The 224945-nt window shown below is 67.5% G+C and carries 214 protein-coding genes, 2 tRNA genes and 2 pseudogenes (1 of these 218 running past the window's edge); 59 read left to right on the top strand and 159 right to left on the bottom strand.

Annotated elements, in window-relative coordinates; translation table 11 throughout:
• The first annotated feature begins 107 nt into the window (after nucleotides 1–107).
• Nucleotides 108–1778, top strand: coding sequence for an NAD+ synthase (locus ACNKFW_RS04585; RefSeq protein WP_024844132.1), 1671 nt, complete (start codon nucleotides 108–110; stop codon nucleotides 1776–1778).
• Nucleotides 1779–1973: 195 nt separating this feature from the next.
• Here the strand turns inward: ACNKFW_RS04585 and pncB are convergent, their stop codons facing one another.
• Together pncB and pncA are read right to left on the bottom strand one after the other, a co-directional pair.
• Nucleotides 1974–3284: a nicotinate phosphoribosyltransferase gene (gene pncB / locus ACNKFW_RS04580; protein ID WP_024844131.1), complete on the bottom strand. Its 1311-nt coding sequence runs from the start codon at nucleotides 3282–3284 to the stop codon at nucleotides 1974–1976.
• Entirely contained in the window at nucleotides 3281–3877 is a 597-nt protein-coding gene (gene pncA, locus ACNKFW_RS04575) for a bifunctional nicotinamidase/pyrazinamidase (RefSeq protein ID WP_147427714.1), read from the bottom strand. Before pncA ends, pncB begins: the two co-directional genes overlap by 4 nt.
• Nucleotides 3878–3976: 99 nt before the next feature.
• Here pncA and ACNKFW_RS04570 point away from each other — a divergent pair, with 99 nt between their 5' ends.
• Nucleotides 3977–4882: a rhodanese-related sulfurtransferase gene (locus tag ACNKFW_RS04570; RefSeq protein WP_147428281.1), complete on the top strand. Its 906-nt coding sequence runs from the start codon at nucleotides 3977–3979 to the stop codon at nucleotides 4880–4882.
• 218 nt (nucleotides 4883–5100) lie between these two features.
• Nucleotides 5101–5700: an outer membrane protein gene (locus ACNKFW_RS04565; protein ID WP_147427713.1), complete on the top strand. Its 600-nt coding sequence runs from the start codon at nucleotides 5101–5103 to the stop codon at nucleotides 5698–5700.
• Nucleotides 5701–5757: 57 nt separating this feature from the next.
• On the opposite strand, the gene ACNKFW_RS04560 is transcribed toward ACNKFW_RS04565, so the two are convergent.
• From ACNKFW_RS04560 to ACNKFW_RS04545, 4 genes are all read right to left on the bottom strand, one after another.
• On the bottom strand, nucleotides 5758–8040 hold the full coding sequence (locus ACNKFW_RS04560) for an NADP-dependent malic enzyme (protein ID WP_024844127.1): 2283 nt from the start codon (nucleotides 8038–8040) through the stop codon (nucleotides 5758–5760).
• An 85-nt stretch (nucleotides 8041–8125) separates the two neighbouring features.
• Entirely contained in the window at nucleotides 8126–9496 is a 1371-nt protein-coding gene (locus tag ACNKFW_RS04555; RefSeq protein ID WP_024844126.1) for an oligosaccharide flippase family protein, read from the bottom strand.
• Entirely contained in the window at nucleotides 9496–10938 is a 1443-nt protein-coding gene (locus ACNKFW_RS04550; protein ID WP_418024822.1) for a GumC family protein, read from the bottom strand. Before ACNKFW_RS04550 ends, ACNKFW_RS04555 begins: the two co-directional genes overlap by 1 nt.
• An 85-nt stretch (nucleotides 10939–11023) precedes the next feature.
• On the bottom strand, nucleotides 11024–11728 hold the full coding sequence (locus ACNKFW_RS04545) for a chromosome partitioning protein (protein ID WP_024844124.1): 705 nt from the start codon (nucleotides 11726–11728) through the stop codon (nucleotides 11024–11026).
• 304 nt (nucleotides 11729–12032) lie between these two features.
• Here ACNKFW_RS04545 and ACNKFW_RS04540 point away from each other — a divergent pair, with 304 nt between their 5' ends.
• Nucleotides 12033–12860 carry a glycosyltransferase gene (locus ACNKFW_RS04540; RefSeq protein ID WP_024844123.1) on the top strand — a complete coding sequence of 276 codons (828 nt, stop codon included), beginning with the start codon at nucleotides 12033–12035 and terminating at the stop codon, nucleotides 12858–12860.
• On the opposite strand, the gene ACNKFW_RS04535 is transcribed toward ACNKFW_RS04540, so the two are convergent.
• Nucleotides 12857–13615, bottom strand: coding sequence for a hypothetical protein (locus ACNKFW_RS04535; RefSeq protein ID WP_244314545.1), 759 nt, complete (start codon nucleotides 13613–13615; stop codon nucleotides 12857–12859). The two genes, ACNKFW_RS04540 and ACNKFW_RS04535, sit on opposite strands and share 4 nt — an antisense overlap.
• Nucleotides 13616–13933: 318 nt before the next feature.
• Between ACNKFW_RS04535 and ACNKFW_RS04530 the strand changes: the two genes are divergently transcribed.
• Entirely contained in the window at nucleotides 13934–14632 is a 699-nt protein-coding gene (locus ACNKFW_RS04530) for a sugar transferase (RefSeq protein WP_024844121.1), read from the top strand.
• Here ACNKFW_RS04530 and ACNKFW_RS04525 read toward each other — a convergent pair.
• The gene (locus ACNKFW_RS04525; protein ID WP_231486675.1) at nucleotides 14626–14793 is read right to left on the bottom strand and encodes a hypothetical protein; all 168 of its coding nucleotides are present in this window, start codon (nucleotides 14791–14793) and stop codon (nucleotides 14626–14628) included. The genes ACNKFW_RS04530 and ACNKFW_RS04525 overlap by 7 nt on opposite strands.
• 68 nt (nucleotides 14794–14861) lie before the next feature.
• Nucleotides 14862–15125 (bottom strand): hypothetical protein, encoded by a 264-nt coding sequence (locus ACNKFW_RS04520; RefSeq protein WP_167521756.1) that lies wholly within the window; start codon nucleotides 15123–15125, stop codon nucleotides 14862–14864.
• Between ACNKFW_RS04520 and ACNKFW_RS04515 the strand changes: the two genes are divergently transcribed.
• Nucleotides 15027–16232 carry a glycosyltransferase gene (locus tag ACNKFW_RS04515; protein ID WP_147427710.1) on the top strand — a complete coding sequence of 402 codons (1206 nt, stop codon included), beginning with the start codon at nucleotides 15027–15029 and terminating at the stop codon, nucleotides 16230–16232. The genes ACNKFW_RS04520 and ACNKFW_RS04515 overlap by 99 nt on opposite strands.
• On the opposite strand, the gene ACNKFW_RS04510 is transcribed toward ACNKFW_RS04515, so the two are convergent.
• The 5 genes from ACNKFW_RS04510 to ACNKFW_RS04490 form a co-directional block, all read right to left on the bottom strand.
• Nucleotides 16213–16836, bottom strand: a complete 624-nt coding sequence (locus tag ACNKFW_RS04510; RefSeq protein ID WP_024844118.1) for a 4'-phosphopantetheinyl transferase family protein — start codon at nucleotides 16834–16836, stop codon at nucleotides 16213–16215. The two genes, ACNKFW_RS04515 and ACNKFW_RS04510, sit on opposite strands and share 20 nt — an antisense overlap.
• On the bottom strand, nucleotides 16833–21467 hold the full coding sequence (locus tag ACNKFW_RS04505) for a MupA/Atu3671 family FMN-dependent luciferase-like monooxygenase (protein WP_147427709.1): 4635 nt from the start codon (nucleotides 21465–21467) through the stop codon (nucleotides 16833–16835). The genes ACNKFW_RS04510 and ACNKFW_RS04505 overlap by 4 nt, the downstream gene beginning before the upstream one ends.
• Nucleotides 21464–22456 (bottom strand): glycosyltransferase family 2 protein, encoded by a 993-nt coding sequence (locus tag ACNKFW_RS04500; protein ID WP_147428279.1) that lies wholly within the window; start codon nucleotides 22454–22456, stop codon nucleotides 21464–21466. The genes ACNKFW_RS04505 and ACNKFW_RS04500 overlap by 4 nt, the downstream gene beginning before the upstream one ends.
• Nucleotides 22457–22458: 2 nt before the next feature.
• Nucleotides 22459–28746: a type I polyketide synthase gene (locus tag ACNKFW_RS04495; RefSeq protein ID WP_418024749.1), complete on the bottom strand. Its 6288-nt coding sequence runs from the start codon at nucleotides 28744–28746 to the stop codon at nucleotides 22459–22461.
• Nucleotides 28747–28845: 99 nt separating this feature from the next.
• Nucleotides 28846–30270 carry a hypothetical protein gene (locus ACNKFW_RS04490; protein ID WP_147427707.1) on the bottom strand — a complete coding sequence of 475 codons (1425 nt, stop codon included), beginning with the start codon at nucleotides 30268–30270 and terminating at the stop codon, nucleotides 28846–28848.
• 109 nt (nucleotides 30271–30379) lie between these two features.
• Between ACNKFW_RS04490 and ACNKFW_RS04485 the strand changes: the two genes are divergently transcribed.
• Nucleotides 30380–31144, top strand: coding sequence for a WecB/TagA/CpsF family glycosyltransferase (locus ACNKFW_RS04485; RefSeq protein WP_147427706.1), 765 nt, complete (start codon nucleotides 30380–30382; stop codon nucleotides 31142–31144).
• Between the two features lie 10 nt (nucleotides 31145–31154).
• On the opposite strand, the gene ACNKFW_RS04480 is transcribed toward ACNKFW_RS04485, so the two are convergent.
• From ACNKFW_RS04480 to ACNKFW_RS04460, 5 genes are all read right to left on the bottom strand, one after another.
• Nucleotides 31155–32189: an ABC transporter ATP-binding protein gene (locus tag ACNKFW_RS04480; protein ID WP_024844112.1), complete on the bottom strand. Its 1035-nt coding sequence runs from the start codon at nucleotides 32187–32189 to the stop codon at nucleotides 31155–31157.
• Nucleotides 32186–32968 carry an ABC transporter permease gene (locus ACNKFW_RS04475; protein ID WP_147427705.1) on the bottom strand — a complete coding sequence of 261 codons (783 nt, stop codon included), beginning with the start codon at nucleotides 32966–32968 and terminating at the stop codon, nucleotides 32186–32188. The genes ACNKFW_RS04480 and ACNKFW_RS04475 overlap by 4 nt, the downstream gene beginning before the upstream one ends.
• Entirely contained in the window at nucleotides 32965–33813 is an 849-nt protein-coding gene (locus ACNKFW_RS04470; RefSeq protein WP_147427704.1) for an ABC transporter permease, read from the bottom strand. The genes ACNKFW_RS04475 and ACNKFW_RS04470 overlap by 4 nt, the downstream gene beginning before the upstream one ends.
• A 53-nt stretch (nucleotides 33814–33866) precedes the next feature.
• A complete protein-coding gene (locus tag ACNKFW_RS04465; protein ID WP_024844109.1) occupies nucleotides 33867–34973 on the bottom strand; it encodes an ABC transporter substrate-binding protein in 1107 nt (368 codons plus the stop codon).
• Nucleotides 34974–35117: 144 nt separating this feature from the next.
• A complete protein-coding gene (locus ACNKFW_RS04460; RefSeq protein WP_024844108.1) occupies nucleotides 35118–35957 on the bottom strand; it encodes a 2-keto-4-pentenoate hydratase in 840 nt (279 codons plus the stop codon).
• A 156-nt stretch (nucleotides 35958–36113) separates the two neighbouring features.
• Here ACNKFW_RS04460 and mutS point away from each other — a divergent pair, with 156 nt between their 5' ends.
• The 3 genes from mutS (at nucleotide 36114) to ACNKFW_RS04445 (ending at nucleotide 39856) form a co-directional block, all read left to right on the top strand.
• The gene (mutS, locus tag ACNKFW_RS04455; protein ID WP_147427703.1) at nucleotides 36114–38750 is read left to right on the top strand and encodes a DNA mismatch repair protein MutS; all 2637 of its coding nucleotides are present in this window, start codon (nucleotides 36114–36116) and stop codon (nucleotides 38748–38750) included.
• 204 nt (nucleotides 38751–38954) lie between these two features.
• The gene (locus ACNKFW_RS04450; protein ID WP_024844106.1) at nucleotides 38955–39302 is read left to right on the top strand and encodes an STAS domain-containing protein; all 348 of its coding nucleotides are present in this window, start codon (nucleotides 38955–38957) and stop codon (nucleotides 39300–39302) included.
• Nucleotides 39299–39856 (top strand): ATP-binding protein, encoded by a 558-nt coding sequence (locus ACNKFW_RS04445; protein WP_114669115.1) that lies wholly within the window; start codon nucleotides 39299–39301, stop codon nucleotides 39854–39856. Before ACNKFW_RS04450 ends, ACNKFW_RS04445 begins: the two co-directional genes overlap by 4 nt.
• 1 nt (nucleotide 39857) lies before the next feature.
• Here the strand turns inward: ACNKFW_RS04445 and hspQ are convergent, their stop codons facing one another.
• The 6 genes from hspQ to ACNKFW_RS04415 form a co-directional block, all read right to left on the bottom strand.
• Nucleotides 39858–40190, bottom strand: coding sequence for a heat shock protein HspQ (gene hspQ, locus ACNKFW_RS04440; protein WP_028710168.1), 333 nt, complete (start codon nucleotides 40188–40190; stop codon nucleotides 39858–39860).
• Between the two features lie 512 nt (nucleotides 40191–40702).
• A complete protein-coding gene (locus tag ACNKFW_RS04435; protein WP_024844103.1) occupies nucleotides 40703–41164 on the bottom strand; it encodes a CreA family protein in 462 nt (153 codons plus the stop codon).
• Between the two features lie 566 nt (nucleotides 41165–41730).
• The gene (locus tag ACNKFW_RS04430; RefSeq protein WP_024844102.1) at nucleotides 41731–43359 is read right to left on the bottom strand and encodes a Na/Pi cotransporter family protein; all 1629 of its coding nucleotides are present in this window, start codon (nucleotides 43357–43359) and stop codon (nucleotides 41731–41733) included.
• 147 nt (nucleotides 43360–43506) lie between these two features.
• Nucleotides 43507–44235 carry a metallophosphoesterase gene (locus tag ACNKFW_RS04425; RefSeq protein ID WP_024844101.1) on the bottom strand — a complete coding sequence of 243 codons (729 nt, stop codon included), beginning with the start codon at nucleotides 44233–44235 and terminating at the stop codon, nucleotides 43507–43509.
• A 52-nt stretch (nucleotides 44236–44287) separates the two neighbouring features.
• Nucleotides 44288–45877 (bottom strand): phosphoglycerate dehydrogenase, encoded by a 1590-nt coding sequence (gene serA / locus ACNKFW_RS04420; protein WP_024844100.1) that lies wholly within the window; start codon nucleotides 45875–45877, stop codon nucleotides 44288–44290.
• 111 nt (nucleotides 45878–45988) lie between these two features.
• Nucleotides 45989–47143, bottom strand: a complete 1155-nt coding sequence (locus tag ACNKFW_RS04415; RefSeq protein WP_024844099.1) for a phosphoserine transaminase — start codon at nucleotides 47141–47143, stop codon at nucleotides 45989–45991.
• A gap of 192 nt (nucleotides 47144–47335) precedes the next feature.
• Between ACNKFW_RS04415 and serB the strand changes: the two genes are divergently transcribed.
• From serB to ACNKFW_RS04400, 3 genes are all read left to right on the top strand, one after another.
• Nucleotides 47336–48211 carry a phosphoserine phosphatase SerB gene (serB, locus tag ACNKFW_RS04410; protein WP_147427702.1) on the top strand — a complete coding sequence of 292 codons (876 nt, stop codon included), beginning with the start codon at nucleotides 47336–47338 and terminating at the stop codon, nucleotides 48209–48211.
• 94 nt (nucleotides 48212–48305) lie between these two features.
• The gene (locus ACNKFW_RS04405; protein WP_028710167.1) at nucleotides 48306–48998 is read left to right on the top strand and encodes a CDP-alcohol phosphatidyltransferase family protein; all 693 of its coding nucleotides are present in this window, start codon (nucleotides 48306–48308) and stop codon (nucleotides 48996–48998) included.
• A gap of 57 nt (nucleotides 48999–49055) precedes the next feature.
• Nucleotides 49056–50525: an ABC transporter substrate-binding protein gene (locus tag ACNKFW_RS04400; RefSeq protein ID WP_147427701.1), complete on the top strand. Its 1470-nt coding sequence runs from the start codon at nucleotides 49056–49058 to the stop codon at nucleotides 50523–50525.
• Between the two features lie 72 nt (nucleotides 50526–50597).
• Here the strand turns inward: ACNKFW_RS04400 and ACNKFW_RS04395 are convergent, their stop codons facing one another.
• From ACNKFW_RS04395 to ACNKFW_RS04385, 3 genes are all read right to left on the bottom strand, one after another.
• The gene (locus tag ACNKFW_RS04395; protein ID WP_244314546.1) at nucleotides 50598–51398 is read right to left on the bottom strand and encodes a lytic transglycosylase domain-containing protein; all 801 of its coding nucleotides are present in this window, start codon (nucleotides 51396–51398) and stop codon (nucleotides 50598–50600) included.
• A 188-nt stretch (nucleotides 51399–51586) separates the two neighbouring features.
• The gene (locus tag ACNKFW_RS04390; protein WP_147427699.1) at nucleotides 51587–52138 is read right to left on the bottom strand and encodes a hypothetical protein; all 552 of its coding nucleotides are present in this window, start codon (nucleotides 52136–52138) and stop codon (nucleotides 51587–51589) included.
• A gap of 132 nt (nucleotides 52139–52270) precedes the next feature.
• Nucleotides 52271–53014: a L,D-transpeptidase gene (locus ACNKFW_RS04385; RefSeq protein ID WP_024844093.1), complete on the bottom strand. Its 744-nt coding sequence runs from the start codon at nucleotides 53012–53014 to the stop codon at nucleotides 52271–52273.
• Nucleotides 53015–53323: 309 nt separating this feature from the next.
• Between ACNKFW_RS04385 and ACNKFW_RS04380 the strand changes: the two genes are divergently transcribed.
• Entirely contained in the window at nucleotides 53324–53584 is a 261-nt protein-coding gene (locus ACNKFW_RS04380; protein WP_024844092.1) for a GlsB/YeaQ/YmgE family stress response membrane protein, read from the top strand.
• A 63-nt stretch (nucleotides 53585–53647) separates the two neighbouring features.
• Here the strand turns inward: ACNKFW_RS04380 and ACNKFW_RS04375 are convergent, their stop codons facing one another.
• Nucleotides 53648–54949 carry a D-amino acid dehydrogenase gene (locus tag ACNKFW_RS04375; RefSeq protein WP_147427698.1) on the bottom strand — a complete coding sequence of 434 codons (1302 nt, stop codon included), beginning with the start codon at nucleotides 54947–54949 and terminating at the stop codon, nucleotides 53648–53650.
• A 250-nt stretch (nucleotides 54950–55199) separates the two neighbouring features.
• On the opposite strand from ACNKFW_RS04375, the gene ACNKFW_RS04370 reads away from it, so the two are divergent.
• Genes ACNKFW_RS04370 through ACNKFW_RS04355 form a run of 4 tightly spaced genes read left to right on the top strand, consistent with a single transcriptional unit; the run spans nucleotide 55200 to nucleotide 60249 of the window.
• Nucleotides 55200–56834 (top strand): MFS transporter, encoded by a 1635-nt coding sequence (locus tag ACNKFW_RS04370; RefSeq protein WP_147427697.1) that lies wholly within the window; start codon nucleotides 55200–55202, stop codon nucleotides 56832–56834.
• A 48-nt stretch (nucleotides 56835–56882) separates the two neighbouring features.
• Nucleotides 56883–57821, top strand: coding sequence for an ABC transporter permease (locus tag ACNKFW_RS04365; RefSeq protein ID WP_024844089.1), 939 nt, complete (start codon nucleotides 56883–56885; stop codon nucleotides 57819–57821).
• The gene (locus ACNKFW_RS04360; RefSeq protein ID WP_024844088.1) at nucleotides 57818–58630 is read left to right on the top strand and encodes an ABC transporter permease; all 813 of its coding nucleotides are present in this window, start codon (nucleotides 57818–57820) and stop codon (nucleotides 58628–58630) included. The genes ACNKFW_RS04365 and ACNKFW_RS04360 overlap by 4 nt, the downstream gene beginning before the upstream one ends.
• Entirely contained in the window at nucleotides 58627–60249 is a 1623-nt protein-coding gene (locus ACNKFW_RS04355; RefSeq protein ID WP_147427695.1) for an ABC transporter ATP-binding protein, read from the top strand. The genes ACNKFW_RS04360 and ACNKFW_RS04355 overlap by 4 nt, the downstream gene beginning before the upstream one ends.
• A gap of 391 nt (nucleotides 60250–60640) precedes the next feature.
• On the opposite strand, the gene ACNKFW_RS04350 is transcribed toward ACNKFW_RS04355, so the two are convergent.
• Nucleotides 60641–61597: an L-malyl-CoA/beta-methylmalyl-CoA lyase gene (locus ACNKFW_RS04350; protein WP_024844086.1), complete on the bottom strand. Its 957-nt coding sequence runs from the start codon at nucleotides 61595–61597 to the stop codon at nucleotides 60641–60643.
• Between the two features lie 166 nt (nucleotides 61598–61763).
• On the opposite strand from ACNKFW_RS04350, the gene ACNKFW_RS04345 reads away from it, so the two are divergent.
• Nucleotides 61764–62624 carry a D-amino-acid transaminase gene (locus ACNKFW_RS04345; RefSeq protein ID WP_024844085.1) on the top strand — a complete coding sequence of 287 codons (861 nt, stop codon included), beginning with the start codon at nucleotides 61764–61766 and terminating at the stop codon, nucleotides 62622–62624.
• Nucleotides 62625–62734: 110 nt separating this feature from the next.
• On the opposite strand, the gene ACNKFW_RS04340 is transcribed toward ACNKFW_RS04345, so the two are convergent.
• The 62 genes and pseudogenes from ACNKFW_RS04340 to tuf (ACNKFW_RS04035) form a co-directional block, all read right to left on the bottom strand.
• A complete protein-coding gene (locus ACNKFW_RS04340) occupies nucleotides 62735–63508 on the bottom strand; it encodes an amino acid ABC transporter ATP-binding protein (protein ID WP_024844084.1) in 774 nt (257 codons plus the stop codon).
• A gap of 10 nt (nucleotides 63509–63518) precedes the next feature.
• Nucleotides 63519–64973, bottom strand: coding sequence for an amino acid ABC transporter permease (locus ACNKFW_RS04335; protein WP_147427694.1), 1455 nt, complete (start codon nucleotides 64971–64973; stop codon nucleotides 63519–63521).
• Between the two features lies 1 nt (nucleotide 64974).
• Nucleotides 64975–66228 carry an amino acid ABC transporter permease gene (locus tag ACNKFW_RS04330; protein WP_024844082.1) on the bottom strand — a complete coding sequence of 418 codons (1254 nt, stop codon included), beginning with the start codon at nucleotides 66226–66228 and terminating at the stop codon, nucleotides 64975–64977.
• A gap of 113 nt (nucleotides 66229–66341) precedes the next feature.
• The gene (locus ACNKFW_RS04325) at nucleotides 66342–67367 is read right to left on the bottom strand and encodes an amino acid ABC transporter substrate-binding protein (protein WP_418024740.1); all 1026 of its coding nucleotides are present in this window, start codon (nucleotides 67365–67367) and stop codon (nucleotides 66342–66344) included.
• Nucleotides 67368–67520: 153 nt separating this feature from the next.
• Nucleotides 67521–68231 carry an ATP12 family chaperone protein gene (locus ACNKFW_RS04320; RefSeq protein ID WP_024844080.1) on the bottom strand — a complete coding sequence of 237 codons (711 nt, stop codon included), beginning with the start codon at nucleotides 68229–68231 and terminating at the stop codon, nucleotides 67521–67523.
• Nucleotides 68224–68886 carry an HAD-IA family hydrolase gene (locus tag ACNKFW_RS04315; protein WP_024844079.1) on the bottom strand — a complete coding sequence of 221 codons (663 nt, stop codon included), beginning with the start codon at nucleotides 68884–68886 and terminating at the stop codon, nucleotides 68224–68226. The genes ACNKFW_RS04320 and ACNKFW_RS04315 overlap by 8 nt, the downstream gene beginning before the upstream one ends.
• 6 nt (nucleotides 68887–68892) lie before the next feature.
• Nucleotides 68893–69939 (bottom strand): RluA family pseudouridine synthase, encoded by a 1047-nt coding sequence (locus tag ACNKFW_RS04310; RefSeq protein WP_147427693.1) that lies wholly within the window; start codon nucleotides 69937–69939, stop codon nucleotides 68893–68895.
• Nucleotides 69936–70310 (bottom strand): fluoride efflux transporter CrcB, encoded by a 375-nt coding sequence (gene crcB, locus ACNKFW_RS04305; protein ID WP_147427692.1) that lies wholly within the window; start codon nucleotides 70308–70310, stop codon nucleotides 69936–69938. Before crcB ends, ACNKFW_RS04310 begins: the two co-directional genes overlap by 4 nt.
• Nucleotides 70307–71635: a replication-associated recombination protein A gene (locus ACNKFW_RS04300; protein ID WP_147427691.1), complete on the bottom strand. Its 1329-nt coding sequence runs from the start codon at nucleotides 71633–71635 to the stop codon at nucleotides 70307–70309. Before ACNKFW_RS04300 ends, crcB begins: the two co-directional genes overlap by 4 nt.
• A 61-nt stretch (nucleotides 71636–71696) precedes the next feature.
• On the bottom strand, nucleotides 71697–72287 hold the full coding sequence (locus ACNKFW_RS04295; RefSeq protein ID WP_024844075.1) for an acyl-homoserine-lactone synthase: 591 nt from the start codon (nucleotides 72285–72287) through the stop codon (nucleotides 71697–71699).
• Between the two features lie 67 nt (nucleotides 72288–72354).
• Nucleotides 72355–72966 carry an autoinducer binding domain-containing protein gene (locus tag ACNKFW_RS04290; protein ID WP_011747126.1) on the bottom strand — a complete coding sequence of 204 codons (612 nt, stop codon included), beginning with the start codon at nucleotides 72964–72966 and terminating at the stop codon, nucleotides 72355–72357.
• A 348-nt stretch (nucleotides 72967–73314) separates the two neighbouring features.
• A complete protein-coding gene (rplQ, locus tag ACNKFW_RS04285; protein WP_024844074.1) occupies nucleotides 73315–73737 on the bottom strand; it encodes a 50S ribosomal protein L17 in 423 nt (140 codons plus the stop codon).
• A 107-nt stretch (nucleotides 73738–73844) separates the two neighbouring features.
• Complete coding sequence (locus ACNKFW_RS04280; RefSeq protein ID WP_024844073.1) at nucleotides 73845–74861, bottom strand: DNA-directed RNA polymerase subunit alpha; 1017 nt, start codon at nucleotides 74859–74861, stop codon at nucleotides 73845–73847.
• Between the two features lie 121 nt (nucleotides 74862–74982).
• Nucleotides 74983–75372 (bottom strand): 30S ribosomal protein S11, encoded by a 390-nt coding sequence (rpsK, locus tag ACNKFW_RS04275; protein ID WP_011747123.1) that lies wholly within the window; start codon nucleotides 75370–75372, stop codon nucleotides 74983–74985.
• Between the two features lie 12 nt (nucleotides 75373–75384).
• Entirely contained in the window at nucleotides 75385–75753 is a 369-nt protein-coding gene (rpsM, locus tag ACNKFW_RS04270; protein WP_024844072.1) for a 30S ribosomal protein S13, read from the bottom strand.
• A 163-nt stretch (nucleotides 75754–75916) separates the two neighbouring features.
• Nucleotides 75917–76573: an adenylate kinase gene (locus tag ACNKFW_RS04265; protein WP_024844071.1), complete on the bottom strand. Its 657-nt coding sequence runs from the start codon at nucleotides 76571–76573 to the stop codon at nucleotides 75917–75919.
• A 40-nt stretch (nucleotides 76574–76613) separates the two neighbouring features.
• Nucleotides 76614–77987 carry a preprotein translocase subunit SecY gene (secY, locus tag ACNKFW_RS04260; RefSeq protein ID WP_024844070.1) on the bottom strand — a complete coding sequence of 458 codons (1374 nt, stop codon included), beginning with the start codon at nucleotides 77985–77987 and terminating at the stop codon, nucleotides 76614–76616.
• 104 nt (nucleotides 77988–78091) lie between these two features.
• Nucleotides 78092–78589, bottom strand: a complete 498-nt coding sequence (gene rplO, locus ACNKFW_RS04255; RefSeq protein ID WP_024844069.1) for a 50S ribosomal protein L15 — start codon at nucleotides 78587–78589, stop codon at nucleotides 78092–78094.
• Nucleotides 78590–78888: 299 nt separating this feature from the next.
• On the bottom strand, nucleotides 78889–79626 hold the full coding sequence (locus ACNKFW_RS04250; RefSeq protein ID WP_244314547.1) for a hypothetical protein: 738 nt from the start codon (nucleotides 79624–79626) through the stop codon (nucleotides 78889–78891).
• Between the two features lie 131 nt (nucleotides 79627–79757).
• A complete protein-coding gene (rpmD, locus tag ACNKFW_RS04245; RefSeq protein WP_024844067.1) occupies nucleotides 79758–79946 on the bottom strand; it encodes a 50S ribosomal protein L30 in 189 nt (62 codons plus the stop codon).
• A 12-nt stretch (nucleotides 79947–79958) separates the two neighbouring features.
• Nucleotides 79959–80525 (bottom strand): 30S ribosomal protein S5, encoded by a 567-nt coding sequence (gene rpsE, locus ACNKFW_RS04240; protein ID WP_024844066.1) that lies wholly within the window; start codon nucleotides 80523–80525, stop codon nucleotides 79959–79961.
• Between the two features lie 117 nt (nucleotides 80526–80642).
• Nucleotides 80643–81002 (bottom strand): 50S ribosomal protein L18, encoded by a 360-nt coding sequence (gene rplR, locus ACNKFW_RS04235; protein WP_036747354.1) that lies wholly within the window; start codon nucleotides 81000–81002, stop codon nucleotides 80643–80645.
• An 11-nt stretch (nucleotides 81003–81013) separates the two neighbouring features.
• On the bottom strand, nucleotides 81014–81547 hold the full coding sequence (gene rplF / locus ACNKFW_RS04230; protein ID WP_024844064.1) for a 50S ribosomal protein L6: 534 nt from the start codon (nucleotides 81545–81547) through the stop codon (nucleotides 81014–81016).
• Nucleotides 81548–81558: 11 nt separating this feature from the next.
• A complete protein-coding gene (gene rpsH / locus ACNKFW_RS04225; protein ID WP_024844063.1) occupies nucleotides 81559–81957 on the bottom strand; it encodes a 30S ribosomal protein S8 in 399 nt (132 codons plus the stop codon).
• Between the two features lie 9 nt (nucleotides 81958–81966).
• Nucleotides 81967–82272 (bottom strand): 30S ribosomal protein S14, encoded by a 306-nt coding sequence (gene rpsN, locus ACNKFW_RS04220; protein ID WP_024844062.1) that lies wholly within the window; start codon nucleotides 82270–82272, stop codon nucleotides 81967–81969.
• Between the two features lie 18 nt (nucleotides 82273–82290).
• Nucleotides 82291–82851, bottom strand: a complete 561-nt coding sequence (gene rplE / locus ACNKFW_RS04215; protein WP_036747353.1) for a 50S ribosomal protein L5 — start codon at nucleotides 82849–82851, stop codon at nucleotides 82291–82293.
• Entirely contained in the window at nucleotides 82851–83156 is a 306-nt protein-coding gene (rplX, locus tag ACNKFW_RS04210) for a 50S ribosomal protein L24 (RefSeq protein WP_024844060.1), read from the bottom strand. The genes rplE and rplX overlap by 1 nt, the downstream gene beginning before the upstream one ends.
• Nucleotides 83156–83524, bottom strand: coding sequence for a 50S ribosomal protein L14 (gene rplN / locus ACNKFW_RS04205; protein WP_010400243.1), 369 nt, complete (start codon nucleotides 83522–83524; stop codon nucleotides 83156–83158). The genes rplX and rplN overlap by 1 nt, the downstream gene beginning before the upstream one ends.
• Before the next feature lie 63 nt (nucleotides 83525–83587).
• On the bottom strand, nucleotides 83588–83836 hold the full coding sequence (gene rpsQ / locus ACNKFW_RS04200; protein ID WP_024844059.1) for a 30S ribosomal protein S17: 249 nt from the start codon (nucleotides 83834–83836) through the stop codon (nucleotides 83588–83590).
• Between the two features lie 12 nt (nucleotides 83837–83848).
• Nucleotides 83849–84055 (bottom strand): 50S ribosomal protein L29, encoded by a 207-nt coding sequence (gene rpmC, locus ACNKFW_RS04195; protein WP_024844058.1) that lies wholly within the window; start codon nucleotides 84053–84055, stop codon nucleotides 83849–83851.
• Between the two features lie 192 nt (nucleotides 84056–84247).
• Complete coding sequence (gene rplP, locus ACNKFW_RS04190) at nucleotides 84248–84661, bottom strand: 50S ribosomal protein L16 (protein WP_024844057.1); 414 nt, start codon at nucleotides 84659–84661, stop codon at nucleotides 84248–84250.
• 12 nt (nucleotides 84662–84673) lie between these two features.
• Nucleotides 84674–85396: a 30S ribosomal protein S3 gene (rpsC, locus tag ACNKFW_RS04185; RefSeq protein WP_024844056.1), complete on the bottom strand. Its 723-nt coding sequence runs from the start codon at nucleotides 85394–85396 to the stop codon at nucleotides 84674–84676.
• Complete coding sequence (gene rplV, locus ACNKFW_RS04180; RefSeq protein ID WP_024844055.1) at nucleotides 85396–85791, bottom strand: 50S ribosomal protein L22; 396 nt, start codon at nucleotides 85789–85791, stop codon at nucleotides 85396–85398. The genes rpsC and rplV overlap by 1 nt, the downstream gene beginning before the upstream one ends.
• A gap of 5 nt (nucleotides 85792–85796) precedes the next feature.
• Nucleotides 85797–86075 (bottom strand): 30S ribosomal protein S19, encoded by a 279-nt coding sequence (rpsS, locus tag ACNKFW_RS04175; protein ID WP_010400236.1) that lies wholly within the window; start codon nucleotides 86073–86075, stop codon nucleotides 85797–85799.
• Nucleotides 86076–86078: 3 nt separating this feature from the next.
• On the bottom strand, nucleotides 86079–86915 hold the full coding sequence (gene rplB / locus ACNKFW_RS04170; RefSeq protein ID WP_024844054.1) for a 50S ribosomal protein L2: 837 nt from the start codon (nucleotides 86913–86915) through the stop codon (nucleotides 86079–86081).
• A 95-nt stretch (nucleotides 86916–87010) separates the two neighbouring features.
• A complete protein-coding gene (locus ACNKFW_RS04165) occupies nucleotides 87011–87307 on the bottom strand; it encodes a 50S ribosomal protein L23 (RefSeq protein WP_024844053.1) in 297 nt (98 codons plus the stop codon).
• Entirely contained in the window at nucleotides 87304–87924 is a 621-nt protein-coding gene (gene rplD, locus ACNKFW_RS04160) for a 50S ribosomal protein L4 (protein WP_024844052.1), read from the bottom strand. The genes ACNKFW_RS04165 and rplD overlap by 4 nt, the downstream gene beginning before the upstream one ends.
• Entirely contained in the window at nucleotides 87924–88661 is a 738-nt protein-coding gene (gene rplC / locus ACNKFW_RS04155; RefSeq protein WP_036747352.1) for a 50S ribosomal protein L3, read from the bottom strand. The genes rplD and rplC overlap by 1 nt, the downstream gene beginning before the upstream one ends.
• Nucleotides 88662–88671: 10 nt before the next feature.
• The gene (rpsJ, locus tag ACNKFW_RS04150; RefSeq protein ID WP_010400227.1) at nucleotides 88672–88980 is read right to left on the bottom strand and encodes a 30S ribosomal protein S10; all 309 of its coding nucleotides are present in this window, start codon (nucleotides 88978–88980) and stop codon (nucleotides 88672–88674) included.
• An 843-nt stretch (nucleotides 88981–89823) separates the two neighbouring features.
• A complete protein-coding gene (tuf, locus tag ACNKFW_RS04145) occupies nucleotides 89824–90999 on the bottom strand; it encodes an elongation factor Tu (protein WP_024843763.1) in 1176 nt (391 codons plus the stop codon).
• An 86-nt stretch (nucleotides 91000–91085) separates the two neighbouring features.
• A complete protein-coding gene (gene fusA, locus ACNKFW_RS04140) occupies nucleotides 91086–93209 on the bottom strand; it encodes an elongation factor G (RefSeq protein ID WP_024845732.1) in 2124 nt (707 codons plus the stop codon).
• Nucleotides 93210–93227: 18 nt separating this feature from the next.
• A complete protein-coding gene (gene rpsG, locus ACNKFW_RS04135) occupies nucleotides 93228–93698 on the bottom strand; it encodes a 30S ribosomal protein S7 (RefSeq protein WP_011747098.1) in 471 nt (156 codons plus the stop codon).
• 12 nt (nucleotides 93699–93710) lie between these two features.
• Nucleotides 93711–94082 carry a 30S ribosomal protein S12 gene (gene rpsL / locus ACNKFW_RS04130; RefSeq protein ID WP_010399029.1) on the bottom strand — a complete coding sequence of 124 codons (372 nt, stop codon included), beginning with the start codon at nucleotides 94080–94082 and terminating at the stop codon, nucleotides 93711–93713.
• A 256-nt stretch (nucleotides 94083–94338) separates the two neighbouring features.
• Complete coding sequence (locus ACNKFW_RS04125) at nucleotides 94339–95160, bottom strand: putative rhamnosyl transferase (RefSeq protein WP_024845733.1); 822 nt, start codon at nucleotides 95158–95160, stop codon at nucleotides 94339–94341.
• Complete coding sequence (locus tag ACNKFW_RS04120) at nucleotides 95160–96101, bottom strand: DMT family transporter (protein ID WP_147427690.1); 942 nt, start codon at nucleotides 96099–96101, stop codon at nucleotides 95160–95162. Before ACNKFW_RS04120 ends, ACNKFW_RS04125 begins: the two co-directional genes overlap by 1 nt.
• Before the next feature lie 160 nt (nucleotides 96102–96261).
• Nucleotides 96262–96537, bottom strand: coding sequence for a zinc ribbon domain-containing protein (locus ACNKFW_RS04115; protein WP_024845735.1), 276 nt, complete (start codon nucleotides 96535–96537; stop codon nucleotides 96262–96264).
• 236 nt (nucleotides 96538–96773) lie between these two features.
• Nucleotides 96774–100982: a DNA-directed RNA polymerase subunit beta' gene (rpoC, locus tag ACNKFW_RS04110; RefSeq protein ID WP_024845736.1), complete on the bottom strand. Its 4209-nt coding sequence runs from the start codon at nucleotides 100980–100982 to the stop codon at nucleotides 96774–96776.
• A gap of 49 nt (nucleotides 100983–101031) precedes the next feature.
• Nucleotides 101032–105180, bottom strand: a complete 4149-nt coding sequence (gene rpoB, locus ACNKFW_RS04105) for a DNA-directed RNA polymerase subunit beta (RefSeq protein ID WP_147427689.1) — start codon at nucleotides 105178–105180, stop codon at nucleotides 101032–101034.
• Nucleotides 105181–105420: 240 nt separating this feature from the next.
• Nucleotides 105421–105795, bottom strand: a complete 375-nt coding sequence (gene rplL / locus ACNKFW_RS04100) for a 50S ribosomal protein L7/L12 (RefSeq protein WP_011747091.1) — start codon at nucleotides 105793–105795, stop codon at nucleotides 105421–105423.
• Between the two features lie 67 nt (nucleotides 105796–105862).
• Complete coding sequence (gene rplJ / locus ACNKFW_RS04095; RefSeq protein WP_024845738.1) at nucleotides 105863–106378, bottom strand: 50S ribosomal protein L10; 516 nt, start codon at nucleotides 106376–106378, stop codon at nucleotides 105863–105865.
• Nucleotides 106379–106635: 257 nt separating this feature from the next.
• Nucleotides 106636–107334: a 50S ribosomal protein L1 gene (rplA, locus tag ACNKFW_RS04090; protein ID WP_024845739.1), complete on the bottom strand. Its 699-nt coding sequence runs from the start codon at nucleotides 107332–107334 to the stop codon at nucleotides 106636–106638.
• A gap of 3 nt (nucleotides 107335–107337) precedes the next feature.
• Nucleotides 107338–107790 (bottom strand): 50S ribosomal protein L11, encoded by a 453-nt coding sequence (gene rplK / locus ACNKFW_RS04085; protein WP_024845740.1) that lies wholly within the window; start codon nucleotides 107788–107790, stop codon nucleotides 107338–107340.
• Between the two features lie 101 nt (nucleotides 107791–107891).
• A complete protein-coding gene (nusG, locus tag ACNKFW_RS04080; RefSeq protein WP_024845741.1) occupies nucleotides 107892–108431 on the bottom strand; it encodes a transcription termination/antitermination protein NusG in 540 nt (179 codons plus the stop codon).
• A gap of 195 nt (nucleotides 108432–108626) precedes the next feature.
• Entirely contained in the window at nucleotides 108627–108821 is a 195-nt protein-coding gene (gene secE, locus ACNKFW_RS04075; protein ID WP_024845742.1) for a preprotein translocase subunit SecE, read from the bottom strand.
• Between the two features lie 79 nt (nucleotides 108822–108900).
• A complete protein-coding gene (locus ACNKFW_RS04070; RefSeq protein WP_024845743.1) occupies nucleotides 108901–109776 on the bottom strand; it encodes a hypothetical protein in 876 nt (291 codons plus the stop codon).
• 49 nt (nucleotides 109777–109825) lie between these two features.
• Nucleotides 109826–109901 (bottom strand) — tRNA-Trp (locus ACNKFW_RS04065).
• 50 nt (nucleotides 109902–109951) lie between these two features.
• Nucleotides 109952–111792, bottom strand: a pseudogene (locus ACNKFW_RS04060) (ABC transporter ATP-binding protein).
• A 57-nt stretch (nucleotides 111793–111849) separates the two neighbouring features.
• Entirely contained in the window at nucleotides 111850–112503 is a 654-nt protein-coding gene (locus ACNKFW_RS04055; RefSeq protein ID WP_147427687.1) for a CatB-related O-acetyltransferase, read from the bottom strand.
• Nucleotides 112504–112727: 224 nt separating this feature from the next.
• Complete coding sequence (locus ACNKFW_RS04050; RefSeq protein WP_024845746.1) at nucleotides 112728–113141, bottom strand: GFA family protein; 414 nt, start codon at nucleotides 113139–113141, stop codon at nucleotides 112728–112730.
• Nucleotides 113138–113530: a VOC family protein gene (locus tag ACNKFW_RS04045; protein WP_024845747.1), complete on the bottom strand. Its 393-nt coding sequence runs from the start codon at nucleotides 113528–113530 to the stop codon at nucleotides 113138–113140. Before ACNKFW_RS04045 ends, ACNKFW_RS04050 begins: the two co-directional genes overlap by 4 nt.
• Before the next feature lie 51 nt (nucleotides 113531–113581).
• Entirely contained in the window at nucleotides 113582–114472 is an 891-nt protein-coding gene (gene yghX, locus ACNKFW_RS04040; protein ID WP_028710833.1) for a YghX family hydrolase, read from the bottom strand.
• Nucleotides 114473–114723: 251 nt separating this feature from the next.
• Nucleotides 114724–115899 (bottom strand): elongation factor Tu, encoded by a 1176-nt coding sequence (gene tuf, locus ACNKFW_RS04035; RefSeq protein ID WP_024843763.1) that lies wholly within the window; start codon nucleotides 115897–115899, stop codon nucleotides 114724–114726.
• 210 nt (nucleotides 115900–116109) lie between these two features.
• Between tuf (ACNKFW_RS04035) and ACNKFW_RS04030 the strand changes: the two genes are divergently transcribed.
• Entirely contained in the window at nucleotides 116110–117033 is a 924-nt protein-coding gene (locus tag ACNKFW_RS04030) for a tellurite resistance TerB family protein (RefSeq protein ID WP_147427686.1), read from the top strand.
• Here the strand turns inward: ACNKFW_RS04030 and dinB are convergent.
• The 3 genes from dinB to ACNKFW_RS04015 are packed head-to-tail and all read right to left on the bottom strand — an operon-like array spanning nucleotide 117024 to nucleotide 120570.
• The gene (gene dinB / locus ACNKFW_RS04025; RefSeq protein ID WP_147427685.1) at nucleotides 117024–118118 is read right to left on the bottom strand and encodes a DNA polymerase IV; all 1095 of its coding nucleotides are present in this window, start codon (nucleotides 118116–118118) and stop codon (nucleotides 117024–117026) included. The genes ACNKFW_RS04030 and dinB overlap by 10 nt on opposite strands.
• On the bottom strand, nucleotides 118115–118831 hold the full coding sequence (locus ACNKFW_RS04020) for a YgfZ/GcvT domain-containing protein (RefSeq protein WP_024843766.1): 717 nt from the start codon (nucleotides 118829–118831) through the stop codon (nucleotides 118115–118117). Before ACNKFW_RS04020 ends, dinB begins: the two co-directional genes overlap by 4 nt.
• On the bottom strand, nucleotides 118831–120570 hold the full coding sequence (locus ACNKFW_RS04015; protein WP_147427684.1) for an ABC transporter ATP-binding protein: 1740 nt from the start codon (nucleotides 120568–120570) through the stop codon (nucleotides 118831–118833). The genes ACNKFW_RS04020 and ACNKFW_RS04015 overlap by 1 nt, the downstream gene beginning before the upstream one ends.
• 242 nt (nucleotides 120571–120812) lie before the next feature.
• On the opposite strand from ACNKFW_RS04015, the gene ACNKFW_RS04010 reads away from it, so the two are divergent.
• The 5 genes from ACNKFW_RS04010 (at nucleotide 120813) to ACNKFW_RS03990 (ending at nucleotide 125799) form a co-directional block, all read left to right on the top strand.
• On the top strand, nucleotides 120813–121985 hold the full coding sequence (locus tag ACNKFW_RS04010) for a pyridoxal-phosphate-dependent aminotransferase family protein (RefSeq protein ID WP_147427683.1): 1173 nt from the start codon (nucleotides 120813–120815) through the stop codon (nucleotides 121983–121985).
• 60 nt (nucleotides 121986–122045) lie between these two features.
• The gene (locus ACNKFW_RS04005; protein ID WP_024843769.1) at nucleotides 122046–123083 is read left to right on the top strand and encodes a siderophore-interacting protein; all 1038 of its coding nucleotides are present in this window, start codon (nucleotides 122046–122048) and stop codon (nucleotides 123081–123083) included.
• A gap of 155 nt (nucleotides 123084–123238) precedes the next feature.
• Complete coding sequence (gene exbB / locus ACNKFW_RS04000; protein ID WP_147427682.1) at nucleotides 123239–124432, top strand: tonB-system energizer ExbB; 1194 nt, start codon at nucleotides 123239–123241, stop codon at nucleotides 124430–124432.
• Between the two features lie 3 nt (nucleotides 124433–124435).
• Nucleotides 124436–124972 carry a TonB system transport protein ExbD gene (exbD, locus tag ACNKFW_RS03995; protein WP_024843771.1) on the top strand — a complete coding sequence of 179 codons (537 nt, stop codon included), beginning with the start codon at nucleotides 124436–124438 and terminating at the stop codon, nucleotides 124970–124972.
• On the top strand, nucleotides 124969–125799 hold the full coding sequence (locus ACNKFW_RS03990; protein WP_418024736.1) for an energy transducer TonB family protein: 831 nt from the start codon (nucleotides 124969–124971) through the stop codon (nucleotides 125797–125799). Before exbD ends, ACNKFW_RS03990 begins: the two co-directional genes overlap by 4 nt.
• Here the strand turns inward: ACNKFW_RS03990 and ACNKFW_RS03985 are convergent.
• On the bottom strand, nucleotides 125780–126763 hold the full coding sequence (locus ACNKFW_RS03985) for a hydrogen peroxide-inducible genes activator (RefSeq protein WP_147427681.1): 984 nt from the start codon (nucleotides 126761–126763) through the stop codon (nucleotides 125780–125782). The two genes, ACNKFW_RS03990 and ACNKFW_RS03985, sit on opposite strands and share 20 nt — an antisense overlap.
• Before the next feature lie 98 nt (nucleotides 126764–126861).
• Nucleotides 126862–128139, bottom strand: a complete 1278-nt coding sequence (locus ACNKFW_RS03980; protein WP_024843774.1) for a hemolysin family protein — start codon at nucleotides 128137–128139, stop codon at nucleotides 126862–126864.
• 293 nt (nucleotides 128140–128432) lie between these two features.
• Here ACNKFW_RS03980 and ACNKFW_RS03975 point away from each other — a divergent pair, with 293 nt between their 5' ends.
• Nucleotides 128433–129584, top strand: a complete 1152-nt coding sequence (locus tag ACNKFW_RS03975) for a DUF3734 domain-containing protein (RefSeq protein ID WP_024843775.1) — start codon at nucleotides 128433–128435, stop codon at nucleotides 129582–129584.
• Between the two features lie 46 nt (nucleotides 129585–129630).
• Here ACNKFW_RS03975 and ACNKFW_RS03970 read toward each other — a convergent pair whose 3' ends face one another.
• From ACNKFW_RS03970 to hutI, 11 genes are all read right to left on the bottom strand, one after another.
• Nucleotides 129631–130734, bottom strand: coding sequence for an NADH:flavin oxidoreductase/NADH oxidase (locus ACNKFW_RS03970; RefSeq protein ID WP_147427680.1), 1104 nt, complete (start codon nucleotides 130732–130734; stop codon nucleotides 129631–129633).
• Between the two features lie 156 nt (nucleotides 130735–130890).
• The gene (locus tag ACNKFW_RS03965) at nucleotides 130891–131661 is read right to left on the bottom strand and encodes an amino acid ABC transporter ATP-binding protein (RefSeq protein ID WP_024843851.1); all 771 of its coding nucleotides are present in this window, start codon (nucleotides 131659–131661) and stop codon (nucleotides 130891–130893) included.
• Nucleotides 131662–131665: 4 nt separating this feature from the next.
• Nucleotides 131666–132328 carry an amino acid ABC transporter permease gene (locus ACNKFW_RS03960; RefSeq protein WP_024843852.1) on the bottom strand — a complete coding sequence of 221 codons (663 nt, stop codon included), beginning with the start codon at nucleotides 132326–132328 and terminating at the stop codon, nucleotides 131666–131668.
• Complete coding sequence (locus ACNKFW_RS03955) at nucleotides 132328–132975, bottom strand: amino acid ABC transporter permease (RefSeq protein WP_024843853.1); 648 nt, start codon at nucleotides 132973–132975, stop codon at nucleotides 132328–132330. Before ACNKFW_RS03955 ends, ACNKFW_RS03960 begins: the two co-directional genes overlap by 1 nt.
• A 69-nt stretch (nucleotides 132976–133044) precedes the next feature.
• Complete coding sequence (locus ACNKFW_RS03950; protein ID WP_147427679.1) at nucleotides 133045–133863, bottom strand: transporter substrate-binding domain-containing protein; 819 nt, start codon at nucleotides 133861–133863, stop codon at nucleotides 133045–133047.
• Between the two features lie 64 nt (nucleotides 133864–133927).
• Entirely contained in the window at nucleotides 133928–135592 is a 1665-nt protein-coding gene (gene hutU, locus ACNKFW_RS03945; RefSeq protein WP_147427678.1) for a urocanate hydratase, read from the bottom strand.
• 12 nt (nucleotides 135593–135604) lie between these two features.
• Nucleotides 135605–136759, bottom strand: a complete 1155-nt coding sequence (locus ACNKFW_RS03940) for an acyl-CoA dehydrogenase family protein (RefSeq protein ID WP_024843856.1) — start codon at nucleotides 136757–136759, stop codon at nucleotides 135605–135607.
• The gene (locus ACNKFW_RS03935) at nucleotides 136756–137904 is read right to left on the bottom strand and encodes a CaiB/BaiF CoA transferase family protein (protein ID WP_147427677.1); all 1149 of its coding nucleotides are present in this window, start codon (nucleotides 137902–137904) and stop codon (nucleotides 136756–136758) included. Before ACNKFW_RS03935 ends, ACNKFW_RS03940 begins: the two co-directional genes overlap by 4 nt.
• Nucleotides 137901–138692 (bottom strand): N-formylglutamate deformylase, encoded by a 792-nt coding sequence (hutG, locus tag ACNKFW_RS03930; RefSeq protein WP_147427676.1) that lies wholly within the window; start codon nucleotides 138690–138692, stop codon nucleotides 137901–137903. The genes ACNKFW_RS03935 and hutG overlap by 4 nt, the downstream gene beginning before the upstream one ends.
• Nucleotides 138689–140254, bottom strand: a complete 1566-nt coding sequence (hutH, locus tag ACNKFW_RS03925) for a histidine ammonia-lyase (RefSeq protein WP_208852067.1) — start codon at nucleotides 140252–140254, stop codon at nucleotides 138689–138691. Before hutH ends, hutG begins: the two co-directional genes overlap by 4 nt.
• Nucleotides 140223–141425: an imidazolonepropionase gene (hutI, locus tag ACNKFW_RS03920; protein WP_024843860.1), complete on the bottom strand. Its 1203-nt coding sequence runs from the start codon at nucleotides 141423–141425 to the stop codon at nucleotides 140223–140225. Before hutI ends, hutH begins: the two co-directional genes overlap by 32 nt.
• A gap of 96 nt (nucleotides 141426–141521) precedes the next feature.
• Between hutI and ACNKFW_RS03915 the strand changes: the two genes are divergently transcribed.
• From ACNKFW_RS03915 to ACNKFW_RS03900, 4 genes are all read left to right on the top strand, one after another.
• Nucleotides 141522–142883: a formimidoylglutamate deiminase gene (locus ACNKFW_RS03915; protein ID WP_024843861.1), complete on the top strand. Its 1362-nt coding sequence runs from the start codon at nucleotides 141522–141524 to the stop codon at nucleotides 142881–142883.
• Nucleotides 142880–143581, top strand: coding sequence for a GntR family transcriptional regulator (locus tag ACNKFW_RS03910; protein WP_024843862.1), 702 nt, complete (start codon nucleotides 142880–142882; stop codon nucleotides 143579–143581). The genes ACNKFW_RS03915 and ACNKFW_RS03910 overlap by 4 nt, the downstream gene beginning before the upstream one ends.
• Before the next feature lie 69 nt (nucleotides 143582–143650).
• Nucleotides 143651–144439 (top strand): inositol monophosphatase family protein, encoded by a 789-nt coding sequence (locus tag ACNKFW_RS03905; RefSeq protein WP_024843863.1) that lies wholly within the window; start codon nucleotides 143651–143653, stop codon nucleotides 144437–144439.
• 62 nt (nucleotides 144440–144501) lie between these two features.
• Nucleotides 144502–145464, top strand: coding sequence for a DMT family transporter (locus ACNKFW_RS03900; RefSeq protein ID WP_024843864.1), 963 nt, complete (start codon nucleotides 144502–144504; stop codon nucleotides 145462–145464).
• Here the strand turns inward: ACNKFW_RS03900 and ACNKFW_RS03895 are convergent.
• Nucleotides 145418–147571 (bottom strand): lytic transglycosylase domain-containing protein, encoded by a 2154-nt coding sequence (locus tag ACNKFW_RS03895; protein ID WP_244314548.1) that lies wholly within the window; start codon nucleotides 147569–147571, stop codon nucleotides 145418–145420. The genes ACNKFW_RS03900 and ACNKFW_RS03895 overlap by 47 nt on opposite strands.
• A 103-nt stretch (nucleotides 147572–147674) precedes the next feature.
• Between ACNKFW_RS03895 and dapA the strand changes: the two genes are divergently transcribed.
• Complete coding sequence (gene dapA / locus ACNKFW_RS03890) at nucleotides 147675–148550, top strand: 4-hydroxy-tetrahydrodipicolinate synthase (RefSeq protein ID WP_147427673.1); 876 nt, start codon at nucleotides 147675–147677, stop codon at nucleotides 148548–148550.
• Nucleotides 148551–148781: 231 nt separating this feature from the next.
• On the opposite strand, the gene ACNKFW_RS03885 is transcribed toward dapA, so the two are convergent.
• The 6 genes from ACNKFW_RS03885 to ACNKFW_RS03860 are packed head-to-tail and all read right to left on the bottom strand — an operon-like array spanning nucleotide 148782 to nucleotide 154693.
• Entirely contained in the window at nucleotides 148782–149165 is a 384-nt protein-coding gene (locus ACNKFW_RS03885; RefSeq protein ID WP_147427672.1) for a Na+/H+ antiporter subunit G, read from the bottom strand.
• A gap of 9 nt (nucleotides 149166–149174) precedes the next feature.
• Complete coding sequence (locus tag ACNKFW_RS03880) at nucleotides 149175–149444, bottom strand: K+/H+ antiporter subunit F (protein WP_147427671.1); 270 nt, start codon at nucleotides 149442–149444, stop codon at nucleotides 149175–149177.
• Nucleotides 149441–149932 carry a Na+/H+ antiporter subunit E gene (locus tag ACNKFW_RS03875; protein ID WP_147427670.1) on the bottom strand — a complete coding sequence of 164 codons (492 nt, stop codon included), beginning with the start codon at nucleotides 149930–149932 and terminating at the stop codon, nucleotides 149441–149443. The genes ACNKFW_RS03880 and ACNKFW_RS03875 overlap by 4 nt, the downstream gene beginning before the upstream one ends.
• Nucleotides 149929–151503, bottom strand: a complete 1575-nt coding sequence (locus ACNKFW_RS03870) for a monovalent cation/H+ antiporter subunit D (protein WP_418024735.1) — start codon at nucleotides 151501–151503, stop codon at nucleotides 149929–149931. The genes ACNKFW_RS03875 and ACNKFW_RS03870 overlap by 4 nt, the downstream gene beginning before the upstream one ends.
• On the bottom strand, nucleotides 151500–151853 hold the full coding sequence (locus ACNKFW_RS03865) for a Na+/H+ antiporter subunit C (RefSeq protein WP_024846089.1): 354 nt from the start codon (nucleotides 151851–151853) through the stop codon (nucleotides 151500–151502). The genes ACNKFW_RS03870 and ACNKFW_RS03865 overlap by 4 nt, the downstream gene beginning before the upstream one ends.
• Nucleotides 151853–154693, bottom strand: coding sequence for a monovalent cation/H+ antiporter subunit A (locus tag ACNKFW_RS03860; protein ID WP_147427668.1), 2841 nt, complete (start codon nucleotides 154691–154693; stop codon nucleotides 151853–151855). The genes ACNKFW_RS03865 and ACNKFW_RS03860 overlap by 1 nt, the downstream gene beginning before the upstream one ends.
• A 125-nt stretch (nucleotides 154694–154818) precedes the next feature.
• Between ACNKFW_RS03860 and ruvC the strand changes: the two genes are divergently transcribed.
• The 5 genes from ruvC to ACNKFW_RS03835 are packed head-to-tail and all read left to right on the top strand — an operon-like array spanning nucleotide 154819 to nucleotide 158300.
• A complete protein-coding gene (gene ruvC / locus ACNKFW_RS03855; RefSeq protein ID WP_024846091.1) occupies nucleotides 154819–155313 on the top strand; it encodes a crossover junction endodeoxyribonuclease RuvC in 495 nt (164 codons plus the stop codon).
• 10 nt (nucleotides 155314–155323) lie between these two features.
• Nucleotides 155324–155995: a Holliday junction branch migration protein RuvA gene (ruvA, locus tag ACNKFW_RS03850; RefSeq protein WP_147427667.1), complete on the top strand. Its 672-nt coding sequence runs from the start codon at nucleotides 155324–155326 to the stop codon at nucleotides 155993–155995.
• Between the two features lie 4 nt (nucleotides 155996–155999).
• Nucleotides 156000–156875 carry a zinc metalloprotease HtpX gene (gene htpX, locus ACNKFW_RS03845; RefSeq protein WP_024846093.1) on the top strand — a complete coding sequence of 292 codons (876 nt, stop codon included), beginning with the start codon at nucleotides 156000–156002 and terminating at the stop codon, nucleotides 156873–156875.
• Nucleotides 156872–157897: a Holliday junction branch migration DNA helicase RuvB gene (ruvB, locus tag ACNKFW_RS03840; RefSeq protein WP_024846094.1), complete on the top strand. Its 1026-nt coding sequence runs from the start codon at nucleotides 156872–156874 to the stop codon at nucleotides 157895–157897. Before htpX ends, ruvB begins: the two co-directional genes overlap by 4 nt.
• Nucleotides 157890–158300: a PaaI family thioesterase gene (locus ACNKFW_RS03835; protein ID WP_024846095.1), complete on the top strand. Its 411-nt coding sequence runs from the start codon at nucleotides 157890–157892 to the stop codon at nucleotides 158298–158300. Before ruvB ends, ACNKFW_RS03835 begins: the two co-directional genes overlap by 8 nt.
• 525 nt (nucleotides 158301–158825) lie before the next feature.
• Here the strand turns inward: ACNKFW_RS03835 and ACNKFW_RS03830 are convergent.
• From ACNKFW_RS03830 to tolQ, 10 genes are all read right to left on the bottom strand, one after another.
• Nucleotides 158826–159816 (bottom strand): IS630 family transposase gene (locus tag ACNKFW_RS03830; protein ID WP_418024134.1). Its coding sequence is split into 2 segments (ribosomal slippage): nucleotides 158826–159449 and nucleotides 159451–159816, totalling 990 coding nucleotides; the frame shifts between segments, so codons are not numbered across the junction.
• A gap of 74 nt (nucleotides 159817–159890) precedes the next feature.
• Nucleotides 159891–160208 carry a chorismate mutase gene (locus ACNKFW_RS03825; protein WP_147427666.1) on the bottom strand — a complete coding sequence of 106 codons (318 nt, stop codon included), beginning with the start codon at nucleotides 160206–160208 and terminating at the stop codon, nucleotides 159891–159893.
• A 349-nt stretch (nucleotides 160209–160557) separates the two neighbouring features.
• A complete protein-coding gene (gene ftsH / locus ACNKFW_RS03820; protein ID WP_024843631.1) occupies nucleotides 160558–162456 on the bottom strand; it encodes an ATP-dependent zinc metalloprotease FtsH in 1899 nt (632 codons plus the stop codon).
• A gap of 60 nt (nucleotides 162457–162516) precedes the next feature.
• On the bottom strand, nucleotides 162517–163746 hold the full coding sequence (tilS, locus tag ACNKFW_RS03815) for a tRNA lysidine(34) synthetase TilS (protein ID WP_024843630.1): 1230 nt from the start codon (nucleotides 163744–163746) through the stop codon (nucleotides 162517–162519).
• Complete coding sequence (locus ACNKFW_RS03810; protein ID WP_024843629.1) at nucleotides 163736–164656, bottom strand: tetratricopeptide repeat protein; 921 nt, start codon at nucleotides 164654–164656, stop codon at nucleotides 163736–163738. Before ACNKFW_RS03810 ends, tilS begins: the two co-directional genes overlap by 11 nt.
• Nucleotides 164656–165165, bottom strand: coding sequence for a peptidoglycan-associated lipoprotein Pal (pal, locus tag ACNKFW_RS03805; RefSeq protein WP_024843628.1), 510 nt, complete (start codon nucleotides 165163–165165; stop codon nucleotides 164656–164658). Before pal ends, ACNKFW_RS03810 begins: the two co-directional genes overlap by 1 nt.
• A 22-nt stretch (nucleotides 165166–165187) precedes the next feature.
• Entirely contained in the window at nucleotides 165188–166498 is a 1311-nt protein-coding gene (tolB, locus tag ACNKFW_RS03800; protein WP_028710097.1) for a Tol-Pal system beta propeller repeat protein TolB, read from the bottom strand.
• A gap of 76 nt (nucleotides 166499–166574) precedes the next feature.
• Nucleotides 166575–168119, bottom strand: coding sequence for a cell envelope integrity protein TolA (tolA, locus tag ACNKFW_RS03795; protein WP_147427665.1), 1545 nt, complete (start codon nucleotides 168117–168119; stop codon nucleotides 166575–166577).
• Between the two features lie 3 nt (nucleotides 168120–168122).
• Entirely contained in the window at nucleotides 168123–168587 is a 465-nt protein-coding gene (locus tag ACNKFW_RS03790; RefSeq protein WP_024843625.1) for an ExbD/TolR family protein, read from the bottom strand.
• A gap of 1 nt (nucleotide 168588) precedes the next feature.
• On the bottom strand, nucleotides 168589–169284 hold the full coding sequence (gene tolQ, locus ACNKFW_RS03785) for a protein TolQ (protein ID WP_024843624.1): 696 nt from the start codon (nucleotides 169282–169284) through the stop codon (nucleotides 168589–168591).
• A 608-nt stretch (nucleotides 169285–169892) separates the two neighbouring features.
• On the opposite strand from tolQ, the gene ACNKFW_RS03780 reads away from it, so the two are divergent.
• On the top strand, nucleotides 169893–170330 hold the full coding sequence (locus ACNKFW_RS03780) for a YbgC/FadM family acyl-CoA thioesterase (protein WP_147427664.1): 438 nt from the start codon (nucleotides 169893–169895) through the stop codon (nucleotides 170328–170330).
• A gap of 160 nt (nucleotides 170331–170490) precedes the next feature.
• Here the strand turns inward: ACNKFW_RS03780 and ACNKFW_RS03775 are convergent, their stop codons facing one another.
• From ACNKFW_RS03775 to uvrA, 3 genes are all read right to left on the bottom strand, one after another.
• Nucleotides 170491–171060 carry a hypothetical protein gene (locus ACNKFW_RS03775; protein WP_024843622.1) on the bottom strand — a complete coding sequence of 190 codons (570 nt, stop codon included), beginning with the start codon at nucleotides 171058–171060 and terminating at the stop codon, nucleotides 170491–170493.
• A 107-nt stretch (nucleotides 171061–171167) separates the two neighbouring features.
• A complete protein-coding gene (locus ACNKFW_RS03770) occupies nucleotides 171168–172328 on the bottom strand; it encodes a Hint domain-containing protein (protein WP_024843621.1) in 1161 nt (386 codons plus the stop codon).
• A gap of 539 nt (nucleotides 172329–172867) precedes the next feature.
• Nucleotides 172868–175726, bottom strand: coding sequence for an excinuclease ABC subunit UvrA (gene uvrA / locus ACNKFW_RS03765; protein WP_147427663.1), 2859 nt, complete (start codon nucleotides 175724–175726; stop codon nucleotides 172868–172870).
• Between the two features lie 157 nt (nucleotides 175727–175883).
• Between uvrA and ACNKFW_RS03760 the strand changes: the two genes are divergently transcribed.
• Nucleotides 175884–176237, top strand: a complete 354-nt coding sequence (locus tag ACNKFW_RS03760; RefSeq protein ID WP_024843619.1) for a GFA family protein — start codon at nucleotides 175884–175886, stop codon at nucleotides 176235–176237.
• Here the strand turns inward: ACNKFW_RS03760 and moaA are convergent.
• A complete protein-coding gene (moaA, locus tag ACNKFW_RS03755) occupies nucleotides 176234–177268 on the bottom strand; it encodes a GTP 3',8-cyclase MoaA (protein ID WP_024843618.1) in 1035 nt (344 codons plus the stop codon). The two genes, ACNKFW_RS03760 and moaA, sit on opposite strands and share 4 nt — an antisense overlap.
• 121 nt (nucleotides 177269–177389) lie before the next feature.
• On the opposite strand from moaA, the gene ACNKFW_RS03750 reads away from it, so the two are divergent.
• On the top strand, nucleotides 177390–177908 hold the full coding sequence (locus tag ACNKFW_RS03750) for a hypothetical protein (protein WP_374327946.1): 519 nt from the start codon (nucleotides 177390–177392) through the stop codon (nucleotides 177906–177908).
• Here the strand turns inward: ACNKFW_RS03750 and ACNKFW_RS03745 are convergent.
• Together ACNKFW_RS03745 and ACNKFW_RS03740 are read right to left on the bottom strand one after the other, a co-directional pair.
• Nucleotides 177896–178615 carry a DNA alkylation repair protein gene (locus tag ACNKFW_RS03745; protein ID WP_024843616.1) on the bottom strand — a complete coding sequence of 240 codons (720 nt, stop codon included), beginning with the start codon at nucleotides 178613–178615 and terminating at the stop codon, nucleotides 177896–177898. The genes ACNKFW_RS03750 and ACNKFW_RS03745 overlap by 13 nt on opposite strands.
• Nucleotides 178599–178796 (bottom strand): hypothetical protein, encoded by a 198-nt coding sequence (locus tag ACNKFW_RS03740; protein WP_147427662.1) that lies wholly within the window; start codon nucleotides 178794–178796, stop codon nucleotides 178599–178601. The genes ACNKFW_RS03745 and ACNKFW_RS03740 overlap by 17 nt, the downstream gene beginning before the upstream one ends.
• Nucleotides 178797–178892: 96 nt before the next feature.
• Between ACNKFW_RS03740 and ACNKFW_RS03735 the strand changes: the two genes are divergently transcribed.
• Nucleotides 178893–180365, top strand: a complete 1473-nt coding sequence (locus tag ACNKFW_RS03735; RefSeq protein WP_147427661.1) for an NAD-dependent succinate-semialdehyde dehydrogenase — start codon at nucleotides 178893–178895, stop codon at nucleotides 180363–180365.
• Nucleotides 180366–180410: 45 nt separating this feature from the next.
• Here ACNKFW_RS03735 and ACNKFW_RS03730 read toward each other — a convergent pair whose 3' ends face one another.
• Nucleotides 180411–181157, bottom strand: coding sequence for a DUF1013 domain-containing protein (locus ACNKFW_RS03730; RefSeq protein WP_024843614.1), 747 nt, complete (start codon nucleotides 181155–181157; stop codon nucleotides 180411–180413).
• A 160-nt stretch (nucleotides 181158–181317) separates the two neighbouring features.
• Here ACNKFW_RS03730 and ACNKFW_RS03725 point away from each other — a divergent pair, with 160 nt between their 5' ends.
• Complete coding sequence (locus ACNKFW_RS03725) at nucleotides 181318–181938, top strand: ribonuclease T2 family protein (RefSeq protein WP_024843613.1); 621 nt, start codon at nucleotides 181318–181320, stop codon at nucleotides 181936–181938.
• Between the two features lie 231 nt (nucleotides 181939–182169).
• On the opposite strand, the gene ACNKFW_RS03720 is transcribed toward ACNKFW_RS03725, so the two are convergent.
• Together ACNKFW_RS03720 and ACNKFW_RS03715 are read right to left on the bottom strand one after the other, a co-directional pair.
• Entirely contained in the window at nucleotides 182170–183147 is a 978-nt protein-coding gene (locus ACNKFW_RS03720; protein WP_036747255.1) for an NAD(P)H-quinone oxidoreductase, read from the bottom strand.
• Between the two features lie 11 nt (nucleotides 183148–183158).
• Nucleotides 183159–183845, bottom strand: coding sequence for a COQ9 family protein (locus ACNKFW_RS03715; RefSeq protein WP_024843611.1), 687 nt, complete (start codon nucleotides 183843–183845; stop codon nucleotides 183159–183161).
• A 124-nt stretch (nucleotides 183846–183969) separates the two neighbouring features.
• Here ACNKFW_RS03715 and rpsU point away from each other — a divergent pair, with 124 nt between their 5' ends.
• Nucleotides 183970–184176 (top strand): 30S ribosomal protein S21, encoded by a 207-nt coding sequence (gene rpsU, locus ACNKFW_RS03710; protein ID WP_011748553.1) that lies wholly within the window; start codon nucleotides 183970–183972, stop codon nucleotides 184174–184176.
• Between the two features lie 86 nt (nucleotides 184177–184262).
• Here rpsU and ACNKFW_RS03705 read toward each other — a convergent pair whose 3' ends face one another.
• Entirely contained in the window at nucleotides 184263–184721 is a 459-nt protein-coding gene (locus ACNKFW_RS03705; RefSeq protein ID WP_024843610.1) for an Lrp/AsnC family transcriptional regulator, read from the bottom strand.
• Between the two features lie 154 nt (nucleotides 184722–184875).
• Nucleotides 184876–185313: a large conductance mechanosensitive channel protein MscL gene (mscL, locus tag ACNKFW_RS03700; RefSeq protein ID WP_024843609.1), complete on the bottom strand. Its 438-nt coding sequence runs from the start codon at nucleotides 185311–185313 to the stop codon at nucleotides 184876–184878.
• Between the two features lie 97 nt (nucleotides 185314–185410).
• On the opposite strand from mscL, the gene ACNKFW_RS03695 reads away from it, so the two are divergent.
• Entirely contained in the window at nucleotides 185411–186112 is a 702-nt protein-coding gene (locus ACNKFW_RS03695) for a glutathione S-transferase C-terminal domain-containing protein (RefSeq protein WP_028710093.1), read from the top strand.
• A 71-nt stretch (nucleotides 186113–186183) separates the two neighbouring features.
• A complete protein-coding gene (locus ACNKFW_RS03690; protein ID WP_024843607.1) occupies nucleotides 186184–186786 on the top strand; it encodes a sulfotransferase family 2 domain-containing protein in 603 nt (200 codons plus the stop codon).
• Between the two features lie 46 nt (nucleotides 186787–186832).
• On the opposite strand, the gene pheT is transcribed toward ACNKFW_RS03690, so the two are convergent.
• The 9 genes from pheT to pyk all read right to left on the bottom strand — a co-directional run bounded on the left by pheT (nucleotide 186833) and on the right by pyk (nucleotide 195779).
• Complete coding sequence (gene pheT / locus ACNKFW_RS03685) at nucleotides 186833–189220, bottom strand: phenylalanine--tRNA ligase subunit beta (RefSeq protein ID WP_147427660.1); 2388 nt, start codon at nucleotides 189218–189220, stop codon at nucleotides 186833–186835.
• A gap of 218 nt (nucleotides 189221–189438) precedes the next feature.
• A complete protein-coding gene (locus ACNKFW_RS03680) occupies nucleotides 189439–190050 on the bottom strand; it encodes a hypothetical protein (RefSeq protein WP_143091250.1) in 612 nt (203 codons plus the stop codon).
• Nucleotides 190047–191129: a phenylalanine--tRNA ligase subunit alpha gene (gene pheS, locus ACNKFW_RS03675; RefSeq protein WP_418024734.1), complete on the bottom strand. Its 1083-nt coding sequence runs from the start codon at nucleotides 191127–191129 to the stop codon at nucleotides 190047–190049. The genes ACNKFW_RS03680 and pheS overlap by 4 nt, the downstream gene beginning before the upstream one ends.
• A gap of 60 nt (nucleotides 191130–191189) precedes the next feature.
• Nucleotides 191190–191534, bottom strand: a complete 345-nt coding sequence (locus ACNKFW_RS03670; RefSeq protein ID WP_024843603.1) for an arsenate reductase family protein — start codon at nucleotides 191532–191534, stop codon at nucleotides 191190–191192.
• Between the two features lie 31 nt (nucleotides 191535–191565).
• Nucleotides 191566–192927 (bottom strand): cytochrome P450, encoded by a 1362-nt coding sequence (locus ACNKFW_RS03665; RefSeq protein WP_147427658.1) that lies wholly within the window; start codon nucleotides 192925–192927, stop codon nucleotides 191566–191568.
• A 199-nt stretch (nucleotides 192928–193126) separates the two neighbouring features.
• A complete protein-coding gene (gene rplT, locus ACNKFW_RS03660; protein ID WP_011748559.1) occupies nucleotides 193127–193486 on the bottom strand; it encodes a 50S ribosomal protein L20 in 360 nt (119 codons plus the stop codon).
• Nucleotides 193487–193498: 12 nt separating this feature from the next.
• Nucleotides 193499–193699: a 50S ribosomal protein L35 gene (rpmI, locus tag ACNKFW_RS03655; RefSeq protein WP_024843601.1), complete on the bottom strand. Its 201-nt coding sequence runs from the start codon at nucleotides 193697–193699 to the stop codon at nucleotides 193499–193501.
• Between the two features lie 108 nt (nucleotides 193700–193807).
• On the bottom strand, nucleotides 193808–194293 hold the full coding sequence (locus ACNKFW_RS03650; protein ID WP_114669538.1) for a hypothetical protein: 486 nt from the start codon (nucleotides 194291–194293) through the stop codon (nucleotides 193808–193810).
• 40 nt (nucleotides 194294–194333) lie between these two features.
• Nucleotides 194334–195779 carry a pyruvate kinase gene (gene pyk, locus ACNKFW_RS03645; protein ID WP_024843599.1) on the bottom strand — a complete coding sequence of 482 codons (1446 nt, stop codon included), beginning with the start codon at nucleotides 195777–195779 and terminating at the stop codon, nucleotides 194334–194336.
• Nucleotides 195780–195899: 120 nt separating this feature from the next.
• Here pyk and ACNKFW_RS03640 point away from each other — a divergent pair, with 120 nt between their 5' ends.
• The 3 genes from ACNKFW_RS03640 (at nucleotide 195900) to ACNKFW_RS03630 (ending at nucleotide 198197) form a co-directional block, all read left to right on the top strand.
• Nucleotides 195900–196640 (top strand): N-formylglutamate amidohydrolase, encoded by a 741-nt coding sequence (locus ACNKFW_RS03640; RefSeq protein WP_147427657.1) that lies wholly within the window; start codon nucleotides 195900–195902, stop codon nucleotides 196638–196640.
• Between the two features lie 518 nt (nucleotides 196641–197158).
• A protein-coding gene (locus ACNKFW_RS03635) for an IS5-like element ISPme2 family transposase (protein WP_088238952.1) occupies nucleotides 197159–197946 on the top strand; the annotation gives its coding sequence in 2 pieces (ribosomal slippage) (nucleotides 197159–197495 and nucleotides 197495–197946; 789 coding nt in all).
• A gap of 95 nt (nucleotides 197947–198041) precedes the next feature.
• Nucleotides 198042–198197, top strand: a complete 156-nt coding sequence (locus ACNKFW_RS03630; protein ID WP_155984340.1) for a hypothetical protein — start codon at nucleotides 198042–198044, stop codon at nucleotides 198195–198197.
• A 350-nt stretch (nucleotides 198198–198547) separates the two neighbouring features.
• Here the strand turns inward: ACNKFW_RS03630 and ACNKFW_RS03625 are convergent, their stop codons facing one another.
• From ACNKFW_RS03625 to ACNKFW_RS03615, 3 genes are read right to left on the bottom strand one after another with little or no spacing between them, the layout of a single operon-like run.
• Nucleotides 198548–198676: a hypothetical protein gene (locus tag ACNKFW_RS03625; protein WP_418024733.1), complete on the bottom strand. Its 129-nt coding sequence runs from the start codon at nucleotides 198674–198676 to the stop codon at nucleotides 198548–198550.
• Nucleotides 198676–198876 (bottom strand): hypothetical protein, encoded by a 201-nt coding sequence (locus ACNKFW_RS03620; RefSeq protein ID WP_147427656.1) that lies wholly within the window; start codon nucleotides 198874–198876, stop codon nucleotides 198676–198678. Before ACNKFW_RS03620 ends, ACNKFW_RS03625 begins: the two co-directional genes overlap by 1 nt.
• A gap of 3 nt (nucleotides 198877–198879) precedes the next feature.
• On the bottom strand, nucleotides 198880–199704 hold the full coding sequence (locus ACNKFW_RS03615; RefSeq protein ID WP_147427655.1) for an N-acetylmuramidase domain-containing protein: 825 nt from the start codon (nucleotides 199702–199704) through the stop codon (nucleotides 198880–198882).
• Between the two features lie 223 nt (nucleotides 199705–199927).
• Between ACNKFW_RS03615 and ACNKFW_RS03610 the strand changes: the two genes are divergently transcribed.
• Nucleotides 199928–200347, top strand: coding sequence for a hypothetical protein (locus tag ACNKFW_RS03610; protein WP_116220829.1), 420 nt, complete (start codon nucleotides 199928–199930; stop codon nucleotides 200345–200347).
• Nucleotides 200348–200446: 99 nt separating this feature from the next.
• On the opposite strand, the gene ACNKFW_RS03605 is transcribed toward ACNKFW_RS03610, so the two are convergent.
• The 7 genes from ACNKFW_RS03605 to ACNKFW_RS03575 form a co-directional block, all read right to left on the bottom strand.
• Nucleotides 200447–200773 (bottom strand): phage holin family protein, encoded by a 327-nt coding sequence (locus ACNKFW_RS03605; RefSeq protein WP_147427654.1) that lies wholly within the window; start codon nucleotides 200771–200773, stop codon nucleotides 200447–200449.
• A 64-nt stretch (nucleotides 200774–200837) separates the two neighbouring features.
• A complete protein-coding gene (locus ACNKFW_RS03600; RefSeq protein WP_418024732.1) occupies nucleotides 200838–204932 on the bottom strand; it encodes a hypothetical protein in 4095 nt (1364 codons plus the stop codon).
• A 62-nt stretch (nucleotides 204933–204994) separates the two neighbouring features.
• On the bottom strand, nucleotides 204995–207100 hold the full coding sequence (locus tag ACNKFW_RS03595) for a hypothetical protein (protein ID WP_147427652.1): 2106 nt from the start codon (nucleotides 207098–207100) through the stop codon (nucleotides 204995–204997).
• Entirely contained in the window at nucleotides 207101–207472 is a 372-nt protein-coding gene (locus ACNKFW_RS03590) for a DUF6950 family protein (protein ID WP_147427651.1), read from the bottom strand.
• Complete coding sequence (locus ACNKFW_RS03585; protein ID WP_147427650.1) at nucleotides 207457–208023, bottom strand: hypothetical protein; 567 nt, start codon at nucleotides 208021–208023, stop codon at nucleotides 207457–207459. Before ACNKFW_RS03585 ends, ACNKFW_RS03590 begins: the two co-directional genes overlap by 16 nt.
• Entirely contained in the window at nucleotides 208020–208700 is a 681-nt protein-coding gene (locus ACNKFW_RS03580) for a hypothetical protein (protein ID WP_147427649.1), read from the bottom strand. Before ACNKFW_RS03580 ends, ACNKFW_RS03585 begins: the two co-directional genes overlap by 4 nt.
• Nucleotides 208700–210940: a hypothetical protein gene (locus ACNKFW_RS03575; protein ID WP_418024731.1), complete on the bottom strand. Its 2241-nt coding sequence runs from the start codon at nucleotides 210938–210940 to the stop codon at nucleotides 208700–208702. Before ACNKFW_RS03575 ends, ACNKFW_RS03580 begins: the two co-directional genes overlap by 1 nt.
• Between ACNKFW_RS03575 and ACNKFW_RS03570 the strand changes: the two genes are divergently transcribed.
• From ACNKFW_RS03570 to ACNKFW_RS03555, 4 genes and pseudogenes are all read left to right on the top strand, one after another.
• The gene (locus ACNKFW_RS03570; RefSeq protein WP_244314550.1) at nucleotides 210939–212291 is read left to right on the top strand and encodes a DNA cytosine methyltransferase; all 1353 of its coding nucleotides are present in this window, start codon (nucleotides 210939–210941) and stop codon (nucleotides 212289–212291) included. The genes ACNKFW_RS03575 and ACNKFW_RS03570 overlap by 2 nt on opposite strands.
• A gap of 134 nt (nucleotides 212292–212425) precedes the next feature.
• Nucleotides 212426–212560: pseudogene (locus tag ACNKFW_RS03565) on the top strand (ClpX C4-type zinc finger protein); the annotation flags it as partial.
• Nucleotides 212561–212582: 22 nt separating this feature from the next.
• Nucleotides 212583–212816, top strand: a complete 234-nt coding sequence (locus ACNKFW_RS03560; RefSeq protein ID WP_147427645.1) for a helix-turn-helix domain-containing protein — start codon at nucleotides 212583–212585, stop codon at nucleotides 212814–212816.
• On the top strand, nucleotides 212816–213877 hold the full coding sequence (locus ACNKFW_RS03555; RefSeq protein WP_244314551.1) for a site-specific integrase: 1062 nt from the start codon (nucleotides 212816–212818) through the stop codon (nucleotides 213875–213877). Before ACNKFW_RS03560 ends, ACNKFW_RS03555 begins: the two co-directional genes overlap by 1 nt.
• Before the next feature lie 32 nt (nucleotides 213878–213909).
• Here ACNKFW_RS03555 and ACNKFW_RS03550 read toward each other — a convergent pair.
• Nucleotides 213910–213985: transfer RNA gene (locus ACNKFW_RS03550), tRNA-Ile, on the bottom strand.
• Nucleotides 213986–214157: 172 nt separating this feature from the next.
• Here ACNKFW_RS03550 and choX point away from each other — a divergent pair.
• The 7 genes from choX to ACNKFW_RS03515 all read left to right on the top strand — a co-directional run bounded on the left by choX (nucleotide 214158) and on the right by ACNKFW_RS03515 (nucleotide 220913).
• The gene (gene choX, locus ACNKFW_RS03545) at nucleotides 214158–215096 is read left to right on the top strand and encodes a choline ABC transporter substrate-binding protein (protein ID WP_147427643.1); all 939 of its coding nucleotides are present in this window, start codon (nucleotides 214158–214160) and stop codon (nucleotides 215094–215096) included.
• Entirely contained in the window at nucleotides 215097–216593 is a 1497-nt protein-coding gene (betC, locus tag ACNKFW_RS03540; RefSeq protein ID WP_147427642.1) for a choline-sulfatase, read from the top strand.
• 180 nt (nucleotides 216594–216773) lie between these two features.
• Entirely contained in the window at nucleotides 216774–217355 is a 582-nt protein-coding gene (locus tag ACNKFW_RS03535; protein ID WP_024843594.1) for a DUF1269 domain-containing protein, read from the top strand.
• Nucleotides 217356–217394: 39 nt separating this feature from the next.
• Nucleotides 217395–218153, top strand: a complete 759-nt coding sequence (gene mtgA, locus ACNKFW_RS03530; RefSeq protein ID WP_024843593.1) for a monofunctional biosynthetic peptidoglycan transglycosylase — start codon at nucleotides 217395–217397, stop codon at nucleotides 218151–218153.
• An 87-nt stretch (nucleotides 218154–218240) separates the two neighbouring features.
• Nucleotides 218241–218930 carry a glutathione S-transferase family protein gene (locus tag ACNKFW_RS03525; RefSeq protein WP_028710091.1) on the top strand — a complete coding sequence of 230 codons (690 nt, stop codon included), beginning with the start codon at nucleotides 218241–218243 and terminating at the stop codon, nucleotides 218928–218930.
• Nucleotides 218911–219975: a tRNA epoxyqueuosine(34) reductase QueG gene (queG, locus tag ACNKFW_RS03520; RefSeq protein WP_147427641.1), complete on the top strand. Its 1065-nt coding sequence runs from the start codon at nucleotides 218911–218913 to the stop codon at nucleotides 219973–219975. The genes ACNKFW_RS03525 and queG overlap by 20 nt, the downstream gene beginning before the upstream one ends.
• Nucleotides 219972–220913 (top strand): DMT family transporter, encoded by a 942-nt coding sequence (locus ACNKFW_RS03515; RefSeq protein WP_028710089.1) that lies wholly within the window; start codon nucleotides 219972–219974, stop codon nucleotides 220911–220913. Before queG ends, ACNKFW_RS03515 begins: the two co-directional genes overlap by 4 nt.
• 6 nt (nucleotides 220914–220919) lie before the next feature.
• Here the strand turns inward: ACNKFW_RS03515 and ACNKFW_RS03510 are convergent, their stop codons facing one another.
• The 3 genes in view from ACNKFW_RS03510 to ACNKFW_RS03500 are tightly spaced (each overlapping or abutting the next) and all read right to left on the bottom strand, a layout consistent with a single transcriptional unit that may run on beyond the window.
• Complete coding sequence (locus ACNKFW_RS03510) at nucleotides 220920–222314, bottom strand: hypothetical protein (protein WP_147427640.1); 1395 nt, start codon at nucleotides 222312–222314, stop codon at nucleotides 220920–220922.
• Nucleotides 222311–224005, bottom strand: a complete 1695-nt coding sequence (locus ACNKFW_RS03505; protein ID WP_028710088.1) for a beta-1,6-N-acetylglucosaminyltransferase — start codon at nucleotides 224003–224005, stop codon at nucleotides 222311–222313. The genes ACNKFW_RS03510 and ACNKFW_RS03505 overlap by 4 nt, the downstream gene beginning before the upstream one ends.
• On the bottom strand, nucleotides 224002–224945 hold the 3' portion of the coding sequence (locus ACNKFW_RS03500) for a glycosyltransferase family 2 protein (protein WP_418024730.1). It continues 46 nt past the right edge of the window; only the last 944 of its 990 coding nucleotides appear in the window; its start codon lies beyond the right edge, outside the window — the gene reads right to left on this strand; the stop codon is at nucleotides 224002–224004. The genes ACNKFW_RS03505 and ACNKFW_RS03500 overlap by 4 nt, the downstream gene beginning before the upstream one ends.

The following is a 224945-nucleotide window of genomic DNA, read 5'->3' as shown; positions in this document are numbered from 1 at the left end:
CTGCTTTTGCCATCGGTTTATCGCAAGGGGCGCGCCGGCGCAAAGCCCGACTTTTCCTTTGCCGCGCCGTCGCCTATCAACGGGCCGAGATCCGGTAAGGAAGCGCCATGACCGACACGTTCCGCATCACCCTTGGACAGCTGAACCCGACCGTGGGCGATTTGCCCGGCAATGCCGCCCAGGCGCGCGAGGCATGGGCCAGGGCGCGCGAGGCCGGCGCCAACCTGCTGGCCCTGCCCGAGATGTTCATCACCGGCTACCAGACCCAGGACCTGGTTCTGAAGCCCGGCTTCACGCAGGAAGCGATGGCGCATATCGTCGATCTGGCGCGCGACTGCGCCGACGGCCCCGCCATCGGCATCGGCGGCCCCTATGCCGAGGAGGACCGGCTCTACAACGCCTATTGGATCCTCAAGGGCGGCCGGGTGGCGGCGCGGGTGCTCAAGCATGAATTGCCGCACAAGCAGCTGTTCGACGAATGGCGGCTGTTCAATGTCGGGCCGATCTCGGGGCCCTACAGCCTGGACGGGCTGCGCATCGGCAGCCCGATCTGCGAGGACGCCTGGTGGCCCGAGGTCTGCGAAACCCTGGCCGAGACCGGGGCCGAGATCCTGCTGGTCCCGAACGGCAGCCCCTATCATCGGGGCAAGCTGGACCTGCGCATGGGCCATATGGTCGCCCGCGTGGTCGAGACCGGCCTGCCGCTGATCTACCTGAACTCGGTCGGCGGGCAGGACGACCAGATCTATGACGGCGGCAGCTTCGTGCTGAACCCCGGCGAGGATGGCGGTGCGGTCAAGGTCATGCAGCTGGCCCCCTTCGACGAGATGCTGGCGCATGTCGATTTCACCCGCACGCCGCAGGGCTGGCGCGCGGTGCCGGGCCGGATGGACCACCAGCCCGACGAATGGGAACAGGACTACCGCGCCATGACGCTGGGCCTGCGCGACTACATGCGCAAGTCGGGGTTCCGCAAGGCGGTGCTGGGGCTGTCGGGCGGCATCGACTCGGCGCTGGTCGCGACCATCGCCGCCGACGCCATCGGCCCCGAGAACGTCCGCTGCGTCATGCTGCCCAGCGAATACACCTCGCAAGCCAGCCTCGACGATGCCGCCGATTGCGCGGCCCGGCTGGGCACGCGGCTGGACACCGTGCATATCGAGGGCGCCCGCGACGCGGTCGGCGAGGCGCTGGCGCATCTGATGGCGGGCACCCAGCCCGACGCGACCGAGGAAAACATCCAGTCCCGGCTGCGCGGCGTGATGCTGATGGCGCTGTCGAACAAGTTCGGCGAGCTGCTCTTGACCACCGGCAACAAGTCCGAGGTCGCGGTCGGCTATGCCACGATCTATGGCGACATGGCCGGCGGCTACAATCCGATCAAGGATCTCTACAAGACCCGCGTCTTTCAGACCTGCCGCTGGCGCAATGAAAACCACCGCGACTGGATGCTGGGCCGCGCGGGCGAGGTGATCCCGCCGCAGATCATCTCGAAGCCCCCCTCGGCCGAGCTGCGCCCGAACCAGAAGGACCAGGACAGCCTGCCGCCCTATGAGGTGCTGGACGCGATCCTGGAGGGGCTGGTCGAGAAGGATCTGGCGCTGAAGGACCTGGTCGCGCAGGGCTTCGAGCCCGAGACGGTCAAGAAGGTCGAGACCCTGCTTTATGGCAGCGAATGGAAGCGTTACCAGGCTGCACCGGGGCCGCGCATCTCGACCAAGGCCTTCTGGCTCGACCGCCGCTATCCGCTGGTGAACCGCTGGCGCGACCGGCTCTAGCGCGGCGCGGCCGTCGCGCGGCGGGACACCCTGTCCCAGCCGCCAAAGCCGGCGGCAGGCGTTGCCGGACGCGCGATTAGCCGGGTCTTGCTGCAAGACGACGGTAACGACGGCGCGATCTCGTTCGACGGCCATCCGGCGCCTCCGGCAAGGAATATGCCACGGCAGCGGCAAGGCACCGACCGAGCCGGCGGATCAGACCACGACCGCCATGCGCTGCTGCTGGCCGACGCCGAAGACGCGCTTGTAGCGCGCGATCTCCTCCTCGGGACCGGTGGCCTTTTCGGGGTTGTCGGAAAGCTTGACGGTCGGCCGCCCCTCGGCCGCCACCGCCTTGCAGACCAGCGAGAACGGCGCCAGCCCGTCGCCCGGCACCAGCCCGCGGAAGTCGTTGGTCAAGAGCGTGCCCCAGCCGAAGCTGATCTTGGCCCGGCCGTGGAAGCGCCGGAACAGATCCTTGATCTTGTCCACGTCCAGCCCGTCGGAAAAGATGATCAGCTTGTCGCGCGGATCCTCGCCGCGCTCCTGCCACCAGCGGATCGCGGTCTCGGCGCCCACGGCCGGGTCGCCGCTGTCGACGCGGATGCCGGTCCAGCCGGCCAGCCAGTCGGGCGCGTGCTCCAGGAACCCCTGGGTGCCATAGGTATCGGGCAGGATGATGCGCAGCATCCCGTCATGCTCCTCGTGCCAGTCGGCGAGGACGCGATAGGGGGCCTGGCGCAGTTCCGCGTCGCTGTCGGCCAGCGCGGCATAGACCATGGGCAGTTCATGGGCATTGGTGCCGATGGCCTCGATGTCGCGGCGCATGGCGATCAGGCAGTTCGAGGTGCCGATAAACCGCTCGTCGCCCAGCCCCTCGACCATGGCCTGCACGCACCAGTCCTGCCACAGGAAGCTGTGCCGCCGCCGCGTGCCGAAATCGGCGATGCGCAGGTCCGGGCCGAGCTTGCGCAATTCCTCGATCTTTTCCCAAAGCCGGGCCATGGCGCGGGCATAGAGCACCTGCAATTCAAACCGGCCCATGTCCTTGAGGACGGCGCGCGAGCGCAGCTCCATGATGATCGCCAGCGCCGGGATCTCCCACAGCATGACCTCGGGCCAGCGGCCCTCGAAGACCAGCTCATACTGGCCGTCGCGCTTTTCCAGGTGATAGGCGGGCAGGCGCAGCTTCTCCAGGAACTCCATGAAATCCGGGCGGAACATCTGCCGCTTGCCGTAGAAGGTATTGCCGCGCAGCCAGGTGCTTTCGCCCCGCGTCAGCGACAGGCCGCGGACATGGTCCAACTGCTCGCGCAGCTCGCCCTCGTCGATCAGCTCGGCCAGGCGGATGCGGCTGGTGCGGTTGATCAGGCTGAAGGTGACCTGCGTGTCGGGCCGGTTGCGGAACACCGACTGGCACATCAGCAGCTTGTAGAAATCGTCGTCGATCAGCGAGCGGACGATGGGGTCGATCTTCCACTTGTGGTTATAGACGCGGGTGGCGATATCGACCGTCGGGATCATCATGCCAGCACCACCCCCGCCTTGCGCATCGCCTCGCGCGCCGCCTCGCGCGAGCCGTTCAGGTCGATGGCGCGGGTGGCCTCCTCGATCACGGTGGCGCGAAAGCCCAGCTTGGCGGCGTCGATGGCCGACCAGGCGACACAGAAGTCATGCGCGAGGCCCACGAAGGCCAGGTCGTCCATGCCGCGGTCGCGCAAATATCCGGCCAGGCCGGTGGGGGTGCGATGGTCGTTCTCGAAGAACGCGGAATAGCTGTCGATCTGCAGCCGGAACCCCTTGCGGATCACCAGATCGGCGCAATCGACGGCCAGCGTCGGATGAAACCCCGCCCCCGCCGAGCCGATCACGCAATGCGCCGGCCACAGCACCTGCGGGCCGTAGGGCATCTCGACTTGCGAAAATGCCGCTGCGCCGGGATGGTTGTCGGCAAAGCTGGCATGGTCCTGCGGATGCCAGTCCTGGGTCAGCACCACGGTGTCGAAATCGGCCATCAGGTCGTTGACCCCTGCCACGATCTCGTCCCCGCCGGCGACCGCCAGCCGGCCGCCGGGACAGAAATCCAGCTGCATGTCGATGACGATCAGGGCCCGTGCCATGGCGCCTCTCCTGTTTCCCAGGAAAATTGGTAGGCGCAGGCGGCGGGGGCGTCAATGCGGCAACTTGATTGCACATCCTTGCGGCGCTATGGCCAGCCCATGCTGATCGTCGCCGCGCTTTACCATTTCACCCGCTTTCCCGACCCTCAGGCGCTGAAGCCGCCGCTGGCCAAATGCGCCTGCACGAACGGGGTCAGGGGCACCTTGCTGCTGGCGCCCGAGGGGATCAACGGCACCATCGCCGGCACCCGCGAAGGCATCGACGCGGTGCTGGCGCATATCCGCGCCCTGCCCGGCTGCGCGGGGCTGGAATGGAAGGAAAGCACCGCCGAGGCCATGCCCTTCGGCCGCATGAAGGTCCGCCTGAAGCGCGAGATCGTCACCATGGGCCAGCCCGAGGTGGACCCCACCGCCGCGGTCGGGCGCTATGTCGCGCCGCAGGACTGGAATGCGCTGATCAGCGCCCCCGACGTGGCGGTGATCGACACCCGCAACGATTACGAGGTCGAGATCGGCTCCTTCGCCGGCGCCGTCGATCCCGGCACCCGCAGCTTCCGCGACTTTCCCGCCTGGTGGCGCGAGAATGCGCATCGCTTCCACAACAAGCGCATCGCCATGTTCTGCACCGGCGGCATCCGCTGCGAGAAATCCACCAATTTCCTGCTGGGCGAGGGCGTGGCAGAGGTCTTTCACCTCAAGGGCGGCATCCTGAAATACCTGGAGGAGGTGCCCGAGGAGGAAAGCCTGTGGCGCGGCGAATGCTTCGTCTTCGACAAGCGGGTGAGCCTGGGCCACGGGCTGCGGCAGGGCCGCTACGACCTGTGCCACGCCTGCCGCCGCCCGCTGGCGCCCGAGGACCGCACCCGCCCGGAATATGAGCCCGGCGTCTGCTGCCATCGCTGCGCGGGCGAATATAGCGAGGCCGACCGCGCCCGTTTCCGGGAACGCCAGCGCCAGGCCGAGCGCGGCGAATGCTTTGGGCAGATCGACGAAACCGGAAGCTGAAACTCGTTCATTATCAATTTGTTAGACAAAATCTCTGACCGCGCATCACGCCCAATCACGCCGGCTTGAGCGCGAAGCCCCTGTATCGGCAGGCTTTTTTCATCGCCTTTCATCCCTGCGGCTAACGGGCCGTCACTTGTCCGTGCCACGACCCCGCCAAGCCTTCCAATCCCGGCCCCGGGTGGTAGGCAGACGGTCCGAGTTAAATGGAGAACACCATGAAGAAAGTCGGATACGCAGCTTTGGTTTCGCTGATCGCCGGTGGCGCCTATGCGGGTGGCTATGTCGCCCCCGTGGTCGAGCAGCCGGTCGTGGCACCGGCGCCCGTGACGACCGTTTCGGACAGCGACTGGACGGGCTTCTATGCCGGTCTGCAATACGGCAAGGGCAGCGGCGACCTGAGCAATCGCGGCGCGCTGGCCGATTTCGGCGATTACGACGGCTATGGCCTGCATGCGGGCTATCAGCACGACCTGGGCCGCTTCGTGCTGGGCGGCGAACTGGACTACAACAAGATCTCGCCCGACGAGAACTATGACGACGGCGACCTGACCCGGCTGCGGCTGCGTGCCGGTGCCGACATGGGCCGCTTCCTGCCCTATGTCACGCTGGGCGCGGCCAAGATCTCGGTCGATGATTTCTCGGAAACCGGGCTGACCTATGGTCTCGGCGCCGATTTCAAAGTCACCGAGCGCTTCACCGTCGGCGCGGAATACAGCCGCAGCGACTTCAAGGACGTGCTGGAGGACGAAACCGGCATCAGCGGCCGCGACCTGGACACCGATCTGGTGCAGCTGCGCGCCTCGTATCGGTTCTGATCCCGACGCAACAGGCAAGGCGCCCCCGATCCGGGGGCGCCTTTGGTTTGGGGCGGGTTACTTCACCTGTCCCAGCCGTCCCGCGGCGATGGCGGCCATGTTCAGGATGTCGTTCACCGTCGAACCGGTCGAGCAGATCTGGATCGGCTGCGGCACCCCGGTCAGGATCGGCCCGATCACCGTCGCCCCGGCCATTTCCTGCAAGAGCTTCACCGAGATCGAGGCCGAGTGCCGCGCCGGCACCACCAGCACATTGGCCGGCCCCTTGAGCCGCGAGAACGGGTATTTCGCCGCCTGCGACGGGTTCAACGCCACGTCCACGGTCATCTCGCCCTCATATTCGAAATCGACGCGGCGGGCGTCCAGCACCTCGGTCGCATGGGCCATCTTCACCGCGCGCTCGCTGATCGGGTAGCCGAAGTTCGAAAACGACAGAAAGGCCACGCGCGGCTCCAGCCCCAGGCCGCGCGCGACATGGGCGCCGCGGGTGGCGATGTCGGCCAGATCCTCGGCCTCGGGCCATTCATGGACCAGCGTGTCGCCCATCAGGATCACCCGGCCATTGTGCAGGACCGCGGTGATGCCCACCGCGCCGTCGGCCGGGGTCACGTCGAAGACCGTGCCGATTTGGGCCAGCACATGCGCGTTCTTGCGCGTGGCCCCCGTCACCAGCCCGTCGCCATGGCCATGCGCCAGCATCAGCGAGGCAAAGACATGGCGGTCGCGATTGGCCAGCTTGACCGCGTCCTCGCGGTCATGGCCCTTGCGCTGCAGGCGGGCATAAAGCGTCTCGTGATATTGCTCGAGATGGCGGGAATTGCCGGCATTGACCACGGTGATCTCGCGCGCGGCGTCGCCCAGGCCGGCGGCCTCCAGCTTTTCACGCACGTCGCTTTCCCGGCCGACGACGATGGACTGGCCCATGCCGCCGCGCTGCCAGGCCACGGCGGCGCGCAGCACCCGCAGGTCGTCCCCCTCGGCAAAGATCATCCGGGCCTGGGCCTGGCGGGCGCGGGCATGGATGCCCTGCAGGATCGCCGCGGTCGGGTCCATGCGCGCCTTGAGCGACTGGACATAGCCCTCCATGTCGATGATCGGGCGGCGGGCGACGCCGGTATCCATCCCCGCGCGCGCCACCGCCGGCGGCACGACATGGATCAGCCGCGGGTCGAAGGGCGTCGGGATGATGTAGTCGCGGCCGAATTGCAGCTTGCGGCCGTAGGCGACGGCGACCTCGTCCGGCACGTCCTCGCGCGCCAGTTCCGCCAGCGCGCGGGCGCAGGCGATCTTCATCTCGTCATTGATGGCGCGGGCATGGATGTCCAGCGCGCCGCGGAACAGATAGGGAAAGCCCAGGACGTTGTTGACCTGGTTCGGATAGTCCGAGCGGCCGGTGGCGACGATGGCGTCGGGGCGGACGGCATGCGCCTCCTCGGGGGTGATCTCGGGATCGGGGTTGGCCATGGCGAAGATGACCGGGTTCTCGGCCATGGACAGCACCATGTCCTGCGTCACCGCTCCCTTGGCCGAGACGCCCAGGAACACGTCGGCGCCCTGCATCGCCTCGTCCAGCGTGCGCGCCTCGGTCACGACGGCATGGGCGGATTTCCACTGGTTCATGCCCTCGGTGCGGCCCTGCCAGATCACGCCCTTGGTGTCGCACATGATACAGTTCTCATGCCGCGCGCCCATGGATTTCAGCAGCTCCAGGCAGGCGATGCCGGCGGCGCCGGCGCCGTTCAGCACGATCTTCACGTCCTCGATCTTCTTGCCCGACAGTTCCAGCGCGTTGATCAGCCCCGCCGCGCAGATCACCGCCGTGCCGTGCTGGTCGTCATGGAAGACCGGGATGTCCATGACCTCTTTCAGCCGCTGCTCGATGATGAAGCATTCCGGCGCCTTGATGTCCTCGAGGTTGATGCCGCCGAAGGTCGGGCCCATCAGCCGCACCGCATTGATGATCTCGTCCGGATCCTCGGTATCCAGCTCGATGTCGATCGCGTTCACATCGGCGAAACGCTTGAACAGGACCGCCTTGCCCTCCATCACCGGCTTCGAGGCCAGCGCGCCCAGGTTCCCCAGCCCCAGGATGGCGGTGCCGTTCGAGATCACCGCGACCATGTTGCCCTTGACGGTATAGTCATAGGCGGTCTCGGGCCGCTCGGCGATGGCCTCGACCGGGACCGCCACGCCGGGGGAATAGGCCAGCGACAGGTCGCGCTGCGTCGCCATCGGGGTCGAGGCCACGATGTCGTATTTGCCCGGACGGGGTTCCAGGTGATAGGCCAGAGCCTCTTCCCGCGTGATGCGGGACTTGCGCGGGGTGTTGTCGTCGCTCATCCGGTGCCTCCTCCTCGTGACGTTCCGGCAGCAATAGCGCCAGGCCACGCGGAACCGGAAGGGGTAAAATGCCGGCCGGCACGCCTCAGGGGGACATCGCGGCCAGCACTGCATCGCGATGGCCGCTCAGCGCCGTCGCCGCCGCGACAAGGGCGAGTGCGGCGGCGATCAGGTCGTGGCGCGGATCCCAGCAACCATGCCGCCGCGCCAGCCAGACCGTCGCCGGATAGCACAACAGCTGCGCCAGCGCCTGCCCGATCAACAGCCCCGGCAGGCCGTAAAGCACCGCCCCCCCCGCGACCAGCGCGAAATAGATCGCCGCGCGGGTGGATTGCACGACGAAGAAGCCGCGTGAATCCCCGGCCGCCAGCGCCGCCGATTCATAGCTCAGCGGGATGACCTGCAGCATCTGGATGCAGGCGATGGCGACCAGGATGCCCCCCGCCGCGGCATAGCGCGGGTCATAGAGCAGCTCGACCAGGGGCGGGCCGGCCCAGGCCAGCGCCACCGCCACCGCCAGCAGCAGCGCCGTCAGCCCGGCGCGGGTACGGGCCAGGATGCGGGCGTTCTCGGCGCTTTCGGCCGGCGGATGCTGGCGATACATCGGGATGAACAGCCGCCCGGCGATCGACGACCCCAGCATGGCCGGCACCGTGGCCAGGAACAGGCCGATATTGTAGATGCCCAGCTGGTTCAGCGTCAGCACCCGCCCCAGGATGATCCGGTCGCCCTGAAACAGCAGGAAGCCGCAGATAGTGCTGAAAAAGATCCACTTGCCGAATTTCATCACCTCGGCGCGGGCCTCGGGCTCCATCCGCAGCCGGTTGCGGTGTCCGGGCAGGAACAGCCGGAACATCAGCAGCTGGACCAGCGCGCCCAGCACATTGCCCCAGACCAGCGCCCAGACCGATTGCAGGATCAGCGCCGCGGCGACGGTCAGCAGGATGCCGATCAGCTGGTTGCACAGCTCGATCACCGTCAGCCGGCCCAGCTGCAAATGGCGCGCGGCCGTGTCGATGCGGGTCGGAAGGAGGCCGCCGACGATCATCGAGCAGGCCGCAGCCGGAAACACCCAGCCGAACAGCGGCGCGTCGTAAAAGACCGCCAACGGCCAGGCCATGACCATGGCCGCGCCGAAGATCAGGAAGCCCCGGATGATCTTCAGCGTCCAGATCGTGTCGAGGAAATCCGGCTCGTCGCCGCGCTTGCTCTGCATGATCGAGGGGCCGAAGCCCATGTCGCTGAACATGGTCAGGCCGATCAGGAAACTGGTGACCAGCGCCATCAGGCCGAAATCGTCGGGGCTGAGGATGCGGGTCAGGATCAGGTTCGAGCCCAGGCGCATGATCTGGCCCAGGCCGAAATTGGCCATGGACCAGGCCCCGCTGCCCAGGGCCCGCGAGGCGAAGCTGCGGCCCGGCGCGGCGGCGGTTTCGCTTCCGCCCTGCCCGCTCATCAGCCCATCCCGTCGGTCGGCATCGGCACGACGCCGGGCGAAGGCAGGCCGGGCACCTTGCCGATCATCCACAGCGCGACCAGGACGCCCAGCACCAGAAGCAGGACCATATAGATGTTGCGCAGCCGGCGCCGGCGCAGGTCGGCCGCCGTCTGCCGATAGGGCAAGGAAATCACCGGCCGGGTTCCGGTGGCACGGGCGAATTGCTCGCTGCGCCGCAAGACCGGGTTCAGCAACTCCAGGACAAAGGCCGCGGCCAGCGCCAGCCCGACGCTGACCCCTGCCCCCATCACCGCGCTTTTCTTGCGGTTCGACATGGCGGGATATTCCGGCGGCAAGGCACGCTCCAGCAGCACGAAACGCTCGGCCTGGTCGTTTTGCATCAGCATCTGCTGGGTTTCGACCTGGGCCAGCTGGCGCGAGATCTCGTTATAGCGGTCCTGCAACCGGCGCTGCTGGCGGGTCATCGCCTCAAGCTCGCGGCTGACCTCGGGGGCGCGGGCGCGGGCCCGGTCGATCTCGGTGCGGCGCAACGCGATCCCGGCCTTCTGTTCGTTCAGCCTGGCCAGCTGGGCCTCGATCAGCTCGGCCTGGCGGCGAACCACGTCCGGTCCGCCGCTGCCGGTGCCACTGTTGAGCAGCTTCAGGTTTTCCTCCAGCCGCCGGATCTCGGGATGGTCGGGCGCCAGCGTCCGGCGCGCCTGCGCCAGTTCGATCTCGGCGGTACGGATCTGCTGCACCAGCGAGGCCGAGGGCCGGGCCTCGGCCGCAAGCCCCCCCGCCTCCAGCGACAACCGCTCGCGCTGCAAGGTCATGATGTCGCGGTCCAGCGCCGTCTCGGTCTCGGTCAGCTGGGCCAGCTGGGTCTGCAGGAATTCCTGCGAACTGGGCAGCGCATCCTCGTTGCGGGCGCTGAACTCGACCAGCTTGCGCTCCTGTTCGGACAACTGCTCGTTCAGACGGCGTTCCTCGCTGCGCAGGTATTCCTGCGCCTCCAGGATGCGGGCCTGGCGGTTCTCGCGGTCGCGGTTGACCACGCTGTTGGCGAAGTCATTGGCGATGGCGGCCGCGGTCGTCGGCGTCTCGGCCTGGGCGGTGATGACGATGGCGGCCAGCGACATGCGGGAATCGACCGAAACGCCGGGGGCGGCGATGCTTTCGATCCGGGTCGAGTTGCGCAGCGCCACCAGCTTTTCCGACTCGCTCAGCGGGGTGCCGGCGAACAGCCCCAGCCGCTCGATCACCTCGCGCAGGTTGGCGCGCGCCATCAGGCGCTGTTCGATCAGCTGCACCCGGCGCGAGGCAGGCAGCGAACTGTCGCTGCCCTGGTCGATGGCGGCCGGCATGTCCAGCTGGATCACCGCCGAGGCCTCGTAGACGCGGGGCGAGGAAACGATCAGGTAGAACGAGGTCAGCACGCCCAGGACCACGATCGTCAGCACCAGCGGCAAGCGCCGCCAGATTATCGAGATCAGATCCTGCAAGGATTGAATCGGTCCCAAATCTTGAACCCTGTCTATTCGTTGTTCAGTCTTCCGACTTGTTCAGGACCACGCCCATCACCGGCGGCATGCCGACCAGCAGCCTTTCGCATTCCGCCATGTCCGAGGCGGTGCCGCGGCGCCCGTCGGCGACCAGCAGCAGCGCATCGGCCAGCGGCAGGGCGGCCAGCGCCGCATCCTCGCCCAAAAGGGCGGCGGTGTCGATGACCGCGATCCGGGCGGGGTGGCGGTCGTGCAGCCGCCGCATGGCCTGGGCCAGCGCCTCGTCCTGCAAAAGCTCGGCCGCGTCCGGCTCGGCCCGGTCCGGGGCCAGGACCGACAGGTTCGGCGCCTCGTCCACGCGCGAGACCAGCGCGTCCAGATCGCCGCCCCCGGCCAGCGCGGCCGAAACCGCGCTGCAGCCCGGAATGCCCAGCTGGCCGGCCACGCTGGGGCTGCCCAGATCCAGGTCGATCAGCGTCACCTGCGTATGCGGCTGGCGGGCCAGCGCCAGGGCCAGGTTCACCGCGACGAAGGTGCCGCCAGCACCCTGCGTCACCGGCACCACGGCAAGCTTGCTCCAGCCGCGGCTGCGCATCTCGCGCAGGATGCGGGTGCGCAACAGCGAAAACCGCTGCGCGCTGATCTTGGCATGTTTCGCGTCCATGGCGGTCAGGGCCGCCTCGCGCCGGATGAACTTGCTGGAGACATGGCCCTGCGCCGCATCGCGCGCAGCCTGTCCAACCGGCATCCTGTCCGGGTCGTTCCCTTTCGCGGGCGTCAAACCTGTTGCCCCTCTGCCTCTGGTGAAACGGCGCCGTCCCAAGGCCGGCGGCCTGCCGGTGACTTTCCCGGCAGCGGCATGGTAGCGTCGGGGCCATGAATGCGACAACCCAAAACCGGCCCGATCCCGACAATGCCCGGCATTTCCCGGCGTCGCGCGGCCATTTGCCCCTGTTGCCGCCGGCCGTCGGCCCCGGCGCGCAATTCGCGGCCCCCGATTGCCGGGCCGCTCGATTCGGCCGCGGCCCGTCCGAAAGCCCGGCGCCGACCCGATGACCCCCTGCACCATCATCCTGCCCGCCCATGACGAGGCCGCCTATATCGACGCCTGCCTCGATCATGTCCTGGGCCAGGACCATGGCGGCCCGGTCGAGCTGATCCTGGTCGCCAACGGCTGCCGCGACGACACCGCCGCGCGCGCCCGCGCCCATGTGTCGGCCTTTGCCGCGCGCGGCTGGCGGCTGCGGGTCGAGGAACTGGCGCAGGGCGGCAAGATCGGCGCGCTGAACCACGGCGACGGCTGCGCCGGGCCGGGCGTGCGGCTGTATCTGGACGCCGACATCCGCATGGGACCGCGCCTTCTGTCGGGAATCATGCGCGTGCTGGACGCGGACGTGCCGCGCTATGCCGGCGGGCGGCTGGTGGTCGCACCGGCGCGCAGCGCCGTGTCGCGCGCCTATGCCCGGTTCTGGCAGAAGCTGCCCTTCGTGGCCCAAGGCGTCACCGGCGCGGGGCTTTTCGCGGTGAACGAAGCAGGACGCGCGCGCTGGGGGGCATTCCCGCAGGTCATCTCGGACGACACCTTCGCCCGGCTGCAATTCGCGGAAACCGAGCGTTTCCTGGTGGACGAGCCCTATGAATGGCCGCTGGCCGAGGGGTTCGGGCCGCTGGTCCGGGTCCGGCGCCGCCAGGACGCCGGCGTGGCCGAGATCGCCCGGCTGTTTCCCGACCTGCCCCCGCGCCAGGGCCATGTCCGCCCCGGCAGGGCGGAACTCGCCCGGCTGGCCGCCGCCGATCCGCCGGGTTTCGCCGCCTATGCCGCCGTGGCGCTGGCGGTGCGGCTGGGCCGCAACCGCCAGGAATGGGCGCGCGGCCGCTAGTCGGCGGCGAACTCCTGCACCACCTGCCAGGCAAGTTCCTGAAGCACGGCGGCCTGCTCCTTGGGCACGAGGGGATAGGGACCGCTGCCGCCGGGAATACGGTTGGTCAGCCCGACCGGGCTTTTGCCGGTCAGGGTCGCGTAATGGATCATGGCGATGTAGTAAGACCCGCCCTGCTCGGTCGGATGGATGTCGTCGCCGAAAAAGTCGCGGATCGAGGTCGCGCCAGGAACCTTGCCCGCTTCGGCGGCATCGTGCAGCCGCACCATGCCCAGCCCCACCGGAACCAGCCGCATCGGCTCGGCCCCCTCGGGCAGGTCGAGGTTCACGTGATCGGCGATCGACTGCCATTGCGGCAGGTCCGCCAGGATGCGGTCGCGCCACGGCCGTGTCGAATCCGGGTCGATATAATCCCAGGTCTGGTAGAGATAGGGCTTGACCCCGGGATTGGACTGCCGCGCCAGTTCGACCCATTTCGCGGCATAGCCAAGGCTGTCGTGATATTCTATCGCCGGGGCCAGCGGCACGCGCTCGGTAATGACCAGGGCGTCCACGGCATGGTCGGGCAGCCATTCGCGCCCGTTCACCCCCTGCGCGTGATGCGCCTCCTTCCACTGCCATTCGAGCGGGGCGCCGTTGAGGATCTGCATTTCCACCGGCTCTTCCAGCAGGCCCTGCATCATGCCCGGCAGCGTCGTGCCGACCAGGCTGTGGCCGATGTAGAAAGCCGAGACGCTTTCAATTAAAAATTGCATCACACCCGCCATATCAACAACCTTCGATTGCGAATTGCCTTTGCCCAGCATCGCATTCCGGCATGGCGAAATCCACTCAATTCAACCGATAGTTGCCAATATAAAGCCGCAACAACCGGAATGCCGCCCGTTCAGTAAAATCCTCGGGTTTTGCTCAATATGATTACCCAGGGCAGAGGCGGCCCCTCCCGATCAAAAATCATTTGCAACCAATTGTTTTTAAACGAACCTATACTTTTCGGCAGTGTCCAAATTCGTTCTAGTTTTATTCAAACGCACAGCTATACTGCGAGTGTAGTGATGAGGGCGGGTTTTGAAATGCGGCACACCACGGATTTCGATATCGAGACAATCGACCCGGTGCTGCAAACGGCCGCAAACGGAAACACCAATCAACCCCTGGGGGCCCGCTCCCTTTACTCGCGCTTTATCAAGCGGCCGCTGGACATTACCGCCGTGCTTCTGGCGGTGCCGATTGTAGTGCCGGTGGTTCTGATCCTGGCGCTGGTGATCCTGTGGCATGGCGAGAAGCCTTTCTACACCCAGTTGCGGGTCGGCCGGTCCGGCCGCAGCTTCCGGTTGTGGAAGCTGCGCACCATGGTCGAGGATGCAGATCGGCGGCTGGCGGAATACCTGGCCGCCAATCCCGAGGCCAGGGCGGAATGGGATCTGACGCAGAAGCTGAAGAACGATCCGCGCATCACCTCGACTGGCCGCTTCTTGCGCAAGACTTCTCTGGACGAGTTGCCGCAGCTGTGGAACGTGCTGCGCGGCGACATGAGCATCGTCGGCCCGCGGCCGATGATGATCGAACAGGCACCGCTTTATCCGGGGGCGGATTACTATCATCTGCGGCCGGGTGTCACCGGGCTGTGGCAGATCTCGGACCGCAATGACAGCACCTTCGCCGCCCGCGCGACTTTCGACGCGCGCTATGCAGCCGAGTTGAGCTTCAGCAGCGATGTCGCCATCATCGCCAGGACCGTGGGCGTGGTGCTGCGCTGCACCGGCTATTGAACGGTGCGGCCGCGTTCGGCCTGCATCTCGTGCCGCTCGACGCACCTGAAACGCCGCCAGGCGATGAAAAGGATAGCGGCCGTTCCGCTGACGATATAGATCAGCAGCGCGGCCCAGAACGGCAGATCGAAGGCGGCAAACCCGATCAGCGCGCTGGCCAAGGCAATTGCGACACCAAGGGTCAGGATGCCAGTCAGAGGTTTTCTCCTCAAATGTACAAATCCTCGGATCAATAGTGCCAAAGAAACCGGAAATCGCTAGACAAACTTTGGTGCGTCTTGCGGTAATACGGCATATCCGCCCATTGTTCAGCAAAAATAAGCGCCAACCAGCCGAAAACCTCGGCCAATAACGCGGCCCGAGGGCTTTTTTTCTTGGGAAAGGGATCGCCGCCTTGCGAATCGGTTATTTGATCAATACCTACCCCCGCCCCTCGCACAGCTTCATCCGGCGGGAAATCGCGGCGCTTGAGGCCCAGGGGCTTGAAATCCACCGATTCGCCATGCGGGGCGACAGCGGCGCTCTGAGCGACCCCGCCGACCTGGCCGAACATGCCCGCACCGAGCGGGTGCTGGAGGCCGGGGCCGGCCGGCTTCTGGCCGATCTCGCCGGCCGGGGCGCGGCAAATCCGGCGCAGTTCGCCGCCGCCATGCGGCTGGCGCGGCGCCGGGCACGGGCCGGGGAAAGCAGCCTTGCCCGGCAGCTGATCTATATGGCCGAAGGGGCGCGGGTGGCCGGCCGGGCACGGGAACTGGGGCTTGCGCATATCCATGCGCATTTTGGCACCAATTCGGCCAGGGTCGCCGCCTATGCGCGCCTGCTGGACGGTCCGCGCTTCAGCTTCACCGTCCACGGCCCCGAGGAGTTCGACAACATCCAGGCGCTGGACCTGGGCGGAAAGCTGGCCCTGGCCGCGTTCTGCGTCGCCGTCAGCAGCTATGGCCGCTCGCAGCTTTGCCGCTGGGCAGGGCCCGGCGACTGGGACAAGGTCCATGTCGTGCATTGCGGCCTGGACCTGGACCGCTGGACCCAGCCGCGGCCCCTGCCGCCCGGCCCGTTCCACATGGTCGCCGTCGGCCGCTTTGCCGAGCAGAAGGGCTTCGGCCTGCTGATCCGCGCCTTCGCCCTGGCCTGGCGCCGCGCCCCCGGCTTGCGCCTGTCGCTGGTCGGCGATGGCGAATTGCGCCCGCAGATCGAGGCGCTGGTCGCCGCCGAGGGCATGGGCCAGGCCGTCCGCCTGCTTGGCTGGCAGGACGAGGCGGGCGTGCGCGCCGCCATGGAGGCCGCGCATGCGCTGGTCGCGCCCAGCTTCGCCGAGGGCCTGCCGGTGGTCATCATGGAGGCCATGGCCTGCGCCCGCCCGGTGATCGCCACCTATATCGCCGGCATCCCCGAACTGGTCCGCCCCGGACAAGAGGGCTGGCTGGTCCCCGCCAGCGATGCCGAGGCCCTGGCCGAAACCATGCTGCAAGCCGCCGAAACCGACCACGCCACGCTGGAACGCATGGGCGCCGCGGCCCGCGCCCGCGTCACGGAACGCCACGATATCCGCGAATCCGCCCGGCGTCTGGCGGCGCTGTTCAGCCGCGCCACAGGCTGAGCGCCAGCCAATAGCCCGCCGCCTGCCCCCAGCGCCCGCCGATCAGCCGGTCGCCCATGCAGGCGCGGAACCGCAGCGCATCGATCACCACCGGGACCGCGCGGAAGTCCAGCATTCGACCTGTCAGCGGATATTGCGCCTTGAACATCGCCTCCTTGGCGCAAAAGGCCAGCAAGGCATCCCCGGCCCCCTTCAGGCGAAAGGGCATGATGGTCTCGGCCAGACCTTCCGGAAGGGCGCGGCCGCAAGGCTCAAGATCGACCCCGACGCTGGCCCCGCCGGGTGGGGCAGCGATGGCGATGCAGTAATCGCCGCCATGCGACAGACTGGCGCGGATGCCCGGCGGCAGGTCCGGCCGGCGGTCGGAACGCGCCGGGATGGGTCGATCCGCCGGCAGGTCATGCCCGGCCTGCCGGATCGCCGCGCGCAGCGCCATGCGCCCCAAGGCGAACTCGCGCCGCCGCTTCGGGACAGCGCGGGCGATGGCCCCCGCCTCCTCGGGCAAAAGCGGCGCCGGCTCGGCCGTCAGCGGCAGCACCGCGCAGCCATGACCCGCGGGCAGCAGGCGCCGTGCCAGCGCGTCGAGCGCCGCCGCCCCGCTCACCGCCCACCGCGCAACTGCGCCCGCAGGGCCCGGCGCCGGGCCATGGCATCCTCGGCCGCCAGAACCGGCTCGGGCACCGCTGGCGGCGTAGGCTTGGGCGTGGGCGCAGGTGCAGGCGCGGGCACCGCCGGGGCGGCCGCCGTGCTAGCCGGCGCCAGCGAGGCGACATGCTTCAGGAAATCCGCCATGACCGGGAAGCGGAAGATATCCGTCACGCCCAGCCGCGGCAGCGCCAGCCGGTCGCGCATGGTCCGGTGCAGCTGGATCGCCAGCAACGAATGCCCGCCGAGCGCGAAGAAGTTGTCGCGCGGGCCGATCTGCTCGACGCCCAGCACCTCGGACCACAGCGCCTGCACCGCCTGCGCCAGATCCTCGGTCGGGGCGTTGGCGGCGACAGCGGTGGTGGCCTCGACGGTCGGCGCCGCCACCGGAGCGGAGGCGACGGCCCCCGGCACCGGCAGATGCTTGCGGTCGATCTTGCGGTTCGGGGTCAGCGGCATCTTTTCCAGCCGCACGATCCGCCCCGGCACCATATGCGCCGGCAGATGCGCCAGCAGCGCCTCGCGCAGCCCCTTCTCGCACAACTCGCCCGCGCCGGTGACATAGGCCACCAGCCGCTTGTCGCCGGGCGCATCCTCGCGCACCAGCGCCACCGCCTCGCGCACGCCGGGCTGGGCGGCCAGCCGCGCCTCGATCTCGCCCAGCTCGATGCGGAAGCCGCGCAGCTTCACCTGGTGGTCGGCCCGGCCGATATAGTCGAGGCCGCCATCCTCGCGCCAGCGCACCAGATCGCCTGTGCGATACATGCGCGCGCCCCAGGGCGCGCCGCGATCCGCGGGCACGAAGGGATCGGGACGGAAAGCCGCCGCAGTCAGGTCCTCGCGCCGCCAATAGCCGCGGGTCACACCATGGCCGCCGATCCAAAGCTCGCCCGGCGCGCCGGGGGGGGCCGGCACACCGTCGGCGTCCAGCACGTAAAGCTGGGTATTGGCGATGGGCCGGCCCAGCGTCACCTCGGCCGCATCGGTCAGATCGGCCACCGTGGACCAGATCGTCGTCTCGGTCGGGCCATACATGTTCAGCACCCGCGCCCGCGTGGCCGCCCTGATTTCGGCCAGCAGCGAGGGCGGCAGCGCCTCGCCGCCGACCATCATGCATTTCAGCCCGGCCATGGCCGCCGCCACCTGCGGGTCCGAGACCAGGATGCGCGCCATGCTGGGCGTGCATTGCAGATGCGTCACCTTCCAGCGCCGGATCTGCGCCGCGATCGAGAAATCGCCGTCCTCGGGTTCCGCGCCATGCGGGTTCACCTCGGCCCGCAGCCGCGCCAGCAGCGGGAAGCCGGCCATGACCTGCTCGGGCGCGATGCCATAGTCGATCAGGCAGGCGATCTCGCCCACGCCGATGGCCTTCAGCTGCTCGACCCGCGCGATGCCGTCCTCGATGGAGCCGAAAAGGCCGGAATCCTCGAAATAGCGCAGGAAAGCGAATTCCAGGATGCCGTCCAGCTCTTCCTCGGAGAGCGAGCCGAGGTCGATGGCCATCGGGTTGGTCATGCCCGCCGGGCGGCGGAAGGCCGGGAAATCCCAGGCATATTGCTTGACCAGCGCCGCGGCGCTTTTCAGGTAGTTCTTCATCGGCTCGCGGGCGATCTCGCGCGCCGTCTCGCGATCCTCGGCCAGGCAGGTATGCAGCATCAGCGTGACGGTAAAGCGCGCCGGGTCATGGCCGGCCTCGCGCAGCGCCGCGTGGTAATCCTTGATCCGCGCCGCGACCGTGTCGATACTTTGCCCCAGCAGATGGGTCAGCACGTTCATGCCCAGCCGCCCGGCCTCGACCCAGGTTTCCGGGTTGCCGGCGACGGTCATCCACAGCGGCAGTTCCTTTTGCACCGGACGCGGCTGCGTCACCACGCCGAACAGGCTGCCGTCCTTGCGCGGGAACTCGACCGCCTCGCCGCGCCACAGCCGGCGCAGCTGGTCGATCCCCTGGGCCAGTGCGGTCTTGTTGTTCGGCGGCGCGTTTTCCGGGCGCAGCACGAAATCGTCCGGCTGCCAGCCCGAGGCGATGGCCAGCCCCGCCCGGCCCGAGGTCAGGTTGTCGATCACCGCCCATTCCTCGGCCACGCGGGCCGGATGATGCAGCGGCAGCACGCAGCTGCCGGCGCGCACGGCGACGTTTTTCGTCACCGCCGCCACCGCCGCGCCGGAAACCGCCGGGTTCGGATAGGGGCCGCCGAAGGCGTGGAAATGCCGCTCGGGGGTGTAGACCGCGACGAAGCCGTTCTGGTCGGCAAAGCGCGCGCCCTCCAGCAAAAGCTGGTATTTCTTCGGGCCGGGGCCGTCGTCATTGCCCCAGTAGAACAGGCTGAAATCCATGCCGCCGGATGGCTCGCGGCGCGGCTGCGCCGGCGTCGAGGAGACGGCGAGCCGCGATTCCTCGCCCGCGATCACCAGTTTCAGCCCCCGCGCCAGCGACCAGAAGATCTCCAGCACCGAGATGTCGAAGGACAGGCTCGTGACCGCCAGCCAGGCATCGCCCGGCTGGTGCGGGATCACCACATCCATGCCGGCGAAGAAGTTCGCCACGTTGCGATGCTCGACCATCACCCCCTTGGGCCGGCCGGTCGAGCCCGAGGTGTAGATCAGATAGGCCAGGTTTTCCGGCCCGGCCTGGTTGACCGGCGCCGCCACCAGACCATGCGGCAGGTCGGTCGGAATGGCCACCACCTGCGCGCCATGCGCGGGCAGCCTCTCGGCCAGACCGTCCTGGACCAACACCACCCGCGCGCCGGAATCCTCGATGTACAGCTCGATGCGGTCGGCGGGGTAGTCCGGGTCGAGCGGCACATAGGCGCCGCCCGCCTTCCAGATCGCCAGCGCGCCGATCACCAGCTCGGGCGAGCGTTTCGCGAACAGGCCCACCGGCTGGTCCGGGCCGACGCCCATCGCCACCAGCTTTTCGGCCAGCGCGTTGGCGGCGCGATCCAGCTGGCTGCGGGTCAGGCTGTGATCCTCGAAAGCCAGCGCCACCGCATCGGGGTTCTCGGCGGCCTTTTCCGCGATCAGCTCGTGAATGCAGGCCAGCCGCACATCCAGCTGCGTGGCATTGCGGCCGACCAGCAGCTCCTCGCGCTCGGCCGCGTCCATCAGGGGGATGTCGCGCAGCGCCGTGGAGCCGGGCAGCGCCAGCCCGCCGTCCAGCGCCCGGGCCAGCCGCTGCGCCTGCGCCGGCGTGACGCGGGCCGGGTCGTGGTCCAGCCATGCGCCGTCCCCGGCCAGGGTCACGGTCAGCGCCGCGCCATTGACCGGGCCGCCGGCATGCAGGCTGATCGCCAGATCCGGCGTGGCCATGTCGCGCAGCTCGGGCGCGCGGTGCAGCAGGTCGGCCATGAAGAAGCCGCGCTTCGCCTGATCGGCGATCTCTGCCGCCAGCGCCTGTCCCAGATCGGCCAGCGTGCGCTCGCCCGGCGCCTCGACCGCCAGCGGCTGCCAGTCGGCAACGATGCCCGCCGCCTCGGGCTGGCCCTGCGGCCGCAGCGCCAGGTCGAACTGGGCCTGTCCGGCCAGCCGCGCCAGCAGCGCCGCGGCCAGCGCGATGCGCTCGGGCGCATCGCCGGGCAGCAGGGGCAGGCGCTGCGTCGCGCCCGAGCCCTCGCCCGGCAGCACCGCCGGGTTCATCCGCGTCAGCCGCGCGCGCCAGAAGCCGTCATGCTTGGCGGCCTGCGCGGCCAGATCGGTCAGCCGCGCGCGCTCCTCGGCGGCCAGCGCCGGGATCACCGTGCCGACCGGAGGCAGCTCGCCGCGAAAGACCAGCCGGATCGCCGCATCCGCGGCGGCGATGGTGGCGATATCGCCGTGAAGGGCCAGCACGGTGCCCGGCGCGGCGCTGGCCGGCTCGGTCCCGGCCGAGGCGGTGACTGCCAGCACCCGGCCATCGGCCAGCCGGACCTTGGCCTCGGCCAGCGGGTTCCAGTAGCCGCCATGATCGAGCCCGCGCACCAGCGCGCAGATGCGCCCCGCCGGCTGGGCAAAATCGATCACGCCCGCGGCCTCGGGGCGCTTGTCGCGGCCGACATAGCTGCGCTGCGACAGGTCCTGCTTCACCCGCTGCGAGCCGGCCCCTTCCAGCTGCGCCACCACCTCGGCAAAGCTTTCGGCCCCGCGGGCGAAGCAGCGGGCGTTCAGGGTCAGCGCGGTATCGTCGGGGCGGATCTCGAACAGGGTCTGGGTGAGGATGTCGCCCTCGTCCACGCCGCCTTCGATCATGTGCCAGGTGACGCCGTGCTGCGCCTCGCCGCCGATGATCGCCCAGACCGGGGCGTTCAGCCCCGCCAGCCGCGGCAGCGGCCCGTCGTGGAAGTTGATCGCGCCCAGCCGGCCGCGCGCCAGCATCTCGGGGCGCAGGATCGACAGGTTGGCGACGCTGAACAGCCAGTCGGCAGGCGGCGCATCGGGGGCCATCGGCGCGTCCTGATCCTCGACCGCAAGACCGGCGCCCTGCGCCCAGTCGCGCAGGTCGGGATTGCGCGTCACCACCGCATGGATGCGATGCCCGCGCGCCAGCAGCGTCTCGGCCGCGTGGCGCAAGAGGGATTCGTTACCCACCAGAATCGCGGAAAATTGCGTCATGGCTTACCCTTTTCAACATGAACGGGCTTTGGTTGCGGACGAAAGGCGTGACGCATCAGCTGCGCCAGATGGCCCGGCGGCCCGTCCGGCTTGCGCCCCGACAACAGGCAGCGCAGGCGGAACACCCCCGCGCCCCCCAGATGGGCGGCCGTGGCCCAAAGCGCACCCAGCCGCCCATGATGTTTCTCGAAATAGCGCCGGCGCGAGTCGTACCAGTAATCCGGCGCGCGCCGCCATTCCTTCATGCCGGTGCTGACCGAACCGATATGCAGCACCAGGCTTTCGACGACGTAATGGGTCTGCCAGCCCGCCAGCGCGGCGCGACGGCACAAGTCGGTTTCCTCGTAGTAAAGAAAGAACCCCTCGTCGAAGAGCCCGATGCGGTCCAGCACCTCCATGCGGATCATCATCGACGCCCCCGCCGACCAGTCCACCCGCCCCGAGACCAAGGGCTGGGGCAGCGAGACGACCTTGCGGCTGAGCAGGCGCGAGATCGGCCCGGTGCGGCTCATCGCCTCGAACTCGCTCAGGGCGCTGGGAAAGCGGAAGGCGGTGGTATGCGGCACGTCATCGGTGCCGCGCAAGCGCGAGCAGGCGATCCCGGCCCGCGGATGCGCAGCCAGATAGTCGACCAGCGCCCGGATCGCGCCGGGCTGCGGAATGGCGTCCGAGTTCAGCAGATAGACCAGGTCGGCGCGGCGCCCGTCCGGCAGACCCTGCCGGATGCCGTGATTGTTGCCGGCGCCGAAGCCGCCGTTCCAGCCCGACTGCACCACCGCGACGCGATCCGAAGGCCAGCCGCGCACCTGCGCCCCGGCCAGCATCGCCTCGTAGCTGCCATCGCCGGAATCGTTGTCCACGATGGTCAGCCCGCCATCGATGCCCTGCATTTCGCGCAACGCGGCCTCGGCGGCCTGCAAGGACATCTCTGGCGTGCGCCAGTTCAGCACGATGACATGGACGCTGGGCGGGGTGGCGGCCTGGTCCATGGTCACTCCGCCGCCTTGACCCTAGCCGGGGCGTCCGCATCGGCATCGCGCAGGATCTCGCGCAGAACCGAGGCAAGGCGGCGCACGTTCGGCTCCAGCACCATGGAATCGTGGTCGCCCGGCACCTCGATCACCCGCAGGTCGGGCATCCAGGGCGTCCAGCCATTGTCCTCGACCACATAGTCGCGGCCGGAATTGATCCAGCGCCCGCCCGTCACCTTCCAACGCCGGTCGAGCGGCGGGCGGAACATCGCCACCGGTCCGGCCCAGACCGAAAGCCGCATCTTGGGCAGCGCCGCCAGGAAAGCCGCCTCGATGGCGAGGTCGTGGAAGGTGCCGGTCGCCTCCGAGCCGACCTCGGCCTCGACCGCTCTGGCCTTGCCGCGGCGCTGGAACTCGTAGGCGACGCGGTCGCGCAGCCATTTCCAGAGAAAGCCCGCGCCCCCCTCGCGCAATTCGCCCAGGCGGATCGCCAGCCGGTCCTTGCGGCTGACCGGCTCGCGCAGCGGCAAGGGCGTGTCGAGCATGACCAGCATCGCCACCTCCTCGCCCGCCGCGCGCAACTGCCGCGCCATCTCATAGGCGGTCAGCCCGCCGCCCGAGAAGCCGCCGATCAGATAGGGGCCGGTCGGCTGCACCTGGCGCAGTTCCTCGATATAGTCGCGGGCGGCCTCGGTGAAATCCTCATGCGGCTTGTCGTCGCCCAGAAGGCCGCGCGCCTGGATACCCCAGAAGCGGCGGTCCGGCCCCAGCCGCTGCGCCAGCTGCCGCAGGTTCATGATGTTGCCGAACATGCCGGCGACCATGAAGAAGGGCGTGCCCTCGCCCCGCCCGCCCATATCGACGAGGAAGCGGAAGCGCGGCCGGGCCGAGACCGGCAGCTCGCGCACGTTGTCGGGCGAGACCAGCTCGCGCGGGCCGGTGCGCTCCTCGACCAATGCGGCCAATTCGGCGATGGTCGGCGCCTCGAACAGGGTCGAGATCGGCAGGTCGACGCCGAAAGCCTTGCGCAGCTGGCCGAACATGCGCACCGCGATCAGCGAATGGCCGCCCAGGTCGAAGAAGCTGTCGGCGGCGCCGACCTGGGCGATGCCCAGGAGTTCGGACCAGATCGCCGCCAGCTCGGCCTGGATGCCCGGCGACGGTTCGACGAAATCGCTGTCGAGGTCGGGGCGCTCGAAGCCGCCCTCGGCGGGCGCGGCATCCTCGACCACCCCCGCCTCGGCGATCAGCGCCGGCAGGTCCAGCGACGAGACATAGACTTGAGAAAGCCCGGTCGAGATGGCGCGGCTGAGCATGGCCGGGCCGATGGCGGCCGGGATGCCCTGGCTGATATTGTGATGCAAGCGCCGCTCGGCCGGGGACAGGCTGCGCGGCGGCTGCACCCGCGCCTGCGGCGTGGCGGCAATCGCCGCCGCCAGCTTGCGCAGGGCAAAGCCCTTGATCTCGGCGCAGACCGTGCCGTCCGCCGCCGCCAGGGTGATGTCGAATTGCGCCATGCCCTGCGCGTCGATGTTCTCGCCGGCATTGCGGATGCGGCTGATGACCTGCGCCGGCAAGGGCGCATAAAGCCGAATCGAACCATAGCCCATCGGCACCCAGAGATGCTCGGGCGTCCAGCCCTTGATAAGCGGCATGGCCCAGCCGGTGGCGATGTCCAGAAGCGCCGGATGCGCCAGCCATTCCCCGGCCTCGGCAGCGTATTCGGGCGCAAGCGACAGCTCCGCCACGCCCTCGTCGCCGACAATGCGATAGCGGCGCAGCACCTGCCAGCGCGGGCCGAAATCCATCCGGCCTTCCTGCGCCGAAGGCAGCGCCGCGCCCTGCCCGTCCCGATCCCACGGCCCGCCGACGGCCAGCGGCTCGGGCGCCGCCTCGTGCAATCCGAAAACCAGCGCCGAGACATTCGGCTCGCCCTGCGGATCGTCCAGGATCTCGACGCGCATGGCATCGCCCTCGGGCAGGACGCGGGTGCTGACCAGCGCGGTATCGAAAACCAGCACCGGGCGGCGGAATTCCAACTCGCGGATCGCCAGCGGCAGGGCCAGCCCGCATTCCAGCGCGGCTTCCGAGATCAGCTCGATCCAGCCGGTGCCGGGCATCAGCGCCTGGCCCTGGGCGGTCTTGTGGCCGCCGATGATCCAGTCCTGCATCTTCAGCGCGGTGCGGAACTCGCGCCCGCCCGGCATGGGCAGGCTTTCGTCCAAGAGCGGCCGGCCCTGCGGCACAGCGACGGCCGAGGCGGTGTCGAGCCCCATCGCCCGCGCCGCCATGCCGGCATCGGCCCAGACGCCCCAGTTGACCGCCACCACCCGGCCCAGCGCCGCGGGCGCCAAGCGTGCCACCGCGTTCAGATATTCGTTGGCGGCGACGTAATCCGCCTGCCCCGCCGGCGCGATCACCGAGGAGGTCGAGGAGAACAGCACCGTCAGCTTGGCGGGATTGTCCGCCAGCGCCTCGATCAGCGCGCGGGTGCCCAGCAGCTTCGGCGCCAGCACGTCCCAGGCCTCGTCGTCGGTCTTGGCGGCGATCAGGCTGTCGCGGATCACGCCCGCGGCGTGCAGCACCACGTCGAGGCTGCCGAAGCGCGCCTTGGTCTCGGCCACGGCGCGGGCCATGTCCTCGGGGCTGGTCACGTCGGCGCGGATCGCCAGCACCTCGGCGCCCAGCGATTCCAACTGCCGGACCGAGGCCATGACGGCCGGCGAATCCACCCGGCCGCGCGTGGTCAACGCCAGTTTCGCGCCGCCGCGCTGCGCCAGCTCACGGGCGATGGCCTGGCCGATGCCGCCGAAGCCGCCGGTGATCAGGCAGGCCGCGCCCTGCGGGATGGCGGCCATGCCGTCATCCTCCAGCGCGACCTTTTCAAGGCTTTGCTCAAAGCGGCGCCCGTCGCGCCATGCGGCGACGGCGGCGCCCGAGGGGGCCAGCGCCTCCTCCAGCAGGTTGGCGGCCAGCGCCTCCAGGCCCCCCTTCGCCGGCAGACGCACATCCACCAGACGGCCCGAGACGTTCGGCATCTCATGCGGCATGACGCGGATCGGCCCGGCGGCGGTGGCCTTTTCCGGCACCGGCGCCGGTTCGTCGGCGACGCGCAGCGCGTCGTTGCAGATGGCGATCACCTCCAGCTTCGCATCCGGCAGTTCGGCGCCGATGGCCTGGGCCAGATGCAAAAGGCCGAAGAAGCCGCGCTCCAACTGGCTGTTGAGCAGGCTGGAGCCGGGACGGAACTTCGCCCCCTGCGTCACCGACCACAGATGCAGGATGCGGTCGGGCACCATGTCCTGCCCGGCCAGCGCGGCCAGCAGCATCTCATAGCCCTCGCGGTCGGATTCGACCGGAAGGGTGAAGCGGTCTTGGCCCTTATCGGCGAAGGTATCGCCCACCTCGACCGCCGCGACGCGCTGGCCGCGGGACCGCAGCGCATCGATCACGCGCTCGGCAAGGCCCAGATCGTCGGCAAAGACCAGCCAGTTCCGCTGCCCCTGCGCGACCGGCCCCTGCGGCCCGATCTCGATATTCGGCGATGCCAGCTTCCAGGCCGGGCGCCAGCCCCAGTCCGCCGGCTCCTCGATCCGGGCCAGTTCCTCGGCGGTCTCCGCCGCGGCATTGGCCGAACGCTCGATGAAATAGCGCCTGCGCTGGAAGGCATAGCCCGGCAGCGACAGGCGCCGGCGCCGGGCACCGCCCCAGACCTGATCCCAGTCGATCTGCCCGCCGCAGGCCCAGAAGCGCGCCAGCGCAGCCATGAAATAGCTGTCGTCGCCGGTGGCGTGATCGCGGTGGCGCAGGGTCGAGATCACCTGGTTGGCGGCGACCGCCGGATGCGCCTTGGTCATGGCCTGCATGGCCCGGCCCGGCCCGACCTCGACGAACACCCGCCCCGGCACCTGCGCCAGATGCGCGATGCCGTCGGCAAAGCGCACGGTGCCGCGCAGATGCGCGACCCAATAGTCGGGGCTGGTCGCCTCGGCCGCCGTCAGCGGCAGGCCCGAGCGGTTCGAGATGATCGGGATCTGCGGCGCATTCAGCGGGATCGAGGCGAGATAGGCGCGGAATTCGCCCAGCACCGGCTCCAGCAGCCGCGAATGCGCGGCGATGGAGATGGCAATGCGCTGGCATTCCACCTCGCGCGCCGCCATGCGCTCGGCAAAGCGGTCCAGCGCCGCGTCAGGGCCGGAGACCACCGACAGGCCCGGCCCGTTCACCGCCGCGAGGTCCAGTTCCAGTTCGGCCAGCTCGGCGGCGAAATCCTCGGGCGCAAGCGGCACCGACAGCATGCCGCCCGCCGGCACCCGGTCCATCAGCAGCCCGCGCAGGCGCACCAGGCCGATGCAATCCTGAAAGCTCATCACGCCGGCGATGCAGGCAGCGGTGTTCTCGCCCATGGAATGGCCGATCAGCGCCGCCGGCGTCACGCCCCAGCTGATCCACAGCTGCGCCAGCGCGTATTCGGTGATCATCAGCAGCGGCAGTTGCAGCGAGGGCTGCAGAAGCCGGCGGTCCGCCTCGGCCTCGGCGCCCGGCTCGGGCAGCCAGAGCGCGCGCAGGTCGGTGCCATGCGTGGCCGCCATATGGTCGAGGCCGCGGTCCATCCATTCGCGGAACACCGGCTCGGTCTGGTAGAGTCCGCGCGCCATGCCGGCATATTGCGCGCCGCCGCCGGGCAGCATGAACACCGCCTCGGCCGGATCGCCCGCCTGCTGGTGATCGAAGACCAGCAGCGGATCGGGATCGGCCAGAAGCCGCGCCGCCTCGGCCGCATCATGCGCGACCAGCACGCGCCGGCGGTCGAACTGCCGCCGGCCCTGCGTCAGGGTAAAGCACAGGTCGGCCATGTCCACGCCCGGATTGGCCTGCAGCCAGCCCGCCAGCGCGGCCGAATTGGCATCCAGCGCCGCCTTGCTGCGGCCCGAGACGGCGATGATGTGGAAGGGCCAGTCGGATTCGTCCGAAGCCTCGGCCAGCGGCGGTTCCTGCACGATCACATGCGCATTGGTGCCGCCGACGCCCAGCGAGTTCACCCCGGCCCGGCGCGGTCCCGGCACCGGCCAGTCGCTGAGCCGGTCGTTGACCTGGAACGGTCCGCCCTCAAAGTCGATGGCGGGGTTGGGCGCCTCGTAGTTCAGGCTGGCCGGGATCTTGCCGTGATGCACCGCCAGCGCCGACTTGATGAGGCCCGCGCTGCCCGCCGCCGTATCCAGATGGCCGATATTGGTCTTGACCGAGCCGATGCGGCACGGCCCCTGCCGCGTGCCGTCCGAGACCCGCGCATAGGCCTGGTTCAGCGCCGCCACCTCGATCGGGTCGCCCAGCGCCGTGCCGGTGCCGTGGCATTCGACATAGCCGATGCTGTCCGAGGAAACCCCGGCCATGACCAGCGCCTCGGCCACCGCCTGCGCCTGGCCCTCGACGCTGGGGGCCAGATAGCCCGCCTTGGCGGCGCCGTCGTTGTTGATGGCCGAGCCCTTGATGACCGCCCAGATGTGATCGCCGTCGGCCAGCGCATCACGCAGCCGGCGCAGCGCCACCACCGCCGCGCCGCTGCCGAAGACGGTGCCCTGCGCGCGATGGTCGAAGGCATGGCAATGGCCGTCGGGCGACAGGATCTCGTTCTCCTTGTAGAGATAGCCGAGGCCATGCGGCAGCTCGATGGTCACGCCGCCGGCCAGCGCCATGTCGCATTCGCCCGAGTTGAGCGACTGGCAGGCCATGTGGATCGCCACCAGCGAGCTGGAACAGGCGGTCTGCACGCTGATGCTGGGCCCCTTGAGGTCGAAGACATGGCTGACGCGGGTGGACAGGAAATCCTTGTCGTTGCCGGTATGGCGCAGCAGGAAATGGCCCACGCCATCGACCAGGTCGCGGTTCGAGCAGACGTTCCAATAGTAATAGCTGCCCATGCCGCAACCGGCCCAGACGCCGATATTGCCGGCGAAACGCTCGGGCGGGTGGGCGGCATCCTCCAGCGCGTGCCAGCAGGTTTCCAGGAACTTGCGGTGCTGCGGGTCCATGATCGCCGCTTCCTTGGGCGAAAGCCCGAAGAACTCGGCATCGAATTCGTCGAACTGCCCGAGGATGCCGGCCGAAGGCACATAGTTCGGATCCGACAGCCGCGCCCGCGACTCGCCCCGCGCGATCAGCTCGGCCTCGGGGATGCGCCGGATCGACTCGACCCCGCGGCACAGGTTGTCCCAGTATTCGGCGACCCCCGCGGCGCCCGGCAACTGGGCGGCCATGCCGATGATAGCGATATCACCGTCTTCGACGGCGGGTTTGTCAAAGACCATGCGGTGCCTCATTGAACTCGTGGAATGCCCCGGCGGGCAGCAATGACTTAACAACTGGCGCGCGTATCCGGCATAGCGAATCCGGCGCTTCGGACCAACCTATAAAACCGTCCGCAGGCCTGCCTTTTTAGGCAGAATCCGCTGGGCCGCCGGCAGATCGGCCGGATCGGAGACCCCCTGCCGCAGCCGGCGTGCATTGCCCAGCAGCGCCCCTGCGGTCAGCCAGGTCAGCGGCGTCATGGTCGCATTGGGAATCAGGTCCAGCATGTTCATCGCCAGCATCAGCGAGATCGCGCCCAGCACCACCATCTCGGCCTTGCGGGGCGGATGCCGGCCGCCCGGCATCGCCCGCAGCAACGCCAGGATCGGCGTCAGCAGCAGCAGAAGCTGCGCCAGGTAGCCGAAGATGCCCCGCGCGCCGATCAGGATCACCCATTGCCCGTCCGGCACCGAGGTCAGCCGGCCGTTATAGGGGTCATAGAACAGCGACCGCCCCCAGCCGCCCCAGCCGAAAGCCGGCCGCTCCATCGCGCGCTCCAGCAGTTCCTCCTCGTTCATCAGCCGGAACTCGAGCGAGCGCCCCCGCTCGGGCGAGATGGACATGGCCAGGTTGACGATACCCTGCAGCGGCATCCAGGGGGTGGTGCGCAGCGTCGGATAGGAGACGGCGGCGGTGGCCACCAGCGCCGCCGCCAGCACCATCATGCGCGGCCGCGCCAGAGCCACCAGCGGCGCCGCCATCAGCGACTGCACCAGCGCGCCTGCCGATTTGCACAGGAAGACGATGCAGGCCAGGTAGACCGCGATCAGGATGTTGCGCCGCGTCGGTTCGTTGCGGGCAAAGGCGATGGCGGCCAGGAAGGCGGTCATCGTCATCAGCGCCACCCATAGCGGATGTTCCAGGAAGACGATGGGGCGGTAGCCGCCATAGCGGATGGTCTGGACGAAATCGTGCTGGAAAAAGCCATAGACCCAGACGTTGATCTGCGGGCTCATCCGCAGTTCGATCAGCATGGGCACAGTATAGCACAGGACGCCCAGCAGCAGGCTGCGCGCCCAGAGCTGGGCGCCCCTGGCATTCCAGAGCAGCTTGTAGCCCAGAAAGAAGGGCAGCAGCAGCAGCGTCTGCACGATCAGGTCGGCCACGCCCTGGCTGATCGACATGGCCGGCCGATAGGTCACGCCGTCGATCAGCGGGTCGGGATTGGTCAACGCCGTCAGGATCGGCGAGGCGAAGTTCATCGCCAGGAGCAGCACGACCCAAGCCCCCATGGGCGGCGGCAGGGGCTCGCTCCGGGCGCGCTCCTTGGTGACGAAATAGACCATGACGGCGGCGGCCAGCGCCGGGACCATGTGCTTGTTCAGGCCGGGAAAGGCGGGCAGGTCGATCTCGATCAGCTGCGGCAGCAGCAGGTAGCCGGCAAAGATCGACCAGATCACCGCCTGCGCCCGTTCCATGCGCTGAAACAGCACCGCCACCACCACCGGCCAGGTCACCAGCACCATGAAGGCGAATATGGGCATGGCCCGACTCCCGTCCCGCGCCTTGTCGACCGGCTCTGCGAAGGACGTTGCAATCCCCTCGCCGCCAACACATCCTGCCGTCGATTCCGGCCGGACCCGAGGGCTTATCATGCATTTCAGCTTTCCCGACGGCAATGCCGTCCGCGTCAATTGCCGGGATTCTTCCGCACTGCTGGCCGAGGTGCGGCGGCGGCTGGCCGAGGGGCGCGGCTTCGCCATCGCCACGATCAACGTCGATCACCTGCAAAGGCTGGGCGAGGACATCCGCTTTCGCCGCGCCTATGGCGCGCATGATCTGGTCTGCGCCGACGGCAACCCCATCGTCTGGCTGTCGCGCATCGCCGGGCGGCCGGTGGCGCTGGCGCCCGGCTCGGACCTGGTGCTGCCCTTGGCCGCCGAGGCGGCGCGGGCCGGCCTGCCGGTGGCGCTGATCGGCAGCAGCGACGAATCGCTGGCGCTGGCCGCGCGCAGCATGCAGGCGGCGGTGCCGGGGCTGCGCGTGGCGCTGACCCATGCGCCGGGCTTTCCCTTCGACCCGATGGGCGAGGAAGCGGCCGGGATCATCGCCCGCATCCGCGCCTCGGGCGCGCGGCTGTGCTTCCTGGCGCTCGGCGCCCCGCGGCAAGAGATATTCGCCATCCGCGCCCGCGACGCGCTTGGCGATGTGGGCTTCGCCTCGATCGGGGCCGGGCTCGACTTCCTGTCGGGCCACCAGCGCCGAGCGCCGCGATGGGTGCGCCGGATCAAGCTGGAATGGCTGTGGCGGATGCTGTCCAATCCGCGCCGGCTGTTCCTGCGCTATGCCAGGGGCTTCGCCATCCTGCCCGGCCACCTGCGCCGGGCGCTGGCCATGCGCGGCAAAAACCGGAAATAGGCCCCGCCCCTCAGCCCGGCAGAACCAGCCATCCGGCCTGCGATGCCGCCAGGCACACCCGCGCGCCCGGCCGGGGCAGTTCGGACCCCGGTTCGTTGAATCGGTCCAGCACCACCTCGCGTCCCGCCACCCGTGCCCGCAGCCGCTGGACCGAGCCCAGGAATTCGACGCCGGCGATCTCGGCCGGGATGCCCTCGGGGGCGATGCGCAGGCTTTCGGGCCGCGCCGCCAGGGTGATGGGGCCGGCGGGCAAGGAACGGTCCAGCGCGATCTCGGCCCCCTCGACGCGGACGAGGCCGCGGGCGGGGTCCAGCACCTCGGCCGGAAAGCGGTTCAGCGTGCCGACGAAGCCGGCGACGAAATCGGTGGCGGGCTGGTTGTAGATCTGCGCCGGCGTGCCGGTCTGGTCGGCCACGCCCTTGTGCATGACCACGATGCGGTCGGAAATCGACAGCGCCTCCTCCTGGTCATGGGTGACGAAGATGGTGGTGATGGCCAATTGCTGCTGGATCTCGCGGATCTGGTTGCGCAAGGATACGCGGATCTTGGCGTCCAGCGCCGACAAGGGCTCGTCCAGCAGCAGGACGCGCGGGCGCGGCGCCAGCGCGCGGGCCAGCGCCACCCGCTGCTGCTGGCCGCCCGAAAGCTGCCAGGGATAGCGACCGCCCAGGTCGGGCAGGCCGATCAGCGCCAGCATCTCGGCCACGCGCCCGGCGCGTTCGGCGCGCGCCACGCCGGCGGTGCGCAGGCCGAAGCCCACGTTCTCGGCCACGGTCAGGTTCGGAAACAGCGCATAGGACTGGAACACCATGCCGATCTGGCGCTGGTTCGGGCGCAGGCGCGTCACGTCCCGCCCGTCGATCACCACCCGGCCCGCCGTTGGCGTCTCGAACCCCGCGACCATGCGCAGCACCGTGGTCTTGCCGCAGCCCGAGGGGCCGAGGAAGGACACGAACTCGCCCTTTTCGACGCCGAGGTCGAAGTCATGCACGACGCGGGTCGGTCCGAAGGATTTCTGCAGATGGTCGAGGGTCAGGAAGCTCATGTCGGTTGAATCCGTGTGCCGAACAGGCGGGAGATCAGCTGCATCACCCCCATGCAACCCCAGGTCACGGCAAAGGCGATCACCGCCAGCGCCGCCGGCTCATAGGCGCGGTTGGCGCCCAAAAGCTGCATGTAGGGGCCGAAGGCCGGGCGGTTCAGCAGCGCCGCCATGGTGAATTCGCCGATGACGATGGCGAAGGACAAAAAGGCGCCCGACATCACCGCGCCCAGCACGTTGGGCAGGATCAGCCGGCCGATGATCCGCACCCAGCCGGCGCCCAGCGATTGCGCGGCCTCGGTCAGCGAGCGCACGTCCAGCGTGGACAGCCCGGTATCGACGGCGCGATACATATAGGGCAGCGCCAGCGTGGCATAGCCGCAGAGCAGCAGCAGGTTGGTGCCCGACGCCGTGCCGGTCAGCGGCAGGATCGAGCTGGTGTTGTAAAGCCGGATATAGCCGAAGACCACGACGATGGCCGGGATGACCAGCGGCAGCAGGGTGATGAACTCGATCACCGGGCGCAGGCGCGGCAGGCGCAGCCGCACCCAATAGGCGGTCGGCACCACGATCAGCACCCCCAGCAGGATGGTCAGCAGCGCCATGGCCACCGAATAGCTGAAGGTGGCGCGGAAATTCGGGTCCGACAGCACCGAGCGATAGGCGTCCAGCGAATATTCCCCGCGCCGCATCCGCAGCGAGAACTCGATGGTGCCGATCAGCGGCAGCAGGAAATACAGCCCGCCGACCACCAGCGCCGCCCAGGACCAGACCCGTTTCATCGCATCCACCTTTCGGCGCGGGTGCGCATCACGACATAGGCCAGGTTCGCAAGCCCGGTGACGACGATCATGCCGAAGGCCATGGCATAGCCCAGATGCGGGTCTTGCAGCACGTCGCCGCGGATCTGCGCGAACAGCATGATCGGCACGATGGACAGCGACGAGCCGGTCAGCGCATAGGCCGTCGCCACCGCCCCGAAACTGTTGGCGAACAGCAGCGCGAAAGTGCCCAGAAGCGAGGGGAACAGGATCGGCAGCGCCACCATGCGCCAATATTGCCCGGTCGAGGCGCCCAGCACCTCGGCCGCCTCGCGCCATTCGCGCCTCAAGCCCTCCAGCGCCGGGGTGATGATCAGGATCATCAACGGGATCTGGAAGAAAAGGTAGGTCAGCGTCAGGCCCCAGAAGCTGAGCAGGTTGAAGCCCATGGCATAGATGTTGATGCCGAACCATTGCCGCAGCAGCATCGTGACCAGCCCCACCCGCCCCAGCGTGGCGATGAAGGCAAAGGCCAGCGGCACGCCGGCGAAGTTCGAGGCGACGCCGGAAAAGGTCATCAGCGGCCCCTTGATCCAGCGCGGCACGCCGCCCATGACCACCGCCGCTGCCATGGCAAAGCCGATCAGGCAGCCCAAAAGCGCCGAGGCCAGCGAGATCTTGATCGAGATGGCAAAGCTCGACACGATCCGCGGCGAGGCGAGCCCAGCCAGGTTGGCCAGCGTGAACTCGCCCTGCGGGTTCTGAAAGGCGCCGATGACGATGTTCATCGTCGGCAGCACCAGAAACAGCAGCGCAAAGGCGAAAAAGGGCAGGACGCCCAGCCAGTTCCAGCCGATCTGTCTCATTCCGCCTCGCCCGTTCTGGACGGCCCCGCCGGTGCGGGCGGGGCCGCCGCGCCTTATTCCTGAACCGCCGCGCCGACGACGCTGTCCCAGCCCTCGGTCACGACCTTCTTGTTGGCCTCCTGTTGCTCCAGCGTCGGGAAGATCGCTTTCTCATAGGCTTCGGCCGGGGGCAGCGCGTCCAGCAGCTCCTGCGGCACCTTGCCGTTCTGGACCAGGTCGTTGAAGCGGATCGGGTGGCAATAACCTTTCAGCCAGCCCAGCTGGCCCTCGTCCGAATACAGGTATTCCATCCACAGCTTGGCCGCGTTCGGATGCGGCGCATAGGCCGAGATCGCCTGGACATAGACGCCGGCGACCACGCCGTCCTCGGGGATGATGACCTCGACCGGCGGGTTGCCGTTCAGGCTGTCGCGCCAGGACAGCAGGTTGTAGTCCCAGGCGGTGACGATGGGCGTCGCGCCCTGCGCGATGGTCGCCGACTTGCCGATGACGGGCACGAAATTGCCGGCCTTGTGCACCTCGGCCATCAGTTCCATGCCCTTCTGGCCGGATGCCTCGCCCGGCTCGCCGCCATTGGCGATGCCCGCCGCCATGACCGAGATGATCGCCTGGGCCGAGGCGCGCGGATCGCCCGCCAGCGCGAAGGCATTCGCGTATTCCGGCTTGGCCAGATCCTTCCAGCTTTTCGGCACCTCGTCGATCAGGTCGCTGTTCACGCCAAAGGCCATCACGCCGTAATAATCGCCATACCAATAGCCCTCGGCATCCTTGGCATCGTCCGGGATCGTGTCCCAGGTGGCGACCTTGTAGGGCTGGATCAGCCCCTCGGCCTTGGCCTGCGGGCCGAAGGACAGGCCCACGTCGATCACGTCGGGCGCCTGCGGCCCCTTGTTGTCCTTGTTGGCGCGGATCGCCTCCAGCTCGTCGGCCGAGCCCGCGTCGGGGTTCAGCTCGTTGACCCGGATCTCGGGGTATTTCGCCTTGAAGCCCTCGATCACGCCGCCATAGTTGCACCAGTCATGCGGCAGCGCGATGGTGGTCAGCATGCCCTCGGCCTTGGCGGCCTCTTCCAGCGCCGCCAGATCCTGCGCCATGGCCGCCCCCGAACCTGCCAACAGGCTCAGCGCGGCCAGTCCCGCCGCGGTCGATTGAATGGTCATCGGTCAACTCCGTTCCAGAACACGCCCCATCGGCGGCTGGATGCCACCTAGCGGCCCCCCGTGACAGTCTTGCGACGGAACACCCCTGTTGGCAAAGGTTTTTATCGCGGTTGACCCAAGGGAACCGCGACCGGCCCCGACCGCTCAGGGCACCAGCACCAGGCCCACCTTCATGGCCCTGCCGCCGATGCGGTATTCGGCCTCGACCCGGTGGCCCGGCTGCGCCGGATGCAGCGCGCCCAGCGAGCCCAGCGAGATCACCGAGCCCGGCTTCAGCTCGTAACGGCCCTGCTGGACCAGCCACAGCACCACGTCGAGCGGATGGCCCAGCAGCATCTCGCCCGAGCCGGTGCCGATGCTCTTGCCGTCAAGCTTCAGGTTCACCGTCAGCGCCGCCAGATCGGCGACCGGATCGCGCAATTCGGAAATCGGGATGCCGCGGCCCAGCACGCCGCGCCAGGGCGTCACGCCATAGGCCACCATCAGGGGTCCGGTCGGCACCACGTCCTTTTGCAGCGCCAGGTCGGGCAGTTCGATGAAAGGCCGCACGTCCTTCAGCGCCGCCGCCACCTCTTCGCGGGTGCGGGCCTGCATGATCGCGGAACTGCCCACGGTCACGACCAGATCGGCCTCGAAGAACGGCTCGCGGCTGCCCGCAAGGCTGAGCCGCGCCCCGTCCGGCAGCAGCATCGGCGCGAACAGCGCGCCGGCCACCGGCTCGGTCACGCCGAAGCGTTCCTGCACCTGGCGCGAGGTGAAGCCGACCTTCACCCCCACCGGCGCGCCCAGTTCCGCCTCCAGCACGCTGCGGAAGGTGGCATAGGCGCAGGCCCCGTCCTCGAGCGTGCGCACCAGCGGGTCGGGCAGGCGCTGGCCGGCGATCCAGCCGCGCGCGGCGTTCTGCATCAACGAGACATCCGGGCAGGCTGCGACGGCCACGCCCGCGAACGGCAGCATGATTGCGCCCAGAATCAACGATTTCATCGCCCGGCCTCACGAATGCATTCCCGGCAGACGATGCCGCAACACGGGACCGCTGTCACCGGGATTCTTGCGCTCCCTCGGCAACCTGCCTGCATCCTGTTTGCATCGGCCCGCGCATCCCCTAGAAGAACGGGACCGCAGGCGACAAGGCTGGACATGAGCGATCAACCCACCCCGATGATGGCGCAGTATCTTGCGATCCGCGAGGCCAATCCCGGCGCGCTGCTGTTCTATCGCATGGGCGATTTCTACGAGATGTTCTTCGAGGACGCGGTGGCCGCCGCCGCGGCGCTGGACATCGCGCTGACCAAGCGCGGCACGCATCTGGGCGAACCGATCCCGATGTGCGGCGTGCCGGTCCATGCGGCTGAGTCCTACCTGCTGACGCTGATCCGCAAGGGTTTCCGCGTCGCCATCGCCGAGCAGATGGAAGATCCGGCCGAGGCCAGGAAGCGCGGCTCGAAATCGGTCGTGGCCCGCGACGTGGTGCGGCTGGTGACGCCCGGCACGCTGACCGAGGAATCGCTCTTGGAGGCGCGGCGGCACAATTTCCTGGCGAGCTTCGCCACCGTGCGCGAGGATTCGGCGCTGGCCTGGGTGGACATCTCGACCGGCGCCTTCCGCGTCGTGCCATGTCCGCCGGCACGGCTGGCCCCCGAACTCGCCCGCCACGCCCCGCGCGAATTGCTGGCCGCCGAGGGCTCGAACCTCGACGAGATCGCCGCCGAGGCCGGTGCGGCGCTGACCGAACTGCCCGCCGGCAGCTTCGACAGCAGCGCCGCCACGCGCCGGCTTTGCGCGCTGTTCCAAGTCGAGACGCTGGACGGGTTCGGCAGCTTCTCCCGCGCGGAACTGGCCGCCATGGGCGCCATCGCCGATTACCTGGAGCTGACGCAAAAGGGCCGGATGCCGCTGATCCGCCCGCCGGTGCGCGAGGCGCCTGGCGGCGCCATGCAGATCGACGCCGCCACCCGGCGCAACCTGGAACTGACGCAGGCGCTGTCGGGCGGGCGCGAGGGCTCGCTGCTGGCCGCCATCGACCGCACGGTAACGGCGGGCGGCGCGCGCCTGCTGGAGCGCCGCATCAGCGCGCCGTCGCGCGACCTGGACGAAATCCACGCCCGCCAGGCCGCCGTCGCATATCTGGTGGACGACCCGCGCCTGACCGCCGACCTGCGCGAGGCGCTGTCGCGCGCGCCCGACATGGACCGCGCCCTGTCGCGGCTGGCGCTGGAGCGCGGCGGGCCGCGCGACCTAGCCGCGATCCGCGCCGGGCTGACACAGGGCGCGGCCATCGCCGCCATGCTGGGCTGCGACGAAATCACCGTGCTGGCCGAGGCGGCGCGCGACCTGACCGGCCATGACGCCCTGATCGACCTGCTCGACGACGCACTGGTGGCCGAGCCCCCCTTGCTGGCCCGCGACGGCGGCTTCGTCGCGCCGGGCCATGACGAGGATCTGGACGAGACCCGCCGGTTGCGCGACGAAGGCCGCGGCGTCATCGCCCGGATGCAGGCCGATTACATCGCCGAGACCGGCGTCCAGAGCCTCAAGATCAAGCATAACAACGTGCTGGGCTACTTTATCGAGACCACTTCGACCCATGCCGAGCGGATGCTGGCCCCGCCGCTGAACGAGCGTTTCATCCACCGCCAGACCACGGCGAACCAGATCCGCTTCACCACGGTCGAACTGTCCGAGCTGGAAACCCGCATCCTCAACGCCCGCGACCGGGCGCTGGAGATCGAGCGCGAGATCTTCGCCCGCCTGGCCCGCGCCGTCCTGGACCGGGCCGGCCCCATCGGGCAGGCAGCCCGCGCGCTGGCCGAGATCGACCTGACCGCCGCTTTGGCCGATCTCGCCTCGGGCGAGGGCTGGGTGCGCCCCGAGGTCGATGCCAGCCGCGCCTTCGTGATCGAGGGCGGCCGGCATCCGGTGGTGGAACGCGCGCTCAAGCGCAAGGGCGAGGCTTTCGTCGCCAACGACTGCGCCCTGACCGAGGGTGAGACCCCGGCGATCTGGCTGTTGACCGGCCCGAACATGGCCGGCAAGTCAACCTTCCTGCGCCAGAACGCGCTGATCGCCATCCTGGCGCAGGCGGGTGGCTTCGTGCCCGCCCGCCGTGCCCATATCGGCCTGGTCAGCCAGCTCTTCAGCCGGGTCGGCGCGGCGGACGACCTGGCGCGCGGCCGCTCGACCTTCATGGTCGAGATGGTCGAAACGGCGGCGATCCTGAACCAGGCCGACGATCATGCGCTGGTGATCCTGGACGAGATCGGGCGCGGCACCGCGACCTGGGACGGGCTTTCGATCGCCTGGGCGGTGATGGAGCACCTGCATGCCACGAACCGCTGCCGGGCGCTGTTTGCCACCCATTACCACGAGATGACCAGCCTCTCGGCCCGCCTGCCCGGCTTGGAGAACGCCACCGTCGCGGTGCGCGAATGGGAAGGCGAGGTGATCTTCCTGCACGAGGTCAGGAAGGGCGCCGCCGACCGCTCCTATGGCGTGCAGGTGGCGCGGCTGGCGGGGCTGCCGCCCGCGGTGGTGGAACGCGCCCGCGACATCCTGCACCAGTTGGAAAGCGGCGAGCGGCAGGGAACGGGCAAGCCCGCCGCGCTGCTCGACGACCTGCCACTGTTCCGCGCCGCCCCGGCGCCCGCGCCGGCGGCCAAGGCCAGGCCCTCGGCGGTGGAGGAGCGCCTGCGCAGCCTCAATCCCGACACGATCAGCGCCCGCGAGGCGCTGGACCTGATCTATGAACTGCACGGGATGCTGGAAGGCGAGGCCTAGGCTTCGCGCAGCGGTAGAGGCTGGACCGGCGAGACCAGCCCGCTTCCTCGGGTTTTCGGGCTGGTCCGGCGTCCGCTGCAAGGTTTATGAAATTTCGCGCTATTTTCGCATCTTCCTGCACGGAAATCCGTGAGACGCTTACCTGCCGGTAACGATTGCCGGTCTAGAACAGGGGCAAGCACACGGAAAACAGCGGAACCGAGAATGCAACTGACATTGCTGCCCCAGCCGGACGGGCTAACGATTCGCGTCGATGAAAAACGCCTCGACGCCACCATTGCCACCGCCTTCAAGGACCGGGTGCGCGGCATGATCGCCGGCGGCGGCGCGCAGGTGACGCTGGACCTGGGCGGGGTCGAATTCATGGACAGTTCCGGACTTGGCGCGGTGATCGCCATCTACAAGGCCATGCCCGCGGGGCGAAAGCTGACGCTGACCAGGCTGACGCCGAATGTCGAGCGGGTGTTTCACCTGACGCGGATGGACACGGTGCTGACCATCCGCAGGACCGCAGACATTCCCGCCGCGCGCCCCGAAGGCCCCGAAAGATGAACCTGTCTCCCGAACCGGCCGGAAAGCGGCTTCGCCAGCCCCCGCCACCCCGCCGGCCGATGCTCCACCGCATCTTTCGCGCCGATCCGGCAACCGTGCGCGCCGCGCTGCTGTTTCTGCGCGAAAGATTCGACGGCAGCGCCGGGGACGAGGTGATCGCCAAGCTGGAGCTGGCGCTGGCCGAGGTGCTGAACAATATCTGCGAACACGGCACCCGATACGAGGCGGTGCGGCTGGGCGGCCGGCCGCATGCGCCGCTGATCCATCTTTGCGTCGCGCGCCATGTCGGCGGCATCGCCTGCGCGGTGACGGATGACGGCCGGCCGCTGCCGGCCTCGTGCCTCGACATGCACGACCTGCCCTGGACCGGCCCGGCACCCCAGGATGCCGAGGCGATCCTGCTGCTGCCCGAGGGCGGCTTCGGCTGGTTCCTGATCCAGGAACTGACCGCCTCGCTGTGCTATTTCCGCGAGGGGCGGCGGAATTTCCTGGCCTTCGTCGTCCCGGTGGCCGAGCCGCCGGCGCAAGTCGCTCCTGCCGCCGGGGGGGCCTGAATCAGTTCAGCCCGAATTGCAGCGGATAGCGGCCGTCCTGAAACTCGCCGAACATCTCCGTCACCTCGGGATGTTCCAGAGGCTCGCCCGAATGATCCGGGACCAGGTTCTGCTCGGAGACATAGGCAACGTAATAGGTCGCCTCGGTTTCGGCATAGAGGTGATAAAAGGGCTGGTTGCGCGACGGCCGCGAATCCTCGGGGATGGATTCGTACCATTCCTCGGTATTGGAAAATTCCGGGTCCACGTCGAACACCACGCCGCGGAACGGATGTTCGCGATGGCGCACCACCTGGCCCAGATTGTATTTCGCGCTCTTGGACGGAATCCGCATCTCACCGTTCCTGTTTGGCGCGGCTCTTACAACCACCGCACGGCGCTGTCCACCTGTGGGGCCGCAAACCGCAAGGCGGCCGGAAGCTTGCGCGGAAACCGGGACATGGTCCGCAGCGGCTCCGGGGTCGCGACGCCCCAGGGCCGGGGCATGCGCGGCAGCGCCCATCCGCGCCCGCAGCCAGCCGGCCCGATCCAGGCATCCGAACGGCCAAGCCGGCAGGCGTTCCGCAAAAGCGACCCTGATCTTTGGCGCGGACGAACGGGGCGGCCGATCCGGGAGCGCACGCCCCCCGCGCGCCTGGCCGCCTGCCGCGGAGGCTGTGTGAAAACTCGGTTGGGCGGTAAGCGCCTCGGGACAATATTCTACTACGGTATGGTTGACGTGAAAACGTTCCCCTCGGGGATGCGCCGGGCGCCCCCCGAGGGAAAGCATTCTTGACACATTCATGGATTCCGAGTTTCCGCACAGCCTCCGCGGATACCGCGCCGGCCCCGCGGCAGGCGGCAGCTTCAATGGGCCGGCAATGCCTCGCCCGGCTCCAGCGCCACGGTCGAGATCGACATCTTGGCCGAGCCTTCCTTCACCTGGTCGGCATGGGCAAGATAGACCAGCACCTGGTTTTCCTCGTCATAGATCCGCTTGATCCGCAGCGACTTGAAGATCAGCGAGCGCGAGGCGCTGAACACGTCCTCGCCCTTCGGCCCGCGGCGGATGTCGCCGATCGTGACCGGGCCGGTCCGGCTGCATTCGATGGCCGAGTTCGACGGATCCTCGAACCAGTTGCCCTGGCTCAGCCGGTCGATCACCGAGCGGTCGAAATAGGCCAGGTGGCAGGTCACGCCCTGCACCTGAGGATCGGGGATGGCCTCGATGATGATGTCGTTGCCGACCCAGTCCACGCCGACCTTGCCCACCACCTCGGCCGAAACGGGCGCAGCCATCAGCGCCAGGGCGGCAATCCATGTCCTCATCTCGTCCTCCGGGCAGCGCAACCGGACAGAACATGGCAAGCCCGCCGAGCCGCTGCAAGAGCTTGCGGCTGCATCGCGCGCCAAAGCCCCGCAGGGTGCGGAAAGCCGAGGCTGCGGCGGGCGGCGACCAGGCGTGGAAGCGGCCGAGGCGCCGCTGGCGGCAAGATCGCCCTGCCGCTTGCCGCCGCGGCCGGACCATGCCGGGGGCAGGCCAACGGCATCCGCCCCCGGAAACGGCGGCGCGAGGGTCGGCCAGGCCTTGCGCCGCTGCCCCGGACCCGGCGAGGCGGGGCGGGGCGGGGCGAAGAATGCTGCACGTCACCGGTGCCGGCCGGCCGTATGGATCGCTGGAGACCCGCCACGCCGGGGCCAGGGCTATGCCTTGCGCCGCTGCGCCCGCCCGGCCGGAGAAATGGTTTCCGCGCCGGAGCGATGCATGATCGCCGCCCGGCCCGGCGGGCCATGCACCCGATCCGGGCCCCCGGATTGCTTGGCGGATTCCGCCAGGACCGCGGCCCGCGATTGGTCCGGCGGCGTCACCGCGATGGCGCCGCCCGATCCGGCCTTCAGCCCCGCTTGAGCCGGCTTTCGATCAGCAGGTCGGCCTCGTCCAGGATCGGATGCGCGACCGAGACGATATGCGCGTTCACCCGCTTCAGGTCGCGCAGGATGTCCAGGTGCAGCGATGAGGTCTGCTGGCTGTCCGCCCGCCCCTCGCGCAGCCGCATCAGGTGGCGCTGCGCGGACATGCGCTCCAGCCGCCGGATCTCGACCTTCTCCTCCATCAGCTGCCGCGCCAGGTCGCGGTCGCGGGTCATGAAGACGGTCTGGGCCAGCCGCAGGTTCTCTATGGTCATCAGGAACAGCCCGTCCAGTTCGCGATAGCCCTCGTCGGAAAAGCGCAGGGCCAGCGCCGCCTTCTTGCGGATCTCGGGGCCGAGCCCCTTGTCGATGATGTCGCCGACATGTTCCAGGTTGATGACATAATCCAGGATGGTGATGGCCTGGCGCCGTTCATCCTCGCCCGCCTCGCGGCCCAGGCGGGAGAGAAAGCTTTTCACCTCCTGCTGCATGCGGTCCACCCGCTCCTCCAGCACCGAAACCTCGGCCAGGGGCGCATCGTCGCCACGGGCAAAGGCGGTGCGGGCCTGTTGCAGCATCCGTTCGACCACGTCGCCGATGGCCAGCGCCGCCCGGCTGGCGCGAGCCAGAGCCACGGCCGGGGTGTCCAGCGCCTGCCCGTCCAGCAGCTGCGCCTCGATCGGCGGCGGGGTCTCGTCTTCACGCAGGATCAGCCCGGTCAGCCGCGTGACCAGCGCCGAAAAAGGCCAGATCGCCGCGGCGAGCGCCAGGTTGAAGGCCAGATGCGCCTCGACCGCCAGCCCGGTTTCCGGCAGAGGTACGGCGGTCAGCACCTGCGCCGCTTGGCCCGCCAGGGGCAGCGCGACAAGGCAGCCGACGGCGCGCACGACCAGGTTGCCCAGGGCGACGCGGCGGGCCGCGATGCCCTGTCCGGCCGTGGCCAGCACCGGCGGGATCGCCCCGCCCAGATTGGCGCCCAGCACCAGTACCACGGTCAGGGCCGGATCCATGGCCAGCGACAGGACCAGCATCACCACCGCCAGCGAAGACGAGCAGATCACCGCCAGCCCCGCCGCGATGGCCAGCGCCACCGGCCAGGCATTGCCCAGCATGGCCAGAAAGGCTGCCATGGCCGCGGATTCGCGCAGGGGCTCGGTCGCATGGCCCAGCAGGCCCAACGACAGCAGCATCAGCGCGATGCCGATCAGCGCCAGCCCGCCGCCCGACCAGCCGCGCCGGGACTGGCCGCGCATGGCATAGCCGGCCAGCAGCAGCACCGGCACCAGCGCCTCGATCCCCGAGGCGACGATCCAGGCGGTCAGCGCCGTGCCCAGGTTGGCGCCCAGCAGCACGATCTGGGCCATGCGCGGCCGGATCATGCCGCGATCCACGAATGAGGCCGTCATCAGCGCCGTCGCGGTCGAGCTTTGCAAGCCCAGTGTCGCCACCAGCCCGGAGACAAAGGCCCGCAACCCGGTGCGCGTGCCCCGCCCCAGCGCCATCTTGAGCCGGACGCCAAAGGCGCGCACCATCCCGTCGCGGACCAGGCCAAGCCCGAAAAGCAGCAGCGCCACGGCGCCGGCCAGCTGGAACATGACGGAAAGGGACTGCACGGCGCCGCACCTCCTGACGCGCCACGCATGGCGCATAGGCTGATATTTGGCCCCTCCCGCCAGGCGGTCAATGGATGCCGGGGATTTGAGACATTTCCCGCCGGCGCAATGGCAGGCCTGCCACAGGGCCGGGCTCAGGGGCCAGGCTCAGGGGGCGGGAATCGGCTCGCGCCCGGAATCGGTCAGCAGATGCAGCCCGGTTTCGTCGAAGACCACCACGCTCAGCGGCCCGCCATAGGCCGCGCCGGTGTCGATGGCCAGGCGGTTGCCGAAATGCGTCACCCGCTTGACCGGGCTGTGGCCATGTACCACCAGCAGGCCGTGATTGCTGGCATCGTCCAGAAAGCCCTTGCGGATCCAGACCAGGTCATGCTCGGTCTGCCGGGCCAGGTCGACGCCGGGGCGGATGCCGGCATGGACGAAAAGCGCCCGCGGGGTCAGGTGCCACAGCGGCAGCGCCGCCAGCCAGCGCAGATGCGCCTCGGGCACGGCGCGCAGCACATCGGCATGGGTGCGGGCATGGTCGCGGATCTCGACGCCATAGGAGGCCAGCGTCTCGGCTGCGCCCAGCGAGGGATGCTCCAGCCAGTGCCGCCCCGAGGCCAGGCCGGGGTCGATCCATTCCGGCTGCCAGGCAAAGCGCGGCAGGAAGCGGTCGTGATTGCCCTTGAGCACGATCCAGGGCAACCCTTCGGCCTGGCCGCGCATCAGGTAATCGACCACGCCGCGCGAATCCGGGCCGCGGTCCTGCAGGTCGCCGACATGGACCAGCCTGCCGCCGCCGCCATGTGCCGCGTCGTCGCGCGCGATCAGCTCATGCGCGGCGCGCAGCAGTTCCAGGTGGCCGTGAATGTCACCGATGGCATAGGTCCGCATGCCGCCCCCGCAAATGGAAACCCCCGGAACCTAATCCGGGGGCTTGCCAGGTTCAAACCTCGAATTGCAGCGGTCGCACCTGCAGGAACTTGCCGGTGGCGCGCAGGGCCTCCAGCGCCTCGGGCTTCAGCGGCTCATCGAGATAGAGGATGGCGATGGCATCGTCCCCGGTCTTGGTGCGGCCAAGGGTGAAGTTCGCGATGTTCACGCCCAGATCGCCCAGCGTCATGCCCAGCGCGCCGATGACGCCCGGCACGTCGCGGTTGCGGGTATAAAGCATGTGCTCGCCGATCTCGGCATCGACATTGATGCCGCGGATCTGGATGAAGCGCGGCTTGCCGTCGCTGAACACGGTGCCGGCGATGGACCGCTCGCGGGTGTCGGTGACCACGGTGGCCTTGATATAGCCGTCGAAGACGCCCGACTTGCCCTGCGTCGTGGTCGCCACCTGCACGCCGCGCTCGGCCGCCATGACCGGGGCCGAGACCATGTTCACGTCCGGGTTCGTCGCCTGCATCACCCCGGCGATCACCGCGGCGTTCAGCGCCTTGAGGTTCATCTCGGAGGCGACGCCGTCGTAAAGCACGTTGATCGCCTGGATCGGCTCGTCGGTCATCTGGCCGATGAAGGCGCCCAGATGCCCGGCCAGCTTCAGCCAGGGCCCCATCACCGCCGCCTCCTCGGCGGTGACCGAGGGCATGTTCAGCGCATTCTGCACCGCGCCGGTCAGCAGGTAATCCGACATCTGCTCGGCCACCTGCAGGGCGACATTCTCCTGCGCCTCGGTGGTCGAGGCGCCCAGATGCGGCGTCACCACCACATTGGGCAGGCCGAACAGCGGGCTCTCGGTCGCGGGCTCGGTGGCGAAGACGTCCAGCGCCGCGCCGGCGACATGGCCCGATTTCAGCAGCTCGGCCAGCGCCGCCTCGTCGATCAACCCGCCGCGGGCGGCATTGACGATGCGCACACCCTGCTTGGTCTTTTCCAGGTTCTCGCGCGACAGGATGTTCCTGGTCTTCTCGGTCAGCGGCACATGCAGGGTGATGAAATCGGCCTTTGCCAGCAACTCGTCCAGCTCGACCTTCTTCACGCCCAGTTCCTTGGCCCGCTCCTCGGACAGGAAGGGGTCATAGGCCAGCACCTTCATCTTCAGCCCCAGCGCCCGGTCGATGACGATCGAGCCGATATTGCCCGCCCCGATGACGCCCAGCACCTTGTTGAAGACCTCGACCCCCATGAAGCGGTTCTTCTCCCACTTGCCCTCATGGGTCGAGACGCTGGCCTCGGGCAATTGCCGCGCCACGGCGAACATCAGCGCGATGGCATGCTCGGCCGTCGTGACCGAGTTCCCGAAGGGCGTGTTCATCACGATCACGCCCTTCTTCGAGGCCGCCGGAATATCGACATTGTCGACCCCGATCCCGGCGCGGCCGATCACCTTCAGCTTGGTGGCGCTCTCCAAGAGCTTCGCCGTCACCTTGGTGGCCGAGCGGATCGCGAGCCCGTCATACTGACCGATGATCTCCGCGAGCTTTTCCTTGTCCTTGCCGACATCCGGCAGGTAATCCACCTCGACGCCGCGGTCGCGAAAGATCTGGACGGCGGTTTCCGACAGCTTGTCCGAAACAAGAACCTTGGGCATTTCTCTATCCTCTGGATATGCAGGGGCCGGTAGCGCACCGCACGCGCTGCAACTCGGCTTCTTTCTTGTCAAAATATCCCGGGGTCCGGGGCAAAGCCCCGGTCCGGCAGATCAAGCCTCGACGGCCTGCGCCTCGATCTCGGCCTCGAAGGCATATTCGATCCAGGGCATCAGCGCCGCGACATCACCGGTCTCGACGGTCGAACCGCACCAGATCCGCAGGCCGGGGGGCGCGTCGCGATAGGCGCCGGCATCCAGCGCCACGCCTTCCTTCTCCAGCCGCTTGGCGACGGCCTTGGCGAAGGCGGCGCCGTCCTTGATGCGCGGATCGGTGAATTTCAGGCAGACCGAGGTGGTCGAGGCCGTGGCCGGATCCTCGGCCAGGTCGGCGATCCAATCCTTGCCGGCAATGAAGTCGCGCACGGCCTTGGCATTGGCCTCGGCGCGGGCGACCAGCGCCTTGCGGCCGCCGATGGATTGCGCCCATTTCAGCGCCACCAGGTAATCCTCGACGCAAAGCATCGAGGGCGTGTTGATGGTCTCGCCCTTGAAGATGCCCTCGATCAGCTTGCCGCCCTTGGTCATGCGGAAGATCTTCGGCAGCGGCCAGGCGGGGGTATGGCTTTCCAGCCGCTCGACGGCGCGCGGGCTCAGGATCAGCACGCCATGCGCGCCCTCGCCGCCCAGCACCTTCTGCCAGCTGAAGGTCACCACATCCAGCTTGTCGAAAGGCAGGTCCATCGCGAAGGCGGCCGAGGTGGCGTCGCAGATGGTCAGCCCGGCGCGGTCCGCGGGGATCGCATCGCCGTTCGGCACCCGCACGCCCGAGGTGGTGCCGTTCCAGGTAAAGACCACGTCATTGTCGAAATCGACCTCGGCGAAGTCCACGATCTTGCCGTAATCGGCCTTGCGGACCACCGCATCCAGCTTGAGTTGCTTGACGACATCGGTGACCCAGCCCTCGCCGAAGCTTTCCCAGGCCAGCATCTCGACCTTGCGCGCGCCCAGCAGCGACCACAGCGCCATCTCGACGGCGCCGGTGTCCGAGGCAGGAACGATGCCGATGCGGTAATCCGCCGGCACGCCCAGCACCTCGCGGGTCAGGTCGATGGCCTCGGCCAGCTTGGCCTTGCCCACGGCGGCACGATGCGAACGGCCCAGCGGCGCGTCGGCAAGCATGTCCAGCGAGAAATGGGGGATCTTGGCGCAGGGGCCCGAGGAAAAGCGCGGATTGGCCGGCCGCGCGGCCGGAGCAGTCTTGCCCATGATGTTAGCCTTCCAGCTATAAGCGCCGCGTTGGGGCGGCGTGTCCCGCGGATGGGCTTAGCGCCGCCGAAGGATTCCCGCAAGAAAAAACTGCAAGCCCCGCATGCGACAGTTTTTCGGCATGAAACCGACTGATTGATCCCCCGCACCGCTTTGGCTAGTGCTGCGGAAACAACCGCCAAGGGGGCCAGCATGTTCACCGTCACCATCCTTGCCGCGCCCAGCCGCGCGGACCTGCCCGCCGCGCTGGTCGACGAGCTCCGCGGCGCCTGGGATGGCGGGCATGTCATCTGGCTGGCCCCGGGCATCGCCGCCGAATTTCCCCTCGCCGCCGAGCCGGCGGATTTCTGGCAAATCTGGGAGCGGCTCCAGGCCGAGGGCTTCGACCTGGCGATCCAGCCCACCCGCGGCCGCCGCAAGGCGGTGCTGCTTGCCGACATGGATTCGACCATGATCCAGCAGGAATGCATCGACGAGCTGGCGGATGTCGCCGGCGTGGGCGAGCGCGTGGCCGAGATCACCGCCCGCGCCATGAACGGAGAGCTGAACTTCCACGAGGCCCTGCTGGCCCGCGTCGGCCTGCTGGCCGGCCTGCGCGAATCGGCCATCGCCGAGGTTCTGGACAATCGCATCACGCTGGCCCCCGGCGGCCGGCAGCTGGTGGCGACCATGCATGCGCAGGGCGCCTATGCCGCGCTGGTCTCGGGCGGGTTCACCGATTTCACCGGCCCGGTCGCCCGCGCCCTCGGCTTCGACGAACATCGCGCCAACACGCTGCTGGCCGAGGAAGGCGTGCTGACCGGCCATGTCGCCCTGCCGATCCTGGGCCGCGAGGCCAAGGTCGAGGCGCTGCGCGACATCACCGCCGCCCGCGGCCTGACCCCCGCCGAGGTGCTGGCGGTGGGCGACGGCGCCAATGACCTCGACATGCTCAAGCTGGCCGGCATGGGCGTGGCGCTGCATGCCAAGCCGGTGGTCGCGGCCCAGGTCGGCTTGCGAATCAACCACGGCGACCTGACCGCGCTGCTTTACCTGCAAGGCTACGCGGCCGAGGAGTTTGCCGGATAGGTCGGCCGAGATCGCCGCATCACCCCACGGCAAAGCGCGGGGCGCAACCCGGCGCGAACTTGCGGTCATGACCGTTCGGTGACAGAAGCAGGGGATGAATCCACGCCTCAAAGCCCTTGCCGTCCACCTGCTGACCGCGACCGGAGCGGTCCTGTCCATGCTTGCCCTGCTGGCCGCCGTCCGGGGCGAGTGGTCGCAGATGTTCTTCTGGCTGGTCGTCGCGCTGATCGTGGACGGCGTCGACGGCCCCCTGGCGCGGCGCTATCACGTCAAGACCAACTGGCCGACCTATGACGGCGTGTTGATGGACCTGATCATCGACTACCTGACCTATGTCTTCATCCCCGCCTATGCGCTGTTCATGTCGGGGCTCTTGCCCGGCTGGACCGGCTGGATCGCGATCATCGCCATCACCTATGGCAGCGTGATCTATTTCGCCGACACCCGGATGAAGACCCGCGACAATTCCTTTGCCGGCTTCCCGGCCTGCTGGAACATGGTGGTGCTGGTGCTGTTCGCCATCAAGCCGGATTTCTGGCTGACGCTGGCCGTGGTGGTGGCGCTGGCCATCGCCATGTTCACCAATCTCAAGTTCATCCACCCGGTCAGGACCGAACGCTGGCGGCTGGTCTCGCTGCCCGTGACCGCGGCCTGGGTGGGATTCTCGGTCTGGGCGGTGCTGGTGGATTTCCACCCCGAAAGCTTTGCCCGCTGGGGGCTGCTGCTCAGTTCGCTCTGGCTGATGTTCGCGGGGCTCGCCCAGCAATTGACCGAGCGGCGGGCTTGATCGCCGGGCGTTTTGCCGGGAAGCTGCGCCCAGGGATCAGCCCAAAGGGGGACAGGGATGTTCGCGAAACTCATGCAGGCCGCCGCCGCGGCGGCTGTTCTGGCCACGCCGGCGCTGGCGGCCCAGGATCGGATCACGCTGGCCATGGTGCTGGAGCCGCCGAACCTGGACCCGACCGGGGGCGCCGCCGCCGCCATCGACGAGGTGGTCTATGCCAATGTCTTCGAGGGCCTGACCCGCGTCGCGCCCGACGGCAGCGTCAAGCCCGGCCTGGCCGAAAGCTGGGACAGCGCCGACGGCCAGACCTATACCTTCCACCTGCGCCCCGGCGTGACCTTCCACGACGGCAGCGTTTTCGATGCGCAGGACGTGGTCTTCTCGCTCGACCGCGCCCGCGCGCCCGACAGCACCAATGCCCAGAAGGCCTTGTTCGCGGGCATCGAGACCGTCGAGGCGCTGGACCCGCTGACCGTCCGCGTCACGCTCAAGGCCCCGGACGGCGGCTTTCCCTTCAAGATGGCCTGGGGCGACGCGGTGATGGTGGACCCTACCAGCATCGGCGACATCGCCACGAAACCCGTCGGCACCGGCCCGTTCAGGTTCGGGGAATGGCGACAGGGCGACCATATCCGGCTCGACGCCTTCGACGGCTACTGGGGCGAGAAGCCGGCGCTGAAGACCGCCACCTTCCGCTTCATCGCCGATCCCAGCGCCGCCTTCGCGGCGATGATGGCGGGCGATATCGACGCCTTCCCGATCTATCCCGCCCCGGAAACCCTGGCGCAGCTGCAGGCCGATCCGCGCTTCAAGGTGCTGGTCGGCACCACCGAGGGCGAAACGATCCTGGCCATGAACCACAAGCACCCGGCGCTGGCCGACATCAAGGTGCGCAAGGCCATCGCCCATGCCATCGACCGCCAGGAAATCATCGACGGCGCCATGTTCGGCTATGGCACGCCGATCGGCACGCATTTCGCCCCCCACCATCCCGATTACGTCGACCTGACCGGGAAATCGCAACACGATCCCGAACTGGCAAAGAACCTGCTGGCCGAGGCGGGGGGCGAGGGCCTGACCCTGCGCCTCGCCCTGCCGCCGACGCCCTATGCCCGCCGCGGCGGCGAGATCATCGCGGCCAAGCTGCGCGCCATAGGCATCCAGACGCAGATCACCAACATGGAATGGGCGCAATGGCTGGAACAGGTGTTCAAGAACGCCGATTACGACCTGACCGCCATCAGCCATGTCGAGCCCATGGACATCGGCATCTACGCCCGCAAGGACTATTACTTCAACTACCATAACCCCGCCTTCGACGAGACGATGGCGAAACTCGACGCCGCCACCGACCCGGCCGAACGCTCGGCGCTGCTGAAACGGGCGCAGGAGATCCTGGCCGACGACTATGCCAACGCCTTCCTGTTCCAGATGGCCAAGACCGGCGTCGCCAAGGCGGAAATCGAGGGGCTCTGGGAAAATACCCCCATGCCGGCGAACGACCTGACCCGGGTGCATTGGAAGGAATAGCCGCCCCTTCCCTGCGCGCCCGCCTTCTTCGTTCCCCAAATACCCATGAAACGCCGCCGCCCGTGCGGCGTTTCAGTTCTTCAGCACCAGGCAGCGCCCGCCCAGGCCGCGCAAGCGGTTGCAAAAGGCATACGCCTCGGACTTCGAGGAATAGCCGATCTGCGCGGTGAAAAGCTTTCTCGGCCCGCCCGAGATCTTGCGGTGCACATAGCTCACGCGCTTGCCGCCCAGGATCGGCCGCAGCTGCCGGTTCAGCCGCGCGACCTGCGCGCTGGCCCCCGCCTGGCTGGGATGGGTGGCGACGATGACGCCCCAGGGCCAGGGATGGTCGGGGGTCTGGAACTCGCGCAGCTTGCGCGCGCTGGCCAGATCGATGCAGGCCTCGCGAAAGGGCCGCTCCTTGTCCAGTCGCACGTCCAGCCGCTGGGGCGGATCGTCGCGCCAGATCCAGGCGGTCTGGCCGGTGATCGCCTGGACATAATCCTGCGTCTCCCAGGGCAGGCCGCCGCCCTGGGAGACGAAGCGCGCGGCGCGGTTCTCGCCGCCGTTATAGGCCACCGCGGCCAGGCCGACATTGCCGAAGCTCGCAGTCAGCGCCGCCAGGTAGCGCGCCGAGGCCTCGATGGCCTTGGCCGGGTTGAAGGGATCGTCCAGCCCGACCATCTCGGCGGTGCCGGGCATGAATTGCGCGATGCCCATAGCGCCGACCGGGCTGATCGCGCCCGGCTCGAACAGGCTTTCCTTCCACAGGAGCCGGGCGAAGAAATGCGGGTCGAGCCCGTTCTTCCCCGCCGTCCGCTCGATGGCAGAGCAGACATCGGGCACATAGCTGGCAACGGAAATGCAAAATGCCCCGTCATCCGTGCAGCGCATCCGGTCCGCGGGCGGCGGCGGACCGTGGAACGCGTCCTCTGCCGCCCGGACGGAAGCCGGCACGGCAAGGCAAGCGGCGGATACGGCGGCGACAAGGGCCAGAACCGGAGGGCGCATGGTGAACCCGGATGGAATGGTCGGATCTCCAATAGCAGGCAAGGCGCGGCTTGGAAACCGCGCCTGCAATCTCACCGGGCTTTTCCGGCCTTGCCGCCCTTGCCCTTGCCGCCCTGACCGGCGGCCTTTCCCGCCCGGTCGGCTTCGGCGGCCTTGGCCGATTTGCGCGCGGCGCGGGCGGCCTCTTTCTCGGCCGCCTTGGCCGCCTGTTTCGCGGCCTTGCGCTCGGCCTTCTCGGCCTCCTTCACCCGCTTTCGTTCGGCCCTCTCGGCCTCCTTGATGCGCTTCCTCTCAGCCTTGTCGGGCAGCGGCCGCACCGGGCGCGGGGGCTTGGACGGCGCCGTAGAGGCAGGCTCCGGGGCGGCAGGCTCGGCAGTCACATCCGCGGCCGGCCCGGCCTGTTCGGCGCGGCGGCGCTTTTCGGCGGCGGCACGGCGCATGGCCTGGGCCAGCGCCTTTCGCACCGCCTCGTCCTGTTCGCTTGCCTTCATGGCGCGCAAGTCGCGCTGCAAGGCGGCCAGCGCGGACAGGTCCAGCAGGCGCAGCGCCGCGGTCTGGGTCTGCTCGGCAATCGCATCCAGGTCGCGCGAGGCGGAGGCGGTCGGATCGGCGGGCCTGGCCATGGGCTCTCTCCTTTCAGGCGGGGCGGATCAGGGCGGAATCTGCCACGTCGGGCTGGTCCTGGCCAGAAAAAGAATGCCCCGGCCTTGGACGGGCCGGGGCGGGACAGGGATCGGGACCGGCAAACGCGGCTGTTATTGCGCGGCCCGGACCTCGGCGGTCTGCACCTCGCCTGCCGGGGCCAGGTAGCCGTTGGGCAGCTCGACCAGCGGCCCTTCCAGCGCCAGACTTTCGGCGCGGGTGCGGACCTTGACCGCGGTGCCGCGGGGGATCTCGTTGAACAGGTCCATGATGTCCTGGTTGAACAGGCGGATGCAGCCGGCCGAAGTGGCCTTGCCGATCGAGGACGGGTCCATCGTGCCATGGATGCGATACATGGTGTCGCGGCCGCCCTTGTAGAGATAGAGCGCGCGCGAGCCCAGCGGGTTGTCCACCCCGCCGGCCAGCCCGTGCCGGAGCGGGCCGTAAAGCTCGGGCTGGGTGCGGACCATGTTGGCGGTGGGGGTCCAGCTGGGCCAGGCATGCTTGCGGCCGATGGTCGCGCTGCCCTGGAAATTCTTGCCCGCCTGGCCGACCGCGACGCCATAGCGCATGGCCTCGCCATTGCCCAGCACATGATAAAGGAAGCGCGCATAGGGATCGACGACGATGGTGCCGGCGGCCTCGGGGCCGTTATAGGGCACGCGCTGGCGGCGGTTGCGCTCGGTCAGATAGGCGGGGCGGACGGCGTTGATCTCGATCGGTTCGCCGTTGGGGCCGGTATCGGTCCGTGCGCCATAGACGCCGTGATCGGGCGGCGGTTCGGCCGGGGTTTCGGCGGCAGGCGCACAGGCGGCAAGGCCAAGGCCCACCACCAGCAAAAGCGGAGCAAGGCGCATCGTTTTTCCCTTCGTAGCGCACCGCGCCCGGGGACGCGGCCGTGGCAGCTGTGAGATTGCGTCGGATGACGCGCCCGACCCGAGCAGAGGGCGGGCAAGAGTTGCAACCCCCTATCAGCCCTTCCGGTTCTGCGCCGTCAAGCCTTGGACCCGGCGGATATGCGCAATCGTTACCGAACTGTTGCCCAAACGCGCGGTTTTCCGCGCTTGCAGGGCCGAATCCGCAGGTTTCGGAACCGCAGCGGGGCCGGGGGCGTTGGCTTGACGGATCGGCCAAGCGCCGCAAACCCGCAAGGAAAGGAAGCTTTCATGACCCTGACCGCCTTGCTTATCACCCTCATCATCGGCGCGATCGCCGGCTGGCTGGCCGGGCTGATCGTCAAGGGCCACGGCGAGGGGCTGCTGATGAACATCGTCATCGGCATCCTGGGCGCCGTGATCGCCGGCTGGCTGTTCCCGATGCTCGGCCTGGGCATGAGCGCCTCGGCCCCGATCCTCGGCACGATCATCTTCGCCACCCTGGGCGCGGTGATCCTGCTGGTGGTGCTGCGGCTCGTCAAGCGGGCCTGACGCTGCACCGGAGGGCAAGAAAGGGGGCCCTGGCAAGGCCCCCTTTTTCCATGCCTGCGGCGGTCAGGCGCGGGCGGGTTGCAGCGCCGGGCGGCCGGCGGTTTTGGCCCCGCGCAGATAGCGGGCATAGCCCAGATCCTCGGCCGCGATGTCGGGCTTGCGCCCCGAGATCAGGTCGGCCAGCAGCCGCCCCGAGCCCGCCGACATGGTCCAGCCCAGCGTGCCATGTCCGGTGTTCAGGTAAAGGTTCGGGATCGGCGTCGCGCCGACGATGGGCGTGCCGTCAGGCGTCATCGGGCGCAGCCCGGTCCAGAACAGCGCCTTGTCCGCATCGCCCGCACCGCCGAACAGCTCGCCCACCGATTTCGCCAGCGTTTCCTTGCGCCGCGGGTTCAGGCTCAGGTCGTAGCCGGCGATCTCGGCCAGGCCGCCGACGCGGATGCGCTCGCCCAGGCGGGTGATCGCGACCTTGTAGGTCTCGTCCATCACCGTCGAGACCGGGGCGCGGCTTTCGTCCTGGATGTCGATGGTCAGCGAATAGCCCTTGAGCGGATAGACCGGCAGCTTCAGCCCCAGATGCCGCACCATGCGCGGCGAATAGGAGCCCAGCGCCAGCACATAGCGATCCGCGGTCAGCCGGCCCTGGTCGGTGCGCACGGCGCTGATGCGGCCGCCCTCGGCCTCCAGCGCCTCGATGCCGACGCCCCAGCGGAAGGTGACGCCCGCCGCCGCCGCCATCTCGGCTAGGCGGTTGGTGAAAAGGAAGCAATCGCCGGTCTCGTCGCCCGGCAGGCGCAGCCCGCCGACGATCCGCTCGGCCGAACCGGCCAGCCCCGGCTCGGCGGCGACGCAGCCGTCGCGGTCCAGAACCTCGAAGGGCACGCCATCGGCGCGCAGCACCTCGATGTCCTTGCCGGCGGCGTCCAGCTGCTGCTGCTTGCGGAACACCTGCAGGGTGCCCTGCGTGCGCTCGTCATAGCGGATGCCGGTTTCGGCGCGCAGCTCGCCCAGGCAGTCGCGGCTGTATTCGGCCAGCCGGACCATGCGGCTCTTGTTGACGGCATAGGCGGAGGAGGTGCAGTTCGCCAGCATCCGCGCCATCCAGGAGACACGCTGCCAGTCCAGCCGGGGCTGGACCACCAGCGGCGCATGGCGCTGGAACATCCATTTCAGCGCCTTCAGCGGCACGCCCGGCGCCGCCCAGGGCGAGGAATAGCCGGGCGAGATCTCGCCGGCATTGGCAAAGCTGGTTTCCAGCGCCGGGCCGTCCTGCCGGTCGATCACCGTGACCTCGTGCCCGGCCTTCGCCAGATACCAGGCCGAGGTGACGCCCAGGACACCGGCTCCAAGAATAATGATCTTCATCGTCGCGCACCCCCCAAATCCGAGTTGAGGGCAAGGATAGCAGCCGGTGCAGAAATGAAATCCCGATTCCGGCGAAAAATCGGCCAATCACGCCATATATTCTTCATGTTTATGTAATTTTGTCGAAGATTATTCGAATATATAGCGGTTTGGCGAAATAACAGAGCGGTGCGGCAAGAATCGGCCGGCCGGATTGCGGCCCGGCGGGGCTCTGCCTAAGCTTGCCGCATTGCCCCAGGTTTTCCGGATCATGCCAGCAACAGCCCGCAAAAGCCCCTTTGCCCCGTTCCGTCACCGCGATTTCCGGCTGCTGTGGTCGGCGACGCTGATCTCGAACTTCGGCGGGCTGGTGCAGGCGGTGGGCGCGGCCTGGATGATGACGCAGCTGACCGATTCGGCGACGCTGATCGCGCTGGTGCAAGCATCGAATACGCTGCCGATCATGCTGTTTGCGCTGCTTTCGGGGGCGCTGGCCGACATTTTCGACCGCCGCACGCTGCTTCTGGGGGCGCAGGTCTTCATGGCCTCGGTCTCGGTGCTGCTGGCGGTGCTGACCTGGCAGGGCTGGATGACGCCGCTGCTGCTCTTGTCGCTGACCTTCCTGATCGGGGTCGGGCAGGCGATCTACAACCCGCCCTGGCAGGCCAGCATGCAGGATCTGGTGCCGCGCGACGACCTGCCGGCGGCGGTGTCGCTGAACTCGGTCGGCTTCAACCTGATGCGCTCGGTCGGGCCGGCGGTGGGCGGGATCATCACCGCCGCCTTCGGCGCGGCGGCGGCCTTCGCGGTTAATGCGGCAAGCTATATCCCGCTGCTCGGCGCGCTGATGCGCTGGCATCCGGTGACGCCGCCGCGCATCACCACGCCCGAGCCCTTCGTCGCCGCCGTGGGCGCGGGGCTGCGCTATGTGGCGCTGTCGCCGAACCTGATGCGGGTGCTGTCGCGCGGGGCGCTGTTCGGCTTTTCGGCCATCGTGGTCATGGCGCTGTTGCCGCTGGTGGCCAAGCAGAACCCCGCGGGCGGCTCGCTGCTGTTCGGCCTGCTCTTGGGTTGCTTCGGCCTGGGCGCCATCGCCGGGGCGCTGATCAACCCGCATGTGCGCGAGCGGCTGGATAACGAGAACGTGGTCCGCGTCGCCTTTGCCGCCTTCGGCGCCTCGGCGCTGCTGCTGGCGCTGACCGAAAGCACCTGGCTGCACGCGCTGGCCATGCTGCCCGCCGGGGCCAGCTGGGTGCTGGCGCTGTCGCTGTTCAACGTCACCGTACAGCTTTCGACGCCGCGCTGGGTGGTGGCCCGCGCGCTGGCGCTTTACCAGACCGCGGTCTTCGGCGGCATGGCGGCGGGGGCGTGGACCTGGGGCTCGGTTGCCAACAATTACGACGTGGAGACGGCGCTGACCGCCGCCTCGGCGCCGCTGTTCCTGGGTGCGGTGCTGGGCCATTGGCTGCGCATCCCGGAATTCGGCACGCTGGACCTGGACCCGGTGAACCGCTTTCGCGAACCGGAACTGGCGCTGGACCTGCGCGGCCGCTCGGGCCCGATCATGGTGATGATCGACTACGAGATCGACCAGCTCGACGTGCCCGAGTTCCTGCGGCTGATGGCCTTGCGCCGCAACATCCGCCGCCGCGACGGCGCGCGCAACTGGGCGCTCCTGCGCGACCTGGAACACCCCGAGCGCTGGACCGAAAGCTATCACATCGCCACCTGGGACGAATACGTGCGCCACAACCTGCGCCGCACCAAGGCCGATTTCCAGACCTACGAGGATCTGCACAAGCTGCATCGCGGCAAGGAGCCGCCCGTCGTCCACCGCATGATCGAGCGCCACACCGTCAGCCTGGACGACGACGTGCCGCTGATCGGCAAGCTGGAGGTGCCCTGAGCGCAAAGGCCGCTTTACCGCGCCCCGGCGCCGCACTAGCGTTTCCCCATGTTGCGCTATGTGACCCGCCGCCTGATCTCGCTTGGCCTGAGCCTGCTCGTGGCCTCGGCGCTGATCTTTTCGGTGGTCGAGCTGGTGCCGGGCGATCCGGCCAGCTTCATGCTGGGCACCGGCGCCCAGCCCGAGACGGTGGCGGCGCTGCGCCAGCAGATGGGCCTGGATCTGCCCTTGCCGCTGCGCTACCTGCACTGGCTGGGCGGGGTGCTGACGGGCGATCTGGGCCACAGCTTCACCTACAAGACGCCGGTGGCGGGGATGATCCTCGACCGGATGCAGGTCTCGCTGCCGCTGGCGCTGCTGGCGCTGGCGCTGGCGGCGCTGATCGCCCTGCCCATCGGCATGTTCGCCGCAGCAAGGCGCGGCCGGGCGGGCGACACGGCGGTCATGGCGGCGACGCAGGTCGGCATCGCGCTGCCGAATTTCTGGTTCGCCATGCTGCTGGTGCTGCTGTTCGCGGTCAGGCTGCGATGGCTGCCCGCCGGCGGCTTTCCCGGCTGGGACCATCCCGCCGCGGCGCTGAAATCGCTGCTGCTGCCCGCCATCGCGCTGGCCCTGCCGCAAGCGGCGATCCTGGCGCGCGTGCTGCGCTCGGCCCTGGTGGAAACCCTGGGCCAGGACTACATCCGCACCGCCCGCGCCAAGGGGCTGAGCGCCGGGCAGGCATTGTCGCGCCATGCGCTGCGCAATGCGCTGATCCCGGTGCTGACCATCCTGGGCATGCAGTTTTCCTTTCTGCTGGCAGGCGCGATCATCATCGAGAACGTGTTCTACCTGCCGGGCCTTGGCCGGCTGATCTTCCAGGCCATCACCCAGCGCGACCTGATCGTGGTGCAGGGCGCGGTGCTGGTGCTGGTCGCGGCGGTGATCCTGGTCACCTTCCTGGTGGACCTGTCCTATGCGCTGGTCGACCCGAGGCTGCGGCGATGAGGTGGTCGCTGATCCTGGGCGCGCTGCTTTCCGGGCTGGCGCTGGTCGCGGCGCTGGTCTCGTTCCTCTGGACGCCGGCGGACGTGACGCAGCTTGCCATCGCGCAGAAGCTGCTGCCGCCCTCGGGCCAGCATTGGCTGGGCACCGACCATTTCGGCCGCGACATGCTGTCGATGATCATGGTCGGCGCGCGCACCTCGATCGCGGTGGCGCTGGTGGCGGTAGGGATCGGCATGGGCCTGGGCGTGCCGCTGGGTCTGCTGGCCGCGGCACGCAGCGGCGGCTGGATCGACGAGGCGGTCATGCGCGGCAACGACCTGGTCTTTGCCTTCCCGAGCCTGGTCATCGCCATCCTGATCACCGCGGCGCTGGGGCCTTCGGCGCTGAACGCGATCATCGCCATCGGCATCTTCAACATCCCGGTCTTTGCCCGCGTCACCCGCGGCGCGGCGCTGCCGATCTGGACGCTGGACTATATCCGCGCCGCGCAGGTCGCGGGCAAGGGCGCAAGCCGGATCAGCGTCCAGCACATCCTGCCCAATATCGCCAACCTGCTGATCGTGCAGGGCACCATCCAGTTCAGCCTGGGCATCCTGGCCGAGGCGGGCCTTTCCTATGTCGGCCTTGGCGCGCAGCCACCCACGCCCAGCTGGGGCCGGATGCTGGCCGAGGCGCAGACCATGGTGGCGCTGGCCCCGCATGTCGCCATCATCCCCGGCCTTGCCATCGTCGTCACCGTGCTGGGGCTGAACCTCTTGGGCGACGGCTTGCGCGACGCGCTGGACCCCAGATTGCGCAGGTCGCCATGATCCAGACCAGCCGCCTTTCGGTCGAGATCGGTGCGCATGAGATCCTGCGCGGCCTCGACCTGCAACTGCCGCCCGGCCGGATCACCGGGCTGGTCGGCGAAAGCGGCTCGGGCAAGTCCATGGCGGCGCTGGCGATCATGGGCCTGCTGCCCGAGGGCATGCGGGCCGAGGGCCGGGTGGATCTGGACGGCCGCAACCTGCTGGACCTGCCCGAGCGCGAGCTGTGCCGCATCCGCGGCAAGCGCATCGGCATGATCTTCCAGGAGCCGATGACGGCGCTGAACCCGCTGATGACCATCGGCGACCAGGTGGCCGAGGTGCTGCGCATCCACCAGGGCCTGGACCGCAAGACGGCGCAGGAGCGTGCCCGCGACCGGCTGGACCGCGTCGGCCTGGCCGCGCCGCGCTTTCCGCTGACGCTTTACCCGCACGAGCTGTCGGGCGGCCAGCGCCAGCGCGTCGCCATCGCGCTGGCCATCGCGCTGCGCCCCGACCTGCTGATCGCCGACGAGCCGACGACGGCGCTGGACGTGACCACGCAGGCCCGCATCCTCGACCTGCTCAAGGGGCTGGTCCGGGACGAGGGGATGGCGCTGCTGCTGATCACCCACGACCTTGCGGTGGTCGCGGGCATCGCCGACCGCGTGACGGTCATGCAGCAGGGCCGGATCGTCGAGGAAGGCCCGACCGAGACGGTGTTTCGCGAGCAGGCCCACCCCTATACCCGCGCGCTGTTCGCCGCCTCGACCCATCAGCCGCGTCTGGTGCTGCCCACGGCGCAGCCGCGGCCGCTCTTGCAGGTCGAGGGGGCGGCGCGCGCATATCCCCTGCCCCGCCGCGGCCTGGCCGCGCCGCGCGAAACCCTGCGGGCGGTGGACGGGGTCAGTTTCCGCATCGACGCCGGGGAATCGGTCGGGCTGGTCGGCGAATCCGGCTGCGGGAAATCCACGCTGACGCGGGCCATCCTGGGGCTCGACCCGCTGCAGGGCGGCCGCATCCTGCTGGACGGGCAGGAAATCCGCACCGGCCGCGCCATGGCCCCGGAGCTGCGCGCCCGGATGCAGGCGGTGTTCCAGGATCCCTTCGGCAGCTTCGATCCGCGCTGGCGGGTCGAGCAGCTGGTGGCCGAGCCCTTTCACCTGACCGGCCTGCCCCGCGACTGGCGCGAACAGGTGGCCGAGGCGCTTTACGAGGTCGGCATCGCCGGAGACGCCATGCGCCGGCATATCCACGAATTTTCCGGCGGCCAGCGCCAGCGCATCGCCATCGCCCGCGCATTGATCATCAGGCCGCGGCTGATCGTGCTGGACGAGGCGGTCAGCGCGCTGGACGTGCGGGTGCGGGCGCAGGTGCTGGACCTGCTGGCGCGGCTGCGGGTCAGCCACGGCCTGTCCTACCTGTTCATCAGCCACGACCTGTCGGTGGTGCGCCGGATCACCGACCGGGTGCTGGTGATGGAAAAGGGCCGCATCGTCGAGGCCGGCCCGACCCACCAGGTGCTCGGGCAGCCGCAGCATCCCTATACGCAAAGCCTGCTGGCCGCGACGCCGCGCATTCCGGCCGCGTGGCAGGCTCACGTTCCGGTCGACGGCCTTGCGCTTGCGCCGCCGGCTCCGTAGCTGCTGCGGGCTTGCTCCCGGCAAAGGCCCCGCCGCCGGCCGCGGGAATCGCCCGGCTTCCACAGGTAAGCCCGCCTTCTGTCCCTGGTGGGCGGCAGCCTTCCGACCAGGCCCGAATCACCGCTTCCCGACCTGCCCCCGACCCGGCCCGGCACAACCGCACGCCCGATCCCGTGGCAACCGCGCCCGGCCAGGGATGGCGCCCAAGCCTGAACCCCGGCCAACCCGCGCGGAACGCAGTGACGACGACATTGGATTTCCATGACAATCCGCGAAGGATCAGGCGAGCGGCCCGAATGACAACAGGCCCCGCGCAGCCGCAGGGCCTGTTGCTCCTCCCCTGTCATGGCGGCCAGCCTCCCCGCGTAGCCGCCCAGGTATCCCTTGCCGATCAGGCGTCGATCAATTCTGCCTGACGCACGATCACTTGTGCCTGACGGATGGACGCGATGTCAACCAGTCTACCCTTGTATACCGTCGCGCCGGCGCCGGTCCGCTTGGCCTCCTCCATCGCGGCCAGGATCTCGCGCGCCTCGGTCACCGCCTTTTCGCTGGGCGAGAACACCTCGTTGGCCAGCGCCACCTGCTTGGGATGGATCGCCCATTTCCCGACCATGCCCAGCGTGGCCGAGCGGCGGGCCTGCGCCCGGAAGCCCTCGTCATCGCTGAAATCGCCGAAGGGGCCGTCCACCGGCAGCACGCCATGGGTGCGGCAGGCGGCGACGATGGCGGTCTGCGCCCAATGCCAGGGGTCGGACCAGTATTTCGCCCCCTCGTGCAGCATGTAGTAGTTTTCCTGGGTGCCGCCGATGCCGGTGGTGGCCATGCCCATGCTGGCGGCGAAATCCGCCGCGCCCAGGCTCATCGCCTGCAGGCGGGGCGAGGATGCCGCGATCTCCTCGACATGGGCGATGCCGGCAGCGGATTCGATGATGACCTCCAGCCCGATGCGCTTTTGCCGGCCCTTGGCCGCCTCGATGGCGGTGACCAGCGCGTCCACGGCATAAATGTCGGCGGCATTGCCGACCTTGGGGATCATGATCAGGTCCAGCCGCTCGCCGGCCTGTTCCAGCAGGTCCACCACGTCGCGGTACCACCAGGGCGTGTCCAGCCCGTTGATGCGGACCGACAGGGTCTTGCTTCCCCAGTCGATGTCGCCGATGGCCTGGATCACGTTCCTGCGTGCCTGCGCCTTGTCGTCGGGCGCGACCGAATCCTCCAGGTCCAGGTTGATGACATCGGCGGCCGAACCGGCCATCTTTTCGAACAGCGCCTCGCGCGAACCGGGGCCGAAAAGCTGGCAGCGGTTCAGGCGGGCGGGCGCAGCGGGTTGCGTGCGGAAGGACATGGCTTGCCTTTCAAGTAAGGATGTTTCAAGCGGCGCTGCAAAACTGATAGATAATTGCTGCGACTGCATCAAGCTGATTTTGCATCTGCGAAAACCCGCGCATCTTGACGCCCTGCCGCTTTCGGCGCAGGACCGCGCTAGCAGGCCCTGGGACAGGAGAAACGACATGACCCGCACCGTCTATCTGAATGGCGACTATCTGCCGGAAGCCGAAGCCAAGGTGTCGATCTTCGACCGCGGCTTCGTGATGGGCGACGGCGTCTACGAGGTGACCAGCGTGCTGGATGGCAGGCTGCTGGACTTTGCCGGCCACATGCGGCGGCTGACCCGTTCGCTGGCCGAACTCGGCATGGGCAATCCGCTGACCGACGACGAATGGCTTCACGCGCATCGCCAGCTGGTGACGCTGAACGACGTGACCGAGGGCATGGTCTATCTGCAAGTGACCCGCGGCAATCCCGGCGACCGCGACTTCGCCTATCCGCCCGAGGATACGCCGCAGACCGTGGTCATGTTCACCCAGTCCAAGCCCGGCCTGGCCGACAATCCGCAGGCAAAGACCGGCATCCGGGTGATCTCGATCCCCGACCTGCGCTGGCACCGGCGCGACATCAAGACGGTGCAGCTGCTTTACCCCTCGATGGCCAAGATGGAGGCCAAGCATCGCGGCGTCGACGATGCCTGGTTCACCGAGGACGGCTTCGTGACCGAAGGCACCTCGAACAACACCTATATCGTCAAGGACGGCAGGATCGTGACCCGCCCGCTGTCCAACGACATCCTGCACGGCATCACCCGCGCCTCGCTCTTGCGCTATGCCGCCGAGGCGCAGATGCAGATCGAGGAACGCCCCTTCACCATCGCCGAGGCGCAGGCCGCGGACGAGGCCTTCCTCACCTCGGCCTCGGCCTTCGTGATGCCGGTGGTCGAGGTCGACGGCGTGGCGCTGGGCAGCGGCCGCCCCGGCCCGGTGGCGACCCGCCTGCGCGAAATCTATCTCGAGGAGTCGCGCAAGTCGGCTGTCTGACCGGCCCCCGCCTGCGCATTCTTCCTTGGAGAAATATCCCGCAGGGGGAGTCCGCCGCGCCCGCGGCGGACGGGGGACGCGAAGTCCCCCTGCGGCGGCGGTGCCGCCGCTCAGTGCCCCAGGATCTGGGACAGGAACAGCTTGGTGCGCTCCGAGCGGGGATTGTTGAAGAACTCCCTGGGCGTGTTCTGCTCGACGATCTGGCCCTGGTCCATGAAGATCACCCGATGCGCCACCGCCTGGGCAAAGCCCATCTCGTGGGTGACGCAGAGCATGGTCATGCCGTCCTCGGCCAGCTCGATCATCGTGTCCAAGACCTCCTTGATCATCTCGGGATCCAGCGCCGAGGTCGGCTCGTCGAACAGCATGATCCGCGGCCGCATGCACAGCGCCCGCGCGATCGCCACCCGCTGTTGCTGGCCGCCCGACAGCTGGCCGGGATATTTATGCGCCTGTTCGGGGATTTTGACCTTGGTCAGGAAATGCATGGCCGTCTCCTCGGCCTCGCGCTTGGGGATCTTGCGCACCCAGATCGGCGCCAGGGTGCAGTTCTCCAGGATGGTCAGATGCGGGAACAGGTTGAAATGCTGAAACACCATCCCGACCTCGGAACGCACCTTGTCGATGTTCTTCAGGTCGTGGGTCAGCTCGGTCCCGTCGACGATGATCTTGCCGGCCTGGTGTTCCTCCAGCCGGTTGATGCAGCGGATCAGCGTGGATTTGCCCGAACCCGAAGGCCCGGCGATCACGATACGCTCGCCGCGACTGACGACCAGGTCGATGTCGCGCAGCACGTGGAAGGTGCCGTACCATTTGTTCAGCTTGACGATCTCGATGGCGGCCTCGTCGCCTGCGGCGGGGATCGCGGTGGTTTGCCTGGTCATGAACGCCTCCTCAGCGGTGGTCGCGCTTCAGCCGGCGTTCCAGATACATGGAATAGCGCGACATGCCGAAGCAGAGGATGAAGAAGATCGCGCCGACGAAGATATAGGGCTCCCAATAGGCGCCTTTCCATTCAAAGCTTGCGCGGATGGTGTCGGCCATGGCCTTCAAGGGGTCGAACAGCCCGACGAAGACGACCAGCGTGGTGTCCTTGAACATGCCGATGAAGGTCGAGACGATGCCGGGGATCGAGATCTTCAGCGCCTGCGGCAGCACGATCAGCCGCTGCGCCTTCCAGTAGTCCAGCCCCAGCGCATCGGCTGCCTCGTACTGGCCCTTGGGCAGCGCGGCCAGCCCGCCGCGGATCACCTCGGCCATATAGGCGGCGGCGAACAGCGTCACCATGATGATGACCCGCAGGATGATGTCGAAATTCGTGCCCGGCGGCAGGAAATAGTTCAGCAGCAGCGAGGCCACGAACAAGAGCGTGATCAGCGGCACGCCGCGGATGAACTCGATGAACATCACCGCCAACAGCTTGATCACCGGCAGGTCCGAGCGCCGCGCCAAGGCCAGGATCACCCCCAGCGGCAAGGACAGCGCGATGCCGGCGACGCCGATGGTGATCGACAGCACGAAGCCGCCGAACTGGTCCGAGGAGACCGGCCGCAGCCGCAACGGCAGAACCCCCGCCAGCATCGAGGCCAGCGGCCCGGCCAAGAGCAGCCACCAGGCCACCGCCGCCACCACCGCCAGCGCAAAGGCCAGCAACCCGAACCGCGCCGCCAGCAGCCGCCAGACCACGAAGCCCAGGCCGAAGCCGGCCAGCACCATCGCCTCGCTCCACAGCGATCCGCCCCAGAGCAGCCAGACGGCGATGAAGGGATAGACCAGGCTGGCCAGCAGCGACCATTGCGGGCGCGTCTCGATCAGCGCGGCCCAGGCCAGCATCAGCACGGCCATTCCCATCAGCGCCGCCATGGGGGCGCCCAGCACCATGGCGATGACGAAGGTCAGCACCATCGACAGGCCCAGCACGATGCGCCGCGCCCTGGCGCTTTCGGAAAACAGCACCGGCGCCAGCGCCAGGAACAGCAGACCGAAAGCCAGCACCGGACGCCAGTACAGCGCCTGCGGATAGAAGCCGAACATGAACTGGTTCCAGCGATGCTTGATCAGGGCGAAACAGGCGCCGGTGGCGCCCTGCCCCCAGGTCTCGGCGATGACCTGGCGGCATTCGGCCATGCTGCCGGCGTTCCAGACCGAATGCGACAACCAGGGACCGACGGTGCTGACCACCAGCCAGACGATGCCCAGCCCGACAAAGGTCAGCGCGATGTTCAGCGGCCCCGAGAACAGGTTCTCGCGCAGCCATTTGATCGCGCCGGATTCGGCCAGAGGCGGCGGCTCGGGCGGCAGCATTGTCTCGCGGACATAGGCGACGGTTTCGGAATGCGTGTCGCTCATCTCACCGCTCCTTCAGCTTGACGCGGGCGTTGAAGACATTCATCCCGGCCGAGATGATCAGGCTGAGCGCCAGATAGATGCCCATCATCAGCACCATGCATTCCATCTCGCGCCCGGTCTGGTTCAGCGTGGTGCCGCCCAGCGTGCCGCGCAGGTCCATGTAGCCGACCGCGATGGCCAGCGAGCTGTTCTTGGTCAGGTTCAGGTATTGCGAGATCAGCGGCGGCACGATCACCCGCAGCGCCTGCGGCAGCACCACCAGCGACATGGTGCGGCGCGGCCGCAGGCCCAGGGCAAAGGCCGCCTCGGTCTGGCCGCGGCTGACGGCCAGGATGCCGGCGCGCACGATCTCGGCGATGAAGGCGCCGGTATAAAGCGTCAGCGCCAGCCACAGCACCACGAAGGCGTTGTCGAGGTTGATGCCATCGGCGAAGTTGAAGCCGCGCAGCACCGGCGGGATCAGGTGCAGGCCGAAATACCAGGTCAGAAACAGCACCGGCACGGCGAACATCGCCAGGCTGATCCACCAGGTCCGCGGCCGCTTGCCGGTCTGGTCCTGCACCCGTTGCGCCCAGCGCCGCAGCAGCCGCCAGCTGGTCCAGGCCGCGGCGATGACCACGACATAGGCGATCAGCGCCCAGCTGATCCCCTCGCGCCCCAGCGAGATGGTGCCGGGCGGGTTGGTCATGCCGATCGAGGGGATGGCGGTATAGCGGTTGGTCGGCGCGATCATGTCGAACAGGATCATCTCCGCGGCCGGGTTCTCGCCCCGATAGGCATTGGGCGGCGGCATGACCTCGGTGAAGATCGCAAGGCAGACCAGGATCCACAGCAACAGGGGAATGTTGCGGAAGATCTCGACATAGACCGTCATCAGCCGCGCGATCAGCCAGTTCGAGGACAGCCGCAGCACGCCCACGATCACCCCCAGGATCGTCGCCGCGATACAGCCCATGATCGAGACCAGCAGCGTGTTCAGCAGCCCGATCACCGTGGCGCGCAGATGGGTGTCGTCGGAATTGTACGGGATCAGCTGCTGCGGAATGTCGTATCCGGCGCGCCGGAACAGGAAATCGAAGCTGAGCGTCTTGCCCATGGCGGACAGGTTGCGCAGCGTGTTGTCGATCAGCCAACTCGCCGCCAGCATCACCAGGATGAAGACGATGGCTTGCAGGGTCAGCGAGCGATAGCGCCGATCATAGATCAGCATCGACAACCGGAACGGCGGATTGTCCGCCCCCGTATAGGTGACCATGTATTAACCCCCTGTATCCGGCTTGAATGACGGGCCTTCGGCCTCTGGCTTGCCGGCTTTCGTTCGGGGGCGCGCGGGGGCATGCACCCCCGCGCGCCCTTGTTCAGATGCGATTACCGGAAGGGCATCGCATACATCAGGCCGCCCTGGGTCCATTGCGCGTTCAGCCCGCGCGCCAGCCCGATGGGGGTCTGCTCGCCGATGGTGGCGGCAAAGATCTCGCCATAGTTGCCGCCGGCCTTGATGGCGCGCTTGGCCCATTCGGCGTCCAGCCCGATCATCTTGCCCAGCTCGTCGGTGGTTCCCAGCAGGCGCTGGACCTCGGGGTTGTTCGAGCTTTTCGCCAGTTCGTCGATATTGGCCGAGGTGACGCCGTATTCCTCGGCCGCGATCAGCGCGTAGAGCGTCCAGCGCGTGATGTCGCCCCAGTTGTTATCGCCATGGCGCACCGCCGGGCCCAGCGGCTCCTTCGAGATGATCTCGGGCAGGATGATGTGGTGTTCCGGGTCGGCGAAGCTGGCGCGGGTCGCGGCCAGGCCCGAGGCGTCGGTCGTATAGGCATCGCAGGCGCCGGCCATGTATTGCTGTTCGCCCTCGGCATTGCTGTCGATGTTGACCGGCTGGTAATCCATGTTGTTGGCCTTGAAGTAATCGGCCAGGTTCAGTTCGGTCGTGGTGCCGGTCTGGATGCAGATCGTGGCGCCGTTCAGCTCCTTGGCCGAGCTGACGCCCAGATCCTTGCGGACCATGAAGCCTTGGCCATCGTAATAGTTCACGCCGATGAAATCCAGCTTGAGGTCGGTATCGCGCTGGAAGGTCCAGGTGGAGTTGCGGGCCAGCAGGTCCACCTCGCCCGAGGAAAGCGCCGTGAAGCGGGTCTGGCCGGTGGTCGGCACGTATTTCACCTTGGTCGCGTCGCCCAGCACCGCCGCAGCCACGGCCTTGCAGAAGGCAACGTCGAAGCCCGACCAGTTGCCGCTCGCGTCAGGGGCGGCAAAGCCGATCAGGCCGGTGTTCACCCCACAGTTCAGCACGCCGCGGGCCTTGACCTCCTTCAGCGTGTCACCCTCTGCGGCCAAAGCACCCGAGGCCGCCAGCGCGACCGCCGTCACAGAGCCGAAGAATACAGATTTCTTCATTGATTTCCCCACTGTTGTTCCGGGTCTCGCCCAAGGATGCACCATCTGAAGGGCCGTTGGCGAGCCCGTTTGAGCAAGGGGCATTCGTCACCCCCATAAGCGGCATTGTGCCGATGGCGGCGGGTGCGTCAAGAAAGAACCAAAACGCGCCCCTCAGCCGCGGCTGAGCAGCCAGAACCGCTCAGAATCGCGCATGGCGGCCAGTCGGCCTGCCGCCGCCTCGTCGGCTTCGGCATCGCGACCCCAGCGTTGTGCCTGAAATTCCTCGTCAATCCTGGACAGGGCATGGGCGGTCTCGGCGTCAATCCGGCCGCGGATCACCGCCAGCCCCAGGATCAGCGAGCCGGGCAGAGTCACCAGATCGTGCAGGGCCGTCAGGCCAAAGGGATCCAGGGCCGCGACCTCTGCGCGCAATTTCAGCAGCGCGACCGGATCCTGCGGCACCGGGATCACGCCATGGGTGATGCGCAGCGGCGCCCGCAATTCGGTCGCCGCCCAGTCGATCAGCGGATCCCACCCCTCGGCCTGGGCGCGCACCAGCGCCTCGGGCGCATCGGCGCGATAGGACAGCAGGTCGGTGCCGCCATAATCGCCCAGCATCGCCGCCACCGCGTCGAATTGCGGCACGACCTTTTCGATGGCGGAATTGGCCGCGCGGGTCAGCGGCATGGCATTGGGGTCGATCACCTCCTGCACCGCCTGCCATTCCTGGGCCACGGCCAGGGCCAGCGCCTCGGTCGGCAGGCGCAGCGGCTGCTTGCCGGGCGTGCGCAGCGGGCGCTCGTCCAGAAGGACGCTCCAGCCGTCCGCTTCGTCGTGGATCGCGACGGATGCCCAGAAACGGCGCGCCTTCCATTCACTCATCGGCCCACTCCAGCAGCGCGCGGGTCAGCGCGGGATAGTCGGGCGCGACCAGATGCGCGCCGGCCGCATGCAATTCCTCAACCGGGCAGAAGCCCCAGCCGACGCCAAAGCCGGCGACGCCGGCCGCCCGCGCCATTTCCATGTCGAAGGTGGAATCGCCCACCATCACCGCCCGCCCGGCGCCCACGCCGGTTTCCGACAGCGCGCTTTCCAGCATGGCCGGATGCGGCTTGGAGGGATGCCCATCCGCCGATTGCCGGGTGATGAAGCGCCGGGTCAGCCCATGCGCATCCAGGATCGCCGCCAGCCCCCGCGCCGGCTTGCCGGTGGCGATGCCCAACAGCAGCTCGTCCCGCGCGGCCAGCGCGTCCAGGCAGTCCAGCGCGCCCGGATAAAGCGGCGGCAGCGCCCCCGCCGCGCGCGAGGCGATGAAGGATTCGCGATAGCCGGCGACGACCCGCCCGTGCAACTCGGGGCCGGCACCGGGCAAGAGCCGCGCCACCGCGACCGGCAGCGACAGGCCGACGATGGAAAGAATGCGGGCCGGCTCCATCTCGGGCAGGCCGGCACCCTGCATGGCGCGGTTCATCGCCTGGGTGATCTCGAGCTGGCTGTCGACCAGCGTGCCGTCGATGTCGAAGATGACCAGTCTCATGGCGTCCTATGCTGTCTCGGCAAAGGGGTCTTCGGGCACGTCGTTTTCCGACCAGCCCAGCGTCTTCCAGGTGCGGCTCATGTGATCGGGCAAGGGCGCGGTCACGGTGATCAGCTTCTTGGTGATCGGATGCTCGAAGCGGATCATGCGCGCATGCAGGTGCAGCTTGCGGCTGATCTCTCCGCCCAGCTGGGCGCCCCAGCCGTCGCCCAGGTTCTCTTGCCCCGAGCCGCCGTATTTGCCGTCGCCGACGATGGGATGGCCGATCTCGGCCATATGGGCGCGCAGCTGGTGGGTACGGCCGGTGACGGGCACCATGGCCACCCAGCTGACCCGGCCGCCCAGGGCATCCAGCACGGCATAATCGGTATGGGCGCGCTTGGCGCCCTCGGTCGTGGCAATGGCCGAGGGATGCAGGGCCATCATCTTTTCGCCCTCGCCGCCCCGGCCGCGGCCCGGCGCCTTGACGAGGCCGTATTTGATCGAGCCCATGCGCGGATGCGGCACGCCCGCCACGGCGGCCCAGTAGATCTTGCGGGTCAGCCGGTGCCGGAACGCCTCGGAAAGCGCGCGGGCGATGCGGTCGGTGCGCGCCAGCAGCAGCACCCCCGAGGTGTCCTTGTCCAGCCGATGCACCAGCTTCGGCCGGTCCTTGTAGCCGAACATCAGCGCCGCGGTCAGCCCGTCCACATGCCGGTCGCCCTGCCCCGAGCCGCCCTGCGAGGGCAGGCCCGGCGGCTTGTTCAGGGCGATGATATGCTCGTCGCGCCACAGGACGCAGGACTGGATCATCTCGGCATCGGACTGCTTGACGCGGGGCTTCGCCGCCGGCGCCGGGGCGTCGCCCTCGGGCAGCGGCGGCACGCGAATCTCCTGCCCGGCCTCGATACGGGTATTGGCCCTGACCCGGCCGCCGTCGACGCGCAGCTGGCCGGTGCGGCACCATTTCTCGACCGCGCTCTGGGTCAGCTGCGGAAACCGCTTCTTGAGCCAGCGGTCGATGCGCTGCTCGGCCTCGTCCGCGCCGACGCGGATGGTCTGCACGCCGCTCATGCGAAGATCCCCCGGCCGATGGCCAGACCCGCGACCACCGCCGCCAGCGACAGCAGGACCGAGCCCAGCACATAGCCGAGCGCGGCGGCGGCAGCGCCGCGTTCCCACAGCGTCAGACTGTCCAGCGCGAAGGCGGAAAAAGTGGTGAAGCCGCCCAGCACCCCGGTCAGCAGAAAGGGCGCCAGGTGCTGGCCGCCCCGATGCGCCAGCGCCGCCGCCAAGAGCCCCATCGCCAGGCAGCCGGCGACGTTCACGGCCAGCGTGCCCAAGGGAAAGCCGGGGCTCAGCCGCCCGGCCAGGATATTGATCCCGTAGCGCGTCGCGGAACCCATCGCCCCACCCAGCGCGACCTGAAGGAAAGTGTGTTTCATGCTTTGTCCTCTGCCCGCCGCTTCTGACGCAGCCCGGCGAACCATTCAACGCGCTTTTTCAACTCGCGCTCGAATCCGCGCTCGACGGGCAGGTAGAAGACCGGGCGCTTCATGCCGTCGGGGAAATAGTTCTGGCCCGAAAAGGCGTCCTCGGCATCGTGGTCATAGCGATAGCCGGCGCCATAGCCCTGATCCGACATCAGCCCGGTCGGCGCATTCAGGATATGCTTGGGCGGCATCTGGCTGCCCGAACGCCGCGCCAGGTCGCGCGACGCCTTGTAGGCGGCATAGCCGGCATTCGACTTGGGCGCCAGCGCCAGGTAGATCGTGGCCTGCGCCAAGGCCAGCTCGCCCTCGGGGCTGCCCAGGCGTTCGTAAAGCGCCCAGGCGTCCAGGCAATGGCGCTGCGCCGCCGGATCGGCCAGGCCGATATCCTCGATCGCCATGCGGGTCAGGCGGCGGGCCAGGTAGCGGGGGTCTTCGCCCCCCTCCAGCATCCGCGACAGCCAGTAAAGCGCCGCGTCCGGGTCGCTGCCGCGCACCGATTTGTGCAGGGCCGAAATCAGGTTGTAATGCTCGTCGCCGGACTTGTCGTATTTCGCCGCCCGCCGCATCAGCCGCTGCGCCAACTGGTCGGGGTCGAGCTTGCCCCTGACCTTCCAGGCCATCACCTGCTCGATCAGGTTCAGGCAAGCGCGGCCGTCGCCATCGGCCATTTCCAGCAGCCGGTCGCGGGCCTCGGCGGTCAGCGGCAGGGCGCGGTCCAGTTCCTGCTCGGCGCGCTGCGCCAGGCGTTCCAGATCCGCCAGGCCCAGCCGCTCCAGCACGATGACCTGGGCACGGGACAGAAGCGCGGCGTTCAGCTCGAAACTGGGGTTCTCGGTGGTGGCACCGACCAGGGTGATGGTGCCGTCCTCCATATGCGGCAGGAAACTGTCCTGCTGCGCCTTGTTGAAGCGGTGGATTTCGTCGACGAACAGCAGCGTGCCGCGGCCCTGGCTCCGGCGCAGGCGCGCGGCGTCGAACACCTTGCGCAGTTCCGGCACGCCGGAAAAGATCGCCGATATCTGTACGAAGGCCAGGTCCGTTTCCTGCGCCAGAAGCCGGGCGATGGTGGTCTTGCCAACCCCCGGCGGACCCCAGAGGATCAGCGAGGACAGGCTGCCGGCGCCCAGCATGGCGCCCAGCGGACCGTCGGGGCCAAGCACCTTGTCCTGGCCGATGACATCGGACAGCCGGGCCGGACGGATCCGGTCGGCCAGGGGACGCGCCACCGGGCGCGCAGCTTCGCCCGAGGTGGGCGCGGTATCGAATAGGTCTGCCATGCGGGCAACATGTTACGCCGCCCGCATCACGCGCGAAAGGCCCTCCACCCAACGCACCGCATCAGTGCATCTTGGCCGCCAGGTTGATCGAGACGCATTGGAAATAGCCGTCGTCGATCCAGACCACCGGGCCCATGGCCTGCGCGTCCAGCCCGCAGGGCACCAGCCAGCGCGGCCAAGTCGAGGCGACCAGGCACACCAGTCGCGAGGCGCCCAGTTCGCGGGCCGAATTGGTCATCTCGGCGACCAGGTTGAAATGCACCCGGCGGCGTTCGCGCTGCGGGATGGTGTGGTCGACGAACAGGCGGCTGGCTTCCCAGGTTCCGGCCTCGACCGGTGCCGGCTCGTCCAGCAGGTTCTGCGGGATCGAGCCGCCCAGCAGGTTCAGCTGGGCATCACGGATCATGTAGGAATACATGCCGCAGCGCGCCGTGGTGGGCGTCAGCCGCACGCCGGCCAGAACCCGGCCGTTTTCATGGATCGCCACCCAGCGGCTCATGGGCGTGTCGTATTGGTCGAACTCCATGTCGTCGGTCTGGGGCAGGTTCCAGCGCTTCTGGACGATGAAGCTTTGCTTGCGGGCGCGGAAGATGTTCGCGAACAGCTCGCCGTGGTTGTGGAGGTTGGCGAAGGAAAGTGTGGTGGTCTGCATGGTCTTCTCCTGGGGTTCGTGGTGGTGGTGGCCCCCAGGTGTAAACCGCAACGGCGGACGAACCGTATTACAGCAAGCGGTAATCCTTGGCCCGTTGCAGCGCCTCGGCCGTCGTGCGCGCCATGAGTCGTTCGCGTGCCGAGATGAGACGTGCCTTGAATGCGCTTTCCGTTATACCAAGCTTGGCAGCCGCCGCTGCATGACGATCCCCCTCTGCGATACACCGAAGGGCCTCTTGCTGAGCCTTCGTCAGGCTCTCCGGCGGCTCCGTGATCTCGTGAAGCCGTCGTAGCGTTGCCGAGATCACGTCGATCTCGTCATCCGTGAATTCCCGCTTGTCATGGGCGAATGCCGCGATGGTGCGCGACTTGATCGGCCCATGCGCCACGACCAGACCGTAATGCAGCCCGTGATCGGCCGCGTCCTGGAGGATCGAAAACGGGTCAGGAATGGGCAGCACGCTCCAGCGGCAGGCGCCGGTGGTCGAGAAGCCCCAGGCAATCGTGGGGTCGCGCAGGGCATAGGCGCGTTCGGAATAGCGCTGGGCCCATTCCTTGTTATAGGTCTGGAACTGCATCAGTGGTGCAGCGAAACGAATGTGCAGCCCGATGAAATAGCCCGCCGGAGCAAGCTTTTTCAGCTTGGCGAGTGCTGCATTGATTTCCGCGCGAGACGACATGACTTTTTGGACAGATTGCGTTTTCTTCGGGTTACAACGAAAAATGGCACGGTTCTCAGTGTATTCAAGCAATACCGTGCTTGCGGGCGACGTTTTTCGGAATGCCGTAGGGTCAGCCCGTCGGCACGACAAGGCATAACCGGCTTTTGCCTCCGGGCGCAAGCCGTCCCGCCTCTTGCAATTCCCGTGCGTTTCCTGACGACCGGCACAACTATCGGACGAAAATAAGCGGATACGTTCCCGTTCTTCCCCCATGCCAAGGGCTGCGCACTGTTGCAAAAAGCCCGCAGCCATGACGATGGCTGCGGGCGTCAATGATCGCTTAACCCTAAGAAAGGGTTAAGTTTCTTACGATTCGTCGGCTGCCGATTCGGCTTCCAGGCGGGCACGGTCGGCGGCGCCCTTGGCGCTGGTGTCGCGCTCGACGAATTCGATGATCGCCATCGGGGCCATGTCGCCATAGCGGAAGCCGGCCTTCATGATGCGGACATAGCCGCCCTGCCGGTCCTTGTAGCGGGCACCGAGCACCTCGAACAGTTTCGCGACATGGCTGTCCTGCTTCAGCTGGGCAGCGGCCTGCCGGCGAGCGTGCAGATCGCCGCGCTTGGCCAGGGTGATCAGCTTCTCGACGATGGGACGCAGTTCCTTGGCCTTGGGCAGGGTGGTCTTGATCTGCTCATGCTCGATCAGCGAGCCGGCCATGTTGGCGAAAAGCGCCTTGCGGTGCTCGTGGGTGCGGTTCAGACGGCGATAGCCGCGGGCGTGACGCATGATGTTTCTCCTTCACGTCTTTTGCTTTGTCCGGCAGCCCATGCGTGCGGGCCGCTCTCCTTGGGGCGGAATGCCCGGTCTTGCGGGGGCGTCGCCGCCCCCGAAACTCAGAACTGGTCGTCGAAACGCTTGGCCAGATCCTCGATGTTTTCCGGCGGCCAGTCCACGACGTCCATGCCGAGATGCAGGCCCATGCCCGAGAGCACTTCCTTGATCTCGTTCAGCGACTTGCGGCCGAAGTTCGGCGTGCGCAGCATCTCGGCCTCGGTCTTCTGGATCAGGTCGCCGATATAGACGATGTTGTCGTTCTTGAGGCAGTTCGCCGAACGCACCGACAGTTCCAGCTCGTCCACCTTCTTCAGCAGGCGCGGGTCGAATTCCAGCCCGTCCTCGGCATCCGAGCGGGTGGCGGTTTCCGGCTCGTCGAAGTTGACGAAGACCGAAAGCTGGTCCTGGATGATGCGCGCGGCATAGGCCACGGCGTCTTCCGGGGTCAGCGAACCGTCGGTCTCGACCTTCATGGTCAGCTTGTCATAGTCCAGCACCTGCCCCTCGCGGGTGGGGGTGACCTCGTAGCTGACGCGCTTGACAGGCGAGAAGATGGCGTCGATCGGGATCAGGCCGATGGGCGCATCCTCGGGACGGTTCTTGTCGGCGGCGACATAGCCCTTGCCGTTGGCGACGGTCAGCTCCATGTGCAGTTCCGCCCCCTCGTCGAGATGGCAGATGACATGGTCGCGGTTCAGGATGGTGATGCCGGCGGATTCCTGGATGTCGCCGGCCTTGACCTCGCCCGGACCCTTGGCCGAAAGCGTCAGGCGCTTGGGCGCGTCGACGTCCATCTTCAGCGTGACGCCCTTGAGGTTCAGGACGATGTCGGTGACGTCCTCGCGCACGCCGGGGACGGATGAGAACTCATGCAGCACGTTGTCGATCTGCACCGAGGTGATGGCCGCGCCCTGCAGCGAGGACAGCAGAACCCGGCGCAGCGCATTGCCCAGCGTCAGGCCGAAGCCGCGCTCCAGCGGTTCCGCGACCACGGTGGCCACGCGGGACGAATCGGCGCCCGGCTTGATTTCAAGCTGCGTCGGCTTGATCAGTTCAGCCCAATTCTTGTGGATCATGCGTTTGCCTCCATACCAGTTTCCGACCCATGACCGGTGGCCGGAAACGCCCGAGGTGAAATGCGAAAAGCGCGCCCCGCACGGGACAATCCCGCGCGGAACGCGTCAAAATCTTGCCTGATCAGACCCGGCGGCGTTTCGGCGGGCGGCAGCCGTTATGCGCGATCGGGGTCACGTCACGGATGGCCGTGATGTTGAAGCCGACCGCAGCCAGCGCGCGCAGCGCCGATTCGCGACCCGAGCCGGGGCCCTGAACCTCGACCTCCAGCGTGCGGACGCCGTGTTCCTGCGCCTTCTTGCCAGCGTCTTCGGCGGCCATCTGCGCGGCATAGGGGGTCGATTTGCGCGAACCCTTGAAGCCCATGGTGCCGGCCGACGACCAGGAGATCGCATTGCCCTGCACGTCCGAGATCAGGATCTTGGTGTTGTTGAAGGACGAGTTCACATGCGCCACGCCGGTGGCGATGTTCTTGCGTTCCTTGCGCTTGATGCGGGTTTTATCGCGTGCCATGTCCGTTCCCCCTTACTTCTTCTTGCCGGCGATGGGCTTCGCCGGGCCCTTGCGGGTGCGGGCATTGGTGTGGGTGCGCTGACCGCGGACCGGCAGGCCGCGACGGTGGCGCAGGCCGCGATAGGAGCCCAGGTCCATCAGGCGCTTGATGTTCATCTGCGTCTCGCGGCGCAGGTCGCCCTCGACAGTATAGTTGGCGTCGATGTATTCGCGGATCTTCAGAACTTCGGCATCCGACAGTTCGTTGACGCGGCGCGTGGGCTCGATGCCGACGGCGGTGACGATCTCTTCGGCGAATTTCGAGCCGATCCCGTGGATATAGGTCAGTGCGATCGGGACGCGTTTCCCGGTCGGAATGTTGACGCCAGCAATACGAGCCACGCGTGTTTCCTTTTCCATGTTGCGGTTCCGTAGCACCGGAACCTTTTTTCACAACCAAAGACCCGAAAGCCATGCCTCCGGGCCTTGAAGCGACACCCAGGACATCCGGGTGATTCTCTTGCGAGATGCTGCGAATTAAGGGATTCGTCGCCCAAGGTCAAGCCTAGGACGGGATCCTGTCCAGCACCTTCGCGACCTGGGCGGCCACCTCGTCGATCTCGGCCAGGCCGTCGACCGGGTTCAGGTTACCCTTGACATAGTAATAGCCGATCAGGGGCGAGGTCTTCTTGTAATATTCCATCAGCCGGGTCTTGAGGCTTTCCTCGTTGTCGTCGGCGCGGCGGCGCAGGTCGGTCGAGCCGCAGACATCGCATTTGCCCGGCTCTTTCGTCGGCTTGGTCACGTCGTGATAGACCTCGCCGCAATTGCCGCAGGTGAAACGGCCCGAGATGCGCGCGACCAGCGCCGCATCGTCCACCCGCATCTCGATCACGGCGTCGATGCGCTGGTCCATCTCGGCCATCAACGCCTGCAGCGCGTCGGCCTGGGCCAGGGTGCGCGGGAAGCCGTCGAAGATGAAGCCCTTGCCGCCCCGCCCCAGCTTTTCGCGGATCAGGCCGATGACGATCTCGTCCGTCACCAGCTCGCCGCGGTCCATCACCTCGGCCACGCGCTTGCCCATCTCGGTGCCCGAGCTGCGGGCCTCGCGCAGCATGTCGCCGGTGGAGAGCTGGACGAGGCCGCGCTCCTCGATTAGCCGCCGGGCCTGGGTGCCTTTGCCTGCGCCGGGCGGGCCCAGCAGAATGATGTTGATCGCCATGTCGTCGTCCCTCTCCTACCCTTTTTGGTGGGTTTACCCCTTAACGGCGCGCCGGCGCCTTGCGCGGCTTGGCCGCCCCGGCCTTGCCCCGCTTGCCGCGCAGTTGCGATTTCTCGATCAAACCTTCGTATTGATGGGCGAGCAAGTGGCTTTGCACCTGGTTGATCGTGTCCATGACGACGCTGACCACGATCAGCACCGAAGTCCCGCCGAAATAGAACGGGATCGCCAGCTGGTCGCGGATGATCTCGGGCAAAAGGCAGACAAAGGCCAGATAGGCCGAGCCGATCACCAGCACCCGCGTCACCACATAGGTCAGGTAATCCTCGGTGCGCTTGCCGGGACGGATGCCGGGGATGAAGCCGCCCTGGTTCTTCAGATTCTCGGCCACGTCCTCGGTCTTGAAGCTGACGTTGAAGGTGTAGAAATAGGTGAAGAACACGATCATCGCCGCAAAGAACAGCAGGTAAAGCGGCTGGCCGGGACCGAAATAGGCCAGGATCGTGGACATGATCGGGCCGGTCTGGTTGCCCGAGAAGGTCGAGATCGTCACCGGCAGCAGCAGGAGCGAACTGGCGAAGATCGCCGGGATCACGCCGGCCGGGTTCACCTTGATCGGCAGGTGCGAGGATTGGCCGTCATAGACCTTCATCCCGACCTGGCGGCGCGGATACTGGATGTGGATCTTGCGCAGCGCGCGCTCCATGAACACCACGAAGGCGATGACCGCGGCGACCATGACGATCACTCCCAGGATCACCGGGGTCGAGATGGCGCCCGAGCGGCCCTGGGCCAGGAACTGCGCCAGGCTGCCGGGGATCTCGGCCACGATGCCGACGAAGATGATCAGCGAGATGCCGTTGCCAATGCCGCGGGCGGTGATCTGCTCGCCCAGCCACATCAGGAACATGGTGCCGCCGACCAGGGTGATGACCACCGAGGCGCGGAAGAACATCCCCGGCTCATGCGCCAGGTTGCCATGCTCCAGGCTGACGGCCAGGCCCCAGGCCTGGAACAGCGCCAGCGCCACCGTACCGTAGCGGGTGTATTGGTTGATCTTCTTGCGGCCCTGCTCGCCCTCTTTCTTGAGCTGCTCGAGGGCGGGGACCATCGAGGCCAGCAGCTGCACGATGATCGAGGCCGAGATATAGGGCATGATGCCGAGCGCAAAGACGCCCATGCGCCCCAGCGCGCCGCCGGTGAACATGGACAGGATGCCGCCGATGCCGGCCTGGGCCTGTTCCATGAAGTTGCGCAGCGCGGCGCCGTCGATGCCGGGCACCGGGATATAGGTGCCGAGACGATAGATGATGAGAAGTCCGAGCGTGAACCAGATCCTCTGGCGCAGCTCGGTCGCCTTGCCGAGCGCGCCCCAGGAAAGGTTCGCGGCCATCTGTTCTGCGGCTGACGCCATGCTTCGTGCCCCTTCGTGGCAGCGCCGCCGGATCGTTTCCCGATCCCGCGGCGCCTGGAAAACTTGACAGCTATCTATGGGGCGCGGGCGCGCCCTTCAACAGCTTATTCGGCCGCAGAAGTCTCGGTGGCTGCTTCTTTCGCCGGACGGGTGACGGTGATCTTGCCACCGGCCTTCTCGATGGCCTCGACGGCGGCTTTCGACGCGCCGGCGACGGTCAGGTCCAGCGCGGCCTTGATTTCGCCCTTGGCCAGCACGCGCACACCGTCCAGCTTGCGGCGGATGACACCGGCAGCGACCAGCGCATCCTCGGTCACGGCGGCTTTCGCGTCCAGCTTGCCCGCATCGACGAAGGCTTGCAGCTGGCCCAGGTTCACCACCGCGAATTCCAGGCGATTCGGCTTGCTGAAGCCGCGCTTGGGCAGGCGGCGATACAGCGGCATCTGGCCGCCTTCATAGCCGTTCAGCGCCACGCCCGAACGCGAGGTCTGGCCCTTGATGCCGCGGCCGGCAGTCTTGCCCTTGCCCGAGCCGGGGCCGCGCGCCACGCGCTTTTTCTTGCGGTTGGCGCCGGGATTGTCGTGCAGTTCATGCAGTTTCATGTCGCTTCTCCTGGCCGGAAACGCCCCATGAAGCGAAAGGGGGCGAACGCGGCTTTTCTTGCTTGTTGAGTCGGATGCCCTAGGGCACCGGCGGCTTCTAGCCCCTCGTCGGCGAAGGGTCAAGTTTTCCGCGCATCCGCGCTGGCGCCGGCCCCGCAGCACAAGCACCTGGACCGCTATCGCGGGCGCCGTGCGAAAGCCGTATCCAACCGGGAGCCATGCGGATCCGACGCCCCCGCCCGCATTGTCCGCAACGGCAGTCATGCGTCGGCGAGCCGCGCATCCCGGCCATCGCGGGATCAGAAGCCGACCCAGAATCCCAGCTTTACCGCCGCCTCTCCCTGCCCCGACAACGGCCCGATCGCGCCAAGCTCCAGCTTGACCGGCCCGAACAGCTCGCGCACCGCCGAAGCCGCCAGCCTGCTGGAAAAGCCGCTGTCCTGGCGATCCTCGAGGCGAAGCTGGCCGATCAGCATCAGCCGCTCGGTCGCATGCCAGCCCAGCGTCACCTCGGCCTTGACCGAGGTTTCGGGCGTAAGATAGGCCAGCCGCCCGGCACCGCTGGCGGCCAGCTGGGCGATCTCGGCCTCGTCCCTCAGCTTGCCGGCGACCTTGACCCGCGCCTCGACCGCCAGCCAGCCGCCGCCGGGAATCCGGTCGAGCAGCGGCACCGCGTCAAATCCCCTGCCCCAGCCCGCGCCGACCTGCCCGACCGGCATGTAGATCCCGTTGCGCTCGATCACGCCGCTGCCCAGCGAAAGCGCCCAGCGATCCGCCCCGCTGCCCCGGCCAAGCGGGCGTTGCAGCCAGATCATCGCGCTGGTCTCTCCCGCGCGGGAACGGCCCAGTTCGAATCCCAGCGTCCGCCGCCGCAATCCGTATTCGCCATAAAGCCCGGCATAGCCGTTGCCCCGGGCATCACGCTCGGCCGAGAGCGCCAGGAAGATCTCTTTCACCTGGCGCGGCCAGGGGCTTGCGAGCGCAGGATCGGCCAAGACCATGCAGGCCAAGATCAGGCAGCGAAACAGCGGCGGCACGGCGGGCTCATTCCTGCGAGGATTGCTTCGCCGGAGGCTAAGGGAAATCGGTTAGCAAAAGGTTAATGCGCCAAACAAAACGCCCCGGAGAAGCTCCGGGGCGTTTGCGATGCAATGTGGCGCGGGCGGGATCAGCCGCGCTCTTCCACGATGGTGACCAGATGCGGGATCTTGGCGACCATGCCGCGCACGGCCGGGGTATCCTCCAGCTCGCGGGTGCGGTTCATCTTGTTCAGGCCCAGGCCCTTCAGCGTTTCGCGCTGGATGGCCGGACGGCGGATCGGCGAGCCGATCTGCTTGACGACGATGGTTTTAGCCATATGCCTGTCTCCTTACGCTTCGACGGCGGCTTCGGCCGGCTTGTCGCTGGACGGCAGGATCTCGGCCACCTTCTTGCCGCGGCGCTGCGCGACATTGCGGGGCGAGGCTTCCTTCTTGAGACCGTCGATGGTGGCGCGAATCATGTTGTAGGGGTTCTGCGACCCCAGCGATTTCGCCACGACGTCCTGGACGCCCAGCATCTCGAACACGGCGCGCATCGGACCGCCGGCGATGATGCCGGTGCCCGGAACCGCGGTCCGCATCACCACCCGGCCGGCGCCGTGACGCCCTTCGATGTCATGATGCAGGGTGCGACCGTCGCGCAGCGGCACGCGAACCAGCGAACGCTTCGCCTGTTCGGTCGCCTTGCGGATCGCCTCGGGGACTTCCTTGGCCTTGCCCTTGCCGAAGCCGACGCGGCCACGCTGGTCGCCGACGACCACCAGGGCGGCGAAGCCGAAGCGCTTACCGCCCTTGACGGTTTTCGACACGCGGTTGATCGCGACCAGACGGTCGGCAAATTCTGGGGTTTCCTCGCGCTCTTCGCGGCGACCCCGACGGTTTTCACGTTCTGCCATAAGGCATTCCTTCTACGCTGGCGCGCGTCCCGCGCCGTTGAGGCCAATCCTGGTGGGCCGCCGACGGATCGGACGGCCCCCGGATCATCGGGGTGGCGCAGCCGCCACCCGCATTCGTCAGAACTTCAGGCCGCCTTCGCGGGCCGCATCGGCAAGCGCCTTGATCTTGCCGTGGAACAGGAAGCCGCCGCGGTCGAAGATCACCTCTTCGACACCGGCCTTCTTCGCGCGTTCCGCAATCGCGGCGCCGATCTTGGCCGCCGCTTCGACATTGTTCTTGCCGACCACGCCCAGATCCTTCTCGAGCGACGAGGCGGCGGCCAGGGTGACCCCCTTCACGTCGTCGATCACCTGGACGCTGATGTTCTTGGAAGAACGGTGAACGGACAGCCGCGGACGGCCGTCCGAGATCTTCCGCAACTTGTTCCGCACGCGCAGGCGGCGCTTCTGGAACAGCTCTCTTTTCGTCAGTGCCATTTTTGCGCCCCTTACTTCTTCTTGCCTTCCTTGCGGAAGACGACCTCACCCTTGTAGCGGATGCCCTTGCCCTTGTAGGGCTCGGGGCGACGCCACTCGCGGATGTTCGCGGCGACCTGGCCGACCAGCTGCTGGTCGATGCCTTCCACCACGATCTCGGTCTGTTTCGGAGCCGAGATGGTCACGCCTTCCGGCGTTTCGAAGTTCACGTCATGCGAATAGCCCAGCGAGAGCTTCAGCGTCTTGCCCTGCATCTGGGCGCGGTAGCCGACGCCCTGGATTTCCAGCTCTTTCTTGAAGCCTTCGCTGACGCCGACGGTCAGGTTCTCGACCATCGAGCGGGTCATGCCCCACTGCTGGCGGGCGCGCTTCGACTGGCCGCGGGGGGTCACCTTGACGGCGCCCTCCTCGACGGCCAGCGTCACGTCGTCGGTCGCGGTGAAGCTGCGGCTGCCTTTCGGGCCCTTGACCTCGATGGTCTGGCCCTTGATCTCTGCGGTCACGCCCTTGGGGAGGGCGACCGGCTTCTTACCAATCCGAGACATCTCTGCCCTCCTTAGAACACGGTGCAGAGGACTTCGCCGCCGACATTGGCGCTGCGAGCCGCTGCATCAGACATGACGCCCTTGGGCGTCGAGACGATGGAGACGCCCAGGCCGTTGCGGACCTGCGGCAATTCCTTGACCGAGGCGTAGACCCGGCGGCCGGGCTTGGACACCCGCGCCAGTTCCCGGATCACCGGGGTGCCTTCGTAGTATTTCAGGCTGATTTCCAGCTCGGTATGGCCCGAGGGGGTTTCAACCTTTTCATAGCCGCGGATGTAGCCTTCGGCTTTCAGCACATCCAGCACCCAGGCGCGCAGCTTGGAGGCGGGCGTGCGGACGGTCGATTTGCCGCGCATCTGCGCGTTGCGGATGCGGGTCAGCATATCGCCGAGAGGATCGTTCATCGACATATTGCCCCCTTACCAGCTGGATTTGACCATGCCGGGGATCTGGCCGAACGAGCCGAGCTCGCGCAGCATGATCCGCGACAGTTTCAGTTTACGGTAATACGCATGCGGACGGCCGGTCAGTTGGCACCGGTTGTGCAGACGCGTGGCCGAGGAGTTGCGCGGCAGTTCAGCCAGTTTCAGGCTGGCCTTGAAGCGCTCTTCCATCGGGCGGGACTGATCGTGGACGATCTCGTTCAGCGCGGCGCGCTTGGCGGCGTATTTCTGAACCAGACGCTCGCGCTTCTTCTCGCGCTCGACCATGGATTTCTTTGCCATATCTTCTTCCCTCCGCGATCAGCTGTTGAAAGGCATGTTGAATGCCTTGAGCAGCGACTTCGCTTCCGCGTCGGTCCGCGCGGTGGTGCAGATGATGATGTCCATCCCCAGAACTTCGTCGACCTTGTCGAAGTTGATTTCCGGGAACACGATATGCTCCTTCAGGCCCATGGCATAGTTGCCGCGGCCGTCGAAAGCCGTGCCCTTGACGCCGCGGAAGTCGCGGACGCGGGGCAGCGCGATGTTGATCAGGCGATCCAGGAATTCATACATCCGGTCGCCGCGCAGCGTGACCTTGCAGCCCAGCGGCATCTCTTCCCGGACGCGGAAGCCGGCGATCGACTTCTTGGCCTTGGTGATGACGGCCTTCTGACCAGCGATCAGCGACAGCTCTTCAGCGCCCTGCTTGACCTTCTTGGTGTCCTTGACGGCCTCGCCGATGCCCATGTTCAGGACGATCTTGTCCAGGCGCGGGATCTGCATGTCGTTCTTGTAGCCGAACTCTTCCTTGAGCGTGGCACGGATCTGGTCCTTGTAGAGCGACTTGAGGCGCGGGGTGTAATTGGCTTGGTCCAGCATCAGATCACGTCTCCCGTGGTCTTGGCGAAACGGACCTTCTTGCCGTCTTCCACGCGGAAGCCGACGCGGGTCGCTTTGCCGTTCTTGTCCAGCAGCGCCAGGTTCGACAGGTCGATCGGCATGGCCTTGGCCACGCGGCCGCCCTGGCTCGTCTGGGTCTGGCGCTGGTGACGGATCGCGATGTTGACGCCGTCAACGACCGCCTTGTTCTCTTTCGGGAACACCGCGGAGATCTCGCCCTGCTTGCCCTTGTCCTTGCCGGTCAGCACGACGACCTTGTCGCCCTTCTTGAGCTTCGCAGCCATCACAGCACCTCCGGCGCAAGCGAGATGATCTTCATGAAGTTCTTGGCCCGCAGCTCGCGCACGACCGGCCCGAAGATACGGGTGCCGACCGGTTCGCCCTGGTTGTTCAGGATGACGGCAGCATTGCGGTCGAAGCGGATCGAGGTGCCGTCCTCGCGCTTCACTTCTTTCGCGGTGCGTACGACGACGGCCTTGCGGACATCGCCCTTCTTCACGCGGCCGCGCGGAATGGCTTCCTTGACGGAGACGACGATGATGTCGCCCACCGACGCATAGCGACGGTGCGAACCACCCAGAACCTTGATGCACTGCACCCGGCGTGCGCCGGAGTTGTCAGCGACATCCAGATTGGTCTGCATCTGGATCATTTGGTTACTCCCGACCTTTGGGGACCGGCGGCACCGGCCCCAGGGTATCGATTAAACTGGCGCTCAGGCCGAAGCTTCGGTGGCTTCGGTCAGGACGGTCCAGCGCTTGGTCTTCGAGATCGGCGCGCATTCGACGATGCGAACGATGTCACCGACCTTGAACTGGTTCTGCGCGTCATGCGCGCGGTATTTCTTGGACGACCGCACGGTCTTGTGCAGCAGCGGATGCTTGAAGCGACGCTCGACCAGGACGGTCACGGTCTGTTCGTTCTTGTCGCTGACGACCTTGCCTTGCAGGATGCGTTTGGGCATGGACCGGGCTCCTTAGTTCGACGCCGCGGCTTGCGCCGCTTTCTGGTTCAGAATGGTTTTCACACGGGCGACGTCGCGGCGGACGGCGCGCATGCGGGCGGTCGATTCGAGCTGGCCGGTGGCCTGCTGGAAGCGCAGGTTGAACGCTTCCTTCTTCAGCGCGAGCAGCTGTTCCTTCAGCTGGTCAGGCGTCTTGTCTTTCAATTCCTGCGCTTTCATGCGCCTTTTCCTTTCAACATCACCGGCGAGCCCCTGCCATGCAGGGCCACCCTGATTCCGGTGGAGTTTCATGATGAAGGCCTGCCCATACAGGCTTGGCCGGATTTTGGCAACCCCGATTGTCCCGAGGAAGCCAGAAATGCAGCGCCCCGCCACTGTCGCGGCGGGGCGCAATCTGGAAGCGGCGGCGAATTACCAGTCTTCGCGCGCGACGATGCGGGTCAGCACCGGCAGCTTCTGCGCGCCCAGGCGCAGGGCTTCGCGGGCGATGGCGTCGTTCACGCCGTCGATCTCGAACATGATCCGGCCGGGATGGACGCGGGCAGCCCAGTAATCCACCGAGCCCTTGCCCTTACCCATCCGCACTTCGGTCGGTTTCGAGGAAACCGGCACGTCCGGGAAGATCCGGATCCAGACCCGGCCCTGACGCTTCATGTGGCGGGTGATCGCGCGGCGGGCCGCCTCGATCTGGCGCGCGGTGACGCGCTCGGGCTCGATGGCCTTCAGCGCATAGGAGCCGAAGTTCAGGTTGAACCCGCCCTTGGCCTCGCCGTGGATGCGGCCCTTGTGCTGTTTGCGGAACTTGGTCCGTTTCGGTTGCAGCATTGCTTCTTCTCCTTAGCGCGCGTCGCGGTCGCGATCACGGCGCGGGCCGCGGGGCGAGGGGCCGTCCTGCGCTTCGGTGGCGCGACGGTCGCGGGCCTGCGGATCATGCTCCATGATCTCGCCCTTGAAGATCCAGACCTTCACGCCGATGATCCCGTAGGGGGTCGAGGCTTCCGACAGCGCATAGTCGATATCGGCGCGCAGCGTGTGCAACGGCACCCGGCCTTCGCGGTACCATTCGGTCCGGGCGATCTCGGCGCCGCCCAGGCGGCCCGACACGTTCACCCGGATGCCCAGGGCGCCCATGCGCATGGCGTTCTGCACCGCGCGCTTCATGGCGCGGCGGAACGACACCCGGCGCTCGAGCTGCTGGGCGATCGATTCGGCCACCAGCTGGGCATCCAGCTCGGGCTTGCGGACCTCGACGATGTTGAGGTGCAGTTCCGAGGCGGTGTAGTTCGCCAGCTTCTTGCGCAGGGTCTCGATATCGGCGCCTTTCTTGCCGATGATGACACCCGGACGCGCGGCATAGATCGTCACGCGGCATTTCTTGTGCGGGCGCTCGATGATGACGCGGCTGACGCCGGCCTGCTTGGCTTCCTTGTGGATGAAGTCGCGGATCTTCAGGTCTTCCAGCAGCAGATTGCCGTAATCCTTGTCATCCGCATACCAGCGGCTGTCCCAGGTGCGGTTGACCTGGAGACGCATCCCGATGGGGTTTACCTTCTGACCCATTACGCGCGCTCCCCGGCTTCGATGGCCTCGACCTGACGGACCTTGATGGTGATTTCCGAAAACGGCTTCATGATCTTGCCGTAACGACCACGGGCGCGCGGACGGCCACGCTTCATGACCAGGTTCTTGCCGACCCAGGCCTCGGCGACGATCAGGTTATCGACGTCCAGGTTATGGTTGTTCTCGGCGTTGGCGATGGCCGATTGCAGGCATTTCTTGACATCGCCGGCGATACGCTTGGACGAGAAGGTCAGGTCGGCCAGGGCCTTGTCCACCTTCTTGCCGCGGATCATCGCCGCAACCAGGTTCAGCTTCTGCGGCGAGGTGCGAAGCATCTTGGTCTTCGCAAACGCCTCGTTCTCCGCCACGCGGCGCGGATTTTGTTCCTTACCCATGACGCTTACTTCCTTTTCGCTTTCTTGTCGGCGGCGTGACCGTAATAGGTCCGCGTCGGCGAGTATTCACCGAACTTCTGGCCGATCATCTCTTCGGTCACCGAGACCGGGATGTGCTTCTGGCCGTTGTAGACGCCAAAGGTCAGACCGACGAATTGCGGCAGAATGGTCGAACGACGCGACCAGATCTTGATGACGTCCGACTTGCCGGACTCGCGGGCTTTCTCGGCCTTGCGAAGCACATAAGCATCGACAAAGGGGCCCTTCCAAACAGAACGTGCCATGGATTAACGCCCCTTCTTCGCGTGACGCGACCGCAGGATATACTTGTCGGTCGATTTGTTCGTGCGGGTGCGGTTGCCCTTGGTGCCCTTGCCCCAGGGAGTAACCGGGTGACGACCGCCCGAAGTCCGGCCTTCACCGCCACCATGCGGGTGGTCGATCGGGTTCATGGCCACGCCGCGCACGCTCGGGCGGATGCCCAGGTGCCGGTTGCGGCCGGCCTTGCCGAGGTTCTGGTTCGAATGGTCGGCATTCGACACGGCGCCGATCGTCGCCATGCATTCCTGGCGCACCATGCGCAGCTCGCCCGAGGACAGGCGGATCTGGGCATAGCCGCCGTCGCGGCCGACGAACTGGGCATAGGTGCCCGCCGAACGGGCGATCTGGCCGCCCTTGCCGGGCTTCAGCTCGACGTTGTGGACGATGGTGCCGATCGGCATGCCGCTGAAGGGCATGGCGTTGCCGGGCTTCACGTCCACCTTGGCGCCGGCCACCACCTTGTCGCCGACAGCCAGACGCTGGGGCGCGATGATATAGGCCTGCTCGCCGTCTTCATATTTGATCAGCGCGATGAAGGCGGTGCGGTTCGGGTCGTATTCGATCCGCTCGACGGTCGCCGGGACATCGAACTTGGTGCGCTTGAAATCGACGATGCGATAGAGACGCTTCGCCCCGCCGCCCTTGCGGCGCATCGTGATCCGTCCGGTGTTGTTCCGGCCGCCGTTCTTGGTCAACCCCTCGGTGAGGGATTTGACCGGGCGCCCTTTCCAAAGCTCCGAACGGTCGATCAGAACCAGCCCACGCTGGCCAGGCGTCGTCGGCTTATACGACTTGAGTGCCATGCTTTCTGTCTTCCGTTGCTTTGGACCGTTGCTGGTCCGTTTCAGTCAAATGCCGACGGCCCCGCTGCCGGGGCCGTCGATTCGCAGGCTTCTTATCAGAGGCCGGTCGAGACGTCGATGCTGTTGCCAGCTTCCAGCGTCACATAGGCCTTCTTCACGTCCGAGCGCACGCCGGGGCGGCCACGGAAACGCTTGGTCTTGCCCTTGGTGATGGTCGTGTTCACGGCCTTCACCTTGACGTTGAACAGAGCCTCGACGGCCTGCTTGATCGCCGGCTTGGTCGATTCCTTGGCCACCTGGAAGACATAGGCGTTGGCATCGCCCACCAGGGTGGCCTTTTCGGTGATGACCGGCTTGACGATCACGTCGTAATGTTCGGGTTTCACGCTCATTTCAGGCGAGCCTCCAGAGCTTCGACACCGGCGCGCGTCAGCACGAGCGTATCGCGGCGCAGGATGTCATAGACATTGGCACCCATCGAGGGCAGCACATCGACGCCTTCCAGGTTGCGGGCGGCGCGGGCGAAATTCTCGTTCACCTCGGCACCGTCGATCACCAGGACGCGCTTCCAGCCGTTTTCCTTGACCGCCTTGGCGACGGCCGCGGTCTTGGCTTCCCCGATGTTCAGGCTGTCCACGACCACCAGCTCGCCCGCGGCGGCCTTGGCCGACAGGGCGTGCTTCAGGCCAAGCGCGCGGACCTTCTTGGGCAGGTCGAACGCGTGGCTGCGCGGGGTCGGGCCCTTGTAGACGCCGCCGTGACGGAAGATCGGCGCCTTGCGGGAACCGTGACGGGCGCCGCCGGTACCCTTCTGGCGGTAGATCTTCTTGGTCGAGTAGCTGACATCCGACTTGCCCAGCACCGAATGGGTGCCCGCCTGCGCCTTCGCACGCTGCCAGCGCACGACGCGGTGCAGGATGTCCGCACGCGGTTCAAGCCCGAAGATGTCATCGCTCAGGTCGATGTCCCCGGCCTTGCCGGCATCGAGCGTGATAACGTCGAGTTTCATCAGTTGTCTCCTTCGGGCGCGGCGGCCTCGGCAGGGGCGGCAGCCTCGGCCTGGGCAGCTTTCGAACGGGTCGCGGCCGGGAAAACGGTGTTTTCGGCCAGCGGCTTCTTCACGGCGTCCTTGATCGTGACCCAGCCACCCTTGGAACCCGGCACCGAGCCCTTGACCATGATCAGGCCACGCTCGGCATCGGTCTTGACGACCTGCAGGTTCTGGGTGGTGACGCGCACGGCACCCAGATGACCGGCCATCTTCTTGCCCTTGAACACCTTGCCCGGATCCTGGCACTGGCCGGTCGAGCCATGCGAGCGGTGGCTGATCGACACGCCGTGCGAGGCGCGCAGACCGCCGAAATTGTGCCGCTTCATCGCGCCGGCAAAGCCCTTGCCGATCGAGGTGCCGGCGATGTCGACATACTGGCCTTCGAAGTAATGGTCGGCGACGATCTCCTCGCCCACCTCGACCAGGTTCTCGGGCGAGACGCGGAATTCCGCGATCTTGCGCTTGGGCGCGACATTCGCCTTGGCGAAATGGCCGCGCAGCGCGGCGGTCGTGCGCTTGGCCTTGGCCTCGCCCGCGCCGAGCTGCAGCGCCACGTAGCCGTCTTTCTCGGCGGTGCGCTGAGCGATGACCTGCACGTTGTCCACGTGCAGTACGGTGACGGGCACCTGACGCCCGTCTTCCAGGAACAGCCGGGTCATGCCCAGCTTCTTGGCGATAACACCAGTCCGCAGCATGATGGCCTCCTTACACCTTGATCTCGACATCCACGCCGGCGGCGAGGTCGAGCTTCATCAGGGCGTCCACGGTCTGGGGGGTCGGGTCGACGATGTCCAGCAGGCGCTTATGCGTGCGGATTTCCCACTGGTCGCGGGATTTCTTGTCGATATGCGGGCCGCGCAGAACGGTGAATTTCTCGATCTTGTTGGGCAGCGGAATCGGGCCGCGGACCTGCGCGCCGGTGCGCTTGGCGGTGTTCACGATTTCCTGCGTGCTGGCATCCAGGACGCGGTAATCGAACGCCTTCAACCGGATGCGGATATTCTGGCTTTGCATTCTCATCCCTCTTGCGGGGAGTTCAAGTTGAGAGGCTGACGACACACCACGCACCGCCAGCGTCGAACCGTATAAACAAGAGCAGGCCGCCCCCATAGCGGACGGCCCGGCGCAAGGCAACCGATTCTTTTCGCAAGAACAGGAACCGGCAGCGATGCGCCCGTCTAGCGGTTTCCGCGGCGGCGGTCAAGCACCCGGCCCGGCCCGCGCCATCATGAAAGCTGCTGCCGGCGGCGCGGTTTAAGCCGAACGTGCCCGCTCAAGCTCCGTCTTACTGGCGAATGTCGTGAAGGCTCTGCTGCCGCAATTCTCGCGACACTATCCGCCCCTGAAAGGCGCCGTCCCGTCCACCGAGGTTTCCCACGCCAATCCCCCGGGCCGAATGACGCGCCCGGGGCCTGCGCAAGGCACGGCCCGGCATCCCCGTGCCGGCAGGGCTGGTCTTTCGCGGCATCCAGGTCGTGCCTTCGGCACGCCGCTATCATCGGAGGCAGTCGAAAGCATCCTTACCCCATTCGCCCAATCGGGCTTTCCCGGCCTGACGGAATGAAGACGCGAAAACCCGCCCTCGGGCGGGTTTCACGTCACGGCAGCCTCCAGGAGCGGCTTCGACGAAAGTCACGGCGAGCCTGCCCCCCTCTCCGGCCCCTCTCCCGCGCGTCCGCTTTGCCTTGCTTCTTTCTTGCCGAAATATCCCGGGGTCCGGGGCAGCGCCCCGGCTGCCGCGCCGCGGCAAGCAGAAAGGCCGCCCCCTGCGGAGCGGCCCCTCATCGCGATATCCCTCGCGGGATCACCCGATGATCCCGGGCGGGGCAGCGGCGCAGGGCCGCCGCCCCCGCCAGATCACTTCAGGATCTTCGACACCACGCCGGCGCCGACCGTGCGGCCGCCCTCGCGGATGGCGAAGCGCAGCTTCTCCTCCATCGCGATCGGCGCGATCAGCTCCACCGTGAACTTCAGGTTGTCGCCCGGCATCACCATCTCGGTGCCCTCGGGAAGCTTCACCGTCCCGGTCACGTCCGTCGTGCGGAAGTAGAACTGCGGACGGTAGTTCGCGAAGAACGGCGTGTGCCGGCCACCCTCTTCCTTGGTCAGGATATAGGCCTCGGCCTCGAACTCGGTATGCGGCGTCACCGAGCCGGGCTTGGCCAGAACCTGGCCGCGCTCGACGCCGTCGCGCTCGATGCCGCGCAGCAGCGCGCCGATGTTGTCGCCGGCTTCCCCGCGGTCCAGCAGCTTGCGGAACATCTCGACACCGGTGCAGGTCGTCTTCTTCGTCGGGCGGATGCCGACGATCTCGAGCTCGTCGCCCACGTTCACCGCGCCGCGCTCGACACGGCCGGTCACAACCGTGCCGCGGCCCGAGATCGAGAACACGTCCTCGATCGGCATCAGGAACGGCAGGTCAACCGCACGCTCGGGCGTCGGGATGTATTCGTCCACCGCCGCGATCAGCGCGCGGATCGAATCCTCGCCGATCTCCTTGTCGCGGCCTTCCAGCGCCGCCAGCGCCGAACCCTTGATGATCGGGATGTCGTCGCCGGGATAGTCGTAGGAGGACAGCAGCTCGCGCACTTCCATCTCGACCAGTTCCAGCAGTTCCGGATCGTCCACCTGGTCGACCTTGTTCAGGTAGACGACCATGTAGGGGATGCCGACCTGACGGCCCAGCAGGATGTGCTCGCGCGTCTGCGGCATCGGGCCGTCCGCCGCGTTCACCACCAGGATCGCGCCGTCCATCTGCGCGGCGCCCGTGATCATGTTCTTCACGTAGTCCGCGTGGCCGGGGCAGTCCACGTGGGCGTAGTGCCGGTTCTCCGATTCGTATTCCACATGCGCGGTCGAGATCGTGATGCCACGCGCACGCTCCTCGGGAGCGCCGTCGATCTGGTCATAGGCCTTGAATTCACCGAAATACTTGGTGATCGCAGCCGTCAGCGTCGTCTTGCCGTGGTCAACGTGACCGATCGTCCCGATGTTGACGTGCGGTTTCGTCCGTTCAAACTTTGCCTTTGCCATGGGCATGGCTCCTTATGTTGACGGTGCGTGCAACCACGCACCCTACGGGGTTGGTAGGGTGCGCGGTTGCCCACGCACCGCCGGGATTACGCGTATTTCTTCTGGATCTCGTCCGAGATGTTCTGCGGCACAGCCTCGTAATGGTCGAACTGCATCGTGAACACCGCGCGGCCCGAGGACATCGAGCGCAGATTGTTGATGTAGCCGAACATGTTGGCCAGCGGCACGAAGGCGTCGATGACGTTCGCATTGCCGCGCGAGTCCTGGCCGCGGACCATGCCGCGACGGCTGGTCAGGTCGCCGATGATCGAACCGGTATATTCCTCCGGCGTAACCACCTCGACGCGCATGATCGGCTCGAGCAGCTTGGCCCCCGCCTTCTTCAGCCCCTCGCGCATGGCGGCACGCGCCGCGATCTCGAAGGCCAGGACCGAGGAGTCGACGTCATGGAAGGCACCGTCGATCAGCGCCACCTTGAAGTCGATCACCGGGAAGCCGGCCAGCGGGCCCGAATCCATCACCGACTTGATGCCCTTCTCGACGCCCGGAATGTATTCCTTGGGCACGGCACCGCCGACGATGCGGCTTTCGAAGGAATAGCCCTCGCCCGGTTCGGTCGGCTGGATTTCCAGCTTGACGCGCGCGAACTGGCCGGTGCCGCCGGTCTGCTTCTTATGCGTATAGTCGATCTCGGCCGGCTGGCTGATCGTCTCGCGGTAAGCCACCTGCGGCGCGCCGATATTCGCCTCGACCTTGAACTCGCGCTTCATGCGGTCCACCAGGATGTCGAGGTGAAGTTCGCCCATGCCCTTCATGATGGTCTGACCCGATTCCAGATCGGTTTCGACGCGGAAGGACGGGTCTTCGGCGGCCAGGCGCTGCAGGGCCAGGCCCATCTTCTCCTGGTCGGCCTTGGACTTCGGCTCGACGGCGATCTCGATCACCGGCTCGGGGAAGGTCATGGTTTCCAGGACCACCGGCTTCGCGGGATCGCAAAGCGTGTCGCCCGTGGTGGTTTCCTTCAGCCCGGCCAGGGCGATGATGTCGCCGGCGAAAGCCTCGTCGATTTCCTCGCGGTTGATGGCATGCATGACCATCATCCGGCCGACGCGCTCGCGCTTGCCCTTGGTCGAGTTCAGCATCTGGTCGCCCTTCTTGAGCTGGCCAGAATAGATCCGCGTGAAGGTCAGCGAGCCGACGAAGGGGTCGTTCATGATCTTGAACGCCAGGGCCGAGAACGGGTCCGAATCCGAGGCGTGACGGGCGATGTTGCGCTCTTCCGTCTCGTCGCCCGGGGCAAAGCCCATATAGGCAGGCACGTCGGTCGGCGCCGGCAGGAAGTCCACCACGGCGTTCAGCAGCGGCTGCACACCCTTGTTCTTGAAGGCGGAACCGGCCATGACCGGGAAGAAGGACAGCGACAGCGTGCCCTTGCGGATCAGCTTGCGCAGCGTCGCCTCGTCGGGCTCGTTGCCTTCCAGATAGGCTTCCATCGCCTCGTCGTCCTGTTCGACGGCGAGTTCGATCATCTTGCCGCGCCATTCCTCGGCGACGTCCTGAAGCTCGTCGCGGATCGGCTGGCGAATCCAGGAGGCGCCCAGATCCTCGCCCCTCCAGACCCATTCTTCCATCTTGATCAGGTCGACGATGCCTTCCAGCTTGTCCTCGGCGCCGATCGGCAGGGCGATCGGGCAGGGGGTGCCGCCGGTGCGGTCCTTGATCATGGCGACGCATTTGAAGAAATCGGCGCCGATCTTGTCCATCTTGTTGACGAAGACGATCCGCGGAACCTTGTAGCGGTCGGCCTGGCGCCAGACGGTCTCGGTCTGCGGCTCGACGCCGGCATTGCCGTCCAGCAGGCAGATCGCGCCGTCCAGCACCGCCAGCGAACGCTCGACCTCGATGGTGAAGTCGACGTGGCCGGGGGTGTCGATGATGTTGAAGCGGCAACGCTCCTTGTCATCGGGGGTGAAGTCGGGATCCTCGTGGCGCTGCCAGAAGGTCGTGGTCGCCGCCGAGGTGATGGTGATGCCGCGCTCGGCTTCCTGCTCCATCCAGTCCATGGTGGACGCACCTTCGTGCGTCTCGCCCATCTTGTGGTTCTTGCCGGTATAGAACAGGATGCGCTCGGTCGTCGTGGTCTTGCCCGCGTCGATATGGGCCATGATCCCGAAGTTCCGGTAGCGCTCCAGCGGATATTCGCGTGCCATAAAGGGCCTTCCTTCCGGTTACCAGCGGTAGTGGCTGAACGCCTTGTTGGCGTCGGCCATCTTGTGCGTGTCCTCACGCTTCTTGACGGCGGTGCCGCGGCCGTTCACCGCGTCGGCCAGCTCGCCCGCGAGGCGCTCTTCCATGGTGTGCTCGTTGCGCTTTTTCGACGCGTCGATCAGCCAGCGGATCGCCAGGGCCTCGCGGCGCGAGGGACGGACCTCGACCGGGACCTGATAGGTGGCGCCGCCGACCCGGCGCGAGCGCACCTCGACCGAGGGCTTCACGTTGTCGAGGGCTTCGTGGAAGACTTCGATCGGCTCGCGCTTCAGCTTGCCCTGGACGCGGTCGAGGGCGTTGTAGACGATGCGTTCGGCAACCGATTTCTTGCCGTCGATCATCAGGTTGTTCATGAATTTGGTCAGCACGCGATCGCCATATTTGGCGTCGGGCAGGACTTCGCGCTTCTCAGCGGCGTGACGACGGGACATGTGCCTATCTCCTTACTTCGGACGCTTGGCGCCGTATTTCGAACGACGCTGACGACGATCCTTGACGCCCTGGGTATCCAGAACACCGCGCAGGATGTGGTAGCGGACACCCGGAAGGTCTTTCACCCGGCCGCCGCGGATCAGCACGACGCTGTGTTCCTGCAGGTTGTGCTTTTCGCCCGGGATGTAGGAGATCACCTCGAAGCCATTGGTCAGGCGGACCTTGGCCACCTTACGCATGGCCGAGTTCGGCTTTTTCGGCGTCGTGGTATAGACGCGCGTGCATACGCCCCGCTTCTGCGGGCAGGATTGCAGGTGCTGCGACTTCGAGCGCTGCACCTTGGGCTGCCGCGGTTTGCGGATCAGCTGTTGGATCGTCGGCATTCGGTTCCCCGTCTTGCTTTCGTCAATACTCGCAGCCACCGGCTGCGCCACTTCTCGACGGCGAATCACGCGCATCGTGAAACGCCACAACCCATCCTGTCCCCGAGACCGGGGAGGACGGGCTGAATTACCAGAGGATCGGGGCATTCGGCCCGGATCATGACCACAGAGGTTCTGGGCCCCGATCAGATTCCTGACGGGTGAAGGCGCGTATATGGGCAAACCGGGGGTGAGTCAACAACCCCGCCACCGCTCCTCACCCCTGCCACAGGCGCCGCGCGCCCTCGTCCAGTCCGGGCAGGTCGATGCGGAAACGGTCGGCCAGCAAGGCTGGCATCGCAGCCCCCTGCCCCTCGACCGGATAGCCGGCACCGACCGCGCCCGAGTCGTTGTCGCGATGCAGCATCCGCGCATACATCACCTTGCCGGGCAAGGTCACGCCGGGCATGGACATCGCCACCTTCCAATGCGGGAAATGCAGCGCGCAGCGCCCGGCATCGGGCGGCAGATAGATGGTCAGCGCCGCGCTGGCATTGTGGATCATCCGCAGTTCCGCGTCGATCCCGCCCGCGCCCGCGCGCAGCACCACCCCGCGGGAATAGTCGCAGGACAGCCGGCGCCTTTGCTGCCAGAGCGGCTGCATCGCCGCGAAATCGCGGCGCGCGTCGCGGATGTAATCCACCGCCACGGCATCGTCGTCGTCATGGCGGAAATGGCCGACGACATCCGCTCCCGCCTCGACATGGGGGGCGACGGCGACCATGCAGGCTTCGACATGCCGCTCCATCGGCGGGACCAGGGCCAGCCGCAGTTGCGGCATGATCCCGGCCAGCTCGCGCAGCCGCGACAGCCAGGGCTCGGGCAGGTCCGGCCCGGTCATCAGCACCAGGGTGAAATCCGGGTCGGTCTGGGCCAGCCAGCCGGGCAGCGCGACATGCTCGAACCAGAACCAGCGCCGCGCCAGCCGCGCGGGGTCATAGAGGAACGCCCGCCGCTGCTCCAGCGACTCGTGCATGACCTGGAAACCGCGCCCGCCGAGATAGGAAAACCGGCACAGGCCCAGCATCTGCACCCGCATCAGCCCCTCCCCTGCAACCGCCGCTCGCGCAGGATGGTATAGATCCCCGCCCCCACCACCAGCGCCGAGCCGGCCCAGGTCCACAGGTCCGGCCATTCACCGAAGATCGCCAGCCCCAGCACCACCGCCCAGACCAGCGAGGTATAGCGGAAGGGCGCGACGACCGAGATCTCGCCTACCCGCATGGTGGCGACGGCGGTGATATAGCCCACGGTCAGGAAGCCCGCCGCCATGGCCAGCAGCGCAAATTCGGCCAGGGTGGGAACGCGCCAGCTTTCCGTCCAGCCCAGCACGAAGCCCGACAGCATCACTGCCAGCGCCGCGTAAAAGGCGATGGCGGAGGAGCCGACCCCGACCGAGAAGGTCCGCGTCACCAGGTCGCGCAACACGATCAGCAGCATTGCCGCCAGCGCCACCGCCGACCACAGGTCGAAGGCGCCCGTGCCCGGCCGCAGGATCAGCAGCACGCCCAGAAAGCCGATGCCGACCGCCAGCAGCCGCCGCCAGCCAAGCCTTTCGTGAAAGAACAGCGCCGCCGCCAGCGTCACTGCCAGCGGCAGCGCCTGCATGATCGCCGAGATGTCGGCCAGCGCCATGCGCCGCAGCGCCAGCAGGTAGCACACCGTCGAGACCACGTCGGCCCCCGTGCGCAGCGCCAAGGGCCAGACATCGCCGCGCGGCACCTGCAGCCGGACGCCGCCCTGGGCCCGCGCGATCAGCACCATGGTCAGCAGCACCATGGCACCGCGGATGGCGATGGATTCGTAAAGCGGCAGGCTTTGCGTCACCGCCTTCATCAGCGCGTCATTGCAGATAAAGGCCGCCATGCTGAGCATCATCAGCGCCGAGCCGCGCAGGTTGTCGGCGGCGCTGGCGGAAAAGACCTGCGGCTCGGCGGGCGGCCGACCCTTTCGACCCGATGAAAGAAGCGGCGTGCGCATGGCGATTCCCGGCGGTTTTCCAATGCTTAGGAAAGCGCCGATGGAAAAGCCATAGCCTGTCAAGCGCGCCCGCAGCCGCTCGGCGGTTGCGCGGCCTTTTGGCCACGAAACGCCCGGTGCCGCGGCCGCGAACCTCTTGCCGGCCCAAGGGAATCCGCGCTCAGGCGTTGCGCCTGTACCACTGCTTTTTCCAGCCCGATCGGAAGATCAGATAGCCGACCAGAACAAGGACGCCGCCGATACCGCCATTCCTGAGCGCCCAGGAGAAGTTGGAGGTCAAGGCCAGCAAGGCGTCCAGCAGCATGGCCATGCCGAAAACCAACGCCGCCCCGCCGATGATGATCGGCCGCAGGCTGCGCCGCAGATTGGCCCCGCAGCCGGCGCAAACCGTAAAACCTTCCTTAACCTCCGAGCCGCAATGCCCACACAGCTGCATGGATGTACCTCCTCGACAATCGTTACTCTGGCGTTACCCCGGCCGGCCGAGGCCCGGAAACACAAGGGGCATCGGCAGGGCGGCAGGCCGTTCACCGCCTGAAAGCGCATCAGGCAACCTTCGGCGGATGATGACCACGCGATGCAATCCCAGATTGCCGGAACAGAGGCAAGCCCGCCGACAGCGAAAAGGCCCGGCATTGCTGCCGGGCCTTTCCCGTTTCCTTCCGTGGGCGATCAGTCCTCGCCGCCGACCTCGGCCGGGCTGTCCTCTGGCGCGATCAGCGCGGCGGCGGCTTCCGCCTCGGCCCGGCGCGCCTCGATCACCTCGTGGTCGCGATCGCTGGCGATGCGGCGCACGCGGGCCGTGGCCCCGCCGGTGCCGGCCGGGATCAGCCGGCCGACGATCACGTTCTCCTTGAGGCCGACCAGCTTGTCGCGCTTGCCCTGGACGGCGGCCTCGGTCAGCACGCGGGTCGTCTCCTGGAACGAGGCGGCCGAGATGAAGCTGCGGGTCTGCAGCGAGGCCTTGGTGATGCCCAAGAGCACCGGCTCGCCGGTGGCCGGACGGCCGCCCTTGGCTTCGATCTTGGCGTTCTCCTCCTCGAACTCGTCGCGGTCGACATGCTCGCCCTTCAGCAGCGTGGTGTCGCCGCTGTCGAGGATCTCGATCTTCTGCAGCATCTGGCGGACGATCACCTCGATGTGCTTGTCGTTGATCTTCACGCCTTGCAGCCGGTAGACGTCCTGCACCTCGTCGATCAGGTAATCGGCCAGGGCCTCGATCCCCATGATGCGCAGGATGTCATGCGGCGCCGGGTTGCCGTCCATGATGTAGTCGCCCTTCTGCACGAAGTCGCCTTCCTGCACCGGGATGTGCTTGCCTTTCGGCACCATGTATTCGACCGGCTCCAGCGTGTCGTCGGCGGGCTGGATGGCGATACGGCGCTTGTTCTTGTAGTCCTTGCCGAAGCGCACATAGCCGTCCAGTTCGGCGATGATCGCGTGATCCTTGGGACGACGGGCCTCGAACAGTTCCGCCACGCGGGGCAGACCCCCGGTGATGTCCTTGGTCTTGGCGCCTTCGCGCGGGATACGCGCCACCACGTCGCCGGCGCGGATCTCTTGGCCTTCCTCGACCGAGAGGATCGCCTCGACCGACATCGGATAGGTGACCGGGTTGCCCTGTTCGTTGCGCACCGGCTCGCCATCCTGGTCGACGATGATGATCTCGGGCTTCAGCTCGTTGCCCTTGGGGGCCGAGCGCCAGTCCGTCACGATCTTCTGCGTCATGCCCGTCGCGTCGTCGGTCTCGTCCCGGACCGAAAGGCCGGTAATGAGGTCGACATATTTCGCGATACCGGCCTTCTCGGCGATGATCGGCAGGGTATAGGGATCCCATTCGAACATCTTCTGGCCGCGCGCCACGGCATCGCCCTCGCGCACGAACAGCTTGCTGCCGTAGAACAGCTTGTGGCTGGCCAGCGTCTCGCCCGTCGCCGACTTGATGTGCAGCTGCATGTTGCGGTTCATCACGATCAGCTCGCCATTGGCGTTTTCCAGCGTGCTTTCGTTCTCGAAAGCCACCGTGCCCTCCTGCGCCGCGGCGATGAAGGACTGCTGGCCGCCCTGGGCGATGCCGCCGATGTGGAAGGTCCGCATCGTCAGCTGCGTGCCCGGCTCGCCGATGGACTGCGCGGCGATGATGCCGACCGCCTCGCCGATATTGACCAGCGTGCCGCGGGCCAGGTCGCGGCCATAGCAGAGCGCGCAGACACCGTCGTCCGACTCGCAGGTCAGGGCCGAGCGGATGCGCACGTTCTGCACGCCCGCGCCCTCGATCTCGTCGGCCTTGCGCTCGTCGATCAGCTCGTTCTTGCGCACGATGACCACGTCCTCGCCCGGCACCAGCACGTCCTCGGCCGCGACGCGGCCCAGCACGCGCTCGGAAAGCGGGCTGACCACCTCGCCGTCGTTGACCGCCGCCGAGGCGGTGATCGCCCGGTCGGTGCCGCAGTCATGCTCGCGGATGATGCAGTCCTGCGCCACGTCCACCAGGCGGCGGGTCAGGTAGCCCGAGTTCGCCGTCTTGAGCGCGGTGTCCGACAGACCCTTGCGCGCGCCGTGGGTCGAGTTGAAGTATTCAAGAACGGTCAGACCTTCCTTGAAGTTCGAGATGATCGGCGTCTCGATGATCTCGCCGTTCGGCTTGGCCATCAACCCGCGCATGCCGCCCAGCTGCTTCATCTGGCTGACCGAGCCCCGCGCGCCCGAATGCGCCATCATGTAGACCGAGTTCGGCTCCAGCTCGGCGCCGTTCTCGTCCTTCTTGGTGGCCGAGATGGTCTTCATCATGGCGTCGGTGACGCGGTCGTTGCATTTCGACCAGGCGTCGACGACCTTGTTGTATTTCTCGCCCTGGGTGATCAGCCCGTCCAGGTATTGCTGCTCGAACTGCTTCACCTGGTCCTGGGTTTCCTCGACCAGGTCCCATTTCGTCGGCGGAACGACCATGTCGTCCTTGCCGAAGGAGATGCCGGCGCGGAACGCCTCGCGGAAGCCCAGGCCCATGATCTGGTCGCAGAAGATCACCGATTCCTTCTGGCCGCAGTAGCGGTAGACGGTGTCGATGACGTTCTGGATATCCTTCTTGCGCAGCAGGCGGTTCACCAGCTCGAAGGGCGCCTTGGCGTTCTTGGGCAAGAGCGCGCCCAGCCGGATCCGGCCCGGCGTGGTCTCGAAACGCTTGATGACCTCGTTGCCGTTCTCGTCGATCTGCGGCAGGCGGGCGGTGATGCGGGCATGCAGATGCACCGCGCCGGAAGCCAGCGCGTGCTCCACCTCTTCGAGGTTGGCAAAGACCATGCCTTCGCCCTTCATGCCCTCGCGCTCCATGGTCGTGTAATAGAGACCAAGGACCATGTCCTGCGACGGCACGATGATCGGCGCGCCGTTGGCGGGCGACAGCACGTTGTTCGTGGACATCATCAGCACGCGCGCCTCAAGCTGGGCTTCCAGCGAGAGCGGGACGTGGACGGCCATCTGGTCGCCGTCGAAGTCGGCGTTGAAGGCCGAGCAGACCAGCGGATGCAGCTGGATCGCCTTGCCCTCGATCAGGATCGGCTCGAAGGCCTGGATGCCCAGGCGGTGCAGCGTCGGCGCGCGGTTCAGCAGCACCGGATGCTCGCGGATCACCTCGTCCAGGATGTCCCAGACCTCGGGGCGTTCCTTCTCGACCAGCTTCTTCGCCTGCTTGACGGTGGACGAAAGCCCCTTCGCCTCAAGCCGCGAATAGATGAAGGGCTTGAACAGCTCGAGCGCCATTTTCTTCGGCAACCCGCACTGATGCAGCTTCAGCTCGGGACCGGTCACGATCACCGAACGGCCCGAGAAGTCCACGCGCTTGCCCAGCAGGTTCTGGCGGAACCGGCCCTGCTTGCCCTTCAGCATGTCCGACAGCGATTTCAGCGGCCGCTTGTTGTTGCCGGTGATGACGCGGCCGCGGCGGCCGTTGTCGAACAGCGCATCGACCGACTCTTGCAGCATCCGCTTTTCGTTACGGACGATGATGTCGGGCGCGCGCAGCTCGATCAGCCGCTTCAGGCGGTTGTTGCGGTTGATGACGCGACGATAGAGGTCGTTCAGGTCCGAGGTCGCGAAGCGGCCGCCGTCCAGCGGCACCAGCGGACGCAGTTCCGGCGGAATGACCGGGATCACGGTCAGCACCATCCATTCGGGACGGTTGCCCGATTCCAGGAAGCTCTCGACGATCTTCAGACGCTTGATGATCTTCTTCGGCTTCAGCTCGCCGGTCGCCTCTTTCAGCTCCTCGCGCAGCTGTTCGGCGGTGGCGGCCAGATCGATATTGGCCAGCATCTCGCGGATCGCCTCGGCGCCGATATTGGCGGTGAAGGCGTCGGCGCCATACTGGTCCTGCGCGTCCAGGAACTCCTCCTCGGTCAGCAGCTGACCATAGGACAGGTCGGTCAGACCCGGCTCGATGACGACGTAGTTCTCGAAATACAGGATGCGCTCAAGATCGCGCAGCGTCATGTCCAGCATCAGGCCGATGCGCGAGGGCAGCGACTTCAGGAACCAGATATGCGCGACCGGAGCGGCCAGTTCGATATGGCCCATGCGCTCGCGCCGGACCTTCTGCAGCGTCACCTCGACGCCGCATTTCTCGCAGACCAGGCCGCGATACTTCATGCGCTTGTATTTGCCGCAGAGGCATTCGTAATCCTTGATCGGACCGAAGATGCGCGCGCAGAACAGACCGTCACGCTCGGGCTTGAACGTGCGGTAGTTGATGGTCTCGGGCTTCTTCACCTCGCCATAGGACCAGGCGAGGATTTCCTCGGGCGAGGCCAGCGAGATCTTGATTTCGTCGAACTGCCGCGGCGCAGCCAGCGGGTTCAGGGGGTTGGTGGCAAGTTCCTGGTTCATTTTCAAATCCTAATGAGGGGCGCGGTGGGGGAGATGAGGGGTCGCCCCCTCACTCCTCGTCCTCCGCATCCAGGAGTTCCATGTTGAGGCCCAGACCCCGGACCTCCTTGACCAGCACGTTGAACGATTCCGGCACGCCGGCCTCGAAATTGTCCTCGCCCTTGACGATGCTCTCATAGACCTTGGTCCGGCCGGCCACGTCATCCGACTTGACCGTCAGCATCTCCTGCAGGGTATAGGCGGCGCCGTAAGCCTCAAGGGCCCAGACCTCCATCTCACCCAGACGCTGGCCGCCGAACTGCGCCTTGCCGCCCAGCGGTTGCTGCGTGACAAGCGAGTAAGGCCCGGTCGAACGCGCGTGCATCTTGTCGTCGACAAGGTGGTGCAGCTTCAGGACGTATTTCATCCCGACCGTGACCGGACGCGCGAACTGCTCGCCGGTGCGGCCGTCGAAGACGATGGACTGGCCCGAGGTGTCGAAACCCGCACGGCGCAGCGCGTCGTTCACATCCGCCTCTTTCGCGCCGTCGAAGACCGGCGTGGCGATGGGAACGCCGCCGCGCACCGCATCGGCATGCTCCAGCAGGGTCTCGTCATCCATGCCCTCGAAGGTCTCGGCATAGAAATCGTCGCCATAGCCGTTCCGCATCGCCTCGCGCACCGGGGACATGTCGCCGTTGCGGCGATAATCCTGCAGAGCCTCGTCGATCTTGATGCCCAGCCCGCGCGAGGCCCAGCCCATATGCGTCTCCAGGATCTGCCCGACGTTCATCCGCGAGGGCACGCCCAGCGGGTTCAGCACCAGGTCGACCGGGGTGCCATCGGACAGGAAGGGCATGTCCTCGATCGGCACGACCTTGGAGACGACGCCCTTGTTGCCGTGACGGCCGGCCATCTTGTCGCCCGCCTGCAGCTTGCGCTTCACCGCGACGAAAACCTTGACCATCTTCATCACGCCCGGAGGCAGGTCGTCGCCCTGGCGCACCTTTTCGACCTTGTCGTCGAAACGGTTGTCCAAGGCCCGCTTCTGCGCGTCGAATTGCTGGTTCAGCGCCTCGACTTCCTTGGCGGTATCCTCGTCGGCGACGGCAAGCTGCCACCACTGGCCGCGGCTCAGCTGGCCCAGCAGATCCTCGTCCACCACGGCGCCGGCGCGGATGCCTTTCGGCCCCTTGACGACTTCCTTGCCCATGATAAGCGATTTCAGGCGCGCATAGATATTGCGCTCCAGGATCGCCAGCTCGTCGTCGCGGTCGCGGGCCAGGCGCTCGACTTCCTCGCGCTCGATCTGCAGCGCGCGCTCGTCCTTGTCGACGCCGTGGCGGTTGAACACCCGGACCTCGACGATGGTGCCGTAAGCCCCCGGCGGCAGGCGCAGCGAGGTGTCGCGCACGTCGCTGGCCTTTTCGCCGAAGATGGCGCGCAGCAGTTTCTCTTCCGGCGTCATCGGCGATTCACCCTTGGGGGTGATCTTGCCGACCAGGATGTCACCCGGACCCACTTCGGCGCCGATATAGACGATGCCGGCCTCGTCGAGGTTGCGCAGCGCCTCCTCGCCGACATTCGGGATGTCGCGGGTGATCTCCTCGGGGCCCAGCTTGGTGTCGCGGGCCGCCACCTCGTATTCGTCGATATGGATCGAGGTGAACACGTCGTCGCGGTGGATCCGCTCCGAGATCAGGATCGAGTCCTCGTAGTTGTAGCCGTTCCAGGGCATGAAGGCCACGACCACATTGCGGCCGATCGCCAGCTCGCCCTGATCGGTCGAGGGACCGTCGGCCACGACCTGGCCCTTGACCACCCTGTCGCCCACCTTGACCAGCGGGCGCTGGTTGATGGTCGAGGACTGGTTGGACCGCTTGAACTTGCGCAGGCGATAGATGTCCACGCCCGCGTCGCCGGCGCCCAGATCCTCGGTCGCGCGGATAACGATACGCTGCGCATCGACCTGGTCGATGATGCCGCCCCGGCGCGCCATGATCGCAGCGCCGGAATCGCGCGCCACGGTCGCTTCCATGCCGGTGCCGACGAAGGGCGCCTCGGCCCGCAGCAGCGGAACCGCCTGACGCTGCATGTTCGAGCCCATCAGCGCGCGGTTGGCGTCGTCGTTTTCAAGGAAGGGGATCAGCGCCGCGGCAACCGAAACCAGCTGTTTCGGCGACACGTCGATCAGGTCCACGGCCTCGACCGGGTTCAGCATGAAGTCGCCGGCCTGGCGGGTCGAGACCAGCTCGTCCACGAACTTGCCGTCTGCGTCCAGCGTCGCATTGGCCTGGGCGATGGTGTGGCGCATCTCCTCGGTCGCGGACATGTAGACCACCTCGTCGGTGACCTTGCCCTCGACCACCTTGCGATAGGGGGTCTCGATGAAGCCGTATTTGTTCACGCGGGCAAAGGTCGCCAGGCTGTTGATCAGGCCGATGTTCTGGCCTTCCGGCGTCTCGATCGGGCACATCCGGCCGTAATGGGTCGGGTGAACGTCGCGCACCTCGAAGCCGGCGCGCTCGCGGGTCAGACCGCCCGGACCAAGCGCCGAAAGGCGCCGCTTGTGAGTGACTTCCGACAGCGGGTTGGTCTGGTCCATGAACTGCGACAGCTGCGACGAGCCGAAGAACTCGCGCACCGCGGCCGCGGCCGGCTTGGCGTTGATCAGGTCCTGCGGCATCACGGTGTCGATCTCGACGCCCGACATGCGCTCGCGGATCGCGCGTTCCATGCGCAGCAGGCCGATGCGATACTGGTTCTCCATCAGCTCGCCGACCGAGCGCACCCGGCGGTTGCCGAGGTGGTCGATGTCGTCGATCTCGCCCTTGCCGTCGCGCAGTTCCACCAGCCCGCGGATACAGGCGATGATGTCCTCCTTGCGCAGGGTGCGCTGGGTGTCCGGCGCATCCAGGTCAAGGCGCATGTTCATCTTGACCCGGCCCACGGCGGACAGGTCATAGCGTTCGCTGTCGAAGAACAGGCTGCCGAACAGCGCCGAGGCGGCCTCGACGGTCGGCGGCTCGCCCGGGCGCATGACGCGATAGATGTCCATCAGCGCGCCTTCGCGGCTCATGTTCTTGTCCGCCGCCATGGTGTTGCGGATATAGGGGCCGACATTGACATGGTCGATGTCGAGGACCGGGATGTCCTCGATGCCGTTGTCCAGCAGCACCTTCAGCAGCCCGCCCGAGATCTCGCCGTCGCGGTCGTATTCGACGGTGATCTCGTCGCCGGCCTCGGCATAGATCAGGCCGGTCTGCTCGTTGATGATGTCTTTCGCGACAAAGCGGCCGATGATCTTCTCGAAGGGCAGCAGCAGGTTCACGTCGCCTTGTTCAAGCAGCTGCTTGACCAGCCGCGGCGTCACCTTGTCGCCGGCCTTGGTGATGATCTCGCCGGTCTCGGCGTTCACCAGGTCATAGGTCGGACGGGTGCCGCGCACCCGCTCGGGGAAGAATTTCGTGACCCAGCCCGCGGCCTGCCCCTTGCCGGCGCGCTGCAGCTTGTAGTCCACGGTGTTGTAGAAGGCATCCATGATGCCCTCCTGGTCCATGCCGAGGGCATAGAGCAGCGTCGTCACCGGCAGCTTGCGGCGGCGGTCGATGCGCGCGAAGACCAGATCCTTGGCGTCGAACTCGAAATCCAGCCACGAACCGCGATAGGGAATGATGCGGCAGGCGAACAGCAGCTTGCCCGAGGAATGGGTCTTGCCGCGGTCATGGTCGAAGAACACGCCGGGCGAGCGGTGCATCTGCGACACCACGACGCGCTCGGTCCCGTTCACGATGAACGTCCCGTTCTGCGTCATCAGCGGCATGTCGCCCATGTAGACATCCTGTTCCTTGATGTCCTTGACCGATTTGGCGCCGGTCGCCTCGTCGACATCGAACACGATCAGGCGCAGCGTCACCTTCAGCGGCGCGGCGTAGGTCATGTCGCGGCTCTGGCACTCGTCCACGTCGTATTTCGGCTTTTCCAGCTCGTATTTCACGAATTCCAGCGTCGCCGTCTCGTTGAAGTCCTTGATCGGGAACACCGACTGGAAGACGCCCTGGATGCCTTCGCCGTCCTGATGGCCTTCGCCCTCGCCCGAGCGCAGGAACAGGTCATAGGAAGATTTCTGAACCTCGATCAGGTTCGGCATCTCCAGAACTTCGCGGATATTGCCATAGTAACGCCGGATGCGTTTCTGGCCGACATAAGCTTGCGCCATAGAGGGTCTTACCTTTCGTCTTTCGCTTGCACCGGCCGTCGGGGCCCGACCGGCGCAAGGCGGCGAATGAGGGGCGGGGTTCCATTCGTGCCGCGCGTCCCACCGCGCAGCTCCCGAACCCCGAACATGCCCTGAAGGAAGGTCTGCTCGCGAAACCGTCCTTCAAGACAGGTTCGGCAGGGACCGGGAAACCCCGGACCCTGCCCAATTCTTCCGAAATCAACCGGCCGAAACGGCCAATTACTTCAGCTCGACCTTGGCGCCAGCCGCTTCGAGCTTCTTCTTCATTTCTTCGGCATCGGCTTTCGAGGCACCCTCTTTCACCTTGCCGCCGGCTTCGACCAGATCCTTGGCTTCTTTCAGGCCCAGGCCGGTGATGCCGCGCACTTCCTTGATCACGTTGATCTTGTTGGCGCCGGCGTCCACCAGGACGACGTCGAATTCGGTTTTTTCTTCGGCGGCTTCAGCCGGGCCAGCGGCCGGGCCGGCAACCATCACGGCGCCGCCGGCGGCGGGCTCGATGCCGTATTCGTCTTTCAGGATGTTCTTCAGTTCCTGGGCTTCCAGCAGGGTCAGGCCCACGATTTCTTCGGCGAGTTTCTTCAGATCAGCCATTTTTCCGTTCTTTCCATTAAGTGTTCCAACGTCGGGGTTTCAACCCCACGACGGAATGGGGATTGCCTCAGGCGGCCTCGCGCTCTTCCAGAGTCGAGAGGATGCCCGCGATGTTGCTGGCAGGTGCGCCGATCGCGCCCGCGATGTTGGAAGCAGGGGCACCGATGCAGGCCACGATCGAAGCGATAAGCTCCTCGCGCGACGGCATCTGGGCCACGGCCTTCACACCGGCCGGGTCAAGCGCCGTGTCGCCCATCGCACCGCCCAGGATCACGAACTTGTCGTTCCCCTTGGCGTATTTATCCGCGACCTTGGCGGCAGCCACCGGGTCTTCGGAATAGGCGAGCACGGTCATACCCGTCAGATAGTCGGCGATGCTTGCGCAAGGCTTCCCATCCAGGGCGATCTTGGCGAGCCTGTTCTTGGCAACGCGAACGGACCCGCCGGCTTCGCGCATCTGCGCGCGCAGGTCCTGCATCTGGGCAACCGTCATTCCCTCGTAGCGGGCAACCACCACGACGCCAGAGGCTTCAAAGATCTGGCCGAGTTCTTCGACCACCTGTTCTTTTTGCGCTCTATCCACGGTTTCACTCCAAGTTGGGGGTTTCCCCCCGGCTCTCACTTTCCAGCCGCCCGAACAGCGACCGGATGGGTCCGTGACGGTCCCAAGATCCCCCGAAGAAACCTTCGGAAAATGGTCTTGATCCCATCTCAGGAAGGACGATTAAGCCGGCCAGATAGCGTATCGGGTCGGCACCCTCCGTCTCGGACAGGACGGGGCATCGCTGCCCCGCCATTCGCCGGACCCTGTTGCAGGGTGCCGGCGAAATTCTTGCGCGCTTACTGCGCGACCGCCGAAGACAGGTCCAGCGACACGCCCGGACCCATGGTCGAGCTGATCGAGACCTTCTTGACATAGGTACCCTTGGCGCCCGACGGCTTGGCCCGGTTCACCGCATCCACGAAGGCGCGGATGTTCTCGGCCAGCTTCTCGGCATCGAACGAGGCCTTGCCGACACCGGCATGGACCACGCCCGCCTTCTCGGCCTTGAACTGGACCTCGCCGCCCTTGGCGGCCTCGACGGCGGCCTTCACGTCCATCGTCACCGTGCCGACCTTGGGGTTCGGCATCAGGTTGCGCGGACCCAGGATCTTGCCCAGACGGCCGACCAGCGGCATCATGTCCGGCGTGGCGATGCAGCGATCGAACTCGATCTTGCCCGACTGGATCGTCTCCATCAGGTCTTCCGCACCGACGATCTCGGCGCCGGCGGCCTTCGCCTCGTCAGCCTTGGGGCCGCGGGCGAAGACGGCGACGCGCACATCCTTGCCGGTGCCGTTGGGCAGGGTCACGACGCCGCGGACCATCTGGTCGGCGTGGCGGGGATCGACGCCCAGGTTCATCGCGATCTCGACGGTCTCGTCGAATTTCGCGCTGGCGTTCTCCTTGACCAGCTTGACGGCTTCCTCGACGGGAAGATTCGCCTTGCCGGCAAAGGCGGCGCGGGCGGCGGCTTGCTTTTTCGACAGTTTAGCCATGGCTTAGCCTTTCACCTCGATGCCGATCGAACGCGCCGAGCCCAGGATGATCTGCATCGCGGCCTCGATGTCGTTGGCGGACAGATCCTTCATCTTGGCTTCGGCGATCTCGCGGACCTGCTTGGCGGTCACGGTGCCGGCGACCTGGCGGCCGGGCTTTTCCGAACCCTTGGCGCGGTTGCGCTTGCCGACCGGCTTCAGGCCGGCGGCCTTCTTCAGCAGGAACGAGGCCGGGGGCGTCTTGGTCTCGAAGGTGAAGGACTTGTCGGCGTAATAGGTGATCACGACCGGAACAGGGGCGCCCTGCTCCATCTCCTGCGTCTTGGCGTTGAACGCCTTGCAGAATTCCATGATGTTGATGCCGCGCTGACCCAGGGCCGGGCCGACGGGCGGGGACGGGTTCGCCTGACCCGCCTTGATTTGCAGCTTGAGGCTGCCGACAACTTTCTTGGCCATCTGGCCCTCTCCTTATCATCACGCCCCGCCCGTTATTGGACCGATGGGGCCGACTTAGCGGTACGGCTGCGCCCCGAAGGGCCGGCGCCTCCCGCAGACGATCACGCGGTCTTGGCGACCTGCGTGAATTCCAGTTCCACCGGCGTCGGGCGGCCAAAGATGGACACCGTGACCTTGATGCGGTTCGCGGCCTCGTCCACTTCCTCGACCATGCCCGAGAAGCCCTCGAAGGGCCCGTCGGTCACGTTCACCTTTTCGCCCACATCGAACCGGATCAGGTTGCGCGGCGCGACCTCGGCCCCGCCCTCGCCGGTGCGATGCAGGATCGCGTTGACCTCGTCGTCGCGCATCGGCATCGGCTTGCCCTGGGCACCCAGGAAACCGGTCACGCGGTTGATCGAGTTCACCAGGTGATAGGTCTTGTCCGACAGTTCCATGCGCACCAGCACATAGCCGGGCATGAAGCGGCGCTCGGAGGTGACCTTCTTGCCGCGGCGGATCTCGATCACTTCCTCGGTCGGGACCAGCACCTCGTCGATCTCGTCTTCCAGGCCCTTTTCGACAACGGCCTGGCGAATCGCCTCGGCGACCTTCTTTTCAAAGTTCGACAGGACGCTGACCGAATACCAACGCTTTGCCATGTCTCGATCGACCCCTGTTTCCTTCCGGGCAGGCCAAGGCCAACCCATTGAATTCCTTACCCGCCCCGACCCACCCTTGGGCACATGCCGCAGGCGCCGGCCAAATTGAAATCGGCGCGCACGACCGAATCGATGCACGCCGTATCACGGGCAGGTCGGGCGGACATAACGCCCCCTGCCCCTCAATGCAAGCCCTCAGCTGCCGACCAGGTTGATCACGACCGAAAGCCCGGTCTTGATCAGCAGGTCCACGAGGAAGAAGAAGATCGAGGCCAGCGTCGCCATGATGAAGACCATGATCGTGGTCGTCACCACCTCGCGGCGCGTGGGCCAGGTGATCTTGCCAAGCTCGGCACGGACCTGGCTGATGAACTGGACGGGATTGGCCATGGATTTTCCTTCGGTCTTGCAGCGGGTCAGATAGCCTGCACCGGCCGGCATTTCAAGCGCCGATCTGAGCGGGGGGCGATCACGGCTCCAGGAACTCGACCCCCGGCATGGCGCGCAGGGCGGCGATGTCCTGCGCATAGTTCCAGGCCGAACGGGCATGGGTCTCGTCATCCAGCAGGCGCAGCCGGGCATGGCCCGAGGCGGGCTGGAAACGCTCGCGCGCGCGCCGCGCCAGGATCCGCTGGTCGATGCCGTCGCCCGAGGCGGCGCGGCGCAGCAGCCAGTCGTAGCCGGCCTGGGTCAGGCTGACATTGGCGGGCGGCGGGTCGGGCACCTCGGCCGCAAGGCCGGCGGGCAGCAGCCGTTCAAGCAGCCGCGGGCGTAGCGCCGGATAATCCTCGTAGCGCCACAGCACGATGCGCGAGACCCCCTCGACCGCCGCCAACCGTCCGACCAGCCCCGCCCAGGCCGAGCGCGCCGGGTCGCGGCCGCCCAGATAGGAATGGATGTCGATCTCCTTGCCGCCGGCAACCTGGAGCGCGAAGGCCGAGACGTTGAAGGAGGCGGGGTCGCGCAGCGACAGATACACCACCGCAGGCCCGCCGCCCGCCAGGGCGATGACATGCCGCAGCCGCTGCGCCGCGCGGGGATAGATCTCGCCGCGCCGGGAAAACAGCCGGCTGCGATGGGTCATGCCCAGGATGTTTTCTTCCGAGATCAGCAGATCGCGGCAGCCCTGCCGCATGTCCAGCAGCATCCGCCGGGCGGAGTCCTGGTCCCGCCCGCCGATGCCCTGAGCCAGGACGGCAGAAAGCGACAGCGGCTGACCGCGCAGCATGGCCGGATCGACATAGGCCAGCCCGGCGCCAAGCAGCCGGTCGCGCACCTGGCGCAGGGAAAATTGCAGATGGGTCGAGGCGGTCTTGTGCGCCCCCAGATGTATGCTCAGCGCCATGGGATCTCGGCAGGGATCGGAAGGCACGCGGCTTGACACGGGAAGCGGCTGGCAGGGGCAGAGGGACTCGAACCCCCGACCCTCGGTTTTGGAGACCGATGCTCTACCAACTGAGCTATACCCCTAGGCCGCGCTGCTGATTACGGCAGGTCCGGGCGGGGTTCAAGAGGGAAGATCACTCGGCCTCAAGAAACCCGCCGGACTGCCGCGCCCAGAGGCCGGCATAGATGCCGCCGCGCGCCAGCAGCGCCTCATGCGTGCCCTGCTCGACGATGCGGCCCTGCTCCATCACCACCAGCCGGTCCATGCGCGCGATGGTCGACAGCCGATGCGCGATGGCGATCACCGTCTTGCCTTGCATCAGCATGTCGAGCTGCGACTGGATCGCCGCCTCGACCTCGCTGTCCAGGGCGCTGGTCGCCTCGTCCAGCACCAGGATCGGCGCGTCCTTCAGCAGCACCCGCGCGATGGCGATGCGCTGGCGCTGGCCGCCCGACAGCTTGACCCCGCGTTCGCCGACATGGGCGTCAAGCCCGCGCCGGCCCTGCGAATCGGTCAGGCCGGCGATGAAATCCGCCTCGGCCAGTTCGGCGGCGCGCAGGATCTCGGCCTCGGACGCGTCCGGCCGGCCATAAGCGATATTGTCGCGGATCGAGCGGTGCAAGAGCGAGGTGTCCTGCGTCACCACGCCGATGGCGGCGCGCAGGCTTTCCTGCGTGACCTGCGCGATGTCTTGGCCGTCGATCAGGATGCGGCCCGATTCCAGGTCGTGGAAGCGCAGCATCAGGTTCACCAGCGTCGACTTGCCCGCGCCCGAGCGCCCGACCAGCCGATCCGCTCGCCCGGCGCGATGGCCAGGCTCAGGTCGTCCAGCACCGCGCCGCGGCCGGGCCGCGCCGCCTCGCCATAGCGGAAGGTGACGCGGTCGAACTCGACCCGCCCCTCGGGCACCGAAAGCGGGCGCGCACCGCGCGCATCCGTCACCATGCGCGGCAAGGACAGCGAGCCGATGCCGTCGCGCACCGTGCCGATATTCTCGAAGAGCCCGGCGAATTCCCACATGATCCAATGCGACATGTTGCCCAGCCGAAGCGCCAGCGGGATGGCCACGGCGACCGCGCCGACCTCGATCTTGCCGCCGACCCACAGCCACAGGCCCAGCACCGTGACCGAGAAGGTCAGGAGCGAGTTCAGCGTGGACAGCAGGATGTTCTGGATCGAGGCCAGCCGCATCTGCCCATGCACCGTCTGCAGGAAACCGTCCATGCTTTCGCGGACATAGGCTTCCTCGCGCGATGAATGCGAGAACAGCTTGACCGTCGAGATGTTGGTATAGCTGTCCACCACCCGGCCGGTCATCACCGCGCGGGCATCGGCCTGCGCCTCGCTGATGCGGCCGATGCGCGGGATCAGCCACCACAGCAGAAGCCCGTAGAGGATGCCCCAGCCGGCAAAGGGCAATGCCAGCCAGCCGTCGGTCGAGGCGGCCAGGATCAGCGCGCCGATGAAATAGACCCCGACATAGACCAGCACGTCCATGAACTTCATCGCCACTTCGCGCACCGCCAGTGCGGTCTGCATCAGCTTGGTGGCGATGCGGCCGGCGAACTCGTCCTGGAAATAGCTCATCGACTGGCGCAGCAGATAGCGATGCGCCTGCCAGCGGATGCGCTGCGGGAAATTGCCCATCAGCGTCTGGTGCATCAAGAGCGAGAACAGCACCTGCAGCAGCGGCAGGCCGATCACCAGGATCGCGCCCATCAGGATCAGCCGGTTGCCCTCGACCGCCCAGAAATTCTCGCGATCGGCGCCGGCCAGCCGGTTCACCAGCTCGCCCAGATAGCCGAACAGCACCACCTCGGCCACGGCGATCATCGCCGAGCAGGCGGCCATCGACAGCATGTAGCCCTCGGCCCCGCGCGAGAAATGCAGGATGAACCGCCACAGCCCCTGCGGCGGCATGCGCGGCGGATCGGCGGGATAGGGATCAAGCCGGCGCTCGAACCAGCTGAACATGACAGACCTCATTCGCATCAGTCCGGGCGCTTGCCCGGTTCGTTTCGTCGCGCCGCCTCAGGCGGCCAGTTCCTCAAGCGCCGCGACATCGGCACGGGCCAGCGCGGCGGTGGCGCGGGCGATCCGCGCCACGGGCCAGTGCCACCATTGCAACGCCATGAGCCGGGCGATGGTGGCATCGTCGAAGCGCAGCCTTATGACACGACCGGGATTGCCCGCGACCACCGCGTAATCCGGCACCACGCCCCCGACCACCGCGCCGGCGCCGATGATGACGCCGCTGCCGATCCGCGCGCCCGGCAGGATGGTGGCGCCGTCGCCGATCCAGACATCGTGGCCGATCACCGTATCCGGCAAGCCGCTGATCTGGTCGATGTAATCGCCGACCCGCGCATGGTCGAAGATCGCGAAGGGATAGGTCGAGATCCCGGCCATCGGATGATTGGCCGAGGCGGTGACGATCCGCACCCGGTCGGCGATCTGGCAGAACCGCCCGATCACCAGCCGCTCGGGCGCGCCGGCATAGGTATAGGGCGCCAGCCGCGCCGCCCAGTCGTCCGGCGGGTCGAAGCTGCTGGCATAGGTGAAATCGCCGATCTCGATATTCGGATGGTCGATCACCCGGTTCAGATGCACCAGCCCCCGGTTCAGAGTGCCGTCGGGAAAGCGCATGGGATGGGGCAAAGCCGCATCAAGGAAGTGGGCAGTCATGGGAATCCTCTTCAATCCGTCCGTGAAAGGTCAGATTTGCGAGCTGTCCATGACACCGTTCTCCTCTGCTGCGGCAGGCACCATAGCGGGATTTCGCCGCCGAGGCAACCGGGCGGCAGTCGGGCCTGGATACGCTGGCGCCGGGGGGCTCCGCCCCCGCCCCTGCGGGGCTCCCCCGGAGTATTTGGAAAACGGAGAAAGCGCATGCGGCGCGCGGCCTGCGGTCACAGGTGCCGGGTCTCGGGTGCGGGGTTCCACCAGGCGTCATGCGCGCCGTCGGCATAGAAGACCGGGGCGGCGATCAGCTCGGCCTCGGACACATCGTCCAGCGCACTGACGCAGACCTGGACGAAGCGGCCGCCCATCTCTTCCAGGTTGCCCTCAGTCCACAGCCTCGTCCCGCAGCGGGCGCAGAACATATGGTGCATGTCCACACCGTCCTGCTGCCGGCGCGGGGTCTCGGCCAGCATCTCGGCGCCATGGGTGATGCGGAAGCGTTCCGGGTCGGGCAACCGCATCTCCCAATAGCGCATCTTGCGGCAGAAGCTGCAATTGCAGCGCATGGTGCCTTGCGACAGGTCGCCCTCGGCCTCGAAGCGGACGGCGCCGCAGAAACAGGAGCCGTGATAGGCGGTCATGCCGGCTCTCCGTGGTGGACGGCCTCGATATTGTTGCCGTCAGGGTCGAGCACGAAGGCGCCATAATAGCCGGGATGGTATTCCGGCCGCAGCCCCGGCGCACCGTTGTCCTGCCCGCCCGCGGCCAGCGCGGCGGCATGAAAGGCGTCCACCGTCGCCCGGTCGGGCGCGGCAAAGGCGACATGAGTGCCCGGACCGGCAGACCGGCCGCTGCCGATCCAGAAGAACGGCTTGCCCTCGCGGCCATAGCCCAGATGCGCGCCATGGCCGCCGGTCATCTCTTCGGTCACCTCCATCAGCAGCCCGATGCCCAGCGGCACCAGCGCCCGGTCGTAGAAAGCGCGCGAGCGGGCCAGGTCCGAGACGGGAAATCCGATATGGTCGATCATGCGAAATCTCCTTTCCCGGCAAGGATCGCCCCGTCCTGCTGACAATTCGCGTCAGGAGAGCTTTGCGGCGAAGAAATCCAGCGTCCGCTGCCAGGCCAGTTCCGCCGCCGCCTCGTCGTAGCGCGGCGTTGTGTCATTGTGGAAGCCGTGCTGGGTGCCGGGATAGAAAAAGGCCTGGTATTCCTTGCCATGCTCCTTCAGCGCCGCCTCATAGGCCGGCCAGCCCTCGTTCACGCGCTCGTCGTGCTCGGCATAATGCAGCATCAGCGGCGCCTGGATCTGCGCCACTTCCTCGGGACGGGGCTGGCGGCCGTAGAAGGGTACCGAGGCGGCCAGTTCGGGATAGGCCACCGCCAGCGCGTTGCAGACCCCGCCGCCATAGCAGAAGCCGACCGCGCCGACCTTGCCGGTCGAATCGGCATGGTCGCGCAGGAATTCATGGGCGGCAAAGAAATCCTCCATCAGCTTCACCGGGTCGAGGCCGGCCTGCATCTCGCGCCCCTGCTCGTCATTGCCGGGATAGCCGCCAAGCGGGCTCAACCCGTCCGGCCCGAAGGCCAGGTAGCCCGCCTTGCCCAGGCGACGCACGACATCCTCGATATAGGGGTTCAGCCCGCGGTTCTCGTGCACCACCAGCACGGCGGGCAGCTTGCCCTGCGCCCCGGCCGGCCGCGCCATCAGCCCGCTGATGCGGCCATTGCCCGCGGGGCTGTCATAGCTCACGGCCTGGGTCGCGATGGCGGGGTCGTCGGGCGGTACCTGCTGGGCCAGGGCGTAATTTGGCCGCAGCGCCTCGAAGATCGCCGCGGCGCTCATCCCGGCGGTGGCGAATTGCGCCGCCTGCACCATGAACTCCCGCTTGCCGATGCGCCCATGCACATAGCCGTCGAAGATCTCGAGGATGCGGGGATGGAAATCGGAAGCCTTCCTGCGTTCGGTCATCGTCCTCTCCCTTTGCCTGCTGGCGCAAGGATAGCATGAAAAACCCTCTCCGGCCCCTCTCCCGCGCGTCCGCTTTGCCTTGCTTCTTTCTTGCCGAAATATCCCGGGGTCCGGGGCAGCGCCCCGGCTGCCGCGCCGCGGCAAGCAGAAAGGCCGCCCCCTGCGGAGCGGCCCCTCATCGCGATATCCCTCGCGGGATCACCCGATGATCCCGGGCGGGGCAGCGGCGCAGGGCCGCCGCCCCCGCCAGATCACTTCAGGATCTTCGACACCACGCCGGCGCCGACCGTGCGGCCGCCCTCGCGGATGGCGAAGCGCAGCTTCTCCTCCATCGCGATCGGCGCGATCAGCTCCACCGTGAACTTCAGGTTGTCGCCCGGCATCACCATCTCGGTGCCCTCGGGAAGCTTCACCGTCCCGGTCACGTCCGTCGTGCGGAAGTAGAACTGCGGACGGTAGTTCGCGAAGAACGGCGTGTGCCGGCCACCCTCTTCCTTGGTCAGGATATAGGCCTCGGCCTCGAACTCGGTATGCGGCGTCACCGAGCCGGGCTTGGCCAGAACCTGGCCGCGCTCGACGCCGTCGCGCTCGATGCCGCGCAGCAGCGCGCCGATGTTGTCGCCGGCTTCCCCGCGGTCCAGCAGCTTGCGGAACATCTCGACACCGGTGCAGGTCGTCTTCTTCGTCGGGCGGATGCCGACGATCTCGAGCTCGTCGCCCACGTTCACCGCGCCGCGCTCGACACGGCCGGTCACAACCGTGCCGCGGCCCGAGATCGAGAACACGTCCTCGATCGGCATCAGGAACGGCAGGTCAACCGCACGCTCGGGCGTCGGGATGTATTCGTCCACCGCCGCGATCAGCGCGCGGATCGAATCCTCGCCGATCTCCTTGTCGCGGCCTTCCAGCGCCGCCAGCGCCGAACCCTTGATGATCGGGATGTCGTCGCCGGGATAGTCGTAGGAGGACAGCAGCTCGCGCACTTCCATCTCGACCAGTTCCAGCAGTTCCGGATCGTCCACCTGGTCGACCTTGTTCAGGTAGACGACCATGTAGGGGATGCCGACCTGACGGCCCAGCAGGATGTGCTCGCGCGTCTGCGGCATCGGGCCGTCCGCCGCGTTCACCACCAGGATCGCGCCGTCCATCTGCGCGGCGCCCGTGATCATGTTCTTCACGTAGTCCGCGTGGCCGGGGCAGTCCACGTGGGCGTAGTGCCGGTTCTCCGATTCGTATTCCACATGCGCGGTCGAGATCGTGATGCCACGCGCACGCTCCTCGGGAGCGCCGTCGATCTGGTCATAGGCCTTGAATTCACCGAAATACTTGGTGATCGCAGCCGTCAGCGTCGTCTTGCCGTGGTCAACGTGACCGATCGTCCCGATGTTGACGTGCGGTTTCGTCCGTTCAAACTTTGCCTTTGCCATCATGGCCTCCTATCGGGGGGGCCACCCGCGCGACAGCCCCCGTCGTGAAACATCCGCCGCGACTTATAATCGTGCCGGGGAAAAATCAAGGGCGGCTGGGCCTTTGCCGCGGGGCCTGTGGCGGTGGAACCGGAGCCCGGCGAATACGTTGGAATTGTGCAAAGAAGGCTGCCCGGCCCGGCGGCCCCGCAACGCTTTCGGAGGAACGAGATGAGCCTGATGAAATCCCTCGCCCGCGTCGCGGCTGGCGTCATGCTGGCCAAGGGGATCGGAACCATGATGAAGAACGCCCAGAACCGGCCGCCATCGGGTGGCGGGCGCAGTTCGGGCGGGTTGCTCGACGAACTGTTCGGCAACAATACCGGGCAGGCCGGCGACCGCCGCAGCGGCTCGGGCGGGCTGGGCGACATGCTGGGCCAGGTGCTGGGCGGGCGCAGCGGCGGCGCCACCGTCGTGGGCGGCGGCGCGCCCTATGGCGGGCCGAACTCTTCCCGCCACACCGGCGCGGCCCAGGGCGGGCTGGGCGGGTTGCTCGACCAGTTGACCGGCGGGCGCGGCAGCACGGGATCGGGCGTGCTGGGCGGCGCGGCGGCGGGCGGCCTCGGCGGGGTGCTGGGCGATCTGCTGGGCGGTCGCGGCGCGCAGCCGCAGGGCCATGCCCCTCAGGCCGGCGGCCTGGCGCAAAAGGACGCCCAGCCGCAGAACGACGCCAGTTTCGGCGAGCTTTTCAACGAGGCGCTGGCCAGCGGCGACGAGCCCACGACCGCCCCCACCCCGGAACAGAACGCCCTGGCCGGGCTGATGCTGAAGGCAATGATCCAAGCCGCGAAATCCGATGGCGAGATCGACGAGAACGAAAAGGCCAAGCTGATGGCCGAGTTCGGCGAACTGGACGACGAGGAACGCGCCTTCATCCGCGAGCAGATGACCGCCCCGGTCGATGCCGAGGCCCTGGCGCGCGAGGTGCCGCAGGGTTTCGGCCCGCAGGTCTATCTGATGTCGCTGATGGCGATCGAGTTCGACAACCGCAAGGAGGCCGAATACCTGCACAGGCTGGCGCAGGGCCTCGGCCTCGACAAGGAGACGGTGAACGGCATCCACCAGAAGGTCGGGGTCATCAACCTCTACGCCTGATCGAACAGGCCCAGCTGGCGCGGCGGCTCGTCCTGCCGCGCCTCCTCCAGCCCCGACAGCGTGATGCCCAGAAGCCGCACCCCATGCGGATCGGCAAAGACCGGCGCCAGAAGGTCGCGGGCCATCTCCAGCATCTCGTCGCGGCTTTCGACGGCGCGCGGCAGCGAGCGCGCGCGGGTGATCTGGCGGAAATCGCCGTATTTCACCTTCAGCGTCACCGTGCGGCCCCGACGCGCGGCGGATGCGGCATGGCGCCAGACCTTGTCGGCCAGCTCGGCCAGCGCCTCATGCGCGGCGGCCAGATCGCGCAGGTCCTCGAAATAGGTATTCTCGGCGCCGATGCTCTTGCGGATGCGGTTGGGCTTGACCTCGCGCGTGTCGATGCCGCGGGCGATGTGCCAGTAATAGCTGCCCGACTTGCCAAAACGCGCGGTCAGGAACTCCAGGCTCTGCCGGGCCAGGTCGGCGCCGGTCAGGATGCCATGCGCCTGCATCCGCGCCGCCGTGGCCGGGCCGATGCCGTGAAAGCGGCCGATGGGCAGGCCTTGCACGAACGCTGCCCCGGCCTCGGGCGGGATCACGAACAGCCCGTCCGGCTTGCGCTGGTCCGAGGCCAGCTTGGCCAGGAACTTGTTGTAGCTGACCCCGGCCGAGGCGGTCAGCCCGGTCGCCTGCCGGATGCGCGCCCGGATCTCCTGCGCGATGCGGGTGGCGGTGCGGCCGGCCAGGTGATCGGTCAGGTCCAGATAGGCCTCGTCCAGCGACAGCGGCTCGACCAGCGGGGTGTATTCGGCAAAGATCGCGCGGACCTGCTGGCTGACGGCGCGATAGACGTCGAAGCGCGGCTTCACGAAGACCAGTTCGGGGCAGAGCCGCATCGCCCGCATCGAGGGCATGGCCGAGCGCACGCCATAGCGCCGCGCCTCGTAGCTGGCCGCCGCCACCACGCCGCGCTGGATGCCGCCCACCGCGACCGGCCGCCCGCGCAGCTCCGGGTTGTCGCGCTGCTCGACCGAGGCATAGAAGGCGTCCATGTCCACATGCACGATGCGGCGGACGCGCTCCCCGGCCGGCCCGGTCGTCATGGGATGATGCGGGCGTCCCCCGCCGTCAATCCCTCGCCCATGCGGTCGAAGCGCATATGGGCGATGGCGCGCCCGCCGGACTGGGTGAAAAGCGTGCCGGCCTCGCGCCCGTCCGCCATCAGGATCGGCGTGCCGACAGGGGCCGCGCCCTCGATCCCGACCGTCACCAGCCCCTTGCGCAATTCGGTCTTGTGCTTCATCCGCGCCGTGACCTCTTGCCCGACATAGCAGCCCTTGCGGAAATCGACGCCATGCAGGCGCTCGAACCCGGCTTCCAGGATGAAGGTCTCGTTCGGGATCAGCTCGACCAGGGTTTCGGGGATGCAATGTTCGACCCGGATGGCATCCCAGTCGGTGCCGTCATCCCCCTCGGCCCCGTAAAGCCGCCAGCCGAGCGCCTCATGCCGCGGGTCCATGATCGCTCCCTCGGGCGCCAGCCCGGTGCCGCGGGCGACGGCCAGATCCGTCGGCTCGATCGCGACCTTCGAGCGCAGCCGATACATCGACAGCCGCCGCATCAGGTCGTCCGCCATCCGCGCATCGACATCGACCAGCAGCCGCTCCTCCTCCGGTACGACCAGGAAATCGGCCAGGTACTTGCCCTGCGGCGTCAAGAGCGCCGCCCAAGCCGGGACCGGACCGACCTTGTTGGTCACCAGCCCTTGCAGGAAATCGACCCGATCCTCGCCCGAAACCGCCAGAATGCGCCGCATCAATCCTCTCCGAATTGCAACCGGACCAGCGCGGCATAGGCGCCGCCCCGGGCCATAAGCTGGTCATGGCTGCCCTCTTCGACAACCCGGCCGGCCTCGACCACCACGATCTTGTCGGCCTGCCGCACGGTCGAAAGCCGGTGCGCGATGACCAGCGTGGTGCGCCCGGCCGAAAGCTCGTCCAGCGCCTGCTGCACCACCCGCTCGCTTTGCGCGTCCAATGCGCTGGTCGCCTCGTCCAGAAGCAGGATCGGCGCGTTGCGCAGCACGGCGCGGGCGATGGCGACGCGCTGGCGCTGCCCCCCCGACAGGGCCGAGCCGCGCGGGCCGGCCGGCGTGTCCAGCCCCAGGGGCAGCCCATCGGTGAAATCGGCGACATGGGCGGCCACGACGGCGCGGCGCAGCGCCTCGTCATCCTGTGCGCCGCCCAGCAGGATGTTCTCGCGCAGCGTCTCGTCGAACAGCGCCGCATCCTGGCTGACGGTCGAGAACTGGTCGCGCAACACCCCCAGGTCGAATTCGCGCAGGGGCACGCCGCCCAGGGTGATCTGCCCAGATTCTGGATCAACAAGCCGCGTCAACAGGTTGAAGACGGTGGATTTCCCTGCCCCCGAGGGCCCGACCAGCGCGGTGGTCCTGCCCGCCTCGGCGGTGAAGGTCAGCCCGTTCAGCACCGGATGGTTGTCATAGGCCAGCCGCACGTCCCGGAAACGAATGGTGGTATCGGGAGGCGGCTCGCGCCGCAGCCCCGAGGTGATGGCGGGCCGCATGTCCAGCACGGCATAGATCCGCTCCAGGCTCGCCGCGGCGATCTGCCAGGTGCCGGTCAAGGCCCCCAGCCGGCGCAAGGGCTGGAAGGCCAGCGCCATGGCGGTAAAGAAGGACATGAAGTCGCCGACCGTTCGCTCGCCCCGCGTCACCTCGGCCCCGCCAAGCGCCAGCACGCCGATGAAGCCCAGGCCGGTCACGACATCGACCAGCGCCGGCACCGTGGCGCCGATGCCCGACATCTTGACCTCGGCCTGGCGGATGCGGGCGACGATCTGGGCAAAGCGGCCAGCCTGGTAATCCTCCATGCGGTTCAGCTTGACGGCGTTGATGCCGTGCAGCACCTCGTCCAGCCGGGTGGCGCGCTGGCTGGCATTGACGCGGTTCTGCCGCATCTTGCGCCGGATATAGCGCTGCACCAGCAGCGTCGGCAGGATCAGAAGCGGCGCACCGACCAGCGCCGCCATGGTCCACCAGGGATCGACGGCCAGCGCCACCCCGAACAGCGACACCAGCGACACCATGTCCCGTCCCGCCCCCGCGATGAAGGTGGACCACACCCCCTGCACCGCGACGGAATCGCCCTGCACCCGCTCGATCAGCGCGCCGGGCGGGTTCTGTTGGAAAAAGCCGCCGTCCAGCGTCATGATATGGCGCAAGAGATCGGTCTGCATGCTGGTCGAGACCGCCAGCGAGACCGAGGTCATCAGGCTGCGGTTGATGACGAAGGTGGTGGCGCGGATCAGGAACAGCGCGAAGATCGCGCCGCCGACCCACCAGATCGCATCGGTATCGCCGCCAACGAAGACCCGGTCGAACAGCGGCTTCAGCATCCAGCTGAGCATGCCCAGGGTCGAGCCCTCGATGACCAGGAACAGCAGCGCCAGCAGGATGCGGCCCGAATAGGGCCGCAGATAGTCGCGCCACATGCGGGCGAACAGATTGGCCGTCCTGTGAATCCTGTCCGCCATCGCGCCCCCGGAACCTCGGTTCGGCCCAAGGGATAAGGCGCAAGCCGCGCGGGGGCAACCCGCCGCCACGCTCTGCCCGCCACGTCCAGCCGACGGCATGCAGCGGCCCCGCGCTTCTTCGTTCCGCAAATACCCCTGCGACCGCGCAACCGACCCGGGCTTCGCCGCCCGGCCCCGTGCGCCCCGTTGACCTTGCGCGGGGGCCATCCTACCGATGGCGGGTCATCAGAAAGGCATCCTCCATGAGCTTTGCCCACGGCCGCGCCGTCCTTGCCATTCCCGGCCCCTCGCCCGTCCCCGACCGCGTGCTGCGCGCCATGCACCGGGCCTCGCCCGACATCTACGGCCCGGAACTGGCGGCCGAGAACCGCGCCATGATCGCCGGGCTCAAACGGCTGGCCGGCACCGCGGGCCATGTCGCGCCCTATATCGGCAACGGCCATGCCGGATGGGAGGCGGCCAATGTCAACCTGCTCGACCGGGGCGAGCGGGCGCTGGCGCTGGTCTCGGGCCATTTCGGCCGTTCCTGGGCTGCTTCGGCCCGCGCGCTGGGGATCGAGGTCGAGGAACTGGACTTCGGCCTGGCGCCCCCCGACCCGCAGCGCCTGGCCGACCGGCTGGCGCAGGACCGCGAGGGGCGGGTCCGCGCCGTGCTGGTCTGCCAGGTCGATACCGCCAGTTCCGCCCGCGCCGACATCCCCGCCCTGCGCGCGGCCATGGGCGGCCACCCCGCCTTCCTGGCCGTCGATGCCATCGCCTCGCTGGGCTGCGAGCCCTTGCAGATGGACGAATGGGGCGTCGACCTGCTGGTCTCGGCCAGCCAGAAGGGGCTGATGGTGCCGCCGGGGCTGGCCTTCGTCTGGTTCTCGGACCGGGTCAAGGCGCGGGCGCGCAGCAGCCTGGCCACACCCTACTGGGACTGGACCCCGCGCGCCGAGGCGCAGGAACTGTGGCAATTCTGGGGCGGCACGCCACCGGTCCAGCACATCTTCGGCATGAACGAGGCGCTGCTGATGCTGCTGGACGAGGAAACCCTGCCCGCCGCCTGGGCCCGGCACGAGGGGCTGGCGCGGGCCACCTGGACGGCGCTGGATTGCTGGGGCGCCGGTCATCCCGGCATCGGGGCGCTGATCGCCGATCCCGCCGGCCGCGCCCGCTCGGTCACAGCGGCGCGGCTGCCGCAGGCCGGCGCCCTGCGTGACTGGACCGCGACCCGCGCGGGGGTGACGCTGGGGATCGGCCTGGGCGCGCCCGATCCCGACAACGCCCTGCGCATCGCCCATATGGGCCATGCCAATGCCCATCAGTTGCTGGGCGTTCTGGCGGCGGTCGAGGCCGGGATGACGGCCCTGTCCATCCCGCATGGCAAGGGCGCGCTGGAGGCGGCGGCGGCCGAGATCGCGCGACTGGCCTGAGCCCTTGCAGCGTCGCGCCGCAGACCCGACCTTGATCCCTGAAGGCATGAAAGGCGAGCCATGCGCATCACCCCCCTGCCCGAGTTCCAGTCCGAGGCCCTGCTGCCCGGCCAGGATTTCGCGCCGATCGAGCAACTGATCCGCGACGAGGCCCAGGGGCACGGGCTGGAATTGCATAGCGGCCATGGCCGCTCGATCTGGTGCCAGGTCGAGATGGGCGAGTTCGGGGCCAAGCGGCGCGGCGACGGCGTGCTGGTCTTTGCCCGCGCGCATCGCGCCGAATGGCTGGAAGCGATGCAGCAGGCGATCTTCCGGCCGCTCGCGCAGCACCTGCCGACGGCGGCAGCGGCGCTGCGCTGGCCCTCGGCCGAGGATGCCGGCAAGCCGCCCGGCCATTTCAGCCTTGCCCATGTCGCCGAAGTCGCGCCGCTCTGCCGCGATTTCCTGCGCGTGCGGCTGGCCGCGCCCGATCTGCACCGGCTTGCGACAGAGGATTCGCTGCATTTCCGCCTGGTGCTGCCGCAGCCCGGCGACGAGGCACCGGAATGGCCCCGCCTCGGCGCCCATGGTCAGATCCTCTGGCCCAGGGGCGACAAGGCGCTGCACCGCCCGGTCTATACCGTGCGCCGCATCGACGCCGATGCCGGCTGGCTGGACCTGGACATTTTCGACCATCCCGGCGGACGGGCGGCGCATTGGGCGCGCATGGTGCGCGCAGACCGGCAGGTCGGCCTGCTCGGCCCCAGCGGCGGCGGCGTCCCGCAGGCCGCGCAGCTGATGCTTGCCGGGGACGAGACCGCCTGGCCCGCCATCGCCCGCATCCTCGAATCGCGCGCCGGCACCGCGCGGGGCGAGGTCTTCCTGCTCGGCGCGCGGCCCGACTACCCGCTGCCCCGGCCCGCGGGCTTCCGCATGCGCCACCTGCCCGGCGGAACCGCGGCGCTTTGCGCCCTGCTGCGCGCCGCGCCGCCCCGGCCCGACAGCTATCTCTGGGCGGCGGCGGAGAAATCCGGCATTGCCGCGCTTCGCGCCCTGCTGCTGGAAACGCTGGGCCATGACCGGGTGCTGAGCCACCTGGCGGCCTATTGGTCGGCATAAAGGCCGGCAGCCGGTCCGCGGAATAGTTGACAATTTTACCTTGGTGATTGATACGAAGCCCGAACCGCGGCCAGAGGGTCGGCGGCATGCCAGTTCGCATGTGCCGCGCCCAGCAAGATGCGGACGGATCGAATGCCGGAACTATAAGGATCGCCATGACCCAGATGTCGCTGCCGCGCCGCCGCGCGGGGACCGCCGTTGCTTTGACCTGCCTGCTGCTTGCCGCCCCGATCTCGGCGCAGGAAGCCGCCACGGAAGGCCAGACCAGCCCGGCGCCCGAGGTCCAGACCCAGCCGGCCGCCCCTGCCGGCGAACCGGCGGCCCCCGAAGCGGCAGCGCCGGAAGCGGCCGCCCCTGCGACAACGACGCCGACCCCGGCGGCCGAGACGCCCGCTCCGGCCCCCGCGGCGACCGCGCCGGAAGCTCCCGCCCAGGAAACCCCGGCACCGGCTCCCGCCACCGATACGCCCGCGGCGCCCTCCGAGACCGCGCCTGCCGCCATCCAGACCCCGGCGGCACCCGACGCCGCCGCGACGCCGGGGGCCCCTGCCCCGGCCACGCCCGAAGCGGCCGAGCCCGCCGGGTCGAGCATCCTGCCGCAGGCGGTGCAGGACGCGCTGTCGCCGATGCTGAACCCGCCGGAGCGCGACCCGAACCTGCCGCATGACCTGTCGCCGATGGGCATGTTCCTGGCCGCCGACTGGGTGGTGAAGGCGGTGATGATCGGCCTGGCCTTCGCCTCGATCGTGACCTGGACGGTTCTGGTCGCCAAGCTGCTGGAGCTGATGGGCGCCATGGGACGCGCGCAATCGGGCATCCGGCGCGTCGAGACGGCGGCGAACCTGCCCTCGGCGCTGGCAGCGGCCGGCAACCGCAACGACCCGGTATCGCGCATGATCCGTGCCGCGGCCGCCGAATACGACCGTTCGGTCCCGGCGCTGGACCAGGCCGGCGACACCGGCGTCAAGGAGCGCGTCGATTCGCATCTGGACCGGATCGAGGCCATCGCCGGCCGGCGCATGAGCCGGGGCACCGGCGTGCTGGCCACCATCGGCTCGACCGCGCCCTTCGTCGGCCTGTTCGGCACCGTCTGGGGCATCATGAACAGCTTCATCGGCATCTCGCAGGCGCAGACCACCAACCTCGCCGTCGTGGCGCCGGGCATCGCCGAGGCGCTGCTGGCCACCGCCCTCGGCCTGGTCGCCGCCATCCCGGCCGTGGTGATCTACAACGTCTTCGCCCGCGCCATCACCGGCTACCGCCTGCGGCTGGCCAATGCCGCCGCCGGGGTCAAACGCCTTGTCAGCCGCGACCTCGATTTCCGCGGCACCCCGCGCACGGAGGTCTGAACCATGGCCGGCGGCATCCGCGAAACCCAAGGCGACGATCTGGTCGAGAACCACGAGATCAACGTCACCCCCTTCATCGACGTGATGCTGGTGCTGCTGATCATCTTCATGGTGGCGGCGCCGCTGGCGACGGTGGACGTGAACGTGGACCTGCCGGTCTCGAACGCGACCCCGGCGCAGCGCCCCGACCAGCCGGTCTATATCACCGTCAAGCCCGACCTGACGCTTGCCCTGGGCAATGAGGACGTGGCCGCCGGCGGGCTGGCCGCGGCCCTGGCCGCCGCCACCGACAACAACCGCGAAGAACGCATCTTCCTGCGCGCCGACAAGGACGTGTCCTATGGCGACCTGATGGGCGTCATGAACACCCTGCGCGAGACCGGCTATCTGAAGATCGCGCTGGTCGGGCTGGAGACCACCGGCGCGGGCGCGGCGCCCGCCGCCCAGCCCGCCGATGCCGAGCTTGATGCGCCCCCCGCACCCGCCCCGGCCCAGCAGACCGCCTCGACCCCGTCAAGCGGAGGAGCCCGCACGCCATGAGTTGGAAGCCTTCCCCGGCCCTGCGCGACAGCGCGTTATGGGGCACCGCCGCGGCGGTGGCCCTGGCCGCGCATATGGGCGGTGCGCTGTGGATCCTGCAACGCGCCGAAGCCGCAGCACCCCCCGGCCTGCCCGACCCGGTCTATGTCGAACTGGCGCCAATGCCCGAGGCCGCAGCCCCGCCGGACGAAGCCGAGGCCCCCGAAATGGCCGAGGCCGAGCCTGAACCGGAACCCGAGCCCGAGCCCGAACCGGAACTCGCCATGCCGCCGCTTCAGGAGCTCGAGCCGCTGGCGGACATGAACTCGCTGTTCCCGCCGCCGCCCGATGCGGTGGTGCTGCAGAAATCCGAACGCCCGCCCGAGCGCCCCGAGCCCGAACCGGAGCCCGAGCGGAAGGTGGTCGAAAAGCAGCCCGAGCCCAAGAAGCGCGAGAAAAAGGAAAAGGCCCCGGAAGAGCAGCCGGCCCGCCAAGCCACCACGCGCGTCCGGGCGCCGCAATCCGACCGAACCGCCGCGCCCCAGGCCCAGGCCGGCACGCCCAGCCCGCGGCAGGTGGCCAGCTGGCAGACCAAGGTGCAGGCCGCGGTGGCGCGGCACATGCAGCGCACCCGCTTCAGCGGGCGCGGCGGCACCATGACCGTGACCCTGCGCTTCAGCGTCGATCCCAGCGGCCGGGTGGCCGGGGCATCGCTGGCAAGCTCGACCGGGGATGCCGGCATCGATTCCGCGCTGAACCGCCAGGCCTCGCGCATGCCGCGCCTGCCCGCGCCGCCCACGGGCAGGACCACCGCCCTGGTGCTGCCGGTCAAGATCGTCCTGCGCTGATCCTTTTGCGGACCGGCGTATCCGGCAAGGGATCGGGTGCGGGACGGGGGATCGGCTCGACCCCCAGCACCGGGGCCAGTTCGCGCACCGCCTGGGCCAGGGCGCGCGCATCCGCGCCGGCCTCGGCATTGCGGCGCCAGACCACCGCCAGATCGCGCGAGGGCGCCGGCTCGGTGAAGGGCACGATGCGCAGCCGGCCGTCGCGGTTCTCGTCCGCCAGAGCCAGCCGCGGGATCAGCGTCATGCCCATGCCGCTTGCCACCATCCCCATCAGCGTCGCCATCGAGGCCGCTTCGAGGTTCAGCTTGCGGCGCGGGCTGCGCAGCCCGCAGACCTCCAGCGCCTGATCGCGCAGGCAATGGCCATCGGCCAGCAGCAGCAGGCGGTCGGCCTCAATGCTTTCGGGCCGAGCCGGGCCGGAAAGCAGCGTGGTGTCGCGGCCCGACAGCGCGACCAGAAAGGCGTCGCGCAGGACCGGCTCGGCCTCGATCCCCGGCTCGTTGACCGGCAGGGCCATGATCCCGGCATCGAAACGGTGGCCCAACACGCCCGAGACCACCTCGTCGGTCGCGATCTCGTGCAGTTCCAGGTCCAGCATCGGGTGGCCGGCGCGCAGGGCCGGCACCAGATGCGGGATCAGATAGGGTGCCACCGTGGGAATGATCGCCAGCCGCAGCCGCCCCGACAAGGGCAGCCGCCCGGCCCGCGCCAGCGCCTCCAGCCGCTTGGCGGTGTCGATCAGCTCCTGCGCCACCGGCAACAGCCGCTCACCCAGCGCGGTCAGCCGCACCGGCCCGGCCCCGGCGCCGCGTTCGAACAGCGCCCCGCCCAGCCGCGCCTCGAGCTGGGCGATCTGGCTGGACAGGCCCGGCTGCGAGACATGCACCGTCTCGGCCGCGCGGCCAAAATGGCCCAGCCGGGCCACGGCAAGGAAATAGGTGATCTGGCGCAGGGTGAAATTCATAACCAAGAGTTATCAAACCCGCGGGAAATCACAAGCGTTCTTTCCCGCCCGCCGGCAGGGCCCCATGATGGACCAGGCCGGCGGATCAGAGTGGCGGATCAGAGCGGCAACCGCTGGACCAGCAGCTTGTCGATGCGGCGATGGTCCATGTCCACCACCTCGATGCGCCAGCCCTGCCAGTCCACGCGATCCCCCGCCTGCGGCAGCCGGCCGGCCAAGTCCAGCACCAGCCCGGCGACGGTGGAAAAGTCGCGATCCTCGTCCAGCGGCACCGACAGCCGGTCGGCAAATTCGTCGACCGGCATCCAGCCGGCCACCAGCAGGCTGCCGTCGTCGCGCTCGACCAGCTTCGGCTCGTCGTCGTCGAGCCCGGCGAATTCGCCGGTGATCGCCTCCAGCACGTCCATCGGCGTCACCACGCCCTCGAAATGGCCGTATTCGTCATAAACCAGCAGCATCTGCCCCGGCGCGGCGCGCAGCCGCGCGATGACCTCGGGCGCATCCATGGTCTCGGGGATGATCGGCGCAGGCTGCATCACCTGGCGCAGGTCCACCGCCTCGGCGCGGCTTTGCGACATCAGGTCCACGCTGGCAATGACGCCGATCAGGTTGTTCGGGTCGCCGTCGCTGACCGGCAGGCGGGTGCGGCGGCCGTCGCGGAACTTGCGCGCCATCTCCTCCCAGCTGTCGCCGACATCGACGGCCTCGATCTCGCGCCGCGGCGTCATCAGCCCGCGCGCGCTGCGGTCGGCGATGCGCATGACCCCGGCGATCATCTCGGTCTCGGCGCGGTGCATGACGCCCGCCGTCTCGGCCTCCGAAATCACCAGCTTGATCTCCTCGTCGCTGATGGTCTGCCGGTCCTCGCCCGACTGGCCCAGGGCCGCCAGGACCAGCTTGCCCGAACGGTCCAGAAGCCAGACCAGCGGCGCCGCCCCGCGCGAGATGGCCAGCATCAGCGGCGCCACCCGCACGGCGACCCGCTCGGGCGCCTTCAGCGCCAGTTGCTTGGGCACCAGCTCGCCCACGATCAGCGACAGATAGGTGATGGCCACCACCACGCCGCCCATGCCCAAGGGCTGCGCCAGCGAGGCCGGCACCCCCCAGCCCGGCAGCGCCGCCGCCAGCCGCGCGCCCAGCGTCGCGCCGGAGAATGCGCCCGACAGGATGCCGACCAGGGTGATGCCGATCTGGACCGAGGACAGGAACCGCCCCGGCTCCTCGCCCAGCGCCAGCGCGGTGGCGGCGCCGCGGTCGCCGCGTTCGGCCAGCACCTTCAGCCGCGCCGGCCGGGCCGAGACGATCGCCAGTTCCGACATGGCCAGAAGCCCGTTGAGCAGGGTCAGGACAAGGACGACAAGGACTTCGATCCACATCAAAGGGGCTCGCTCGGGTCAGGGAGATGCCGGAAGGCGGCTTGGCATGGCAGGCCGCGCCTGTCGGAAGGGTCGTCGATCATGCGCTTGTCGGCGGCTGGCTCCGGCTGTGTCATGCCCCAATATATCGGCTGGCGCGGCCGTGACAATCTCCCAGGCGGAAATTGCGCGGGACGCAACGTCACCTTGCCGCTTTTTACCGTTTTTTTCTTTCGTTCTTCTGCACATTATGGAAATTTTCCATCCCCGGGACATGGCGCGACGGGACCGGACCACAGCATTCGAGGCCACAGATGAAGGACAGAACCGGGGAAATAACCGAGAAGGTCGTCTTCGTCCTTCAGGGCGGCGGCGCGCTGGGGGCGTTCCAGGCCGGCGCATATGAGGCACTGCATCGCGCCGGGCAGGAGCCGGAATGGCTGGCCGGCATCTCGATCGGCTCGATCAATGCCGCGCTCATCGCCGGCAACCGTCCCGCCCGGCGGCTGGAGGCGCTGCGCCGCTTCTGGGAAGAGGTGACCGGCGCGCCCTGGCTTTTGGGCTCGTGCTTCGAGGGCGGGCCGCTGCACGAACAGATGCGCGCGGTCTGCAACGAAAGCCGCGCCACCATGTCCACCATGCTCGGCGCGCCCGGCTTCTTCCGCCCGCGCGTCCCGGACCTGTTTTCCTTCCTGCCCGGCCTGATGCGGCAGACCAGCTGGTACGACACCTCGCCCCTGCGCGACACGCTGCTGACGCTGATCGACTTCGACTATCTCAATGCCGAAGGCCCGCGCCTGTCCATCGGCGCCGTCGATGTCGAGACCGGCAACTTCACCTGTTTCGACAGCCGCGAGACGCGGATCACCGTCGATCACGTCATGGCCTCGGGCGCGCTGCCGCCGGGCTTTCCCGCGGTCGAGATCGCGGGGCGGCACTATTGGGACGGCGGGCTGGTCTCGAACTCGCCGCTGCAATTCGTGCTGGCGGTGCCCAGCCCGCGGCCGCTCTGCATCTATCAGGTGGACCTCTACCCGTCGCGCGACATCCTGCCCCGCACCATGGCCCAGGTCGAGCAGCGCGAGCGCGAGATCCGCTTTTCCAGCCGCACCCGGCTGAACACCGACGAATTCCGCATCCGCCATGCGCTGGCCAGCGCGGCGCGGCGGCTGCATGCGCGCCTGCCGGCCGAGTGGCGCGACGACCCGGATCTGGCGATGCTGATCGAATCCGGCCCGGCCCATCCGGTCAGCCTGATGCACCTGATCTATCGCCATGCCGATTACGAAAGCGCATCCAAGGATTACGAGTTCTCGCGCCTGTCGATGCTGGACCATTGGCGCGACGGGCTGCGCGATGCGGAACGCTCGCTCGCCGATCCGCGCTGGACCGGGCGGCAGGTGCCCGAGGACGGGCTGATGATCTTCGACCGCAACGACCCGCACCGGCAGGACACCGCGGTCTGAGCCCGAGGCGGCACCGGCGGGAAAGCCGGCGCCCGTGCGGCGGCGGTCACTTGCGAAACAGATCCCGCAGCCCCGAGGGCTGGCAGCGCCAGAACTGCGGCGGCGCCGAGACGCTGGCGCCCAGCTTCGCCGCCGCGTGCCAGGGCCAGCGCGGATCGTAAAGCACCGTCCGGGCCAGTGCGATCATGTCGGCATCGCCGGTGGCGACGATGGCCTCGGCCTGCTCGGGCTCGGTGATCAGGCCCACGGCGATGACCGGGATGTCCACGGCCTGCCTGACCGCCCGCGCCAGCGGCACCTGGTAGCCGGGACCGACCGGGATCTGCTGGCGCCGGTCCAGCCCGCCGCTGCTGACATGGATGGCGGCGCAGCCCCGCGCCTCCAGCGCCTGCGAAAAGGCGATGCTGCCGGCAATGTCCCAGCCGCCCTCGACCCAGTCGGTGCCCGAGATGCGCACCGTGACCGGATGGCCCGCCGGCACCGCGTCCCGCACCGCCTCGAAAACCTCCAGCGGAAAGCGCATGCGGTTTTCCAGGCTGCCGCCATAGTCGTCCTCGCGCCGGTTCGACAGCGGCGACAGGAACTGGTGCAGCAGATAGCCATGCGCGGCATGGATCTGGATCGCGTCGATCCCCAGCCGCACCGAGCGCCGCGCCGCCTCGGCAAAGGCGTCGCGCACCCGCGCCAGTCCCCCGCGGTCCAGCACGATCGGCGGGTTCTCGCCCTCGGCAAAGGGCAGGTCCGAGGCCGAGACGGTCTGCCAGCCATGCGCCGCATCCGGCGCGATCTGCGCCCCGCCCTCCCAGGGCTTCGCGGTCGAGGCCTTGCGCCCGGCATGGGCCAGCTGGATGGCGATGGGCATGTCCGACCAGGCGCGCACGCCCTTCAGCACCCGGTCCATGGCTGCCTCGGTCGCATCGTCCCACAGGCCGACATCGGCATAAGAGATGCGGCCCTCGGGCAGGACGGCGGTGGCCTCGATGGTCAGGATCGCCGCGCCGGAATGCGACAGCGCGCCCAGATGCATCAGGTGCCAGTCGGTCATCCGCCCGTCCTCGGCCGAATACATGCACATCGGCGCGATCACGATCCGGTTCGCGAGGGTCCGGCCGCCGATGGCGATCGGCTGGAAAAGCTTGGGTTGGGGCATGGGGACATCCTTGCTGCTACCCGTCTCAGATATACCGCAACCGTCCGGCCGCAAGCCCCGGCCCGCGCGCTTCTTCCTTGTAGAAATATCCTGGGGGAACGCCGGACCGGCCCCGTCGAGGGGCCGGTCCGGCGTGGGGGCAAAGCCCCCTCCCGCTCAGAAGCTGTTGCGCTCGTGATAGGTGCGCAGGAAGCCCTGGATGCGCGGATCCTCGGGGTGGTGCAGGATGCGGCCGGGACTGTCGACGCCCACCAGCTCGCCCTTTTCCATGAAGGCAACCTGGTCGGCGACATGGGCGGCAAAGCCCATCTCATGCGTGACCACCACCATGGTCATGCCCTCCTGGGCCAGCGTCTTCATCACGTTCAGCACCTCGCCCACCAGCTCGGGGTCGAGCGCCGAGGTCGGCTCGTCGAACAGCATCAGCCTGGGCTCCATGGCGATGGCGCGGGCGATGGCGACGCGCTGCTGCTGGCCGCCCGACAGGCGCGCGGGGTGATTGCCCATCTTGTCGGCCAGCCCGACCTTGGCCAGCGCCTCGGCGGCGCGGGTCTCGGCCTCGGCTTTCGACAGGCCGCGCACCCGGATCAGCCCCTCGGCCACGTTCTCCTTGGCGGTCATGTGCGGCCACAGGTTGAACTGCTGGAACACCATGCCGATGGAGCGGCGCATCTCGCGCAGCTTGCGTCCCGACATCTTCCGCCCCGGCGCCTCGTAGCCGATCAGCTGGCCGTCGATGCGGATCTCGCCCGAGTCGTATTCCTCGAGGAAGTTGATGCAGCGCAAGAGCGTGGACTTGCCCGAGCCCGAGGGCCCGATCAGGCAGGTCACCTTGCCCGGCGGGATGGACAGGTCCACGTCCTTCAGCGCGTGGAAGGGGCCGTAATACTTGTTGACCTTGCGGATCTCGACGGCGGATGCCTGCATCGGCTCAGGTCCTTTCGATCAGGTGTTTGGTGATGCGCGCCTCGAACCGGCGGCCGACGCGCGAGATGGTCTCGACCAGCGCCCAGAAGAACAGCGCCAGCACCAGGTTCGCCTCGAGATAGCGGAAGGTCTCGGTGGACATGCGGCTGACCTGGTACATCAGCTCGGGCACGGTGATGATCGACAGGATCACCGTCTCCTTGGTCAGGATGATCGAGAAATTGACCAGCGCCGGCAGCGACGAGACCAGCCCCAGCGGCAGCAGGATGCGGCGCACGATGATGGGCTCGGCCATGCCGATGGCGCGGGCGGCCTCGATCTGGCCATGCGGCACGGCGCGGAAGCCCGAGCGGAAGATCTCGGCGAAATAGGGGCTACCATAGATGGTCAGGCCCAGCAGTCCCGCCGGCAGCGCGTCCAGCCGCAGCCCGACCAGCGGGCCGCCGTAATACAGCACGAAAAGCTGCACCAGGAAGGGCGTGCCGCGGATCACCTCGATATAGGCCTGGATGATCCAGCCCAGCCAGCGCGGCCCATAGCGTTGCATGAGCGCGATCACCAGCCCCAGCGCCATGCCGAAGATCGTGCCCAGGATCCAGCACAGCACGGTGACGCCAAAGCCCCTCAGCAGGGCGGGGCCGTATTGTTCAAGGATGCTCCATTCCATCAGACGGCCGTCCTGTGTTCAAGGTAACGCCCCAGCGCCGCAAGGCACAGGTTGATCGCCAGGTAGATGCAGGCGGCGGCGATATAGACCTCCAGCGGGCGGAAGGTGGTAGCGGCCTGCGCCTGGCTGGCACGGGTCAGTTCCAGGATACCGACGACCGAGACCAGCGAACTGGCCTTGACCAGCAGGATCAGCTCGTTGACCAGCGCCGGCAGCGACATGGTGAAGGCCTGCGGCAGGATCACCCTGGTCCAGACGTCGCGCGGGGTCATGCCGATGGCAACGGCGGCCTCGGTCTGGCCGCGGGGCAGCGCCGCGATGGCGCCGCGCCAGATCTCCGAGATATAGGCGCTGGCGCAGATGCCGACGGTGACGACCGCCGCGAAGATGGCCGGCACGTCGATGCCGATCACCGGCAGCGTGTAGTAGAACACCAGCAGCTGCACCAAGAGCGGCACCCCCCGCAGGAAGCTGACCCAGATTGCCGCAAATCCGCGCAGGGCCCGATAGGGCGACAGCCGTGCCGCGCAGATCAGCGTGCCGATCACCAGCCCCAGCGCGATGCCGAGGCCCGAGATCAGCAGCGTATAGCGTGCCGCCCAGAACAGCGGCTCGAAGCTTTGAAGAAAGACCGGGATCGAAAACATGCGCGCCTCGGCTTGGCCCTTGGGGACGGGGCGGGGAACGGGCGGGACCAGGCCCCGCCCGCCAGCGACTCAGTTGGTCGGAACCTCGCGGGGCAGTTCGGTATAGCTGCCCAGCCATTTCTCCTGGATCGCCTTGACCCGGCCGTCATCGGTCATCTTCAGCAGCGCGTCGTTGATGGCTTGGGCAAAGCTTTCGCTGGCCTCCTCCTTGCGCAGCACCCAGGCGAAATAGGTCGGCTGGCCGAACTGGGCCGGCTCGAACAGCGCGAAGGTCTCTGGGCGGTTCTTCACCAGATAGGTCAGGTTCGGCAGCGAGCCCGCCACCGCGTCCAGACGGCCCGCGGCCAGGTCGGCATAGGCTTCGTCCGTGGTGCCGTATTCCTTGACGTTCACGCCGCCCAGGCTTTCGCCATAGGCTTGCAGCTGACGGAACTGCGCGGTGCCCTGCTGGACGCCGACGGTCTTGCCCTTGATGTCCTCGGGCTTGCTCAGCTCGGTGTTCGAGGCCGCGCGGACCAGCGAGACGGTGGCATCGGCGATCGGCAGGGTGAAGGTGTAACGCTCCAGCCGCTCGGGGGTGATGGTGACGGGCGCGATGACGATGTCGAACTTGCCGACTTCGAGGCCCGGCAGTTCGGCGGTCCAGGGAATGTCCTGATAGACCGGCGCGACGCCGATTTCCTTCGACACCTCGTCGAACAGATCCTTGGTCATGCCCTCGTACTGGCCGTTGTTCAGCATGTCGAAGGGGGCATAGTGCATGTCGGTGGCGGTGACGATCTTGCCGGCGGCCTTGATGTCTGCAAGCTGGTCGGCCTGCGCGGCGGTGCCGATCGCAAGCGCGGAAAGCCCGAACAGGGCGGCCTTGAGGCTGGTCTGGAAGGTCATGTCTGTCTCCTAGTTGGACGGTAAGGGGCGCGGCCCCGGTGCGTTGCGACGCCGCGCCTATGGATCAGAGAATGGCGGGCAGATTCAACCCGTGCTCCCGCGCGCAGTCCAGCGCGATCTGATAGCCCGCGTCCGCGTGCCGCATGACGCCGGTGGCCGGGTCGTTCCACAACACGCGGGCCAGGCGCGCAGCGGCCTCTTCCGACCCGTCGCAGCAGATCACCATGCCGGAATGCTGGGAAAAGCCCATGCCGACGCCGCCGCCATGGTGCAGCGACACCCAGGTCGCGCCCGAGGCAGTATTCAGCAGCGCGTTCAGCAGCGGCCAGTCGGACACCGCGTCCGAGCCGTCCTGCATCGCCTCGGTCTCGCGGTTGGGCGAAGCGACCGAGCCCGAGTCGAGATGGTCGCGGCCGATGACGATCGGCGCCTTCAGCTCGCCGTTGCGCACCATCTCGTTGAAGGCGAGGCCCAGCTTGTGGCGCAGCCCCAGGCCGACCCAGCAGATCCGCGCCGGCAGGCCCTGGAAGCTGATGCGCTCCTTCGCCATGTCCAGCCAGTTATGCAGATGCGGGTCGTCGACCAGTTCCTTGACGCGTTGGTCGGTCTTGTAGATGTCCTCGGGATCGCCCGACAGCGCCGCCCAGCGGAACGGGCCGATGCCCTTGCAGAACAAGGGCCGGATATAGGCCGGCACGAAGCCCGGGAAGGCGAAGGCGCGCTCGAAGCCCTCTTCCAGCGCCATCTGGCGGATGTTGTTGCCGTAATCGACGGTCGGGATGCCCTGGTCGCTGAAGGCCACCATGGCCTCGACCTGCGTGCGCATGCTGGCGCGGGCGGCGCGTTCAACCGCCTTGGGGTCGGTCTCCTGGCGGGCACGCCATTCGGCGACGGTCCAGCCCTGCGGCAGATAGCCATGCACCGGGTCGTGCGCGCTGGTCTGGTCGGTCACGATGTCGGGGCGCACGCCGCGCTTGACCAGTTCCGGGAACACCTCGGCGGCATTGCCGATCAGCGCCACGGATTTCGCCTCGCCGGCCTTGGTCCAGCGGTCGATCATCTCCAGCGCCTCGTCGAGGCTGTGGGTCTTTTCGTCGACATAGCGGGTGCGCAGGCGGAAATCGGCGCGCGTCTCGTCGCATTCCACCGCCAGGCAGCAGGCCCCGGCCATGACCGCGGCCAGGGGCTGGGCGCCGCCCATGCCGCCAAGCCCGGCGGTCAGGATCCACTTGCCCTTGAGATTGCCGCCGTAATGCTGGCGCCCGGCCTCGACGAAGGTCTCATAGGTGCCCTGAACGATGCCCTGCGAGCCGATATAGATCCACGAGCCGGCGGTCATCTGGCCATACATGGCCAGGCCCTTCTTATCCAGCTCGTTGAAATGGTCCCAGTTCGCCCAATGCGGCACCAGGTTCGAGTTGGCGATCAGCACCCGCGGCGCGTCCTTGTGGGTCTTGAACACGCCGACCGGCTTGCCGGATTGCACCAGCAGGGTCTCGTCCGCCTCCAGCTTCTTCAGGCTGTCGACGATCAGGTCGAAATCCTTCCAAGTGCGGGCGGCGCGGCCGATGCCGCCATAGACCACCAGCTCATGCGGGTTCTCGGCCACGTCGGGATGCAGGTTGTTCATCAGCATCCGCATCGGCGCCTCGGTCAGCCAGCTTTTCGCGGTGATCTCGGTGCCGGTCGGCGGGAAAATGTCGCGGGTATTGTGCCGGGGATTATCCATCTTGGTCTCCGTTCAGGCCAGCATATTGCCGGAAATGATGATGCGTTGAATTTCCGAGGAGCCCTCGTAGATGCGCATGATGCGCAGGTCGCGAACGATCCTCTCGATGGGGAAGTCGCGGGTATAGCCATAGCCGCCATGCAGTTGCAGCGCGGTGTCGGCGATCCTGCCCGCCGCCTCGCTGGCCGCGAGCTTGGCCATGCTGGAGGCAAGCGAAAAACGCCCGCCGTGGTCATGGGCGTTCTGGCGCTGGCGGGCGGCGTCCTGCGACAAGAGCAGCGCCTGGCGATAAGCGACGCCCATGTCGGCGATCATCCAGCGGATGCCCTGCCGGTCGGTAAGCCGCTCGCCGCCGATCACGCGGTCCTTGGCATAGGCGATGGCCGCTTTCATCGCCGCCTCGGCCATGCCCAGGCATTGCGCGGCAACCTCGATGCGGCCGTTGTCCAACACCTGCATGGCGGTGCGAAAGCCCCGGCCCTCCTCGCCCAAGAGCGCGTCCTGGGGCAGGTGGCAGTCGAGGTTCAGGGTGAAGACATGCCCGCCCTTCAGCCCCATGGTCCGCTCGGGCGCGCCCGGCTCCAGCCCCGGCGTGCCCCTGGGCAGGATGAAGGCCGAGATGCCGCGATGGCCCTTCTCGGGGTCGGTCACGGCATAGACGACGATGAAATCCGCCACGCCGCCGTTCGAGATGAAACATTTCGTGCCCTTCAGGTGCCAGCCGTCCTCGGTCCGGCGGGCGCGGGTCTTCATGTCGGCGGGGTCGGAACCGGCAGTCGGCTCGGTCAGGGCGAAGGCCCCCAGCGCCTCTCCGGCGGCGGCTTTCGGCAGCCATTCCTGCTTCTGCGCCTCGGTCCCGCCCAGCAGGATCGAATCGGTCGCCAGGTAATGCGCCGTCAGCGCCGAAGCGGTCGAGCCGCAGGCCCCCGCCACGATCGCCACCGCCCGCAGCAGCGCCGGGGCCGCGATGCCGCTGCCGCCATATTCCTCGGGCAGGTTCGCGCCCATCATCCCGGCCTCGCCCAGAACGGCAAGTTGCTCGTGGACAAAGGCCGAGGTCTCGTCGGTCTCGGCGGCTTTCGGCGCGATCCGCTCGGCGCAGATGCGCTCCAGCACGTCGCAGAACAGCCGTTCCTCCTCGGCCAGCATGTGCCAGTCGTCGCTCATGCGGTCTCCTCCAATCCGAATGCGCGCAGGATCGCGGCACGGTCGCCGCCAAGGCGCGGGGCCGAGGTCTCGGCCACGGGTTTCTCTGCATCGAAGCGCACCGGCTGGCCGACGGTCGGCGCCAGCCCCAGCACCGGATGCGGCAGGCGGCTGACCAGCCCGCGCGTCAGCGCATGCTCGTTGCCCGACGCCTGGGCGATGTCCCAGATCGGCGCGGCGGGCAGCCCGGCGCCGGCCAGCGCCGCGACGGCCTCCTCGGTCGTGCGGTCGCGCGACCAGCTTTCGATCAGGCGCTTGAGCTCGGGCTCATGCGCGGTGCGGCTTTCGTCGCTGGCAAAGCGCGGATCGTCCGCCGCCTCGGGCGCGCCGATCAGCGTGGCGAGCGTGGCGAACTGGCGCGGGTTCAGTACCGCGATCACCACCTGCCCGTCCTGGGTCGCAAAGCAGCCGAAGGGGGTGGACAGGGGATGGCGGTTCCCCACCCGCTGCGGCAGCTGGCCGGCATAGAAATGCAGCGCATGGCTGGTGGTCAGCATGGAAAACAGCGTGTCATACATGGCGACGTCCAGCGTGGCACCCTGCCCCGTGGCGTTGCGGTTGACCAGCGCCGCCATGATCGCCCAGCTTCCGAACAGGCCGGCGATCAGGTCGGCGACGCTTTCGCCGGTCTTCAGCGGCGCGCCGCCTTCCTCGCCCGTGCCGGCCATCAGACCGGACATGGCCTGCACCACCAGGTCATAGGCCGGCAGGTCGCGGAAGGGCCCCTGCTGGCCGAAGCCCGAGATCGAACAATAGACCAGCCGCGGGTTTTCCGCCCGCAGCGCCTCGGCCCCCAGGCCCAGGCGGGCGGCGACACCGGGGCGGAAGTTCTCGACCACCACGTCGACGCGCGCCGCGACGGCCTTGGCCAGCGCCAGATCGCCGGGATCCTTCAGGTCCAGGACCAGGCTTTGCTTGCCGCGGTTGTTCAGCGTGAACAGCGCGCTTTCGCCGTCCTTGAACGGGCCGATATGGCGGTAATCGTCACCGGCGGGAGGTTCCAGCTTGATGACCTCGGCACCCAGGTCGGCCAGAAGCGCGGTGCAATAGGGCCCGGCCAGCACGCGCGACAGGTCCAGCACCTTGATGCCTTGCAGCGGCTTCATGCGCGCAACTCCGGCGCCAGCGCGGCCAGGCGTTCAAGGATCGCCTTCAGCGTCACCCGCAGCGCCTCGGCCTTCTGCTCGTCATAGGCAAAGGGCGGGGCCTCGGTCGCCAGATGCGTCACCTGGGCCAGTTCCATCTGGATGGCGTGGACGCCCTGCCCCGGCTGGCCGTAATGCCGCGTCGTCCAGCCGCCCTTGAAGCGGCCGTTCAGCACATGGCTGCGACCGGTTGCGGCGCAAAGCTCGAAGGTGGCCGCCTCGATGCGCTGGTCGCAGGAGGCGCCGCTGTTGGTGCCGATGTTGAAATCCGGCAGCACGCCCGGAAACAGGAAGGGGATCACCGAGCGGATCGAGTGGCAGTCGTAAAGGATCGCCACGCCGTGACGCGCCTTGACCCGCGCGATCTCGGCCGCCAGCGCCGCGTGATAGGGGGCGTGGAAACCGGCCTTTCGGTCGGCGATCTCCTGGGCCGTGGGTTCCTCGGTCCAGATCGGTTCGCCGTCGAAATCGGTCAGCGGCACAAGACCGGTGGTGTTCTGCCCGGGATAGAGGCTCGCATCGTCCGGCCCGCGATTGGCGTCGATGACATAGCGGTGGAAGGTGGCGCGCACCGTGGTCGCGCCGGGCAGAAGCCCGTCATAGAGCCGATGGATATGCCAGTCGGTATCGGCCAGCACCTGCCCGCGCGGATTCAGCCGGGCGCGGATCTCGTCGGGCAGCCATGTCCCGGTATGCGGCAGGCCCAGGATGACCGGGCTGTCGCCTTGCACGACTTCGACGGGGTTCACGGCCGCACCTCGTCCAGCAGGCTGGCGGGGATGGCGCCGACCAGCACGCCCTCGCGCACCAGGCGCGCCGATTCGGCCAGGTCGGGGGCCAGGTAGCGGTCCTGCTCCAGCGCCGGCACCGTCTGGCGCAGCGCGGCGATCACCGCCTGCAAGGGCGCCGAAGTCTCCAGCGGCGCGCGAAACTCGACGCCCGCGCTGGCGCAAAGCGCCTCGATGCCCAGGATCTGCGCAAGGTTCGCGTTCATGCGTTTCAGCCGCCGCGCGCCATGCGCGGCCATGGACACGTGATCCTCCTGGTTGGCCGAAGTCGGCGTCGAATCGGTGCTGCACGGCGTTGCCAGATGCTTGTTCTCGCTCATCAGCGCCGCCGAGGTCACTTCCGCGATCATCAGGCCCGAATTCAGCCCCGGATCGGGGGTCAGGAAGGGCGGCAGGTCATGGCTCAGCGCCGGATCGACCATCAGCGCGATGCGGCGCTGGGAAATGGCGCCGATCTCGGCGATGGCCAGCGCGATCTGGTCGGCGGCAAAGGCCACCGGCTCGGCATGGAAGTTGCCGCCCGAGACGATGCGGTCGGCGCCCACCAGCACCAGCGGGTTGTCGGTGGCGGCGTTCGATTCGATTTCCAGCGTGCGGGCAGCCTGCCACAGCAGGTCGATGCAGGCGCCCGTCACCTGCGGCTGGCAGCGGATGCAATAGGGATCCTGCACGCGCGTATCACCCTCGCGGTGGCTCTCGCGGATCTCGGAACCTTCCATCAGCGCGCGGATGGTCCGCGCCGCGACGATCTGGCCGCGATGGCCGCGCAGCGTGTGGATCTCGTCCAGGAAGGGCGCGGTCGAGCCCATGATCGCGTCGGTCGAAAGCGAGGACGTGACCAGCGCCGCGCGGGCCGAGGCGAAGGCCTCGAACAGCCCCGCCAAGGCGAAGGCGGTCGAGACCTGCGTGCCGTTGATCAGCGCCAGCCCCTCTTTCGCGGCCAGCACCACGGGCGCGAGGCCGGCGGCGGCCAACGCCTCGGCGGCGGGCATCTCGCGGCCGTCATAGGTTGCGCGGCCCTCGCCCAGCATGGCGGCGGCCATATGCGCCAGCGGCGCCAGATCGCCCGAAGCGCCGACCGAACCCTGCGACGGGATCACCGGCAGCACGCCGCGGGCCAGCATATCCTCGATCAACTGGATCACCTCGGGGCGTACGCCCGAGGCGCCGCGGCCCAGCGACAGAAGCTTCAGCACCATGATCAGGCGCACGGTTTCCGGCTCGACCGGCTCGCCCACGCCGCAGCAATGCGACAGGATCAGGTTCCTTTGCAGCGTCGCCGTATCCCGCGCCGCGATCTTGATCGAGGCGAGCTTGCCGAAGCCGGTATTCACGCCATAGACCGGCGCCTCGCCATTGGCGGCGGCCTCGATGCGCGCCGCCGATTCGGCGATGCCGGGGCGGGCCGAGTCGGCCAGCCGCACGGCCAGCCCCTGGCGCCAGACCTGTTCAAGCTGCGCGAGCGTGGTTTCACCAGGAATAAGGATCAGTTCAGACAAGTTCGCCTCCGACGATGCGGGCATGAAGGGGGTTGAAGCCGATGCGATAGGTCAGTTCGGCCGGATGGCTGATGTCCCAGACCGCCAGGTCGGCGCGCATGCCGGGTGCCAGCCGGCCGCGATCCGCAAGGCCCAGCGCGCGGGCGGCGTGGCGGGTGACGCCGGCCAGGCATTCCGAGGGCGTCATGCGAAACAGCGTCGCGCCCATGTTCATGGTCAGGAGCAAAGAGGTCAGCGGCGAGGTGCCGGGATTGCAATCGGTGGCCAGCGCGATCGGCACGCCGGCCTGGCGCAGGGCGGCCATCGGCGGATATTGCGTCTCGCGCAGGGTATAGAAGGCACCGGGCAGCAGCACCGCCACGGTGCCATGGGCCGCCATGGCCTCGATGCCGTCCGGACCCAGATATTCCAGATGGTCCGCGGACAACGCGCCGTGCTGCGCCGCCATGGCCGCGCCGCCCAGGTCGGAAAGCTGCTCGGCATGCAGCTTGACCGGCAGGCCCAGCCGCGCGGCATGGTCGAAGATGCCGGCCATTTCCTCGCGCGTGAACGCGATGCCCTCGCAGAACCCGTCCACCGCGTCGATCAGCCCCTCGGCATGGCCGCGCTGCATGCCGGCGATCACCACCTCGCGGATATAGCCCGCTCGGTCGTCCTTGTATTCCGGCGGCAGGGCATGGGCGGCCAGCCAGGTGGTGCGCACCGTCACCGGGCGGACCTGCCCGATGCGGCGGGCGACGCGCAGCATCTTCAGCTCGCTGTCGATATCGAGCCCATAGCCCGACTTGATCTCCAGCGTGGTCACGCCCTCGGCCAGCAGCGTATCGACGCGCGGCAGGGCGGATGCCAGCAGCGCCTCCTCATCCGCCGCGCGCGTGGCGCGGACGCTGGACAGGATGCCGCCGCCGGCGCGCGCGATCTCCTCGTAAGAGGCGCCCTCCAGCCGCATCTCGAACTCGCGGGCGCGGTCGCCGCCAAAGACGATATGGGTGTGGCAGTCGATCAGCCCCGGCGTCACCAGCCGCCCGCCCAAGTCGCGGCGCGTCACATCGGCATAGCGCGCCGGCAGCTCTGATTCGGCGCCGATCCAGATGATTCGCCCGGCCTCGATCACCAGCGCGCCCTGCTCGATCAGGCCGTAACTACCTGATTCTTCGCCCATCGTGACAAGCTTGGCGTGGTGGAGAAGCTGCATCGGATCGCATCCCGGATTGATTTCTCGGTCGTTCTATGTCTAAACTTATTTCAACTCTATGTCTAAACTTATTTTGGCACAAAGAAGGGCGACGGGATGACGGTTATCTGGGCGGAGCGGGCCTTGCTGCCCGATGGATGGGCAGAAAATGTCCGGGTGACGGTCGATCGGGGCCGAATCGCCGCGGTGGAAAAGGACACGGCGCCGCAGGGCCATCGCGCGGGCCTGCTGCTGCCGGCGCTTGCGAACCTGCACAGCCACGCCTTCCAGCGCGCCATGGCCGGGCTTTCCGAGGCGAAAGGCCCCGAGCCGCGCGACACCTTCTGGACCTGGCGGCAGATCATGTATCGCTTCCTCGACCACCTGACGCCCGAGGATGTCGAGGCGATCGCCGCACTGGTGCAGATGGAGATGCTGGAGGCCGGCTATGCCACCAATGTCGAGTTCCATTACCTGCACCACCGCCCCGGGGCTGGGCATTACGACAATATCGCCGAGATGGGCGAGCGCATCGCCGCCGCGGCCGGCCGCACCGGCATCGGCCTGACGCTTTTGCCCGTGCATTACCAATTCGGCGGCGTGGATCGCCGGCCGCTCGCCCCCGGCCAGAACCGCTTCGGCACCACGCCCGAGGAGTTCCAGCGCCTGCTGGAAGGCTGCGAGGCGGCGCTGCGGGCCCTGCCCCCGGACGCCGGCATCGGCGTCGCCCCGCATTCGCTGCGCGCCGTCTCGCCCGAGGGGCTGGCGGCCTGCGTCGCACTGCGCCCCGGCCGGCCGCTGCACATGCACCTGGCCGAGCAGGTGCCCGAGATCGAGGAAATCAGCGCCGCCTATGGCCGCCGCCCGGTCGAATGGCTGCTGGAAAACCACAACCCCGACCGGCGCTGGACGCTGATCCACCTGACCCACATGACCGAGGACGAAACCCGCCGCCTGGCCGCCACCGGCGCCGTCGCCGGGCTGTGCCCGATCACCGAATCGTCCTTGGGCGACGGCATCTTCAACGGCACCATCTGGGCCGAGGCGGATGGTCGCATCGGCTTCGGCTCGGACAGCAACATCCGCATCTCGCTGGTGGAGGAGCTGCGGACGCTGGAATACAGCCAGCGCCTGCGCGACCGCGGCCGGGCGATCCTGGCCGAGCCGGGGCGCTCGACCGGGCGGGTGATCTACGAGGCGGGGATGGACGGCGGCGCCACGGCGGCGGGGCGCGAGACCGGGGCGATCCGGCCGGGGCTCTGGGCCGACCTGGTCGCGGTCGGGCTGGACAACCCGGTCATGGCCGGCCGCAAGGGCGACCAGATGCTCGACAGCCTGGTCTTTGCCGGCCATGACGGGCTGGTCCGCGACACCTGGTCGGCGGGCCGCCATGTCGTGAACGATGGCCGGCATATGGACCGCGACCGCATCATCGCCGATTATCTGGCGACCATCGCCCGGCTTCAGGAACGCATGTGACCGAAAGACACTCCTCCAAGGCGCAAGCCATCACCAGCGAGGTGCGACGCCGCATCGTGGACCGCGAATGGCGGCAGGGCGACCGCATCCCGGACGAGGCCGAACTGGCCGTCGAGTTCGGCGTCGCCCGCGCCACGGTGAACAAGGCCCTGCAAATGCTGGCCGAAGAGGGGCTTTTGGACCGCAAGCGCCGGGCGGGCACGCATGTGACGGTGAACCCGGCCCGCAAGGCCACGCTGACCATCCCCATCGTGCGCGAGCAGATCGAGCAGGCGGGGATGGAATACAGCCACCGCGTCGTCGCGCAGCGCCGCAGCCCGTTGCCGGCCGATGTCGCCGCCCGCATGGCCCTGCCCGAGGGGCGCGAGCTGATCCACCTGCGCACCGTGCATTACGGCGACGACAGGCCCTTCCAGGCCGAGGACCGCTGGATCAACCCCGCCGCCGCGCCGGGCGCCGAGACGGTGGATTTCCAGCGCATCACCGCGAACGAATGGCTGGTCAGGAACTTTCCCTGGCTGCATGCCGACATGGCATTCTCGGCCGAGAATGCCAGCGCCCGCGACGCGCGGCTGCTGGAGACGCGGCAGGGCACCGCGCTTCTGATCCTGCAACGCACCACCTTCAACGACCTGGGCGCCATCACCTCGGTCCGGGTGGCCTTTCATCCCGGCTATGCCATGATCGCAACGCACTAGGCACCCGCGCCGGCTTCACTTTGCGCGGTCCTTCGCCTAATAGGCTGGCAATCCCAAAAAGGAAAAGCCATGGCCAGCGCCAATCTCAACATCATGATCAAGGCCGCGCGCAAGGCGGGCCGCAGTCTCGTCAAGGACTTCCGCGAGGTCGAGAACCTGCAGGTCTCGGTCAAGGGCGCGGGCGATTTCGTCAGCCGCGCCGACCGCGAGGCCGAGCGCATCATCAAGGAAGAACTGCGCACCGCGCGCCCGAATTACGGCTGGATCGGCGAGGAGACCGGCGAGGAAGCCGGCGAAGACCCGACCCGGCGCTGGATCGTCGATCCGCTGGACGGCACGACGAACTTCCTGCACGGGTTGCCGCATTGGGCGGTCAGCATCGCCTTGGAGCACAAGGGCGAGATCGTCGCCGCCGTGGTCTTCGACGCCGCCAAGGACGAGCTGTTCACCGCCGAGCGCGGCGACGGCGCCTTCCTGAACGACCGCCGCATCCGCGTCTCGGGCCGCCGGCAGATGATCGAATCGATCTTTGCCACCGGCGTGCCCTTTGCCGGGCGCGGCACCCTGCCCGCCACGCTGCGCGACCTCAGCCGGCTGATGCCGCTGACCGCGGGTGTCCGGCGCTGGGGCGCCGCCTCGCTGGACCTGGCCTATGTCGCGGCCGGCCGCTACGAGGGCTATTGGGAACGCGGCATCAAGTCCTGGGACGTGGCCGCCGGCATCCTGCTGGTGAAAGAGGCCGGCGGCTTCGTCGAATCGATCCGGCCCGAGCAGAGCCCGATCGAATCGGGCTCGATCGTCGCCGCCAACCCGCAGCTTTTCGACGAGTTCGCAGGATTGGTGCGTCAGCGCGACTGAGCCCGGCTTGACCTTTGTCGCGCCCAAGGGCATGGGCGGATCTCAAGACTGGGATACGCGCCATGCCCGAACACCACCCGACGGGGCCGTTGACGGCCCCGGCACCCCGCTCGCCTGCCGCGCCGGAGCCGCCGGGCGGGCCGCCGCGCACCGACAGGCAGGGCGCGGCGATCCTGATGATCTGCGCCTCGGCGCTGATCTTCGCGGCCCAGGACGGCGTCTCGCGCCACCTGGCCGCGGTCTATTCCCCCGTCTTCATCGTCATGCTGCGCTATTGGTTCTTCGCGGCATTCGTGGTCCTGCTTTGCGCCCGCGCGCCGGGCGGGCTGGGCCGGGCGATCCGCTCGGGCCGGCCCCTGACGCAGATCTTCCGCGGCGTGCTGCTGGTGGCCGAGGTCGTGCTGATGATCGAGGCCTTCGTGCGCATGGGGCTGATCAACACCCATGCGATCTTCATCTGCTACCCGCTGATGATCTCGGCGCTTTCGGGGCCGCTTCTGGGCGAAAAGGTGGGCTGGCGCCGCTGGGCCGCGGTCGCGGTGGGCTTTCTCGGCATCCTGATCGTGCTGAAGCCGGGCAGCGGCGTTTTCAGCGCCGATGCGATGCTGCCGCTGACGGGGGCGGCGATGTTCGCGGTCTACGGGCTGCTGACGCGCTTGGTCTCGCGCGAGGACAGCGCCGTGACCAGCTTTTTCTGGACCGGCATCGCGGGCGCGGGCGCCGTCACCCTGATCGGCATCTGGCATTGGGAGCCGATGGCCAGCGAAGACATCCCCTGGCTGCTGGTGCTGTGCTTTTCAGGGGTGGCGGGGCATTTCCTGCTGATCAAGGCCTATGAGCTGGCCGAAGCCTCGGCGCTGCAGCCGTTTTCCTATACCCAGCTGGTCTGGGTCAGCATCTTCGGCGTGACGGTATTCGGCGAGACGCTGGCGCCGAATGTCGCCATCGGCGGGCTGATCGTCGTCGGCGCCGGCCTGTTCACCTGGTGGCGCTCGTATCAGCGCGAGCGGGCCGGGCGGCGCTGAGCGGAGCGGCGCTGGCCTCCTCGACCGGCGCCGGGCCCAGCACCTCGGCCAGCACCCCGCCGGCGGCATAGGCCACCAACCGCCGCACCGGCATCGGCGGCCGGGCCGAGGCCACCAGCCTGATGGGCGGCGGCGCGGGCGCCGGCTTCATGCCGCCCCCGGTCAGATCCCATGTCGGCAGCAGCGGCACCGGCGCGCCCTTGATGCGGGCGCGATAGATGGGCAGCGCCTCGGCCACGCGCATGACGTAGTTGCGCGTCTCGTCAAAGGGGATCATCTCGACCCAATCGACCGGGTCCACCTGCCCGCGCAGGTCGCCGAACTCGTCCAGCCAGCGGGCCGAGCGCCCTGGCCCGGCATTGTAGCCCGCCGCCACCAGCGCGATCGACGGGCCGAAACGGTCGCGCAAGCCGGCCAGATAGGCCGCGCCCAGCCGGGCGTTATAGGCGGCGTCGCGGGTCAGCCGCGCCTGATCGAAGGGCTCGCCGACCTTGCGCGCCATGGAACGCGCGGTGTCGGGCATGACCTGCATCAACCCCAGCGCCCCGGCATGCGAGGACACGGTATGGTTGAACTCGCTTTCCCGCCGGGCGATGGCCATGACCAGTTCGGGCGGCAGGCCCAGCTCGGCCTGCTCCAGCCCGGTCAGCGGGAAATAGGCGGCCGGATAGACCGCACCCTTGGCCGCGGCGGCCTTGGCCAGCCGCAGCGCGTGCCAGGGCAGCCGCATCTCCAGCATCATCCGCGCCATGCGGCCGATATCCTCGGCCGCGGCGGTCTCGGCCAGGTGCAGGAAGAAGCGCGCGCCCTGGTCGGTCTCGCCCGCCGCCAGCAGCCAGGTGCCGGCCTGCCAGACCGGGCTGTCGCGCAGGGCGCTGCCGCGCCACTCGGGCAGGCTGGCCTCGCTGCGCCCGGCGATGGCCAGGCCGGGCTGCATCGGCAGGCCCAGCCTTTCGGCGGCAAGCTGGCCATACCAGGCGGATTGATATGCCGCGGCACGGGCATAGGCCGCATCGGCGCCGGCCTCGTCACCCCCGGCCTCCAGCGCCCGGCCCTGCCAGTAATGTGCGCGGGACAGGGAAATCGGGCTCGCCACCGCGCTTTCCAGCGTGCGGAAATGCTGAAGTGCCCGGTCCGGCGCGCCGCCGCGCAGCGCGGCATAGCCCGCAAGCCATTCCAGGTCGGAAAAGGCATCGCTGCCCTGCGGCAGGAAATGCCCGGCAGCCAGCCTCTCGGCCAGGGCCCAGTCGCCCTGCCGCAGCGCCAGGCGCGCGTAATCGGCACGCTTGCCGGCCCAGGCCGCGGGATCGCGCAGCGCCTCGGCGCTGGTCGAGCGTTCCAGCATCAACGCGCGCGCGAGATCGGGCATCTTGGCCCAGACCCGCCAGCGGAAGCGGTCGAGCGCCAAGCCCGCATCATCCCGTTGCGCCTCGGGCAGGGCCAGGATCAGCGCATCCACCCCGGCCTGCCCCGATTGCAACGCCAGCCGCGCGCGGCCCAGGGCCTGCGCGGGACCCGAGGCCATGGGCAGCACCACCTGCGCCGCCTGCCATTCGCCCAGGTCCAGAAGCCGCATCAGCCGCGCGTCGTGCAGCCCCGCCACCTCGGCGCCATGGGCGGCCAGAAAGGCATCGGCCTCAGGCTTGGTCAGCGCCTGCTCGGTCCAGAACCGCGCGATCTCGGCCTTCGCGGCCATGGGATCGGTTGCCTGCAAGGCCGCGATCAGCGCCGTGGCGCCGTTCAGCGTATCGGGCCGGCGGGTGCCGAACCATTGGATCACCTCGGCCGGGGCCAGGTCGGGGCGCAGCACCGCGTCGCCGCGCTTCCAGAACAGCGCCATGCCGGGCCAATCCGCATGGCGCCGGGCAAAGTCGCGATATTCCGGCCAGCTGCCCTGCCCGGCCCGCAGCCGCTGCCAGGCGACCAGGTCGCGGGCGATGGGCCCCGAGGCTTCGGCCTCGGCCGCAGCGGTGGTCCAGTCGCGCATCGCCGCCGCCGCCAGGGCGCGGGACAGGCGCCCGGCATCCTCGGCCCCGGCCGGCGGGGCAAGGCTCAGGGCAAGGGCCAATGCCGGCCCGAGGATCCTGTCACGGAAAGGATACATCATGGCCCCATTTCTGCGAGGTTCCGCCGGGCGGCGCAACTCACATCCTTGGCAATCCGCGCATCCGCATGTAAGCCGCCATCAGAGGCAAATTCAGGATACCCACATGTTCAGAGGCTCGCTGCCCGCGCTGGTCACGCCCTTCACCCCGGACGGGGAGCTGGATCTCCCCGCGCTGGAAAAGCTTGTCGAGTGGCATGTCGACCAGGGCAGCCACGGGCTGGTGCCCGTCGGCACCACCGGCGAAAGCCCGACGCTGAGCCATGAGGAGCACCGCCAGGTCATCGAAGAGGTGGTGCGTATGGCCGCCGGCCGCATCCCGGTCATCGCCGGCGCCGGCTCGAACTCGACGCGCGAGGGGATCGGGCTGGTGCAGCACGCGCAGGCCGCGGGGGCCGACGCGGCACTGGTGGTGACGCCCTATTACAACAAGCCGACCCAGGCCGGGCTGATCGCGCATTACACCGCGCTGCACGACGCGAGCGACCTGCCGATCATCATCTACAACATCCCCGGCCGCTCGGTCATCGACATGACGCCCGACACCATGGGCGAACTGGCCAGGCTGCCGCGCATCATCGGCGTCAAGGACGCGACCGGCAAGCTCGAGCGGGTCAGCCAGCAGCGCGCCGCCTGCGGCAAGGATTTCGTCCAGCTTTCCGGCGAGGACGCCACCGCGCTCGGCTTCAACGCCCATGGCGGGGTGGGCTGCATCTCGGTCACGGCGAACGTGGCCCCGAAGCTTTGCGCCGAGTTCCAGGAGGCGACGCTGGCGGGCGATTACGCCAGGGCGCTGGACTACCAGGACCGGCTCATGCCGCTGCACGAGGCGATCTTTGTCGAGCCGGGCGTCGCCGGAGCGAAATACGCCATGTCGCGGCTGGGGCTTTGCAGCGACGCCGTACGCCTGCCGCTGGTCGCGCTGACCGATGCGACCAAGGCCCGGATCGACGCGGCCCTGGTTCACGCCGGGCTGATCTGAACCGCGCATCAGGCCGGACGAGAGGGGGGCGGGGTTTCCGCTCCTTTTTCATGGCCGGCCCGGCGGGACCGGCACAGCCGGGGGCTTTGCGCCCCCGGACCCCCGCAGGATATTTGGCCAAGGAAGAACCCAAGGAAGGCGCAGGGCGGCTCCCGCTTCTTTCTTGTCCAAATATCCTGGGGGAGCGCGGAACGCGCGGGGGCAAGGCCCCCATGCTAGAGCACCGCCAGGCTAGTTCCGCGCCTGCCGGTCGACCAGGCTTTCCTTGTCCGGGTCGCAGAAGGTCGCCCAGTCCTTGCCGGGCGCCGGGCGGGGCAGCTCGTCGCGGCTCCAGCCCAGATGCATATGCGCCTTGGCGATGAAATAACCGGTGACCGGCGCGGTCAGGAACAGGAACAGCGTGATCAGCAGCTCGTGCCAGGTCAGCACGCCATGACGGGCGGGGAACCAGATCAGCGAGGCGATCAGCACCGCCCCCACGCCCAGCGTCGCCGATTTCGTCGGCGCATGCAGGCGGGTCATCGGGTCGGGCAGCTTGACCAGCCCGTAGGAGCCGACAAGGCCGAAGAACCCGCCCAGCACCAGCAGGACCGAGACGACGATTTCCGCGATCATGCCCGCCCCCTATTCGATGATGTCGCCGCGCAGGACGAATTTCGCATAGGCCACGGTCGAGATGAAGCCGACCATGGCGAACATCAGCGAGGCCTCGAAATACATGGTGGTGCCCTTGTCGATGCCGAACAGCGTCAGGAGCGCGATCATGTTGATCGCCATGGTATCCAACGCCAGCACCCGGTCCGACAGGCCCGGCGCGAAGACCACGCGGTAGAGGCAGAACAGCAGCGCCAGCCCGAAGCAGCCATAGGCGAAGTAAAGCGCATATCCGATCATTCGAAGATCTCCTTCAGCCGGGCCTCGTAGCGGGTCTTGATCTCGTCCAGCACCGCGTCCGGGTCGGGGGCGTGCATGGCATGGACCAGCAGCGCGCGCCCGTCCTCGGACAGGTCGCAGCTGACGGTGCCGGGGGTGAGGGTGATGGTCGCGGCCAGTGCCGTGATCGCCTCGGGGCGGCGCAGGTCCAGCGGCACGGCGATCCAGGCGGGCCGAAGCGCGCGGCGCGGCATGAACAGCACGATGCGCGCCACGGTGAAATTCGCCTTGGCGATGTCCCAGATCACCATCAGGAGATAGGCCGGGATGCGCTGCGGCTTGCTGTAGCCGCCCGCTCCCGGCCAATAGGGCGCGGTGATCAGCGGCACCACCAGGCCGATGATCGCGGCAAAGACCAGCGAGCCCACGGCCCAGCGGTTGACCAGGGCCATCCAGACCAGGATCAGCGTGACCGACAGCCAGGGATGCGGCAACAGGCGGCGGATCATTTCGTACCCTCCTGCCCTTCCAGCACCGCCGAGACATAGGCGTCGGGATCGTGCAGCTGTGCGGCGGCCGCCTCGGCAAAGCGCATGGCGGGGCCGGCAAAGGCGGTCAGGGCCACGATGCCCGACAGAAGCAGCGCCACCGAGGCCACCGCCAGCCAGTTCGCCGGCGCATCGCCGAGGTCCTGGACCGGCTCGTCCGGCTCCAGCTTGGGACCGGCTGCGACCGCCGGCGCCGGCACCGGGGCCGGGCCGAGCTCCAAGCTCTTCCAGAAGACGATCGAGCCGGCGCGCGACATGGCATAGATCGCGATCAGCGAGGTGATCAGGATCGTCGCCCAGATCCAGACCATCGCCGGGGCCGCGCCGGTGGCCTGCATCACCAAGAGCTTGCCGATGAAGCCGGAAAACGGCGGCATGCCGACCACGGCGATGGCCGCGGTGAAATACAGCGCCGCGACCAGCCCGTTGCCCGGCATCACCCGGTCCAGCCGCAGCCACAGATCGCCCCGGCGCGCGCCGATCATGTCCACGATCAGGAACAGCGCCCCCGCCGCCAGCGTCGAGTGGATCATGTAATAGACCGCCGCCGCGGTGCCCTGCGGGGTGAACTGCGCCACCGCGATCATCAGCGTGCCGATCGAGCCGATGGCGGCGAAAGCGGCCAGCCGACCCAGATGGCGGGTGCCCAGGATGCCGATCTGGCCGATGGCCAGCGTGAACAGCGCCGCCGGCAGCAACAGGTCGGTCACCACGCCTTGGGTCACGGCGTCCTGCGGAAAGACCAGGGTGAAGAAGCGGATGATGCCATAGACCCCGACCTTGGTCATGATCGCGAACAGCGCCGCCACCGGCCCCGGCGCATTGGCATAGGTCGAGGGCAGCCAGAAATGCAGCGGCACCAGCGCCGCCTTGACAGCAAAGACCAGCATCAAGAGTACCGCGCCGGCGCGCAGCAGCGCCGTATCCTCGGCCGGCATCGCCGCCACGCGCAGCGCCATATCGGCCATGTTCAGCGTGCCGGTGACGGAATAGAGCACCCCCAGCGCCGCCAGGAACAGCGTCGAGCCGGCCAGGTTGTAGGCGATATACTGCACGCCGGCGCGCAGCCGCATCTCGCCCCCGCCGTGGATCATCAGGCCGTAGCTGGCGATCAGCAGGATCTCGAAGAACACGAACAGGTTGAAGGCGTCGCCGGTCAGGAAGGCGCCGCAGACGCCCATCAGCTGGAACTGCCAGAGCGCATGGAAATGCCGGCCCTTGCGGTCCCAGCCCGAGCCCATGGCGTAAAGCTGCACCGCCAGGGCCAACGCCGCGGTCAGAAGCAGCATCAGCGCCGCCAGCCGGTCCAGCACCAAGACGATGCCGAAGGGCGCAGCCCAGTTGCCGAGGCGATAGACCTGCACCTCTCCGCCCGCGGCGAGCAGGTTCAGGTAAAGCGCCACCCCGGCCAGCAGGGCGGTGCCGGCGACCGAGAACACCCGCTGCAACAGCAGGTCGTTGCGCATCCACAGGATGATCAGCGGCCCGATGACGGCGGGCAGGACGACGGGGGCGATGATCAGATGGCTCATGCCTGGTCATCCCCCGGCATGCGGTCGGCGCGCGGCATGTCCACCCGGTCGTCGCCGCCTTCCAGGAAGGCCCCCAGCGCCATCATCACCACCACCGCGGTCATGCCGAAGCTGATGACGATGGCGGTCAGAACCAGCGCCTGCGGCAGCGGGTCGGTATAGACCTCCACCCCCTTTTGCAGGATCGGCGGCGCGTTCACCACCAGCCGCCCGGTCGAGAACAAAAACAGGTTGATGGCATAGCTGAGCATGGTCATGCCCAGCACCACGGCGAATGTCCGCAGCCGCAGGATCAGATAGACCCCGGCGGCGGTCAGCATGCCGATCGCGCTCGACAGCAGAAGTTCCATCAGCGCCGCGCCTCCCTGCTGGGGTCGATGTCCATCGGGTCCAGGTTCACCGTCTCGCCCGCCTGCCGCGCGATCCGCGACAGCGAGTTCAGGGCCAGCATCACCGCCCCCATCACGCACAGGAACACGCCCAGGTCGAAGCCCATGGCCGAGGCCAGCTCGAATTCCTCGAGCCCCGGCAGCTTCACATAGCCATAGGCCGAGGTCAGGAAGGGCAGCCCGGCGAACCAGGCGCCGATTCCGGTCAGCCCGGCGGCGATGACGCCGGCGCCGATCAGCGCGTGATAGTTGATCTTTTGCCGCTCCTGCGCCCAGGCAAAGCCCGAGGCCATGTATTGCGACACCAGCGCCACCGAAACCACCAGCCCGGCGACGAAGCCGCCACCCGGCATGTTGTGGCCGCGCAGGAAGATATACAGCCCGACCACCAGCGAGATCGGCAGGATCAGCCGCGTCACCACCACCAGCGTCAGCGGATGCCGGTCACCGGCGCGGCGGCTGTCATGGACCCAGTTGCGCAGCCGCCGGCCGCTGGCGCCGGCCAGCAGCGTCTCGGTCAGGGCGAAGATGGTCAGCGCGGCGATGCCGAGCACGGTGATCTCGCCGAAGGTATCGTAGCCGCGGAAGTCCACCAGGATCACGTTGACCACGTTGTCGCCGCCGCCCAGCCTGTAGCTGTTGGCCAGCATGTATTCCGAGATCGGGGAAAAGGCGAAATCGCTGCGCATGATGGCATAGGCCAGCGCCCCGAAGCCCAGCCCGGCCAGCGCGGCGATGAAGGCGTCCAGGCCGCGCTTGCGGTCGGGACTTTCGATCACGGTGAACTTGGGCAGGAAGTTCAGCGCCAGAAGCAGCAGGACCACCGTGACCACCTCGACCGAGATCTGCGTCAGCGCCAGGTCGGGGGCCGAGAAATAGATGAAGCTGACCGAGACCATCAGCCCGATGATGCCGACCAGCACCAGCGCCAGGATGCGCCGGCGGTGAAAGGCCACCATGCAGCAGATCGCCACCATCAGCAGGATCCAGCCGACCAGCGGCACCGGCTGGACGGGCAGCATCGGCCGGGTCGCGCCCTGCCAGCCTCCGGTCGAGAAGGCCCAGAAGCCGCACAGCACCACGGTCAGCGAAAAGGCCGCGAGGGCGCGCGACATCGAGCCGTTGGTCAGCCGGTCGGTAAAGACGCCCGCCGCGCAGGTCGCCGCGCGAGTGACGGCGTCGAAGATCGCCTTGGCGTCTAGCCAGGCCATCGCCGCCCGCATGGCCAGCAGGTGGCGGTTCAGCGCCAGCAGCAGCGTCCCGCCGACCAGCGCGGTGATCGACAGCATCAGGGCCGGGGTCACGCCATGCCACAGCGCCAGATGCGGATGCTGGGCGGTGCCGGTGACGGCGCTGGCCGAGACCTCGACCAGCCAGCCGGCCATGCCGGCGGGGAACAGCCCGATCAGCACCACCAGCACCACCAGCAGCGCCGGGGCGGACCACAGGCCGAAGCCCGGGTCATGCGGCCTGCGCGGGTAATCCTGACGCTCGGGGCCGAAGAACACCTGCCAGACGAAGCGCAGCGAATAGCAGACCGAGAACAGCGCCCCCAGCGTCGCCATCGCCCCGATCAGCACGGGGCTGCCCTGCCACGCGGCATGGGTCGCCTCCTCCAGCATCAGCTCTTTCGACAGGAAGCCGTTCAGCGGCGGGATGCCGGCCATGGACAGCGCCGCCACGGTGCCGATGACGAAGGTCACCGGCATCAGCCGGCGCAGCCCGCCCAGACGGGCGATGGAACGGGTGCCGGCCTCGTGGTCGATGATGCCGGCAGCCATGAACAGCGCCGCCTTGAAGGTGGCGTGGTTGATGATGTGGAATACCGCCGCCACCGCCGCCGCCTCGGTGCCGAAGCCCAGAAGCATGGTGATGAGGCCCAGATGCGAGACGGTGGAAAAGGCCAAGAGCGATTTCAGGTCGTCGCGGAAGATGGCGATCCAGGCCGCCAGCACCATGGTCACAAGGCCGGTGGTGGCGACAATATAGAACCATTCCGGCGTGCCCGACAGCACCGGCCACAGCCGCGCCATCAGGAACAGCCCGGCCTTCACCATGGTCGCCGAATGCAGATAGGCCGAGACCGGCGTCGGCGCCGCCATCGCGTGCGGCAGCCAGAAATGGAACGGGAACTGCGCCGATTTGGTGAAGGCGCCCAGCAGGATCAGCAGCAGCGCCGGCAGGTAATAGGGGCTGGCCTGGATCGCCTCGCGCGCCTGCAGGATGTCGCCAATGTCGAAGCTGCCGGCGATATTGCCCAGGATCAGCATCCCCGCGATCATGGCCAGCCCGCCCATGCCGGTCACCGTCAGCGCCATGCGGGCGCCCTGCCGCCCCTCGGGCAGGTGCTTCCAATAGCCGATCAGCAGGAAGGACGACAGCGAGGTCAGCTCCCAGAACACCAGCAGCAGCAGGATGTTGTCGGACAGCACGATGCCCAGCATCGCGCCCTGGAACAGCATCAGATAGGTGTAGAACACCCCCGCCGGATCCTTGCGCGACAGGTAATAGCGCGCATAGGCGATGATCAGCAACCCGATGCCCAGGATCAGGATGCCGAAAAGCAGGCCCAGCCCGTCGATGCGGAAATGCGCGTTCAGCCCCAGCGAGGGCAGCCAGGCGAAGCGCGCCGTGATCACCTCGCCCGCCATGATCGCCGGGATGTGCAGGCAAAGCCCCAGCAGCGCGATGAAGGTCGCGGTCGCGCAGGAAATCGCCGCGACATCGCGGCCCGATCGGATCAGCAATCCGGGCAGCAGCGCCCCGATGAACGGAAGTGCAGCGATCAGTGCTGGCGACATTGTCCCTCTTCCATTTTTCGCGGCCCCCTGTTCGCGGCGGGGTTTCCCGATGTCAAGCCAATGACAAAGCAACTAGGCGATGTTCGCCTTTCGTGCTAACGCTGGATCAAAACAAGGAAACAGGCATGAAGATCATCGGCATAGACCCCGGCCTGCGCAACATGGGCTGGGGCGTGATCGCGGTCGAGGGGCCGCGCCTGCGGCACCTGGACAATGGCATCGTCCATTCCGAGGCGGGCGAGCTGGGGCCGCGGCTTGCCGCGCTCTATCGCGGGCTTCGCGCGGTGATCGCCCGGCACGCCCCCGATGCCGCCGCGGTCGAGCAGACCTTCGTGAACAAGGACGCGCTCGGCACGCTGAAGCTGGGCCAGGCGCGCGGCATCGCCCTGCTGGCCCCGGCCGAGGCGGGGCTGGAGATCGGCGAATACGCTCCGAACGCGGTCAAGAAGACCGTGGTCGGCGTCGGCCATGCCGCCAAGGAGCAGATCCAGCACATGGTCCGCTTCATGCTGCCCGGCGTCGAGTTCGCGGGGCCGGATGCCGCCGATGCCCTGGCCGTCGCGATCTGCCACGCCCATCACCTGCAGGGCCGCGCCCTGCGCATCAAGGCCAGCGCGTGAGGAACAAGGAATGATCGGACGCATTGCCGGGGTGATCCTGCATCGGGCACAGGACCATGTGCTGATCGACGTGCGCGGCGTGGGCTATATCGTCCATGTCAGCGAACGCACCGCCGCGCACCTGCCCCCCGCCGGACAGGCGGTGGCGCTTTACACCGAACTGCTGGTGCGCGAGGATCTGCTGCAGCTTTTCGGCTTCCCGACGCTGCTGGAAAAGGAATGGCACCGGCTCTTGACCTCGGTGCAGGGGGTGGGGGCCAAGGTGGCGCTGGCGATCCTGGGCACGCTGGGGCCGGACGGGCTGTCGCGGGCGCTGGCGCTCGGCGATTGGTCGGCGCTGCGCAAGGCCCCCGGCGTCGGACCGAAACTGGCGCAGCGCGTGGCGATGGAGCTGAAGGACAAGGCCCCGGCGGTGATGGCGCTTGGCGGCGCGCTGACCGTCGATCCCGGCCCCCTGCCCGAGGCGGAACTGGTCGAGACCGCCGCCCCCGCAACCGCCCCGGCCCATCCGGCGCCATCTTCGGCGCAAGCAACCGCGGATGCGCTCTCGGCGCTGGGAAATCTGGGCTATGCTCCGTCCGAGGCCGCCTCGGCCGTGGCCGAGGCCGCGGCACGGGAACCCGCCGCGCCGACCGCGGCGTTGATCCGCGCGGCCCTGCGGCTCTTGGCGCCCAAGGAGTAAGACGATGACCGGAAACCTGCGCACCTTCATCCTGATGGCCGCCCTGACCGCGCTGGTCATGGGCATGGGCTGGCTGATCGGCGGCCAGGGCGGCGCGGTGATCGCGCTGATCGTCGCCGGGGCGGGCAATGTCTTCGCCTGGTGGAACAGCGACAGGATGGTGCTGCGCCAGCAGGGCGCGCATCTTGTCACCCGCCAGCAGGCGCCCGAACTGGTGGACATGGTGGCGGCGCTGGCACAACGCGCCGGCCTGCCGATGCCCAAGGTCTATGTCCTGGAAACCGAGCAGCCGAATGCCTTCGCCACCGGCCGCAGCCCTGAAAACGCCGCCGTCGCGGTGACGCAAGGCATCATGCGGGTGCTGAGCCGCGACGAACTGGCCGGGGTGATCGCGCATGAACTGGCGCATATCAAGCATCGCGACACGCTGACCATGACCGTCACCGCCACCATGGCCGGCGCCATCGCCATGCTGGGCAACATGCTGATGTTTTCCAGCATGTTCGGCGGGCGCGACGACAATCGCGGCGGCGGGCTGGCGGCGATCCTGGCGATGATCTTTGCGCCGCTCGCGGCTGGGCTGGTGCAGATGGCGATCTCGCGCACCCGCGAATACGAGGCCGACCGGATGGGGGCCGAGATCTGCGGCCGGCCGATGGCGCTGGCCGGTGCGCTGGCCAAGATCTCGCGCGCGGCGGGCCAGGTGGTGAATATCCCGGCCGAAAGGAACCCCGCCTCGGCCAGCCTGTTCATCGTGAACCCGCTGCACGCGCTGCGCATGGACCGGCTTTTCGCCACCCATCCGCCGACCGAGGAGCGCATCGCCCGGCTGCAAGCCATGGCCTCGGGCACGGGCGCCGGCCCCTGGGGCGCGCGATGAGCCAGCCCGACCCCATGCTGCGCCCCGAACCGCTGGACAGCGACGGCGAGGACCGCGCCCTGCGCCCGCAGCGGCTCGAGGATTTCGTCGGCCAGGCCGAGGCGCGGGCGAACCTGCGCGTCTTCATCGAAAGCGCCCGCATGCGCGGCAAGGCGATGGACCACACGCTGTTCCACGGCCCGCCCGGCCTGGGCAAGACCACGCTGGCGCAGATCATGGCGCGCGAGCTGGGGGTGAACTTCAAGATGACCTCCGGCCCGGTGCTGGCGCGGGCGGGCGACCTTGCCGCGATCCTGACCAATCTGGAAGCCCGCGACGTGCTGTTCATCGACGAGATCCACCGCATGAACCCGGCGGTCGAGGAGATCCTCTATCCGGCGATGGAGGATTTCGAGCTGGACCTGGTGATCGGCGAGGGCCCCGCCGCTCGCACGGTGCGGATCGAGCTGCAACCCTTTACCCTGGTCGGCGCCACCACCCGGCTCGGCCTGCTGACCACGCCCCTGCGCGACCGCTTCGGCATTCCGACCCGCCTGCAATTCTATACCGTCGAGGAACTCGACCTGATCGTGACCCGCGGCGCCCGGTTGATGGGTATCCCCTCGGAGCCCGAGGGCACGCGCGAGATCGCCCGCCGCGCCCGCGGCACGCCGCGCATCGCCGGCCGGCTCTTGCGCCGGGTGGTGGATTTCGCGCTGGTCGAAGGCGACGGCAGGCTGAGCCGCCAGATCGCCGATTCCGCCCTGACCCGGCTTGGCGTCGATCACCTGGGCCTCGACATGGCCGACCGCCGCTACCTGGCGCTGATGGCCGAGCATTACGGCGGTGGCCCGGTCGGGGTGGAAACCCTTTCGGCCGCGCTGTCGGAAAGCCGCGATTCCATCGAGGAGGTGATCGAGCCTTACCTGATGCAGCAGGGCCTGGTCAGCCGCACCCCGCGCGGCCGCATGCTGGCCCGGCTGGGCTGGCGCCATCTGGGCCTCGATGCCCCCCGCCCCCAGGAGAGCCTGTTCGATGAATGACCTGGAAAGCCGCATCCGCGCCAGTTTCGACCGCCAAAGCATGATGCGCACCCTGGGCGCCCGGCTTGCCGCCATCGCGCCCGGGCGCATCGCCATCACCGCGCCGATCCTGCCGACATCGCTGCAGCAGCATGGCGCCGGCCATGCCGGGCTGGCCTTCAGCATCGGCGATTCGGCCGCGGGCTATGCCGCGCTGACCTTGATGCCCGAGGACGCCGAGGTGATGACGGTCGAGATGAAGATCAACCTGATGTCGCCTGCCACCGGCGACCGGCTGGTGGCCGAGGGAAGGGTGATCCGCCCCGGCCGCCGCATCCTGGTGGTCGCAGCCGATGTCTGGGCCGAAGCGGAAGGCACGCGCAAGCATGTCGCCATGCTTCAAGGCACGATGATCCCGGTCTGACCCTGCAGCCTTGCGCGGCCTGGTCGAGGCCGCGACCGGGGGCTTTGCGCCCCCGGACCCCCGCAGGATATTTATCCAAGGAAGAACGGACCGATGGTTCCCTGGCTTCTTCCATGGACAAATATCCTGGGGGAGCGCGGAACGCGCGGGGGCAAAGCCCCCGGCAAGCTTCATCCCGGGCGCTATGGGCATTTACCAGCCCATCGCGGCGCCGGCGAGTGTCCGAAGGCGCCGGCCGCAGTTTGGAACGAAGCGACGGAGGGGCTTGCGGCGGTCTTTGGGTTTTGGCCGGGGCATCGCAAAGGCCTGCCACGCGACGATGAAGTGCAGGGGATAGCGGTATCCTATCGGCCGGTACGGATCTTCTGAGCTGGTCCGTCTCGATGACAGCTCGGCGATTGGTCCCCGAGCATTCCTGCCGCTGGCGGCATGCCGCTGCGCCCCGGCAGCTCCGCCATCGCCGCGCGGCGCAAGAGTCGCGGGCGGAATCCGGTTCAAGCCGCCTTTACCTAGCGCGGATTCGACTTAGTCCGGGTCATATCCGGCGGGCTCGAAGTAGTTCCGGCATTCCTCGGGGGTGAAGGCGGATAGACAGTCGGCGACGGCTGACCAGAGATCGTCAACGGTTCTGGCAGCGACCTTTCTGAGCAGTGCCTTGAGCTTGGAGAAAGCCATCTCGATGGGGTTGAAGTCCGGCGAGTATGGCGGGCGGAACAGGAGCCGTGCTCCAACTTTTTCGATGGCGTCGCGCACGCCGCTGATCTTGTGGGCGGGCAGATTATCCATGACCACGACGTCACCGGGGCGCAGCTCTGGTGCGAGCACCTGCTCGGCATAGGCGAGGAAGGCTGGTCCGTTCATTGGCCCATCGAGCAGCATCGGTGCCGCCATGCCAGATAGCCGCAGGCCCGCGGTAAAGGTGGTGGTCTTCCAATGTCCGTGTGGAATGGGCGCCCGGCATCGCTCGCCACATGGCGCTCGTCCTCGCAGCCGCGCCATCTTCGTGGATGCCGCGGTCTCATCGATGAAGATGAGCCTCTCGGGATCGAGATCGAGCTGGCCGTCGAACCAGGCTATGCGGCGGCGCAAGACATCGGGACGCTGCTGCTCTGAGGCATGCGCCGTCTTTTTTTGGCCGTCTTTTTTTGAACGTGATGCCGCGCCGGTCAAGAAACAGCCAGACCGTCGAGGGCGCCACCCGCACGCCGCGCTCGCCAGCAAGGCGCTCGCCGATCTCAGCAAGAGTGATGTCCGGTGTCTTCTCGATGAGGCCCGGAATGAAGGCCGCGTGCGTATCAAGCTTCGAGCGCGACGGCTGTCCCTGCTTGCGCGCTTCCATCTCGCCGGTCTCGCGATAGCGGCGATACCAGGCCCCGGCCGTCGAGATGCCGATGCGGAAGCGTCGTGCCGCCTCCCGCGTCGAAACCCCATCTTCGATCGCGGCAATTACCCGACCGCGAAGGTCTCCGCTCAGGCTCCTCGTCTTAGGCTCCTCGTCATCATCTCCTCCTGGCAAATCACAGGAGCAGTGAATCAGACATTGTTCATCGCGTGAATCCTCAAAGCGACCCGGTGTTCGTCAAATTTGCTCTAGTCGCGGCGGGGCTGGGACAGCAGCCGGTCTTCCTGGGCGATGAAATGCTCCATCATCACGCGCCACAGCCGCTCGGCCAGATCCGGGTCCAGCCCCTGCTCAGCGGCGAGACGGCGGGCATTGGCGGCGACCTCCTCGACGCGGCTGTCGATGCGGGCCGGCAGGTTCTCGCGCGCCTTGATCCGCGCCGCCTCGTCGATCAGCGCCGAGCGTTCGGCCAGCAAGGCCACCAGCCGCGCATCCAGCGCGTCGATGCGCGCGCGCAGATCGGGCATGGCGGAATTCGGGGGCAGTTCGGGTTCGGATCGGCTCATGCCCGACCCATGCCCTGCCCGGCACGCCGGTGCAAGCCCCAGCTGTGGCGAATGTGCTGCTGGCATAGACAGATTTTCGCCAGCCCCGGAACGGCACGACGGGAATCGGGATTGCGTCTTCAAATTGAGCCCTAGGCATGGCCCCGCGCATTGCGACTGGCCAACGGGTGAAGGCGGCGGGCTTCGGGATCAAGCTGGGGCCAAGCTGGGGGTTCGGCCCGGGACTGCCGCTTGGCGCCGCCGCGCTTCTGCCGCCCTGAACGTCCGCGCAGCGTTCAGGCCGAGCCCTTGCGCGCATGAAAACCCCCGGAGCGATGGCGCCGGGGGTTTCCCTGTATCGATCGTCGGATCACCCCTGCGGCTGGGGAGCCGCATCCGGCGTGGGCTTGACGGCACCCGCCCGCGGAATCGCGCTGACCGAGGGGATCGAGGAGCCGGGCGCATCATCGTCGCCGCCCAGCGGCTCGCCCCGGATCACCCGGCCGATATCCTCGCCGGTCAGGGTCTCGTATTCTAGGAGCCCCTTGGCCAGCCGCTCGAACTCCTCCTGCTTCTCGGTCAGGATGCGATAGGCTTCGCGATAGCCTTCCTCGATCAGGTCGTGGACCTCCTTCTCGATCAACTCCTTGGTCGCCGCCGAGACCGAGAAACCGCCGGTATTGCCGGAATAGCCCTCATGCGCCTCGGCATAGTCGATGTTGCCGACCTTGTCGGACATGCCCCAGCGCATCACCATGGCGCGCGCCAGCTGGCTGGCCTGCTGGATGTCGCCGGCCGGGCCGTTCGACACCCCTTCCTCGCCATATTTGATGATCTCGGCCGCCTTGCCGGCCATGGTCATGGCGAGCTTCTGCTTGGCCTCGTCCTTGTGATAGTTCAGCCGGTCCATCTCGGGCAGCGACACCACCATGCCGAGCGCGCCGCCGCGCGGGATGATCGTCGCCTTGTAGACCGGATCGCATTTCGGCAGCGAAAGGCCGACGATGGCGTGGCCGGCCTCGTGATAGGCGGTCTTTTCCTTCTGCTCGGGGGTCAGGACCATGCTGCGGCGCTCGACGCCCAGCATGACCTTGTCCTTGGCGTTCTCGAAATCCTCCATGGTCACGAAGCGTCGGCCGATGCGCGCGGCCATCAGCGCGGCTTCGTTCACCAGGTTCATCAGATCGGCGCCGGAAAAGCCCGGCGTGCCGCGGGCGATGATGCGCAGGTCCACGTCGGGGCCTACCGGCACCTTGCGCGAATGCACGCCGAGGATCTTTTCGCGGCCCTTGATATCGGGGTTCGGCACATAGATCTGGCGGTCGAAGCGGCCGGGACGCAGCAGCGCCGGGTCCAGCACGTCCTTGCGGTTGGTGGCGGCGATGATGATGACGCCCTCATTGGCATCGAAGCCGTCCATTTCCACCAGCAGCTGGTTCAGGGTCTGCTCGCGCTCGTCATTGCCGCCGCCGATGCCGACGCCGCGGGCGCGGCCGACCGCGTCAATCTCGTCGATGAAGACGATGCAGGGGGCGGATTTCTTGGCCTGCTCGAACATGTCGCGGACGCGGCTGGCGCCGACGCCGACGAACATCTCGACGAAATCCGAGCCGGAGATGGTGAAGAAGGGCACCCCCGCCTCGCCTGCGATGGCGCGGGCGAGCAGCGTCTTGCCGGTGCCGGGCGGGCCGACCAGCAGCGCGCCTTTCGGGATCTTGCCGCCCAGGCGGCTGAATTTCTGCGGGTTGCGCAGGAATTCGACGATCTCCTCCAACTCTTCCTTGGCCTCGTCGATGCCGGCCACGTCGTCGAAGGTCACGCGGCCGTGCTTTTCGGTCAAGAGCTTGGCGCGCGACTTGCCGAAGCCCATGGCCCCGCCCTTGCCGCCGCCCTGCATCCGGTTCATGAAGAAGATCCAGACACCGATCAGCAGGATGAAGGGCAGCCAGACGCCCAAGAGCGACATGAAGCCCGATTGCTGCTGCCGCTCGACCTTGACGTCGACGCCCCTGTCGATCAGCCGGTTCGCGAGTTCCTCGCCCTGCGGCCGGACGGTGGCGAACTGCTTGCCGTCCTTGTCGGTGATGCCGACATTCTCGCCATCTATGGTGACGGCAGAGATCTCGTCCTTTTCCACCCGCTGGATGAAATCGGAATAGCTGATCTGGCGGCTGTTCATCTGGGCCGATCCGTCGCTGAACAGGTTGAACAGGGCCAGGATCATCAGAAACAGCACCACCCAGAAGGCGATATTGCGCGCATTGCCCAAGGGCATGTCCTCCGCGGGTAAACAGGCTTCCGCCTGAAAATAGGGATTCCGGCGTCAGGTTCAATGCGTATAGAGCAAGGCGCGGAATTCTGGCAGCCCGCGCAGCGGCTTTGCGCCGTAATCCGGCACCGGGCGCAGCGCCGGCGCGGCGACCAGCCTCTCGCCCGCCCAGATGCCGGGGCTGGATGCCGCCTCGTCCCGCGTCAGCCCGGCGCCGCGCCAGTCCAGACCCGGCAGGGGCGCATGGCCAAGGGCGCGCACCTGCTGGCCGGCGCGCAGGCCGGCGACTTGCCAGCGCCGATCCCAGATCGCATCAGCCCCTTCGGCGGCGGGGCTGCGGGCGGCGGCGGCCGGTTCGCGGACCAGCCGCAGGAAGCCGCCGCCCGGCTCGGCGATGACGCCTTCGAGCGTCAACCGGCCACCGGCTTCCAGGGCCGCCAGCGCGTGCAGCACTGCCTCGCGCCGGGGCGGATAGGCGGCACAGGAGACGAAGCGCAGCCCGGCGACAAGAAGCCGCCGCCGGATCTCCAGCGGCGCGGCGCGAAAGGCGTCCAGCGGCAGCGCCAGCGATCCGGCGCGGCTTTGCGCGCCCTCGGCCACCCGCGAGGCAAAGTCGCACAATGCTTCCCGCGCCATGGCGAGATTCGCCGCCGATTGCGCCAGCTGCCGCATCGGCAGGTCCAGCGCGGCGATGGTCTTGCGCACCCGCACCCGCTCGAAGCCCTCGTTCTCGTTGGAAGGGTCGTCGGCCCAGCCGAGCCCGCGCGCCGCGAGCCATTGCCGCAACTCGGCCCGGCCGACCTCCAGCAGGGGGCGCAGCCAAAAGACGCCCAAGGCCTCGCGCGCTGGGGCCATGGCGGACAGCCCATCCACGCCGGCGCCGCGGTTCAGGCGCATCAGCAAGGTCTCGGCCTGATCGTCCAGCGTATGACCCAGCAGCACGGCGGACAGGCCGTTCCGCCCGGCCCAATCGGCCAGCAAGCGCAGCCGCGCCTCGCGCGCGGCGGCCATCAGGTTGCCGCCATCCCGACGGGTCCAGCGCAGGGTTTCATGGGGAATGCCCAGGGCCGCGGCTGCCTGCCCGGCCGCCTGCGCCTCCTCGGCCGAGCCGGGGCGCAGCCCGTGATCGACCGTCGCCGCCATGAGGCGCGCGCCGCCCCAGCCATGAGCCAGATGCATCAGGGCAATGGAATCGCCGCCCCCCGACAGGGCGATGCCAAGCGCAGAGCGGGTGCCGGCCAGGCGATCCAGCGCGGCATGGACCCGCGCCGCGACCGGCTCAGCCGTCATCCGCCAGATCCGCCGCGGCCTCGGGATCCAGCTCCTCGCCCAGTTCCTCGGCCGGGGCGTCGCAGCCGGTCTCGGCGATGCGCCGCTCGGCCTCGGCGGCCTGCGGAACGCCGGGAAAGCGGGCGACGATCTCCTGAAGGTAATAGCAGCCTTCCTGCGGGCCGGCCTTGGCCGACATGGCCCGCGACAGGCCCAGCAGCGCATCCGCCGCCTGCGGCCCGTTCGGATTGGCGGCGAAGCTTTCCAGCCAGGCCATCCCTGCGCCTTCCAGATCGCCTGCGGAATCCAGCGCCGCCCCGCGCAGGAACAGCGCCTCGGCGGTCAGCGGGCCGCCAGCATGGGTTTGGGCAATGGCCGCGAAGAGTTCCGCAGCGCGGTGAAAGTCACCTTGACCGAGCACCTCCCGGGCCCGGTCGAAATCGGCCTTTTCCGCCGCCGTCGCGGCAGCCCCGGCCGAGGGGGTCTTGGATTGCGTCAACGCGCCCCGCTGGTCCGAAGGCGGCAAGGGCGTCGATCCGCCCTGCTCGCCCAGCGTCGGCGTGGTCAGGCTGCCCAGGTCGCAGCCCTCTTCCATCTCGCACAGGCGGAACTCGATGTCGCCGATGCGGGTGGTGCCGTCGCGGACGATACGGTCGATGCGGTTCTGCAATTGCTCGGTCTGGCCGGTCAGCTGCGCCAACCGCGCCTCCATCGCGTTCATGCGGTCGATGGCGCTGTCGCCGCCCGCCGCGGCGAAGCCCGCCGGGCCCGAGGCGACAAGCTGCGCGCGCAGGCTTTGCAGATCGGCCGAAAGCTGGGACAGTTCGGCCCGGATGTCGGCCAGGGTCCGCGCGTCCTGCGCCGCCGCGGGCAAGGCCGCCAGCGCGAAACCGGCGGCCAGAAGCAGCCCCCTGAAACCCGGGACCGCCATCACATGCCCGCCCCAGGGCTGACCACGGTCACGGCGCGGCGGTTCTTGGTAAAGCATTCCTCGGTCGAGCAGATCGCCAGCGGGCGTTCCTTGCCATAGCTGACGGTGCGCAGCCGGCCCGGCGCGATGCCTTGCGAGATCAGGTATTCTTGCACCGAATTGGCCCGCCGCGCACCCAGCGCGAGGTTGTATTCGCGGGTGCCCTGCTCATCGGCATGGCCTTCGATCACGGCCGAGAAACCCCGGTTCTGGTTCAGCCAGCCGGCCTGGTTGGCCAGGATCACCCGCGCCTCGGGCGTCAGGGTAGACTGGTCGAGCGGAAACAGGACGGTATCGCCGACGCTGGCCTTGAAATATTCCGCCGTGCCCGGCAGCGCGCTGGCGCCCACCCCGCCAAGGCCGCCCGCCCCGGCATAGGGATCGCGAACCTGCATGTCCTGCGCCGGCCGGGCGCAGGCCGCCAGCGCGAGAACGGCGCCGATCGCGGCAATTTTAATGAAAGTTTTCATAATCCTGTCCATTTCACGCGCTTCAGGGCAGCAGCGGGCCCCAATCGGGGTCCGAGGCTGCGCCATTGACCTTGACCGGGCGCATGTTGCGCCCCGTGATATCCACCGAATGCAGGCGCGGCTGGCCGTCGCCGCCCGGCGTCACCCGCGTGAACATCACGACGCGGCCATTGGGGGCCCAAGTCGGCCCCTCGTCAAGGAACGATTCCGTCAGCATTTTCTCTTCCGAGCCATCGGTGCGCATGACGCCGATGTGGAACTTGCCGCCGACCTGCCGGGTAAAGGCGATCATGTCGCCGCGCGGCGACCAGACCGGCGTGCCATAGCGCCCCTCGCCAAAGCTGATCCGCTTCGGCTCGCCGCCATTCGCCCCCATGATATACAGCTGCGGCGTGCCCGAGCGGTCGGATTCAAAGACGATCTGCCGGCCGTCCGGGCTGTAGCTGGGCGAGGTCTCGATCGAGGGCGCGTTGGTCAGCGCCCGCTGCGCGCCAGTCGCGGCATCCATCTGATAGATGTCGGTATTGCCGTTCTGCTCCAGCGAATAGACGATCCACCGCCCATCGGGCGAGAAACGGGGCGAGAAGCTCATCGTGCCCTGCTGGCCCGCGCCCAGCTGGCGGGTGGCGAGCGAGTTCACGTCCATCATCATCGCCTGCGGAAAGCCGGTGGCATAGCTGGTGTAAAGCAGGCGCGAGCCGTCGGGCGAGAAGCGCGGCTTCAGGACCAGCGTCGAATCGTCGGTCAGCCATTTCACGTTGGCGCCGTCGTAATCCATGATGCCGATGCGCTTGCGGCGCGCATCCTTGGGGCCGGTTTCCTGCACGAAGGCGACGCGGCTGTCGAAATACGGCCCCTCGCCCGTCAGCCGCGAATAGACCTGGTCGGCGGCCTTGTGGGCGGCGCGGCGCCAGTTGCCGGTCGAGGCGTCGAACTGCATGCCGTCGCCCAGCGGCTGGCCGGCAAAGACGTCGAACAGGCGGAACTTGACGACCACCTTGCCACCCTCGACCTTGACCGAGCCGGTGATCAGCGCCTGGGCGTTGATCGCCTTCCAGTCCTCGTAGGAGACGGGCGCGTCAAAGCTTTCGGGGCGCGCGATATGGGCGCTGGCCGGGATCTCGCGGAAAAGGCCGGTGCCGGTCAGGTCGGCGGCGATCAGGTTCTGCACCTGCGCCAGGTATTCGCCGGCGCCGCCCTCGTCGTGGAAGCGGGCGATGGCGAAGGGCATCGGCTCGATCACCCCGTCGGTGATCTCGATCCGCAGCGGCCCGTCCTGCGCCAGGACCGGCGCGGCCAGCCCCAGACCCGCAAGGGCCATCACGGAAGTCATCAGGAATTGTCGCAACATGAATCGCCCTCGTAAGGTCTTGGTTGCAGGATAGAGTGTTGCGCGCCGGGATGCCATGTCACTGGACCCGCGCGCTGCCGCTGGCGTTGAAGTCGATGATGACATCCTTCCAGCGGTTGTATTTCTCCGGCGGCAGCTTGTAGCCGCCGCGCTCGCACATCAGGATCGCCCGGCGCGCCGCCTCATAGGCCTGTTTCGCCGCCGCGTCCGAGCTGCCGTCATGGCCGATCATGCGCAGCGAGCCCTTTTCCACCGTCCCGTCCGGCGCCATCGAGAACTGCACCGAAACCGTGGTCCGGCTGGCCTCGGTCGAGAGCGAGCCGCGGTTCCAGCATTGCTCGACGGCGACGCGGAAACCGTCCTTCTCGCCCTGGCTCAGCGGAGGCCCGCTGGCCGCCGCCCCGCCGCCGCCCGAGCCGGCCGAGCCCTGGTCCTGCATCGCCTCGGCCAGCGCGGCCTGCTTGGCCGCCTCGGCGGCCTTGCGCTCGGCCTCGGCTTGCTCGCGGGCCTTGGCTTCGGCGGCAGCCTTTTCGGCGGCCTTCTTCTCGGCGGCGGCGCGTTCGGCGGCGGCCTTTTCCTCGGCTTCCTTGCGGGCCTTGGCCTCGGCGGCCTTCCGTTCGGCTTCGGCCTTCTCGGCGGCCGCCTTCTCAGCGGCGGCCTTCTCAGCGGCGACCTTTTCGGCAGCCGCTTTCTCGGCTGCGGCGCGGCGTTCGGCCTCGGCCTTGCGCTCGGCGGCACGCTTCTCGGCCGCGGCCTGTTCCGCAGCCACCTTTTCAGCCGCTTCAGCCGCGGCAAGGCGGCGGGCACGCGCCTCGGCCTCTTCGGCCTTGCGGGCCGCTTCCGCCTCGGCCTGCCGGCGCTCGGCCTCGCGACGCTCCTCGCGGGCACGCTCCTCGGCGGCGCGGCGGGCGGCGGCCTCCTCGGCCTTGGCGGCAGAGGCGCGCTCGGCAGCGGCCTCGGCCTGCTGCCGGGCTAGCAGCTCCTCGCGCTGGCGCGCCGCCGCGGCCGCCTCGCGGCGGGCCTGCACGGCCTCGGCCAGCCCCTCGGGGCGGCCGCGGGGACGCGCCGATTCGACCGGGGCCAGCGCCGAACGCTGCGGGATCGGCGCCGGCGATTGCGGCTGCGCGGGGTTGCGCGCCGGATCGGGGCGGTCAGAGTTCTGCGGCAATGCCGCCAACTCGACGGTGTTCTCGGGCTCGGCGGGACGCGGCGCATCGGTCGCCACGGCAACGGGCCGGTTCGGGGTCTGGAAATCCGACAGGTCCGGCCGCGCCTCGGGCCGCGAGGGGGGCGTGGACAGCCTTGCCGCCTGCGCATCGGGGGCGGGCGGACTGACCGCCTCGACCTCGCCCAGCCGGTTTTCGTCAGCAGGCGGGCGCGGCTGGGCCGGCGTGGTCGCGGCGGCATCGGAGACCGGCCCGCGCCCGGCAGCGGCGGCGGCCAGCGACTGGAACTCGGCCTCGGACATGGTCGCGACCTCGGCCATGCGCACCGCCTCCAGCGGCTGCGGCCGGAACAGCGCGCCGCCGACCAGCGCCGCGCCCAGCAGCCCGGCATGGCCGATGCCCGAAATCCAGAAGCCGATGCGTTCCGCCCGGTCCATGGCTTAGCCGTCCGATCCCGCGTCCATGCGCGGCCCGCCGGCCTCGGTCACGAGGACGATGTTGTTGAAGCCGGCCGCGTTCAGCGCCCCCATCACCTCCATGATCCGGGCATAGGGGATGGCGCCGTCGGCGCGCAGGTAGATCTTGTCGCTCTGCCGCTCGGCCGCGACGGCGCGCAGCCGGGTGACAAGCTCGGCCTCGGGGACTTCGGTGGTCATGACCAGGATCGGCCCATCGGGCGTGACCGAGACGCTCAGCGGCTCCTCGGGCTCGGCGGGCACGGCCTGGGCGGCGGTCTTGGGCAGCTCCAAGGGCACGCCCACGGTCAGAAGCGGCGCCGCCACCATGAAGATGATCAACAGCACCAGCATCACGTCCACGAAAGGCGTGACGTTGATTTCCGCCATCGGCTGGCTGCGGGCGCGGCCCTTGCCGTTGCGGCTGCGTTTGACGACCCCGGCCCCCATCTTATTCGTCGTCCAACTGGCGAGAGAGGATGGTAGAGAATTCGTCGGCGAAGGTCTCGTATCCCCCGGTGATGCGGTCGGCATCCGAGCTGAGCTTGTTGTAGAAGATCACCGCCGGAATCGCCGCAAGCAGGCCAAGCGCGGTCGCCACCAGCGCCTCGGCGATGCCCGGCGCCACCACGGCCAGCGAGGTGTTCTGCGAGATCGCGATCTCCTCGAAGGCGGTCTTGATGCCCCAGACCGTGCCGAACAGGCCGATGAAGGGCGCGGTCGAGCCCACCGTGGCCAGGAAGGGCAGGCCGCGGGTCAGGCGGTCGTTCTCGCGGTTGATGGTGACGTTCATGGCCCGGTCGATGCGCGCGGTGACGCCGGCGATCAGGTTGCCGTCGTCGCGATGGCTGCGCCGCCATTCGGCCATGCCCGCGGAAAAGATGCGCTCGGCCGGGCCCGAGGGCGTCTCGCCGATGCGGTCGTACAGGTCGTCCAGCGGCTGGCCCGACCAGAAGGCGCGGTCGAAGCGGTCTGCTTCGCGCCGGGCGGCGTTGAAGGCGATGAACTTCTGGATGATGATCGCCCAGGCCCAGAACGAGGCCAGGATCAGGATCACCATGACGATCTGCACCGTCAGCGAGGCGCGCGCGAACAGCGCGATGAGCGAGAAATCGACCGGCTGCCCGGCTCCGGCGAGTTGTTCCATGAAATTCGGCCTGTCCTTTGGGCCGCTGGGATGCGGCTTCTGCTGCGCCGGAGTTAGCAGAACCGCCCAGCGGAGCAACCCCGCCGCGCGTCAATTCTGCGTCAATTGCCCGCGAGAACGCGGGCCTGGCGCCGCGCCGAGGCCCGGCAGAGGGCACCGGGCGCAAGCCGGGCCGCCCGGAAGCGGCGATTCGACCGCGGCGAGATCCGCGGCGGGGGATGGGCGGCCATCGGGACACATGGCCAGCCCCGCCAGCAACCGGGTCCGCCCGGTCCGGGACGCATTCGCACCGTCATTGCGGGCGGACCGCCGAAAATGCATCCGCATCGGATCCCCGCAACAGAGGCCCGGAATATATCGCCGCAGGCCGGGGGCAATAATCGCCCGCATATCAATGGCGCCGATGGTGCACGGATCGGCAGGCGCACGATCCCATTCGAACGCTCCCCGGAAACTATTTCATGCGCCATGCAAATCCGGGCGCACGCCCTGGGAAAGGCGGCCGGCAAACCCGCCGAGGGGCTTGATAAGACTGTGAAAGGATGGAACAGTATTCGGCCGGGGCGTCACAGCCATGACGAAGGCCGGGAAAAACGAGGAAGCCTGGGATGCACCTGAAGCCACCGCCTCAAGATGGCCACGGATTTACGCAGACTTATCGCATTTACTATGCGGATACGGATGCAGGCGGCATCGTCTATCATTCCAAATACCTGGAATTTGCCGAGCGAAGCCGTTCCGAGCTGCTGAGACATGTGGGATACCCCCTCGTCAGCCCGAACGGAGAGCAATTCGTCGCGCGAAATGCAGATATTGCCTGGCAAAGGCCGGCCTGCCTCGATGATCTGATCGCTTGCACCTCATCCGTGATTTCCATCAGGGGCGCAAGCGTTCGTATCCGGCATGTCTTTCGCAAGGAAAACCAGGTGCTGGTCCGGATAGAAATCGAACTGGCGCATATAAACAAATCCATGAAACCCGCGAGAATACCGCCCGCCCTGGTCGAGGCATTCTTGCCCTATCTGGAGCCCGGCACGCCTGGCTGATGCCGGCTCCGGGTCGGCGCTTCTTCCGACCGGAGCCTGCCGCTCGAATCGGCTTCGCGGATTCATCTTGCGAATCCAGTGCGGTGGCTGGGAAGCATGGGCAGGCCGGTTCACCCGGCCCGCGATTGCCGATCATTGCCGCAAGACGGTCCGCAGGCCGTCAACGCGGCAAACGTGCGGCCAGCCGCAGCGCATGCGAGGGATCGGTCGCCGCGACCGGCATCACCGGGTCATAGGCGGCCCGGATCAATGCCGCCAGTTCCGGCGAGGGCGTGACGTCGCAGGCAAAGCTCAGCATGGCCCGCACGGCGACGGTTTCGGCCAACTGTCCCGGATGGGCCTCGGCCAGCCGTCCGCCCATGTTCACGAAACCGATGCAGGCCCGGATGGCGCCGTCGGCGTCAAAGCGGAACAGCCGATACTGGTCGGCATCGCTGCCCTGCAACCGCGCCGCCAGGTCGGGCTGGCCGGTCAGCCGATCGAGATCGGGCAGATCCCGCAGCTCCTGCCAGTCGCGCAGGAAAAAGGTCATCAGGTTCGCCCCCATCTCGGGATCGGTCTCGGCGATGGGGTGGCGGGCATGGGCCAGCACGGCGCGGGTCGCGTCGCGAAACACCGCCAGGCTTTCATCGGCCAGGCCGAAGATCACCGGCGCCACCGGCCGGCCCCAGCGCGCGCAAAGATAGCGCCCGTCGCGGGTGAACAGGCCGGCTATGGTTTCGGGTGTCATGGCATTTTGCGTCATGGCGCGACATTAGCCCGCACCAGGGGCGGAAGAAAGCGCCACCGGCAACCGGGCGATGCAGGCGCGGCGCCTGCATCGGGATCCGGGAACCGTCAATGCGGCCTGGCCGCCTCGGCGACCAGCGGACGGCCATTGCGCAGATGGCGCACCGCCAGCCTGCGCCCCTGCCGGCCCGAGACGATCTCGCGCGCGGCGACCGGCGGGGTCGCCTGCTCGCGCAGATCGGGGAAAAGCGCGAAAAGCTCCTCCCGGGCGCTGCGCCCGATGGCCTTCAGCGCCTGTGTGCCGGGATAAAGCGATTCCGCCTCGGCCCCGTTGGCAAAGACGACCTCGTGCCGGTCGAAGGCAAAGTGGAAATACTCCACCGCCTCCAGATCCTGCGCGATGTCGACCCCGTCCAGCATCAGCAGTTGCTTGGCGGCGACCAGCACCTCGGCGGTCCCGAACAGCCGCATCGCCACCCTGGAGCGCACCAGGATGCGATGCTGCGGCGAGACCAGCAGGTCGGAGGACGGCACCCCCTGCCCCAGGGCCCCGGCGCGGATGCGGATCGGGCGCAGCTTGGGCGTGGCCTTCAGTTCCCGGCCCAGCCGGCACGAGGCGATCCAGCGCAGCGGCTTCAGCCCGTTGTCCAGCGTCCGCACCAGATCGCCGATGCGCAGGCTTTCGACCGGGCGCGGCCCCTCGGCGCATTCGATCAGCGTGCCGCGGGTGAAACAGACGATCTCGGATTCGAAGATCTCGGCGCGGAATCCGATGGTGGCGACGCCCGTGTCCTCCGACAAGCGCATCACGCCCAGGATCTCGACCTTCGAGATGCGGGTATGGACGCTCCAGGCCGCCGCCGTGTCCGTCGAGGGACGGACGAACAGATCGCCATTGCTCATCTGCATGAGCACGCCGTTCAGTTCCACGACGCTGGCGTTGCCATCCTCGTCATGCACGGTCACGGCAAAGCGGGCGCCGAGAAAGGTGTTGAGGGTGACGTTGCTTTGCCGATTGCCATCCGGGTCGGTATAGGAGAACCGGCTGGCGGGTTGCAGAAGTCCCGCTTGATAGGTGGTTCTGAAGATTCTGTTGCTGCCCGAACCGAAGTAATCGCCGGTCAGGGCGACGGGCGCGATCTCGTCGCGACCCTCGGCCGCCCAGCCGTCGATCGCATTGGCCTGGTTCTGGCTGATGTTGCTGGAAGGGGAGGAATCGAGCAGGGACCGATTGCCGATCCACAGCAGGTTAACAGTCGTAACAGGCAATTCGCGCTCCTTTTGCGTTCGTTACCGGCTTCACCCAGCGCGCTTTGCCAAGTGAAAACATTGTAAAAATTCTGCGCCAAGCCCGCTTGACGAAAGCCAAGCCATGCGAGCATTGCAGTCAAAATGGAGATAATGCGAAAATCCGACGCTTGACCAGATCGAAAAAGCGGCAGCAGACAAGGCGGTCGCTTTTTGCTCGACCGGCCCGGCCGAGGATCATCGCCGCGCTCGGGTCGCGCGAGGCGCGGCCCCGGCCAGGGGACGGTCGCGCGCCGATCCGCAGGCCGTTCGGCACCGCCCGTTGCCATGACCGGAGTCGCGGTTGACCGGCGGGACGGGGCCGGTCAACGGCAAGAAGCAGGATCGCGACAGTTTCGTCTCGGCAGGGGCCAGCGCCCCACCGGCGGCGCCAAGGATTCCGCGGCATTCCCTTGCCCTTGCCGCCGCGCCAAGGCCGCATGGCCCGCGCGTGGGGCGCACCACCCTTCGGTTGCGCGATCGCGATCAGCGATCCGTCGGCCCCTGGCCTGCCGCCGCGCCTATTCCGCGGCGCGGCTGCGTGCCGCGTCCAGCATGGGCGCCAGATAGCGGCCGGTATGGCTGGCCTCGACCTCGGCCACGTCTTCGGGCGTGCCGGTGGCCACGATGCGGCCGCCGCCGTCGCCGCCCTCGGGGCCGATGTCGATGATCCAGTCGGCGGTCTTGATGACGTCCAGGTTATGTTCGATCACCACCACCGTATTGCCCTGCTCGACCAGGGAATGCAGCACCTCCAGCAGCTTGCGCACATCCTCGAAATGCAGCCCCGTCGTCGGCTCGTCGAGGATATACAGCGTCTTGCCGGTCGCGCGGCGCGACAGTTCCTTGGACAGCTTGACCCGCTGCGCCTCGCCGCCCGACAGCGTGGTGGCCTGCTGGCCGACCTTGATATAGCCCAGCCCCACCTCGACCAGCGCATCCATCTTTTCGCGGATCGAGGGCACGGCCTTGAAAAACTCCTGCGCGTCCTCGACCGTCATGTCCAGCACGTCGGCGATGGACTTGCCCTTGAAGGTCACTTCCAGCGTCTCGCGGTTGTAGCGCCTGCCCTTGCAGGTCTCGCAGGTGACATAGACGTCGGGCAGGAAATGCATCTCGATCTTGATGACGCCGTCGCCCTGGCAGGCCTCGCAGCGCCCGCCCTTGACGTTGAAGCTGAAGCGGCCCGGCTTGTAGCCGCGCGCCTTGGCCTCGGGCAGGCCGGCGAACCAGTCGCGGATCGGGGTGAAGGCGCCGGTATAGGTGGCGGGGTTGGACCGCGGCGTACGGCCGATCGGGCGCTGGTCGATGTCGATCACCTTGTCCAGATGCTCCAGCCCCTTGATCGTCTCGCAGGGGGCCGGGGTCTGGCGCGCGCCGTTCAGCCGCAGGCTGGCGGTCTTGAACAGGGTCTCGATGGTCAGCGTCGACTTGCCGCCGCCCGAGACGCCGGTGACGCAGACGAACTTGCCCAGCGGGAATTCGGCGGTGACGTTCTTGAGGTTGTTGCCGGTGGCGCCGACCACCTTCACCGCCTTGCCATTGCCCTTGCGGCGTTCCGACGGCACGGTGATCTCGCGCGCGCCGGACAGGTATTGCCCGGTCAGGCTGCAGGGATCGGCGGCGATCTCGGCCGGGGTGCCGCGGGCGACGACCTGGCCGCCATGCACGCCCGCGCCCGGCCCCATGTCGAAGACATAGTCGGCATGGCGGATCGCATCCTCGTCATGCTCGACCACCACGACGGAATTGCCCTGGTCGCGCAGCCCCTTCAGCGTCGAGAGCAGCCGGTCGTTGTCGCGCTGATGCAACCCGATCGAGGGCTCGTCCAGCACGTAAAGCACCCCGGTCAGCCCCGAGCCGATCTGGCTGGCCAGGCGGATGCGTTGGCTTTCGCCACCGGAAAGCGTACCGGCCGCGCGGGACAGCGTCAGGTAGTCCAGCCCGACATTGACCAGGAAGCCCAGTCGCTCGCGGATCTCCTTGAGGATGGCGGCCGCGATCTCGTTCTTCTGCTTGGTCAGGTGCTTCGGCGCCGCCTCGACCCAGGCCAGCGCCTCGCGGATCGACAGTTCGGTGACATTGCCGATATGCGCGCCGGCGATCCTGACCGCCAGCGCCTCGGGCTTCAGCCGATAGCCTTCGCAGGCGCCGCAGGGGCGGTTGTTCTGGTATTTCTCGAATTCTTCGCGCACCCAGGCCGAGTCGCTTTCGCGCAGCCGCCGCTCCATGTTCGGGATCACACCCTCGAACTGGCGGGTGACCTCATAGACGCGGCCGGCATCGTCGAAGCGGAACGGGATCTCGTCCTGGCCCGAACCGCGCAGGAACATCTCGCGCACCGCGTCCGGCAGATCCTTCCACGGCGTCTTCTTGTCGAAGCCGTAGAACTTGGCCAGAGCGTTGACGGTCTGGGTCAGGTAGGCCGATTTCGACCTGGCCCAGGGCGCGATGGCCCCCTGCGCCACCGACAGCGCCGAATCGGGCACCACCAGCCGCTCATCGAAGAACAGCTCGACCCCCAGCCCGTCGCAGACCGGGCAGGCGCCGAAGGGCGCGTTGAAGGAAAACAGCCGCGGCTCGATCTCGGGGATGGTGAAGCCGCTGACCGGGCAGGCGAAATTCTCGGAGAAGGTGATGCGCTCGGCTTCACCTTCGGAGGGCGCGGTTTCCAGCACCGCGATGCCGTCGGCCAGGTCCAGCGCGGTGCGAAAGCTGTCGGCCAGCCGCGTCTCCATGCCCTCGCGCACGACGATGCGGTCCACGACGACGTCGATATTGTGGCGGAATTTCTTGTCGAGGGTCGGCGGCTCGTCCAGCTCGTGGAACTGGCCGTTCACCTTCACGCGTTGGAAGCCCTGCTTGCGCAGCTCCAGGAACTCCTTCTTGTATTCGCCCTTGCGGTCGCGGACGATGGGCGCCAGCAGATAGGCGCGCGTGCCCTCGGGCAGTTCCATCACCCGGTCCACCATGTCCTGCACCTGCTGCGCCTCGATGGGCAGGCCGGTGGCCGGCGAATAGGGCGTGCCGGCGCGGGCGAACAGCAGCCGCAGGTAGTCGTAGATCTCGGTCACCGTGCCGACGGTCGAGCGCGGGTTCTTCGAGGTCGTCTTCTGCTCGATGGAAATCGCCGGCGACAGGCCGCTGATATGGTCGACATCCGGCTTGCCCATCATGTCGAGGAACTGCCGGGCATAGGCCGACAGGCTTTCGACATAGCGCCTCTGCCCCTCGGCATAGATGGTGTCGAAGGCGAGGCTGGACTTGCCCGAGCCCGACAGGCCGGTGATCACCACCAGCTGATCGCGGGGGATGTCCATGTCCACATTCTTCAGATTGTGCTCGCGCGCGCCGCGAACCTCGATGAACTTCTGTTCCATCGCGCCAGTCCTGATTCCGCCAAGCGCATGAGATAGGCATCCGCGCCGAAATGGCAACCCGGAACAGAACAACTCGGGAACATTTCCGCTTGCGATGCCAAGCGCCCTGCCCCACCATGCCGGTGAGTCGCAAACGGAAGGCAACGGGAGGCACCGAATGGCCCGACAGCATTACAAGGGCAGCTGCCAATGCGGCAGCATCGCCTATGAGGTGGACGCCGATCTGGACCAGACCTTCACCTGCAACTGCTCGCGCTGCCAGCGGCTGGGCTTCGTGCTGGCCTTCGTGCCCAGAACGGATTTCCACCTGACCAGTGACGGGCCGGTGACGGAATACCTGTTCAACCGCAAGCAGATCCACCACCGCTTCTGCCCGACCTGCGGGGTGGAATCCTATGCTTTCGGCACGGGCACGGACGGGGTCGAGATGGTGGCGGTGAACGTGAACTGCCTGGAAGGCGTCAACCCGCGCGCACTGGCCAGCCAGGCGGTGGACGGCGCCAGCTACTAGCCGCCGGTATGGCTCATGAAGCGGCTGACCTGCCCGGCGACATGCTGGCGGGAATAGTCGAAGTCGTGGCCCTTGGGCTTGCGGGTGATCGCCTCGCGGATGGCCTCGCGCAGCGGCGCGTCGTCCGGGCTGGCGCGCAGCGGCGCGCGCAGGTCGGCGCGGTCCTCCTGCCCCAGGCACATGAACAGCTCGCCCGTGCAGGTGACGCGGACGCGGTTGCAGCTTTCGCAGAAATTATGCGTGAGCGGCGTGATGAAACCGATCTTCTGCCCGGTCTCCTCCAGGCGCACGTAACGCGCCGGCCCGCCGGTCCGCTCGGCCAGCGGGGTCAGGGTGAACCGCTCGCCCAGGCGGTCGCGCAGGTCGGACAGCGCCCAATACTGGTCCAGCCGCTCTTCCTCGCCCATCTCGCCCATGGGCATGACCTCGATGAAGGTCAGGTCGTGGCCCTGGTCCGCGCACCACTCGACCAGCCGGAACAATTCGTCCTCGTTGAAGCCCTTCAGCGCGACGGTGTTGATCTTGACCCGCATGCCGGCCGCCTTGGCGGCCTCGATCCCCTGCATGACCTGCGGCAATCTGCCCCAGCGGGTGATCTGGGCGAAGCGGTCGGCATCAAGCGTATCCAGCGAGACATTGACCCGCCGCACACCGCAATCGGCCAGTTCGCCGGCGAATCGCGCCAGCTGGCTGCCATTGGTGGTCAGCGTCAATTCGTCCAGACCCGCCCCCAGGTGGCGCGACATGGCGCGAAAGAATTCCATGATGTTGCGCCGCACCAGCGGCTCGCCGCCGGTGACGCGCAGCTTGCGCACGCCCAGGCCCACAAAGGCGGAACACAGCCGGTCCAGTTCCTCCAGCGTCAGCAGGTCGCGCTTGGGCAGGAACTGCATATGCTCGGCCATGCAATAGGTGCAGCGGAAATCGCAACGATCCGTCACCGATACCCGAAGGTAGGTGATCGGCCTGGCAAAGGGGTCTATCAGCGGGGCATGCGCATCCATGGCGCAAAGATAAGCACGGCCCGGCATCGGCACAAGCCGGCCGATCCGTTGATGGTCTCGTAACCATGAATGGAAGCTCGGGTGGACAGCAGGGGCCGGCCGGGTCTAGCCTCGCCCCGATCTGGAAAAGGATGACAAGGACAAGCGCATGCCGATGACCAAGCCGATCCTGCGCCTTCTGGGCGCGCTGGCGCTGCTGGCACTGGCCGCCTGCACCCCTGCGACGCAGACCGCACCCCGCACGCCCGGCACCACCGCGGGCAGCGACGGCGGAACGGCCGGCACCGAAGCCGCCGCGGCGAACCCGACGCTGACCGCGGCCGCGCGCCCCTCGCCCGCGGCGCGCACGGCGGCGGAATTCGACACCACCACCCGCGAGCAAAAGGCCGCGGCCGCCGCCCCGCCCACCACGGGCGAGCGTCGGCTGGGCACCACCATCGCCTCGCTGGGCGACCCTTCGCAGCCCGGCTTCTGGATCAAGACGCCGCTGGTGAAATCCGAAGCCGATGGCCGGATCGTGAACCCGGCGAACCGCAAATCCGCCAAGGTGCGGCTGATCCCGCTGGACGGCCCGGCCAGCGGCGGCAGCCAGGTCTCGCTGCCGGCCTTGCAGCTGATCGGCGTCAGCCTGACCGACCTGCCCACGATCGAGGTCTATGGCAACTGATCGGCGCCCGGCCGGTCCTGCCCGGTCCTGCCGCGGTTTTCCGGCAGCCACCGCCCCGCCTCGCGCCGGGCAAAAGGCTTCAGCCGCGCGCCATGCTCGGCCAGCCAGCCGCGCACGCGGCCGGGGTCGTGCTTGGACAGTTCGCGCAGCCACCAGCCGATGGCCTTTTGCACGAACCATTCCCGGTCATCGGCCAGCCGGGCCAGCCAGGACAGCACGCGCTCGCGCCGCTCCAGATCCTGCGGCTTGGGGTTGCGGATATGCGTCCAGGGCAGCGTGCCGACCAGCGCTGCGCGCCGCACCCAGTAGCTGGGATGATCGAGCCAGGGCTCGATCTCGTCCAGCCGCTCGGGCCGGGCCAGCAGCCGCCGCTCGCCCGCCTTCATGGCATGGTCGGCGATCGCCCAGGTGTCGAATTGCGGCACCCAGCCGGCAATCAGCTCCCAGACCGCCTCATCGGGCCGGATCCGCGCCTGGGTCAGCAGCTTCGCCGCCGCGATCCGCGCCTCATGCACATCGCTGTCCCAAAGCCGCCGTGCCAGATCGACCCGCCCCGGCACGTCGAGCCCGGCCCGCCAACCGCGGGCCAGTTCGTCGATCGCCGGCACCGTCACGCCCAAATAGACCCGCGCCGCCTTGTGATAGGCCGCCATCTCGACCGCCTTGCCGGCATCGCCCAGCGCCTTCAACTCATCCAGTTCCCGCATCTTCACCGTTTTCCGAATAGATCGGCCGGTCGCCGATCCCGTGGGGGAATAATCCGCACCGCTGGCGAAAAGAAGCAATGAAAAAGGGGCGACGCCAGAGAGAGACGCCGCCCCAGTCGAATACGCCAAGAGGGAAACCTGACGATGGCAAGCCAACGCCGCAAATCCCGATCCGGTTCATCACAATTCCTCGACCGCCGTCACGGGCCAGCCGCGACTTGCGTTGGCCCGGCAAAAGCGCAAGCCTGCACCGGAGCCGAACGGAAGGAGCCCCGCCATGAACAAGCCCGCGACCGACCTCAAGATGCTGCTGAAAGACCCCTCGCTCTTGCAGACCCGCGCCTATGTCGCCGGCGAATGGATCGACGCCGATGACGGCAAGACCTTCCCGGTGGTGAACCCGGCCCGCGGCGACGTGATCGCCGAGGTGGCGGACCTGTCCCGCGCCGAGGTCGCCCGCGCCATCGCCGCAGCCGCCGAGGCGATGAAGGGCTGGGCCGCCCGCACCGCCAAGGAACGCGCCCAGATCATGCGCAAATGGTTCGACCTGATGATGGAGAACCAGGACGACCTGGGCAAGATCCTGACCGCCGAGCAGGGCAAGCCCCTGCCCGAGGCCAAGGGCGAGATCGCCTATGGCGCCAGCTTCATCGAATGGTTCGGCGAGGAGGCCAAGCGCATCTATGGCGAGACCATCCCCGGCCACCAGCCCGACAAGCGCCTGACCGTGATCCGCCAGCCGATCGGCGTGGTCGGCTCGATCACGCCCTGGAACTTCCCGAACGCGATGATCACCCGCAAATGCGGCCCGGCCATCGCCGCCGGCTGCGGCTTCGTCGGCCGCCCCGCCGCCGAGACCCCGCTTTCGGCGCTGGCGCTGGCGGTGCTGGCCGAACGCGCGGGCGTGCCCAAGGGGCTGTTCAGCATCGTGACCTCGTCGCGATCCTCGGACATCGGCAAGGAGTTCTGCGAGAACCCGCTGATCCGCAAGCTGACCTTCACCGGCTCGACCGAGGTCGGCCGCATCCTGCTGCGCCAGGCTGCCGACCAGGTGCTGAAATGCTCGATGGAGCTTGGCGGCAACGCCCCCTTCATCGTCTTCGACGATGCCGACCTGGATGCGGCGGTCGAGGGCGCCATGGCCTCGAAATTCCGCAACAACGGCCAGACCTGCGTCTGCGCCAACCGCATCTATGTGCAGGCCGGGGTCTATGACGAATTCGCCCGGCGGCTGGCGGCGGCGGTGGACAGGCTGCGGGTCGGCGACGGGCTGGAAGAAGGCGTGACCACCGGCCCGCTGATCAACCGCGATGCGGTCGAAAAGGTCCAGGAACATATCCAGGACGCGGTCGAGGGCGGCGCCTCTGTCCTCACCGGCGGCAAGCCGCGCGACGGGCTGTTCTTCGACCCGACGGTCGTGACCGGCATCACCGACAAGATGAAGGTGGCGAGCGAGGAAACCTTCGGCCCGCTGGCGCCGCTGTTCAAGTTCGAGACCGAGGAAGAGGCCGTCGAGCGCGCCAATGCCACCATCTTCGGGCTTGCCGCCTATTTCTATGCCCGCGACATCGGCCGCGTCACCCGCGTCCAGGAGGCGCTGGAATACGGCATCGTCGGCGTGAACACCGGCATCATCTCGACCGAGGTGGCGCCCTTCGGCGGCGTCAAGCAGTCAGGGCTTGGCCGCGAGGGCTCGCGCCACGGCATCGAAGATTACCTAGAGATGAAATACATCTGCCTGTCCATCTGACCGGCCAGGAAGAAACCCCGGAGCCGGGCTCCGGGGTTTGCGGGATCAGTGATCCTCGTCTTCGTCGTCATCCGCGTCGGGCAGGTTGAAGAAGCTGTCCGCATCCAGGTTGTCGTCCGGCTCGGGCTTCTCGTCATCCTTGCTGAGGCTGAAATTCTCCAGCCCGGCGATCGAGCTGGGCAGGCGCGGCTCGTCCGACATGGCAAGCGAGGTCTCGGTCGAAAGCAGCTTGCGACGCTCGTCATCGGTCATGGCGCCGCCCTCGGCGGCCTTGCGCTTGGCGGCCTTCTGCACGGCGGCGTCAAGCTCGGACTGACGGCAAAGCCCCAGCGCCACCGGGTCGATGGGCTGGATGTTCTGGATGTTCCAATGCGTGCGGTCGCGGATCGAGGCGATGGTCGGCTTGGTGGTGCCCACCAGCTTCGAGATCTGCGAATCGGCCAGTTCGGGATGAAACTTGACCAGCCACAGGATCGCTGCCGGCCGGTCCTGGCGCTTGGACAGCGGCGTGTAGCGCGGGCCGCGACGCTTCTCCTCGCCCTCGGCGGCGGGGTTGTGCTTGAGCTTCAGCCGGTAGAGCGGATTCTTCTGCCCCTTCTCGATCTCGGACGCATCGAGCTGGTTCGAGGCGACCGGGTCGAAGCCCTTGACGCCGACCGCCACGTCGCCGTCGGCGATGCCCTGGACCTCAAGCTCGTGCATGCCGCAGAAATCGGCGATCTGCTTGAAGCTCAGCGTCGTGTTGTCGACCAGCCAGACGGCGGTGGCCTTGGCCATCAGCGGCTTGTTCATGACCTTCTCCTTAACAATATCTCTTCCGGCCGGGGAAAACGGCTTTCGGCGGCTGCCATTCCATTTTCGGGGGATTGACAGGCTATATAGGCCCGGAAGGGAGCAAAATAAAGCCTGAAATTCGTGGCGCGCGGCCGGGACCGGCGTTAGGTTCGCCGGCATGAGACCGGCCGCCCTGATCGCCCTTTTGCTGTTCGCCCCCGCGGCCCTGGCCCAGGACATCGCGGGACGGTTCGACTATTACGTGCTGTCGCTCAGCTGGTCGCCCAGCTGGTGCCGGACCCAGGACGAGGCCGAACAATGCGCGACCGGGCGGCGCCTGGGCTTCGTCGTCCATGGCCTGTGGCCGCAATACGAACGCGGCTGGCCGGAATATTGCCGGACCGAAGCCCGCGACCCCGCGCGCCACGAAACCCGTGCCATGGCGGATCTGATGGGAACGGGCGGCCTAGCCTGGTATCAATGGAAAAAGCACGGCCGCTGCTCGGGCCTGCCGGCGCGGGACTATTTCGCCCTGACCCGCAAGGCCGCCGCCCGGATCGCCCTGCCCGAGACGCTGCGCCAGCTCGACCGCGACGTCACCCTGCCCGCCCAGGTGATCGAAGACGCCTTCATCGAGGCCAATCCCGGCCTTGCACGCGACGGCATCACCGTGACCTGCCGCGCCCGCGCCCTGCAGGAGATCCGCATCTGCCTGACCCGCGACCTGCGGCCGCGTGCCTGCGCTGAGGATGCCGGGCGGGATTGCCAGGGCAGCTTCCTGATGCCGGCGCCGCGCTGATGGCGCGGCCGCGTGCCTCCGGCGGGGATATTTGGACAAGGAAGAGACCGTTAACCAAATCGCAAGGATTTTCTGTCAGCTTGGAATCACGGAACAGGCGGGGACGCCGATGGCCGTCAAGGAAGAAGCCACACCCCGACCTTCAGCTCCGGCGGGCGGGGTGTGTGCTTTTCTTTCTTGCCCAAATATCCCCGCCGGAGGCTCCGGGCCGTGCCATAGTCGCCGAAGCAGTCAATCCGCGGCCGAAACCCGCAACAGGATCTTGCCGATATGGCCGCTGCCCTCCATGCGGCGATGCGCCTCGGCCGCCTCGGCAAGCGGGAAGGTGCTGTCGATCAACGGGCGCACCGCCCCCGCCTCGACCAGCGGCCAGAGCCGCTCCTGCAGTTCGGTGGCGATGCGCGCCTTGGCCAGGTCGGATTGCGGCCGCAGGGTCGAACCGGTCACCGACAACCGCCGGGCCATGATCTGGGCGAAGTTGATCTCGGCCTTGGGCCCGGCGAGGAAGGCGATCATGGCAAGCCGGCCGTCATCCGCAAGGCACTTGATATTGCGAGCGATATAGTCGCCGCCGACCATGTCCAGGATCAGGTCGGCGCCGCCGGCCTTGCGCAGCACGGCGACGAAATCCTCCTCGCGATAATTGATCGCCCTGGCGCCCAGCTTCTCGCAGGCCGCGCATTTCTCGGCCGAGCCTGCCGTCGCCCAGACCCGCGCCCCCAGCGCCTTGGCGATCTGGATCGCCATGGTGCCGATGCCCGATGAGCCGCCATGGACCAGGAAGCGCTCGCCCGGCTGCAAGCCGCCGCGCATGACCACGTTGGACCAGACAGTGAAGGCGGTTTCGGGCAACGCGGCGCCCAGGCGCAGAGACAGCCCCTGCGGAATCGGCAGGGCGTGGTCTGCGGGACAGGTCGCATATTGCGCATAGCCGCCGCCCGGCAGCAGGGCGCAGACCCGGTCGCCCGGCCTCCAGCACGTGACGCCCGGACCGACGGCCGCCACTTCGCCGGCACATTCCAGGCCCGGCAGGTCCGAGGCCCCCGGTGGCGGCGCATAGGAGCCGGCGCGTTGCAGCACGTCGGGACGGTTCACCCCGGCCCAGGCAACGCGGATCAGGATCTGGCCATGCCCGGCCACCGGCACCGGCCGCGTCACCGGCCGCAGAACCTCGGCCCCGCCGGGGGATGAAATCTCGATTGCCTGCATCACATCGGGAATCACCCGTCGCCTCCTTCTGTCCGGGCGCGCGGATTTGCGCGCAACGCTCCGGGCAGATTGCGATTTTCCGGCCGCCTGATCCAGCCCGTCGCAAGCCCGGCCAGGGTCGAGACGCCGGGCAGTCCGCCGACCCGTTCCTTCAGGCTTTCGAAGCGCATCACCCCTTCGATGCGGCGGTCCAGGAAGCGGCGCGTCTCCTCGGCCTCGGGCGAATCGTCGCCCAGCCAGTAAAGCACCGTCGCGCCATAGACGGCCGACAGCGTCGCGCGCTTGGAATACCAGTTCACGTCCTCGGAGCGGTCGCCGAGCCCGTCCCAGATCGCATCGGCCGTCTCCCAGACCAGCCGCGCGCCAAGCGCCGCATTCTGCGGCAAGGCCAGGATCGCCGCCCCTGCCCGTGCAAGCTCGCGGTTGCTGAGCGACAGCCGCCGCATCACCGCCGCCGAGACCCGGTCGCGAAACCGGCCCTCGGGCGGATGCGCCGCCAGCCAGTCGCGCAGCGCCTGGTCGCCCCGGCGGTGATAGGCGGCGGCCAGATCCGCGCCGCCGCGCGGCAGGTGCACCCGCGCCAGGGCCGGGTTCATGCCGATGTCGCGCGCGCCCTCGGCGATGGCCTTGTCGCCCATGCCCTCGAAGATGACGTGGGACAGCGCGGCCTCGATCAGCCGCTCGCGGTCATCCGTCATGGCACTCTCCTTTTTCTTCGTGCGGCGCGGGTCCGGAAAATCTGGACAAAGCCGATTCGGCTTGCTAGAAGGCCGCGTCCTGCAAATCAGCTCAACTTTAACCTAGGAAGGTGGTGACAACCACATGCAGGTAAGTGTTCGCGACAACAACGTCGAACAGGCGCTTCGTGCTCTGAAGAAGAAACTTCAGCGCGAGGGGGTGTTCCGTGAAATGAAGCTCAAGCAGCATTTCGAGAAACCCTCGGTCAAGAAGGCCCGTGAAAAGGCCGAGGCCGTCCGCCGCGCCCGCAAGCTGGCGCGCAAGAAAGCGCAACGCGAAGGCGCGCTGTAAGACGAGCGACACGTTCGTTTCAGGAAAACCCCCGTGCCATGCGCGGGGGTTTTTCATTCACGCCGGTTCCTTTCATCCCGGTTCCTTCACACCGGCAGCGCCGTGGTGAAGGCCACCGTGCGCAGCGAGAACGAGGAATGCATCTGCTGCACGCCCGGCAGCTTGGCCAGCCGCTGCCGGTGGATGCGGGCAAAATCGTCGGTATCCTGCGCCACCACCTTCAGCAGGTAATCCGCCGAACCGGCCATCAGGTGACATTCCAGCACGTCGGGGATGGTGCGCACGGCGCGCTCGAAAGCCTCCAGCAACTCGTCGGCCTGGCCCGACAGGGTGATCTCGACAAAGACCGTGGTCGGCCGCTCCAGCTTGCGCGCGTCGAGCAGCGCGACATAGCCGCGGATCACCCCAGCCTCCTCCAGCCTCTGCACGCGGCGGTGGCAGGCGCTGGGGGAAAGCCCGGCCTCGTTTGCCAGATCGGCATTGGTCATGCGCCCGTCGCGTTGCAGGACGGAGAGAATGCGGCGATCCGTCGCGTCAAGCTCGATCATCGGGGCGATCCCTGTCTCGCGGGCGCCGGTCGGCGCCGGTTTCTTCGACCATAGCGCCGCCAGAGGCCGGATATAAGCGAAAATCACCGCAACAGGCAGCAAGGCACGACCCCAGGGCGCCGCGCCGCCGCCTTGGCCGGCCGCTTCCGCCTCAGACGCTGCGGGCCCGCAACTCGTCGCGGATCTCCATCAGCAGCTCCTCCTGCGTCGGGCCGGCGGGGGCGGCCGCCTCGGCCTCTTTCTTGCGGATCGCGGCGCTTTGCACCTTGTTCACCGCCTTGACCAGCAGGAACACCGCCCAGGCGACGATCAGGAAGTTGATGACCGCCGAGAGGAAGGCGCCATAGGCAAAGACCGAGGCGCCGGAATCGCGCGCCACCTGCAGGCTGGCGCCCGGCGGAACCTCGCCCTTCAGCACCAGGTAATGCCCGCTGAAATCCGTGCCGCCGGTCAGCAGCCCGATGATCGGGTTGATCAGGTCGGCGACCAGCGAATTCACGATCGCCGTGAAGGCCGCGCCGATGATGATGCCGACGGCAAGGTCGATGACATTGCCCCGGGCGATGAATTCCTTGAACTCCTTGAACATGGGCTTACCTTTCCCGGCCTGTTGCACGCGTTCCGGCAAAGGCTGCCACATCACGCTAACCCCTTGCAACATGAGACAGGACTGGACAGGAAACGACATGACGGCATTATCCGAATTTCCGATCACCCGCCGCTGGCCGCCCCGGCGTCCCGAGGTCATCCAGCTTTACACGCTGAACACGCCGAACGGCATCAAGACCTCGGTCATGCTCGAGGAATGCGGGCTGGACTATGACGCGCATCGCATCAGCATCTCCGACCCCGAGGACCAGTTCACCCCCGAATTCCTGTCGCTGAACCCCAATAACAAGATCCCGGCGATGATCGACCCGAACGGGCCGGACGGCAAACCCATGGGCCTGTTCGAAACCGGCGCCATGCTGATCTATCTGGGCGACAAGACCGGCAAGTTCCTGCCCGCCTCGGGTGCGGCGCGCTACCACACCATCCAATGGCTGATGTGGCAGATGGGCGGGGTCGGGCCGATGTTCGGCCAGGTCGGCTATTTCCACCGCTACAAGGGCAGCGAGATCGAGGATCCCCGTCCCCGCACCCGCTATTACGACGAGGCGCGGCGGCTCTTGGGCGTGCTGGACCGCCAGCTTCAGGGGCGCGACTGGATCACCGGCGAATATTCCATCGCCGACATGGCCGTAGGGCCCTGGCTGCGCACGGTCCGGGTGAATTACGAGGCCGAGACAGAGACCGGCATGGATGGCTTTGCCAACGTCCAGGCCTATCTGGAACGCTTCCTGGCCCGTCCCGCCGTGCAGCGCGGCATCGAGGTCGGGGCCGCCTGACCGGCATCGCGGCAGGGCTTGCAACCGATACGCGATTCATGGACCGTCCGGGAAACATCGCGGACGGTCTCATGCCTTTTATCGAGCATAACGGAAAACGTATCCTTTTCATCCACATCCCCAAGACCGGCGGCACCTCGGTCGAGAACTGGATGCTGGGCATCGCGCCGCTGCGCCTGTTCAGCCAGGGCATCCCCGCGGCGATGAAATGCACGCCGCAGCATCTGCGCATGCAGGACATCCGCGCGCTGCTGGGCGAGGGCTATTTCGACCATGTGCTGACCGTGGTGCGCAACCCCTACGACCGCGTCGCCAGCGAATACCGGATGCGGGTGCATCTGGCGAAAGAGAATTTCTTCAAGGGGTTGCCCGTCTTCTCGCTCTGGCTGGAGGATTGGCTGAACCGCCAGAAGCGCGAGCCCTTCTGCCTGGACAACCACCTGCGCCCGCAATGGGAGTTCCTGGGCAGCGAAGTCGAGACCTTCCGCTTCGAGGACGGCTTGCAGGCCCCCCTCGCCCGCATGGCGGAATGGCTGGGCGTCGCCCCGCCCGAAAGCCTGCCCCACGACCTGCGCCCCGACCCGCTGGGGATCGCCTGGGACCAGGTGGACCGGATCCGGGTGCGCGACCATTACGCCCGCGATTTCGAGACGCTGGGCTATTTCACCGACTGAACCGGGGCATCAGGCCGGGGCGCGGACCCCGGCCCCATGGCCCGCCCTAGCTGCGCAGCACGCCGCCGGTGGCCTTGCCGACCTTTTCGACGATCTTGGCGCTGACCGCCTCGATCTCGGCATCGGTCAGGGTCTTTTCCCGCGGCTGCAACCGCGCGGTGATGGCGATGGACTTCTTGCCGCCTTCCAGCCCGGTAAACTGGTCAAAAACCGTCACCCGCTCGATCAGCGCCTTGTCCGCACCCGCCGCCGCGTTCACCAGCGCCAGCGCCTCGACGCCGCCATCCACCACGAAGGCGAAGTCGCGCTCGACCGCCTGCAGGTCGGACAGCACCAGCGCCGGGCGCGAGGGCGATTTCACCTTGGGCAGCGGCACGGCGGCGATGCGAATGGTAAAGCCGACCGCCGCACCCTTGATGCCGAAATGCCGCAGCACGCGAGGGTGGATCTCGCCAAATGTCGCCAGCGCATTCGGCCCCAGCGCGATGTTCCCCGCCCGGCCCGGATGCCACCAGCCGTCCAGCTTGCGGTTGATCTGCGCCTTGGCCGGCGCGCCGATGGCCTGCAACACCGCCTCGGCATCGGCCTTGGCGTCGTAGATATCCACCTTGCGCCGCGAGGCATAGGGGTCGCGCGCCGCATTCGCCCCGACCAGGATGCCCGACAGGTGCAGGTCCTGCTCGCCCGGCTCGCCGCCGCTGAACACGGGGCCGCATTCGAACAGCGCCAGATCGGCAAAGCCGCGCGCCTGGTTGCGCGCCGCCGCCGCCAGCAGGCCCGGCAGCAGGTCGGGGCGCATATGCGTCATCTCGCTGCTGATCGGGTTCTCGATCCTGACCGCGTCGGAACCGCCACCGAACAGCGCCGCGGCCTTATGGTCGATGAAGCTGTAGGTCACGCATTCGTTGTAGCCCAGCGAGGCTGCCATGCGCCGCGCCGCCTGTTCGCGGCGCTGCAAGGGGGTCAGCACCGGCTGCGGCACGCCCGCCTGCGGGCGCGGCAGCGGCTGGCCCTGCAGCTTGGTCAGGCTGGCGATGCGCGCCACCTCCTCGACCAGGTCGGCGCTGCCCTGCACATCGGGACGCCAGCTGGGCACGAAGGCCCGGTCGCCCTCCAGCCGGAAACCCAGCGCGGTCAGCGTCGCGCGCTGTTCGGCCTCGGGGATGTCCATGCCGACCAGGCTGCTGACCCGCGCCGGTTCCAGAAGGTAGCTGCGGGTCGTGTCGGGCACCGCGCCCGCCGTCACCACCTCGGAGGCCTCGCCACCGCAAAGCTCCAGGATCATCTGCGTCGCCCGTTCCAGGCCCGGTTGGGTAAAGGCCGGATCCACGCCGCGCTCGAAACGATAGCGCGCGTCCGAGTTGATCTTCAGCGCCCGGCCCGCCGTGGCGATGGCGATGGGATCCCAATAGGCGCTTTCCAGGAAGACGTTCACCGTCTGGTCCGAGCAGCCGCTATGCTCGCCGCCCATGATGCCGGCGATGCTTTCCGGGCCGGCCTCGTCGGCGATGATCATGGTGCCGGGGGCAAAGGCATAGGTCTTGCCGTCCAGCGCCAGCAATGCCTCGCCCTCGACCGAGGCGCGCACGGTCAGGTCGCCCTTGACCTTGTCGGCATCAAAGACATGCAGCGGCCGGTTCAGGTCGAAGGTGAAGAAATTGGTGATGTCCACCAGCGTGTTGATCGGCCGCAGCCCGATGGCGGTCAGCCGCTTTTGCAGCCAGTCCGGCGACGGCCCGTTCCTGACCCCGCGGATCAGCCGGCCGCTGAAGAACGGCGCCTTCGGTGCCATCTCGGGCGCGATCGCCACCTGGATGGGCGAGGCAAAGCTGCCCGGCACGGTCACGTCCCTGACCGGCTTCAACCGGCCCAGCCCGCGCGCGGCAAGGTCGCGGGCGATGCCATGCACCCCCAGCGCATCGGGGCGGTTCGGGGTGATCTTGATCTCGATCACCGGATCGACGGCCTCGGGCCGGTTCGCGGCCAGCCAATCGACGAACCTGTCGCCCACCTCACCCGAGGGCAGCTCGATGATACCGTCATGCTCCTCCGATAGTTCCAGCTCGCGTTCCGAGGCCATCATGCCATGGCTTTCGACGCCGCGGATCTTGCCGACGCCCAGGGTCACGTCGATGCCGGGGACATAATCGCCGGGCTTGGCCAGCACCACGGTGATGCCGGCGCGGGCATTGGGGGCGCCGCAGACGATCTGCTTCTCGCCCTCGTCCGTCAACACCTTGCAGACCCGCAGCCGGTCGGCATCGGGATGCTGCTCGGCATGCAGAACCTTGGCCAGGGTGAAGGTCTTCAACTTGGCAGCCGGATCGGCCACGCCCTCGACCTCGAGGCCAAGGTCGGTCAGCGCCTCGGTGATCTCATCGAGGGAGGCTTGAGTGTCGAGATGCTCTTTGAGCCAGGAGAGGGTGAATTTCATTGCGGCGGCTCCGTCGGGTTTGCGCGACCCTTAGCGCATGGCGCGGCGGATTGGTAGGGTGGTGGAGCCGGATGCGCAGGGCCCTTGTCGCGACCCGACGACAAACTTCGCCCGTGCGCGGTCGCGGCTACGCGCAGGTTTCTTAGCAAGCGGGTATTGCGTCGCATCGGCGGAGACAACGATTCTTACGATGACCAATCGCGAAGAGTACTCTGCGACTAAAGAAGAAGGTCGGCCCAAAAAACCAGTAGCCCGCAGCAAACCAGAATAAAGCAGAGCTGAAAAAACCCGCGTAAATACCTGTTTTCGGTTCCGCCAAAAGCCAGAGCAGAAAATGTAACGGCAAATACTGTAAAGAAAAAATAAGCGTGATTCTCTGGGATCAGCAATACATGCCGTGCAATACCTACAACCGCACCGGGGAAGGCAAGATTGAACCACGAAGCAGAAACGTGGATCACACCCCAGGACGCCGATATCGCGCCAAAAAGCACGGCGATGGTCAGGTCCAGTTCGCCGATCATCCTGCCGACAGGGCGTTGTGAACGAGGCATAATGAGAACCTGCCAGAGCTTGCGCAGATCTAGGAAAAGAACCACCGTGAAAAACGTCATGGCGGGCAAAGACAGGGCCATCAGTGCAACCGCGATCAACCAAGGCTCTTGCATTTCGGGGCTGAGCTCTGGAACGGCCGCGGTGACAAGTGCCGTCTTTATACCTACAGAAAAGGCAGATACAGATATGGCAATCCCTCCGATCGTCCATATCCGCGTCAGCGCCCCGGAGAAATCATACTCCTCGGTCCGACCAACCGAAGGGGCATCCCTCACCGCGACAGCCCACCGCTCACGCTCGGCATGTCCCCCGCCGCGAACCCGTAATGCCGCAGCCAGCGCAGATCGCTTTCAAAGAATGCCCGCAGGTCGGGAATGCCGTATTTCAGCATGGCGATCCGGTCGATGCCCATGCCGAAGGCGAAGCCCTGCCATGCCTCGGGGTCGATGCCGCCGGCCGCCAGCACCTTGGGATGCACCATGCCCGAGCCCAGGATCTCGAGCCAGCTTTCACCCTGGCCGATGGTCAGCTTGCCGCCCTCCCAGGAACAGCGGATGTCGACCTCGGCCGAGGGCTCGGTGAAGGGGAAATGCGAGGCGCGGAAGCGCAGCTCGACCTCGTCCACCTCGAAAAAGGCGCGGCAGAACTCCTCCAGCGTCCATTTCAGGTTCGCCATCGAGATGTCCTTGCCCAGCGCCAGCCCCTCGACCTGGTGGAACATCGGCGTATGGGTCTGGTCCATGTCCATGCGATAGACGCGGCCCGGGCAGATCACCCGGATCGGCGCGCCGCTGGCCTGCATGGCACGGATCTGCACCGGCGAGGTATGGGTCCGCAGCACATGCGGCGGGCGCGGGTCGTCCGCCGCGCGGGCCATGAAGAAGGTGTCATGCTCCTGCCGGGCGGGATGCTCGGGGGGGATGTTCAGCGCATCGAAGTTGAACCAGTCGCTTTCGATCTGCGGGCCCTCAGCGACGCGGAAGCCCATGTCGGCGAAGATCGCGGTGACTTCTTCCGTGACCTGGCTGATCGGGTGGATGGTGCCCTGCGGCCGCGGCCGGCCCGGCAGGGTCACGTCCAGCCATTCCTGCTTCAGCCGCGCATCCAGCGCCGCATCCTCCAGCCCCTGCTTGCGGGCGCGCAGCGCGGCGTCGATCTCGTCCTTCAGCCGGTTCAGCGCGGCGCCTCGGGTCTGGCGCTCCTCGGGCGTCATCCGGCCCAGTTCCTTCATCATGCCGCTGATCTCGCCCTTCTTGCCAAGGGCGGCCAGGCGCACCTGCTCCAGCGCGTCGCCATCGGCGGCGGTCGAGATGCGGTCGAGATAGGACTGGCGAAGAACGGTCAGGTCGGACATGGGCGGGCTTCCTTGCGGTTTGCCTGCGCCGATAGCACGTGGGGGCCGCAGGGAAAAGCCTCAGCGGGCGAAGGTTTCCGCCACCAGCTCGGCCGGGCGGCACAGCCGCACGCCGCCGGGGCCGCAGACGAAGGGACGCTCGACCAGCAGCGGGTTCTCGACCATGGCGGCCAGAATGTCCGCATCGCCGGCATCCAGCAGACCGCGCGCCTCGGCATCGGTGCCCTTGACCCGCAGCGCCTGGCGCGGGGTCACGTCGGCGGCGGCGAGCAGGCCCAGAAGCTGGGCGCGGGTCCAGCCCTCGCGGGCATAATCGACGATCTCGGGCCCGTACCCGGCGTCACGGATCATCTGCAAGACCTTGCGCGAGGTCGAGCAGGTCGGCTTGTGATAGATGGTGATCATGGCGCGACTTTGGCGCGGGCCGGCCGGGCTTTCAAGAGCGTTCGGAAACCGTCAGCCAGACCCCGCCATGCGGCCGAAGCGTCAGGATCATGCGCGGCTGCGGCTGGCGTGCGGTCAGTTCGAAGCGCAGACGCGCGACCAGCGTGGCCAGGATGATCACCGCCTCCTGCAAGGCGAAACTGGCGCCGATGCAGATCCGGGGACCGGCGCCAAAGGGCAGGAAGGCAAAGCGGTCGCGGGTCACGCCGGGGGCGAAACGCTCGGGGTCGAAGCGGTCGGGATCGTCCCAGAGCATGCGGTGGCGATGCAGTGCATAGATCGGCAGCATGATCGTGTCGCCCGGCCGCACCTCGCGCCCGCCCAGCGTGTCGTGGATGCGGGCAGTGCGCGACAGGAAGGCCGCGGGCGGATAAAGGCGCAGCGCTTCCTCGACCACCTGCCGGATATAGGTCAGGCGCGGCAGATCGGCGGCGGTCGCCGCGCGACCGCCCAGCACCGTGCCCGCTTCGATGGCGGCGCGGTGCTGGACCTGCGGATCGAAGGCCAGCAGGTAAAGCGCCCAGGCCAGCGTCAGCGCCGTCGTCTCGTGCCCGGCGACGATAAAGGTCAGCAGGTTGTCACGCAGCTCGGCCGGGGTCATGCGGCGATGGGTCTCGGGATCCTCGCCGGCCCGCAGCAGGTCCAACAGGTCCGGCACCGCACGCGGGCCCGACCGGGCGCGGGCCTGGATCGCCTCGTCGGCGACGCGCTTCATCCGCCGCAGGTCACCGCCGGAAAACAGCCGGCCGGGGCGCGGAATCCAGCCGGGCAAACCCAGGATGTCCAGCACCGAAATCCGCGCCGTGCCGGCGATATAGGCGTCGATGGCCTGGTGCACCGCGTCGCGGTCGAAACCCTCGTCGCCGGAAAAGGTCACGTCCGAGATCACCTCGAAGGTCGCAGCCACGGTCTCGGCAAAGACATCGACCGGGCCGTCGGCCGCCGCGAGCCGCTGCGCACTGGCCTCGGCGGCAGCGGTCATCACCGGACCCAGCGCCTCGACATGGCGTTGGGCAAAGGCCGGGGCGGCGGCCAGGCGCTGCCAGCGCCAATGCGCACCCTCGGCCACGAACATCGAATTGCCGATGGCGGGCTCCAGGATCAGCCGGGTGACGAAGGATTTCGGATAGTCCTCAACCCGATCCTTGAGCACCCGGCGCAGCGCCTCGGGGTCCATGACCATGTGCCAGCGCTTGCCGGTCTTGCCCGAGACCATGGGCTGACGGGTGGCAAGGTCGGGGATCAGCTCCAGCACGTTGCGCCGCGCGGTCATGGCGCTGGCGATCACCCCCATCGGCTTGTGGTGCAGCGGCACGCGCACAGGATAGCGGTTGGGCGGGCGATCGGGGGACATCAGCGCAAGACCTCGCCGGCAGGACCGAAGCTCCCGGCTTCTTTCTTGTCAAAATATCCTGGGGGAACGCCGGCCCGGCCCCTTCGAGGGGCCGGGCCGGTGTGGGGGCAAAGCCCCCCTCTCCCTCCAGCATCCGGGCATGAAAAAACCCGCGCCGGGAAGAACGCGGGTTTTCTCCGTTTCATCCGCCCGCCCCGATTCAGGCGGCGGCTTTCGCCTGCGCCACGACGGCCGCAAAGGCCTCGGGCTCGTGGACGGCCAGATCGGCCAGAACCTTGCGGTCCACCTCGATGCCCGCTTTCGCCAGCGCGGCGATGAAGCGCGAATAGGTCATCTCGGCATCGACGGCGCGGACGGCGGCGTTGATGCGCTGGATCCACAACGCGCGGAAGTTGCGCTTGCGCGTCTTGCGGTCGCGGGTGGCGTATTGGTTGGCCTTGTCGACGGCCTGGGTCGCGGTGCGGAAGTTGCGCGACCGGTTGCCGTAATAGCCTTTCGCCGCGTCAAGAACCTTCTTGTGGCGGGCGTGGGTGATCTTACCCGATTTGACTCGTGCCATGTCCGGTTCTCCTTAGCGGTTGTAGGGCATGTATTTCTTGACGATCTTCGCGTCCGCATCGGACAGGATCATGGTCCCGGTCACGTCGCGGATGAATTTCGTCGAGCGCTTGATCATGCCGTGGCGCTTGCCGGCCGGGCCGGCCTTGACCTTGCCCGAGGCCGTCATCGAGAACCGCTTCTTGGCGGCCGATTTGGTCTTCATCTTCGGCATTTTACTCTCCTTGCGGTCAGAGTGAACGCGCGACTCGGCAATGCCATCTCGGCCGGCCGCGCGGGTGGAAGCGTGCCCTATAAGCGGACACGCACGAATTGGCAAGGGTTATTGACCCTCGGCCGGCGCCTCGCTTTCGCCTGCATCTGCGGCGTCGGCGGCAGGCTCTTCGGCCGCGGGCTCTTGCGCCGCCGGGGCCTCGGCCTCGGGCTCCGCCGCTTCGGGCGCTTCGACTGCGGGGGGTTCGGCCGCGGGTGTGTCGGCCGCGGGGGCTTCGGCAGCCGGTGTCGCGGCTGCATCGGCGGCCGGGGCTTCCTCCGGCGCCTCCTCGGCCGGGGCCTCGGGCGCGGGCGCCGTGACCGGGTCGGTGCCGGTCGTCACCTCGCCGCTCACCAGCCGCTGCCAGCTTTCCTGCAGGGACTGGATGCCGAAGGGCCGCTGATCGAGCCAGCCGCCCGCCAGCAGCAGCACGATGCCCAGCACCAGCAGGATCGCGGCGCCTCGGGGGGCCTGCGTGCGCGCCACCGACAGGATGGCCAGAAGGACCGAGAGCGCGCAAAGCGCCACCCCGGCCAGCAGCAGGATATCGATCATCGGATCACCTTTCCGTTGCGGATCTCTTTGAACCCGCGCCTTATTCCGGATCGGTACGATAGATCAAGCGCTCATCGCAGGGCGCGATGCGCAGGATGTTGGTGGTGCCCGGCACGTTGAAGGGCACCCCGGCCATGACGACGATCTGGTTCGATTCGTCGGCAAAGCCGAAATCGCGCGCCGCCTTGGCCGCATTGACCACCGCCTGCTTGAAACGCTCCAGCGAGGGCGTCTGCACGCAATGCGTGCCCCAGGTCAGGCACAGCCGGCGCAGCGTGTCCTGTTCCGAGGACATGGCGACGATCGGCACCCGCGGCCGCTCGCGCGCGGTCAGGCTGGCGGTGGTGCCCGACTGGGTGAAGGCGCAGATGCAGGAGATGTCGGTGGTCTCGGCGATCTCGCGCGCCGCGGCGACGATGGCATCTGCCACGGTCTGGCGCTTGGCGCTGCGCGAGCTTTCGATGATGTCGCGATAGGTCGGATCGCTTTCGACCGAACGCGCGACATTGTCCATGGTGGCGACCGCCTCGACCGGATAGGCGCCGGCCGCGCTTTCGGCCGAGAGCATCACCGCATCGGCGCCCTCGTAGATGGCGGTGGCCACGTCCGAGACCTCGGCGCGGGTCGGCATCGGGCTTTCGATCATCGATTCCAGCATCTGCGTGGCCACGATCACCGGCTTGGCCGCCGCGCGGCAGGCGCGCACCAGCCGCTTCTGGATCGGCGGCACGGAATGCACCGGCAGTTCCACCCCCAGGTCGCCGCGCGCCACCATGATCCCGTCCGAGACCTTGAGGATCTCGGAAAACGCGCGCACGGCGGCGGGCTTTTCGATCTTGGACAGGATGGCGGCGCGGCCCTTGGCCAGTTCGCGCGCCTCGATCACGTCCTCGGGGCGCTGCACGAAGCTCAGCGCCAGCCAGTCCACGCCCATCGCGCAGGCGAATTCCAGATCGTCGCGGTCCTTTTCCGACAGCGCCGCCAGCGGCAGCACCACGTCGGGCACGTTCACCCCCTTGCGGTTCGAGATCGCGCCCCCCGCCGTCACCGTGCAATCGGCGAAATCCGCGCCGCAGGCTTCGACCCGCAGGCGGATCTTGCCGTCGTTGACCAGCAGTTCGGCGCCCGGCTCCAGCGCGGCAAAGATCTCGGGATGCGGCAATTGGACGCGGCTGGCATCGCCCGGCGCCGGATCCAGGTCGAAGCGGAAGGCCTGCCCATCGGCCAGGTCGTGCGGCCCCTGGGCGAAGGTGCCGACGCGCAGCTTCGGCCCCTGCAGGTCGGCCAGCACCGCGATGGGCCGGCCCGATTCGGCCTCGACCCGGCGGATGATGTCATAGCGGGCGCGCTGTTCCTCATGCGTGCCGTGGCTCATGTTCAGGCGAAACACGTCCGCGCCGGCCTCGAAAAGGGCCCGGATGGTGGCGAAATCGCTGGATGCGGGGCCCAGGGTTGCCACGATCTTGACCTTGCGATGCCGTCTCATCCGTCTCTCCGTGCATGTTTGCGCTATCGTCGCTGCTGTTATGGCCTATCCGGGCGCCTGCGGCAACTGGTGCTTGGTCCGGCGATTGCCTAAACCATGCTGCGGAAAGGCGACAGACGAATGACGGCACAGCCCTATTCAACGATCGGAGAGGACCGGCCCTCGCGCTGGCTGATCACCTGCGACCATGCGACGAACCGCGTGCCGGGCTGGATCGGCGGCGGCGACTTGGGCATTGCGCCCGAGGACATGGCGCGCCACATCGCCTATGACGTGGGCGCGGCCGGGCTGACGCGGGCGCTGGCCGAGCGGCTGGACGCACCGGCGATCCTGTCGGATTTCTCGCGGCTGGTGATCGACCCGAACCGGGGCGAGGACGATCCGACGCTGGTGATGCGCATCTATGACGGCACGGTGATTCCCGCCAACCGCCACATCGACGCGGCCGAGCGGGAACGGCGGCTCGACCGGCTTTACCGCCCCTATCACGAGGCCTATGCCCGGCTGGCGGCAAAGCATCCGCGCCGGGCGATCTGCGCAATCCACAGCTTTACCCGGCAATTGCGCGGCCGGCCGCGCCGGCCCTGGGCGGTGGGGGTGCTTTATTCGCATCGCGACAAGCGGCTGGGCCCCGCCCTGGTGCGCGAATGTCGCGACCTGGGCTGGATCACCGGCGAGAACGAGCCCTATTCCGGCCACCTGGACGGCGATTCCATCGACCGCCATGCCCTGGCGCAGGGCCGACCCAACGTGCTGATCGAGGTCAGGAACGATCTGATCGCCGATGCGGCGGGCCAGCAGCTCTGGGCCGACCGCCTGGCCGATGTGCTGGCAGGCTTCCTGGACCGGCGCGGCGTCTGAAACGGCTGGGTGCAGGCGGGGGATGACGGGCGGCCGCCTTGTCGATGGACAAGGCGATTCCAGGACGAAGGATACGGGACATCTGAATCGAAGAATGTGGGAATACCCGCCTGAATGCGTGGGCTCGCGGAAAAAGGCTTTGATTGCCAAGGCTTGATGGCCCTTGAAGGTGCTGCTCCGAGGGGGGCCGGGGACATCAGAAATGAAGGATGGTCGCCGTCGAGGGGCGGTCGGCCGTGTCTTGGCCGGATTGAAAGGGCCTCTCGAAAAACCCTTTCGAAGCCTTCGAGAACCTATCAAGTCCCCGCAGAGGCTGGGCCTCCTGCATGAAGGCCCTTTTCAAATCGGGCGTCCGCAGGGGCGATCCGAGGGTCGCGAACAATCAAGTGACTTGACTGTCTGGCAAAACCCTGACGGAAGGGCCGAAACACCAGCAAAACAAGGGCCTTCTGCGCTAGGGCGTGTTGACAAAAGGGATTCACCGGGCGCGGTGATCGTGATTCAAGCTGGTATCTGCAATGGAGACCAGCGTGGCACGAAACCTGATGTCGAACGACGAGTGGGCGTTCTTTGAACGCTTCATCCTGGCTGTCCGTTCTCCGAACGGCCGCAAGCCCACGAACCATCGGCTTGTTCTGGATGGGATTTTCTGGATCGCCCGAACGGGGTCGCCCTGGCGCGACCTGCCGGAAGAGTTCGGCAAATGGTCGTCTGTCTATCGGCAGTTCCGGCGCTGGACGTTGGCGGGGCTGTGGGAACAGATCCTGGAGGCGCTGAACGAGAGCCGGATCGTGCCGGATGCGCTGCAGATGATCGACAGCACCGTGGTTCGCGCTCATCATCAGGCAGCGGGCGCAAAAGGGGGACTCCGCGCCAAGGTTTCGGCCGCTCGCGAGGTGGCTTCACGACCAAGATCCATCTGCGGGTCAATGCGGCAGGCCTGCCCATGAGAACCGAGATCACGGCCGGGCAGACATCGGACTACCTCGGCTTCGATCTGGTCATGGCTGACAACCTGCCCGAGCCAAGCGTTCTGCTCGCAGACCGCGGCTACGACTCCGACAACATCCGCAAGACCATGGAGGTGCGCGACGTGGTGCCGGTCATCCCCATGCGCAAAACCCGGAAGCTACGGGTCGCCGTTGACCGCAGGCTCTACCGCCTGCGCAATCTCGTTGAGCGGTGCTTCAACAAGCTCAAGAATGCCCGTCGCGTCGCCACCCGCTACGACAAGACCGCCGAAAGCTTCCTGGGCTTCATCGACATCACGTCGATCCGCCTCTGGCTCCGCCATTTGTCAACATGACCTAATAGCACCGCACAAGGGACACCGCGGACAATCAAGTAAAATTCAGCGGCCCGACCCGTACCCTCGTCAGCGAGGTCTATGATGTCGAGGCAGTGAACGCCGCCGTCCTGACCAGCAAGCTGCTGCAGTTCGCCAACGGGTCGATGTACCAGGAGGACGGCGCCCACATCTGGGTTCACGACGAGAAGTTGAAGGCGCTGGTTGATCTGCACGACGAGGTGAACGGGACGCCGATGCTGGTGGCCTAGGCCCTTCGTTCGCATGGTATCGGCAGGATGTTGATACCATGATTCTGTCTAGGATGCCCGCGAACGAACGTGAGCACCCGAGAACGACAATACCCGTAAACACCCTGAAATTAAGGCGTTTTTGGGTTACTGCGAACGTCTGCGAAAGGTGTTCTGGTAGGCCCGGAGGGCGTGCCAAAATCGAACAAGAACAATGTGCTATCCGGTAAACTCGGGAATGAACGCCTCTAAAATTTTCAGACGCTTACGGGGAGAATTGTAAACTCATTCCGGGCACTGAGCCGCATCAGGAGCACAAAGCCCGCCCTCGGGACTGAACCGAGAGCGGTCTATGCATCGACTAGGCAAGATCAGCGCGGCGTAACTGCCGGCACCCCCATCGCCTGGGCCGTGATCAGCGCGACCGCCGCGAAGGCGGCGCCGACCGTGAGGCCGGCAACCAAGGAAGCGGCAAGCGCCGCGTCATAGTGCGAGCGCACTACCTCACCCCCCATCTGGCGAAGACCGCGCCGGAGAGGCCTGCGGCCGCGACCGCGGCGGCGATCACCGTCTCGACGTTGATGGTCAGCATGTGCGAGGTGGCGTCATAGGAGACGCCCCAGCCGCCCAGCAGGCCGGCCAGCATGGTGAGCAGCGGCGACAGGACATAGATCGCCATGCGGACGAATACGGAATTCATGGATCAGTTCTCCTTGAGAAGAGCGGCCCAGGTCTTGGGCCCGATGACGCCGTCCTGTTTGAGGCCGGCGGATTTCTGGAAAGCGACGGTGGCGGCGCGGGTATTGGCGCCGAAGATGCCGTCCACGCCCTTGGTGTCGAAGCCGCGCTCAGTCAGCCGTTGCTGGGCGTGGCGCACCGCATCCCCTCGGCTGCCAAGGCCGATCTTCGGGCATGCCGGCGCCAGCGTGTCCGGGATCGCCTGCCATTTCTTGAACGCCGCGGCGAGCTTCGTGTGATAGCCATGGGTCGCGTATCCTGGGCCGTTGTAGCCGCGGGCGAAGCCGGACCAGTCATGCCGGCGCAATTCATCGTCCAGCCCCTCCGAGATAATGAAGCCGATCATCGCCTCGAGGTGGGCGACCTCGCTGTGACAGAACGCCTCGACCATGTCGCCGGGCGTCGCAAAGCCGGCAGCCTTGTGATTGTCGCCGAGGATCTGGCCCAGGCCCCAGCTGGCCGAGCGCAGCGCGGCATTCGTGTCGATCTTCATGGCCAGCGCCAGGCGCGGATAGCTGTCCTTCGGATATGGCGCGCTGCCCCACCGCTGATAGGCCAGGCCCGAAGCCTCGGCCGTGGCGCGCTTCTGCCCCGGCCCCAGCTCGCGCCAGAACACATGCGGCTCGAAGAGCATCTTCGGCCGGCCCTTGCCGTCGAAGCCGCCGCCCGAGGTCTCGACCTCGATCACGGCGCGGATTTCATCCTCGCCAGCGCCGATCAGCCGCGCCGTGCGCGCCACGTCGATATCGGTGAGCCGCGTGGCGCGGCCCTTGAACCCTGCTGGGATCATGCGTTTCTCCAATGAAAAAGCCCCGCGCGGGGCAAGGCGATGGGTGGGATGTTCCACGTTCATTCGCGAAATGGTCCCGGTTCTAAACTGACCGGTTCGGGAACGATCTGGGTCGGTTCCCGGATGTTCTCGCTGGCAGCTTTCCGCCAGCGCATGTTTTTGTGATGCAACTGCCGCTGGGGCCAAAGCTATATTGCTCTGTGAATTCTACGGAGCACGAACGATGAAACTGGCACCGATGCTGCTGACCGCCTTGACCGTTGCCACCTTTGGTTCGGCCCCGGCCGTCGCCGATCCTGGACGCGGGCATGGCAAAGGCGGGCCCGCGCGTCATCACGACGACCGCGGCCACAGGGACAGCCACCGCGCGCCGGTCCGCTATGTGACCGATTGCCCGCCCGGCCTCGCCAAGAAGAACCCGCCCTGCATTCCGCCCGGTCAGGTCGGCAAACGTTACGGCACCCGGGTCGGCGATACGCTACGCATCGGCGATTACCTGTTGATCCGCGATCTGGACCGGTACGGCCTGGAGCAGCGCCGGGGGTGGAACTACTACCGGGACGATGGCCGGATTTACCGCGTCGACAGCGGCACCCGGAAGATCCTCGCGGTGCTGAACCTGATCGACGCCTTCGCGAACTGAGAGAGGCCGGGCTTCAGGCAAGGCGCGGTTCCCGAAGGCCGGGAACAGCTACGACGCGACGATTGCCGCGCTGGAGGGGCTGGCGGCAGAGCTGGGCGTTTACGGTGCCCTCCGATTGACCCACCAGCGCTCCAGCGCCGCGCAGATGCCGCGCGGGCCGAGGTAGGACAGCACCGCGATCAGCGCCACGGTCTGCGGGTCAGTCAGTTCCAGGTATTCGCCAGCGCCATCACCGATCAGCGCCATCCCGATGGCCATCGGAAGCTCCCAGATCATGAACAACCCGAAGGCCGGGCGGCGGCGGGCCCGGACCTCGCCGGCATGCCACATCAGGCGACCGACGACGGCAGCGACCATGGCCGTCCCTGCCCCGCCGATCAGTTTCTGCATGGCCTCGATCAGGCCGGGTTCAGGGGGTGTATCCATCGTCTCTCCATTTGCGCATAAAAAAATCCCGCCGAAGCGGGTGCAGGTCATGGGTGCCGTTAGCTCACCCGACGATCGACCGATCATCGCTCCGCAGCCAGTGCAGGCCGTCCGAGAATGCCAGGATGGACCCGCCGGGCGCATCGCTGACATAGATCGGCCCCGGCCCCTTCGATGGGTCGGGCAAGGTGCTGACCGTCACGGTGGGCACCGAGAAACCGACATTCTCCAGCGGCCGCTGCGGAGAGTTTCCGCCGCCGCCGATAAAGCCGCAGGTGATCTTGCCCGCACCCTTGACCTTCAGCGCATCCCGGAAAAGCTCCTGCGTGGCGTTGCCGGAGATGTGATGAATGCCCTCGACATTGACCAGCGCCCCGTCTGCGTTGAGGTCCATGCAGATCGCCGGGAAGTCATACCTGAGCACCGCCGAGATGAACCCGAAGTTGCAGACGCTCTTGTTGCCGGTGATCATGATGCGGCCGGTGTCGTTGCCGACCGACATCTGCTCGAAAGCCCCGTCCAGATGACCATACCAGTTATAGAGATAGCCCTGGATGCCCGACTGCAGGGCATGGACCTCCCAGCCGTCGTTCATAGCATTGCCGTGCAGCTTCATCGAGGCGCCGTCCGTCCGGGTGCCGGTGGCCACGAGGGCGGTGCCGGAATACCGCTCGATATGCAGATCCTTGAACTTGAAGTCGTTGGTGAACTCGTTCACCTCGCCGACCTTCTCGTCCCCGAAATCGAACACCGGATCGAAGATCAGTTCGGTCAGAGCCACCGAACGCCCTGCCTCGTGGTCGAGGGTGATGTTCGGTCCGTTGACCGCGGCAACGCGGGTGACCAGCGGCAACGGCTGTCCCTGCCAGTCCTGATCGGCGCCATGGACATAGACCCGGCGCCCCTCATCATCAGCCGTCAGGACATCCGCCTCCAGGACGAGGATATCGCTGCCCTGAGCGATGGTGCCCCGGACATGCCCAAACGTCGCCCGCGCCGAGGGGAAGCCTGCCTCTGCGACGGCCTCGGTGCGGATCTCGGTGGGGCTGATCACCTCGGCGATCAGGAAGGCCTGGCCTCGGCCGTCGCCGATCAGGTTGAGATATTTGCCCTCCATGGCCGAGGTGAATGCGAAATCGCCGCCGTCCGCCGTGATGCGGTCGCTGCCCAAGGTCATGTTGAAACGCTGGTTGAGCGGGATCTCGAACGGCGCGAAATAAACCCCGCCGCGCCAGGAGGTGATCTCCGACAGATCGACGTTCCAGCATTTTGACAGCACGGCATACGAATGGTCGGCCGTTCCCCAGTTACCCTGCGCCGTGAACAAGATCCGATGCATCTTCAGCCCCGAGGTGAAGCGATGCTCATACAGCGGGGCCTTGTTGCCGGCGTCGCTCGACAGCATGAAATCGTAGAGGTCGATCTGCATCGAGCGGATAGACGGCGTGATCGGATGCGTCGTCTTTAGGCCAGCGGACCGGCGATCCGGGTTGCTGACATAGAACCCGCAGGTGCGGCAGCCGTCGCCCATGATGGAAAACGGCTTATCAGACCACAGGTTCACCGAGGTGAGCTGGTACCAGAAACCGCCGGGCAGCCAGCCGCAGGCCTGGTTGCGCTTGAGCCAGTCGAGCCAAGCCTGAACCGGAACCGTATCGTCGGTCGCCGGGACGCCTGGAGTCTTGTCGCCCACGGCGCCGAAATGGATCGGCGTCGGCCGGCCCTTGGGTGCCCATAGCGCGCCATCCGCGGTCATCAGGCAGGACTGATCGGGATCGTCCGTCCGGGTGACCTCCAGCACCAGGTAGCCATGCCTGAACGACAGGGTCCGAACGCCCATGGGGATGCCGACCGCCAGCAGGGCGGCGCGGGACGGGAACAGGTAGTTCGCATAGTCCAGGAAGTGCTGGACCGAGACACCGGGCTCGGTGGTCGAGACCTGCGCGGCGATGGTGGCCGTGCCGGCGCGGCGCGACCAGGTGTCGGCATAGGTTTCGCCGCCGCCATCTGCCAGCGCGGTCAGGATGTCGCCCGGGGCGAAGCTCACGCCATCGACGGTACCGGCGCCGGTGACGTTCCACTGATCGCCGGCCTCGATGGGCGATGCATCCGGCCGGGCAGCCGGGAATGCGCCGCTGGAGGCGTCCCAGTCCCCGACGATCCGGGTGCCGGACTCGAAGGAGGTGATCCGGTCCTGCAGCTCGGCGATGTCGGCGATGCGGGCATTGTCGCGCGCCGCAACATCGGCCCGGATGCCGTCATCTGCGACTTCGCGCGCGCCCGTTTCGGAGACCAGCCCGATCTCAAGCTCGCCGATCCGCTGGACCAGATTCGGCGGCACCTCGGGCGCGTCCTCGTTTAGCACGCGATAGACGTTCCAGCCCACCCGGGCGAGGATATAGGTGCTGCCCGCCTTCAGCGCCCCGGCCGGCAGCTGCGCCCCCGATTTCGAGACGATGGGATAGGCGGTCTCGGAATAGGTCGAGACCACCAGCCGGGGGCTGGCCGGGCTGTTCACATTCGGGGTGAACAGGAACTTGTTGTTGTTCGATGCCGAGCCGATCAGGAATTGGGTTTCGGATGCAGCGGCCACGGCCGCGGTATAGGTGTCATCGACCAGCGTCGGAGCGGTCAACTGCACGAGGCCGAAGCGACTGATCGGATAGTTCGATGCCAGCTGCGTCTCGACGCCCCAATAGGGTGCGGTCTCGAACAAGGGCGACACCTGCGAAGACGGCGACCGGATTTGCAGGAACCCCTCATAAGCGATGTAGATCTTGCCAAGGGATGCCGGCAAAGACGCCTGCCCGTAGCTGATCGCATTCGCAACCGACGAGAATATCTTGCCGCCCTGCGCCTGGATCGAGGGAATATCCGTAGAATCCAGGTTGCTGTTGACCACGCGCCACCCGGCAGTCCGTCGCGCCAGGATGAAGCTGACGCCCGGAGTGAAATATCCGGCAGGCAGGTTGCCGCCGCCCTTGAGCGAGAAGACCTGCACCTGCGCGCCGCCGCCGATGGACAGGTAGACCTGGCCTTCTTCGTTGGCGAGGGTCGGGATGTATTCGATCTTGGCGATCGATGACAAAGCGGCGAAGGGCACGCCCAGGTCGGCCGTGATGTCATTGCCCGTGCCGGCGATATTGGTCAGGCGCATCGTACCCGAGGTTCCGACGACAGAGGTCAGATCGGCGCGCGCTGTCCCGCCCGCCGAAACGCGCCAGCCCCCACCGCCCCGCCTGTCGAGCGTATAGGCCCGCCCCGAAACGAAGTAGCCCGCGGGCAGCCGCCCGCCGTCCTCGGTGCGCAGGATCCGCGGCTCATCTCCCGAAACGTGCAACGTCACGTCCGTTTCGGCATCGTTGGTATTGGTCTCGGCCGGGATATAGCGAACCGACAGGCTGCCCGTGACCGTGACGCCGGCGGCGACGGCTGGGGCCGCAAGGTCGGCGGTGATCGCATTGCCAGTACCGCCGATATTGACCAGCGGGATGATCGAGCCAGCCTCCAGCGAGCCCCGCAGGCCGTTGATGTCGGAAGCACCAACCGATTCCGACAGCCGGATGATCGCGGGATCGTTGGTGTAGATGTAGCCCGTATAGCGGAAACCGCCCACCAGGTCGCTGGGCTGGAGATCGCCGCCAAGCCGGCGCTGGATCGTATAGGCAGTCCCGCCGATAGTGATGACCGGATCCGCACCGGTATTGGTGAACGGCCAGCGGAAGCGCAGCAGCTGACCCGCATTGAGCGAGATGTGGGCCTGCGCGGCCGGGATGGTCGCCACCACCAACTGCGCCGTGCTCGCCTCGGTATCGGTCTGCAGGGCAAGGACGTCGCCAAGGTTGCTGATCGACTCGACCAGAGCCCTGTTGGGTATGCGCACGAGGACGCCCCAGCGGGGCGCGGTTTCGAACAGCGGATCATCCTCGGTCTGGCCCTGGCCGCGCATGACCAGGTAATTACCCTCGAGCGTGATGATGCGCCCCAGCGCCGCGGGCAGACTGTCCTGGCCGAAGCTCACCGCTTCGGCGCGGTTGGTGAAAATTTTGCCGCCATTGGAGACCACCCAGTCGACCATTCCCCAAAGGCTTCGCACCTCGTTCTTGTCGACCGCCTGGCCGTTCACATAGGTCGCGTTCGCATCGCTCTGGAATGACATGCATGCCTCACATGAAAAAGCGGCCCCGAAGGACCGCCGGTGTTTGCTGGATTTGCGCCTGGTCAGGCGGGATAGTTGCCGACTTCGACCGGGTCGGACGCGACCTGGGATTGGTTTTCGGACCGCAGCCAGTATCGGCCGCCAGACGGCGGAATCGGCGCGGTCATGGTGACCTGGGAGGACTGGTCATAAGACCACTTGACCAATGCCGCAGAGCCGAACGGTGCGCCGGGTGCAGCACGGTAGAGCCCGGTGCGATGGTAATTCGCGCCAAGATCGACCGTAAACATCACGACCAGATCATCGCCGGCGCTGCCGCTGGCCGAGAGGACGACTGGTTCGTCAGGCGGATTGCCATTGGCCACCACGTCAACGCCGATCACCTCGACGGGCACGGACTGCATGCGCAACTCCCGGCCTCCCGAACTGTTCTCGTAGCGTCCGAAGAACACCCGGAAGTCATATTCGGACAGGTCGCCGAGCGGCATGGTGCGGAAAGAGAAACCGCCGCCCGACGCGGCCTCTGCGATCATGTCGGTCCAGGCGAGCGGGCTGCCGGTGCGACGGAACTGCGCCATGAGGTTGTCACCCGCCTGGGCGGTCAGCGTGCCCTCGATCCTGATATAGGGCGGCCCGTCATTAGTGATCAGCGAGACGCTGGTGATCGCAGTAGCCCGCCCGGCCGTACCCCGATCCACGGGGGTCAGGATCGCCGGCGGCTCGCCCTCCTCCTCGGCCGTCCAATCGAAGGAGGCCGGGTCGGCCTCGATCAGATCGACCGTGACATTAGTGCCGTCGAAGGCCAGGTTATCGATCCAGAACGGCACCCCCGCCAGGCCGAGACGCGGCAAGTTGACCCTTACGACCCGCTCACCGATCAGGCGCAAGCCAAAGGCGCGGAGCTTGATGGTCATCCTGCGATCCGGATTCATGCGCGCAAGCATTTGCTTGCAGATATGTGCCGCCTGGCCATGATGCTGGACAGCCAGCAGGTCCACGCCCTTGGGCTGCCCCTCGCCCCATTTTGCGATCGCATCGGCGTCCTCGACCGGATCGGCAGTGGCTTCCTGCCAGCGCACCTGCGGCGCGACGAAGGTCGGCACCAACGTGGTGACCCGGTTGATGCGCTCGGTCCCGGCGCCATATTCCATCTCGACGATGTGACGCTCCTCGATCGTAACCGTCGGCGCGCTCCAGACGCCAGCCGCGACCGCCAGCTTGCCCTCCGGCGTGATCCAAGCTCGGCCGCCCATCGCATCGAGGAGCTTCTGCGCCGTGTCCTTGAGCGAGTCCGACAGGGCGTAGCTGATCCCGGATTGATATCTGGTGCGGGTGCCGCCATCGGTCGGGACCAGAGCGTTGCAATCCGTGCGCGCGACGCCAAGCAGAGCCAGATCGATGTCGTTCGTCGTCAACGCGCCATAGGCCGGATTGGCCATGACATCCGACAGATGCACCGCAGGGTTGCGGCCATTGATGGTCGATCCATCGGCCGCCCAATAGGCGCCGGCGCCTTGGATCAGGGCCGATACTTCGGGCTCACCGCCGCCATAGATTTCCGCGATGTCATTGCCGCCAACCGCGTCGAAGGTGGCCAGGATCGTGCCCACGCCCCGCAGGCGGTGGTTCACGGTCCACTGATCGGGAAAGGCGGCGCGCAGCTCGGGCCAATCACCGCCGTCCCACTGGTCCCCCTCGACCCCCTTGCGGAACTGGAGTCGGATACCGGCCCGGTTCCACGGTTCGGAAGTCACCCATCCGTCCGCGTCTACATCGACCGGGTCACCATCGAGATACCACTGATGGACCGCGTCCATGCCGCCCTCGGCGACCGCGATCAGCTTGTAGAGGCGGCGCTTGCCGATTCTCCATTTGATATTGTCCCACCATCCGCCGGGCGGTTCGGTAAAATCCCGCAGGTTCGCCCAGTCCCAGAACATCACGGTGCCGCTGGCGCGGACTCGGCCCAGATGACGGATACGCTGGGCATTGCTGGATCGCAGTTCGGTTTGCAGCTCCTGCGGCCGCGGCCCTTTCGGAGCCGTGACCTTGGCGACGGCCATGTTGATCGCAAGGCCCACGGCGAGCTTCAGCAGACTCGCGCCCACCGCGCCGGCGGCGCTGGCTCCCGTCCAGACGGCAGCGAGCCATCCTCCTACAGCTGGCATTCAATCACCCCAGATTGCAATAGCCTGGGCGCGCACCATGGCAACGCCGCGGGGCGTCCTGATCAGCCAATGGCTTCCAGACCAGATGGCCGAGACCTGCCGGCCCCGAAACTCGATCACGCCGATATCGCCCTCGGCTGGGGCACCCTTGCGCGGCAGCGGAATTTCCGGGCTGACCAGCGCGACCAGATCACCACCCACCAGCGCGTCGGCATCCTCCTCGCTGCGGCACCTGCCGCGATACCGGGCCGCGAAATCCACGCCCCAGCGCACCAGTCCCCAATCCGCGACCCAGAAAGTGCAGTTCTCGGCGGCCCAATCCCAGGGCCGCGCGGCGGTGGCCTCGACAAAGGCCGCTAGCCGATCAGCCATCCCTTGATCTTCTTGCCGACCAGCGAGGCCGCATACTGACATCCGAGGTCGCCCGGATGACGGCGCTGCTGGTCGCGGTCGGTATATTCGCCGAGGGGCGTGTAATTCCGGGTGGCGGCGATGGTTTCGGCGCGGACGCGGATCTCGGCCAGCCCGGCATTCTCGCGCGGCTTCACATCGACGATCCGGCCGGCATGCATCACGATGGCGTCGTGCGGGAAGCCTCGCACCGCCCAAAGCTGCCGGACCAGCTTGTCCGACCAGGACGCCGGGTTGTTCAGCGCCTCATAGGCCAGATCCTCGCCCTCCTTGTTGCCGACGTTCCAGACCGTGTAATAGGCCGGGTTGGCATCGAAGGGATTGGCCGACAGGCTGAGCGGGTCAGCGCCGATCCAGCCCATGCAGGGCTGCCAGACCTGGCCTGCGAAGGTGAGCGGCGCCTCCGTTTCGTTGAGGTAATACTGCACCGATCCGAAATGCAGGTGGAACAGCCGGACCAGCGGCACCACTTCGGGGTCGCTTTCTAGAAAAGCGGCAAGCTCTGGGCTCATCTGTCGAATGCCTCGATGAAGGAAATGGTGATGCTCTGACCCCATTTGAGCATCTCGCGGGTCCGCTGCCCCTGCATGTCGTCGATGAACCGACCATAGAAGCGCGGCGGGTTGGTGGTCAGGGCGGTGCCGGATGGAATGGCGCGGCGCGCGGATGGTTCGAACTTGACCCAGCCGGCGGCGTTGCGGCGCACCACGCGGTAAAGGAACCCGTTGACCGAGAACATGTCGCCGATGCGCAGGGAGGGCCGCACCGGGTTGGTCAGGTCCACATAAAGCTCATTGTCCCCGGCCGCGACCGCGGCCGAGGTCAGCAGCGGTTGCGTGCCCGCCGCCGGGTCGGTGAAACCTGTGCCGTCGCTGAACCATGTTCCATCGCTGAACGGGGTCTGCACGGGGCTCACGCGCGGGCCATATTTGTAGGGATCGCAGATGCACAGGTTCGCCACGTTGTAGCGGCCGCGCATTTCCGAGACCAAGGCCTCCAGCTCCTTGACCCTGGTTCCGTCGAAATCCCGCGGGATGGTGATATCCACCCGCCAGGCGCCCATGCCCGGCGCGAGAACCTGCGCAACGCCGGCCAGATTGGCACCGGCGTCGCGCGAGGTCCACTGGATGAAATAGCTGACATCCATCGGCCGGGTCAGGCTGCACGGCCAGGCGATCACTTCGGGCATCAGGCGTACCGCTCGTTATAGCTGGGCAGGTGCTTTTGCAGCATGGGCAGGAAATTCCTCTCGTATTCCTGCCGAGCGGCAGCCATTGTCATCCCCAGCTCGGCCTGGGTGACGCCGGGCGCGATGCTGATGTTCGGCGCGAAGGTGGCGTTGACGGCCGTGCCCCGCGGCGCCGCAGCGCCAATGGGAATCTGCGGAAGCCGCATCATGGGCATTGCCGCCACCCCGCCATCGGCAAGCCCGGGGAGACGCGAGCCGCGGCGCATGGCTTCGACAACGCCAACGCCCCCGGCGCGGCGCACATCGTCCTGCGACCAGACCACCTCGCCCTTGTGCACGATGCCGGCCGGCTCGTGCTTGCCGCCGGGGCCGGTATAGCCGCCGGATGACCAGCCGCTGAAGATCGCGCCCACGATGCCGCCGAGCAGCCCCTTGCCGCCACCGGCCGAGGACCATGCGCCCTCGTTGAACAGCGCGGCCTCGAGCGCGGCGCGCGCGAACATCTTGCCGACATTGGCGAGCACGTCGGCAAAGCTTTCGCCGGCCAGGACCGAATCCAGCAGCCCCTGTTTCACCTGTTGCTGCGTATCCGCCATCAGCTGCTGGGCTTCGGCCGCCTTGCCTTCGGCGATCGCCCGTTCGTTGGTGGCGATGATGTCGGCCTTCTTCGCCTCGCCAAGGGCCTCGATGGCCTGCTTGTACGTCATCGACCCATCCGCAAGCAGCGCGTCGAGATCGACATTGCGCCGCTTGGCCTCCGCCAGGAGGGTCATGACAACACGCTGGCGCTCCGTTTCGGCGGTCACGGCGGCGATGGCACGCGCCTGCGCCTCTTCGTCCATACCGGACGCCTTGATGGCAGCGATCTGATCGGCCTGTTCAGAGGCCAGCCGCGCCGTTTCCCTCTCGGTCAGGAGGTTCTGCGCCAACTGCTCGCCATATCGCCTGGCCTGTTCGGCGAGGCGCTCACGAGCCTTGATCTCCTTGTCGAGATCCTGCTGGACCTCAGGATCAACCCGAGAGATGGATTGCCGGCCCCAAGCCTGCTGGATGAGCGGCGCCGGCACATTTTCCAGTCCGGCCCAGACCTTGCGGATGCCTTCCACGTCCCCCGGCTTGATCTGGCGCAGCAGTTCCATCGCCAGCCGGTCCTGCAACTCGGGCGTGAACAGTTCGTCGCCGGTCAGCTTGAGCCGCTTCATCAGATCATCGAGGGTGGAGCCGACGATCTGATACCGGCCCAGAGCCGACGATCCGGCACCGTTGCCATAGAGCGCCCGGTTTTCCGGCGTTTTCATCGATTCCTGCAAGGCGCGGATTTCTCGCAGCGTCATGTTGACCAGATTGCGCGAGCCACCGGTCCAGCGCCCGTCGTCGAGCGTGGCATTATAGTCGCCGCGGCTTTCCCGCTGCGCGATCAGATCGAGGATGCCCTTGTTCGCAGCGGTTCCGGCCTGCCCCCATTCGCGGAGATTGAGCCCCGTCCACTGCTTGATGGCGTCATTGATCGTACCCCCGAGGCCGCCGGCCAGCTCCCGCATCCGCTTGACGCTGGCCTCGAAGGTGCCGTCCATCTCGGCAATGGACTGCCGTACCGCCTGAACTTCCTTGTCGATGGCCTTGATCACGCGGCCATAAGCCTCGGCCTGATCCTCCTTGCCGGCTTTGACCGCCTCGGTCTGGCTTTCCTCGGCAAGGCGACGCTCATCGGAAAGCTTTTTCAGCTTCTGGGTGTTCGCATCATAGGTCGCCAGCAGATCCTGCTGTGCCTCGCGGCGTTGGCGGTCCGCTGCCGCAAGCTGATCGGCAGCCGAGGTGATCAGCGTGTTCAGCGTCCCCATCTGCTCGGGAAACTTCTGTGCCGCCGCCTCGGCGCTCCCTGAAATCTGGATCAGCACATCGCGGAAATTCTCGGCATCCTTCTGCACAGCCTCGATGCTGTTGCTGGTCTCGAGCCTGCGCATGGCCCTTTGCAGCAGCCCGACCTGCTCGACGCTGGCGCCGGTTGCCCGGGCGAGTTTCCGGGCCTGCGCCTCCTGAACGGCGGACCATTCAGTATCCGAGAGCCCGGGGACGCGAGACACGGCCTCGCCGGGGAACACCGTGCCAGCAAACTTCCTTGCCGACCCCAAATCGAAGGAGGTCCGCAAAGGCAAACTGCTGCCTTGGGTCGGCGCGCATACCTGCATCGACTGGTCGCTGCCGTGCCCGTCGATCTTCGACACCTCGGCCGAGGTCATGGCCAAGCACGGCCTGCGCGCCGTGCGGCCGCTGGCGAAGAACACGATGGCCCGCGTGGCGCGCGGCATGGGCCGCTATGTGATCGAAGCGGAATCGCCGTTCCTGGTGAACCTGACCCATGGCTGCCGGGTCGAGGACGTGGCCCAGCCGTTCAGGACGATCACCGGGGCGCACCGCGGCGAAAAGGCCGTCGTGGTGCCCAGCATGATGAGCCTGAAAGGGACGGATCGGCGCGACAGCCCGATCACCGCCCCGAATCCGACGGTGCTGGCCGGCGGCGGGCAGAGCGTGCTGGTCGCCCCCAGCATCCAGCGCTTCAACGGCGGCGCGACCGGGCAGGACATGCGCGACCCCATGGCCACGGTCACCGCGAACAGCTGGATCAAGAAGCCGGGCGGCGCCGCGCCTCTGGGGATGCTGGCGCCCTATCTGGCCAGCATCGCGCACGGTGACAGCGGCGGGCGGCGGGAATATCCGCTCACCGATCCCCTCGGCACCGTCACGGTCGGCGACATCCAGCACGCCCTGATCGCCCCGGTGCTGACCTATGCCCAGCAGGGCGGCGGCAACCGATCAGCCGAGGACCCGCACCACACGATCTGCGCCAGCAAGAAAGACCAGAACAGCCTGATCGCCGCGACCATGGTGCATGTCGGCAATGGCGAACGGGCCGGGCAGAAGCCCCGGGCGCTGGACGTGCGCGCGCCGCTCAACACGGTGGTCGCGGGCGGGGTGAAGCACTATCCCGTGTCCGCGTTCCTCGCCCAGCACAACAACGACAGCCGCCGCATAGGTGGGGTCAATCCCGGGCGTCGGGCGGATGATCCGATGGCGACGGTGACCGCCACGGGCAGCCATCAGATGCCAGTCGCGCCCTTCCTTGCCAAATACTACGGCACCGGCGACGGCGCGCGGACGGACGAGCCGATGCACACCATCACGGTTAAGGACCGGATGGCGCACATGCAGGCCGAGCTGGCCGCGCCGCCCTTCGCGCCCGAGCATCATACCCGGGCCCGCCAGGTGGCGGAGTTCCTGCGCGAGCATGGCACCTGGGATGGCGGCGAGTTCGTCACGCTGGAGATCGGCGGCGCGTCCTATGTCGTGATCGACATCGGCATGCGGATGCTGACCCCGCGCGAGCTGTTCCGCGCCCAGGGCTTCCCCGACGATTACGTCATCGAGGGCGTCTGGCGCGAAGACGAGGCAGGCGAGTGGCATTGGCAGCCCTTCGCGAAGGACGTGCAGGTCAGCTGCTGCGGCAACAGCGTTTGCCCGCCCATCGCCGCCGCCATCGTCGGCGCGAACTGCCAGCACATTGCGATCGAACAAGAGAGGAGGATGGCGTGATGGCATTGTTCACCGTCAATAGCAGGAAAGCAGCCGCGCTCGCCATCGAGCTATCCAAGGCGAAGCGCGAGGCCGCTGGCCTGAAAGCACAGCTGGATCAGGCCATTCGTGATCGCGACGAAGCCCGAACCGAGCTGGCGAAGGTGAAGCCGCCGGCCTACTGCAACTTCTGCGGCAAGGACCAGTATGAGGTCATGCATCTGATCGCCGGACCGAAGGTGTTCATTTGCGACGAGTGCGTGGACCTGTGCACAGGGGTCGTCCGTGAGGCGCGCGAGAAGGAGGGATAGGATGGGTAAGCACGAACCAGCTTTCGCGCCGCGCCTGCTGCCGGCGCCCGAGGCTGCGCATTACCTCGGGATCAGCGAGACCACGCTGCGCGGCCTCGGCCTACCCCGCCGGATGCTGGGGGGAAAGCGGCTCTATGATCGCATAACGCTTGACGAATACGCGTCCGGCCTTCCTGTTGAGGGGGAGGTCGATGATGACGAGGTCAGCAGGTGCGACAAAATTTTCGGGACGTGATGCTTCCTCGTGTGCACAGGGTGAAAAAAGGCGGCAAGGTCTATCGCTGGCATAGACCGACGCGAACGAAGCTGCCCGACGACATCCCGGAATCGCATCCCGATTTCATAGCCGCATGGGCGGCGGCTGACGCCATAAAGGGCAAGCCCCAGCCGGCCGACCCGAATGGGACCATAGCCGCAGCCATCACCATGATGCTGGGATCGGCCCATGTCCGGGCATTTTCCGCAGTCTACAAGCACGAGGTCAGGCGCGAGGCGGATGCGATTCGAAAAGAGTATGGGACAGCCCCAGCCGCCGGCTTGCGGGAGCATCACATCACCGCAGACCTCGCCAAGCTTGAGCCCCGGCGCGCCAATGCGCGGCTGAAGGTCTGGCGACTCATCTGCAAGACGGCGAAGGATCGGACCCTGATGAAGTCGGACCCATCAGCCGGCATCCGAAAGATCAGCATCAAAACTGATGGCTATGCCGCATGGTCAGCTGACGACGTGGAAAAGTTCCGCGACCGATGGGCAATCGGCACCGTGCAACGCGCCTGTTTCGAGTTGGTGTTCTGGACCGCGGCGCGCACCGTGGATGCGGTAGCGATCGGTCGCCAACATGTCGGGCGCGATGGACTGCTGGTCTTCAAGCAAAGCAAGACGGGCGGGCGGGCGCATGTGCCATGGACATCGCCGCTTCCCGATTACGCGAAGGGCTGGGACCGCGAGCGCAAGGCTGTCCGAGAGGCCGTCGCGGCGCTCGCCGGGGATATGACATTCCTGCAGACGGAGACGGGGCGTGCCCGCAGCATCAAGGGCCTGGGGAACGTGATAAACGACGCCGCGCGGGATGCAGGCCTGGAGAACCGCACCGCTCACGGGCTGCGGAAGGCCAGGCTGACGATGATCGCGGAATGCGGAGGATCGGCTCACGCGATCATGGCCTGGGGCGGTCACAAGACGCTTGCGGAAGCCCAGAGATACACCCAGGCGGCGGAGATGAAGCGGCTCGTTCTGGGCACGGAACAAGAACAGAACGAAGTAAACCGGCCCATGGCGGCTGTAAACCGGACGTAAATCCGTTTGATTTCAACGCTCTACAAAGTTCGTGGTAGGCCCGGAGGGACTCGAACCCCCAACCAAGGCGTTATGAGCGCCCTGCTCTGACCATTGAGCTACAGGCCCCGAACGGCGTCACCATTGATCGAGCCGGCCCGCCTCGTCAAGGCCGGGATCGCCGCATCGCGGGAAATCCCCGGCAAGCGGGCCGGCATCAGCTCTTGATCCCGCATCCCGCCTGTGGGCTGATGGCGCATGAAGCCGTGACACGACGCGGCATGAAACCGGAGGTCCGACCATGTCCAGAACCGCCCCGCTGTCACCCCTCGTCCTTGCCCTCGTCGCCGCCGCGCCCGCGCTGGCGGACGAACCCGCCAGCTGCGGCACCGTCCGCTTCTCGGATCCGGGCTGGACAGACATCACCGCGACGAACGGCGTCGCCACCGCCCTGCTGCAAGGGCTGGGCTACCGGCCGGACGTGCGCACCCTGTCGGTGCCGGTCGGCTACGAGGCGCTCAAGAACGGCGATACCGATATCTTCCTGGGCAACTGGATGCCCGCGCAGCAGAAATTCCGCGACGACCTGGACGCCTCGGGCCAGACCGAGGAGTTGGTGCAGAATCTGACCGGCGCCAAGTTCACCCTGGCCGTCACCGATGCGGCCGCCGACCTCGGCGTCAAGGATTTCGCCGATCTCGACGCGCACAAGGACGCCTTCCAGGGCAAGATCTATGGCATCGAGCCCGGCGCGCCGGCAAACCAGACCATCCAGGGCATGATCGAGGCGGACAAGTTCGGCCTCGGCGATTGGGAACTGGTCGAATCGAGCGAACAGGGCATGCTGGCCCAAGTGGCGCGCAACGATGCGGCCGGCCTGCCCTCGGTCTTCCTGGCCTGGGCGCCGCACCCGATGAACGTCAAGCTGGACATCACCTATCTGTCGGGCGGCGATGCGGAGTTCGGTCCCGATTTCGGCGGCGCCACCGTGCACACGCTGGCCCGCAAGGAATGGGTCGCCGCCTGCCCCAACGCCGCGAAGCTGTTCGGCCAGCTGGTCTTTACCGTGGAGATGGAGAACCTGCTGATGGGCAGGATCCTGGACGAGGGCATGGATGCGGCCCAGGCCGCCAAGGGCTGGATCGCCGAGAACCCGGATGCGGTGGCGGCATGGCTTGACGGCGTGACCACGCTGGATGGAAAACCCGGCGCGGAAGCAGTCATGGCATCGGTGAAGTAATTGCAACGACCCAATATCCTGATCGTGATGGCCGACCAGCTGTCGGGGGTGCTGTTCCCCGACGGCCCGGCCGAGTTCCTGCATGTGCCGCATCTGCGGTCGCTGGCGGAGCGGTCGACCCGCTATGCCAGCGCCTATACCGGCAGCCCGCTCTGCGCGCCCGGCCGCGCCAGCTTCATGTCCGGGCAGCTGCCGCGCCGCACGCGGGTCTATGACAATGCGGCCGAGTTCTGCTCGGACATCCCGACCTATGCCCATCACCTGCGCCGGGCGGGCTATCACACCTGCCTGTCGGGCAAGATGCATTTCGTCGGCCCCGACCAGCTGCACGGTTTCGAGGAGCGGCTGACCACCGACATCTATCCGGCCGATTTCGGCTGGACCCCGGATTATCGCCGCCCCGGCGAACGCATCGACTGGTGGTATCACAACCTGGGTTCCGTGACCGGCGCCGGCGTGGCCGAGATCACCAACCAGTATGAATATGACGACGAGGTCGCCTATCACGCCACCCGCAAGCTCTACGACCTGGCGCGCGGCGGCGACGAGCGGCCCTGGTGCCTGACGGTCAGCTTCACCCATCCGCACGACCCTTTCGTCGCCCGGCGCAAGTATTGGGATCTCTACGAGGGCATCCCCGAACTGGAGCCGCCCGAGGCCATTCCCTATGACCGGATGGACCCGCATTCGCAGCGGCTGATGGATGCCTGCGACTGGCGGGCCTTCGACATCACGCCGGACCACATCCGCCGCGCCCGGCAGGGCTATTTCGCCAATATCTCCTATGTCGACGACAAGCTGGGCGAGATCCTGGACGTGCTGGAGCGCACCCGGCAGGAGGCGATCGTGGTCTTCCTGTCGGACCATGGCGAGATGCTGGGCGGCCGCGGGCTGTGGTTCAAGATGAACTTCTTCGAGGGCTCGGCGCGGGTGCCCCTGATGATCGCGGCGCCGGGCATGGCGCCGGGGCGGGTGGAGGTGCCGGTCTCGACCATCGACGTGCTGCCGACGCTTTGCGAGCTTGCCGGCATCTCGATGGCCGAGGTCGCGCCCTGGACCGACGGGCGCTCGCTGGCGCAGGGCGCCGAGGGGCGCGGGCCGGTGGCGATGGAATACGCGGCCGAGGGCAGCATCGCGCCGCTGGTCTGCCTGCGCGACGGCGACTGGAAATACGTCGCCTGCACGGCCGATCCCGAAATGCTCTACAATCTCGCCGAAGACCCGGACGAGCGGGTGAACCGGGCGACCGATCCGGCGGCGGCCGGGGTACTGGCGCGGATGCGGGACATGGCGGCCGAACGCTGGGATCTGGCCGCCTATGACGCCGAGGTGCGCGAAAGTCAGGCCCGGCGCTGGGTGGTCTACGAGGCGCTGCGCAACGGCGCCTATTTCCCCTGGGACCACCAACCGCTGATGCAGGCATCCGAACGCTACATGCGCAACCACATGGACCTGAACGTGCTGGAGGAGGCCAAGCGCTTTCCGCGCGGCGAATAGGGTCGCGCCTGGGCGATCCGCCGCCGGGGGCTGTCTGCCCCCGGACCCCCGAGGATATTTGGCCAAGGGAGAAACAGGCCAGTGTCCCCCGGCCGGGCCGCGACCCTGTGCCGCAGCAAGGAACCCGCGGCGCGGGCGGGGCGTTAGCCCGCCGTCATGAGCCAAGAGGGGATTTCCGCCATGTCCGACCTGCTTGTCATCGCCTTCGACGACGAGGCGACCGGCTTCGAGCTGCGCACCGAACTGGTCAAGATGCAGAAGGAATATCTGATCGAGCTCGAGGACGCCGTGGTCGTCACCCGCCCCTCGGCCGAGGACATCCAGCTGCACCAGGCCGTGAACCTGACCGCGGCGGGCGCGCTTGGCGGCGGCTTCTGGGGCACGCTGGTCGGGCTGATCTTCCTCAATCCGCTGATCGGCGCCGCGGTGGGCGCGGGCGCGGGCGCCATCGCCGGCACGCTGTCCGACATCGGCATCAACGACGATTTCATGCGTGAGCTTGGCCAATCCATCCCGCCCGGCGGCTCGGCGGTATTCATCCTGGTGCGCAAGATGACCGCCGACAAGGTGCTGGCGCGGCTGGAAGGCTTCCACCTGAGGGGCCGGGTGCTGCAAAGCTCGCTGCCCGAGGCCGAGGAGGCGCGCCTGCGCGAGGCCTTCGCCGGCGGCAGGCTGGGCTCGGCGCTCGGCATGCCGCATGTGGACCGGCCTGCCTCGGGGGCGGCGGCGGCGGAAGGATCGGACCCCTCGCCCTCGGCCTGACGCTTGACGCAAGGGGCATGGGCGTGACAGGACGCCGCCATGCCCCACCGCATGGACACCCTTGACGACAATCCCGAGGCGCCGATGCCGCGCCGGCGCCGCGGCCTGCGCGGCTGGCGGCCCCTGCGGCGCCTGGCGCTGTGGCTGTGGTCCTGGCTGCGCTGGATCGGGGCGCGGCTGCTGGCGCTGATGTTCGTGCTGGTCTTCCTGTTTTCCTTCGTCAACCCGCCGACCACCTGGACCATCATCCAGGGCCAGCGCGAATTTCCCGGCCGGGCCTCGCGCGAATGGGTGGGCCTGGACCAGGTCTCGCCGCATATGGTCCGCGCCGTGGTCGCGGCCGAGGATGCGAATTTCTGCAACCACTGGGGCTTCGACATGGTCGAGATCCGCCGGGTCATCGCCTCGGGCTCGTCGCGCGGCGCCTCGACCATCACCCAGCAGACGGCGAAGAACGTCTTCCTGTGGCAGGGGCGCAGCTGGCCGCGCAAGGTGATGGAGACGGCCTATACCCCGATGATCGAGGCGCTGTGGTCCAAGCGCCGCATCGTCGAGGTCTATCTGAACATCGCCGAATTCGGCCGCGGCGTCTTCGGCATCAAGGCGGCCTCGGAGTATTACTTCAAGACCACGCCCGACAAGCTGAGCCTGCGACAGGCGGCGGCGCTGGCCTCGATCCTGCCCGCGCCGCGCACGCGCAACCCGCAGACCGGCTCGGCCCGCACCCGCTCGATCGTCAGCGGCGCCGAGACGATCCGGGCGGATGGCCGCGATTCCTGCCTAGGGCTTGGGCGCTGATCCGCGCCCTGCCCGCGCATCGCGGTTGAAACCGCGCGCCCCTGGGCGTATCAACCGAAGACCCGAGAACGAACCGGTTTTCCCCTGATGAATACTTCCTCGCCCAGTTCCACGATTCGCCTTTACCATGTCGCCCTGTCGCCCTTTTGCCGCAAGGTCCGGCTGGTGCTGGCCGAAAAGCGCATCGAGGTCGAGCTGGTCGAGGATCGTTTCTGGGAGCCGGGCTCGGAAATCATGCGCCGCAACCCCGCCGGCAAGCTGCCGGTGCTGCGCATGGATGGCCGGCTTCTGGCCGAAAGCCAGGCGATCTGCGAATACCTGGACGAGATCCAGCCGCAGCCCTCGCTGATGCCGGCGCTGCCGGCCGAACGCTACGAGGTGCGCCGGCTTTGCGCGTGGTTCGACGACAAGTTCAACGCCGAGGTGACGCGGCCGGTGATGAACGAGCGGGTCTGGAAGAAGGTGATGCGCCTGGGCTATCCGGATTCGCGCACCGTCAAGGCCGGGCTTTCGGCGATCCGCTATCACCTGGACTACATGAAAAGCCTGCTCGAACATCGCCGCTGGCTGGCTGGCGACGTGATGACGCTGGCCGATTTCGCCGCCGCGGCGCATCTGTCCTGCCTCGACTACATCTCGGACGTGGACTGGACCCATTCGGCCGAGGTGCAGGAATGGTATGCCAAGATCAAGTCGCGGCCCGCCTTCCGCAGCCTGCTGGCCGACCACCTGCCGGGCGTTCACCCGGCGCCGCATTATGCGCTGCTCGACTTCTAGGCCGACCGACAGACCGACCGACCCGGCGGAGATCCGTTTGCGGCTGGAACAGCAGGCGCGGGCCGAGGGTTTCTCGGCCCTTGGCATTTGCGCCCCCGACGCGAACCCGCAACTGCCCGAGCGGCTGGCCGCCTTCCTGGCCGAAGGCCGGCATGGCCAGATGGGCTGGATGGCCGAGCGGGCGCATTGGCGCGCCTCGCCCGCAAGCCTGTGGCCCGAGGCGCGCTCGGTCGTCATGCTGGCCGAGCTCTACACGCCCGAGCACGACCCGATGGAGGCCGTCCGCCACAAGGATCGCGGCACGGTCAGCGTCTATGCCCATGGCAAGGATTATCACGACCTGGTCAAGAAGCGGCTGAAGCGCCTGGGCGGCTGGCTGGTCGGGCTGACCGGCTGCGAGATCAAGGTCTTTGTCGACACCGCCCCGGTGATGGAAAAGCCGCTGGCGCAGGCGGCGGGACTGGGCTGGCAGGGCAAGCACACCAACCTGCTGTCGCGGGAGCTGGGCAGCTGGTTCTTCCTGGGCGCGATCTTTACCACGCTGGAGCTGCCCAAGGACGCTGCGGAACGCTCGCATTGCGGCTCGTGCCGGGCCTGCCTCGACGCCTGCCCGACCGGGGCCTTTCCGGCGCCCTATCAGCTGGACGCGCGGCGCTGCATCTCTTACCTGACCATCGAGCACAAGGGGCCGGTCGATCCCGAGCTGCGGCCGATGCTGGGCAATCGCATCTATGGCTGCGACGATTGCCTGGCCGCCTGCCCCTGGAACAAGTTCGCACAGGCAGCGACCGAGCTGCGCTATCACGGCCCCCATGGCGCGCCGGCGCTGGCGGAACTGGCGCAACTGGACGACGCGGGGTTCCGCGAGCATTTCTCGGGCAGCCCGATCAAGCGCATCGGGCGCGACCGCATGGTCAGGAACGTGCTTTACGCCATCGGCAATTCGGGGCTTGCACATCTGCGTCCGCTGGCCGAAGCATTGGCCGATGACCCCGACCCGGCCGTCGCCGACGCGGCACGCTGGGCATGCGAGCGATTGCCATGATCCAGACGCCCCCAAGCCCGCTGCGCGGCATCCTGCTGAAATGCCTCAGCGTGCTGGTGTTCACCATCATGGCCTCGATCGTCAAGGCGACCGCCGAGGGCGGCCTGGGCGTGCCGCCGGGCCAGCAGGTCTTCTTCCGTTCGCTTTTCGCCATCCCGGTCATCCTGGTCTGGCTGGCATTCCGGCACGAACTGGGCGTCGGCCTCAGAACCTTTCGCCCGATGGGGCATTTCTATCGCGGCGTGATCGGCACCGCCGCCATGGGGCTGGGCTTCTGGGCGCTGGCCCTGCTGCCTTTCCCCGAGGTCACGGCCATCGGCTATGCCGCGCCGCTGCTGACGGTGATCTTCGCCGCCATGTTCCTGGGCGAGGACGTGCGGCTGTTCCGCCTGTCCATGGTGGTGCTGGGGCTGGTCGGCGTGGTGATCGTGCTGTCGCCGCGGCTGAGCTTCGGCGCCGCCATGGGCTACAAGGAAAGCCTGGGCGCCATGGTCACGCTGTCGGGCGCCGCCTGCACGGCGCTGGCGCAGATCTTCGTGCGCAAGCTGGTGCAGGAGGAACGCACCTCGGCCATCGTGTTCTGGTTCTCGGTCACATCGACGCTGCTGGGACTGCTGACGGTGCCTTTCGGCTGGGTGATGCCCGATGCCGAAACCGCGGCGCTGCTGGTCATGATCGGGCTGCTGGGCGGGCTGGGGCAGATCCTGCTGACCTCGGCCTATCGCTATGCCGATGCCTCGCTGGTGGCGCCCTTTGAATATGCCTCGATGCTGCTGGCGCTGCTGATCGGCTGGTTCGTCTTCGACGAGGCGCCGACGCTGGTGATGCTGGCGGGCGCCGCGCTGGTCATCACCGCCGGCATCCTGATCATCTGGCGCGAGCGGCAGCTGGGGCTGGAGCGCAACCGCCAGCGCAAAGCCATGACCCCGCAGGGCTAGGCAGGGCTAGGGCCGGTCAGCGAAGCCGAAGGCGACGTAATCGCGCAGATAGGCCCTTTTCGCCGCGGCACGCAGTTCCTGGTCGTCCAGGAAATCCGGGAAGGGCTCGGCCCGCGGCGGGTCGGCCGGTGCCCCGATCCCGGCGCTGGCGGCAAGCCAGGACAGATCGTGCGGCAGTTCCGCCTCGCGCAGCACCATGTCTGGGGCGCCGAAACGCGCGAAGCCGGCCAGCACCTCGGACTGGCTGGCCCAGCCGGGATAGGTTGGCAGCGTGGTCTGACCGTTCAGGTTGCGGCGCAGGAACTCCAGGAAGGCCGCGAACAGTTCCGCCTTGCGGCCCTGCTCCAGCGCGGCCAGTTCCTGATCCGGCGGCAGGGGCACGCGGTGAATGCGGCGCATCAGGTCGCGCAATTCGGCATTCCTGCCGCCGAGCAGCGATTGGAACGCCTTCCAGGCCCGCGGCAGCGGGTGACGCAGCACGGTGAAGCTGCGATGGCCGGCATGCCGGCGCTTCCATTGCCGCAGGCTGGCCTGGTTGAAATCGCCCGCAACCTCGCCCATCCGCCGCAGCCAGCCCGCGACCAAGCCGGTCGGCCCGCCCTTGACCGGCATGAAGATCAGCCCGCTGCCCGCCTCGGCCCCCAGGAAGGAAGGCACGGCCGGGCCGCGGCGGGGCTCGAAATTCGGGATGCGGCGCAGCATGAACGGGTCGAGCCGCGCCAGTTCCGCCTGCATCTCGTCGAAATTCTCGACCTTCTTTGACAGTTCGCGCGGGTTTTGCGGCACTTGATCGTTGGCCGGCTCGACCCGCTCCAGATCGGTGCGGCCCAGCCAATGCAACAGGCCGGTCATGACCTCGGCATCGCGCAGATCCTCGTAGCCCAGCCAGAAGGCGGCCTGGCCGGTCACCTGCAGCCGGTGCATGACCTTCAGCTGGAACGCCTCGATCTCGCCCACCGCCTGGCGGAACTCGGCGCCGTCGAAGCGCACGGCGGCGGGGATCGGCGTCTCGGTCTCGTTCAGCTTCCACTGGTTGGTGGCGCGCGCCAGCGCGGTCGAGACATAGCTGTCCACCGGGTTGCGGGTCAGCACGATCTTGGCGCAGGACCGGTCCTCGATGATGGCATCGAAGACGCGCGGGTCGTGGTCGTGGAAATAGCGGAATCCCGGCAGGTGGTTCGGCTTGTCGAAGATCGCCGCCAGCAGCCGGTGCGGATCGGCCTCGCGCTCGGCCATGGTGATGCCCTTGAGCTCTTCCTTGTCGGGCCAACCCATCATGTAGGGGTTGAAGGCCTCGCCGAAACAGGTGACGCGCTTGATGGCGTTCAGCGTCGCCTCGAGCAGGTTCGAGCCGGTGCGCATCTCGGCAAAGATGACGAAGCTGCGGAAGGGCTGGGTCATGGCGCGGGGATTCCTTGGCCGGGGATGTGGTCGGGATCGGCGGCGGGGAAATCGCCCATCAGTTGCGGATGCAGCCCGGCATTGCGCAACCGTTGCAGGAACCGCCCCATGCCGGTGACATCGCGCATCCGGGGCAGGTCGGCGGCGGCGGCGGGATCGCCACCCAGCCCCTGCAGGATGTCGCCCAGCACGGCCGCGGGCCGGGCGCAGGCATCGCCCAGATCCCAGACCCGCGTGCGCGCCTTGAGCCAGACCGAGTTCAGCACCTCGATCTGCGCCAGTTCGGTGCGTTGCAGGATGGCGGCGACGCGGCGGATGTCGTCGAAGGGCATGCCGGAATGCAAAAGCGGCACCGCCCAGGCGCCGGTGACGACAAAGATGCGCGCATTGGGATCGGTGGCCAGGAACCAGTTCATCTCCTGCCGGTCGCGCGGGCTGAACTGCCAGGCCTGCATCCGCCGCGAACTGCGGATCAGGTTGGCCAAAAAGCCGCGCTGATCCAGGTCGCGCAGCCCGGCGCTGTCGGGCAGCGCCCCGGGCCCCAGCGGCTTGCGGCCGGCGAACTCGACGCCATGCACGGCGAAGACATGGCCATGCACATCGGCGTCGATGCGGTCGGCCAGCCAGGGCTCGAAGTCGGGAAAGAGGTCGGTGAAGCCCTGGAGCAGGGCATAGGGCGCGGCGGTCTTGCCGTTCTCGCGGTCCTTCAGCGGAAAGCGGCTTTGCATGTAAAGCCCCGGCCGGCCAAGCCGGCGGCGCGCCACAGCCTGCCGGATGATGCGCTCGACCCGCTCGGGCCGCGGCTCGGCGGCCGGTGGCGGCGCGGCATCGCCTTGCGGGAAATGCCGATAAAGCCGCTCGGCGCCCCGCCAGATCTTGCGCGCGACAAAGCAGCGGGACTGCTGCAAAAGCTCCAGATGGTCGTCGTAGAAGATATAGGGCTTGCCCTGGTCGTCGAACCGGGCCAGCGTCAGCGACCGGCTTTCGATATTCGGCGAATGGCGCCGGGCCAGGGTCTGGAAATAGCTTTCGTCCGGGATCCAGACCCGGCTGAAATAGCGGTCGAACTCGGCCCGGCGCGGATCGTTCAGGATCGCGCCCAGCGTGGCCCGCGTCAGGCACCACCATTGCGACCCCAGATGCGGCACCAGCCCCTGCGGAATGCGGCGCTTGTAGCCCAGCCGGCGCTGCAAGGCGACATAGCGGTCGAAAAGCTTGTGCCGGCGCCGCCACGAAAACGGGAAATGCAGGGTGAAGCGTTCCTCGTTCAGCCCACCGACGGTCCAGCCGACATCCGCGGCGGTCACGCTTTCGATGAAGTCGCGGCCCGGATGCGACGCCAGGTAGGCGCAAAGATCCGCCACCGGGCGCAGGGGCAGGCAGGCGCCCGAGACGACCAGCACATGCGTCACGTCCTCGAAGCGGTCCAGCAGCAGCGCGGCCGCGTCCTGCGTGGCCCGCACCAGGCTGAAGGTGCCCCATTCGCAGGGGTGGCGCGGGCTGAACAGCACCTTCGGCAGGTCGGCCAGCCCGGCGCGCATGGCGCGAACCGCATCCGCCGACGCCTTGGCATCGACATGGACCGCGACCGCCGCCCCGCCCTCGGCCCAGACCCGCGCCATGCGGGCGGCGATGGACAGTTCCTCGTGGCACAGCATGACCACGCCCAGCCGCACCGGCGCATCGCTCATGCCCAGTTCCCCTTGGAGATCAGTCCCAGATCCTCGAGCTGGCGCCAGTCCCGCAATTCGCAGGATTGCTCGCACCAGAAATCCGGGTCGTCGCACAGCCCGGCGTGATAGGCTAGGTATTCCTGGCTGTCGGCGTAATGCTGGCGCCGGGTCAGCTCCTCGGCGGATTTCTCGGCGAAGCTGGAGAGGAACTTGGCATGCAAGACGCAACCCGAGGCCCTTTCGCCGCCGTCCTGGTCATAGACCAGGTTCAGCGAGCGCGGCAGCAGCATATGGGTCGAACTGACATAGGCCAGCCCGCGCTGCCAGCGCACCAGCGGGATCTTGTTCAGCGCCGGGGCGCTTTCGGGATCCTCGGCAAAGAAGGCCCGCGCCCGCGGCCCGCCCTGGATCCACAGGTTGCCGTATTCGCCGTTCTTGCGGATGACGTAATTGGCCGGGTCGAACCAGCGCGCGATGCGGAACGGATCCTGTCCGGCACGGTAAGGCTCGGCGGCCAGCGAGCCTTGGGGATACATGTCCAGGAGCATGGCCGAAAAGGCGCGGATATTGCTGGCGTCCAGCCAGTCGGTCAGCGCCTGCAGGGGCCGGGTGTCGTGATGGGGATAGACCAGGAACTCGTCGGGATCGACCGTCAGGCACCAATGCCCCGCGCCATGGCGGTGCAAGAGCCAGTTCATCCAGTCCATGCCGAAGCGCGCAGCCTTGTAGCTGGCATGGGTCAGCCAGACCGAGACGTCCCGCTGCTCGCCCAGGTATTCGCGTCCGCCGTCCTGCGAGCCATTGTCCACCACCAGGAAGTGCCGCACGCCCATCGCCCGGTAATAGTCCAGAAACCAGGGCAGGCGCGGCGCCTCGTTGCGCATGGTCGTGAACAGCAGGATGTCGCCGGGCGCGATTCGGGCGGTGCGGTCCCAGACCGGATGCAGCTGCCGGCGAC

Source organism: Paracoccus sp. TD-10 (genome assembly GCF_048270675.1).
Classification (GTDB): Bacteria; Pseudomonadota; Alphaproteobacteria; order Rhodobacterales; family Rhodobacteraceae; genus Paracoccus; species Paracoccus pantotrophus.
The sequence above is the reverse complement of the archived record's forward strand: the minus strand, read 5'-3'. Positions and strand labels throughout refer to the sequence as shown.

Coding starts and splice junctions, on each gene's coding strand:
- ACNKFW_RS03600 (WP_418024732.1), bottom strand. CDS start 204,932: ATGTCATTCCAGAGCGATGCGAACGCGACCTATGTGAACGGCCAGGCG.
- rplN (WP_010400243.1), bottom strand. CDS start 83,524: ATGATCCAGATGCAGACCAATCTGGATGTCGCTGACAACTCCGGCGCA.
- rpsU (WP_011748553.1), top strand. CDS start 183,970: ATGCAGGTAAGTGTTCGCGACAACAACGTCGAACAGGCGCTTCGTGCT.
- rpmD (WP_024844067.1), bottom strand. CDS start 79,946: ATGGCTAAAACCATCGTCGTCAAGCAGATCGGCTCGCCGATCCGCCGT.
- tuf (WP_024843763.1), bottom strand. CDS start 90,999: ATGGCAAAGGCAAAGTTTGAACGGACGAAACCGCACGTCAACATCGGG.
- rpsK (WP_011747123.1), bottom strand. CDS start 75,372: ATGGCACGCGATAAAACCCGCATCAAGCGCAAGGAACGCAAGAACATC.
- ACNKFW_RS03905 (WP_024843863.1), top strand. CDS start 143,651: ATGGCCAGCGCCAATCTCAACATCATGATCAAGGCCGCGCGCAAGGCG.
- hutI (WP_024843860.1), bottom strand. CDS start 141,425: ATGCAGCTTCTCCACCACGCCAAGCTTGTCACGATGGGCGAAGAATCA.
- ACNKFW_RS04360 (WP_024844088.1), top strand. CDS start 57,818: ATGAGGTGGTCGCTGATCCTGGGCGCGCTGCTTTCCGGGCTGGCGCTG.
- rpsG (WP_011747098.1), bottom strand. CDS start 93,698: ATGTCCCGTCGTCACGCCGCTGAGAAGCGCGAAGTCCTGCCCGACGCC.
- ACNKFW_RS04425 (WP_024844101.1), bottom strand. CDS start 44,235: ATGCGGACCTATGCCATCGGTGACATTCACGGCCACCTGGAACTGCTG.
- ACNKFW_RS03835 (WP_024846095.1), top strand. CDS start 157,890: ATGAATGACCTGGAAAGCCGCATCCGCGCCAGTTTCGACCGCCAAAGC.
- yghX (WP_028710833.1), bottom strand. CDS start 114,472: ATGACCGAACGCAGGAAGGCTTCCGATTTCCATCCCCGCATCCTCGAG.
- ACNKFW_RS03730 (WP_024843614.1), bottom strand. CDS start 181,157: ATGAACAAGCCGCTGATGGCCAAGGCCACCGCCGTCTGGCTGGTCGAC.
- tilS (WP_024843630.1), bottom strand. CDS start 163,746: ATGACGGCTGAGCCGGTCGCGGCGCGGGTCCATGCCGCGCTGGATCGC.
- ACNKFW_RS03605 (WP_147427654.1), bottom strand. CDS start 200,773: ATGGATACACCCCCTGAACCCGGCCTGATCGAGGCCATGCAGAAACTG.
- rplB (WP_024844054.1), bottom strand. CDS start 86,915: ATGGCACTCAAGTCGTATAAGCCGACGACGCCTGGCCAGCGTGGGCTG.
- ACNKFW_RS03505 (WP_028710088.1), bottom strand. CDS start 224,005: ATGAGCGATGCGCCGGTGCGGCTGGGCGTGGTCATGCTGTGCCACGAG.
- rpsE (WP_024844066.1), bottom strand. CDS start 80,525: ATGGCAGAACGTGAAAACCGTCGGGGTCGCCGCGAAGAGCGCGAGGAA.
- ACNKFW_RS03965 (WP_024843851.1), bottom strand. CDS start 131,661: ATGCAGGCATCCGCCGTCGAGATCCGCAAGGTCAACAAGTATTACGGC.
- ACNKFW_RS03750 (WP_374327946.1), top strand. CDS start 177,390: ATGCCGATGACCAAGCCGATCCTGCGCCTTCTGGGCGCGCTGGCGCTG.
- ACNKFW_RS03740 (WP_147427662.1), bottom strand. CDS start 178,796: ATGAACCGGATCGGGATTTGCGGCGTTGGCTTGCCATCGTCAGGTTTC.
- ACNKFW_RS04295 (WP_024844075.1), bottom strand. CDS start 72,287: ATGCAGACCACCACACTTTCCTTCGCCAACCTCCACAACCACGGCGAG.
- exbD (WP_024843771.1), top strand. CDS start 124,436: ATGGCCGGCGGCATCCGCGAAACCCAAGGCGACGATCTGGTCGAGAAC.
- ACNKFW_RS04435 (WP_024844103.1), bottom strand. CDS start 41,164: ATGAGGACATGGATTGCCGCCCTGGCGCTGATGGCTGCGCCCGTTTCG.
- ACNKFW_RS03990 (WP_418024736.1), top strand. CDS start 124,969: ATGAGTTGGAAGCCTTCCCCGGCCCTGCGCGACAGCGCGTTATGGGGC.
- ACNKFW_RS03595 (WP_147427652.1), bottom strand. CDS start 207,100: ATGCCAGCTGTAGGAGGATGGCTCGCTGCCGTCTGGACGGGAGCCAGC.
- ACNKFW_RS03760 (WP_024843619.1), top strand. CDS start 175,884: ATGGCCCGACAGCATTACAAGGGCAGCTGCCAATGCGGCAGCATCGCC.
- ACNKFW_RS03885 (WP_147427672.1), bottom strand. CDS start 149,165: ATGATCGCGGAAATCGTCGTCTCGGTCCTGCTGGTGCTGGGCGGGTTC.
- rplR (WP_036747354.1), bottom strand. CDS start 81,002: ATGGCACTGACGAAAAGAGAGCTGTTCCAGAAGCGCCGCCTGCGCGTG.
- ACNKFW_RS04345 (WP_024844085.1), top strand. CDS start 61,764: ATGACCCGCACCGTCTATCTGAATGGCGACTATCTGCCGGAAGCCGAA.
- ACNKFW_RS03640 (WP_147427657.1), top strand. CDS start 195,900: ATGACGGCACAGCCCTATTCAACGATCGGAGAGGACCGGCCCTCGCGC.
- ACNKFW_RS04445 (WP_114669115.1), top strand. CDS start 39,299: ATGAACCTGTCTCCCGAACCGGCCGGAAAGCGGCTTCGCCAGCCCCCG.
- ACNKFW_RS04450 (WP_024844106.1), top strand. CDS start 38,955: ATGCAACTGACATTGCTGCCCCAGCCGGACGGGCTAACGATTCGCGTC.
- ACNKFW_RS04300 (WP_147427691.1), bottom strand. CDS start 71,635: ATGGCAGACCTATTCGATACCGCGCCCACCTCGGGCGAAGCTGCGCGC.
- rpsS (WP_010400236.1), bottom strand. CDS start 86,075: ATGGCACGTTCTGTTTGGAAGGGCCCCTTTGTCGATGCTTATGTGCTT.
- ACNKFW_RS03555 (WP_244314551.1), top strand. CDS start 212,816: ATGCTTCCTCGTGTGCACAGGGTGAAAAAAGGCGGCAAGGTCTATCGC.
- mscL (WP_024843609.1), bottom strand. CDS start 185,313: ATGTTCAAGGAGTTCAAGGAATTCATCGCCCGGGGCAATGTCATCGAC.
- ACNKFW_RS03725 (WP_024843613.1), top strand. CDS start 181,318: ATGAGACCGGCCGCCCTGATCGCCCTTTTGCTGTTCGCCCCCGCGGCC.
- pal (WP_024843628.1), bottom strand. CDS start 165,165: ATGAAAACTTTCATTAAAATTGCCGCGATCGGCGCCGTTCTCGCGCTG.
- ACNKFW_RS03950 (WP_147427679.1), bottom strand. CDS start 133,863: ATGACCTTCCAGACCAGCCTCAAGGCCGCCCTGTTCGGGCTTTCCGCG.
- ACNKFW_RS04400 (WP_147427701.1), top strand. CDS start 49,056: ATGTTCGCGAAACTCATGCAGGCCGCCGCCGCGGCGGCTGTTCTGGCC.
- rplX (WP_024844060.1), bottom strand. CDS start 83,156: ATGGCTGCGAAGCTCAAGAAGGGCGACAAGGTCGTCGTGCTGACCGGC.
- hutH (WP_208852067.1), bottom strand. CDS start 140,254: ATGCCCGCATCGTCGGAGGCGAACTTGTCTGAACTGATCCTTATTCCT.
- ACNKFW_RS04465 (WP_024844109.1), bottom strand. CDS start 34,973: ATGACCATTCAATCGACCGCGGCGGGACTGGCCGCGCTGAGCCTGTTG.
- ACNKFW_RS04380 (WP_024844092.1), top strand. CDS start 53,324: ATGACCCTGACCGCCTTGCTTATCACCCTCATCATCGGCGCGATCGCC.
- rplL (WP_011747091.1), bottom strand. CDS start 105,795: ATGGCTGATCTGAAGAAACTCGCCGAAGAAATCGTGGGCCTGACCCTG.
- rpoB (WP_147427689.1), bottom strand. CDS start 105,180: ATGGCGCAAGCTTATGTCGGCCAGAAACGCATCCGGCGTTACTATGGC.
- ACNKFW_RS04330 (WP_024844082.1), bottom strand. CDS start 66,228: ATGGTCACCTATACGGGGGCGGACAATCCGCCGTTCCGGTTGTCGATG.
- ACNKFW_RS03650 (WP_114669538.1), bottom strand. CDS start 194,293: ATGATCGATATCCTGCTGCTGGCCGGGGTGGCGCTTTGCGCGCTCTCG.
- rpoC (WP_024845736.1), bottom strand. CDS start 100,982: ATGAACCAGGAACTTGCCACCAACCCCCTGAACCCGCTGGCTGCGCCG.
- ACNKFW_RS04490 (WP_147427707.1), bottom strand. CDS start 30,270: ATGCCCATATTCGCCTTCATGGTGCTGGTGACCTGGCCGGTGGTGGTG.
- ruvC (WP_024846091.1), top strand. CDS start 154,819: ATGAAGATCATCGGCATAGACCCCGGCCTGCGCAACATGGGCTGGGGC.
- moaA (WP_024843618.1), bottom strand. CDS start 177,268: ATGCCGGGCCGTGCTTATCTTTGCGCCATGGATGCGCATGCCCCGCTG.
- ACNKFW_RS03690 (WP_024843607.1), top strand. CDS start 186,184: ATGCCTTTTATCGAGCATAACGGAAAACGTATCCTTTTCATCCACATC.
- mutS (WP_147427703.1), top strand. CDS start 36,114: ATGAGCGATCAACCCACCCCGATGATGGCGCAGTATCTTGCGATCCGC.
- tolQ (WP_024843624.1), bottom strand. CDS start 169,284: ATGGAACAACTCGCCGGAGCCGGGCAGCCGGTCGATTTCTCGCTCATC.
- ACNKFW_RS03715 (WP_024843611.1), bottom strand. CDS start 183,845: ATGACGGATGACCGCGAGCGGCTGATCGAGGCCGCGCTGTCCCACGTC.
- ACNKFW_RS04405 (WP_028710167.1), top strand. CDS start 48,306: ATGAATCCACGCCTCAAAGCCCTTGCCGTCCACCTGCTGACCGCGACC.
- ACNKFW_RS04480 (WP_024844112.1), bottom strand. CDS start 32,189: ATGAGCTTCCTGACCCTCGACCATCTGCAGAAATCCTTCGGACCGACC.
- ACNKFW_RS03615 (WP_147427655.1), bottom strand. CDS start 199,704: ATGATCCCAGCAGGGTTCAAGGGCCGCGCCACGCGGCTCACCGATATC.
- ACNKFW_RS04115 (WP_024845735.1), bottom strand. CDS start 96,537: ATGCAGCTGTGTGGGCATTGCGGCTCGGAGGTTAAGGAAGGTTTTACG.
- ACNKFW_RS04535 (WP_244314545.1), bottom strand. CDS start 13,615: ATGCAATTTTTAATTGAAAGCGTCTCGGCTTTCTACATCGGCCACAGC.
- rplQ (WP_024844074.1), bottom strand. CDS start 73,737: ATGCGTCACGCCCGCGGCTATCGCCGTCTGAACCGCACCCACGAGCAC.
- rplC (WP_036747352.1), bottom strand. CDS start 88,661: ATGCTGCGGACTGGTGTTATCGCCAAGAAGCTGGGCATGACCCGGCTG.
- uvrA (WP_147427663.1), bottom strand. CDS start 175,726: ATGGAACAGAAGTTCATCGAGGTTCGCGGCGCGCGCGAGCACAATCTG.
- ACNKFW_RS03970 (WP_147427680.1), bottom strand. CDS start 130,734: ATGCCCCAACCCAAGCTTTTCCAGCCGATCGCCATCGGCGGCCGGACC.
- rplD (WP_024844052.1), bottom strand. CDS start 87,924: ATGAAACTCGACGTTATCACGCTCGATGCCGGCAAGGCCGGGGACATC.
- pncB (WP_024844131.1), bottom strand. CDS start 3,284: ATGATGATCCCGACGGTCGATATCGCCACCCGCGTCTATAACCACAAG.
- ACNKFW_RS04565 (WP_147427713.1), top strand. CDS start 5,101: ATGAAGAAAGTCGGATACGCAGCTTTGGTTTCGCTGATCGCCGGTGGC.
- ACNKFW_RS04460 (WP_024844108.1), bottom strand. CDS start 35,957: ATGAAATCGTTGATTCTGGGCGCAATCATGCTGCCGTTCGCGGGCGTG.
- ACNKFW_RS03515 (WP_028710089.1), top strand. CDS start 219,972: ATGATCCAGACGCCCCCAAGCCCGCTGCGCGGCATCCTGCTGAAATGC.
- ACNKFW_RS03525 (WP_028710091.1), top strand. CDS start 218,241: ATGAATACTTCCTCGCCCAGTTCCACGATTCGCCTTTACCATGTCGCC.
- hutU (WP_147427678.1), bottom strand. CDS start 135,592: ATGGATAATCCCCGGCACAATACCCGCGACATTTTCCCGCCGACCGGC.
- ACNKFW_RS04470 (WP_147427704.1), bottom strand. CDS start 33,813: ATGAGACAGATCGGCTGGAACTGGCTGGGCGTCCTGCCCTTTTTCGCC.
- ACNKFW_RS03590 (WP_147427651.1), bottom strand. CDS start 207,472: ATGGCTGATCGGCTAGCGGCCTTTGTCGAGGCCACCGCCGCGCGGCCC.
- rpsJ (WP_010400227.1), bottom strand. CDS start 88,980: ATGCAAAGCCAGAATATCCGCATCCGGTTGAAGGCGTTCGATTACCGC.
- ACNKFW_RS03745 (WP_024843616.1), bottom strand. CDS start 178,615: ATGCGGGAACTGGATGAGTTGAAGGCGCTGGGCGATGCCGGCAAGGCG.
- ACNKFW_RS04010 (WP_147427683.1), top strand. CDS start 120,813: ATGAGCTTTGCCCACGGCCGCGCCGTCCTTGCCATTCCCGGCCCCTCG.
- ACNKFW_RS03935 (WP_147427677.1), bottom strand. CDS start 137,904: ATGAAGCCGCTGCAAGGCATCAAGGTGCTGGACCTGTCGCGCGTGCTG.
- ACNKFW_RS04290 (WP_011747126.1), bottom strand. CDS start 72,966: ATGTCGTCTCGCGCGGAAATCAATGCAGCACTCGCCAAGCTGAAAAAG.
- rplA (WP_024845739.1), bottom strand. CDS start 107,334: ATGGCTAAACTGTCGAAAAAGCAAGCCGCCGCCCGCGCCGCCTTTGCC.
- ACNKFW_RS03585 (WP_147427650.1), bottom strand. CDS start 208,023: ATGAGCCCAGAGCTTGCCGCTTTTCTAGAAAGCGACCCCGAAGTGGTG.
- ACNKFW_RS04390 (WP_147427699.1), bottom strand. CDS start 52,138: ATGGCCAGGCCCGCCGATCCGACCGCCTCCGCCTCGCGCGACCTGGAT.
- ACNKFW_RS04375 (WP_147427698.1), bottom strand. CDS start 54,949: ATGAAGATCATTATTCTTGGAGCCGGTGTCCTGGGCGTCACCTCGGCC.
- ACNKFW_RS04560 (WP_024844127.1), bottom strand. CDS start 8,040: ATGAGCGACGACAACACCCCGCGCAAGTCCCGCATCACGCGGGAAGAG.
- ACNKFW_RS04540 (WP_024844123.1), top strand. CDS start 12,033: ATGACCCCCTGCACCATCATCCTGCCCGCCCATGACGAGGCCGCCTAT.
- pheT (WP_147427660.1), bottom strand. CDS start 189,220: ATGAAATTCACCCTCTCCTGGCTCAAAGAGCATCTCGACACTCAAGCC.
- ACNKFW_RS03720 (WP_036747255.1), bottom strand. CDS start 183,147: ATGCAGGCAATCGAGATTTCATCCCCCGGCGGGGCCGAGGTTCTGCGG.
- hspQ (WP_028710168.1), bottom strand. CDS start 40,190: ATGCGGATTCCGTCCAAGAGCGCGAAATACAATCTGGGCCAGGTGGTG.
- ACNKFW_RS03780 (WP_147427664.1), top strand. CDS start 169,893: ATGCACCTGAAGCCACCGCCTCAAGATGGCCACGGATTTACGCAGACT.
- ACNKFW_RS04485 (WP_147427706.1), top strand. CDS start 30,380: ATGCATTTCAGCTTTCCCGACGGCAATGCCGTCCGCGTCAATTGCCGG.
- ACNKFW_RS03865 (WP_024846089.1), bottom strand. CDS start 151,853: ATGGAACTTCTGCTGTCGAGCGCGATCGGCATGCTGACCGCCGCCGGG.
- ruvB (WP_024846094.1), top strand. CDS start 156,872: ATGAGCCAGCCCGACCCCATGCTGCGCCCCGAACCGCTGGACAGCGAC.
- ACNKFW_RS03670 (WP_024843603.1), bottom strand. CDS start 191,534: ATGATCACCATCTATCACAAGCCGACCTGCTCGACCTCGCGCAAGGTC.
- serA (WP_024844100.1), bottom strand. CDS start 45,877: ATGCCCAAGGTTCTTGTTTCGGACAAGCTGTCGGAAACCGCCGTCCAG.
- ACNKFW_RS04310 (WP_147427693.1), bottom strand. CDS start 69,939: ATGAGCGGCGTGCAGACCATCCGCGTCGGCGCGGACGAGGCCGAGCAG.
- ACNKFW_RS03870 (WP_418024735.1), bottom strand. CDS start 151,503: ATGAGCCATCTGATCATCGCCCCCGTCGTCCTGCCCGCCGTCATCGGG.
- ACNKFW_RS04585 (WP_024844132.1), top strand. CDS start 108: ATGACCGACACGTTCCGCATCACCCTTGGACAGCTGAACCCGACCGTG.
- ACNKFW_RS03610 (WP_116220829.1), top strand. CDS start 199,928: ATGAAACTGGCACCGATGCTGCTGACCGCCTTGACCGTTGCCACCTTT.
- ACNKFW_RS03575 (WP_418024731.1), bottom strand. CDS start 210,940: ATGACCTCGGCCGAGGTGTCGAAGATCGACGGGCACGGCAGCGACCAG.
- ACNKFW_RS03535 (WP_024843594.1), top strand. CDS start 216,774: ATGTCCGACCTGCTTGTCATCGCCTTCGACGACGAGGCGACCGGCTTC.
- ACNKFW_RS04320 (WP_024844080.1), bottom strand. CDS start 68,231: ATGAGTGAATGGAAGGCGCGCCGTTTCTGGGCATCCGTCGCGATCCAC.
- ACNKFW_RS03985 (WP_147427681.1), bottom strand. CDS start 126,763: ATGAATTTCACCCTGCGCCAGATCACCTATTTCCTTGCCGTGGCCCGG.
- ACNKFW_RS04355 (WP_147427695.1), top strand. CDS start 58,627: ATGATCCAGACCAGCCGCCTTTCGGTCGAGATCGGTGCGCATGAGATC.
- ACNKFW_RS03980 (WP_024843774.1), bottom strand. CDS start 128,139: ATGTGGATCGAAGTCCTTGTCGTCCTTGTCCTGACCCTGCTCAACGGG.
- ACNKFW_RS04570 (WP_147428281.1), top strand. CDS start 3,977: ATGCTGATCGTCGCCGCGCTTTACCATTTCACCCGCTTTCCCGACCCT.
- ruvA (WP_147427667.1), top strand. CDS start 155,324: ATGATCGGACGCATTGCCGGGGTGATCCTGCATCGGGCACAGGACCAT.
- rplK (WP_024845740.1), bottom strand. CDS start 107,790: ATGGCCAAGAAAGTTGTCGGCAGCCTCAAGCTGCAAATCAAGGCGGGT.
- ACNKFW_RS03570 (WP_244314550.1), top strand. CDS start 210,939: ATGGCCAAGCACGGCCTGCGCGCCGTGCGGCCGCTGGCGAAGAACACG.
- ACNKFW_RS04030 (WP_147427686.1), top strand. CDS start 116,110: ATGAGCCTGATGAAATCCCTCGCCCGCGTCGCGGCTGGCGTCATGCTG.
- ACNKFW_RS03955 (WP_024843853.1), bottom strand. CDS start 132,975: ATGTTTTCGATCCCGGTCTTTCTTCAAAGCTTCGAGCCGCTGTTCTGG.
- ACNKFW_RS04395 (WP_244314546.1), bottom strand. CDS start 51,398: ATGCGCTGCACGGATGACGGGGCATTTTGCATTTCCGTTGCCAGCTAT.
- rpsL (WP_010399029.1), bottom strand. CDS start 94,082: ATGCCGACGATCCAACAGCTGATCCGCAAACCGCGGCAGCCCAAGGTG.
- ACNKFW_RS04335 (WP_147427694.1), bottom strand. CDS start 64,973: ATGAGCGACACGCATTCCGAAACCGTCGCCTATGTCCGCGAGACAATG.
- ACNKFW_RS04005 (WP_024843769.1), top strand. CDS start 122,046: ATGCGCATCACCCCCCTGCCCGAGTTCCAGTCCGAGGCCCTGCTGCCC.
- ACNKFW_RS03735 (WP_147427661.1), top strand. CDS start 178,893: ATGAACAAGCCCGCGACCGACCTCAAGATGCTGCTGAAAGACCCCTCG.
- rpmC (WP_024844058.1), bottom strand. CDS start 84,055: ATGAAAGCGCAGGAATTGAAAGACAAGACGCCTGACCAGCTGAAGGAA.
- ACNKFW_RS03960 (WP_024843852.1), bottom strand. CDS start 132,328: ATGGAATGGAGCATCCTTGAACAATACGGCCCCGCCCTGCTGAGGGGC.
- secY (WP_024844070.1), bottom strand. CDS start 77,987: ATGGCGTCAGCCGCAGAACAGATGGCCGCGAACCTTTCCTGGGGCGCG.
- pncA (WP_147427714.1), bottom strand. CDS start 3,877: ATGGCACGGGCCCTGATCGTCATCGACATGCAGCTGGATTTCTGTCCC.
- ACNKFW_RS04120 (WP_147427690.1), bottom strand. CDS start 96,101: ATGCGCACGCCGCTTCTTTCATCGGGTCGAAAGGGTCGGCCGCCCGCC.
- ACNKFW_RS04350 (WP_024844086.1), bottom strand. CDS start 61,597: ATGTCCTTCCGCACGCAACCCGCTGCGCCCGCCCGCCTGAACCGCTGC.
- ACNKFW_RS04500 (WP_147428279.1), bottom strand. CDS start 22,456: ATGGACCAGGCCGCCACCCCGCCCAGCGTCCATGTCATCGTGCTGAAC.
- ACNKFW_RS03810 (WP_024843629.1), bottom strand. CDS start 164,656: ATGGCGGTCCCGGGTTTCAGGGGGCTGCTTCTGGCCGCCGGTTTCGCG.
- rplE (WP_036747353.1), bottom strand. CDS start 82,851: ATGCTGGACCAAGCCAATTACACCCCGCGCCTCAAGTCGCTCTACAAG.
- ACNKFW_RS03975 (WP_024843775.1), top strand. CDS start 128,433: ATGAAGGACAGAACCGGGGAAATAACCGAGAAGGTCGTCTTCGTCCTT.
- nusG (WP_024845741.1), bottom strand. CDS start 108,431: ATGGCAAAGCGTTGGTATTCGGTCAGCGTCCTGTCGAACTTTGAAAAG.
- ACNKFW_RS03790 (WP_024843625.1), bottom strand. CDS start 168,587: ATGGGGGCCGGGGTCGTCAAACGCAGCCGCAACGGCAAGGGCCGCGCC.
- rplT (WP_011748559.1), bottom strand. CDS start 193,486: ATGGCACGAGTCAAATCGGGTAAGATCACCCACGCCCGCCACAAGAAG.
- ACNKFW_RS03895 (WP_244314548.1), bottom strand. CDS start 147,571: ATGATGTATCCTTTCCGTGACAGGATCCTCGGGCCGGCATTGGCCCTT.
- ACNKFW_RS04385 (WP_024844093.1), bottom strand. CDS start 53,014: ATGCGCCTTGCTCCGCTTTTGCTGGTGGTGGGCCTTGGCCTTGCCGCC.
- ACNKFW_RS03940 (WP_024843856.1), bottom strand. CDS start 136,759: ATGAGCGACGACTGGCACATGCTGGCCGAGGAGGAACGGCTGTTCTGC.
- ACNKFW_RS04365 (WP_024844089.1), top strand. CDS start 56,883: ATGTTGCGCTATGTGACCCGCCGCCTGATCTCGCTTGGCCTGAGCCTG.
- ACNKFW_RS03560 (WP_147427645.1), top strand. CDS start 212,583: ATGGGTAAGCACGAACCAGCTTTCGCGCCGCGCCTGCTGCCGGCGCCC.
- fusA (WP_024845732.1), bottom strand. CDS start 93,209: ATGGCACGCGAATATCCGCTGGAGCGCTACCGGAACTTCGGGATCATG.
- rplO (WP_024844069.1), bottom strand. CDS start 78,589: ATGAAACTGCATGAACTGCACGACAATCCCGGCGCCAACCGCAAGAAA.
- ACNKFW_RS04370 (WP_147427697.1), top strand. CDS start 55,200: ATGCCAGCAACAGCCCGCAAAAGCCCCTTTGCCCCGTTCCGTCACCGC.
- ACNKFW_RS04475 (WP_147427705.1), bottom strand. CDS start 32,968: ATGAAACGGGTCTGGTCCTGGGCGGCGCTGGTGGTCGGCGGGCTGTAT.
- tolB (WP_028710097.1), bottom strand. CDS start 166,498: ATGACTTCCGTGATGGCCCTTGCGGGTCTGGGGCTGGCCGCGCCGGTC.
- dapA (WP_147427673.1), top strand. CDS start 147,675: ATGTTCAGAGGCTCGCTGCCCGCGCTGGTCACGCCCTTCACCCCGGAC.
- tuf (WP_024843763.1), bottom strand. CDS start 115,899: ATGGCAAAGGCAAAGTTTGAACGGACGAAACCGCACGTCAACATCGGG.
- ACNKFW_RS04045 (WP_024845747.1), bottom strand. CDS start 113,530: ATGATCGACCATATCGGATTTCCCGTCTCGGACCTGGCCCGCTCGCGC.
- ACNKFW_RS04070 (WP_024845743.1), bottom strand. CDS start 109,776: ATGGCGCTGAGCATACATCTGGGGGCGCACAAGACCGCCTCGACCCAT.
- ACNKFW_RS03620 (WP_147427656.1), bottom strand. CDS start 198,876: ATGAATTCCGTATTCGTCCGCATGGCGATCTATGTCCTGTCGCCGCTG.
- ACNKFW_RS03875 (WP_147427670.1), bottom strand. CDS start 149,932: ATGATCCGCCGCCTGTTGCCGCATCCCTGGCTGTCGGTCACGCTGATC.
- mtgA (WP_024843593.1), top strand. CDS start 217,395: ATGCCCCACCGCATGGACACCCTTGACGACAATCCCGAGGCGCCGATG.
- serB (WP_147427702.1), top strand. CDS start 47,336: ATGTTCACCGTCACCATCCTTGCCGCGCCCAGCCGCGCGGACCTGCCC.
- exbB (WP_147427682.1), top strand. CDS start 123,239: ATGACCCAGATGTCGCTGCCGCGCCGCCGCGCGGGGACCGCCGTTGCT.
- rpmI (WP_024843601.1), bottom strand. CDS start 193,699: ATGCCGAAGATGAAGACCAAATCGGCCGCCAAGAAGCGGTTCTCGATG.
- ACNKFW_RS04340 (WP_024844084.1), bottom strand. CDS start 63,508: ATGACCAGGCAAACCACCGCGATCCCCGCCGCAGGCGACGAGGCCGCC.
- ACNKFW_RS04050 (WP_024845746.1), bottom strand. CDS start 113,141: ATGACCGCCTATCACGGCTCCTGTTTCTGCGGCGCCGTCCGCTTCGAG.
- ACNKFW_RS03825 (WP_147427666.1), bottom strand. CDS start 160,208: ATGAGCCGATCCGAACCCGAACTGCCCCCGAATTCCGCCATGCCCGAT.
- rpsQ (WP_024844059.1), bottom strand. CDS start 83,836: ATGCCCAAACGCATCCTGCAAGGCAAGGTCGTCAGCGACAAGAACGAA.
- ACNKFW_RS04015 (WP_147427684.1), bottom strand. CDS start 120,570: ATGGCGGACAGGATTCACAGGACGGCCAATCTGTTCGCCCGCATGTGG.
- ACNKFW_RS04165 (WP_024844053.1), bottom strand. CDS start 87,307: ATGAGCGTGAAACCCGAACATTACGACGTGATCGTCAAGCCGGTCATC.
- ACNKFW_RS03915 (WP_024843861.1), top strand. CDS start 141,522: ATGACGGTTATCTGGGCGGAGCGGGCCTTGCTGCCCGATGGATGGGCA.
- ACNKFW_RS04495 (WP_418024749.1), bottom strand. CDS start 28,746: ATGGTCTTTGACAAACCCGCCGTCGAAGACGGTGATATCGCTATCATC.
- rplF (WP_024844064.1), bottom strand. CDS start 81,547: ATGTCTCGGATTGGTAAGAAGCCGGTCGCCCTCCCCAAGGGCGTGACC.
- tolA (WP_147427665.1), bottom strand. CDS start 168,119: ATGGACCGGGCGGAACGCATCGGCTTCTGGATTTCGGGCATCGGCCAT.
- ACNKFW_RS04545 (WP_024844124.1), bottom strand. CDS start 11,728: ATGCCGGTTGGACAGGCTGCGCGCGATGCGGCGCAGGGCCATGTCTCC.
- ACNKFW_RS04020 (WP_024843766.1), bottom strand. CDS start 118,831: ATGCGGCGCATTCTGGCGGTTTCGGGCGAGGATCGGGTCGATTTCCTG.
- queG (WP_147427641.1), top strand. CDS start 218,911: ATGCGCTGCTCGACTTCTAGGCCGACCGACAGACCGACCGACCCGGCG.
- rpsN (WP_024844062.1), bottom strand. CDS start 82,272: ATGGCAAAGAAATCCATGGTCGAGCGCGAGAAGAAGCGCGAGCGTCTG.
- secE (WP_024845742.1), bottom strand. CDS start 108,821: ATGGCCAATCCCGTCCAGTTCATCAGCCAGGTCCGTGCCGAGCTTGGC.
- ACNKFW_RS03665 (WP_147427658.1), bottom strand. CDS start 192,927: ATGTCCCCCGATCGCCCGCCCAACCGCTATCCTGTGCGCGTGCCGCTG.
- ACNKFW_RS03860 (WP_147427668.1), bottom strand. CDS start 154,693: ATGTCGCCAGCACTGATCGCTGCACTTCCGTTCATCGGGGCGCTGCTG.
- rpsH (WP_024844063.1), bottom strand. CDS start 81,957: ATGTCGATGAACGATCCTCTCGGCGATATGCTGACCCGCATCCGCAAC.
- pheS (WP_418024734.1), bottom strand. CDS start 191,129: ATGTCCGACCTGACCGTTCTTCGCCAGTCCTATCTCGACCGCATCTCG.
- ACNKFW_RS03775 (WP_024843622.1), bottom strand. CDS start 171,060: ATGACACCCGAAACCATAGCCGGCCTGTTCACCCGCGACGGGCGCTAT.
- ACNKFW_RS03880 (WP_147427671.1), bottom strand. CDS start 149,444: ATGATCGGATATGCGCTTTACTTCGCCTATGGCTGCTTCGGGCTGGCG.
- ACNKFW_RS04505 (WP_147427709.1), bottom strand. CDS start 21,467: ATGACGCAATTTTCCGCGATTCTGGTGGGTAACGAATCCCTCTTGCGC.
- rplP (WP_024844057.1), bottom strand. CDS start 84,661: ATGCTGCAACCGAAACGGACCAAGTTCCGCAAACAGCACAAGGGCCGC.
- ACNKFW_RS03580 (WP_147427649.1), bottom strand. CDS start 208,700: ATGCCCGAAGTGATCGCCTGGCCGTGCAGCCTGACCCGGCCGATGGAT.
- ACNKFW_RS03510 (WP_147427640.1), bottom strand. CDS start 222,314: ATGACCCAGCCCTTCCGCAGCTTCGTCATCTTTGCCGAGATGCGCACC.
- ACNKFW_RS04055 (WP_147427687.1), bottom strand. CDS start 112,503: ATGACTGCCCACTTCCTTGATGCGGCTTTGCCCCATCCCATGCGCTTT.
- htpX (WP_024846093.1), top strand. CDS start 156,000: ATGACCGGAAACCTGCGCACCTTCATCCTGATGGCCGCCCTGACCGCG.
- ACNKFW_RS04265 (WP_024844071.1), bottom strand. CDS start 76,573: ATGGCGATCAACATCATTCTGCTGGGCCCGCCCGGCGCAGGCAAAGGC.
- pyk (WP_024843599.1), bottom strand. CDS start 195,779: ATGAGACGGCATCGCAAGGTCAAGATCGTGGCAACCCTGGGCCCCGCA.
- ACNKFW_RS03900 (WP_024843864.1), top strand. CDS start 144,502: ATGCCCGAACACCACCCGACGGGGCCGTTGACGGCCCCGGCACCCCGC.
- ACNKFW_RS04125 (WP_024845733.1), bottom strand. CDS start 95,160: ATGCGGGTGCAGATGCTGGGCCTGTGCCGGTTTTCCTATCTCGGCGGG.
- ACNKFW_RS03695 (WP_028710093.1), top strand. CDS start 185,411: ATGACGGCATTATCCGAATTTCCGATCACCCGCCGCTGGCCGCCCCGG.
- crcB (WP_147427692.1), bottom strand. CDS start 70,310: ATGAAACACACTTTCCTTCAGGTCGCGCTGGGTGGGGCGATGGGTTCC.
- rplV (WP_024844055.1), bottom strand. CDS start 85,791: ATGGGTAAGGAACAAAATCCGCGCCGCGTGGCGGAGAACGAGGCGTTT.
- ACNKFW_RS04555 (WP_024844126.1), bottom strand. CDS start 9,496: ATGAGCGGGCAGGGCGGAAGCGAAACCGCCGCCGCGCCGGGCCGCAGC.
- ACNKFW_RS04280 (WP_024844073.1), bottom strand. CDS start 74,861: ATGATCCACAAGAATTGGGCTGAACTGATCAAGCCGACGCAGCTTGAA.
- rpsC (WP_024844056.1), bottom strand. CDS start 85,396: ATGGGTCAGAAGGTAAACCCCATCGGGATGCGTCTCCAGGTCAACCGC.
- choX (WP_147427643.1), top strand. CDS start 214,158: ATGTCCAGAACCGCCCCGCTGTCACCCCTCGTCCTTGCCCTCGTCGCC.
- dinB (WP_147427685.1), bottom strand. CDS start 118,118: ATGACGACCGGGCCGGCCGGGGAGCGCGTCCGCCGCATCGTGCATGTG.
- ACNKFW_RS04415 (WP_024844099.1), bottom strand. CDS start 47,143: ATGGGCAAGACTGCTCCGGCCGCGCGGCCGGCCAATCCGCGCTTTTCC.
- ACNKFW_RS04315 (WP_024844079.1), bottom strand. CDS start 68,886: ATGAGACTGGTCATCTTCGACATCGACGGCACGCTGGTCGACAGCCAG.
- ACNKFW_RS04325 (WP_418024740.1), bottom strand. CDS start 67,367: ATGAAGAAATCTGTATTCTTCGGCTCTGTGACGGCGGTCGCGCTGGCG.
- ACNKFW_RS04530 (WP_024844121.1), top strand. CDS start 13,934: ATGCGGCACACCACGGATTTCGATATCGAGACAATCGACCCGGTGCTG.